Origin of the sequence: Sphingopyxis sp. BE259 (assembly GCF_031457495.1) — a bacterium.
In the GTDB taxonomy this organism is placed as follows: domain Bacteria; phylum Pseudomonadota; class Alphaproteobacteria; order Sphingomonadales; family Sphingomonadaceae; genus Sphingopyxis.
Map to the genome: position 1 here is coordinate 113,396 of NZ_JAVDWM010000001.1, position 221,796 is coordinate 335,191.

Here is a 221,796-nt window from a genome sequence, read left to right on the forward strand (position 1 = left end):
ATCTGTTGCACCATATCGGGGGTGATACCCTTCGCCATCAATTCCTTGACGCGGTCGAGATAGATGTCGTGCAGCGGTTCAAGGTCGGGCAGGCCGAACAGTTGCCGCGCCTCCTGGGGAGTGCAATCGATCTCGATATTGAACTTCATCGCCTGTCTCCGCCCCGAAATTCCGGTAAGCCGCTTGAGCCATGCCCGCAGCCCCGCTAGCTTTGCGCTTTCAGTGCCGTTTGGCAAGAGTCAGGAGCCCCGCATGTCCGCGACCAACACCACCATCCCCGCGCTCGACGGGACCAGCGCGATCCCCGCCTATGTCGCGCGTCCCGATGCCGATGGGTCGCGCGCGATTATCGTCATTCCCGAGATTTTCGGGGTGAATGCCGGAATCCGCGAAAAATGCGACGAGTGGGCGGCACAGGGCTATCTGGCGATTGCGCCCGACCTGTTCTGGCGCTTTGCCCCCGGGGTCGAGCTCGACCCCGATGTCGAGGCCGAGCTGCAGGAAGCCTTTGGCTATTTCGGCCAATATGACGCCGACGACGGGGTCAAGGACATCGAGGCCGCGATCCGCTGGCTTCATGCCCAGGGGGCGAGCAAGGTCGGCTGCGTCGGCTTTTGCCTGGGCGGCAGGCTGGCCTATATGGCGGCGGCGCGCACCGACGTGAACGCGTCGGTTGGCTATTATGGCGTGATGATCGATCAGATGCTGGGTGAAAGCCATGCCATCGCGCATCCCTTGATGCTGCATATCCCGACGATGGACCATCTCGTCAGTCCCGAGGCGCAGGCCAAGATGCACGAGGGGCTAGATTCGCATCCCAAGGTCACGCTCCACGATTATGACGGCCTCGACCACGGCTTTGCCGCGACCAGCGGCAATCGCCGCGATGCCGCGGGCGCCGAACTTGCCGATGGCCGCACCCAGGCCTTTTTCGCCGAGCATCTGGCATGAGCGCCGCCGCCGGCGTCGCCGCTTGGCATCATTATATGGCGGGCGGCGGTGACCCCCTGGCGCTGCGCGAGATGCTCGCCGAGGACGCGGTATTCCACTCCCCCGTCGTCCACACGCCGCAGGCCGGGCGCGACAAGGTCTTCGCTTATCTCCACGCCGCCAGCCATGTCTTGGGCGGCGACGATTTCCGCTACGAACGCGAGATTGTCGATGGCGACCAGGCAATGCTCGAATTTGCAACGACGCTTGACGACATCCATGTCAACGGGGTCGACATCATCCGCTGGAACGACGATGGACAAATCATCGATTTCAAGGTGATGGTGCGCCCGCTCAAGGCGATCAACAAAGTCTGGGAGAAGATGGGCGAGATGCTCGCCGCGCAAGGATAATGTTGGCGCCGCGCTAGATGAGCATCAGCGCCGCGAGCTCGCGATAGAGGTGCGGCGGCAGGTCAGCGACGCTGTCGTGGTCGGCCATGCCCTTGGGCGCGTCCTCATCGGCCAGATAGCGCCAACCCTGATGCGCGCGCTTCGACATTGGCGGCAGGATTTCCACTTCTTCCGAACAGACGATGTCGACCCGGCCATCCTTGCGATCGTCAAAGCGCAGGATCTGCTGCCGCGCAACGATGCGGTGCTTGATGATCCAGTGCAGATAACCGCCGACCAGCTCGTCCATCCGCTTCGGCCGCATCCGCGTCGGCACCCGCAATTCGCCATCACGAACGCGCGTCGCCACCCGGCGCGCGAACGTCTCGACATGCGCGCAGCCAACCGCGACCTTGGTGAGATGGAGTGGGGGCATAAAGCCTAAATGGGGCGGTGAAGCCGAAAACCAACCCGTCCCTAAAGGCGATACGATCGCACGACTAGCCTTGGCCAACCGCGCGATCGTGCACCCGGAATATTACCCCAGCAAGGTTCCCAGCCCGACCGACGGATCAACCCAGCCGTCGTAGATCATCTTGACCGCGACATAGACGATGACCGCGAGGCCGAAATAGGCGATCCAGCGGTAACGCTCGATGTATTTGGCGATGATGTTGGCGGCGACGCCCATCAGGATGACCGCGACAATCAGGCCAACGATCATGATCCCCGGATGATCACGCGCCGCGCCAGCGACTGCGAGGACGTTATCGAGGCTCATCGACACGTCGGCGATCGCAACCGCCCAGGCTGCCGCCGCAAAGCTCTTGGCGGGTTTCAGGCCCGAATGCTCATCACCAGTGACTTCAGGCGATCCAGCCGAATGGGCGCCGTCGCGCAGTTCGCGCCACATTTTCCAGGCGACCCAGGCCAGCAGCAAGCCGCCGACGAAGATCAGGCCGACGATTTGCAGCAACTGGGTGACGACCAGTGCAAAGGCGATCCGCAGCACCAGGGCGGCCAGCACCCCGATGATGATCACCTTGCGGCGCTGATCGGCAGGCAGGCCCGCGGCCAGCGCGCCGACGACGATCGCATTGTCGCCCGCGAGCACGAGATCGATCAGCAGCACCTGCAAAAATGCCGCCATCGCGGCGGGTTCGGTGATGTTCGAAAAATCATTGACGATATGGCCCCAGATTTCCGACGGGCCGCCCAGCCCCTGCGCGGCCGTGGTGGCGGCGGTCAACAACAGGTCAATCACACAAGCTCTCCGAAATATTGCACGACCGGCATCGGGTCATAAAAGGGGTGCAACAGTGCCCGCCATTCCGCATATCGTGCGGAGCGGCGGAAACCGTCGCGATGGTCTTCCATGCGGTGCCAATGCACGATCAGCAAGTAGGTTTCCACCGCTTCGCATCCGCGCCGCACTTCCATGCCCAAAAAACCGGGCCCAAAAATCCCGGCAGGCCGCGATCAGCGGGCGGGCGATGGCCAAGGCACGCTCAAAAGCCGCGCCGAACCTGCAACAAGGCCTGTTCGACGATCATCCCGCCCCAGCGCGACTATTGATTCATCGAATCGAAGAAATCCTCGTTGGTCTTCGAATCCTTGATCTTGTCGAGCAGGAACTCCATCGCGTCGATCGTGCCCATCTGCATGAGGATGCGGCGTAGCACCCACATTTTCGACAGCTTGTCCTTCTCGACGAGGAGCTCTTCCTTGCGGGTGCCCGACTTGCCGACGTCGAGCGAGGGGAAGATGCGCTTGTCGGCGACCTTGCGATCAAGGACGATTTCCGAGTTACCCGTGCCCTTGAATTCTTCGAAGATCACTTCGTCCATGCGGCTGCCGGTATCGATCAGCGCGGTGGCGATGATCGACAGCGAACCGCCCTCCTCGATGTTGCGCGCGGCGCCGAAGAAACGCTTCGGACGCTGGAGCGCATTGGCGTCGACACCGCCGGTCAGCACCTTGCCCGACGAGGGGACGACGGTGTTGTAGGCGCGGCCAAGGCGGGTGATCGAATCGAGCAGGATGACGACATCCTTCTTGTGCTCGACCAGGCGCTTCGCCTTTTCGATCACCATTTCGGCGACCTGGACGTGGCGCGTCGCGGGTTCGTCGAAGGTCGAGGAGACGACCTCGCCCTTCACGCTGCGCTGCATGTCGGTGACTTCCTCGGGGCGTTCGTCGACCAAGAGGACGATCAGATAGACCTCGGGATGATTGTCGGTGATCGCCTTGGCGATATTCTGCAGCAGCACGGTCTTACCGGTGCGCGGCGGCGCGACGATCAGCGCACGCTGGCCTTTGCCCTGCGGGCTGACGAGGTCGATGACGCGCGCCGACTTGTCCTTGACCGTCGGATCGACGGTGTCGAGCGACAGCTTCTGGTTCGGATAGAGCGGGGTGAGGTTATCGAAATTGACGCGGTGGCGGACAACATCGGGATCGTCGAAATTGACGCTGATCAGCTTGGTGAGCGCAAAATACCGCTCGCCGTCGCGCGGGGCGCGGATTTCACCTTCGACGGTGTCGCCGGTGCGCAGGCCATATTTGCGGACCTGGTTCGGCGAGACATAGATGTCGTCGGGGCCGGCGAGATAATTGGCCTCCGACGAACGCAGAAACCCGAACGAGTCGGGCAAAACCTCGATCGTCCCCGATCCGATGATTTCCTCGCCCTCTTCGGCGAGTTCTTTCAGGATCGAGAACATCAGATCCTGCTTGCGCAGCGTCGATGCGCCCTCGACCCCCAGTTCTTCAGCCATTTCGACAAGCTGGGCGGGGGCTTTGGTTTTGAGTTCTTTAAGATGCATGGATGGATTCCAGGATAAGATATAGGGAGAAAATACCGTCGGTTTTCAGTGCACCGCGAGGGTGCCTATCCGGCCGTGGGACGACCGTTTGCGATAGTTCCGGCGCTGGGGAAGCACCGCCCGGCTGGCGGGATTGCCATGGCCCCTATCCCTCGCCCGGTGCCAAGTCAATCAGGCTGGCCCGAACCGGGCAGGATCAGGGACGAACGACCGCGAGAATGACGATGAGCGCCGCAGCGACACCGGGGACTTCGTTGAGCAAGCGCAGCTGCTTTTCGGTGAGCGGCCGCAACCCCTGTTGGAGCTTTTTGAAGTAGCCGATCATCCAGCCGTGATAGCCCGACAGCGCCACCACCAGGACAAATTTGGCGATAAACCAGCTTTCACCCCAATAATTGCCGTTGAACGCGAGCAACAGCCCGAGCGCCCAGACGATGGTCAGCGAAGGATTCAGGATGATCCGGCGCAAGCGGTCTTCGCGCTCGATCCACTTCTTGTCCTCATCCGACCCGACGGCACATTGGTGATGATAGACAAAAAAGCGCGGCATCATGAACAGTCCCGCCATCAGGAAGATGACGAAGATAATATGCGCCGCTTTGACCCAAAGCATCGTCGCCCCCAAAAAACCTGCCCAGTCTGCCATATTCACCCGCCGCGAACCCGTCTGATCAGATGTTCGACATGGGCGATCGGCGTGTCGGGCACGATGCCATGGCCGAGGTTGAAGATATGGGGACGCGCCGGGAAGGCCGCAAGGATGCGGTCGATCGCAGCGTCCAGCGCCGCGCCGCCGGCGACGAGCGCGAGCGGATCGAGATTGCCCTGCACCGGCAAATGTTGCGGCAGGATACGGTCGGCCCAGTCCGGATCGACCGTCTCGTCGAGCCCGATCGCATCGACCCCGGTTTCATCGGCATAGGCGCGCAGCTTGCCGCCCGCGCCCTTGGGAAAGCCGATCACCGGGGTGTCGGGATGGATCGCCTTCAAACGGCGGACGATTTCGGCGTTTGGCACGATGACCCAGCGTTCGAATTGTGCGGGCGAAAGACTGCCCGCCCAACTGTCGAACAATTGCACCGCCTCGACGCCATGTTCGATCTGGCCCGCAAGGTACGTTACCGTGACATCGACGATCGCGTCGATGATCGCTTGGAACGCGGCTGGATCGCCAAACGCCATGCGGCGGGCCGCGGCCTGATCCTTCGACCCTTGGCCCGCGACCATATAGGTTGCGACAGTCCACGGACTGCCTGCAAAGCCCAGAAAGGTCGTATCGGCGGGCAACGAGGCCGCCACGCGCGCGACGGTAGCATAAATGGGGTCAAGCCGCTCAGGAACCGCTTCGAGCGCGCTGAGTGCGCTGTCGACCAGCGGCGGGGCCAGCCGCGGCCCCTCACCGGCCTCGAACCATAAATTCTGGCCCAGCGCGTGCGGCACGATCAATATGTCGGAAAACAGGATCGACCCGTCGAAACCGAAGCGCCGGATCGGCTGCAAGGTGACTTCTGCCGCGGCTTCAGGGTCATAGCAGAGCTCGAGGAAACCGCCCTTGGTTTCGCGCAAGGCCCGATACTCGGGAAGATAGCGTCCGGCCTGACGCATCAGCCACAAGGGCGGGCGCTCCTGCCGCGCTCCGCGCAGCACTGCCAGCAAACTCTTCGGTGACGCCTTCACGCGAACTCTCTTTCTCTTCAATATATAGATTAGATGAATTGTGGTGGTTTGTTGGTCGGCGGACAGCGCGGCTTTAGGCCGGGGCGTCGTTTTTGCCAACAGCTTGACTCTGGCAGCACCGTTCCCCGCCGCAGAGTCGGCGCCTGCTTTGCCCGCAATTCACAGCCTGTGGATAAATTCCGTCCCTTGTGGACAAGTGATGGAGCGGAATCGGCAGCGTCGGGGATGAAACTCCCGTCCCGATTCCGTCCCCGCGCTTGTCCAAATCTTATCCACAGGCCGCTTTTCCCGTTTATGGGCCGCATCCGGCATTGCCTTTTTCCGCTGCTTCCCGCCATGGTGCCGCGATGGGCCGGCTCCACCTTCATCTTATCTCTGACTCCACGGGCGAGACACTCGAAAATATCGCCAAGGCAGCGATCGCGCAGTTCGACGATGTCGAGGTGGTGCGTCATTTCTGGCCGATGGTACGATCGGAATCGCATCTCGACCGGATCATGGCCGAAGTGCAGGCCAGTCCGGGGATGATCCTGTTCACATTGGTCAATGGCGATCTGCGCGTCAGCCTCGAACGCCGCGCCGGGGCGCTCAACCTGCCACTCGTCCCCGCGCTCGATGCGGTGACCGATGCACTGTCACGAATGTTGGGCCAGGAGGCGAAGGCGCGGCCGGGGCGCCAGCATCAGCTCGATGCTGCCTATTTCGCCCGCGTCGAGGCGATCCAGTTCACCGTCGCGCATGATGACGGCATCGGCTGGGAAAATTGGGAACAGGCCGACATCGTGCTGGCCGGGGTGTCGCGCACCTCGAAGACTCCGACCAGCATCTACCTCGCCAACCGCGGCTTCAAGACCGCGAACATTCCGATCGTCCCTGAATCGCCGCCACCCGACGCCTTGTACCGGCTGAAACGGCCGATGGTTGTCGGGCTGACGACCGGGCTCGACCGGTTGGTCCAGGTGCGGCGCAACCGGCTGCTGTCGCTCAACCAGGCGCCCGAAACGAGCTACGTCGACGACGAGCGGGTCAAGGCCGAGCTGGCCTATGCGCGGCGCATGTTCGCCGACAATGGCTGGCCGGTGATCGACGTCACCCGGCGCTCGATCGAGGAAACCGCCGCGGCGGTGATCAAGCTGGTCGAGGATCGCGGCGCGGGCACCGGGGCATGACCCTCTTTCTCGCCTCGCAAAGCAGCGGCCGCGCCGCGATGCTCCGTGCCGCCGGGCTCGAGTTCGAAACGACTGCCGCGCATGTCGATGAAGAGGCGCTGACCGCGTCGCTGCTCGCCGCCGGCCAGACCCCGCGCAACATTGCCGACGCGCTCGCCGAGGCGAAGGCGATCAAAATCTCGTCGCGCTTGTCCGGGGTCACGGTGATCGGCGCCGACTCGACCCTCGCGCTCGACGATGGCACGATGCTCTCGAAGCCTGAGACGCCCGAAGAGGCGGCCGATCATTTGCGCCGCATGGCAGGCGCGCGCCACCGCTTGTTCAGCGCCGCAGTCGCCGCGCGCGATGGTGCGCCCGTGTGGCGCACCATCGGTGAGGCGAAGCTGTGGATGCGGCCCTTGTCCGATGGCTTTATCGCCGACTATGTCGCGCAACATTGGGACAGCATCCGCTGGACCGTCGGCTGTTATGAAATCGAGGGAGCGGGGGTGCAATTGTTCGAACGGGTCGAGGGCGATCCCTGGACGATCATCGGCATGCCGATGCTGCCCTTGCTGGCGTGGCTGCGGACCACCGGGTTGGCACCACAATGAGCGCGCAGCCCTATGCCGAAGTGATCGGCGATCCGATTTCGCACTCGAAATCGCCGTTGATTCACAAGTTCTGGCTCGACGCGCTGGGCATCGCGGGCGATTACCGCCGCGCGCATATTAAGCCCGACGCGCTGGCCGCCTATATCGAACAGCGCCGCTCCGATCCCGACTGGCGTGGCTGCAACGTCACCATTCCGCACAAGCTGGCGGTGATGGATCTGGTCGATGATCCGGGTGATATTCGCGGCACCATCGGCGCGATGAACACGATTATCCGCCAGAAAGATGGCGCGCTGATCGGAACCAACACCGATGCGGCGGGCTTCTACGCGCCGCTCGCCGAGCTCGTCCTCGACGGCGCCCCTGTCGCTGTCGTCGGCGCGGGCGGCGCGGCGCGGGCGGTGCTGTTCGCGCTGGCGCGCGCAAACGTCGGCCATGTGACGATCCTCAATCGCTCACCGCTGAAAGCCATGGGCCTGCTCGCGACCTTCGGCCTCAAGGGTGATGTCGTGGCGCTCGATGCCCAGCTTCCCCCGGCCGCGCTGCTCGTCAATTCAAGCAGTCTGGGGATGACCGGCCAGCCGCCGCTCGACCTCGACCTGTCGCCGCTGGCTGACGATGCGATCGTCTATGATCTCGTCTATGCGCCGCTCCGGACCGGCTTGCTCAAGGCCGCCGAGGCGCGCGGGCTCGACACCGTTGACGGGCTCGACATGCTGATCGGTCAGGCAGCGCTGGCGTTCGAGCTGTTCTTCGGCGCACCGCCCCCCGAGGGCCGCGACGACGAACTGCGCGCACTGCTTATGGCATGAAGCATCGCCCTTCCCTTGGCCGACGGCCGGGTTCGCGGCTGCGGCGGCCGTTCATCCTCGGCCTGACCGGCTCGATCGGCATGGGCAAATCGACTGCTGCGGCGATGTTCGAACGCGAAGGTGTGCCGGTGTTCGACGCCGACGCCGAAGTACATCGGTTGCAGGGGCCGGGCGGCGCGCTGGTCGCGGCGATCGAGGCGCGATTCCCTGGCACGACAGGACCGCGCGGCGTCGATCGGCAAAAGCTCGGCGCGCTGGTCCTCGGCAACCGCCACGAACTCGCGGCGCTGGAGGCAATCGTCCATCCAGCCGTGTTCCACGCGCAGAAGAAATTCCTCGCCCGGCACCGCGCCCGCGCTGTCGTCGTGCTCGACATCCCGCTGCTGTTCGAAAAGGGCGGCTGGCGCCGCGTCGGGGCGATTGCTGTCGTCTCGGCGCCGACATGGATGCAGACCAAGCGGGTGATGCGCCGCCCAGGGATGAGCTACGGTCGCCTGAAAGCCATCCGCCGCCTGCAAACGCCCGACCGCGTCAAACGGGCGCGCGCCGATTTCATTATCGAAACGGGCGGACCGAAAAGCGAGACGCATCGCCAGATTCGCGCCATCGCCTCTTGTTTCCGCGCCCGATAGGGTCCAGATTGATCGTTCAATGCGCGAGATAATCTTCGATACGGAAACCACGGGGTTCGACCCCAAGACCGGGGACAGGCTGGTCGAAATCGGGTGCATCGAACTGGTCGACCGGCGCGAAACCGGGGTCAACTTTCACGCCTATTTCAACCCCGAACGCGACATGCCCGCCGCTGCCGAAGCGGTGCACGGGCTGTCGATCCAGTTTCTGGCCGACAAGCCGCTGTTCGCGGCGCGCGTCGACGAGCTGCTGGAGTTTCTGGGCGATGCGCCGCTGGTCGCGCATAATGCCGCTTTCGACTTTGGTTTCGTCAATGCCGAGCTGGCGCGCGCCGGACGCCCGGCGCTCGACATGACGCGGATGTGCTGCACGGTGCAGATGGCGCGCAAGCTGCATCCCGGCGCCAAGCACAGCCTCGACGCGCTGTGTACCCGTTACGGCATCGACCGCAGCCACCGCGTCAAACACGGCGCGCTGCTCGACGCCGAACTGCTCGCGCATCTGTATATCGAAATGACTGGCGGGCGGCAGATCGGGCTGGGATTGGCCGCGTCTTCCCCCGACGGTTCGACTGCGGCGGCGGCGGCGCCTTCCCCGGCGCCTCTGCGTGGTGGCGACCGTTTGTTTCGTGAACCCAGACCCCATATGGCATCGGCCGCCGATCTGGCGCGCCATGCCGAATTTGTCGCAGGGCTGAACCAGCCGCTGTGGCTCGATACGGTGTGATGGCCTCTCCCTGACCATCGCACCGGCCATAAAGGAGAAGAAAAATGGAAATCCGCGTCTCTGGCCACCAGATCGAAACCGGCGAAGCGCTGCAGGCGCATGTGTCGGACCGGATGAACGCGATTGCCGACAAATATTTCTCCCGGGCGATCGGGGCGCACGCGACCTTCGGCAAAGGACCACATGACAGTTTCCAGTGCGACATCGTCGCGCATGTGATGCAAGGGCTGGTGCTCAAGGGGCATGGCCAGGCGCAGGACGCGCATGTTGCGTTCGAGGGCGCCGCCGAACGCATCGAAAAGCAGCTGCGGCGCTATATGCGGCGATTGAAGGATCACAATAATGGCGTAGCGCAGCCGTCGCCGACGGTTGACGAGATCGAGGACAATGCAGGCTATACCGTGTTCGACGCTGGCGACGACGAGGATGCCGGTGACGCGCCCGCGATCATCGCCGAAACGCGCGTCGATATCCCCAGCAGCAGCGTGTCCGATGCGGTGATGATGCTCGACCTGCGCAACACCAATGCGCTGTTGTTCGTCAACAGCAAGACCGGGGCGCACAATATGGTCTATCGCCGCGACGACGGGACGATCGGCTGGGTCGAACCACGATAGGACTGGATTTTCTTCGCCAACCGGCATAAGGGCCGCGCCCAACAACGTCCCATGCCGGTATGGCGGGGCGCCGGCATCACTGATCCGCGATTCATCGTTACGGAACAACCGGCCCCTCGCCCGTTGGCTACACAGATTTGACTAGACCCATGAACCTTTCCTCCCTTCTGTATCCGGCGACCGTGCGCGCGCATGTGCAGCTCGATTCGAAAAAGGCGCTTTTTCCCTTTGTCGGCGATCTCGCCAGCCGGTCGCTCGGCCTCGACGCGGGCGAAGTCAGCGAAGCGTTGCTCGAACGCGAACGGCTGGGGTCGACCGGGTTCGGGCGCGGGATCGCGCTGCCGCATGCCAAGATGGCCGACCTGACCGGCGTGCGCGGGCTGTTCCTGCAACTATCGCGGCCGATCGATTTCAACGCGGTTGATGGCTTGCCCGTCGATCTGCTGTTTGTCCTGTTGTCGCCGCTCGATGCCGGCGCCGACCATCTGAAGGCGCTCGCTGGCGTCTCGCGGATGCTGCGCAACGAGCCGATTGCCGAACGGCTGCGCGGGGCAAAGAGCGATGAAGCGCTGTACGCCCTGCTCGCCGACACCGAAACGCGTGACGCGGCGTAACGCCGCGGCGCGAGTTTTCCCATGACGCGGCTCGCCAGCCGCTTCCTCGTCGATCTGCTGCTGCGCCGGACTGAAGCGGCAGGCGGCTTTGCGACTGTGCTTGCCAAAGGCGATGAGCATTCGGGAATCATATTGGTCCAATGCACCGAACGCGGCGCATCTGGCCCGCTGCTCGAACGGCGTTTTTCGGCGAGCGGCCACTATATCTGGGAGGCCGTTGGCCCGGGCGACCCCAAAGATGGTGAATCGCGCGCCAACTACCAAGACCGGCGGCGCGCCGCCGATCCCGATTTGTGGATCGTTGAACTGGATATCGCAGATGCGCCACGACTCGTCGCGGAGTGGGCCGCGTTAACTTGACTCTGTTGCGGTGCACAATAAGTGGCGCCCATTCGATAACGCGTAGGTCGTTCCGTGGGTTGCATCGTCTGGACGATGCCCCGGCAAAACGGGTTGGACACGCAGTCGGACGATGACCGCAGGCGGCGATACTGGACGTTAGTCCCCCGCCTGTTTTGAGAGGTTCGGTTCATCGGCCGCACTTTTGACGGACATTATGAGTCGCATTTTGAATACAGCCAGCGTGGCTGCCGTCGGCATGACTGCCGCCACCATGCTGCTTTTGGCGGAACCTGGCTTTGCAAGCGATCTTGCCGCCGACGCCAATCTCCCCGCGCTGATCGCCCCCGCTGCTGATGCACCGGTCGTGGCAGACCAGGCGGATCTGTCGATCAAGGCCGATGTGCCGGACGATGACACCCCCAAAAATCTCGAAGAAGCACCCGCGCCGGACGCAAAGCCGACTCCGGTGACCGCCGAATCGCTTGCCGCGCTGGTGGCGGCCACGCCGCGGCCCGCCGATATGGATCCCGAACTGCGCTGCCTGGCTGGAACGGTTTATTTCGAATCGCGCGGCGAATCGCTTCCGGGCCAGCTCGCGGTCGCGCATGTCGTGATCAACCGCGCCCAATCGGGCCGTTTCCCCAAGAGCCTGTGCGGCGTCGTCCATCAGAAAAGCCAATTCAGCTTTGTGCGCGGCGGCAAGATGCCCGCGGTTCGCGAGGGCACCCAATGGGCCAATGCTATCGCAATCGCCCAGATCGCCCGCGACGGCAGCTGGAAGAATCACGCCCCGGGCGCGCTGTTCTTCCATGCCCGCTACGTCTCGCCGGGTTGGCGCAAGACGCGCATCGCCCAGATCGACAACCACATCTTCTATCGCTGAGTGGGTGGGCTGCTGCCACGGCGCTCCCTCCTCATTCGTCATCCCATTCATTGCCAAGCCATATTTGCTGGCGCATGATGGCTGGATGACGCGTCAACTTTCCGTCGCCCTGCTTTGTGCAGCGGCGCTTTCGTTCGGCGGCTGTGCCACCGCAGTGCCGCCGGTTGAAGTCACCCGTTTCCATAATGCCGTGCCCGGCTGGGCGCCGGGGACGCGCTATGCGATCGCGACCGCGCCGCTCGATGGCCCTGCGGTCGGTATGCCGTCGCTCGAATGGAACAGCTATCGCGCCGCGGTCGACCAGCAATTGCAGCGTCAGGGGCTCGTCGCGGCAGGCAGCAATGACCGCGCGCCGTTGCTGGTTCGCGTCGCGTTCGAACGCAGCGAACAGCCGAGCGCGGCGCGCCGGTCGCCGGTCTCGGTCGGGGTCGGCGGATCGACCGGCAGCTATGGGTCGGGCGTCGGGCTGGGTATCGGCCTCAATCTGGGCGGCGGGCCAAAGCGGATGGCCGATGTGCAGCTGTCGGTCCGTATTGACGATGCCGCCACCGGGCAGGCTTTGTGGGAAGGCCGCGCGCTCGCCGCCATCCCCGTGAAGGCGCCCGCGTCGCAGCCGTCGCTCGCCGCGGCAAAATTGGCTGAAGCCCTATTCAAGGACTTCCCCGGCGAATCGGGACGCACTATCAGCGTCCCATGACCATCACCATCAACGCCGCTTTCGACAGCGGCAATATCGTCGTGGATTCGATCGACGGCTCTGCGGCGCGTCTGTCGATCCGCAAGGATCGCGAATCCGATTTCTTTCAGTGGTTTCACTTTCGCGTGTCATGCGCGGTCGGCGATGCGCTGGAAATCGCGATCACCGGGCTTGATGCCTCGGCCTATCCCGATGGCTGGCCGGGCTATGCGGCGTGCGCCAGCTATGATCGCGACTACTGGTTCAGGGTCGATACCAGCTATGAAGCGGGCACGCTGACGGTCCAGCATACCGCCGAAAGCCCGATTCTCTATCTCGCCTATTTCGCACCCTTTTCGATGGAGCGGCACCATGATCTGGTCGCCAGCGTCGCCGAGTGCGAGGGCGTCACTTATCGCTGCCTCGGCACCAGCATTGAGGGCCAGCCGATCGACTGCCTCGAAATGGGGACCGGCGACACCCAGGTGTGGCTCTATGCGCGTCAGCATCCGGGTGAGAGCATGGCCGAATGGTGGGTCGAGGGCGCGCTGGAAAAGCTCACCGACCCCGCCGATCCGCACGCGCGATCGCTGCTGAAAAAATGCCGCTTTCACATCGTGCCGAACATGAATCCCGACGGGTCGCGCCGCGGCCATCTGCGGACCAACTATGCGGGCGTGAACCTCAACCGCGAATGGGACAACCCGACCGCCGAACGCAGCCCCGAAGTGCTGTGCGTGCGGAACGCGATGGACGAAAGCGGCGTCGACTGGGCGATGGACGTCCATGGCGACGAAGCGATTCCGGCGGTGTTTCTCGCAGGCTTCGAAGGCATCCCGTCGCTGAAGCCGGAACAGATGGACAAATATAAGGCGTTCCAGGCCGCGCTCGCGGCGAACACGCCCGATTTTCAGGTCGCCCTCGGCTATAGCGAATCGGCGCCGGGCAAGGCCAATCTGTCGATGTCGACGACCCAGCTCGCCGAACGCTTCGGCGCGGTGTCGATGACGATCGAGATGCCTTTCAAGGACAATGACGACCTGCCCGACCCGGTCGCCGGCTGGTCGCCCGAACGCTCGAAGCTGCTCGCCCATGCGTGCCTGGCGACGCTAGACCAGATGCTGTGAGCGCGGCGGCGGCTTGGCGGATCGTCGAAGATGATCTGTCGGGCGCCGCGATCCGCGCCCTGCTTCAACAGCATTTCGCGGGGATGCTCGCCAATTCACCCGCGGGTAGCTGTCACTTCCTCGACTTCGACGGGCTGAACGCCGCCGACGTGACCTTTTGGTCGATCCACGACGGCGATGCGCTGGCGGGGTGCGGGGCGCTTAAGATGCTCGACGCCGCGCATGGCGAGATCAAATCGATGCGCACCGCCGATGCCTTTCTGCGCCGCGGCGTTGCGGCGCGGATGCTCGACCATATCATCGCCGAGGCCAAGCGTCGCGGGCTGGCCCGACTGAGCCTCGAAACGGGTTCTGGCGCGGCGTTCGAAGCCGCGATTGCGCTCTATCATCGCTACGGGTTTGCCGATTGCGCCCCCTTTGCCGACTACCAGCCCGATCCGTTCAGCCGCTTCATGACGCGCGAAATCTAGAGCGGGATGACTTCAGTCGGGATCGTCATTGCGAGGAGCGAAGCGACGCGGCAATCCAGCGTGGCGGTAACCGCCGTGGATTGCTTCGCTCGCGCAACGCGCGAGTTTATCCTGAGCGACTGCAAGGCAGTCGAAGGGCTCGCAATGACGAGTGGAGTAACCTAAACTCATCAATCTCTAGACAAGAAAACGGGGTCCGGAAGGGACTCCGGACCCCGCTCATGATGCCCCGCGGGGCATGGCGTTACAGGCGCTTATGCCGCCTGCTTGTCCTCGACCAGCGTCGGGGTCGCATTGCCGCCGATCGCGATCTTGTGCGGCTTCATCGCCTCGGGCACTTCGCGCACCAGGTCGATGATCAGCAGCCCGTCGGCGAGGTCAGCCGCGCTCACCCGCACGAAATCGGCGAGCTGGAAGCGGCGCTCGAAGGCCCGGGTCGCGATGCCGCTATACAGCAACTGGCGGCCTTCGCCCTCGGCGGCGGGGGTCTTGCGGCCGCTGACGGTCAGCATATTCTGCTGCGCGACGATGTCGATTTCGTCGCTTTTGAACCCAGCCACCGCCACGGTGATGCGGAAATGGTCGTCGGCGATCTTTTCGATGTCGAACGGTGGATAATTTTCGGCGCCCGACCCGCTGGTTTCGAGGAAATCGAACAGCCGATCGAAACCGACGGTCGAACGGCGATAGGGGGTCCAGTCAAAACTGTTACGCATGGTCTTTCTTCCTTTTCCAAAAGCGAAGTCAGGGACCGCAGCAGCGCGCCGCGATCGCCACCCGGCCCCGTGTCGGCAGCCGGATGCTGCAAATCTGGTAAGCGTTGAAACCATTTCAAGAGGGGCGTTGGCCTTCGCCGAAAAGCCGCGCTATGGGGCAGCCGACCGCTTGCATCGAAGGACAGAAAAATGCCCCAGCTCATCCTCATCCGTCACGGCCAGTCGCAGTGGAATCTCGAAAACCGCTTCACCGGCTGGTGGGATGTCGATGTCACCGAAAAGGGCGTTGCCGAGGCGTGGGCGGCGGGCGAGTTGATGAAGGCCAAGGGGATCGCCCCCGATACCTGCTTCACCTCGGTTCAGTCGCGCGCGATCAAGACGCTTAACCTTGCGCTCGAAGCGATGGGGCGGCTGTGGTTACCAGTGACCAAGGACTGGCGGCTCAACGAGCGCCACTATGGCGGGCTCACCGGGCTCGACAAGGCCGAGACGGCGGCAAAGCATGGCGACGATCAGGTGAAAATCTGGCGCCGCAGCTTCGACATTCCGCCCCCGCCGCTCGACGCGGGATCGCCGTGGGATTTGGCCAGCGATCCGCGCTACGTCGGGATTGCGATCCCCTCCGCCGAAAGCCTGAAGGACACGATCGACCGCGTCCTGCCCTATTACGACAGCGCGATCGCGCCAGAGTTGGCGGCAGGCAAAACGGTGCTGATTTCGGCGCACGGCAACAGCCTGCGCGCGCTGGTCAAACATCTGTCGGGCATTTCGGACGCCGACATCACCAGCCTGGAAATCCCGACCGGCCAGCCGATCGTCTATGAGTTGAGCGACGATCTGACCGCGCGCGAACGCTATTATCTCAGCGAGCGGTAACGGATTTCGTCAGTACGAGGAGCCGAAGGCGACGCGGCAATCCAGAGTGCGCCTAAACCGCTCTGGATTGCTTCCCCCGGCTTTCCCGGGGTCGCAATGACGATGGCTCAGAGCGTTCCCGTCACGGTCAGCTGGACATATTGCCCGAACCCCCGCTGACGGCTTTCGCGGAATGCGACCGGCCCGTCGCGGCGATCGACGAACACGGTGCGGTCAAAGCCGTCGTTCATCCCCGCAAGATTGCGGTACGACAGCTTCACGGTAAAGCCCGCGACGTCCTTGTGCTCGACAAAGGCGGTGACGAACGCGCCATCGGTATATTCGCGCTCGATGGCGCCAAGCCGCAGATTGGGGCTATAGCGTTCGTCGAAATAGCCGCCGCCCCACGCCAGATTGCTGCCGGGGATATCGTGGCGGAGGCTCAGATCGACAACATACTCCTGCCCCGCGCTCTGGTCGCGCCAAGCTCCGGTGAGCGGGTCGCGCACCCGGTTGCGGCGCCAGGTGATGTCGCTGTTGATCCGCGCCCCCTTCCATCCCAGCCGGTCGAGCAGCAGGGTCGCTTTCGAGCTGATCCGATACAGATGCGCTGGCGGCAAGTTGCCGCGGCCTTCGGTCGTCGGTGACAGCGGCACCTGATCGACCAGATCTTGGGCATAGGCATAAGCGACGGCAATGGAGGCATTGCCCCATGCGCCCATGTCCTGAACCAATTCGAGTTCGGTGCGATTGAGCACCGGCGGGACGAGCAGCCCGTTGCCGCCATTACCCTGCCCGTTGGCGACATCGACCGAGCTTGCGAAATCGAAAAAGTCGAGTTGATCGACGCGGCGCTGGAGGAACCAGTTGACCGTCGTCTTGTCGCCGAGCTTCCACGCTAGCGCGATCTTGCCCTTGGGTCGGATGAAACGACGGGTCAGGCCGCCGGGGCCGGATGATGACAGTTCGCTATATTCGGCGCCAAGGTTGATCTGTGCGGTCAGGTTCGATGCCAGCGCGCGTCCCCAGGTCAGCGACGCCTCGCCGCGCTTTTCCTCGACCTTTGTTCGTTCGCCGCCGAAGACGACGGGCAGGAAGCTGCCGTCGGCCTGCAAGGTCGCGAATTCGGCGTCGACGTCGAGCGTGTTGTACGCCCCCTCCAGCGCGACCTGCCAGTCGGTGCCGCCGCCGGTGCGCCAGCTATATTCGCCGCGCAGGATCGATTCGCTCTCGTCGGCAGTCTGCCTGAACCGTTCACCCGTCCGCCCACCAGTGCCGCGATCGACGATAAAGCTGTCGGCGAAGGGGCTGTGCTCGAACCGGTAGAGGGTGATCAGCTTCAACCGCCCCTTGCCGAGCCCCAGCTCATAATCGCCGCCGATGTCGAAGTTGAACTCATCTTCCTTGAACTTGAACGTCTCGCGAACCGTGCCGTCCGCCGGCCGCTCCGACACGCTATCGACCCGTTCGTCGAGCCGTTGCAATTGCCCGCCAAGGTTCAGGTTCCACTTGTTGCCGTTTGCCGTCGTGCGCGCCAGCGCCGCCGAAAGCCGCGGCCGATCGCCATCATAGGCACCGAATTCGTCGCGCGTGAACAGCAGTACGCCGTTCGCGTCATACACTTGTTCAGGCCCCCAATGACCCTGACGGGTCGCCTCGTTCTTCAGGCTCAGGGTCAGAACGGAGCCGCCGATCTTGCCGGTCGTTGAAATCTCGCCGTTCAGCCAGTTGTTTTCCAGCCGCGGGCGCCATTCGGGCTGCCAACGGATCGTTGTTTTGAACCCGCTGCTCCCTGCGCCCGCGACGAGTACGACATTGGCGACCTGCCCGGTCAGGCCCGGGACATTCAGCCCGGCGCCGTCGACGATGTCGATATAGGCGACCTCCGCCGCGGTGATGCGCGCCAGCGCGGTGCGCGCATCGGTCGATTTGTTCGCGATGCGCTCGCCATTGATCAACACATTTTCGGTCGCTGCGCCCAGTCCGCGCTCGCCGCCATTGGTGCCGGTGACGATCAGGAAGCCGGGCACCTTTTCGACCATGTCGAGCGCGGTGCGCGGCGCGAAGCGCGTGAAGTCGGCGGGTGTATAGCGTTCAGCGCCATTCACCGGGACCGGGATCGCGGGCGGCGCGTCGCCCGTGGGCTCCTGCGCCGAAGCAGGCGCGACCGAAAGCAGCGCCGCAATGGCAAGCGATGACCCATGAAAAACGGCCGACATAATTCCCCCTCGCGGCCGCTATCGAAACAGATGGCCTCCCCAATCGCGAATAATTCGCAACAATTATATTGTCATATTATGTCTACCAACGGGCAGCATGCCTCGACGAGCGTCGGACAATTCTACCCATGGACAGCGTGCTTACCCCAGGCAACGCGGACGATCTGCGTCAATCGCGCAGGAGCTCGTTGATCCCGGTCTTGGCGCGCGTCTTTGCATCGACGCGCTTGACGATCACCGCGCAGTAGAGTGAGGGGCCGGGCGATCCGTCGGGCAGCGGCTTTCCGGGCAGCGCGCCGGGCACGACGACGGCATAGGGCGGGACTTCGCCGATGAAGACCTCGCCCGTCGCGCGATCGACGATCTTGGTCGAGGCGCCCAGATAGACCCCCATCGACAGCACCGCGCCTTCGCGCACGATCACGCCCTCGGCGACTTCGGCGCGGGCGCCGATAAAGGCGCCGTCCTCGATCACCACCGGGCCGGCCTGCAGCGGTTCGAGCACGCCGCCGATGCCGGCGCCGCCCGACAGATGGACGTTGGCGCCGATCTGGGCACAGCTGCCGACGGTGGCCCAGGCGTCGACCATCGATCCCTCACCGACATAGGCGCCGATGTTGACGAAGCTGGGCATCAGGACCGCGCCCTTGCTGATAAAGGCGCCGCGGCGGACGATCGATCCGGGGACGGCGCGGAAGCCTGCGTCACGAAAGCGGTTTTCGCCCCACCCGGTGAATTTCGACGGCACCTTGTCCCACCAGCGCGCGCCACCGGGCCCGCCCTCGATCAATTCCATGTCGTTGAGGCGGAACGACAGCAGCACCGCTTTTTTCAGCCACTGGTTGACTTGCCACGTCCCGTCCGCCTCGCGCTGTGCCACGCGCAGGCTGCCGTCATCAAGCCCGGCGAGTGCGGTTTCGACCGCATCGCGGACCGCGCCCGTCGTGGTCAGGCCCAGCGTGTCGCGATCTTCCCACGCGGCATCGATCGTCGTTTGCAGGTCGGTCGTCATGAAATCCTCCAGGGCGCAGCCCCCCCAAATTCTGGAAGCGTATCGAGCCAGTCGGCAAGGTCGGCGACGTGAAAATCGACCTGATCCGGCAGGTGGTCCCGATGGCCGCTTTCGCTGCCATTGTCCAGCCAGACAGTGGTCATCCCCAGCGCCTTGGCCGGGGTCAGGTTGCGCGCCATATCCTCGACGAACAGGCTGCGCGCCGGGTCGATATCCAGATGCGCCGTCATCATCGCATAGGCGGCCGGATCGGGCTTGGGCGTATAGGCGGTGGCGCGAATGTCGCAGATGCCGCCGAACAGATCGGCGATGCCGCGGGCGTCGAGCACCCGCGCGGCGTAATCGGCATCGGCATTGGTGAAGATCAGCCTGCGGCCGGGCAGGCGCTCTAGCCCCGCGCGCAGCCGCGCATCGGGCGTGATGCGGTCGAGCGCGATGTCATGGACATCGACCAAAAAGGTTTCGGGCTCGACGCCGTGGTGGCGCATCAGCCCGGCCATCGTCGTGCCATGATCGTGGAAATATTGCTTTTGCACCCGCCGCGCCTCGATCGCATCGCAAGCGAGCAGCCGCATGATGAACGCACCCATACGGTCGTCGATCAGGTCGAACAGCTTTGCCGATGGCGGATAAAGCGTATTGTCGAGATCAAAGATCCAGCAATCGATATGGTCGAGCGATATGGGCATGACGGTGCGGCGCATAGGCGCTGGGGGATACGGCGGCAAGCGCGCCGCTTTACCTTCCCGCAATGTCTTTGGCCCTACATCGGAAACTGCTAATCCGATCGGGATCCCGGCGCAGTTCGGGATGCCGACAAGAAGGGGACCCGCAATGGCCGACGCGACGCCACGCAGCTGCATCCGCCGGAAGATGGGGCGGCCGCTGCCCCTGTTGCTGAGCGTCGCCGCGCTGTCGCTTGCTGGTTGTGGCGGCGGCGGGGCGCGGCCTGCGCCGACCCCGGCGCCGCCGACGTCCCCCGCACCGACCCCGGTGCCAACACCGACGCCTGCTCCTACGCCGACGCCAACTCCGCCGCCGACAGGAAATTTCAATACGGCCGAAACGCGGCGATCGGACGGGGTCAATTTCCACGGCGCGATCACCGCCTATCAGGCCGGCGCGAGCGGGCAGGGGATTTTGGCGGGGGTCATCGACGATGGCATCGACGAAGACAGCCCCGAGTTCGCCGGACGCATTTCGTCCTTCTCCGCCGATCTGGCCGGATCGCGCGGTATCAACGGCGAGGGCAGCCACGGCACCAACGTCGCGCAGATTCTGCTCGGCGGCAAGAATGACGCGGGCACCTTCGGCATCGCGTTCAACGCCAATCTGCTGGTGCTGCGCGCCGACCGGCCGGGGAGCTGTGCGACCGAAGATCCGGCCAACGACGAAAGCGGCTGCCAATTCCCTGAAAGCGCGATCGCTGCCGGACTCGATCGCGCGATCAGCGCCGGGGCGCGGGTGGTCAACATCTCGCTGGGCGGCGACGATGCGCCGGGCGCGACGCTGCGCGGCGCGGTGCAGCGCGCCACCGCGGCCGGCATCATCGTCATCCTGTCGGCGGGGAACGAGGGCGATACCACCGCGAACGGCAATGACCCGAACAACCCCGGACTCTTTGCGCAGGGGATGCGCGACGCTGGCGGCGGGCTGGTCATCATCGTCGGGTCGGTCAACGAAAATGGCGTGAGTTCGGATTTCAGCAACCGTGCAGGGATCTATGCCGGATCCTATCTCGCGGCGCTCGGCGAAGATGTGTGCTGCACGTACAAGGACGGCGTGATCGAGACCGAGGGCAATTTCGTCTTTGTCATCAGCGGCACCAGCTTTTCGGCGCCGCAGGTCGCGGGCGCGGTGTCGTTGCTGGCGCAGGCTTTTCCGAACCTGTCGAGCCAGCAGATCGTTCAATTGCTCTATCAATCGGCGCGCGATGCCGGGGTGGCGGGCGACGACGCGGTGTACGGGCAGGGCGTGCTCGACATTGCGCGGGCGTTCCAGCCGATGGGGGCGACGACGCTCGCGGGGACCGCGACCGCGGTCAATCTGGGTAGCGCGCTGGGAATGCTCGGCGGGCCGATGGGCGATGCGGGGGCAGGACGTCCGGGATCGACCGTTGGGCTGGTCGCCGATGGTTTCGGCCGCGCCTTCAGCGTCGATTTCGGCCAGTCGCTGGCGCCGCGCCGCCCCGACTTCAAACTATCCGGCGCGCTCGGCGGGCTGATCCGTCAGCAAAGCGCCGCCAGCCAAGCGACCGCGCTGTCGCTCGTGACCGCGCCGCGAATGGGCGCGGGCGATGCGCTGGCCGGCCTGTCGTTCCATGATGCGCAAGCCGCGCGCACGCTTGCCGCGTCGGTGGTGACGCCGCTCGATGCGCGGACGCGGATCGGCTTTGCCGCCGGGCGCGGCACGTCGGGCCTGCTTGCGGGCGAGCGCGGCGAGAGCGGTCATGCGATGCTGATCGGCGATGGCGCGCATGCCGGGCTGGGGTTTGCCGTCAGCCCCGGTGTCGGATCGATGTTGCGCCATAATATACAATCTAATCAATATATTAGTATTTCTTTGGAAGATGGCTGGGTGTCGGGTTCGCGGTGGCAGGACGATCCGTTGCTGCGTTACCGCTCGGGCCGGGACAGCCGTTACCAGCGCGTCGGTGCCGCTTGGGACGGCCGCTTCGGTCCGGTGCGCGCGATGCTGGGGGGCGGCTGGCTGCGCGAATCGGACAGTCTGCTCGGCGCGCGGCTTGGCCCCGTGTTCGCGGCCGGGGGAGCGACGAGCCTGGTTGGCGACGCGAGCCTGGGACTCGATCTGGCGAACGGCTGGCGCTTGTCGGGCGCGTGGCGTCAGATGTGGACACGCCCCGATCGCGCCGGTCTGGTCGCAGGCGGCGCCTTGTGGTCGTCGGCTTTCTCGTTCGACGTCGCCAAGACGGGCTTGCTCGGCCCAGGCGACCGCGCCGCACTCCGCTTTGCCCAGCCGCTGCGCGTCGCACGCGGCGGCATCGACCTGCTGCTGCCCGTTGCGCATGATTATGCCAGCGGCCGCACCGATTTCGGCCGCCTCACCTATAATCTCGCGCCGACGGGACGCGAACTGGTGGTCGAGGCGAGCTATGCGCTGGCGCTGCTCGGCGGCGATCTGATCGCCAATACATGGTGGCGGCAGGATCCCGGCCATATCGCCGCGATGCCCGACGACAAGGGTGCGGCGCTGCGCTTTACGCTGGGCTTCTGATCGGCTTTAACGGCTCCCAACGTCAAATCAGGGGATGCCAGAATGAAACCGATCCATTGTCTTCCGCTTGTTCTGCTCAGCGCCGCGCTGGCCGCGCCGCTCGCGGCGCAGGCGCCCGCGCGCACCGTGATTCATGCCGGACAATTGCTCGCCGAACCGGGCAAGCCGGTGCGCGGCGCGTCAACGATCATCGTCGAGAACGGCCGGATCACCAGCGTCGCCGACGGCTACCAGCCCGCCGAACCAGGCGCGATATTGATCGATCTCAAGGACAAATATGTCCTGCCCGGGCTGATCGACAGCCACGTCCATCTGACCAGCGATGCGGGCGGCATCGCCGGCCAGCTCGAAGAAATCACCCTCAGCCCCGCGGCGCAGGCGTTCAATGCCGAGGTCAACGGGATGAAGACGCTGCGCGCCGGGTTCACCACGGTGCGCAACCTGGGCGATGGCGACGGTGCGACACTGGCGCTGCGTGATGCGATTGCCGCAGGCAAGGTGCAGGGACCGCGCATCGTCGATGCCGGGAACAGCATCTCGGGCAGCGCCGGGCATATGGATGGCTCGCTCGGTTACCGTGACGAACTCCGGCCCTTCTTCGCGGGCGCGGGCAACACCTGCAACGGCGCCGATGATTGCCGCCGCGCGGTGCGGTTGCAGGTCGGGCGCGGCGCCGACGTGATCAAATTCGCCTCGACCGGCGGGGTGAACAGCCGCATCGGCGCGGGGCTGGGCAAGCAGATGTTCGACGACGAGGCGCAGGCGATTGTCGAAACCGCACGGCTGTTCGGCAAGAAGGTCGCGGTCCATGCGCACGGCGCCGACGGCATCCGCCTCGCGCTGACCGCGGGCGCCGATTCGATCGAACATGGCACGATCCTCGACGACGCGACGATCAGCCAGTGGGCGAAATCGAAAACCTATTATGTCCCGACGCTGTCGACGGTGAACGGGTATAAGGAACGCATCGCCGCCAATGCCGCGGCTTATGAACCTGACGTGCTGGCCAAGATCAAGTGGCGCATCGAAATCACCGGCAAAAGCCTGGAGCAGCTCGTCCCGCGCGGGGTGAAAATCGCCTTCGGCACCGATGCCGGAGTATCAAAGCACGGCCGCAACGGCGACGAGTTCGAATTGATGGTCCAGCACGGCATGACCACGGTCGCGGCGCTGAAAGCGGCGACGGTGAACGCCGCCGATCTGCTCGGCCTGTCGAACGAGATCGGCAGCATCGCCGCCGGCAAGAGTGCCGACATCATCGCGGTCGCCAGCGATCCGATTGCCGATGTGCGGGTGCTGAAAAAGGTCGATTTCGTTATGGCGCGGGGCAAAGTGGTCGAGTGACTTCTCCGCTTCGCTCGCAATGACAAGGATTAGGTGAGGAGTGCCGCTTTAAGCTGCGACCACCGTTCCAGCTTTATTCCGTAACCGCTTGTATTCGCCGCGCTGCTCGACGGCAGGTCGATAACAGCGATGTCACCCAGCATCGGCAATTGCCGCCGCCCGATCGCCGCGGCCTTACCGCCGTTGAACGCGATCATCCGCAGATCGGGCAACGTCGCGATCAGCGCCGCCAGATCGTGCGGATCGGCTTCGCGGATGTCCGAATCGCTGCTGCTTCGCCGCTCGGCGGTGCGGATCACGTCCCACAGGCCGATCTTTGCGGCGCGCAGCGCGGCCAGCCGTGCGTCATAATCGCGCTCGGCGAGCGGTGCGCCGATGATCGCGCCGACCAACCGCCAGAACTGGTTCGTCGGATGCGCGTAATATTGCTGCTCGGCGAGTGAGCGCGCTCCTGGCAGGCTGCCGAGGATCAGCAGCCGGGTGTCCGAAGCGACATGGGGCGCAAAGCTGGCGTGGCGCACGACGGGCATCGCCAACCGATAGCCCGTCCCGCGCGGCGCAACAATCTTGCTCACCCCTTGACCCTTAAGGGAATCACCGCTAGGGGCCGCGTCGATCGAAAGTGGCGCTTAACCGCCGCATTCGGTTGCAACAGCGCTGAACATTGCTGGCGCGGATGGAGCCTCCGGACGATCAATTGCGATTGGCCGGGGTCTTTTGCTGTTACAAGGTTGCCCGTTTTTCGCGGTTTTCTGCGAAGTTTTGGGTCGATGCTTCGTCCACCGCGGTACAGTAACCGTTCGCTTTGATGGGCGGACATTTAAAGGTGAAGCATTCATGCCCACGATCAACCAGCTGGTCCGCAAGGGCCGGACTCCCCAGAAGGTGAAGTCCAAGGTCCCGGCGATGGACGCAAACCCGCAAAAGCGCGGCGTTTGCACTCGTGTCTATACGACGACCCCGAAAAAACCGAACTCGGCGCTCCGCAAGGTTGCAAAGGTCCGCCTGACCAACCAGCGCGAAGTCATCACCTACATCCCCGGCGAAGGCCACAACCTCCAGGAACACAGCGTTGTGCTGATCCGCGGCGGTCGTGTCCGCGATCTTCCCGGTGTGCGTTACCACGTCCTGCGCGGCGTGCTCGATACGCAGGGTGTGAAGGACCGCAAGCAGAGCCGTTCGAAATACGGTGCGAAGCGTCCGAAATAAGGACCGCTTTTTCGGCTATTTGATCATCCCGAGCTGCCCACGCGCCGGGATGCTGTTGTAAAAGGAATTACCCATGGCTCGTCGTCGTCGTCCTGAACGCCGCGAAATCCTGCCCGATCCCCGTTTCGGTGATACGGTGCTGTCGAAATTCATGAACAGCGTCATGCTGGACGGGAAAAAGTCGGTCGCCGAAAGCATCGTTTATGGTGCGCTCGAATCGGTCGAAGCCCGTGCCAAGAAGGAACCCATTGGCGTGTTCCACGAAGCACTGGCGAACATCCGCCCGAACATCGAAGTCCGCAGCCGCCGTGTCGGCGGTGCGACCTATCAGGTTCCGGTCGAAGTCCGTCCTGACCGCGCCCAGGCGCTGGCGATCCGCTGGCTGATCACCGCAGCGCGCAACCGCAGCGAAACCACGATGGCCGCGCGCCTGTCGGGCGAACTGCTCGACGCGTCGAACAACCGCGGGAATGCGGTCAAGAAGCGCGAAGACACGCACCGCATGGCGGAAGCGAACCGCGCGTTCAGCCACTACCGCTGGTAATTGCGCGGACGCCCCCGCTGTCGGCGGCCGGGCGTCTCGCAATCGTAACAATCGTTCCTATATCGGGGGAGGCTCCAAAGGCCTCCCCCCACATCCAAGGAAAAGACCATGGCACGCAGCCATCCGCTCGAAAATTATCGCAACTTTGGGATCATGGCGCACATCGACGCCGGCAAGACCACGACGACCGAGCGTATCCTTTACTACACCGGCAAGTCCTACAAGATCGGCGAAGTCCATGACGGCGCCGCGACCATGGACTGGATGGAGCAGGAGCAGGAACGCGGCATCACGATCACGTCGGCTGCCACCACTTGCTTGTGGAAAGCTGACGAAGGTCAAGGCCCCGAGCATCGGCTGAACATCATCGACACCCCCGGACACGTCGATTTCACCATCGAAGTCGAGCGCAGCTTGCGCGTTCTCGACGGCGCGATCACCGCGTTCGACGGCGTGGCCGGCGTCGAGCCGCAGTCGGAAACCGTGTGGCGCCAAGCGGACAAATACAAGGTTCCGCGCATGTGCTTCGTCAACAAGCTCGACCGCACCGGCGCCGATTTCTATTATTGCGTCCAGACGATCATCGATCGCCTCGGTGCGACGCCTGCCGTCCTGTATCTGCCGATCGGCGCAGAAGGTGACTTCAAAGGTCTCGTCGATCTGGTCAACGAGCGCGCGATCATCTGGAAGGACGAAAGCCTGGGCGCCGAATTCTTCTATGAAGACATCCCCGCCGACCTTGCCGACAAGGCCGCCGAATATCGCGAAAAGCTCGTCGAACTCGCCGTCGAACAGGACGACGATGCGATGGAAGCCTATCTCGAAGGCACCGTGCCCGACGTCGCCACGCTCAAGAAGCTGATCCGCAAGGGCACGCTGGCGCAGGCGTTCGTTCCGGTCCTCTGCGGTTCGGCGTTCAAGAACAAGGGTGTCCAGACGCTGCTCGACGCGGTCGTCGACTATCTGCCGAGCCCGCTCGACATTCCTGACGTTCAGGGTCTCAAGCTCGACGGTGCGACCCCTGATTCGCGTCCGGCTGCCGACGACGCGCCGCTGTCGCTGCTCGCTTTCAAGATCATGAACGATCCGTTCGTCGGCTCGCTCACCTTCGCCCGAATCTATTCGGGGACCCTGAACAAGGGCACGTACCTGAATTCGGTGAAGGACAAGAAGGAAAAGGTCGGCCGTATGCTGCTGATGCATGCGAACAGCCGCGAAGACATCGAAGAAGCCTATGCAGGCGACATCGTCGCGCTCGCCGGCCTGAAGGAAACCACCACCGGGGACACGCTCTGCGCCACCAGCGCGCCGATCATCCTCGAACGGATGGAATTCCCCGAGCCGGTCATCGAGCTGTCGGTGGAACCGAAAACCAAGGCCGACCAGGAACGGATGGGCATCGCGCTCAACCGTCTGGCTGCCGAGGACCCCTCGTTCCGCGTGTCGACCGATCATGAATCGGGCCAGACGATCATCAAGGGCATGGGCGAGCTTCACCTCGACATCCTCGTCGATCGCATGAAACGCGAATTCAAGGTCGAAGCGAACGTCGGCGCGCCGCAGGTGGCCTACCGCGAATCGCTCGCGAAGGCGGTTGACGTCGATTATACCCACAAGAAGCAGTCGGGCGGCTCGGGCCAGTTCGGCCGCGTCAAGGTGACGGTTGCTCCCGGCGAACGCGGCGCGGGCATCACCTTTCTCGACGAGATCAAGGGCGGCAATATTCCGCGCGAATATATCCCGTCGGTTGAAAAAGGCATGCGCGAGTCGGCCGAGAATGGCCACATGATCGGCTTCCCGATCATCGACTTCGAAATCAGGCTGACCGACGGCGCGTATCACGACGTCGACTCGTCGGCGCTGGCGTTCGAAATCGCAGGCCGTGCGGCGATGCGCGAGGTGGCGGCAAAGGCCGGCATCAAGTTGCTTGAGCCGGTGATGAAGGTCGAGGTTGTTACCCCTGAGGAATTCATGGGTGACGTGATCGGCGATCTCAACAGCCGTCGCGGGCAGATTCAGGGCACCGACAGCCGGGGTATTGCCCAGGTTGTCGAAGCGATTGTGCCGCTGGCGAACATGTTCGGCTATGTGAATCAGCTGCGCAGCTTCAGCCAGGGTCGCGCTAGCTACTCGATGCAATTCTCGCATTATGAAGAAGTGCCGACCAACGTCGCGGAAGAAGTGAAGGCCAAGATGGCCTGATGCTCTGGCCGTGCGGGGGTTGCCTCGCACGGCAAGACCCTCTAAGGGCGGCGCCTGATTCAGCAGGCCCGTCCGGACTGATCAAACGAAACACCTAAGAAGAAGGTTCTTAAATCATGGCCAAGGCTAAATTTGAGCGGACGAAGCCGCACTGCAACATCGGCACCATCGGTCACGTCGACCATGGCAAGACCTCGCTGACCGCAGCGATCACCAAGATCCTGGCAGAAAACGTCGCCGGCAACGCCGCCGTCGATTTCGCCAACATCGACAAGGCGCCCGAAGAGCGCGAGCGCGGCATCACCATTTCGACCGCCCACGTCGAATATGAAACCGACGGCCGCCACTATGCGCACGTCGATTGCCCGGGCCACGCCGACTATGTGAAGAACATGATCACCGGTGCTGCCCAAATGGACGGCGCGATCCTCGTCGTGTCGGCCGCTGACGGCCCGATGCCGCAGACCAAGGAGCACATCCTGCTCGCCAAGCAGGTCGGTGTGCCGACCATGGTCGTCTTCCTCAACAAGGTCGACCAGCTGGATGATCCTGAACTGCTCGAGCTCGTCGAGATGGAAATCCGCGAAGAACTTTCGAAGCGTGGCTTCGACGGCGACAATATTCCGATCATCCCGGGTTCGGCGCTTGCTGCGCTGGAAAGCCGTGACGACAACATCGGCAAGGACGCGATCCTCAAGCTGATGCAGGCCGTCGACGACTGGATTCCGCAGCCCGACCGTCCGCTCGACAAGCCCTTCCTGATGCCGATCGAAGACGTGTTCTCGATCTCGGGTCGCGGTACCGTTGTGACCGGCCGTATCGAAACGGGCGTCGTCAAGGTTGGTGAAGAAGTCGAAATCGTCGGCATCAAGGACACCAAAAAGACCGTCGTGACCGGCGTCGAAATGTTCCGCAAGCTGCTCGACCAAGGCCAGGCTGGCGATAACGTCGGTGCGCTGATCCGCGGCGTTGGCCGTGAAGAAGTCGAGCGTGGCCAGGTTCTCTGCAAGCCCGGCTCGATCAAGCCGCACACCGAGTTCACCTCGGAAGTCTATGTGCTGTCGAAGGATGAAGGCGGCCGTCACACGCCGTTCTTTGCCAACTATCGTCCGCAGTTCTACTTCCGCACCACGGACGTCACCGGCGAGGTCATCCTCCCCGAGGGCACCGAGATGGTCATGCCGGGCGACAACGTCCAGCTGGCGGTCAAGCTGATTGCTCCGATCGCCATGGACCAGGGTCTGCGCTTTGCAATCCGCGAAGGCGGTCGTACCGTCGGCGCAGGGGTTGTGGCGACGATCACAAAGTAATATAGGGCCGCAAGCCGCGCGATTCGGAACTGATTCGCGCGGCTTGTAGCTTAAAGATTTTTGATGGCCGATCCGGCTTCCCTATGGAAACCGGAGCAGGCCATTTCGGCTCTTTCGCATCGTCAGACGGGATTCGACTGGAACAGTCATGGAAACGCAGAATATTCGCATTCGCCTGAAGGCCTTTGATCACCGCGTGCTCGATCAGGCCACCACCGACATCGCCGACACGGCGCGTCGTACCGGAGCGCTTATTCGCGGCCCGATCCCGCTGCCGACGCGCATTGAAAAATTCACCGTGAACCGCGGCCCGCACATCGACAAAAAGTCGCGCGAGCAGTTCGAGGTTCGGACCCACAAGCGGTTGCTCGACATCGTGCAGCCGACCCCGCAGACCGTCGATGCGCTGATGAAGCTCGACTTGGCTGCGGGCGTGAACGTTGAGATCAAGCTGGCCTAAGTCAGCGCAGCCCCGGACTTGGTCCGGGGTCTCTATCGGCGGCTACTTCGGTGGCTGCATTGTCCGGAGCGATCCGGACCGACGATAGGGTGGATACCGCCGGTCGCTTTCTTCGGAAAGCATAAACGACCGGGCTGCGTCCCCCGTCTCGCCGCTCCTCCCTCGGGAAGGCGGCACCTCAGCCCGGACGGGGCGACCATCGAAATTCCGGGCTGGGAGGGTTCGCATCGGGTTTGCCTGATGCGGTCCCGCAAGCCGTGCGGAATGGTCCGCCCGGCCTCTGTTGAGGAGTATGATCATGCGGACTGGCGTGATCGCGAAGAAAATGGGGATGACCCGCCTGTTTCAGGACGACGGCCGCCACGTGCCCGTCACCGTCCTGAGCCTCGAAGGCTGTCAGGTTATCTCTGTGCGCGAACAAGAACGTGACGGCTATGTGGCCGTTCAACTCGGTGCCGGCTCGGCGAAGGCGAAGAATGTTGCGAAGCCGCAGCGTGGCGCTTTCGGCAAGGCCGAAGTCGAACCCAAGGCGAAGGTCGTCGAATTCCGCGTCGCTGACGACGCGACGCTCGACGTCGGCGCCGAACTGTCGGCCGACCACTTCGTCGCTGGCCAGATCGTCGATATCCAGGGCGTGACCCAGGGTAAGGGCTTTGCCGGTGCCATGAAGCGCTGGGGTTTCGGCGGTATGCGCGCCACCCACGGCGTGTCGATCAGCCACCGTGCCCATGGTTCGACGGGTAACCGCCAGGATCCGGGCCGCGTCTTCAAGAACAAGAAGATGGCCGGTCACATGGGCGCCCGCAACCGCACCCAGCAGAATCTCGAAATCGTCCGCACCGACGTCGAGCGCGGTCTTCTTTTCGTCAAGGGCTCGGTCCCTGGCTCGAAGGGCGGCTGGCTGATGGTCCGCGATGCCGTCAAGCTGCCGCGTCACCCCGAAGCCCCCTATCCGGCGGGCATCAAGAGCGCGGCGAACGCCAATCAAGAAGCCCCGGCTGATGCGCCTGTGGAAACCCCGGTCGAAGACACCGTGGTCGACACTGCCACCACCGACGGCGCACAGGAGTCCTGATCATGAAGGTCAAGGTTCACACCATTGACGGCAAGGCCGGCGCAGACATCGATCTGAACGACGATGTGTTCGGCGTCGATCCGCGCGCCGACATCCTCCACCGCGTTGTCAGCTGGCAGCTCGAAAAGCGCCGCGGCCCGGCGCGCGCCGCCCGCGAACGCAGCGATGTGTCGCGTACCGGCAAGAAATTCGGTCGTCAGAAGGGCGGCGGTACCGCCCGTCACGGCGATCGCGCAGCCCCGATCTTCATCGGCGGCGGCAAGGCGCACGGCCCCCGGGCTCGCACCTTCGGCCACTCGCTGAACAAGAAGATCCGCACCCTCGGTCTGAAAATGGCGCTCAGCGACAAGGCGAAGGGCGGCAAGATCCTCGTCCTCGACACGCTTGAGCTCAAGGATGCGAAGACCAAGGCGCTCGCCGGCCAGCTCGGCAAGCTCGAACTCGGCAATCGCGCACTCTTCATCGATGGCGATGCGGTGCACGAAAGTTTCGCCATGGCGTCGGCCAACCTGATCGGCATCAATTCGATGCCGGCGATGGGTGCCAACGTCTATGACATTTTGCGCGCCGATACGCTGGTCCTGACCCGCGCCGGCCTCGAAAAGCTGGAGGCACGCTTCAATGGCTAAGGCAAAAACGGTCGATGCACGTCATTATGACGTGATCCTGGCTCCAGTGATCACCGAAAAATCGACGATGCTCAGCGAAAATAACGCGGTGGTGTTCAAGGTAGCGAATGACGCAACCAAGCCCGCCATCAAGGCCGCCGTCGAGGCGCTGTTCGATGTCAAGGTGATCGGCGTCAACACGCTCATCACCAAGGGCAAGACCAAGCGCTGGAAGGGCAAGCCCTACACCCGCAGCGACGTGAAGAAGGCGATCGTTCGTCTGGCCGAAGGCCAGTCGATCGACGTCACCACCGGCGTCTGATTGTAGGAAGAGGCAAAGAAAATGGCACTTAAATCCTATAATCCGACCAGCCCCGCGCAGCGCGGCCTGATCCTCGTCGACAAATCGTCGCTGTGGAAGGGCAAGCCCGTCAAGGCGCTGACCGAAGGCAAGAACAAGACCGGTGGCCGCAACAACAAGGGTCATGTGACCTCGCGCGGTATCGCTGGCGGTCACAAGCAGCGCTATCGCATCGTCGATTTCAAGCGCCGTCTGTGGGACGTCGAAGGCACCGTCGAGCGGCTGGAATATGACCCCAACCGCACCGCGTTCATCGCCTTGGTCAATTATGGCAAGGATGACGCTGGCAAGGACCGCGTCGCCTACATCCTGGCGCCGCAGCGTCTGGCGGTTGGGGACAAGGTCATCGCGGCCAAAAAAACCGACGTGAAGCCGGGCAATGCGATGGAATTGTCGCAAATGCCGGTCGGCACGATCGTCCACAACATCGAGATGAAGCCGGGCAAGGGCGGCCAGATCGCCCGTTCGGCTGGCACCTATGCCCAGGTCGTCGGTCGTGACCGCGGTCTGGTGATCGTGCGTCTCGGTTCGGGCGAGCAGCGGTACATCCGCGGCGATTGCATGGGCACGGTGGGTGCGGTGTCGAACCCCGACAACCAGAACACCAACCTCGGCAAGGCCGGTCGCAGCCGCTGGCTCGGCAAGCGTCCGCTGACCCGCGGCGTAGCCAAGAACCCGGTCGATCACCCGCATGGCGGCGGTGAAGGCCGCACCTCGGGCGGCCGTCATCCGGTGACCCCGTGGGGCAAGCCGACCAAGGGTGCGCGTACGCGCCACAACAAATCGACCGACAAGATGATCATCCGGTCGCGTCACGCCAAGAAGAAGAGGTAAGCCATGGCTCGCTCGGTCTGGAAGGGTCCTTTCGTGGACCTCCATCTGCTCAAGAAAGCCGAAACGGCCCAGGACGGCGGCAGCAATGCCCCGATCAAGACCTGGTCGCGCCGGTCCACCATCCTGCCGCAGTTCGTGGGGCTGACCTTCAACGTCTACAACGGCCGCAAGTTCGTGCCGGTATCGGTGAACGAAGATATGGTCGGCATGAAGCTGGGTGAATTTGCGCCGACGCGCTTCTTCCCCGGTCACGCTGCCGACAAGAAGGGCAAACGCTAATGGGCAAGGAAAAGTCCCCCCGCCGCGTTGCGGATAACGAGGCGCTCTCGGTCGGCACGCAGATTCGCGGTTCGGCGCAGAAGCTCAACCTCGTCGCGGCGCTGATCCGCGGCCGCAAGGTCGAAGACGCGATGAACATCCTCACCTTCTCGAAGAAGGCGATGGCGGTTGACGTGCGCAAGGTTCTCGCCAGCGCCGTCGCCAACGCGGAAAACAACCACAACCTCGATGTTGATGCCCTGGTCATCCAGGAAGCCAGCGTCGGCAAGTCGATCTCGATGAAGCGTTGGCACGCACGTGGCCGCGGCAAGTCGACCCGGATCGTCAAGCCGTTCAGCCGCATCCGCATCGTTGTGCGCGAACAGGAAGAAGAGGCGTAAGATGGGCCAGAAGAGCAATCCGATCGGCCTGCGCCTGCAGGTCAACCGCACCTGGGACAGCCGCTGGTTCGCCGAAGGTCAGGACTATGGCCGCATGCTGGTCGAGGATCTGAAGATCCGCCAGTTTGTGTTCAAGACCCTGCCGCAGGCAGCGATCTCGAAGGTCGTGATCGAACGCCCGGCCAAGCTGTGCCGCGTGTCGATCTATGCCGCCCGTCCGGGCGTCATCATCGGCAAGAAGGGCGCGGACATCGAAAAGCTGCGCAAGAAGCTGGGTGAACTGACGAACAGCGACGTGTCGCTGAACATCGTCGAAATCCGCAAGCCCGAAGTCGACGCGAAGCTCGTCGGTCAGGGCATTGCCGACCAGCTCGAACGCCGCGTCGCGTTCCGCCGGGCCATGAAGCGCGCCGTCCAGTCGGCGATGCGTCTGGGCGCCGAAGGCATCCGCATCAACTGCGCCGGTCGTCTCGGCGGCGCGGAAATCGCTCGTACCGAATGGTATCGCGAGGGCCGGGTGCCGCTGCACACGCTGCGCGCCAATGTCGACTACGCCGAATCGACCGCGCACACCGCCTATGGCGTGTGCGGGATCAAGGTGTGGATCTTCAAGGGCGAGATTCTCGGCCACGATCCGATGGCGACCGACCGTCTGATGCTCGACGCACAGACGACCGGCGTCCGTCCGGCTCGTGAAGATCGCCGCTAAGGACAACTGACATGTTGCAACCGAAAAAAACCAAGTTCCGCAAGGCCTTCAAAGGCCGCATCCACGGCAATGCCAAGGGTGGGACCAGCCTGAACTTCGGCTCTTACGGGCTGAAGGCGATGGAACCCGAGCGGATTACCGCCCGCCAGATCGAAGCGGCTCGCCGCGCGATCAGCCGCGCGATCAAGCGTCAGGGCCGTTTGTGGATCCGCATCTTCCCCGACGTCCCCGTGTCGTCGAAGCCGGCCGAAGTGCGCATGGGCAAGGGCAAGGGTTCGCCGGAATTCTGGGCCGCGCGCGTCAAGCCGGGCCGCATCCTGTTTGAACTCGACGGCGTTCCCGGCCCCGTGGCCGCGCTGGCGTTCGAACGTGCGGCGATGAAGCTGCCGATCAAGACCAAGGTGATTGCCCGTCTCGGCGACACCACGCATCTGGAGGGTTAAGGGCCATGTCCAAGACCGAAGATTTCAAGGCCAAGACCGACGATCAGTTGTCGGAACAGCTTGGCGAACTGAAGCGCGAGGCGTTCAACCTCCGTTTCCAGGCGGCCACCGGCCAGCTTGAAAAAGCATCGCGTGTCAAGGAAGTCCGGCGTTCGATCGCCCGCATCAAGACGCAGCAGACCGAGCGTTCGCGCTCGGCCGCGAAGTAAGGAGACGATCGATGCCGAAGCGCATTCTGACCGGTACGGTGGTGTCCGACAAGGGCGACAAGACCGTTGTGGTGAAGGTCGAACGGAAGGTGAAGCACCCTCTGTACGGCAAGATCATCCGCCGTTCGAAAAAGTACCACGCCCACGATGAGGACAACGCCATCAAGGCTGGCGAAACCGTCCGCATCGAAGAAACGAAGCCGATTTCGAAGCTCAAGACGTGGAAGGTGCTCGACAAGGTCGACACCCACAGCAAGCCGGCAACGGCTGCTGCTCCCGCCGCGGCCGAAGGCTGACACCAGTTCACGGAACCGCCGGGGTTGCCCGGTAGGCCACAATAGAAGGAAATGCATCGATGATTCAGATGCAGTCACAATTGGAAGTCGCTGACAACAGCGGTGCCAAGCGCGTCCAGTGCATCAAGGTGCTGGGCGGGTCGAAGCGCCGCGTTGCAGGCGTCGGCGACGTCATCGTCGTGTCGATCAAGGAAGCTCAGCCGCGCGGCAAGGTGAAGAAGGGTGACGTGCATCGCGCCGTCATCGTCCGCACCCGCAAGGATGTGCGCCGCGCCGACGGTTCGGTGATCCGTTTCGACACCAATGCCGCCGTGCTCGTCAACAAGAACGAAGAGCCCATCGGTACCCGTATCTTTGGCCCGGTGGTCCGCGAACTGCGCGGCCGTGGCTATATGAAGATCATCAGCCTGGCACCGGAGGTTCTCTGACCATGGGTATGGCCAAGATCAAAAAGGGCGACACGGTTGTCATCCTGTCCGGCAAGGACAAGGGCAAGACCGGCGAAGTGACGCAGAGCCTGCCGAAAGACGGCAAGGTTGTGGTCGCGGGCGTCAACATCATCACGCGGCACCGCAAGCCGAACCAGACCAACCCGCAGGGCGGTCTGGAACGCAAGGAAGCTCCGCTGCACGCAAGCAAGGTCGCGATTGCCGACCCGAAGAGCGGCAAGCCGACGCGCGTGCGTTTCGAAACCAAGGACGGCAAGAAGGTGCGTGTCGCCGTGAAGTCCGGGGAGACCATCAGTGGCTGACAATTACACCCCGCGCATGCGCAAGCGCTACGACGATGTGATCGTCAAGGCGATGACCGAGAAATTCGGTTACAAGAACGCGATGGAAGTGCCGAAGATCGAAAAGATCACGCTCAACATGGGCGTCGGCGAAGCCACGCAGGACAAGAAGAAGGTCGAAAAGGCCGCCGAGGAAATGGAATTGATCGCCGGGCAAAAGCCTGTTGTGACCAAGGCCAAGAAGTCGATCGCCCAGTTCAAGCTGCGCGAAGGCATGCCGATCGGTTGCAAGGTGACGCTGCGCCGTGAACGGATGTACGAATTCCTCGACCGGCTGATCACCATTGCAATGCCGCGCATCCGCGATTTTCGCGGCGTGTCGGCGACCAGCTTCGATGGCCGCGGCAACTATGCCATGGGTCTGAAAGAGCAGATCATCTTCCCCGAGATCAATTATGACCGCATCGATCAGGTGCGCGGCATGGATGTGATCGTGACCACCACGGCGCGCACGGATGACGAAGCCCGCGAACTGCTCAAGCTGTTCGGCTTCCCCTTCCCGATCGCAGCCGAAGAAAAAGCGGCCGCCTGATCCTTTGGGATCAGAGTGGCTCTTTCAAGAAGGAAAGAGAACTTAAGTCATGGCGAAACTGAGTTCGACGAACAAAAATGAGCGTCGCAAGCAGCTGGTGAAGAAATATGCCGGCCGTTACGCGAAGCTGAAGGCGATTGCGGCGGACAAGTCCCTCGACGAAGGCGAGCGTCTGATCGCGCGCCTCAAGATGGCGGAAATCCCGCGCAATGGTAACCCGACCCGCATCCGTAACCGGTGCGAGATGACGGGGCGCCCGCGCGCTTATTATCGCAAATTCCGGCTGTGCCGTATTCAGCTCCGCGATCTGGCCAACAAGGGCCTGATCCCCGGTGTTGTTAAGTCGAGCTGGTAAGGGACTGACAAGATGGCAATGACCGATCCTTTGGGTGATATGCTCACCCGCATCCGCAACGGCCAGACGGCGAAGAAGGACAGCGTCCTGACGCCGGCCTCGACGCTGCGCGTCCGCGTTCTCGACGTGCTCCAGCGCGAAGGCTATATCCGCGGCTACAGCGAAGAAGCGCTGGGTGCCAAGGGCGAGCACAAGGGCATCCGCATCGAGCTGAAATATTTTGAAGGGCAGCCGGCGATCCGCCATGTGGCGCGCGTTTCGAAGCCGGGTCGCCGCATCTATTCGGGGTCGAAAGATCTGCCGATCGTGCGCAACGGCCTGGGCATCACCATCGTGTCGACCCCGCGCGGCGTCCTGTCGGATGCCGAAGCTCGCGAGCATAATGTCGGCGGCGAAGTGCTGGCGGAGGTGTTCTGATGTCACGCATTGGTAAAAAAGCAGTCCCGATCCCCAGCGGTGTTACCGCTGCGATCGATGGCGGCCAGCTGTCGGTCAAGGGTCCGAAGGGCACCCTGGCGATGCCGCTGTCCGACAACATCACCTATGAAGTCGGCGAAGGCAGCATTTCGGTGCAGCCGGCGAACGGCAGCCGCGAAGCTCGCGCCTTTTGGGGCATGCAGCGCACGCTGGTCCAGAACCTGATCACGGGTGTGACAGAAGGCTTCACCAAGGTGCTCGAAATCACCGGTGTCGGCTATCGCGCCAACTCGCAGGGCAAGAATCTGAAGCTGCAGCTTGGCTACAGCCATGATGTCGATTTCGCGGTTCCCGAAGGCATCGAGATCAAGACGCCGGACAACACGACGATCGAGATCAGCGGTATCGACAAGCAGCAGGTCGGCCAGGTCGCGGCGGAAATCCGTCGCTGGCGCAAGCCGGAGCCCTATAAGGGCAAGGGCATCAAATATCGCGGCGAGTATATCTTCCGCAAAGAAGGCAAGAAGAAGTAAGCCATGGCACATCTTACCCCTTTCCAAAAACGCCGTCAGCGCGTCCGTACCGCCCTCCGTCAGCGCGCCGGTGGCCGTGCGCGCCTGTCGGTGCACCGTTCGGGTCGGCATATTTATGCCCAGCTTATCGATGATGCCGCCGGCCAGACGCTGGCTGCGGCTTCGACGCTGGACAAGGATGTTCGCGGCAAGACCGGCGCGACCACTGCGGCGGCTGCCGACGTCGGCAAGCGCCTCGCCGCTGCCGCCAAAAAGGCGGGCGTGACGCAGGTCGTGTTCGACCGCGGCGGTTTCCTGTTCCACGGGCGCATCAAGGCGCTGGCCGACGCGGCTCGCGAAGGCGGATTGGAGTTCTAATCATGGCAGACGAAGTACAGAACGTCGAAGGCGCTCCCGAAGCAGCCCCCACCACCGACGGTCAGGCTCCGCGCCGCGGCCGTGGCGGCGGCGCTGGCGGTCGTGACGGTAACCGTGGCGGCCGTGATGGCGGTCGTGGTCGCCGCGACGATCGTCGCCCGCGCGACGAAGATGGCGGCGAAGAGCTGATCGAAAAGCTCGTGCACATCAACCGCGTGTCGAAAACCGTGAAGGGCGGCAAGCGCTTCGGTTTCGCAGCACTCGTCGTCGTCGGCGACGGCAAGGGTCGTGCGGGCTTCGGTCATGGCAAGGCACGCGAAGTGCCGGAAGCCATTTCGAAGGCGACCGCTGCTGCGAAAAAGTCGATGATCCGCGTGCCGCTGCGCGATGGCCGCACCCTGCACCATGATGGCCTCGGCCATTTCGGCGCCGGCCTGGTCACCGTTCGTTCGGCGCCTGCCGGGACCGGCATCATCGCCGGTGGCCCGATGCGCGCCGTGTTCGAATCGCTCGGCGTTGCCGATGTGGTGACCAAGTCGAACGGCACCTCGAACCCCTATAACATGATCCGCGCGACCTTTGAGGCGCTCGGCGAACAGACCAGCCCCAAGTCGGTCGCGCAGCGTCGCGGCAAGAAGGTGTCGGATCTGATCAAGCGCGGCGGTGCATCCGACCGGGCAGCCGAGGCCGAAGCGGCAGCGGTGACGGAGTAAGATCATGGCTGACAAGAAGATCAAAATTCGCCAGATCGGCTCGCCGATCCGTCGGCCCAGCAGCCAGCGCGCGATCCTGACCGGCCTCGGCCTGGGCAAGATGCACCGCGAAGTCGAGCTGGTCGACACCCCCGAAGTGCGCGGCATGATCCGCAAGCTGCCGCACATGGTGGAAGTCGTCGAGGGCTAATCCCCTTTATACGCCTCTCCCCTTGGGGGAGAGGCAGCGAGACTTGGCAGCTTGCTGCCTAGTCGCAGCGGAGAGGGCGGCGACATCAAAACCCTCACCAAGTCCGACTAGGTCTTTCAGACCAAGTCTCCCTATCCTCTCCCCCAAGGGGAGAGGAGCGCGACAAAAGCGAAAGCGAGTGCACAATGACCATCAAACTGAACGAACTTCGTGACAACAATGGCGCCCGCAAGGGCCGGATGCGCGTCGGACGCGGCATCGGCTCGGGCAAGGGCAAGACCGCCGGCCGCGGTCAGAAAGGCCAGAAGGCCCGCAGCGGCGTTGCGATCAACGGCTTCGAAGGCGGTCAGATGCCGCTTCACATGCGGATCCCGAAGCGCGGCTTCAACAACATCTTCGGCAAGGACTTCGCGATCGTCAATCTGGGCATGATCCAGAAGCTGGTCGACGCCAAGAAGCTCGATGCCAAGGCGGTGATCGATCATGCCGCGCTCAAGGCCGCTGGTGTGGCCCGCGGCGGCAAGGACGGCGTCCGTCTCCTCGCCAAGGGTGATTATAGCGCGAAGCTGAACTTTGCGGTGGCCGGTGCGTCGAAGGGCGCGATCGAAGCGGTCGAAAAGGCCGGCGGCAAGATCGAATTGCCTGAGGTCAAGGACGTGGCGCCCGACGGCAAAAAGGCCAAGCGCCGCGCCGCCGCAGCGGCCAAGCAGAACTGAAAGATTCGGGGGTGGACGACATTGGGTCGATCCGCCCCCGACGCATTTGAATCGGGCCTTTCCCCCTTGCGCTTCGTGACCTCCGAACGCACATAGGCGCCGGGTCGCGGGGGGCGCGGTCCGGAACCCGAGGAAAATTACCCATGGCCTCTCGCGCCGACCAGCTTGCTTCCAACCTGAACTTCTCGAAATTCGGCAAGGCGACCGAACTCAAGAACCGCATCTGGTTCACGATCGGCGCGCTGATCGTCTTTCGTTTCCTGTCGTTCGTGCCGCTGCCTGGGGTCGATCCCGTGGCGCTGTCGACGCTGTACAGCCAGGCTGCTTCGGGCGGCGTTCTCGACATTTTCAACACCTTCTCGGGCGGCAGCCTGGAGCGCATGAGCATCATCGCGCTCGGCGTCATGCCCTATATCACCGCCTCGATCGTCGTGCAGCTGGCCGCCGCCTTGTCGCCCAGCCTCGCCGCACTCAAGAAAGAGGGCGAAAGCGGGCGCAAGAAACTCAACCAATATACCCGCTATGGCACCGTGTTCCTGACCGCGATCCAGGGCTATTTCATCGCCGTCGGCCTTGAAACGCTCGGCGCCAGCCAGGGTATCGCCGCGGTCGTCGATCCGGGCATGATGTTCCGCATCGGCGCCGTCATCAGCATCGTCGGCGGCACCCTGTTCCTGATGTGGCTCGGCGAACAGATCACCGCGCGCGGGATCGGCAACGGCGTGTCGCTGATCATCATGGCGGGCATTCTGGCCCAGTTGCCGCGCAGCTTTGCCCAGATGTTCACCCAGGTCCGCGAAGGATCGATGGGCGGCGGCACCGTGATCGCGGTCTTCGCTGGCGCGATTTTGGTCATCGCCTTCATCGCCTTCATGGAACGCGCCCAGCGCCGCGTGCTTGTCCAGTATCCCAAGCGCGCGACCCAGCGCGGCGGGATGCAGGCCGACCGCAGCCATTTGCCGCTCAAGGTCAACACCGCGGGCGTGATCCCGCCGATCTTTGCCTCGTCGCTTTTGCTGATGCCGCTGACCATCACCCAGATGATGGGCAATAATGTTCAGGGCGACACTGCGACTGGCGATTTCCTGATCTCGCTCAACCAATATCTGGCGCATGGCCAGCCGCTGTACATGGCGCTTTATGCGTTCGGCATCATCTTCTTCTGCTTCTTCTACGTTGCTGTTGTCTTCAACCCCGAAGAAACCGCCGACAATCTGAAGCGCCAGAACGGGTTCATCCCCGGCATCCGCCCGGGCAAGAACACTGCCGCCTATCTCGACCATGTGCTGACGCGCATCACCGTCCTGGGCGCGGCCTATCTGGCGGCGATCTGTCTGATCCCCGAATATTTCATTGCCCAGTCGGGACTACCTTTTGCGCTCGGCGGCACCAGCCTGCTGATCATCGTCAACGTGACGATCGACACGATCAGCCAGATCCAGAGCCATATGCTCGCGCATCAATATGGCGACCTGATCAAAAAGGCGAAATTGAAGGGCGGCGTTGCGCGGCGCTAAACGCCAAGCTACGGCAACTGTCACAGGGCAGAGGCAACAGGGGCTTCCATGACGCTGAACATCATTTTGCTGGGTCCGCCGGGGGCGGGCAAGGGAACGCAGGCGGTGCGCCTGGAAGACGAGCATGGCATGGTCCAGCTGTCGACCGGCGACATGCTGCGCGCCGCGGTCAAGGCGGGCACCCCGATCGGGGTGCAGGCGAAAGCAGTGATGGACGCGGGCGAGCTGGTGTCGGACGACATCGTTTCGGGGCTGATCGGCGAACGGCTCGACCAGCTCGGCGCCGAGACATCGGTGATCTTCGACGGCTATCCGCGCACCGCGGCGCAGGCCGACGCGCTCGACACGATCCTCAGCGACCGCGGCCGCAAGCTCGACCATGTGATCGAACTGTTGGTCGAGGAAGACGCGTTGGTCGATCGGATTACCGGACGCTTTTCGTGCGGCAATTGCGGCGCGGGCTATCACGACCGTTACAAGCTGCCCAAGGTCGCAGACACTTGCGACCAGTGCGGCGGACATGAGTTCAAACGCCGTCCCGACGACAATGAGGAAACCGTGCGTACCCGCATGGCCGAATATCGCGCCAAGACCGCGCCGATCCTGCCGATCTATGACGCGCGCGGTATCGTGACGCGGGTGAATGGAATGGCGCCGATCGACGAAGTCAACGACGCGATCGAAACCGTCCTCGCGCCTGAGGGCTAGCGTCCGCACTTAATCGTCATTGCGAGGGGCGAAGCCCCGTGGCAATCCAGAGCGGTGCAAGGCCGCCCTGGATTGCTTCGCTTCGCTCGCAATGACGAAGCCGGGTTGCGGCGAGCGGGGGACAGGTCATGAATTTCAGCTCAATATTCGTGAGTGCAATTTCAGCCGTCGCAATGCTGGCCTTGGCGCCTGCGGCGACCGCCAAGGTCGTCGATCAGAGCGAGGCGGGCTTCACCGTCGCGCACACCGCGCAGGTCGCCGCGACCCCCGCCGATGTGTGGAAAATGCTCCGCATGCCGCAAAATTGGTGGTCGAAAGAGCATAGCTGGTCGGGCGACGGCGCGAACTTCTGGCTCGATTCGCAGGCTGGCGGCTGCTTTTGCGAGAAATTGCCCGACACCGGCGCCGGGGTGGGCAGCGTCCAGCATGCGCGGGTGCTGTTTTCGAAACCGGGGCAGATGCTGCGCCTGTCGGGGGCGTTCGGGCCGTTGCAGGGCGAAGCGCTGAACGGCACGCTGACGATCCAGATCAAGGAATCCCCGACCGGCAGCGCGCTGCGCTTTGACTATGTCGTCGGCGGCTATATGCGCTTCAAGGTCGCCGACATCGCGCCCGCAGTCGACAAGGTGATCGGCGAACAATTGCTCGGCCTCGCCAATGCGCTGGGCGGTGCTTTGCCGCCGTCGCGTGAAGAGAAGGCTGCAGCTGCGGCCGAAGCGGCTACCAAGCCCGCCACCGAAACCCCGCCTGCCGCGGATGAGCCGGGCCTCGACGCCGCGGTTGCCGACCTGGTTGAGGACACGCCGAAGGCTGAGCCCGAAGTGCGTTAAGGTCAGGCCGATTACAGCCAGATCGTCATCCCGGCGAAGGCAGGGATCCCGACCTCACGTCATTCAGCACCGGTGAGATTCCGGCCTACGCCGGGATGACCGAATAGGAAGGTCTAAGCGTCAGGCTTCCCGCGCAACTTCGCCAACGCCGCGAAAGGCCCGGCGGCTTCTTCGCTCAGCACGCCCTTTTCGGCCAGGACGCGGTCGGCGTCGGGATGGCGCGGAAAGGGGTCGAGCGCCAGCGACAGCGTCTGCACCGCTGCCTCGCCCAGATCGACGCGGTCGCCGTCGAGCGGCAGCAGGTCGCAATCCTCGCTGCTGATCTCGATCTCTTCGTCGGCATCGACCGGCGCGTCGATGTCGCGCAGAAAGCGGAGGTCGAACGGCTCGCTCAGCGTCGCCGGGACGGGCAGGCCGGTTGCGGCGCATGACTGGACCAGATCGGCCTGCACATCGCCCTTCGCCCCAATACCGCCCGCAACGGCGCGGACCTCGGCGGTCAAGGCAAAGCGATCGACGGCGATCAGGCCGAGCCGTCTGGCGATTCGCGCGCGCGCGTCAGCATCGGCCTCGACCGCAATGTCGCGGCCTTGCGCCGCATCCGACATGGTCAGGATCAGCGAAAATTCGGGTGCCGCGCTCAAACCGGCGCTCCGTCCAGCCGATCGGCGACGATCAGCGCGGCGACCGGTGTCGCCATCAGCGCCGCGCGCAGCTTGCCGACCTCGGCCATGACATGCGCCAGCCCGGCGGCGTCGGGCTGGTTGCCGCGCCACAGGTTGCGAACCAGCGCGGCGCGCAGGTCGTCCGATCCGTCGGCGGCGCGATAGACGCCAAGCCGCCCGCCGAGCGCCCCGACCATCCGTCCGATCTGTTTGCCGACCACCATGTCGCCAAAGCCGATCTGGCGCATCTGGCCGTCCATGTCGGTCACGAACAATTCGGTCAGCTCGACTCCGGCGCGGGCGTGTGCGGGGTCGTCGTCGATGCGGTGGAGGACGAGCGCGAGCACCAGACTGACCATATCAAAGCGGCCGTCGAGCGTGTCGGGGACGGTGCCCTGGGCATACCAGTGCGGCGCGCGCGCGGTCGCGATGACGGCGTTCCACAGCGGGCGGCGGGCTTCGCGCGGGTCGGGCTGCGAGCGGAAGAGGTTACGGAGCGAGAACATGCCCACCGCTTAGGCGCAATCGGCGCTGCGGAAAAGGGGGCGGTGGCGGCGGATGTTGGTCAGCTTCCAGCAAGGCTTGGCGCGCCACAAGCACCTTGTGCGCTGCGACCGCTTGCGGTTAAGAGGCGCCAGAGCCAGCGCCGCCCGCCGGAAGAAGCGGCGGACGGGCGCCATGGAGATTATTGATGCCGAATATCAACTTTTCGCTTCCTGCCCCGCGCGCGCGCCTGATTGCCCTCGGCTTGGTGGTCGCGGTGGCGACCAGCGGCTGCACGCAGCTTAAAGGTCGCCAAGGCTATGTCGTCGATCCGCTGCTGACCTCGGCGATTACGGCAGGCGTCGATAATCGCGAATCGGTAGAAAAGACGCTCGGCCGCCCGACCTTTGTCGGCCAGTTCAGCAACAATGAATATTATTATGTGTCGCGCGAAACGCGCCAGCTCGCCTTTGCCAAGCCGCGTCCGGTGGGGCAGCAAGTGCTGCGTGTCCGCTTCGATCCGGCGGGCAACGTCGTCGCGGTCGATCGCACCGGGCTGGAACTGGTGAGCAAGATCAGCCCCGAAGGCGACAAGACCCCGACGCTGGGCCGCGAGCGCAGCTTCTTTGAAGACATCTTCGGCAACATCGGCGCCGTTGGCGCCCCGGGCGCTGGTGCTCCCGCCGGACAGTAAGGCCATCCTCGCCCCCGCGAAGGGCGAGCGGAGTCACGCGCCTCCGCACGCGGCCGCTGGAAATGTTGCGCTACGCTGATAGCGGCCCCCGCCTTCGCGGGGGCGACGAGACCGCTACTGCGCGATTCCGCCCGCCGCCAGCACCGCCAGCGTCACCAGATCGGACGCCGGTGATGCCATCGTTGCGACCTGCACTGGGTGTTCCATGCCGACCAGCATCGGGCCGATAACGGCGCCGCCGCCCAGCTCGCGCATCAGCTTCGCCGACAGGTTCGCCGATTGCAGGCCGGGCATGACCAGCACATTCGCCGGCCCCGACAGGCGGCAGAACGGATATTTCGCCATCACCTTTTCGTTCAAGGCGACGTCGGGCGCCATTTCGCCTTCATATTCGAACGCCGGTTTGCGCTGATCCAGAATCGACACGGCATCGCGGATATTGTCGAGCCAGCTGCCCGGCGGATTGCCGAAAGTCGAATAGGACAGAAACGCGACGCGCGGCTCATGCCCCATCCGCCGCGCGACCTGCGCGGTGCGCTCGGCGATGTCCGCCAGCATTTCGGCGGTCGGGCGCTCGTTGACCGTCGTGTCGGACATGAAGATCGTCTGATGCTGGCCGACCAGAACATGGATGCCGAACGGCGTCTTGCCCTCGGCATGGTCGATCACCCGGCGCACTTCGCGCATCGTCTGCGAATAGGTGCGGGTGACCCCGGTGATCATCGCATCGCCGAGGCCCAGCTTGAGCATCAGCGAGCCGAAGATGTTACGGTCGCGGTTGACCATCCTTTCGACATCGCGGCGCAGATAGCCGCGGCGTTGCAGCCGTTCGTACAGGATTTCGACCATCTGCGGCACATGCGGCGAATTGACGCTGTTGTGGACCTCGTAATTCTCGGGGTCGGCGACCCCCATCTCCTTCAGCTTGTCGCGCAGCCCTTCGCGACCGACCAGCACCGGGGTGCCATAGCCGCCGTCGCGGAACTGGATCGCTGCGCGCAGCACCACCTCTTCCTCGCCCTCGGCAAATACGACCCGCTTGGGATTGGCGCGCGCCGCTTCATACGCCAGCGTCAGCACCGACGTCGTCGGGTTGAGCCGCGCGCGCAGGGACGTGCGATATTCGTTCAGATCGGCGATCGGCCGCTGCGCGACGCCGGTTTCCATCGCCGCCTTGGCCACCGCGGCGGGGACGATTTCCATCAGCCGCGGGTCGAAGGGCGAGGGGATGATATATTCGGGGCCAAAGCTCGACGCCCGTCCGCCATAGGCCGCGGCGACTTCCTCGGGCACCTGCTGGCGCGCCAGGTCGGCGATCGCATAAGCCGCCGCGATCTTCATTTCCTCGTTGATCGCGGTCGCGCGCACGTCGAGCGCGCCGCGGAAGATGAAGGGGAAGCACAGGACGTTGTTGACCTGGTTGGGATAGTCGGAGCGCCCCGTCGCAATGATCGCATCGGGCCGCGCGGCGCGCGCGTCGGGCGGCGAGATTTCGGGATCGGGGTTTGCCATCGCAAAGATGATCGGCGCCGGGGCCATGTCCTTGACCATCTCGGGCTTCAGTGCGCCCGCCGCCGACAGTCCCAGGAACACGTCGGCACCGACCAGCGCCTGCGTCAGGTCGCGCGCTTCGGTCGGCACCGCATGCGCCGACTTCCACTGGTCCATGCCCTCGGTGCGGCCTTGGTAGATGGTGCCCTTGCGGTCGCACATGATGACATTTTCGTGCCGCACCCCCATCGATTTGATCAGCGACGTGCAGGCGATCGCGGCGGCACCGGCGCCGTTGACGACAACCTTGACCGTCGCCAGATCGCGGCCGGTCAGGTAACAGGCGTTGATCAGGCCCGCGGCGGTGATGATCGCGGTGCCATGCTGGTCGTCATGGAACACCGGGATGTTCATCTTTTCCTTCAGCGCCGCTTCGATGATGAAGCAGTTGGGCGCCGCAATGTCTTCCAGGTTGATGCCGCCAAAGCTCGGTTCGAGCAGTTCGACCGCTTCGATGAAGCGCTGCGGGTCTTCGGTGGCGACCTCGAGGTCGATCGAATCGACGTCGGCAAAGCGCTTGAACAGCACCGCCTTGCCTTCCATCACCGGTTTCGAGGCCAGCGCGCCGAGGTTGCCGAGCCCCAGAATCGCGGTGCCGTTGGAGATGACGGCGACCAGATTGCCCTTGATCGTATAATCATAGGCTTTCGCCGGATCTTCGGCGATCGCCAGCACCGGGACGGCGACGCCCGGCGAATAGGCAAGGCTCAGGTCGCGCTGGGTTGCCATCGGCTTCGACGCGACAATCTCGATTTTGCCGGGCCGGCCATATTCGTGATAAAGCAGAGCCTCGCGGTCCGAAAACTGCACCTTGCTGCCGCTGTCCATCCTCTATCCCCTATCCAAACTCATCAGACGCGCGCCCGAACCCTTTCCCTAACGTCGCGGGCGGCGATTGTAACCCCGCCAATGTTGTGAAGCGGTGGTTCCAATGAGAAGGTCCCCGGCCACTAGTGGCACCGGAGGCAGTCGGGTTTCGAGCGATTGCGGACGTCAATAACTTCGTCATCCCCGCGAAAGCGGGGACCCAGAGCGTGCGGCGGCGGATCCCACCTTGGGTTCCCGCTTTCGCGGGAATGACGAAGAGGGCATAGAGCCGCTATCCACCCCCAAGCCGTCATCCGCCGCTCAAAAAAACGCTGTCCTACATTGTTCCGCTGTGCCAGCCTTCATCTCAGCTCTTTCAATTTACAGGCAAAAGCGGTCGCCGCCTGGATTGCGGATGCGGTCAAGAACCATCCGCTACCTGCCCGCCGAGCGCGACAAATGCGGCGCCGCACTGGGCTGAACTTTCCTGAACTTTGGCGTGATGGCCGGTCCATGCGCCGGCCCGATTGCGGCCCCGGCGCGGGACAACCGAAGACGGCATCCCCTCACGCGACCTTGCCATGCCGCCCCCAATCACTAAGCAGGGTCCGATGCCCGCCGCCGCCGCCAAACCCGCGAACAACAACAGTGCCGCCCCTGCCGCGACGCCGATGATGGCGCAATATTGGGCGCTGAAATCACAAGCGGGCGACTGCCTGCTGTTCTATCGGATGGGCGACTTCTTCGAGCTGTTCTTTGACGATGCCAAGGCCGCCGCGGCGACGCTCGACATCGCGCTGACGTCGCGCGGCGAACATGATGGACAACCGGTGGCGATGTGTGGGGTGCCCGTCCACGCCGCCGAATCCTATCTCGCGCGGCTGATCCGCGCCGGGCATCGTGTCGCGATCGCCGAACAGGTCGAAACCCCCGCCGAGGCCAAAGCGCGCGGCGGGTCAAAGGCGCTGGTGGCGCGTGCGATCGTCCGCTTCGTCACCGCCGGGACGCTGACCGAGGAAAGCCTGCTCGAAGGGCGCAGCGCCAACCGCCTCGCCGCGCTCGCCGAGGTCGGCAGTGATGGCGAGGTGGCCATCGCCGCCGCCGATATTTCGACCGGACGGTTCGAGGTGGTGGCGGTGCGCCGCGATCAGGTCGACGCCGAACTGGCGCGGCTTGCGCCGTCGGAGTTGCTGGTCAGCGAAGCGGCGAGGGATGCGCCCGCATGGACCGCGCGCCAGCTCGTGCGGCGTTCCGCGGGCGATTTTTCGAGCACGGCGGCGCAGAAACGTCTCGAAACTTTCTTCGGCGTCCAGACGCTCGACGGGTTCGGTGTCTTTTCGCGCGGCGAGATTGCGGCGATGGGTGCGCTCGTGGCGTATCTTGACCATGTCGGCACAGGGTCGGCGGTGTTCCTTCAGCCGCCTTTGCGCGTGTCGGCGGGAGATCGCATGTCGATCGACGCCGCGACGCGCGAAAGCCTCGAACTTGTCCGCACGATGACAGGGGCGCGCGACGGCAGCCTGCTCGGCACGATCGACCGCACCGTCACCGCAGCGGGAGCGCGGCTGCTCGCCGACGATCTCGCCAGTCCGCTGACCGACAAGGCGGCGATCCTCGACCGGCTCGACCTCGTCGACGGCTTGGCGCGCGATGCGCTGTGGCGCGGCGAGCTGCGCGCGGCGCTGCGCGCGCTGCCCGATGCCGGGCGCGCGATCGGGCGTCTCGTTGCCGGACGTGGCGGGCCGCGCGACCTCGCGCAGCTGCGCGACGCACTGGGCGGGGCGCGAGTGCTGCGCGAACATATCGGTCGCCGGCCCGATCTCCCGCCTTTGCTCGCGCGGCTGCTGCCCGCGCTTGACGGCCATGGCGCGCTGGTCGACGAACTCAGCCGCGCGTTGATCGACACGCCGCCCGTCGATGCGGCGCAAGGTGGCTATATCGCCGAGGGGTACGACCACGCGCTCGACGCCTTGCGCGAAACCGCGCGCGATGGGCGCAAGGCGATCGCGCTGCTCGAAGCGGGCTACCGCGACCGCACCGGTATCGCCTCGCTCAAGATCCGCCACAATGGCGTGCTCGGCTATCATGTCGAGGTGCCCGCGAAACACGCCGACGCGCTGATGCTCCCCGAATCGGGCTTTACCCACCGTCAGACTCTCGCTGGTGTGGTGCGCTTCAATTCGGCCGACCTGCACGAGGCGGCGAGCCGGGTGACGCAGGCGGGGGTCCACGCCGTTGCCGCCGAAGCGGCGCATCTTGAATCGCTCACCGAAGCGGCGACCGCGCGCCGGGAAGCCATCGCCGCGAGCTGCGATGTGCTGGCGCGGATCGACGTCGCCGCCGCGCTCGCCGACCATGCGATGAGCCATAACTGGTGCCGCCCCGACCTGGCCGATACGCCCTGCATCGACGTCGTCGGCGGGCGTCATCCGGTGGTCGAGGCGGCGCTGGCGAAGGCGGGCGAGCGGTTCGTCCCCAATGATCTGTCGCTGTCCGAAACCGACCGATTGTGGCTGGTCACGGGCCCGAACATGGGCGGCAAATCGACCTTTCTGCGTCAGAACGCGCTGATCGTCGTGCTCGCGCAGGCGGGGGGCTTTGTGCCCGCGGCTTCGGCACGGCTCGGCCTCGTCGACAAACTGTTCAGCCGGGTCGGTGCCAGCGACAATCTGGCGCGCGGACGCTCGACCTTCATGGTCGAAATGGTCGAGACCGCAGCGATCCTGGCGCAGGCAACCCCGCAAAGTTTCGTCATCCTCGACGAGGTTGGGCGCGGCACCTCGACCTACGACGGGCTGGCGCTCGCCTGGTCGGTGGTCGAGGCGGTGCACGAGGTCAACCGGTGCCGCTGCCTCTTCGCGACCCATTATCACGAGCTGACCCGCCTCGCCGAAACGCTCCATGCGCTGTCGCTCCACCACGTGCGCGCCCGCGAATGGCAGGGCGATCTGGTCCTGCTCCACGAACTCGCCAACGGGCCCGCCGACCGCAGCTATGGCCTAGCGGTCGCGCGGCTCGCCGGAGTTCCCGCGGGCGTCGTCAAGCGCGCCGAGGCGGTGCTGGCCAAGCTGGAAGCGGGGCGCGCGGCGACCGGCGGCCTCGCTGCGGGGCTCGACGACCTGCCGTTGTTTGCCGCGACCCTTGCCGCCGCGCCGGTCGCGATGACCGACGCGCTCCGCGAGGCACTGGGTCAGATCGACCCCGATGCCCTCGCCCCGCGCGAGGCGCTCGACGCGCTTTACGCACTGAAACGGCTACTGGCGGACGAAGCATGAGCGATCTGTTCGACAATCTCGACCAGCGCCGCGCGATCATCGATCGCCGCGCGCTGGCGGAGCGGCTCGACGAGATCGCGGCGGCTTGCCCCGATAGTGCCGCGTGCCGCCGTTCGATGGTCGCGCTGCTCAAGACTGCGCTCGACGAAGGGCGGGCCGAGATCGACCGCCGCCTATGTGCCCGCCCGTCGGCGGGGCGCGTTGCCGCGAACGCGACCGCGTTGCTCATCGACCAGATCATCCGGCTCAGCCATGATTTTACCGTCGATCATCTCTATCCTTCGGCGAACCGGTCGGCGGGCGAGCGGCTGACTCTGATCGCGGTCGGCGGCTATGGCCGCGGCGAAATGGCGCCGCACAGCGACATCGATATCGGTTTCCTCACCCCGTTCAAGCAGACGAGTTGGACCGAACAGGTGATCGAGGCGCAGCTTTACACGCTGTGGGATCTCGGGCTGAAAGTCGGCCATTCGTCGCGCTCGCTCGACGAGATGGTCCGCGCCGCGAAGGACGATCTGACGATCCGCACCGCCTTGCTCGAAGGCCGCTTCATCTGGGGCGACCGCGCGCTTTATGATCAGGCGTCGGCGCGGTTCGATGCCGAAGTGGTCGCGGGCAATGCGCGGGCGTTTGTCGCCGAAAAGCTCGCCGAGCGCGACGAGCGGCACAAGCGTATGGGCGATTCGCGCTATGTCGTCGAACCCAATGTGAAGGAAGGGAAGGGCGGGCTACGCGACCTCCACACCCTGTTCTGGATCGGCAAGTTCATTCACCGCGTCCGCACCGTTCCCGAGCTGGTCGACGCGGGCTTGTTGTCGGCCCGCGAGCTGCGCCAGTTCGAACGCGCCGAAAATTTCCTGCTCGCCGTGCGCTGCCACCTCCACACGCTGGCCGGGCGTGCCGAGGACCGACTGACGTTCGATTTCCAGCGCGAGATCGCGGCGCGGATGCAGTTCGCCGACCGGCCCGGAAAGAGTGCGGTCGAACGCTTCATGCAGCTCTATTTCCTCCACGCCAAAAGCGTCGGCGACGTCACCGGCACCTTCCTCGCGCATCTCGACGACCAGATGGCAGCGCGCGGGCGGCGGTTTTTGCCGACGATCCGGCGGCGCCCGGGCAAGCTCAATGGCTTCGTCCTCGATCGCGGCCGCCTCGCGCTGCCGTCGGACGATTTTTTCGCGGCCGATCCTGTGCGCCTGATTGAAATCTTTGCGCTCGCCGACAAGCACGGCCTCGAAATCCATCCGCAGGCGATGCGCCAGGCGCGCCACGAGGCGAAGCTGATCGAGACGCAGGGGGTGCGCCGCAATCCGCGCGCCAACGCGCTATTCCTCGACGTGCTGACCAGCCCGCGCGATCCCGAAACGGTGCTGCGCTGGATGAACGAGGCGGGGGTGTTCGGCCGCTTTGTGCCCGATTTCGGCCGCGTCGTCGCACAGATGCAGTTCGACATGTATCATCACTACACCGTCGATGAACATACGATCCGCGCCATCGGGCTGCTGGCCGACATCGAACAGAATCGGCTGGAGGGCGACCATCCGCTGTCGACGTCGATTATGGGCCAGATCCACTCGCGCCGCGTCATTTACTGCGCGGTGCTGCTCCACGACATCGCCAAGGGGCGCGGCGGCGACCATAGTGTGCTCGGCGCCGAACTGGCGCTGCGCGTCTGCCCGCGGCTGGGGCTGACCGCGGCAGAAACCGAGACGGTGTCGTGGCTGGTGCGCTATCATTTGCTGATGTCGGCGACGGCGTTCAAACGCGACCTTGCCGATTTCAAGACGATCCTCGATTTCGCCGGACAGGTGCAAAGCCCCGAGCGGCTGCGCCTGCTGCTCGTGCTGACAGTGGTCGACATCCGCGCCGTCGGGCCGGGGGTGTGGAACAGCTGGAAACGGCAATTGCTCACCGAACTCTACGACGCGGCGGAGGAAGTGCTGCGGCTCGGCCACAAACAGCGCGGCCGCGAACAGCGGATCGCAAGCAAGAAGGACGCGGTCGCGGCGCAATTCGGCTTCGACCGCAAGACGTTCGACAAGGTCGCGCGGCGCCTGCCCGAAAGCTACTGGATCGCCGAACCGGTCGAGGTGATCGCGGCGAACCTCGTCCATATCCGGCAAGCGGGCAGCGCACCGCTGCACATTGCCGCGGTCCCCGATGACGATCGCGGCGCGACCCTGGTGATGGTGCTCGCCGCCGACCATCCAGGGCTGTTCTACCGGATCGCTGGCGGCATCCACCTCGCTGGCGGCAACATCATCGACGCGCGCATCCACACCACCCGCGACGGGCTCGCGCTCGACAATTTCCTCGTCCAGGATCCGCTCGGCCGCCCGTTTGCGGAAGCGGGGCAGATCGGGCGGTTGACCCGAGCGATCGAGGACGCGCTCGCCAATCGCCACAAATTGCTCCCCAAACTCGAAGCGCGCGCGCTGCCGCGCACCCGCGCCGAAGCGTTCCGCATCGCCCCCAACGTCTTCGTCGACAACAAGGCCTCGAACCGCTTCACCGTGATCGAGGTCAACGCGCAGGACCGCCCGGCGCTGCTCAACCAGCTCGCCTATGCGCTCTTCCAGTCGAAGGTGACGGTGCACAGCGCGCACGTCGCAACCTATGGCGAACGCGCGGTCGATACCTTCTACGTCACCGACCTGATCGGCGACAAGATCGACAGCCCCGCGCGTGTGAAGTCGCTCGAGAAGCGCCTGCTAGAGGCGGCGACGAGCCAGAGCGAAGACGCGGTGGCGGCTTAGAAGTCGAAGCAGCTTTGAACGGGGGCGAGCGGCACGCCTTCGAGTTCAAGCATAAGCGCCTTCGACCGCGCCCCGCCCGGCGCGGAAAAGCCACCAATCCCGCCGCCCCCCGCCATGACGCGGTGGCAGGGGATGATCAGCGGGACGGGATTTGTCGCCATCGCCTGCCCGACCGCGCGCGTATGTTCGGGTCCCGCGTCGAGCGACCGCGCGACGGCGCCATAAGTGGTCGTTCCGCCCCAGCCGAGCTTGCGGACCTGCTCGTACACCCGGGCGAAGAAAGGCGACGGTTCACCCAGATCGATCTGCACCTTGAAAAAATCGACACGCTCACCGGCAAAATATCGAACAGCCGCATCGATAACCGCCGCTATCCCGGCTGCCGGTTCGGCGCGGATCGCACCGGGCAGATGCCGCAAAAAGGCGCGTTCCACGTCGATCGCAGACGGCGCGGGTAGACGCAGGCTCGCAACGCGGGCGCCTTTCCAGCCGATTGCGGCGACGCCGCTCGCGGTTTGGAAAAGCTGATAGTGACGATCTTCGGCCAAGCCCTATTCGTCGCGTTCGGCGGGAACACAGGACGGCTTTCGGCCGAAAATCTGGGTCACCCGCGCAACACCGCCCCCACTTTCGCCGCCGCCGTGACCACCTTGTCGGCGATCGCCTTCAGTTCGGAATCGGTGAAGCTCTTGTCCACCGGCTGCAATTCGACCTCGACCGCCAGGCTCACCTGTCCCTCGGGCACGCCTTGGCCGGTGAAGCGGTCGAACAGGCGGGCATCGACAATGCTCGCCTTGTCGGCGCCGCGGATCGCGCGGACCAGATCGGCGGCGGTCAGGGTAGTTGGGGCCAGGAACGCAAAGTCGCGGCGCACCGATTGCAGCGCGGGCGGGGTGAAGGCGGCGCGCGCCGGGCCGCTCGCGCGCTTGGCCGGGATCGCGTCGAGGAAGATCTGCACCGCCATCACCGGGCCGTCGACATCGAAATGGCGGGTCAGCAGCGGGTGGAGCGCGCCGAACTCGGCGAGCACCGCCTTGGGGCCGAGGCGTAGCGTCGCCGACTGGCCGGGGTGCCAGATGCTGCCTTCGCTGACGGCTTCCATCACCTGCAAGCGGTCAGCGGGGGCGCCCGCGGCGTCGAGCAACGCCAGCGCTGCGGCCTTGGCGTCAAACGCGTCGAACGGCGCGGCCTTGCCCGTCTGCCAGCCGCGCGCGCTTTTATCGCCCGCCATCAGCACCGCCAACGTCGGATGCTCGGCATCGGCCAGATAGCGGCGGCCGATTTCGAACAGGCGGATGCTGGCTGCGCCGCGGTTCTGGTTGCGTTGCGCCGCGGCGAGCAGGCCGGGGAGCAGCGAGGGGCGCATGACCTTCAGATCTTCGCTGATCGGATTGGCGAGCGACCAGTCACCGCCGCCGAACGGCGCGGCGTCGCGGTCGCTGATGAACGACCAGGTCACCGCCTCATGGAAACCCGCCGCCGCGGCAGCGCGGCGCACACGGCGTTCGAGCATCTGTTCGGCCGTCGCAGTTGGTTTGGCTACCCCATCCGTGCGCGGCAGCGCCACCGACGCGATCGCGTCGAAGCCGGTGATGCGCGTGACTTCCTCGACCAGATCGGGCGCGCCGTCGATGTCGCGGCGCCAGCTGGGTACCGCGACCTGCCAGCGCTCGCCCTGTTCGGTGACCGAAAAGCCCAGCGCGGTCAGGATGTCCTGCTGCCGGTCGGGCGCGATCGCGATGCCGCCGAGCGTTGCCGACAGCGCGGGGTCGTAATCGACCGTCTTCACCGCGGCGGGCGGCGCCCCGGCGCGGGTGACCGCCGAGGGGGTGCCGCCGCAGATCGCCAGCACATGCGCGGTGACGATCGCAGTCGCATCGTCGAGGAAAGCCGGATCAACCCCGCGCTCGAACCGGCTGCGCGCGTCGCTGGTCAGCGCCAGCGCCTGTCCGGTCAGCGCGATGCGCTCGGGGGTGAAATAGGCGATTTCGAGCAGCACGTCGGTCGTCGTCTCGCTGCACCCGCTATGCTCGCCGCCCATGATTCCCGCGATGTCGTGGACGCCGCTGTCGTCGGCGATCACTGTCATCGTGTCGGTGAGCGTGTAAACCTTGCCGTTGAGCGCGGTGACCGTCTCGCCCGCTTTGGCGCGGCGCGCGACGAGCGGCCCGGTCAGCTTGGCACGGTCATAGATATGGCTGGGGCGACCGAGGTCGAACATCACATAATTGCTGATGTCGACGAGCGCCGAGATCGACCGCTGCCCGACCGCGTCAAGGCGGCGGCGCATCCATTCGGGGGCGATGCCGTTGGTGACGCCCGCAATGGTGCGGCCATAAAAGGCGGGGCAGCCTTCGGGATCGTCGGTACGGATTTCGGTCGCAGGGGCGCCTTGCCCCTCGATCGTCGGGACAGCGAGCGGCTTCAGCGTGCCGAGCCCGGCAGCGGCGAGATCGCGCGCGATGCCGCGCACGCCCATGCAATCCTGGCGGTTCGGGGTGATCGAAATGTCGATCACCGGGTCGCCCGCGCCGCTGTAATCGGCAAAGGGGGTTCCGATCGGCGCGTCGGCGGGCAATTCGATGATGCCGTCATGGTCGTCGCCGAGTTCGAGCTCACGCGTCGAACACATCATGCCGTTCGATTCGACCCCGCGCACTGCGGCGACCTTCAGCTCCATGCCGTTCGCGGGCACGACGGCGCCGGGCAGCCCGAGAACGCCGACCAGTCCGGCGCGCGCGTTGGGGGCGCCGCACACCACGGTCAGCGGCGCGCTGCCGTCGCCGGCATCAACGGTCAGCACCTGCAACTTGTCGGCCTGCGGATGTTTCTCGGCGGTCAGCACCTTGGCGACGCGGAAACCGGCGAGCTTCTCGGCCGGATTCTCGACGCCTTCGACCTCGTGGCCGATGCGGTTCAGGGTGTCGACAACATCGGCGACCGCGAAGTCACCATTCAGATGCTCGCGGAGCCAGTCGAGGGTGATCTTCATGCCGAAATCCCCCCACTCAGCGTCGGGACGCTTAGCGCGCCGAACCCGTAATGCGCCAACCAGCGCAGGTCGCCGTCGAAGAAGGCGCGGAGGTCGTCCATGCCATATTTCAGCATCGCCAGCCGGTCGACCCCGACCCCGAAGGCAAAGCCCTGCCACTCGTCGGGATCGAGCCCGCAGTTCGCGATGACGCGGCGGTTGACCATGCCGCTGCCGAGCAGCTCCATCCAAGCATGGCCGTCGTCGTCGCCGTGACCGCCGACGATGCGGCGGCCTTTCTCTTGCTTATAGCCGACATCGACCTCGGCCGACGGTTCGGTGAAGGGGAAATAGCTCGGGCGCAGCCGCAGCACGATGTCGTTGCGCTCGAAATAGGCTTTGAGGAACGTCTCGAGCGTCCATTTCAGATGCCCCATATGGATGCCGCGGTCGATCACCAGCCCTTCGACCTGATGAAACATCGGCGTGTGCGTCGCGTCGCTGTCGCTGCGATAGACGCGCCCCGGCGCGATGATGCGGATCGGCGGCTCCTGCGACATCATCGTGCGGATCTGCACCGGCGAAGTGTGTGTGCGCAGCAGCATCGCGCGGCCCTCGGCATCCTTGTCGGGGAAATAGAAGGTGTCGTGCATCGCGCGCGCCGGATGCGTCTCCGGAATGTTGAGCGCGGTGAAATTGCGCCAGTCGTCCTCGATCTCAGGACCGGTGGCGACGGCAAAGCCCATATCGGCAAAGATTTCGGCGAGCTCGTCCATCACCTGGCTGACCGGATGCACGCTGCCGCGCGGGGCGGTGTCTGCAGGAAGCGACATATCGATCGCCTCGGCGGCGAGCTTGATATCGAGCGCCGCGGCGTCCAGCGCGGTCTTGCGGTCGGCCAGCGCCGCGGTGACGGTTTCGCGCAGCCCGTGGATCAACGGTCCCTGCGCCTGCCGTTCGTCAGGGGTCATACCGCCCAGCGATTTGAGCAGCGCGGTGATGCTGCCCGCCTTGCCCAGTGCGGCGACGCGCAGCGCCTCAAGCGCGTCGAGGTCGCCTGCTGCCGCTATGTCGTCCACCAACCGGGTCTGGGTGGCCTGAATATCGCTCATCGTCATTTATCCTGCAGCGGCCGCGCTTCGCCCGCGCCGCCGCTTGCACCGAACGCGATGGGCGGGTCAAGTGTTTGGGGTCGCGCCCATGGGCTCAACCGCCGGGCTTGTGCAGCCCTTGCACCGCGGCGCCCGCCGCGGCGGCGCGGGCTTTGGCGGCGGCGCCCAGGATCGGTTTGGGGCGCGCGGCATATTCGCGCGGGCTCATCCCCATGAATTTGGCAAAGTCGCGGGTGAATTGCGCCTGGTCGTAATAATGATGATCCATTGTATCGATCCACGCCATCGACGGGTCGAGCATGAAGCGCGCCAGCGAGCGCAGGAAACGCTGGCGGCGCAGGAGCAGCTTCGGCGAAAAGCCGAAGGCGCGGTGGCTCAGCCGTTCGACCGAGCGTTCGGACAATCCCAGCTTGGCCGAAAGGTCGGCGACGGTCGCCAGATCATCGTCCACCAGCGCGCGGTGCGCCGCCAGGATCGCGGGATCATCGGGCGGCGCGCGATCGAGCAGGGCACAGAAATGAGCGTCGATCATCGCCGCGGCGGCATCGACGTCATTGACGCCGCGCAAGGCCTGACCCAGCGGGGCGATCGCGGCAAAAGCGGGGTGCGCAGCGCCGTCGCAAAACCGGTCGGCCAGATCGTCGGCAGGCAGCGGGATGAACTTCGCCCAGCCCAGCGGCACGATTCCGATTCCCCAGACGCGCATCGTGCCAGCGGCGAAATAGGTGGCGGTGCTGGTCGGGCCGGTGGCGATAAAGCGCGGCGTGGCGATGACCGATCCGCCGCCCACGGACGTGAGCGGCACCTCGCCGTCGACAAAGCGCAGGTTCGCCCATTCGGGATGCAGATAGTCGTCGACCCGGGTGCCCACCGGCACCGACACTTCGGTCAGATAGATCGTGCTGACATAGGACCGCAGCGCCGATGACACCGCGAAAAAACGGGTAGCGATTCGGACGTCAGTTCTATCCGGCGCAGAAGCGGTGCTTTCTGGCATCGATTGCCTCCTTGCGGGCATTAACGACGAAAAACAATATTTTGACGCTGCTGCGTGTCGGGTTTTTACAATTTTCTGCGCGCCAACTTCGTCATAGTTGCGCCAAGCAAGTTTGGAATGACGTCCAACGTCCAGATATTGTGTGAGCTTCACCCGGCCGGCAGCTTTCTGCGACCCACGGCTTTTCGGAACGGGCGGGGGGGCGATGGTTTCCACTGGAACCATTGTCGAAGCGGCGCGGAGCGAAAGCTCCGCGCCGCTTCTTCGTTTCATGTCGGCGCGTTTCGGATCGTGTCCGCAAAACCGGTCAGGCGATGAGCTTTGCGCAGTCGATCATGCGATCGGTCATTTCTTCCGCGGTCGAGCTCGCTTCACCAGTCAGCCAGCTTCGCAGCATGGCGATCTGCGCCGCGGCAATCCCCGTCGCCCGGATCGACGAAGCCATGCCCGTGGGCGCCGCGCGCTCGACATGCGGCTGGATAATCTCGGCAAGACGGCGCTGGACAATCGGACCGGCTGACGAATTCAGGATCGTCCGCCCCAGCGATCGCCGCTCCCATAAATGGCCGATCATGCCGTGGACATAGGGCCGCGCCGCGCGGCCCGATGCCGCGGTGGCGAGCGCCAGCAGGATCGGCTCCATCGCAGCCAGCAGGATGTCGTCCTTGCTGCGGAAATGTTCGTAGAATGTCGCCCGCCCCACGCCCGCTGCTGCGACCAGATCGGCGATGAGAATCATATCGTATCGCCGGTCCATGACCAATCCGACAAAGGCTTCGAGAATGGCCTGTCGCGTCCGCACGGCGCGCTGATCGGTGGAGCGTGGCTGGCGCATCGGTTCGGTATAGGCGGCCAACAGCGATAGCGCGACACCGGGGTTACTGGCGGTCCCGGACATCTGGCGGCAAGAGTCCGGCATCGCGGCCAGAGGGGCGATTGGGACTCGTCAGTCAGCGGAAACTGCGCGAGATCGGCACGACGGAAAACAAATCGGAGTCCTCATGTCTGGAAATCATCATGCCGTTGCCATCATTCCCAGCAGCGACCTCGACGCGAGCGAGGCTTTTTACAAACGGCTCGGATTCGATGTCACAAGCGACTACGGCCATTATCGCATCCTGGCCGACGGCCGCGGTTGGCATTTGCATTTGACGCTGTCGCCCGGCTGGCCGAAGCGTATCGAGGACAATCCCTTCGGCTTGTACCTTTATGTCGATGATGTGGATGCTGTCGCCGCTAGAGTGCGCGAGCTGATCATCGAGACAGGCAGTCCGAACGCCAAGCCATGGGGCACCTATGAATTTGCGGTGAGCGATCCCAGCGGCCTGCTCGTGCGCGTCGGCCGTGCCATAATCTAGCCCAACGAAAAAGGGCGGCCCCATGGGGACCGCCCTTGTTTCTGGTCGCTCGGGCGAGAAGCGTCAGGCTGCCTTGGGCAGCGCCGCTTTTGCCTGGGCGATGATCGTTCCGAAGACATTGCCTTCGTTCATCGCGAGGTCGGCCATGATTTTCCGGTCGAGATCGATCCCGGCCAGCTTCACGCCGTGCATGAACTGCGAATAGGTCAGACCTTCGGCGCGAACCGCGGCGTTGATGCGCTGGATCCACAGGCCGCGGAAATTGCGCTTCTTAACCTTGCGGTCGCGATAGGCGTATTGGCCAGCCTTTTCGACCGCCTGCTTGGCGATGCGAATGGTGTTCTTGCGACGGCCATAATAGCCCTTCGCCTGTTCCAATACGCGTTTGTGCTTGGCGCGCGTGGTGACGCCGCGTTTGATGCGTGACATGCCTTAGCGCTCCTTACTTCAGGCCGTAGGGCGCCCAGAGGCGCACATGGGCCACATCCGAATCGCTCAGCACGCTGGTGCCGCGGTTGGTGCGGATATATTTTGCATTGTGGCTGATCAGGCGGTGACGCTTGCCGGCGACGCCGTGCTTCACCTTGCCCGAGGCGGTGAATTTGAAGCGTTTCTTCACACCGCTCTTGGTCTTCATTTTGGGCATTTTGGTCTCCTTTGGAAGTCCGTTTGCGTATCGACCTGGCAGCCCTTGTCGCCAGCCGACACAATCGGAAGCGGGGCGCTTAGGGGGATTCGCCCGGAAATGCAAGCGTTGCGGGGCGGCCAACGCATCTGGCCCATCGCCGCCGGATCAATGGTGGCAGGCGAGCCCTTCGATCACGTCTTCGAGCCGCGCCGGATCACCCAATGCGATGACATGACCCTGACTGTCGGCGTTGAGCGGATCGCCGTTCCAGTCGCACATCGTCCCGCCGGCGCCCTCGACAACCGGGACCAGCGCAGCAAAATCGTGGAGTTTCAGTCCCGCCTCGACCACCAGATCGACGTGCCCGCTCGCGAGCAGGCCGTAATTATAGCAGTCGCCGCCGAAAATCAGCCGTTTGTGCGCGGTCTGCGCTGCGAGCGCCATGAAATGCTCGGCATCATGGTCGGCGAAATATTGCGGGCCGGTGGTCGCCAGCGTCGCATCGGCCAGCGCGCGGCAAGGGCGAGTGCGCGCCGGTTGGCCGTTGAACAGGGTCGGCTGTCCCAGCGCGCCGACCCAGCGCTCGCCGCTGATCGGCTGGTCGATGATGCCCAGGATCGGCCATCCGTCCTGGAGCAGCGCGATCAGGGTACCGAAAATCGGCCGCCCGGCCATGAAGCTGACGGTGCCGTCGATCGGATCGAGCACCCATTGGCGCACCGCATCGGGGCGCTCCGCACCATATTCCTCGCCGATGATCCCGTCGCGCGGTGCTTCGGCATCCAGCAGACGGCGCATCGCGGCTTCGGCAGTGCGGTCGGCCTCGGTCACCGGCGAGGCATCGGCCTTGGCTTCATGGGCAAAGGCGGCGCGGAACAGCGGGCGGATGGCGGCGCCGGCGGCGTCGGCAAGGGCGTTGGCAAGCGCAAGGTCAGAGGTAATCGACACGCTTCAGGTCAATCGAAAAGCGACGACACGCTCGATTCGTCGGCGATGCGCTTGATCGCCTCGCCGAGCAGCGGCGCGACGGTCAGCGCGCGGACCTTGGCGCTGTCGTTGACCGCATCGGTCGGCTGGATCGAGTCGGTGATCACCAGCTCGGTCAGCTCGCTCGCCTCGACGCGCGCGACCGCGCCGCCCGACAGCACGCCATGGGTGCAATAAGCGACGACGCCCTCGGCGCCCGCGGCCTTCAGCGCCCCGGCGGCGTTGCACAGCGTGCCCGCCGAATCGACGATGTCGTCGATCAGGATGCAAAAGCGCCCCTTCACGTCGCCGATGATGTTCATCACTTCGGATTCGCCAGCGCGTTCACGGCGCTTGTCGACGATCGCCAGCGGCGCGTTGTCGAGCCGCTTGGCCAGTGCGCGGGCGCGCACCACACCGCCGACGTCGGGCGACACGACCATCAGATTCTTGCCCGCAAAGCGCGCCTGAATATCGGCGCTCATCACCGGCGCGGCATAGAGATTGTCGGTCGGGATGTCGAAAAAGCCCTGGATCTGTCCGGCGTGCAGATCGATCGCCAGCACGCGGTCGGCACCCGAGGTGGTGATCAGATTGGCGACCAGCTTGGCCGAGATCGGCGTGCGCGGGCCGGGTTTGCGGTCCTGGCGGGCATAGCCGAAATAGGGGACGACGGCGGTGATGCGTTTCGCCGACGCGCGGCGCAGCGCATCGGTGATGATCAGCAATTCCATCAGATTGTCGTTGGCGGGGAAGTTGGTCGGCTGGACGATGAAGACATCTTGGCCGCGGACATTTTCATGGATTTCGACGAACACTTCCTCGTCGGCAAAGCGGCGCACGCTGGTGTCGGTCAGCGGCAGTTCCAGATAGTCCGCGATCGCGCGGGCGAGGGGCAGGTTGCTGTTGCCGGAGATCAGTTTCATGGGGTGCGCGGCCCTTTCGCGGCGGAATAGGATTGCGCGCCCCTTAGCCAGCGGGGGGCGATAGGGGAAGAGGGCATCTTGCGTTGTCGCGCCGCGTGCGCGCCACGCTACAGCCATCCAGCCGCGCGCAGCACCGGCATCATGTCGCGCGCCACCGGCACCTCGTGCCCGCCGGTCAGCGTCAGGATGGCGGTGCGGCCGTCGCGGCGCACCGCCGCGATCGCCGAGCGCGTCACCCACCAGCTGCGATGCACGTGCAGACCATCGCTGTCGCCCAGCCGTTCGATCGCATCGCGCATCCGCATAAGCACCAACTCCTCGCGGCCGTCGCCGACGACGCGCACATAATGATCCTCGCCCTTGAGCGCGCGCACCGGGCCGAAACCGGGCGCGAGCGGCAAGGCCGGGTTCAGGGAGGCTGCGGTGCCGCCGTGGGTTGCTGCGGCAGCGGGTTCCGGCGTCGGGGGCGCTGCCGGGGACGCTTTCTGTTCGGGATCAGCGGCAGGGCGGAACAGCAGATACATCGCGCCGTAGATGATCACTCCGATCACCAGCACTTGCAGATAGAGCGGACCCAGCACGGGCGATTGCAGCGCCTGACCTATCGAAGCCCGTCGCCACAGCAGCATGACGAGCAAGGTCATCGGCAGCGCGCCGACGATCAGCCCCAGCGCAATGGTGACGGCATAGGGGATGCGCGCCGCCTCGGCGAGCCAGCGCGCGACGGCGCCGAGGCCGCCGAAGATCGGATAACCACACAGGATCATCAGCGGCCACAGGATCAATCGCTGGACCAGCGGCAGTTCATAACTGCCGAACGGGCCGATCAGCGCGAGGATGATCCCGGCAACAATCATCAGGAACGTTTCGATTATGATCCGCCTCGCCATAAAGCCGGTCTGACCGCCGGTTGGCGCTTCGTCAATTGGCAGAAGGGCCGGATTCGCGAAGATTTCGGCCGTCTCGGCGAAGTCCCGATTGCCCGTGAACGACCATCGGGCATCTGGGGTGCATCGACCAGCAAGGAAATGTCCGATGACCACCCACGCCGCCGCCTCGCCGATCCACCGTCACGCCTCCGTCTTGCGCGCGGTCGTCGCGACCGCCGCGGTCACCGCGGCAGTGCTGGCGCTCGGTTATCTGATGCGCGGGCAGGGCGAGTATCGCACCCCCGCCTGGGCGCTGTGGATCCATCTGGGCACGGTGATCCCCGCGGTGCCGCTGGGCGCCTTTGTGTTGTGGGCGCCCAAGGGCACCCGCGGGCACAAGGCGGCGGGGCGGGTGTGGGCGCTGCTGATGCTGGTGACTGCGATCGACAGCTTCTGGATCCGCGGGCTGACCGGGGGCATCGGGCCGATCCATATCTTTTCGGTGATCACCCTCTATTCGATTCCGATGGGCATCTGGCACATTCGCCGCGGCAATGTGGCCGCGCATCAGCGCGCCATGCGCGGCGTCTATATCGGACTGATCGTCGCGGGTGTCTTTGCGATGATGCCGGGCCGCTTCCTCGCCCACCTCGCCTTTGGCTGAGGTTTGCAATCGCGGCGACCGGGGGTAAGGCTCGGCGGCATGAACGACGCCGCTCCAACGCTCACCATCGTGCTGGCCCAGATGACGCAGGCGGTCGGCGATCTTGCCGCCAATGCCGACGCGATGCGCGCGGTGCGGGCGCGGCATAGGCAAGCCGACCTGATCCTCTATCCCGAATTGCAATTGATCGGTTATCCGCCAGAGGACCTGGTGTTGAAGCCCGCGCTTGCCGAGCGGGCCGCGGAACTGCTCGCCGAACTCGCCGCGGATACCGCCGACGGCGGTCCGGCGATGCTCGTCGGGTCGGTCGAGCGAGACGGCGATGCGCTCTATAATATCATTGCGTTGCTCGATGGCGGCCGGATCGTCGCGACGCGGCGCAAGCATGAATTGCCCAATTACGGCACTTTCGACGAAAAGCGCGTTTTCGCTCCCGGTCCGCTCCCCGACATCGTCGAATGGCGCGGGATCAAGCTGGGCCTGCCGATCTGCGAGGACGGCTGGTTGCCCAAAGTGTCGCGGCATCTGGCCAATCAAGGCGCAGAACTGCTGATCTCGGTCAACGGCAGTCCCTATGAGATCGACAAGGACGAACGGCGGTTGAGCCAGGTGTTTGCGGGCCGGGTTGCCGAAACCGGCCTGCCATTGATCTTTCTCAACCGCATCGGCGGGCAGGACGAACTGGTGTTCGACGGCTGTTCGTTCGTGCTCAATGCTGACGGTGCTACCGCGCACCGGCTGACCGATTGGGACGCCGAGGAGCGCGTCACGCGCTGGGCCAAGGAGTCCGACGGCTGGGTGTGCGAAGCGGGCGCGATCGCCGAATGGGAGGCGCACCCGGCCGACATCTATAGCGCGATGATCCTAAGCCTGCGCGACTATGTGACGCGCAACCGCTTTCCCGGCGTCGTGCTCGGGCTGTCGGGCGGGATCGATTCGGCGATCTGCGCCGCGATCGCCGCCGACGCGCTGGGCCCCGACCGGGTGTGGTGCGTGATGATGCCCAGCCGCTTCACCAGCCAGGCGAGTCTCGACGATGCCGCGGGCTGCGCCGCGATGATCGGGTGCCGGCTCGACACGATCCCGATCGTCCCCGCGGTCGAGGCGTTCGACACGATGCTGGCGGGCAGCTTTGCCGATGTCGAGGTCGACATCACCGAGGAAAATGTCCAGTCGCGCATCCGCGGCGTGACGCTGATGGCGCTATCGAACAAATTCGGGCCGATGTTGCTGACCACGGGTAACAAGAGCGAGATGAGCGTCGGTTATGCGACGATCTATGGTGACATGGCGGGCGGCTATAACCCGCTCAAGGACGCCTATAAGATGACGGTGTTCGCGGTCGCGAAATGGCGCAATGACAATGTGCCGCGGCTGTCGCTTAACCCGGTGGCCCCGGTGATGCCTGACAGCATCATCACCAAGCCGCCGAGCGCCGAACTGCGCCCCGACCAGAAGGACGAGGACAGTCTGCCGCCCTATGCCGATCTTGACCGCATGCTGCACATGCTGGTCGAGGAGGAAGCGAGCGTCGACGATGTCGTGGCGCGGCATGGTTTCGACCGCGATGCGGTGGCGCGGATCGAACGGCTACTGATGCTCGCCGAATATAAGCGGCGTCAGGCGCCCCCGGGGGTCAAGCTGTCGACGCGCAATTTCGGTCGCGACCGGCGCTATCCGATCACCCACGGCTTTCGAACGGCCTAGCGGGCACCGGTACGTCGGCGCGGCTTCGCCACCGCTTGGGGCGACGCTAGACCACCCTGATCGGGGGCTTGCCAAAAGGGAGCGGGAGATGGGGTTTCTGGGACAGTCGGCGTCGCCGCAGCGGGCCGAACGGGCGCTCGACGTGCTACGCGTTACCGTCGCGCTGCTGATTTTGATCCACGGGCTTTTTCGTCTCGTCGCCGGCGGTGTGGCACCGTTCGGCGTCTGGCTGGAAAGCCAGGGTTTTCCGATGGGTTTTGGCTGGGCGCTGGCGGTCACCTTGTTCGAACTGACCGGCCCGATCTTGATGCTGATCCGTCGCTGGACCAGCTTCGCCGCGCTGGGCCATGCCGCGATCCTGACGCTCGGTATGCTGCTGGTGCATCGGCCCTTCGGCTGGTTCGTGGTCGGGGCAGGGCGCAATGGAATGGAATATAGCGTGATTCTGATCGTGTCGTTGCTCAGCATAGCCTGGGCCTATTGGCCGCCGCGCGGCGCGGTGCCGAAGCAGGAGCGTTGAGGACTTGGCGAACTGGCTGACCGGAATTGGCTATGTGCTGTCGATCGTCAGCGTCGCGTTGCTGGCCTGGGTCGCCTGGCCCGCGCGCGATGAAGATCGCGCGCTGGCGGGGGCAGTGATCGCAGGCGCGGCGCTGTCGGTGGTTGGCATGGCGCTACGCTGGGCCGCCCACATCGCGATGAACCGCAAGATCGCCGAAGACGACTGACGGCGGCCGATTATGCGGTTATAGGCGCGGCGATGACTGTCGTGACCCGCTTCGCCCCTTCGCCGACCGGCACCCTGCATGTCGGCAATGTCCGCACCGCGCTCCATAATTTTCTGTGGGCGAAAAAGCATGGCGGGCGCTTCCTGCTGCGGATCGACGATACCGACCTGGAGCGGTCGAAAGAAGAGCATGTCGATGCGATCCGCGCCGACCTGGCGTGGCTGGGCTTCGACATCGATGGCGAGGAACGCCAGTCGGCGCGGTTCGCGCTGTACGAGGCTGAATTCGACAAGTTGAAGGCCGCGGGGCGGGCCTATGCCTGCTATGAAACCCCCGAAGAACTCGACATCCGGCGCAAGATTCTGCTCTCGCGCGGGTTGCCGCCGGTGTATGAGCGTAAAGCCGCCGACGCGCCGGTGCCGGAGGGCGTGGCGCCGCACTGGCGCTTCCGCCTCGACCATGATGCACCGATCGAATGGACCGATATGGTTCGTGGTGATCAGCATTTCGAACCGAAAACCATGTCGGATCCGGTGGTCCGCCGCGCCGACGGCAGCTGGCTCTATCTGCTGCCGAGCGTGATCGACGACATAGCGATGGGGATTACCCATGTCGTGCGCGGCGAGGATCATGTGTCGAATACCGCGGCGCAGATCCAGATGTTCGACGCGCTGGGCGCTGTGCCGCCGCGCTTCGCCCATGAGGCGTTGCTCGTTGGCACCGAGGGCAAATTGTCGAAACGGCTCGGTTCGCTCGGCATGGCCAGCCTGCGCGATGCCGGGATCGAGCCGATCGCGCTAGCGGCTTTGCTCGCGCGGCTGGGAACCAGCGATCCCGTCGAGCCGGTGACCAGCCTGGCGCCGCTGATCGAGCATATCGATTTTGCGCGCTTCGGCCGCGCCCCGGCGCGGTTCGACGAGGCCGAGCTGGCGTTGCTCAACCAGAAGATTTTGCATCATACCGACCATGATGCAGTCGCGGACCGCCTGCCCGCCGCGATCACCGCGGCGCGCTGGCATGCGATTCGCCCGAACCTGATGACGGTTGCGGAAGCCCTGGACTGGGTGCCGGTGTTCGAGGGACCGTTGCCGCCGCCGCCGGTCGAGGACGCCGACCGGCCGGTGCTCGCCGCCGCTGCCGCCGCGGCGCCCGCGATCGACTGGAACGCCGATCCTTGGCACGCGGTGACTGCCGCGGTGAAAGCGGCGACGGGGGCCAAGGGCCGGGCGTTGTTCCTGCCGCTTCGCCGCGCGCTGACGGGCCGCGACCATGGTCCCGACATGGCCGAATTGCTGCCGCTGATCGCCAAGGATCAGGCGGTCACGCGGCTGGCTGCCGCCTAACCGACCCACGAAAAAGCGTCGCTGTTCTTGCCTACCGGGCCACTTGACAAAAGTGGTGATGATATACTATCACTGAAGCCTGACTTGGCCGACAACGGTGGTCGAAACACGGCGGGGCCGGGTCTGACAGGCAAGGAGAGATGCCATGACCCTGATACCCCTGATTTCGACCATATTGACCGCCCCCGAGGCGACGACCGCCCCGGCGGGCGCGGCGATGGCGCTGCCCCGTAACAGCTATGGCAGCGATAACCGCCGCCACCCGGTCGCCGCGGTCCTGGCCGTCGGACTGCCCGCAGCGCTGGTCGTCGCGGTGGCGCTGTCGCCGATGGTCATGGTGACGCCGCCCAAGACCGAGCCGATGCAGGGCACGTTGATCGAACTGACGAAACCGCTCGATCCGCCGCCGCAGCCGACGGAGGAGGCGCAGCCGACCGAGAAATCCGCATCGGCGACAGACACGGTGAAATCGACCATCGACATCAACCCGACGACGGACAATCGCGTGGTGGAGGGGCCGATCATTGTCGATCTTCCTCCGCTCGATCCCGGCCCCGCGGCCCGCCCCGCCGATCCGCCGCCGCAGCCCAAACTGGTCTTCGCCGAACTCGACCCGCGTTACGCCGGGGCGTTCCAGCCCGATTATCCGGCGAGCGAGCAGCGGCGCGAGATTGAGGGCGTCGCCAAGGTGCGCGTGCTGATCGGCGCCGACGGGCGGGTAAAGGCGGTCGAGCTGGTCAGCACCGATAGCCCGGGCTTCTTCGCCGAAACCAAGCGCCGCGCGCTCGCCAAATGGCGCTTCACCCCCGCGACGCGCGGCGGGGTGGCCGAAGAAAGCTGGAAGACGATGACGGTGCGGTTCGAGATCAAGTCCGCTTAGGCGCCCCACGATACCCCTCGCTGGGCGGATGGCGGCGCGCCGTCCGCCCGCTCTTTTGCTTGACAGAAGCGCCGAATCCGGTCAGAGGCGCGCGGATATTGAGGGGCGGCGCGGCTTCGCGCGGCCCTCTCATGTTTTTCACACCAACGTCGGGGCCCTAGTCCCGCCGCATCCTTCGGACCTCCGGCGGATGTGCAGATATTTCGAGGAACAGGGCCATGGCCAAGCCGACGACCGTCAAGATCAAGCTGGTGAGCACCGCCGACACGGGCTTTTTCTATGTGACGAAAAAGAACCCGCGCACGATGACCGAAAAAATGTCGGTGCGCAAATATGACCCGCGCGTGCGCAAGCATGTCGAGTTCAAGGAATCGAAGATCAAGTGACGCATCGTACCGCGCGCTGAATGCGCGCGGTCGTGGATATGCGTTATCCCGGTGAAAGCCGGTGTCCAGAAGGGCGGCCGTTCGCGCCGCCCTTTTTTGCGTGCGGACCACAGCCGCTTTGGGGTGGCGAGCTGCCATTCCCCACCCTCGTCATTCCCGCTTTCGCGGGAATGACGAAGTAAAAAACGCGTGACGTCATTTACCGGTCGCTGGCCGACATCCACGCCGGGCCATCCGCTCCCGACCCTACCAATCGCGCAACGGCCGCCGCGCGACTTCATTCTCGACGATGTTGCGGATCGCGATCAGCGTCGTGAACGAGTGAACGCCCTTGTCTTCGCCCAGCGCACGGCGGGTGAAAGCGTCATATTCCTCCATCGTGCCGACCTGGACCTTGAGCAGGAAATCATCGACGCCGGTGACGTCCCATGCCGCGGTGATCTCGGGATGCTGGCCGATCGCGCGTGCAAAATTGTCCATCGTCTGCGGCCCCGCCTGCTGCATCTGGACCAGGACGTGCATGGTCAGCGCCGATCCGGTGAGCGCCGGATTGACCACCGCAATGTCGGCGACGATTATCTTTTCGTCGCGCAGCCGCCGCAGACGGCGCAGCACCGCCGACAGCGACAACCCGACCTTCTCTGCCAGCACGCGCGCGGGCTCCAGATTATTTTCGCGGACCAGCGCGAGCAGGCGGCGGTCGAAACCATCGAGGTCGATCATTTTTCGCATCATTGACTCAATAGCGCCAAAATTGCTCACTCGCACGGTCAATTTTAGCACCAATCGCCATTTCGGCGGCGTTAGAAAGGCGTCGTTCGGGCCGCCCTCTCCCTCCCTTTGCGGCGCCGGATGCAGGAGACAAATCATGACCCACACCACCGAATCGAACCGGCTCCATCGCTTGTGGACAGCGGTGATCGATGCTTCTGCTGCGATGGTAGCGATCCGCTATGCTGCGCCGTGGAGCGAGCCGGGCGCCTCGCGCGGCGCGGACGACAAATGGCGTTGGAATGGCTGAAGTCGCGCGCCGTCACCGCCAAGGCGTTCGGCGGCGCGCCATTTTCGACGAGGATCAAAGGGGCGGCCAGCTGGCTCGCCCTTTTTTGCGCGCGCGTGGCAGGTTGGCTCGGGGTGACTTCCAGATCGTCCTCTATTTCCGTTCGTGTCGAGCGAAGTCGAGACTCCCATCGGCAGCGCATGAGGTCGGGGTGTCCGAGCTTCGCTCTACATGACCGGGATTTAAGGCACCGCTCGTCCGCAATCGGGCGCCCGCCGCGGTTCGCGCCGCCTCAGCTCAGCAGTGGCTCAAGCGCGTCCCATTCGCGGTCGACCGCGCGGCGGCCGGCATCGATCGCGGCGCGGATTTTGGCGGGGTTGAATTCGAGCGTTTCGGCGACTTCTTCCTCGGGTTCGATGATGCGGATCGGGGCGAAGCGGTAGCGCGCGATCTGGACGTCGAGCGGGCGGAGGATGCGGGCGGCCTGCACCCCGCCGATGCCCTCGCTTTGCAGCGCGCGCAGCTGCGATTCGCGCGCCGCGATCAGGTCGTTGATCAGCGCCGCGCCCGCGAGATCATTGGCCGACACCTCCGATTGCAGGATATCGACCGCACGCAGCCCGATCTTGATGAGGTTGGGAAAGGTGCGCACCGGGCCGGGGCGCGGTGCGGGCGAGGCGCGGACCGCGATCACGCCGCGCGGGTTCATGCCGAGCGCCGCGCTGAGCGGGGTCACGTCGCGCACCCCGCCGTCGACCCATTGTTCCTCGGTCCCGTCGCTCGCGCGCGTCTTGAGCGGGTCGAAAAACAGCGGCATCGCGCAGCTGGCATAGACCCAATTGTGGATGCCGGGGACATTCTCGTCGATGCTGCGGTAGGTGCCGGTGCCGAGATTGACGACGCCGAGCAACAATTTGCGGCCGCTGGCGCGCAGTTTGGCGTCGTTGGCAAAGCCCTTGAGGAGGCTTTTGAGCGGCGCGGTGTCATAGATCGCATCCTCGCCAAGCAGTCCGCCGACGACGCCGAGCGGGCGCGATTTGTAGATCGAGCTGTTGCCGCGGATCGCTAGCCAGGCGTCGAGCAGGCCCGGAACATCGTCTTGCGCGACCCCCAGCGCCTGAATCGCGCCGGTCGAAACCCCGGCGACAATATCGAGGCGAACGCCGCGGCTCACGACGAGTTCGTGGACGACGCCGACCTGAAAGGCACCCTTGGCGCCGCCGCCGCTCAAGACAATTGCCAGACCACCCGCCATGTCGTGCGCCTCCTTTGGCCACGGAAAGTTTATCGCAATATGGGCGGCACGCCCAGCGGCGAAAGGCGGATATGCGGCGAATCGCGACCCCGAATTAACCGATCCTTAGCCATGTTTGGCCACTGCCGAACGCAGTCTTGGGCCGACGCCTGAGCGTCGGCCACCTTGGCGACTACGACAAACGGATGATACGGTAGATGCAGCGGACCGAAAAAAAGGGTGAACTTTTCAAGCCTATTGGGGTCAGCGGCCTGACGGTCATGTTGTGGCTAGGATTTGTGGCAGCCAGTATTGCGATCCATCACGACGCAATCGCCAGCCTCACTTTTTGGGATCCCGATAACGCGATGCGGCTGGCGCAGGTGCGCGATCTCGCTGCCGGACAAGGCTGGTTCGATACCGTGCAGTATCGCGCCAATCCGGCGGGCGGCGGCGGTCTGATGCACTGGTCGCGCTTTATCGACGTACAGATTGTCGGGCTCACGACGCTGTTGGGCGTGTTTTTTCCTGCCGAACTCGCGGAGCGGTTGGCGCTGGCACTTTATCCGCCGCTGCTTGTTTTGCCCCTGCTGCTGCTGCTCGGTCGGATTTTGGCCATGCTGGGCGATCGGCAAGTCGTCATTTGCGGGCTGATTATCGCGTCGACGACGATTACCTTTCTTCATCATTTCGCGCCGATGAATATCGACCACCACAATTGGCAAATCCTGCTGGCGCTGACCATGTTGTGGGCGACGTTCAACGAACCGTCGTTTTCGGCTGGAATGATCGCAGCCTTTGCCGGCACTCTTTATGTCGAAATTTCGATCGAGGGCTTACCGTTTCTCGCCCTGTTCGGGGGACTTTTCGTTCTCGACTGGTCGCGCGATCCAAGCAAGAAATCTCGTTTGGTGGGGTTTTCGGTCGGTTTGCTGATTGTACCGACGCTTTGGCTGCTTGCGTTTCGCGGGCCATCCTATCTGATCCGCAGCTATTGCGACAGCTTCTCGCTGCCTTACCTCATCCCGATCGCCATAACCGCGCTTTGCCTGTTGGCGATTCTGGCCAATGCCAGATTGTCATCCGCATCGCCTGCGTTGCGCCTATCGCTCGGTGCATTGGCGGGCGGTATCGGTGCGGCCGTGTTCGCGCTTTTCTATCCGGCATGTCTTGAAGGACCCTTTGGTGATCTAGAACCGCTCGTGCGGACTTATTGGTACGATCCGATCCAGGAGGGACGCCCAATCTGGCACCAGGATCTGAGCATGGCCGTGGTTTATGGCGCGCCGACGATCGTCGGGCTGATCGCGCTGGGGTTTTCGTTGTGGAAAAGTCGCGAATCCGATGCAGCCGACGATTGGGGGCGGTTGGCACTGATCGTGCTGGTCGCGACGGTCCTGGGAATGCTGGTCATGCGGATGACGGCCGTCGCGCACGCATTCATGGTCCCGGCCTTTCCGGTACTGGCCATGGGTTTGTGGCGGTGGAGCCGCGCCAGACTGTGGGCATGGCAGCGGATCGGTGGATCGCTCGCTTTTCTGCTCGCGGTTCCGATCGTCGATGTAGCATTGGCCCTTGTGGTGGCAGGTAACGACGCGGAATCGACGGCGCGTACCGACCAGTCACTTTGCAATTTGTCGGACATGAGCGTGGCGATGGCCAGAGAGCCGGCGACCCTGCTCTTCTCCTCAATTCAGATCACGCCAGCCCTGCTCGTGGGGACGCCGCACAGCGTTGTGACGACAGGTCACCATCGTAATCATGCGACAATGAACCGCGTCCTCACCGCTTTCCTCTCGCCGCCGCCGGTCGCCAGGCCGCTGGTCGTCGCAGACGGCGCCCAATATCTGGTTGTGTGCGATAAAGAGCTCGAGAAGCTGGCGAAAGCGCGTCCCGACGGCCTTGCGGCTTATCTTTTGCATAAAAAGCCGGTCGATTGGCTCGCGCCCGAAGCGCGCTTATCGACCGGCGGCTTTCGCGTCTATCGCATCGATCGGGCATCGAATGCCGTTCAATCGCCAAATCCGAAGGCTTCTTAACCGGTTGTTAGCCATATTTGCGGCACAGCATCGCTCAGACATTTAGCCTGTGTGGGGGAATATTCACGTGACCGACGCCCGAATTTCGAAAAGCCGTCCGACCAGTGCCGACGTGGCCATCATTGGCGCCGGACCGGCAGGGCTGACCGCCGCCTATCAGCTGACCCAACAGGGTTATAAGGTAACGGTGATCGAAAAAGACCCGGTCTACGTCGGGGGGATCAGCCGGACGGTCGAGCATGAAGGCTTTCGCTTTGACATCGGCGGCCACCGCTTCTTTTCCAAAAGCCAGGAAGTCGTCGATCTGTGGAACGAGATTCTGCCCGACGATTTTATCCAGCGGCCGCGGATGAGCCGCATCTATTACGAAGGCAAATTCTATTCCTATCCGCTGCGCGCGTTCGAGGCGCTGTGGAATCTGGGCATCGTGCGTTCGACTTTGTGCATGGTGAGCTATGCGCAGGCGAAGCTGCTGCCGAACAAGAATGTCCGCAGTTTCGAGGATTGGACGATCAACCAGTTCGGGCGGAAGCTCTATTCGATCTTTTTCAAAACCTATACCGAGAAGGTGTGGGGGATGCCGTGCGACGAAATGTCGGCCGACTGGGCGGCGCAGCGGATCAAGGGGCTGAGCCTGGGTGCCGCGGTGCTCGACGGGCTGAAGCGCAGCTTTGGGCTGAACAAGCGGCCAAATGACGGCATGGCGACCAAGACCCTGCTCGAAACCTTTCGCTATCCGCGGCTTGGCCCCGGCATGATGTGGGATGCGGCGCGCGACAAGGTGGTCGCGGGCGGCAACCATGTGCTGATGGCGCACAGCTTCAAACAGCTGACGCAGGATCAGGTGAGCGGCCGCTGGCGGCTGACTGCCAATGGCCCGAACGGCGATGTCGTGATCGATGCGGCGCATGTGATCAGCTCGGCGCCGATGCGCGAGTTGGCGGCGCGTATCCATCCGCTGCCCGCCTGCGCGCTGAATGCGGCGCCGAACCTGAAATATCGCGACTTTCTGACCGTCGCGCTGAAAATCCGGTCGGAGGATCTGTTCCCCGACAACTGGATCTATATCCACGACAGCAAGGTGCAGGTCGGCCGGGTGCAGAATTTCCGCAGCTGGTCCCCCGAAATGGTGCCTGACCCGGAACTGGCGTGCGTCGGCCTGGAATATTTCTGTTTCGAGGGCGACGGACTGTGGGCGTCGAGCGATGAGGATCTGGTTGCGCTGGCGACCCGCGAAATGGCGATCCTCGGCCTGTGCGATCCCAAGGATGTCGTCGGCGGCGCGGTTGTGCGGCAGGAAAAGGCCTATCCGGTCTACGACGATGATTATGCCACGCATGTCGAGACGATGCGCAGCGAGTTGGAAGCGCGCTATCCGACGCTGCACATGGTCGGTCGCAACGGCATGCACCGTTACAACAACCAGGATCATGCGATGATGACCGCGATGCTGACGGTGCGCAACATCGTTGCGGGTGAGCGCGTCTATGACATCTGGGGCGTCAACGAGGATGCCGAATATCACGAAAGCGGCACCGAGGGCGAGCAGGCGGCGCTGGCGTCGGTCCGCGACGTCCCGGCGCGCGTGACGAAGGCCGCCTGACGCCTTGGCCGGAGGGATACTTGCCTTGCAACCCGCGATAAACCTGATCGAATCGATCCGCCGCGGCGAGATCCGCTGGCTGAACTATCTGCTTGCCAGCGTGCTCGCGCTGGGCAGCGATGCCGGGCTGTTCCTGCTGCTGCTCGATTCGGGGCTGTCGCCAATGGCGGCATCGGCGGTTGGTTACTGCGCCGGGATCCTGGTCCACTGGCTGGTATCGAGCCGCCTCGTTTTTGCCGACGGCGCCGCGGCGCGCGGCACCGGTGAGCGGCATCGCCAGAAAATGCTGTTCGTCGGATCGGCGCTGATCGGTCTTGCCGTCACGACGGCGATCGTGGGCACAGGCAGCGCGCTCGGGCTCGACCCGCGGCTCGCCAAGCTGGCGGCGATCGTCGTCAGCTTCCAGACCACCTATTTGCTACGCCGCCATATCGTGTTCCGGGCCGCCGCGGCATGACGGGCGCGCCCGCGCTGTCTGTGGCCGACACCGCGCCTTCGGCCGGAATCAATCTCGGGCCGTGGTTCACGCCGTTGCGTATCGCGCTGTTGATCTGGGCGGCGATGAGCGTGATTGCGATCATGGCCAATTGGCCGGCGATCATTGCGCTGGATCTGGGCGACACCGACGACGCGATGCGTATGGCGCAGGTCCGCGACCTGCTCGCGGGGCAAAGCTGGTGGGATCTGGCGCAGTATCGCGTCAATCCGGCGGGCGGCGGGGTGCTGATGCACTGGTCGCGGATCGTCGATGCGCCGCTGGCCGCGGGCATCCTCATCTTGAAGCCGCTGTTCGGGCAGGCGATGGCCGAACGGATTGTGATGACGTTGTGGCCGCCGCTGCTCGGCGCCGTGCTGAGCGCCGCTTGCGTGCTCGGCTATCGCGGCCTGTCCGACCGGCGGATCGCCTATGTCGTGCCGTTGTTCCTGATCATGTCGGGGTTCATCGTGATGCAGTTCCGCCCGCTGCGGGTCGATCATCACGGCTGGCAGATCCTGTTTGCGATGCTGATCATGGCGCAGGCGCTGCGCCCCGCAACATGGCAGGCGGGGGCTTGGGGCGGGCTGTTTGCGGCGGCCTTGCTGGCGGTGTCGATCGAAGGATTGCCGATTGTCGCGCTGTTCGCCGCGCTGGCGGCCTTTCGCTGGGCGCTGCATAGCCGCGCCCCCGACCGCGATCGCTTGTGCGGCTATCTTGGGGCGCTGGCGGGCGGCGCCATCCTGGTTCAATTCGCGACGCGCGGTCCCCTCGGGCTGACCGGAACCTGGTGCGATTCGCTGTCGCTGCCTTATATGGCGGCATTTGTTGCGGCGGCGGCGGCGACCTTTGCCGTCGCGCGTGCCCAGCCAGGCAGCGTGTGGCTCCGCCTGGCGCTGCTCGGCGGCGCGGGTCTTGCGGCAGCGGGAGCACTGGTGTGGAGCGAGCCGCAGTGCGCGAACGGGCCGTTCGCGTCGCTCGACCCGATCGTTGTCGATTATTGGTACAAGAATATCCTCGAAGGCCAGCCGCTGTGGGCGTCGCGCGGTTATGACGCCATTTTTGTGCTGGTGCCATCGCTGGCCGGGCTGATCGGGTCGCTGCTCGCGTGGCGGGGCTGTTCCGATGGCGACGATCGCAAGGCGTGGACGACGATCATCGTGGCGCTAGTCGGGGCGACGGTGCTGTCGCTACTCGTGCTGCGCAGCGTTGCCACCGCCCATCTCTTCGCTTTGCCCGGCTGCGCTTGGCTGGGCTTGCGCGCCTGGGGCTGGGCGCGCAGGATCCCTGCGACGATTCCGCGCGTGCTGGCGTCGGCGATGGCGTCGCTGACCCTGCCGCTGCTCGGCAGCATCGCGGTCGCGGCGGTGCTCGGCTTGCTGTTTCCGGCCTTGCAGCCCGACGAAGCGGAAGCCGCTGCCAACCGGCCTTTTGCCCAAACCTGCCTAGACCCCGCGACGATCGCCGCGCTGAACCGGATGCCACCGACAACGATCATGACCCCGATCGACCTTGGCGCGCCGCTGATGTTCTGGACGCGCCATGGCCTGGTGGCGACGGGGCACCATCGCAACAGGCAGGCGATGGCCGACACGCTCCGCGCCTTCACCGGCGACCCCGCCAAAGCCGAGGCGCTGGTCCGCAAGAACGGCGCCCAGCTGGTGATGTTTTGCCGCTCCGCGAACGACCTTGTCCAATATCGCCGCGCCCGCAAGGATGCGCTCGCGGCGCAGCTCTACGCGGGCACGCCGCCCGCCTGGCTCGAACCCGTCGCCATCGGGAATCGCACAGGGCTATCGGTGTGGCGGGTGAAGGCCGCGGTGACGGCGCGCTGACGCCGCGGCGTCAGGCAGCGCGAAAGCTCATCGCCGCGCCATTCATGCAATAGCGTTTGCCGGTCGGTTTCGGGCCATCGTCAAACACATGGCCCAAATGTCCGCCGCAGCGTTTGCAATGCACTTCGGTGCGCGCATAGCCGAGGTCGTAATCGGTCGATGTTGCGATCCCGCCCTTCAGCGGTGCCCAGAAACTCGGCCAGCCGGTGCCGCTGTCATATTTGGTCTTGCTCGAATAGAGCGGCAGCGCACAGCCCGCGCAGGCAAAGGTGCCGGCACGCTTTTCCTTGTCGAGCGGGCTGGTGAATGGCCGTTCGGTCGCCGCTTCGCGCAGGACGCGATATTGCAGCGGCGACAGGCGCTTTTTCCATTCGGCGTCGCTCAGCCGCCAGCCGGGCGCAGCTTGCGGCCGCGCCGATTTGGCGAACAGCATCGGGGCGGCGATCACCCCGCCGCCAAGGGCGAGGCCAGCGAGCAGATAACGGCGATCAATCATGGCGGACTCCTGACCCGGTCGCCGGGCCTTCACGTCAGATACGTGGTTTTATCGCGCCAGGTTTCACTGCGCGTCAATATTTCTCCAGCTCGACCTGCATATGGCGATAGCCATGGACGAAGCTGGCGTGGACGCGTTCGGGCTCGGCAAGGACATTGACGCGCAGGCGGCGCTTCTGCATCTCCGAAATCAGCGTGGTCAGCTGCAATTCGGCAACGCGCGCGCCGACGCAGCGGTGGATGCCATAACCAAAGGCCAGATGGCGGCGCGCATTTTCGCGGTCGACGATGATCCGGTCACCGTCGGGAAAGACGCTCTCGTCGCGGTTCGCCGAGGCGTACCACAGGGCAATCTTGTCGCGTTTCTTGATTTGGTGGCCGAACAGCTCGGTATCTTCCATTGCGGTGCGCCGCATATGCGCCAGCGGGGTCTGCCAGCGGATGATTTCGTGCATCGCATTGACCGCGAGTTCGGGGTCGTGATTCGTCTCGAGCTTGGCGCGCTCGTCGGGGAAGCAGTGCAGGCCATAGGCATAGGCCGACATTGAATTGCGCGTCGTGTCGTTGCCGCCGACGATGAGCAGGATCAGATTGCCCATGAATTCATGCTCGCTCATATGCTTCATCGCGTCGGATTGCAGCATGATCGAGATCAGGTCGTGCGGGCCGGGGTTGAGCGCCTTGCGGTCCCACAATTCCTTGAACGCGGCGCCCATTTCAAACGCCTTGGCGGTGCGCGCCTGCCGCTGTTCGGTGGTATCGAACGATTCGATATCGCCCAGCGCGTCGGACCATGCGGTCAGCCGGTGGCGTTCCTCCCAAGGAAAATCGAACAGCAGCGCCAGCATGTCGGTGGTGAGTTCGATCGACAGTTTTTCGACCCAGTCGAACGGCTCGCCGATCGGCAGCGTGTCGATCAGGTCGCTGGTGCGCTGCTGCGTGTCGGCGCGCATCCGCTCAATTTCGGACGGGCCGAACGCCGGGGCGACGGTGCGTCGCTGGGCGGTGTGCTGCGGCGGGTCCATCGCGATGAACATCGGCAGCGGGATTTCGCCTTCTTTGAGATGTTCGACGCCGTCGCCCGCGACGGTGATCCCGCCATATTCCCAGGACGACGAGAAAATCTTGGGCAGCGCCTCGATATGCTGGATGGGTTTATAGGTGGTCACCGACCAATAGGGGCCGAATTTCGAATCCTCGCAATGATAGATCGGCGATTCGGCGCGCAGCTGGCGCATCGGTTCTTGCCAGCGGTCCTCGCTCCACAGCTCGGCGCGGCTGACGTCGAGCGGGTTGACGATTTCGGGAGCGGTGCGAACTTGGGTGGCCATGGCTATCCTCCGTCCAGCCGTCATCGCGCGGCCGATTCAGTTGCAGAATGCCACTATTTACAGCTTTGTCAATGAGGGTCGGTGGCCTGCGCCGTTGCAGCGGCGGCGGTCGCGGCGAGCGCCGCCGCCCGTCCGCGGCGCCGCCAGAATTTCCAGCCGCTGCCGCTGCTCAGCACCCCGGCGCGGAACAGGCGCACCGATATGAAGATGACGAGCGCCACCCAGATCGCCTGCCAGCCGAGCGCGAGCAGGTGCACCGACTTGCTGTCGTCGGTCGCGGCGCGCGCCGCCATCGCGAGCGGTGACGAGAAGGGAAAAATCTGCGCGATCGTTGACAGGCTGCTGCCCGGGGCGCTCGCTGCGGCGGTCGACAGGCTGAACATGCCGACCTGGAAAATCGTGATCGGCAGGCTGAGCATCTGGATTTCGCGCACCGTTGCCGCCTGCGCGCCGACGCCGAGGAACACCGCGCCGAGCAGCAGGAACGACAGGATGAAATAGACAAAGCCGATGCCGAGGAAGAAAGGCCAGCCGGTTGCAGGTGTCGCGCCAAGCGCCGCGGTCGCCTTGCTGGCGCTTTGCGCCGTCGCCAGCGCTGCGGGGTCGAGTTGCGTCGCCGCAATCAGCCCGCCGGCGAGCGCCATCGCCATCCAGAAGGCGATGAACAGCACCGCGACCCCCAGAAAACCGAGCAGCTTGCCCAGAAAGACGCTTTCCAGCGGCACCGCGGCGGCGAGAATCTCGATCACCTTGTTGCCCTTTTCTTCGGCCAGCGAACTCACCGTCTGGCCGGCGAGGAGCAAGGTCAGCAGGAAAATGATGAACACCGCGCCAAAGCCCAGCGACTGTTGCACCGCGATGCTGGTGCCGCCGCGCTGGATGCTTTCAAAGCGCGGGGTCACCGGCGCGATCTCGCCAGCGGCGCGGTCGCGCCGCACCTGATTGACCAGCAGAGTGAGATAGCGTCCCGAGCTGCCCTCGGCGTTGCGCTCGACGATGCGGGGGCTGCCGAGCGGCCCTGTCATCACCGCATAGGTGTCGGTGCCCTTTTCGCGCGTGATCGCCAGCGGATCGGGCGACCCTTGCCCGGCGATGCGATATTCGATGGGCGGCGGCGCATCGTCGCGCGTAAAGGCGTCGCGCAGGCGAGCGTCGGCGGCGCGCAGCGCCTCGACATCGGCGGCATCGACCACCGCAACGATGCGGCCGGTGCCGCGGGCGCTGTCCGCCAGCTGCGACGCGCCCATGCCGCCCGCCAGCCCCATGCCGACCATGAACAGCGGCGCGAGCAGGAACAACAGGAAGGTCGGAGTGGCGACGATCGCCAGAAAGTCACGCCGCGCGATGACCAGCATATTCTTGAGGAACGGGGTCATGCCAGTGCCTCCTCGACCGCGTCGGTTCGGGCGTCGGCAGCGAAACTCGCATCGACCTGGCGAACGATATGAACAAATGCGTCGTGGAGCGCGGGGCGGGTGATCGACAGCCCCGCAACGCCCAGGCCGCTGTTCGTTATCCGTACCAACAGCGGTTCGACGTCGGTGTCGCCGATCGGGAAATGCCAGCTGTCGCCGCGCATTTCGGCGCCCGCGGGGAGCAGCGCGGCGATCGATGCGGTGTCGGCGTCGGCGCGCGGGGTGTAGCGCACCTGCATCGGCAGCAGGCCGCGCGCGTCGTCGACGGTGCCCTCGAACCGGCGCTGCGACCGCGCGATGATCGCCAGCCTGTCGCACAGGCGCTCGGCATGGGCCATGACATGGGTCGAAAACAGGATCGTCGCCCCGCGGTCGCGTTCGCGGCGGACCAGCATCTCCAGCCGTTCCTGATTGACCGGGTCGAGACCCGAAAAAGGTTCATCCAGGACGATCAGGTCGGGGGCATGGACGATCGACCCAATCAGCTGGATCATCTGCGCCATGCCCTTCGACATCTTGCGGACCTTTTCGTCGATCACGCGTTCGAGCCCGAGTTCGGTCATGAAGGTTGCGGCGCGGCGGCGGCCTTCGCGCCAGTCGAGCCCGCGCAGCGCGCCCATGAACGCGATTGCTTCGCGCGCCTTCATGCCGGGATAGAGGCCGCGTTCTTCGGGCAGATAGCCGATGCGGTGGCGCACCGCTTGCGGGCGCTCGCCGAACACGCGGCTGCTGCCCTCGTCGGGGTCGATGATCCCCAATGTCATCCGCAGGCTGGTCGTCTTGCCCGCGCCATTGGGGCCGAGCACGCCATAGATGCTGCCCGTCGGCACCGCCAGGTTGACCTGGTCGACCGCTTTGAAATTACCGAAATATTTGGTGAGGCCAGTCGCCTCGACGCTGAAATTGGTCAAAATTGGATTCCGAAACAAATGCCGTTTGTCCTGAGGAGCGATTGAGCTTCGCGAAAGCGCGTCTCGAAGGATCAGGCGCTGGTGCTGATCCTTCGAGACGGGTCCCTTCGACTGCCTTGCAGGCGCTCAGGACAGGCTTCGACTTCGCTCAGCCCCTCCTCAGGATGAACGGAGGGGGTTATCATAGCCATATGGCACGACAGAGTTGTTGTCGTATAGGGCGCGAATGGTTGCGGAAGCCTTGCCCTCCTCCACAGACACGTTCGAACAGCGGCTCGAAGCGGTGGCGCGCGCCCAGGGTTTCGCGGCGTTCGGGATCGCCGACGCGGGCGCGGCGCCGCAAACCGCTGCACGCTTGACCCAGTGGCTGGCCGAGGGACGCCACGGCGACATGATCTGGATGGAAAGCCGTGCCGCACAGCGCGGTTCGCCCAAGGGGCTGTGGCCCGAGGTGCGATCGGTGATCGCGCTGGGGATGAGCTACGCCCCCGTGCACGATCCGCTGGCGCTCGCCGATCATCCGACACGCGGGCGGATCTCGGTCTATGCCCAAGGCGGCGACTATCATGACGTCGTCAAAAAGGCGCTGAAGGCGGTGGCGCGATGGCTGGTCGCCGAGGCGCCCGACGCCGAACTCAAAGTGTTCGTCGATACCGCCCCGGTGATGGAAAAGCCGCTCGCGGCGGCGGCCGGGCTGGGCTGGCAGGGCAAGCACAGCAATCTGGTCAGCCGCGATCATGGCAGCTGGCTGTTTTTGGGCGCGATCTACACGACGCTCAACCTGGTCACGAACCCGCCGGGGCGCGATAGCTGTGGCAGTTGTTCGGCGTGCCAGGACGCCTGCCCGACCCAGGCGTTTCCGGCGCCCTACCAGCTCGATGCGCGGCGCTGTATCTCGTATCTCACCATCGAACATGACGGGCCGATCCCGCTCGACCTGCGGCGCGGCATCGGCAATCGCGTTTATGGCTGCGACGATTGCCTGGCCGTGTGTCCGTGGAACAAGTTCGCCGACACCGCGCATACGCACCGCGCCTTTCTGTCGCGCGCCGAGCTGGTCGCGCCATCGCTCGCCGATCTGCTGGCGCTCGACGATGCCGGGTTCCGGCAGGTGTTTGCAGGCTCGCCGATCAAGCGCATCGGGCGCGGGCGGATGGTGCGGAACGCCGCGATTGCAGCGGGGAACAGCGGCGATGCCGGGTTTCGACCGGCGCTGGAGCAGCTGGCCGACGATGAAACGCCGATGGTGGCGGATGCGGCGCGCTGGGCGCTGGGTGAATTGACGTTATGACGTCATCGGAAATCCTCCCTGTCGCGCAGCGATGGGGAGGTGGCGGTCCGCAGGACTGACGGAGGGGCTTTGGCGCTGCCGTTGCGGCCCCGCCACCACCCGCTTCGTGAGCGGTCCCCTCCCCATGGCTTCGCTACAGGGGGATCAGATTACCGCCGCAGCGCCTCGATACAGCTGGGGACATTGGCATCGCGGCCGTCCGGGGTGCGCGCATCGACGTGGGTGGCGAGCGCGTCGGCGCCTTGCCGCGGCGCATAATAATAGATGTCGAGAATGCAGGCGGCGCCGCCGAACTGCAACTTGCGCCCCATCCCCTCGGCAACGTCGAGGCGCGGCTTGCCGAACAGGCTGAGCGCCGAATTGGCCGGGCGGCCGATCAGGCTGTTGTTCTGGGTCGGGCGCGGCGCGGTGATCGGACCCGCCGCCGTCGGCGCCTTGGGCGGGGTGGCGCGCGGAATCGCATTGCCAGCGCAGCCGCCGAGCAGCAGCGCCAGGCCGGTGAATATCGCCAAGCGGCTGTTGTTGATCATCTTTTCTGGTCCCCGCTCGCCAAATGGAGCATATGGACGGCCATAGCGGCGCCGACGATCGGCGCCAACAGATTGGCGATAGGCACCACGAAGGTTGCGGCGGACAGCAGACCAAGCGACCAGCGCGCAGAGCGATCCAGCCGCGGGCGTTCGGGGTGGCGCGCCAGCACCATCGCCTCTAGATCGCGGCCGAGCAGCAGGCCGTTGACGAACAAGGCAAAGATCGGGGTGCCGATGCCGGTGACCAGCAGGAGTATATAGACCGGCAGCGCGAGCAGGTTGCCGCCGATCAGCCGCACCAGCGATGCCAGCGCAAGGCGGATATTCTGCCGCCAGCCAACATCGACGGCGCCCGCTGCGGCGCCGGGATAGTGGCGCCCCTCGACATCGGCGACGATCGCGTCGGCGAACAGCCCGACGACGACGATCGCGACGGCGCGAAACAACAGCCAGCTACCCGCGACGATCGCCAGCACGACCAGGACCCCGGCCATGTCGCGTTCGGTCGCGCCCAGCCAACCCCAATGTTCGAGCGCCCAGCGCGCAGCGAAAAAGAGTGCGGCGCCCGCGACGATCAGCAGGAGCAGGGTCAGCGCCAGGCTTTGCAGCAGGATCCGCACGACGCGCGGGGTCGGCAGATCACGAAGTGCGAGCAGAAAGGCTTGAACAGCACGGGTCATCCGTCGGGGATGGTAGGCGCCGCCGCGCGCGTCAAGCGTCGCGCTTGCCTTGGTCCGCCCGCATCCCTAAAGCGCGGCAGCATTTTTCCAAACATCGCAGGATATTTTATGGCCTCCACCGCCCGCCTCGACGTTGTTGCCATCGGCAATGCGATCGTCGACGTCCTCGCTCGCGCCGACGACGCGCTGATCACCGCCGAAAATCTGGTCAAGGGATCGATGCGGCTGATCGACGCCGCCGAGGCCGAGCGGCTGTATGCAGCGATGGGTCCGGCGATCGAAATGTCGGGCGGCAGCGCGGCCAATACGCTGGCCGGCATGGCCGCGCTGGGACGCCGCTGCGGTTTCATCGGCCAGGTCGCCGATGACCAGCTGGGCCAGGTGTTCACCCACGATCTGACGTCGCTCGGCGTCGCGTTCGACACGCCGCCGCTCGCGGTTGGCGCCCCGACCGCGCGCTGCCTGATCCTGGTGACCCCCGACGGGCAGCGGACGATGAACACTTTCCTCGGCGCGTCGCAGAATCTGGGTCATGATTCGCTCGACGCGGCGCTGATCGCCGACGCCGACATTCTCTATCTGGAAGGCTATTTGTGGAACGCCGACGCCTCGCGCGCCGCGATGGCCGAGGCGATCGGGCTGGCCAAAGCGGCAGGCCGCCGCGTCGCCTTCACCTTGTCCGACACCTTTGTGGTCGCGGGGCATGGCGAGGATTTCCGCCGCATGATGGCGGCGCGCGAGATCGATATCCTGTTCGCCAACGAAGCCGAACTGCTCGAACTGGCGCAGGAAGGCGATTTCGAGGCGGCGCTGGCCAAGGTCGCCGCCGACGTGCCGTTGCTGGTCGCGACGCGCGGCGAACATGGCGCGGTTGCGGTGACGAACGGCGAACGCAGCGAAGTCGCCGCCGAACCGATCGACGATGTCGTCGACACGACGGGCGCCGGCGACCTGTTCGCCGCCGGTTTCCTGGCGGGTCTGGCCGAAGGACGCCCGATTACCGACTGCCTGACGATGGGCGCGGTGTGCGCGCGCGAAATCATTGCGCAGGTCGGCCCGCGGGCGCAGACCGATCTCAATGCCAAGGTTGCCGAACGACTGGGCTAGGAACTTTCGGCCACCCAACGCGTCCTATGCGCCAGATAAATGGCACAGGAGGATGACATGGCCGACGAGATTCACGAAACCCGCGCCCCCGACGGCACGACGCACACCACCACGATCATCGACCGCGAACCGCGGCGCGGCGGCGGATTGGGGATGGGCCTGATCCTGCTCGTCGTGCTGGCGGTGGCCGGATTTTTCGCGTTTCAGTTTCTGGGCAATGAAAAGGCCGAAACCGGCGCGATCACCGAAGCGGCGCAAAAGGTCGGCGATGCAGCGCAGGACGTTGGCGATGCGGCGCAGGAAGCGGTAAAGTAATCGAAATAACCGTGGTCCTGAGCCTGTCGAAGGCCGCCTGTCCGGATAAGCGTCCTTCGACAGGTTCAGGGCTACGGTCAATTGACTAACTCGACGCTTCCGCCGCTTCGGGATGTTTTTTGAACAGTGCCCGGTCGGCGGGGCCGAAGCCGCGGGTCCAGATCAACCACGAGTAAATCCCCAGGATCACCGGCACGCCGATCAGCAGTTCGGCCCATTCGGGCAGCTGGGTGGCGCCCCAGCCGAGGATGGCGGCGCCCGCGGTCGCCCAGACGAGCGCCCAGCGCAGGCTGTTGACCGGCGCCTTCAGCACATGCGCCAGCAGCCGCGCCTTGACCAGCGAGGCAAAGCCGAGCGCAAGCATCAACGCGAGCGCGACGGCGGCGGCGTAAGTGATCGGCGGCAGCCCCATCGATTTCGCGATCAGGATCAGCGCGACGCTGAGCACTGCCTGCAACGCGAGCGTCGCGATGCTGATCAACAAATTGCGGTGGCGCGCGACGTAAACCAGCGCCGCCTCGCTGACGACGGCAGTGGCGGCGACGACCTCGGCGGCGAGCAGGAAGGCGAGCGCCGCGGTGCCGCTGACGAATTCGGGGCCGACCAGGCCCATCACCGCCTCACCCGGGATGCCGAGCGCGAGCGCGACCCCCGCCTGCGCGGCGATGATCCAGAAGCCGACCTGACTCACTTGTGCCGCCACGGCGGCAAGCCGGTTTTCGGCGAGATTGCGAGTGATCACCGGCCCCAGAATCGGCTCGAAACTGGTTTTGAGCTTTTGCGGCAACGATGCAACTTGCTGCGCCATGTAATAAATGCCGTAGATGGTCGGCGAGGTGAACTGGCCCAGGATGAACAGGTCGAGACGGCGCGTCCCCCATTCGATCGCATCGGCGGCAGCAAGCGGCGCGTTGCGCCGCGCAACTGCGATCAGATGCGCCGGATGCGGCTGCCAGCCGCGCGGCCCGCCATAATGGCGCAGCATCGGGATCAGCGCGGTCAGAAAGGCGCCGACCATCGCCGCGGCATAGGACAGCATCAGCCCATCGCGCACCGACACGAACCAGAACCCCGCCGCCGCGGCGCTGATCACCCACGGTTCGACGATCGCCCGCGCGCGCACTGTCGCGCCGATGTCGAAGCGATAGGCGCAGGCCGCCAGCGCGATGTCGGTCCCGGCAATGGCAAAGACGAGCAGCGCCATCCAGCGGTCGGCGCCGCCGACATCGCCCGCCGGATACATCAGCTGCGGTAGCAGAAACAGCAGCGCCGATCCTGCTGCCGACGCCAGAAATGCGACGAACATGCCGTCCCACACGACGGTGCGGTGATCGGCGCCGGGAGCACTCAGCTGTTCGGCCAGCCCGCGTTTCAGCCCCAGCGTCGCGAGCTGCGCGACCAGTTCGATGACCAGCACCGCAAAAGCAAAGCGCCCGACCGCTTCGGGCCCGTACCAGCGCCCCGCGACATAGAGGAAGGGCAGGCGCGCGACCAGGCGCAGGAGGAAGCCGAAGAAGTTGGTGCGCCCGCCCTTGGCAAGCGCGGCGGTATCGGCATCGCCCGAGGGTGCGCCAGCAGGCGATGCGGGCGCGGCTGCGCTGTCCGTCTGGCTCAAGCCCGCCGCCCCTTCTGCTGGTCCCCGGACGCCACTCTAGCGTGGCGCGGGGGCGCAGGCAAATCTGTGCAATCGATCACCGACCCTCGGATCGCAGCGGGCGGCTGAGCAGGGCGTGAATGGCATCGACAACGCGCGTTTCCCCCGCGACCAGCTGTGCGACGGTGTCGCAGATCGGCATGTCAATGCCGTCGGCGCGCGCCGCGGCGGCGATCACCGGAGCGCTGAACGCTCCTTCGGCCACGGTGCGGCGATCGGCCATCAAAGATTCGGCATCGGCGCCACGCCCCAAGCCCTGACCGAGCGCAAAATTGCGCGAGTTCGATGAGGTGCAGGTCAGCACGAGGTCGCCAAGTCCGGCGAGCCCCGCCAGCGTTTCCGCCTGCGCCCCGCGGGATAGGCCAAAGCGCGTCATTTCGGCAAAACCGCGGCTGATCAGCGCCGCGCGCGCGTTGAGGCCGAGCCCGGCGCCATCGACGATGCCGCAGGCGATCGCGAGAATATTCTTGATCGCGCCGCCAATCTCGGCGCCGATGACGTCGGTCGAGACATAGGGGCGAAAATGCGGCCGTGCGATCGCGCCTGCAATGGCGGCGGCAAGGTCGAGATCGGCGGCGGCAAGGGTGATTGCGGTCGGCAAGCCCGCGGCGACCTCGTGCGCAAAGGTCGGGCCGGAGAGCACCGCGTGCGGCCGCTGCGGCGCCAGATCGTGCGCCATGTCAATCGGGAAAGCGAAGCTGCCCGCCTCCATACCCTTGCTGCAAAAGATCAAAGGTGCGTCGCCCCTGGGCAGATCGGCGAGCACGGCACGCAGGAACGGTACCGGCACGACGACCAGCAGCGCATCGCAAGCTGCCATGTCGGCTAGCGCGCCGGTTGCGGTGAGCGAAGCCGACAGCGCCGCGCCCGGCAGAAACGCGGGATTGCGATGTTCGGCGTTGATCGCGGCGACGACGTCGTCCTCGCGCGCCCACAGCCGGACAGGGGCGCCATCGGCGGCAAGCAGCTGCGCGAGCGCGGTCCCCCACGCCCCGCCGCCGATCACACCGAAATTCCGATATGACGTCATGCTTTCACTCCCGCACCGCGCACGGTTTCAGCGTCAGGATCGAGCGGCCAGCGCGGGCGCGCGGCGACTGACAGATCGTCGAATAGACCCACCGCGAAGCGCTCGGCCCCCGCCCAGGCGATCATCGCGCCATTGTCGGTGCACAGCCACAGGGGCGGCGCGACGAACGGGCGATCGAAGCGCGCGGCAAGATCGGTCAGCGCGGTGCGGATCGCGCCATTGGCGGCCACCCCGCCGGCGACAACGAACGCCGTCGCCTCGGGGCAGGCGGCAAGCGCGATGCGGCTGCGGTCGACCAGGCAATCGACGACCGCTTGCTGGAACGAGGCGGTGAGGTCAGGGACATTATGTGCACCGCTCGCCGCGGCGCGCGCGACGGCACTTTTCAGCCCGGCGAACGAGAAATGTGGTTCGGCGCTGCCGACCAGCGGGCGCGGGAGCGGCACCGCGTGCGGATTGCCGTCCCGTGCGACGCATTCGACCGCCGGACCGCCGGGAAAGCCCAGCCCGAGCAGCTTGGCGGTCTTGTCGAACGCCTCACCCGCCGCGTCGTCGATCGTGGTGGCGAGGCGGCGATAATCGCCGACGCCCCTGACCAGCAGCAACTGGCAATGGCCGCCCGAGACGAGCAGCAGCAGATAGGGAAATTTGAGGTCGGGCTCGACGAGCCGCGGCGACAGCGCATGGCCTTCGAGATGATTGACCGCGATCAGCGGCTTGTTCGCGGCGTGCGCCAGCGCCTTGCCGGTGACGAGCCCGACCATCACGCCGCCGATCAGGCCCGGACCGGCGGTTGCGGCGATCGCATCGACATCGGCGAGCGACACGCCGGCATCGGCGAGCACTCCGGCGACGATCGGTGCCAGCCGGTCGACATGCGCGCGCGCCGCTATCTCCGGAACGACGCCGCCGAACGGGCTATGCTCGGCCTCCTGCCCCGCGACGCGGTGCGCGAGGATGCGCCGATCGCTATCGACAAGCGCTGCTGCGGTTTCATCGCAGCTCGATTCGAGGCCAAGGATGAGAGTCATAATATTGCGCATCCCTTACCCGCCCCTTTATCGGCAGGGCAAGCCGCGGCAGAGCCTTTGAAAAGGCTCTTGATGATGTCTGGAGCATTTCCGGGCGAAAAACCGGTTCCCACTTTTTCTGGAAATGCTCTAGCAGCAACGCGATGAACGACCTTCCCACAATCGAAAATCCGCTGCGTATCGGCACGCGCGCGTCGCCGCTGGCGATGGCGCAGGCGCATATGACCGTGGCGGCGCTGATCGTGGCGCATGGCCTTGCGCCCGAGGCGCTTGAGATCGTGCCGATGACCGCGACCGGCGACCGCATTCAGGACCGCGCGCTCGCCGAGGTGGGCGGCAAGGAGCTGTGGACGCGCGAGCTTGACGCGGCGCTCGATGCCGGGGTGATCGATATTGCGGTCCATTCGCTGAAGGACGTCGAAACGCTGCGCGATGCCCGCTTTGCGCTGGGCGCGATGCTCGAACGTGCCGACCCGCGCGATCGTCTGGTGGTGCGCGAGGGGATGGAAGCGGCAACGATCGCGGCGCTGCCGCACGGCGCCCGGCTCGGAACCAGCAGCCCGCGCCGCGCGGCGCAGATTCAGCGGATTCGTGCAGACCTCCAGCCGGTGCTGCTGCGCGGCAACGTCGCGACGCGGCTGGCGAAGCTGGCAGCGGGCGAGGCCGATGCCACCTTGCTCGCGGCGGCGGGGCTCGACCGGCTGGGGATGCATGGGGTTGGAACGGCGCAGGATGCGGCGGCGCTGTTGCCCGCGGCCTCGCAAGGCGCGATCGGCATCGAGTGCCGCGCCGCCGATGGCGCCGCGCTCGCGCTGCTCCTTGCGATCGACCATGCGCCGACCCACCGCGCGGTGGCGGCGGAACGCGCCTTTTTGGCGGCGCTTGGGGGCGACTGCCGCTCGCCGGTCGCGGCGCATGCGCATTGGCGCGCTGACGGCATGCTCCAACTCGACGCGGAGATTTTCTCCGAAGATGGCGCCGAGCATGTGGTCGGTCATGCGTTGATCGACCACGACGATGCGGCCGCGGCGCTGGCACGGCGGTTGCTCGATGACGCTCCCGCGACGGTGCGGCGGCTGTTCGCACCATGAGCGGCGGCCTGCCGCTGCTCGTCACCCGCCCCGAACCGGGCAATAGCGCCACCATGGCGCGCGCGAACGCGCTGGGATTTGACGCCCATGCGATGCCGCTGTTTGCCGCGCGGGCGCTGCCGTGGACCGCGCCGCCGCCGACAGGTTACGACGCGCTGCTGCTCACCAGCGTGCAGGCTGTGCGGCTCGCCGGGCCGCAGCTCGGACGCCTTGCTATGCTGCCGGTTTATGCGGTGGGCGCAGCGACTGCCGATGCCGCGCAGGCGGCCGGATTGTCGGTTGCGCGAACCGGCGAGGCGAATGCCCAAAGCCTTCTTGATGCCATGACGTCGGAAAATATTGCCGGGATTTTATGGCTTTGCGGTCGCGATCGAACAGACTTCGACCCCCGCGGCGCGGCGTTGGAACCGCTGGCTTGCTATGCGGTCGATCCGGTTGCGCCGTCGCCGGATTGGCAGAAACTCATCGCCGGACCGGCGGTTCTACTCGCACATTCCGCGCGTGCCGCAGCGCGACTCGCCGAGCTCGTTGGTCCCGTGCGCGCGCATCTGACGCTGGTGGCGATCAGCCCCGCGGTTGCGGCGGCGGCGGGCGATGGTTGGGCCGATTTGGTCGCAAGTGAGCAGCCCACCGACGCGGCAATGTTGGCACTGGCCCATGCTTTGTGCCACAAGGGGCGAAAATAGGGTCGTTCGAAAGAGACATATGGCAATCGACAGCATCGACACCTCCTCGCCCGCCGACGAGGCGGTCCCGGCGAGGGGGCCATCGTTTCGGCTGCTCGCCATCGCGGCGCTGCTGCTGCTGCTGATCGGCATTGCCGGGGGCGGCTGGGCGGTGAATCGCTGGCTGACCGGCGATGGCACGGCACCGGCGGCGACCGTCATCGCTCCACCGGTTGTGCGCGACAAGGCCGATCCCATCCGGATTGCCGATGCGGCGCCAAAGGGGGCACCGCTGATCGTCGCGCCGGTCGATGGCGCCAATGCGCTGGCGGCGCGGGTCGCCGAACTCGAGCAACGACTGTCGCGGATCACCCTCGAAGCCGAATCGGCATCGGGCAATGCATCGCGGTCCGAAGGGTTGCTCGTCGCCTTTGCGGTTCGCCGCGCGCTCGATCGCGGGCTGTCATTGGGCTATCTCGACGCGCAGCTGCGCCTGCGCTTTGGCGACGATCAGCCGAATGCAGTGAAGACGATCATCGAAACCTCGCGCGAGCCGGTGACGCTCGAACAACTGCGCGCCGAACTCGATACGCTGGCGCCGCAGCTTGTCGGGCGCGGCGGCGATGGCAATGGCAGCCTGTGGACGGGGCTGCGCCGCGAACTCGGCGAATTGTTCGTCGTCCGCGCCGCAGGAACGCAGTCGCCGCGCGCCGCCGAGCGGCTCGACCGGGCGCGGCGCTATCTGGGTGCGGGGCAGGCCGACCTCGCGATCGCCGAGGTCGAGGCGATGCCCGGCGCCGCCACTGCCAACGACTGGCTGATCGACGCGCGGCGCTATCATGAGGCGCGGCGGGCGCTTGACCTGATCGAGACCGCGGCGATATTGGAGCCGCGCGACAGCCCCGCTGCCGCGATCGTCCGCAGCACCGCGGCCGCACCGACCCCCTAGCGCGCCTCCCGAAAGGGCGGCTCGCCTTACAGAGAAAGCCTTTTTCATGGCCCTCGCCGATCCGCAGCGCATCGAGGCGCTCGACCCGCTCGATCCCCTCCAGCTCGACGCCGAACTGAGCGAAGAGGAGCGGATGGTGCGCGATACGGCGCGCGCTTATGCAGAGGGCGAATTGCTGCCGCGCGTCACCTCGGCGTTTCTCGACGAGCGGTTCGACCGCGAGATCATGTCCGAAATGGGCGCGCTCGGCCTGCTCGGCGCGACGATCGACCCCGAATATGGCGGCGCCGGGCTGAGCTATGTCAGCTACGGCCTGATCGCGCGCGAGGTCGAGCGGATCGATTCAGGCTATCGCTCGGCCTGTTCGGTGCAGAGCAGCCTCGTGATCCACCCGATCAACGCCTATGGCAGCGAGGAGCAGAAGCGGAAATATCTGCCCGGACTGACTTCGGGCGAACTCGTCGGCTGTTTCGGCCTCACCGAGCCCGACGCGGGCAGCGACCCCGGCGGCATGCGCACCCGCGCCGAAAAGATCGCGGGCGGCTACCGCCTCAAGGGCGCCAAGATGTGGATCACCAATTCGCCGATCGCCGACGTGTTCGTCGTGTGGGCGAAGTCGGAGGCGCATGACGGCGCGATCCGTGGCTTTGTGCTCGAAAAGGGGATGAAAGGCCTGTCGGCGCCGAAGATCGAGGGCAAGGTCAGCCTGCGCGCGTCGGTAACCGGCGAGATCGTCATGGATTCGGTCGAGGTCGGCGAGGACGCACTGCTGCCGCATGTGTCGGGGCTGAAAGGCCCGTTCGGTTGCCTCAACCGCGCGCGCTACGGCATCGGCTGGGGCGCGATGGGCGCGGCGGAGTTCTGTTACGAAGCGGCGCGCAATTACACCGGCGAGCGCCAGCAGTTCGGGCGGCCGCTCGCCGCGAACCAGATCGTCCAGCTGAAGCTCGCCAACATGCTCACCGAAATCACGCTGGGGCTGCACGCGGCGCTGCGCGTCGGGCGGTTGATCGATGACGGTCGGCTGATTCCCGACGCGGTCAGCCTGCTCAAGCGCAACAATTGCGGCAAGGCGCTCGATATTGCCCGCGTTGCGCGCGACATGCACGGCGGCAACGGCATTTCAGCCGACTATCATGTGATCCGTCACGCGGTGAATTTGGAAACCGTGAACACCTATGAAGGCACCCATGACGTTCATGCGCTGATTCTGGGCCGCGCAATCACCGGTATTTCGGCCTTTGGCGGCTAGCGCGGCGAAGCCGCTGGCAGGGATCCGCGTTGTCGAACTGGCGCGGGTGCTGGCCGGGCCGTGGTGTGGGCAATTGCTCGCCGACCTAGGCGCCGAGGTGGTCAAGGTCGAACGGCCGGGTGTCGGCGACGATACGCGCGGCTGGGGGCCTCCCTTCGTCACTGGCGCCGATGGCGAAAATCTGGGCGCGGCCTATTATCACAGCACCAATCGCGGCAAGGCGGGGGTCGCGATCGATATTGCCACCAGCGAAGGGCAGGCGGCGGTTCGCGATCTGATCGCGGGCGCCGATGTGGTTATCGAAAATTACAAGGTCGGCGGGCTGACCAAATATGGCCTCGATCCCGCAACGCTGATCGCCGATTTCCCGCGGCTGATCGTTTGTTCGATCACCGGCTTCGGCCAGACCGGCCCTTATGCGCACCGCGCCGGCTATGATTTCATCATCCAGGCGATGGGCGGCGCGATGTCGCTGACCGGCGAGCCCGACGGCGCGCCGCAAAAGGCGGGGGTCGCCTATGCCGACATCTTTACGGGCATGTATTCGACCGTCGCAATTCTCGCGGCGTTGCGGCGGCGTGACGCCACGGATGTCGGCGCGCATATCGACATGGCGCTGCTCGATTGTCAGGTCGGAGTGCTCGCCAATCAGGCGGCCAATTATCTCGCGAGCGGCGCCTCGCCCCGCCGGATGGGCAATGGCCACGCCAATGTCGTCCCCTATCAGGCGTTTGCGACCGCCGACGGCCAGCTGGTGATCGCGGTGGGCAATGACGGGCAATTTCGTAAATTATGTATGATTTTGGGCGAGCCGGGCTGGGCCGACGATGTCTGCTTTGCGACCAACGCGGCGCGGCTGGCGAACCGGGCGGCGCTGATCCCGCTGCTGGCGGCAAAAATCGCAGGCTGGGACGCGCAGCCGCTGGCCTTGGCGCTGGAAGCCGAGGGTGTTCCCGCGGGGCCAATCAACGATGTGGCGGCGGTGTTCGCCGACCCGCAGGTGCAGGCGCGCGGGATGCGGTTTCGCCCCGAGGGCGCGTTCGTCGATGGGCTGGCAAGCCCGATCGTGATCGACGGCGAACGGATGGTCGCGGCGGGTGGAGCACCGGTGCTCGTGAAATGACAAAAAATCCGTTTGCATCGAGCGAAGTCGAGATGCCGTGAGGCCATTCACCCCGATGGGTGCCTCGACTTCGCTCGACACGAACGGAGAGAGGAAGGCGCAGCCTAGAACTTCACCGTGCCGGTCACGAAAATCTGGCGCGGGTTGCCGTAGAAGGCGGTCAGCGTGCCTTCGGTGCCCAATGCCGAGGTTGGCAGGCCGTTCGCGCCGAGGATCGGCGCGCCGGTCGTCGGGTTGACGTTGATGAAAGTATAGCCCGACGTCTTATATTCCTTGTCGGTCAGATTCTTGCCGAACAGGCCGATGCTCCAGCGATCGTCGGGCGCGGTGTAGACGATGCTGGCGTCGAGCATCGCAAAGCCCTTTTGATCGATGTAGGGATTCGGGATTTCGAACTGATAGGTCTTGCTGCGGTACGACAGCGTCGTGCCGAAGTTCAAATCGCCGTCGCCGATCGGGGTTGCGTATGCCAAGGTGCCGCTGGCGGTCCATTTGGGCGTATTCTGGACTTCGCGGAAATCGGACACGTCGGTCGGACGGCCGCCGATGTTCGACACATATTCCTTATAGTCGGCGTCGATATAGCCCAGCGCGGTCGACAGGGTCAGCCGGTCGCCTGCCGCGGCCAGATCCTCGCCCAGCCGCACGCGGCCTTCGAATTCGATGCCCTTGAAGGTCGCCTTGCCGGCGTTCGACACGATACCGCAAAAGCTGGGCAGGCCGCTGACGGTGCAGGCGACCGAGCCCGGAATCTGGACATCGGTGTAATCAGCGTAGAAGCCGGCGATCGCGACGTTGACTGCGCCGTCCATCAGGCTGCCCTTGTAGCCGACTTCATAGCTTTCGACCTGCTCGGGACGGAAGCTCAGGAAAGCGGCGATCTCGGCGTCGCTGCGGGTGCCGTTGCCGTCGGTGTCGGGCGCGTTGACGCCGACCCCGCGCGGATCGAAGCCGCCGCCCTTGAAGCCCTGCGAATAGCTGGCGTAAAGTGTGTGGTCGGGGGTCGGTTTGAACGACAGCGAGGCGCGCGGGGTGAATTTGTTGAAGCTGCGCTTGCCGTCGAAATCGGTGCCCGGGGCGCCGAACGCGACGCCGGCGCCACCAAACACGGGCGAGCCACCGCCGAGGTAGTTCTGGCGCAGGATCGACGCTTCGCGCTTGTCCCAAGTGTAACGGCCGCCGACCGACAGGCTGAGCTGCTCGGTGAAATCGAAGGTCGCGTCGCCGAACACCGCAAAGGTGGTGGTGTCGACATCGGCTTCGGTAAAGGCGGTCAACCCGGCGAGGGTGTTGAAGATGCGGACGTCGAACAGCGTGTCGGCGGTCGCATCGAGATAATAGAAGCCGAGCAGGCCTTTCAGGCGGTCGCCTTCATAGAGCAGCTGGAATTCCTGGCTGATCTGTTCGTTGAAATAGAATCCGGGGACATCGACATCGACCGCGGGCAGCGCGTCGAAATCGATCGGGGTCGCCGACGAGTCCTTGCGCCAGGCGCTGATCGACCGGAGGGTCAGTGTGTCGGTCAGCTCGGCGGTGACGTTCATCGCCAGACCATAGGATTCGATCTCTTGCTTGGGATCATTGAGGCCGCCGCGGCTGTCGAACACATTGCCCAGCACCGGCGCGTTGGTGCGCAGCGACGGGATCAGGCGGTGGCCGCCGCGCGGGGCGCTCTTGTCCTTGGTATAGTCGCCCGAAATGCGGATCAGCACCGGCTCGCCATAGCCGCCGAGTTCGACGGTGCCGCGGCCGGCCCAGACGTCCTTGTTGTAGTTTTCGAGGCCGGTGGTCAGATTGTCGCCAAACCCGCCGCGCGACAGCCGCGCGATCGAACCGCCGACGCGAACGATGTCGCCGATCGGCGCGCTGGCGGTGACGACGAGGTCGGCCTGGTCATAGGTGCCGAGCGTGCCCTTGATCTTGAGCGAAAATTCTTCGGGCAGCTGCTTGGTCACATATTTGACCGCGCCGCCGATGGTGTTGCGGCCATAGAGCGTGCCTTGCGGTCCGCGCAGGATTTCGATGCGTTCGACGTCATAGATGTCGAGCACCGCAGCCTGCGGACGGTTGAGATAGACGTCGTCGAGATAAAGGCCGACCCCTTGTTCGAATCCCGACACCGGATCCTGCTGGCCGACGCCGCGGATGAAGGCGCTGAGCGTCGAATTGGTGCCGCGCGATACTTCGAGCGTGGTGTTCGGGGTGGTCTGGCCGACGTCGGTGATGTCGATCGCGCCGGCCTTGGCGAGCGCTTCGCCCGAGTAAGCGGTGATCGCGACGGGGACGTCGATCAGGCGTTCGTCGCGGCGGCGGGCGGTGACGATGATTTCGTCGTCGGAGGTCGCGGTTGCTTCGGGAGCATTGGCTTCTTGCGCGAAGGCGGCGGGGGCAAAGGCGAGCATGGACAGCGCGCTCGAAGCGAGGATGGCGCGGCGCAGCGGACGAGCGAATGGACGCATGAAGGACTCTCCCAGGTAAGGGGCGGCCCGGGGCCACCCTTTTCGTTTTTCTTGGGCTCGGTGCTTGCCAAGCCGCGACGCACCCAATAATGAAACATGAACCAAGTTTCAACTTGGAATATGACTTCGTCGTTTTTTGCTTGCTAGTGGTGCGAAAAAGCCACGATGCAGCGAGAGCGGGTGGAGGGGAGACGGAAAACAGCCATGGACGAGCCGCACGACGCAGCAACCGACAACGCGGGCGAAGCGCGCGACAAGACACCGCGCACCGATCGCGGACGCCGCACGCTGCGCAAATTGCTCGACGCGGCGGCGATCGAATTTGGCGAGCGCGGCTTTCACGAGGCGTCGATCAGCGGCATCACCCGCCGCGCGGGGACCGCGCTCGGCAGCTTTTATACTTATTTCGATTCGAAGGACGAGATCTTCCAGGCGCTGGTCCGCTACATGAGCGAACAATTGCGCGACCATGTCACCCCGCTCGTCCAGGCCGCGCCCGACGAAATCAGTGCCGAACGGATCGGGCTCGAATCCTTTCTCGGCTTTGTGCGCGAGCATAAGGAAATCTATCGGATCATCGATGAGGCCGAGTTTGTCGACTACGCCAGCTATCGCCGCCATTATGAAACCACGGTCGCGCGCGTGCAGCAGCGGCTGGAGGCGGGCGCGTCGCGCGGCGAGATTCGCGCCGATGTCGGTGAGATTCACGCCTGGGCGATTGGCGGGATGAACGTGTTTCTGGGGATGCGCTACGGCTTGTGGGACGAGGATGCCGATATTTCGGAGATCGCGCGGATCGCGAATGATTTTGTCGCCAACGGGTTGATGAAGCGCGATTGAATCGTCGTCCCTGCCTGCGCGGGGCCGACGGACTATCGCGAAATCAGAAAAATCGCATGTTCGGCGCGCCATGTCGCCGCGGCGGCGCTCGTCGGCTTGTCGCCCGACAGATACCAGGCCGCATCGACCCCGATCCCCTTGGAGCGCAGCAGGTCGCGAAAATCGGCGACGGTAACATGATGGATATTGGGAGTTTCGTACCAAGCCACCGGCAGCAGGCGGGTCACCGGCATCCGCCCGCCCCAGAGCAGGTCAAGCCGGACGCGCCAATGCGCGAAATTGGGAAAACTGACAAACGCGCGCGGCGCAATGCGGAGCAGCTGGTCGATGATGCGGTCGGGCCGGTGCGAGGTTTGCAGCGTCTGCGACAAGATGGCAATGTCGAAGCTGTCGTCGGGATAATCGGCAAGGTCGCGATCGGCGTCGCCCTGCACCACCGCGAGGCCTAATTCCATCGCCGCCGCGACATTGGCGGGGTCGATCTCCAACCCGCGAACATCCGTTGCCTTGGTGTCGCGCAGCGCCGCCATCAGCGTGCCGTCGCCGCAGCCGACATCGAGCACGCGCGCGCCGGTCGGCACCTGCGCCGCAATCAGGGCGAGGTCGGGACGCAGGATCGGCGCGCTCATAGCCCGGCCTCGATAAAGCCCGCCATCAACCGCCACATCTCGGGCGAATCGAGCAGGAACGCGTCGTGGCCGAACGGGCTCGACAGCTCGACAAAGCTCGCCTGCGCCCCGGCGCCGTGCAGCGCCTGCACGATGCGCCGCGATTCGGCGGTCGGATAGAGCCAGTCCGAATCGAAACTGACGAGGCCGAAGCGCACCGGCGAATGGCGGAAAGCGTCGGCAAGGCGGCCGCCATGCGGATCGGCAAGGTCGAAATAGTCCATCGCGCGGGTGATATAGAGATAGGAATTGGCGTCGAAGCGATCGACGAAACTGATCCCCTGATGGCGCAAATAGGATTCGATCTGGAAATCGGCGTCGAAACCAAAGGTCTTGGCCTCACGGTCCTGAAGCTGGCGGCCGAACTTCTCGGTCAGTCCGGCTTCGGACAAATAGGTGATATGTGCCGCCATGCGGGCGACCGACAGCCCTTTCACCGGCAACCGTCCGCTCGCATAATAATCGCCGCCCTGCCAGTCGGGGTCGGCCATGATCGCCTGCCGCCCGACTTCGTGGAACGCGATATTCTGCGCTGAATGGCGCGCCGCCGAGGCGATGATGAGGGCGCGTTCGACGCGGCTGGGATAATGGGCGGCCCAGGCGAGTGCCTGCATCCCGCCCATCGATCCGCCGATGACGGCATGAAGTCGCTCGATACCGAGCTGGTCGAGCAGCATCGCCTGTGCGCGCACCATGTCGCCGATCGTCACCACCGGGAACGCCATGGCAAAGGGCTTGCCGGTGGCGGGATCGATGCTGGCGGGGCCGCTCGACCCCAGACAGCTGCCGATCACATTGACGCAGATGACGTGATAGCGATCGGTGTCGATCACCCCGCCGGGCCGCACGACCTGACTCCACCAGCCAGGCTTGCCGGTGACCGGATGGGTCGAGGCGACATATTGGTCCATTGTCAGCGCGTGACAGATCAGGATGACATTGCTGCGCGCCGCGTTGAGCGGACCATAGGCTTCGAACGCGATCGTTGGCCGCGCCAGCACGGCGCCGCTGTCGAGCGCCAGCGGCCGGGTCAGTTCGATCTGGTTGTGTTGGACGGGTTGCAAGCGGGTTGCCATGATGCGGCGGGGCTAAGCGGGTGCGCGAAGCCTGTCAACGTGCTGGACTCGGGCTATCGAAGCGTTAAACGCCGCGGCATGACCGATACGACGCAAACGCTCAGCCCGAAGCCGTGGATCAGCGGCATCGCCCCCTATGTCCCCGGCAAGTCGGCGGGTGCCGACGGCCGCCCGCTGATCAAGCTGAGCGCCAATGAAAACCCGCTCGGCACGGGGGAAAAGGCGCGCGTGGCGTTCGCGGCGGTGCAGGCGGCGCCCGATGCGCTGTCGCGCTATCCCGATCCGGGTTCGGCCGAGTTGCGCGCAGCGATCGCGGCGAAGTTCGGGCTCGATCCGGCGCGGATCATCTGCGGCAACGGGTCGGACGAGCTGCTGCATTTGGCGGCGGGCACCTATGCCGGGGTCGGCGACGAGATCTTGTACGTGCGTTATGGCTTTGCGGTGTACGAGATCGCGGCGCGGCGTGTCGGCGCGGTGCCGGTCGAGGCCGATGACCGGGACTATGCCACCGACGTTGACGCGTTGCTCGCCGCGGTGACCGAAAAGACGCGCGTCGTCTATCTGGCCAATCCGAACAATCCGACCGGGACACTGGCGTCGAAGGACGAAGTTGCGCGGCTCTATGCGGGGCTGCCCAAGGATGTGCTGTTCGTGATCGATCAGGCCTATTCCGAATATCTGTCCGATGCCGAGGATGATGGCGGGCTCGATCTGGCGAAGACGCAGCCGAATGTGTTCATCACCCGCACCTTTTCGAAGATTCACGGGCTCGCCGCCGAACGGATCGGCTGGGGCTATGCCTGTGCCGAGGTGATTTCGGCGCTGCACCGCATCCGCCTGCCGTTCAACGTCACCCGCGCGGGGCAGGCGGCAGCGATCGCGGCGATCGGCGATGAAGCGTTCATCACCGCCAGCCGCGAGCATAATGCCAAGTGGCGCGCCTGGCTGGCGCAGGAGATCGAAGGCCTGGGCAATCACGGGCTGCGCATCGTGCCGTCGGCGTGCAATTTCCTGCTCGTGTTGTTCGAGGGCGATGTGAGCGCCGAGACGGTGTACAATCGGCTGATGGAGGCAGGCTATATCGTGCGCTGGCTGCCGGGGCAGGGCTTGCCCGGTGCGCTGCGGATGACGATCGGTACCGAGGCCGAGACGCGCGGGCTGGCGGCGGCGATCCGCGCGGCACTGAACGGCTGATCGTGTCGCGGCGCGTCGAACGGCTGGCGATCATTGGCCTTGGCCTGATCGGATCGTCGATTGCGCGCGCGGTCAAGGACAAGCTGCCCGATGTGATGGTCACCGGCCATGACGCCAGCGCCGACGTGCGCGACGTCGCCCGGACACTGAGGTTGTGCGACGCAGTCGCTGATCGCGCTGATGCCGCGGTGGCCGATGCCGATCTGGTCATTTTGGCGGTGCCGGTCGGCGGCATGGCCGCTGCGGCGTCGGCGATGGCGCCGGGCCTCGCGCTGGAAACGATCATCTCCGACGTCGGGTCGTCAAAGGCGAGCGTCGCCGAGGCACTGGCGCAGGTGCTGCCCGGCCATATCGTCATCCCCGCGCACCCGGTGGCGGGGACCGAGAACAGCGGGCCGCAAGCCGGCTTTGCCAGCCTTTTCGACGGGCGCTGGTGCATCGTTACCCCCGATGCCGCCGCGCCCGCAGACGCGGTCGCCGCACTTACCGACTTCTGGGAAGCGCTGGGCGCCAAGGTCGACGTCATGGACGCCGCGCATCACGATATGGTGCTGGCGGTAACCAGCCATCTTCCGCACCTGATCGCCTACACCATCGTCGGCACCGCGAGCGAGCTGGAAGAGGTCACCGAGAGCGAGGTGATCAAATATTCGGCGGGCGGTTTTCGCGATTTCACCCGCATCGCCGCGAGCGACCCGGTGATGTGGCGCGACGTGTTCCTGGCCAACAAGGATGCGGTGCTCGCGACCTTGCAACGGTTCAACGAGGATCTGACCGTGCTTCAGCAGGCAATCCGCCGCGGCGATGCCGACAAGCTGGAGGACTGGTTCACGCGGACGCGGGCGATCCGCCGGTCGATCATCGCCGAAGGACAGGATGATGCGGCGCCCGATTTCGGGCGGAAACATTAGGAACATTCGTGGCCCCCGCCTTCTCGGGGGCGACGATCAACCTTCCAACAACGCCTCAGGCGGGTTCAGCGCATTGATCGCCACCCGCACCCGTTCCTCGGCCTCTTCGCGCGGCAGGCCCGCGGGGATCGTCTCGCCGATCTTGTAAGTGATCGTGCCCGGCCATTTGACCCAGCGGCGCGGGGGAAACGCCAGACCGCTGTTCACCGCGACCGGGATCACCGGCACCCCGAGCAGGCGGTACATGCCCGCGAAACCCGGGCGCAATCCAGGCGCCTGCCCGTGCGGCACCCGCGTCCCCTCGGCAAACAGCACCAAGGGACGTCCAGCCGCCAGTGCCGCCTTCGCTGCGCTGAGCATCGCCCGCATCGCCTTGCCGCCGCCGTCACGGTCAACGGGGATCAGGCCATAGAAACGCGCCGCCTGGCCCCAGACTGGGATCGAGAATAGTTCTTCTTTGGCGAACACCGCAGGATGCTTGAACAGCCCAGGCTGTTCAATCGTCTCGAACGCCGATTCATGCTTGAACACATACAGCACCGGAATATCGGGCATCTCGCCGTCGATGATGATCGTCTGGCCCAGCAGGAAACGGCAGAACAGCCGATGCGCCTGTGCCCAGATGCGGACGAAAAAGATCGTGCCGCGATGCGAGATCGGCAGCGCGAGCACCCCGCCGATCGACGAAATGCTGCTCATCACGAAAAAGGCGATCCAGAACAGGATCGAACGGAACAGGGCGATGCTGTATCTCACAGGCCGAGCAGCCCGCCCGCCAATCCGGCCAGATATTTGTGATATTCGCGAAACAGGGTCGCGAAATTGGGCTCGCTGCGAACAGCGTCAGGCAAGATCGTCACCTTGTCGCCGACGGCGCGGCCGATTTCATATTCGGCGCGCCGCATATGCCAGTCGGTGGTGACCAGCCGCACCGTCTTATACTTGCGCCGCGCAACCCAGGTCGCAACCTCGGTTGCGTTCGAGCGCGTATCCTCGGCCTCGAACCCCAGCGCGATGCAGCAATCGAACAGCGCCGTCGGTCGTTTATATTCGGCGGCGAGCTCGCGCGGTTTGACCTCGCGCGCGACGCCGCTGATCAACAGCCGCTCGGCGTCGCCCGCCTCAAGCCGTTCGAGCGCGCGGTCGATGCGTCCCGGCCCGCCGGTCAGCACGACAATGGCATCGGTTTTTTGTGCTGCGGCAGGCAGCGGCGGCAACAGCGCAAACCACGCAAAACCGAGCACCCAGGCCAGGAAAAAAAGGGACATCAGGCGCTTGATCATAATATCTTCTTGAGCGCGGCGAGCAACGTCTGGCGCGCCGTCAGGGCTGCGAGCGCGATAGCCAATAGCGGCAGCGCCAGCAAGAGCGCCCAGCCGGTCGGTCCCAGCGACGCGGTCGCGGCGAGCCCCGAGGTGACCCCCGACCATTGCCAGCCGATCAGCAGCAGCAGCGCTGCGGCGACCGCGGTACCAAGCGCAATGCCATAGGCGGTGTCGATCGCGATACGGCGCTGGAACAGCCGGGTGATCTGGCGGTCGGTCGCGCCGATCAGGTGGAGCATCTCGATCGTCGCAAAATGGGTGCCGAGCGCGGCGCGGGCGGTCATGATCACCACCGCCGCGCTGGCGAGCGTCATCAACAGAACCAGCCCGCCGGCGATCCACGCCAGCGACCCGATCAGCCGTGCGACCGGCCCCAGCCATTCGGCGTGCGGGATGATCCGCGCTCCGGGGGCTTCGGCGGCAACCAAGGCACGCAGTTGCTGCATCTGGCGGCTGCGGTTGTCGCCGACGAAATCGATGTCGACCAGCGCGGGCAGGGGCAACGCGTTCAGCACCGGATCGCCTTCATCGGCGCTGCCGAACCACTGGCCCAGCGTCGCCTGCAATTCTTCACGGTCAACCGCGCGCGCCGACAGGACAAAGGGCTGCGCGGCGGCGGCGCGGCGCAGCGCCGCGGCCTGCTGGGCGCGCGTTACCGGGTTGGCGGTGACGATCTGCACCGTCACGCGCCCGGCAATCGCGCTGCCGATCGCGTTTGCCGATCGTGCCAGTCCGACCCCGGCGGCGGCGGCCAGCAGGGTCAGCATCATCAATATCGCGATGACCCACGGCGTCGGCCCCGACAAGCGGCGGTCGGGCAGCAGGCGGCGATGCTGGACGGGGACGCGCGGGATGATCATGCGAGGTTCTGACCCTGGGTCATGTCCGGTTGGCCGGGGGATAGCGCAGCGCGCCGGTCGGATCGGACAGGCGGCCCCTTTCCAGCCGCATCATCTGGGCATTCTCGATCCGGCTGATCAGGTGAATATCGTGGGTCGCGACGACGACGGTGGTGCCCAGGCGATTCAAGGCCTCGAACAATCCGAGCAGGCGCATCGCCATTTCCGGATCGACGTTGCCGGTCGGTTCGTCGGCGACCAGCAGTTGCGGCCGGGCGATCACCGCGCGGGCGATCGCGACGCGTTGCTGCTCGCCGCCCGACAGCGTTGCCGGATGCGCGTCGGCGCGCTCGCCCAGCCCGATCCAGCTCAGCATTTCGCCGACCGGACCCGACAGATCCTCTTCGCTGACTCCGGCGATCCGCAGCGGCAGCGCTATATTGTCGCGCGCCGACAGATGCGGGATCAGGCGGAAATCCTGAAAGACCACGCCGATGCGGCGACGAAAGCCGGGCAGGCGCTGGCGCGGCATATTGACCAGATCTTCGCCGAACAGGCGGACGATGCCGCGGCTTGGTCGCTGCGCCAGATACAGCATCTTGAGCAGCGACGTCTTGCCCGCGCCCGACGCGCCGGTGAGGAAATAGAAACTGCCCGGCTGCAGGTTAAAACTGACGTCGCTCAGCACCTCGGCATCGGGGCCATAGCGCAGGCCCACTCCGTCAAATTCGACCATCGCGCCGCCGGGACGCGGGCTCAGCGCGTCCGTCATGGCGTCACCCGCCCCCGAATTTGCGCGGGCGAGAGGGCGTGCAACAGGGGCGCGGCGGCGCTCATGCCCCGCCTGTTACACGGCTGCCTGGTCAGGTAAAGCGGGGAGTGGACCGCCCCTGACGACGCGGCACTTGCAACACTGCGAATCAGCGTGTTTAGAGGGGGACCATGATCCTCGCCTGCCCGTCCTGCCATACCCGTTATGTCGTACCCGATAGCGCCATCGGGCCGACTGGGCGCACCGTGCGCTGCGCCAATTGTCGCCACAGCTGGTTCCAGGAACCGGCGACGCGCGATCTGGCGGCGGCCGGCGACCCCTTGGTCACCGCCGAACCGCCGCCGCCGCCGCCCGAAGCCTTTGCCGCCGACCCGGCGCCGCGCCCGGCACCAGCCGCGGCAGAGGCACCGCTGCCGTTCCGGCGCCCGCGCCGCAATCCGGCGAAACGCTGGACGCTGATCGCCGCGAGCGCTGCGGTGCTGATGGTCGCGGCGACCGCTGGCCTTGCCACTTTCGGTCTGCCCAACTGGGCACAGGGGCTCGGGCTGCCGGGCATGGTTGCCGAACCTGACCTGGTGATCGAACTGCCGCCCAACCAGGATCACCGCGAGCTGGCCGACGGCACGATCTATTTCGCTGCGTCGGGGGTGATCATCAACCCGACCGACCGCGAACAGCGGGTGCCGCCGATCCTCGCCGAACTGCGCGATGCACAGGGGACGATTGTCTATAGCTGGACGATCAAGCCGCCGGTGCGGATGCTGCCGCCGAACGAAAAGGTCAATTTCAGCGAAGCCAAGCTCGACATCCCGCGCCGCGCGACCCAGCTGACGGTCAGCTGGGCGCTTCCAAAAAGCTAAATCTCACAAGGGTATGGCGTGACGCCGCGGCGTCACAGGCTCAACGCAGCGGCCAAAGACAGCGCAAAGCTGGTCAGGGTCGCGATGATGATCGGCGCAAAGCTGCGCCATCCCTGATCGAGCAGCAGATGCAGCCGCGCCTTCATCGCGGTGGCCACGATCGCGAGCAGCAAGAGAGCCTGGGCTGCCGTCGCGGCGCCGTCCTGAACCGGTCGGGGGATGGCAATCAGCGAATTGGCCGCGGCAACGCCCAAAAAGCCCAGAATGAACCACGGCAGGCGCAGCGGGATCTTGCGCGTGCCATCGCTTTCTCCGCTGCGACCCAACCACAGCGCCACCAGCATCAGCATCGGCGCGAGCAGCGCGACGCGGGTCAGCTTGACGATCGTCGCGACCTCGCCTGCTTGCGGAGAGAAGGAAAAGCCGCCGCCGATCGCTTGCGCGACGTCATGGATCGATGCGCCGATCAGGAACCCCGCCTGCGCGTCGGTCAGCCGCAATTCGGATGCCAGCACGGGATAAAGCGTCATGGCAAAGGCGCTCGCGACGGTGATTCCGACCAGCGTCAGTGTGAAGCGCGCCTGATCGACGCGCTTGTCGCCGATCAGCGAATAGAGCGCGAGCGCTGCCGACGCGCCGCAGATCGCGGTGGCGCCGCCCGCAAGCAGCGCCGCGTGGCGATCCTGCATGAACCATCGCGCGGTCGCGACGGTCACGACGATCACCGCGAGCATGATCAGCACCAGCAGCGCGAACGGCAGCGGCCCCAGCTCGGCCAGTTGATCGGCGGTGATGCGCGCCCCGACCAGCACGATCCCGATCCGCAGCGCGGTCTGCGACATCAGGTCGAGCCCCGCGTGGGTGCGCCGGTCCTGCGACAGGAAACTCATCGCCAGCCCGATCAGCAGCCCCATCAAGACCAGCGGCGCGGCATAATGGTCGGCGAGCCACGCAGCGGCGAGCGCAGCGATTCCGGTAACCAGCACCCCGGGGATATAGTCGCGCCAACGCCGCTTGGCGGGCGGATGCGCCTCCAGCTGCATTTCGCCATACAGGTCGGCCGCCATCGGCCAGTCGTAATCCGACGCCTTCACGCTGGCTCCCCCGTGCCCATCTCGGCTCGCTTCGCACATCCGCGGGGCAGCGTCGATAGGCCATTGCTGCGGCGCCACGCTCTTGCTAGAGGCCGCGCTCTATTGGCACCCGTAGCTCAGCTGGATAGAGCGCTGCCCTCCGAAGGCAGAGGCCAGGGGTTCGAATCCCTTCGGGTGCGCCATTCCTTCATTTTGCGCGCCCTGTGCGCCGATAGCGTCTCTCGCCTTCGCTCGACGCGCGCGGCTCACATTTTTGCTGATGTCTCGCCGTCCGCGTTGCCGCTACGCTCTTCCTTAAAATTACCAAAGGAGGATGCGATGGACCTGGGTCTGAAGGGCAAAAAAGTCATCATGAATGGCGGCGCGCACGGTCTGGGGCTCGCGTCGCTCAAGATTTTTGCCGCCGAGGGCGCCGATGTCGCCTTTTTCTCGCGCGACGCCGACAAGGTGAAGGCAGCGGTCGCGGCGATCGATGCGGCGGGGCCGGGCAAGGTCCATGGCGAACAGTTTGATATGACCGATAACCCCGATGGCTATCGCGAATGGCTGGGCCAGGCGCGCGATGCGCTCGGCGGCTGCGACATCTTCATCCATACCGCGAGCTCATCGGGGCAGGGCGCGACCGGCGACTGGCAGCGCGGACTCGACATGGACGTCATGGGCGCGGTCCACGGCGTCGAGACGCTGACCGAGGCGCTCGCGGCGTCGGGATCCGGGTCGATCATCTTCATGTCGTCGACCGCGGCGGTCGAGACCTTCATCGTGCCACAGGCGTTCAACGCGCTGAAAGCGGCGCTGATCACCTACGGCTCGCAATTGAGCCAGGCGCTCGCGGCGCAGAATATCCGCGTCAACATCGTCTCGCCCGGCGCAATCTATTATCCCGGCGGCAATTGGGAGGTCATCAAGTCAGCGGTGCCCGCGCTCTATGATGCGACCTTGGCACAAATGCCGCTGGGCCGTTTTGGCGAGGCCGAGGAAGTCGCGAAGGGCATCGTGTTCATGGCCTCGCCCGCCTGCCCCTATATGACCGGCGCGCATCTGGTGATCGACGGCGGCTTTACCAAGCGCGTCCAGTTCTGATCGGGGCGGCGCGATGAAACTCTATCAATCGATCGGCCCCAACCCGCGTGTGGTGCTGATGTATCTGGCCGAGACCGGAATCGAGGTCGACCGCCAGTTCGTCGACATCATGGCGGCCGAGAACCGGCGGCCCGATTTCTGCGCAAAGAGCCCGCTTGGACACACCCCGTTGCTCGAACTCCACGACGGCGGCTGTATCGCCGAGAGCGTCGCAATCTGCGAATATCTGGGCGAGGCGCTTGGCGGTGATGCCTTGATCGGCGCGACCGCCGAGCAGCGCGCGCAGACGCGGATGCTGGTGCGGATCTTGGATCAGATCGTCGTCGTTCCAATGACCGCAGGCTTTCGCGGGGCCGAAGGATTGCCGATGTTCCAGAGCCGGATGCTCTGTCTGCCCGATGCTGCCGCCGATCTCAAACGGCTCGCCGCCGATGGCTTGGCGAAAGTCGATGGGATCATCGGCGCGGGGCCTTGGCTCGCTGGCGACCGCTTCAGCCTCGCTGACGTGCTACTCTACAGCTTCGTCGAGTTTGGCGCGATGGTCGGGCAGCCGCTCGATCCTGCGCTGACCAACCTTGTCGCCTGGCGTGACCGCGTTGCCGCCCGCCCCAGCGCCGCCGCCAGCGCCAACCCCAAACTGGGCATCGGAGAGCCTGCATGACCGATAAGACCATCGATCGCGAGAAGCTGCGCGACATCTACACCCGCACGATGCGGGTTGCGCGCGCCGACGAGAAATTCCGCTCGCTGCTGATGACCGGCAAGCTAGCGGTCATCTATTACACCGTGCGCGGGCAGGAACTGGTGTCGGCGGCGGCAATGACGGCGCTTGAACAGGATGATTATCTTGTCACCACCTATCGCGGCCAGCATGACCAGATTGCCAAGGGCGTGCCGCTGGGTCCGCTGTTTGCGGAGATTGCGGGCAAGGTCGGCGGCACCTGCCGCGGCAAGGGCGGGTCGATGCATATCACCCATCCCGAAACCGGGGTGATGGTCACCACCGGCGTCGTCGGATCGGGGCTGCCGATCGCCAACGGGCTGGCACTTGCGTCGCAAAATCGCGGCGACGGCAAGGTGACGATGGTGTGTTTCGGCGACGGCGCAACCAATATCGGCGCCTTTCACGAAGCCATGAACATGGCGCAGCTGTGGAAGCTGCCGGTGATCTTCCTGTGCCAGAACAACCGCTATGGCGAGCACACCGCCTTTGCCGACCACACCAAGGTCGACTCGATCGTCACCCGCGCCAAGGCCTATGGGATGGACGGCGTGAAGGTCGACGGCAACGACGCGATTGCGATGTACACCACCACCAAGGCCGCGGTCGATCGCGCCCGCGCGGGCGAGGGGCCGACGCTGATCGAGGCGATGTGCTATCGGATGATGGGCCATTTCTTCGGCGCCGACTTTTCCTACATGCCGCCCGAGCATCTCGCCGAGATGGCGTCGGAGGATCCCTTGCCGCGGCTGCGCCAGCTGATGCTCGACCATCAGTTTACCGAGGCTGAGCTCGACGCGATCGTCGCCGATCTCGATGCACAGATGGACGCGGCCGCCGAATTCGCCGCGAACAGCCCGCTGCCGGGACCAGAGGAAATCCGCAAGGATGTCTTCGAAGAGGAGATTGCGGCATGAGCGGCCAGATCACGATGACGCAGGCGATCAATCGCGCGATCGACGAGGCGATGGCCGAGGATGACGGAGTGATCCTGCTCGGCGAGGATGTCGCCGCGAAGCAGGGCGGCGGGGTGTTCAAGATTTCGGCGGGGCTGACCGAGAAATATGGCGAGCACCGCGTCCGCGCGACGCCTATTTCGGAACAGGCGATCGTCGGCGCGTGCGTCGGCGCCGCGCTCGCGGGTTTCCGCCCGATCGCCGAGATCATGCTGATGAACTTTGTGACGGTTGCGATGGACCAGATCGTCAACCATGCCGCCAAGCTGCGCTTCATGTCGGGCGGGCAGACCAACGTCCCGCTGGTGATCCGCACCACGACCGGCGTTGGGGTCGGCTTCGGCGGGCAGCATAGCGATATGCTCGAGGCCTGGTTCGCGCATGTCGCGGGGCTGAAGGTCGTGACGCCATCGAACGCCGCCGATGCCCAGGGGCTGATGCGCGCCGCGATCGCGTGCAACGACCCGGTGATCTTTATCGAGAATATCCTGTGTTACGGGCTGAAATCCGACGATCCGGGGCCGGGGCATATCGTCCCGCTCGGCAAGGCGGCGGTGGCGCGCGAGGGCAGTGACTGTTCGATCATCACCTATGGCCGCACCGTGCTCGACGCGCTCGAAGTCGCGGGCAAGCTCGCCGATGAGAGGATTTCGGTCGAGGTCATCGATCTCAGAACCATCGCGCCCTATGACGAGGCGACGGTAACGGCGTCGGTCGAAAAGACCGGCCGCGCGATCGTCCTGCACGAGGCGGTGAAGCAGTACGGCACCGGCGCCGAAATCGCCTCGCGCCTCAACGAAAAACTGTTCGGCAAGCTCAAGGCGCCGGTCACGCGCATCGGCGGCGCCTTTTCGGCGGTGCCGATGGCGAATGCGCTCGAACAGGCGTGGATCCCGAACAAGGATGCGATCGCCGATGCGGTGCGCGCCGCGATGAACTGGAAGGGCTGAGGCGATGGCGGAGGAACTGCGCATCCCGAAGATCGGCATGTCGGCGACCGAAATGACGCTGAACGAATGGATGTTCGGCGACGGCGAACGCGTCGAGGTCGGCGATATTCTCTATACCGTCGAAACCGACAAGACGACGGTCGAGGTCGAGGCGCAGGTCGCGGGAATCATCCGCCCGATCGGGGTCGAGGGCGAAGTCTATCCGGTCGGCGCGCTCGTCGGCACGATCGAATGACGCCGCTCGAAGCGAGCAAGGCGATGTACGCCGCCGTCGCGCGAGGCGAGTGGGATGCGGTCGCGGACTTCATGGCCGACGATCTGGTCATCTACGAGCCGGCCTCGCTCCCTTATGGCGGCGAATGGCGCGGACGCGATGCGCTGCAGCGGCTTTACGCGCATGTGATGACCTTCTGGGAAAATCCCGTCGTGCAATGGCAGGAACTGGTCGGCGGCGAAAAACATGCCGTCGCGCTGCTCCACTTCACCGTCACCGCGAAATCCTCCGGCAAACGGTTCGAAACCCATATCGCCGAGGTCACCCAATTCGACGGCGCCGGCAAGATGGCGTCGATGCGCATCCATTATTTCGACACGGCCCATATGGTCGAGCAGTTGAAGGCCTGACATGCGGGTGCTCGTCCTCGGCGCATCGGCCGATCAGGGGGTGCCGCTGGTGCGCGCGCTGCTCGCGGCGGGGCATCAGGTCACCGCAGGCGCGCGGCGCGCCGACGCGATGGCGGCGACGCCTTTTCCCGATCTGCCGACCGTTCACGCCGACATCGGCGACAGCGCGTCGCTGACGGCCGCTTTTGCCGGACAGGATGCGCTGGCTTTTCACCTGCCGTTCGAATTCGACCGCGCCCGCGCCGCCGCTTATGGAGAAGCGATCGGGGCGGCGGCAAAAACGACCGGAATCCGCGACATCGTCTTCAACACCGCTTGTTTCGTCGCCGACCATGATCTGGACCTGTCCGCCCACGACGGGCGGCGCGACATCGAAGCTGCCTTGCAGGCGAGCGGTGCGCGTTGCTGTTTTGTCGAGCCCGTGGTGTTCATGGACAATATGATCCGGGTGTGGAGCAAGCCGTCGATCGCGCAGCGCGGCATCTTCGCCTATCCCGCGGCGTCGACGCTGAAGATCGACTGGGTGTGCCTGGGCGATGTTGCCGCGGCGATGGTCGCGGCGCTGGAGCAGCCGGATGCGCCGCTCCACCTGCCGCTCGGCGGACCCGAAACATTGATCGGCGATGAGGTCGCCGAACGTCTGTCGGAGGCGCTCGGCCGTCCGGTCCGCTTCCTCAGCCTCGCGCCCGACGAATTCGCGGCGGGGATGAGCGAGCTCGTCACCGGATCACGCGAAATTCAGCCGCACAGCATCTATGACGGGATGGCGAAATTCTATCGCTGGTATAACGACCAGCCGGTATCGCCGCTGATCGTCGACCCGGCGCCCGCGGCGCGGCTCGGACTGACGCCGACGCCCCTGGTCGAATGGGCGCGGCTGCAGGATTGGGGTTAAATTTCCTTCGTCATTGCGAGCAAAGCGAAGCAATCCAGGGCGGGTTGCGCTACTCTGGATTGCTTCGCTTCGCTCGCAATGACGAGCTTCGGTTGAAGCGGTCGCGTGCTATCGGTCGGTTTCCTTGCTCAACCAACCTTGCGTCGCGGCCAGCAATGTCCGTGCACGCTCAGTCGGATCTGGATAACCGTCGCGCAGCGCCGCGCAGCGCAGTTCGATACTCAGCGGGACATCGCGCGGCAACACCGCGAGCAACTCGCGCAGCGGCAGCGCGCCGTCGCCCGGCATCAGCCGCAGGTCGAGCGCCTCGCGGATGATTGCCGGAACGTCGCTCGGCGGCGGACCGCTGGCGGGCGCGTCGCAGAATTGCGCGTAGGGAAAGCGGTGCGGCTTTATCGCGGCGAGATCGGCGGGGGCGCCGCCGGTGCGGGCCAAGTGCAGCGGATCGATCAGCAGGCCGACATCCTCGCACCCCGCCGTGTCGAGGATCTCCAGCGCCGCATGGACGTCGCCGACGGTCGTGAAAGCGGCAAATTCCAGGCAGACGCGCATTCCCGACGCCGCGGCATGACGGCTTAGCCGCGCTAGCTTTTCGGCGGTGCGTGCGGGGTCGGCCTCCGAGCTGACCGCCAGCACATGGCGCGCGCCAATCTCGGCGCCTGCATCGATCGCGGCAAAATGCGCTGGATCGTCGGGGCCGGGTTTCAGCCAGATGACCTCGATGTCGAGCGCCACCAGCCCGGCATCGGCGACTCGGTCACGGATTTCGATCGTCGTCGCCGGGGTCCAGCTTTCGGGATCGTACCAGATGCCGACCGCGGACCAGCCGCCGGCCGCGGCCGCCGCCACCGTCTGCTGCGGCGAAAATTCGGGCATGACGCCCGCCGCGAGCGAAAGCAGGGGGCCGATTGTCGCCATCAGCCGGGCAGTGTTTCGTCCATGAATTTTTCGAGGGTGCGGTGGAAGTGCCGGATCCGGCTTTCCTGATAGTGACCGAGTTCAAGCACCCCGTTCGGCGACGATTTCATCCCCTGTTGCACATAGGGCAGGTTTTCCATGTCCTGATCGAACACGCCCGCCAGCGCGGCGCCGATCAGATGGCTGGCGTTGGCGAACGGCTGGTCGTCGGGGATCAGATACATCGGTGCTGCTTTCGGCGGCTTCTCTCCCTTCGGCGTCCGCATCAAGATGCGGACCTCCATCAGGCAATGGTCGGCGTCGCCCCACGGCCGCCAGCGATAGACAATGTTGGGCACCAACCCGCCCCACGGCGACCAGTTGGGAAAGACATTATAGGTAAAATTGTCGAGCATCTCGCTGTCGGTGGCGTCCGAGTAGTCATGGCCGTTCATCGCCGCAAAGGCGTCGCGGTTGGCCTGCGCCAGCACCTTGCGCGCCAGCATCGGGTCGTCGGCAGCAAAGCCCTTCAGATCGGCGGGATCGCCGGTCGCCCGCCGCGCCCGGCTGTCGCCAGCGCCGATGAAATCCTCGAGCGATTTCAGGACGTAAAACTGGTCCTTGCCCTTGATATGCGGTGACATCGCCCCCGCCGGGGTGATCGCGCGGTTGAGGAAATCGCCGTAGAGGTCGTAGCGGGTGTTGGCGTCGGCGGTGAAGCCGAGGATCTGTGGGTGGGTAACGATGCTGTGCCACGCCTCCATGAACGCTTCGGAGACCGCCTTCCAATTGGCGGGAATGACGCGGCCGACCCAGGCGCCGGTGTAACATTCATCGAGCCGCCAATTATCATAATGCTCGACGCCGGGACCGACCCAGTCGCGGAACGACGGCAGGTCGTGATTTTCGGTGACCAGGATGAACCCCTGCCAGCGTTCGACGCGCAGTTCGGGCAGGCTCATGTCCTTGGCTTCGAGATGCTTGAAATCCCACGCGCAGGGGGCTTCCTTGAACTTGCCGTCGTGATGCCAGGAAAAGCCGTGGAAGGGGCAGCGCAGATGCACCGCCGGGCCGCTTTCGGTGCGCAGCTTGCGGCCGCGGTGCAGGCAGACATTGTAGAAGGCCTTGACCGAATGATCCTTCTGCCGGACCAGCAGGATACTCTTTTCGTTGATGTCATAGACGACGGTGTCGCCGGGTTCTGGCATATCCTCTTCGCGCGCGGCATATTGCCAGATGTTCGGCCACATCTTCTCGCGCTCAAGCCGCGCCCAATCCTCGCTGACGTACCGTTCGATCGGGATCGGCGCGTCGCCCATGTCCTGGTTGGATTCGGCGAACAGATAATCGGGTACGCGCCGCGTGTCGGCCTTCAGCATGTCGGTATAGCTGGTCCCGGGGCAGCGATCGTCGCGATTCTGGTCCTGGGGCGGCGAGAGATCGTTCATCGAAAACTCCGATTGGTCAGGCAAGCTGGTCGAGCGGCATACCGCAGGCGGCGGCGATCGCGCGGTGGACGCCGTGCAGCGCCGGCTCGTTGGCGCCCAGCACGACGCGGAAATTGTCAGGGGCTGTCAGCAGATTGGCGTAGCCGCTGCTTGCCACGCGATAATCCTCGGTCTGGACGACAGTGGCAGTCGCATCATAGGCCATTTCGCACATCGCGCGATGCTCGTCGCTCTCGACGCCAAAGGGCGCATAGACCGCGAACTGGCAGAACATCTTGCCCGGCCCGTCGGGAAAGAGCCGGAAAACCTGGGTGAAATACACCCCGGGGGTGACGGCGCCGAAAAAGATCACCGTGTTGGGGAACAGGAAATGCACCCCGCCATATTCGGTGTCGGGCCACGCGCTCTCGTCCTGGCCGACCAGATTGCCGATCGACAGGTCGGGAAAGCTGACCCGGTGGTGGCGCCCGATCGGTTCATAGACATTACGGTCGCTGTAATGCGTCTGCCCGATCGTCGTGTTGTGCAGCATCTTGAAATGATAGCCCTCGCCATAGGTGTCGAGGGCAAACTTCCAGTTCGAATCGGCGGTGAGAATACCTTTTTTCACCGGCTCGGCGCGATGCAGTTCGAGCTGCGCCAGCACCGGCCCGAAATCGCCCAGATGCGCCGCGGCATCGATCGGCGCGCCATCGGGATCGGCGCGGACAAAGATCAGGCCAAGATGTTCGGCGCACGGCAGCGCGATCAGGTTCCGGGCGCCGATGTCGCAATTGGCAAAACCGTCTTTGCCCGGCTGGCCGACAAGCTCGCCTGCCGGGTCGAAGGTCCAGGCGTGAAAGGGGCAGACAAGCCGCGGTCGCGGCCCCTGCCAGGGTTCCTTTTCCTCGACCAGCTTCGCGCCGCGATGGGTGCACATGTTGTGGAAGGCGCGCGCGATGCCGTCCTTGCCGCGCGTCACCAATATCGACGGCCCGACCGCATCGAATACCAACGTGTCGCCGGGCTTGGGAATGTCACCGCTCAGCCCGGCGACGATTGGTTCACCCCGGAAAATATGCGCCATCTCGGCCGCGTTGCGCGCTTCACCAGTGTAGACGGATTTGTGCAGCGGCAGCGGCGCTTCGGCCATGTCGGTGCGATTTTCGGCAATGATCGCCACCAGCTTGCGCAATCCGGAGCGCGCATTGCGCTTGCGGATGGCGGGCCAATCCTTGTGGGCGATCTGCGGATCGGACTCAGCCATGGCTCTCCTCACATTTTGCCCAGTATGCGTCCGGGTCTCGCTTATCTTATCGCACAAAGTCCGGCGCTTGTGCGCTATCGCTTTTGAGGGGGAGAGATCGATGGTGACAACCGGAGCGCTCGCATCGCTGGGCGATGTCATGCAGCTGGCCTTTGTGCCGGCGGATTTCGACGCGGCGGTGAAGCATTGGACCGAAGTGATCGGGGCGGGCCCGTTTTTCCTGCTGCCGAATATGTCGCTCCCCGGCGGACGCTATCGCGGCGCGGCCAGCGATCCCATATTCACCATGGCGCTGGGCTATTGGGGCGACATGCAGATCGAGCTGATTCGGCCCGAGAATGATGCGGCGTCGATCTATCGCGGCGAGTATGCGGTCGGCGAAGGGCTGCATCACGTCTGCATCTTGGTCGATTCGATTGCCGAAGCGCGGGCGCGTTGCGAAGCGGTCGGGGCGGAGATTATTTTCGAGGCGCCGGTGGGAGATACAGGGGGCGTGATTTACGCCGATCCAGGGACGGGGCCGGGAAATCTGATCGAGCTGCTGGAACCGCAGCCGGGGACACGCGAGCTGTTCGCGATGATGCGCGATGCGTCCAGGCGCTGGGACGGGAGCGAGCCGTTGAGATCGCTGGGGTGATTCTCCCCTCCCGCAAGCGGGAGGGGAGAATTTCAGCTATTCGCCCCCAGATACCCCAATTGCCCGGCCTTGAAGATTGTCTGCGCGCGGTTGACCGAGTTCAGCTTTTCGCCCGCGCGGTGGACATGATAGCGCACCGTCGCGTGGCTGAGCGAGATGATCATGCCGATCTCGCGGTCGGTCTTGCCGATCGCCGCCCAGCGCAGACATTCGACCTCGCGTTTCGACAGTTCGCAGTCCGAGGGGATGCGGCGCTTGGTCCGCATCGCCGACGCATAGCCGGCGATGAAGCGGCGGGTGGCCAGCCCCAGCGTGTCGCCGATTTCGGCGAACAGATCGGTCAGATCGACGACGTCGGGATCATTCGGATGAAAACTATTGGCGGAAATCTGTCCGAAAGGCAGGTGGACCGGCACCACGATAGCTGCCTGATAGCGTTGATTGGCGGCGAAATATCGTGCCGGGTCGATGTCGTCGAGATAGGGGTTGGGCTGCGCGGTGCGGAATCCTTCGCTGTTGCACCAAAAGGGTTCGCCTTCGTAGCGGCACGACCGGGGCAGCGGCGAATGGAGCGCCAGCCTATGGTCCTCCCACCAGCGTTCGCCATCTCCGAGCCAGCCGAACAGATCGGCGGCGAGGACGGCGCCGTCGGCATCAACCATCGTTTCCTTTGACGCGATGTCGTCGCACAGCGCGGCGCGCAGATCAAAAGCCGCGGCGTAGTCGCGCAGCACGACGGCGGCATCGTGGATATCCTCCACATTGCGAACCGTAACCGCATCGACAAGCGTCCTGGCATCCATTGGGGGTGCGAACCCGTCGATCGGCAGTTTTTCTGCCTGTTCTCCCATGGCGGGTACTATCTCATACGGGCCGGCAAGTCGCAATGCATGTGTCATAAGCGGAGCACCGTCTTGGCTATGATGTTTTTCTGGACTTCGCTCGACCCGCCGAACACGGTCCAGGCGCGGCTGTTGAGGAAGCGGGCGGCGGCAATCTGGGCATCGGGGTCGCCGATCGGCGGCGGCGCCGCGTTGCCGTAAAGCGGCCGGACGGTCGGTAGTTGCAGCCCGTCATAGCCGTGAAGGTCCATCGCGATGCGATCGATCCGCTGGTGCAATTCGGACGCGATCAGCTTGACCAGCGAGGTTTGCGGACCGGCAGGGCGGCCTTTGGCAATGTCGGCGAGAATGCGCAGTTCGGTCGTCTCGAGCGCCTCCGCTTCGAGCTGCAGCCGGGCGATTTCGGTCGCCACGCGGACATCGGCACCCAGCGGGCCGTTGTGACCGCTGGGTGCAATGCCGGCCGCCGCGGTGAGTTCGTCGATGGCGCGGATCAGCCGCGGCGCGTGAAACGATCCACCGCGCTCGTTTTCCAGCAGGAATTTGGCGATGGTCCAGCCTTGGCCTTCGTCGCCGATGCGGTTGTCGACAGCGGTGCGGGCGCCGTCGAGGAACACCTGATTGACCTCATGGTCGCCTGCCATGGTGATGATCGGGGTGACGGTGACGCCGGGCTGATCCATGGGCAAGAGCAGGAAGCTGATTCCCGCCTGTTTACGGACCTCGCCATCGGTGCGGACGAGGCAGAAAATCCAGTTGGCGTGGTGGGCGTGGGTGGTCCAGATTTTCGACCCGTCGACGATATACTCATCGCCGTCGCGTCGCGCCCGGGTGCGGAGCGAGGCAAGGTCGGAGCCGCTTTGCGGTTCGCTATAGCCCTGGCACCAATAATCGGTCCCGGCACGGATCGCGGGGAGAAAACGGTCCTTTTGGTCCTGTGTCCCAAAGGCGCAGATGACCGGGCCAACAAGCCGCAGCCCGAGCACCGACAGAGCCGGGGCGCCGGCGATCGCGCATTCCTTTTCAAAGATATAGCGCTGCATCGGCGACCAGTCGGTGCCGCCGCAATCCTCGGGCCAGTGATAGGCGACCCAGCCCTTGTCATTAAGGATACGGTGCCAGACGAGACCGATGTCGGGTTCGACGAACACCCCGGGGGTGCGCCGGGCGCCGTCGCGCACATAATCGGGGAGCGACGTGCGAAGGAAGTCGCGCACCTCCTCGCGAAATGCCAGTTCGTCGGTGGTGAGGTCGAGATCCATAATTGCCCTAGCGTTCGAGGATCGCCACCGCCGACAGGCCGGGCGCGCCATAGACATGAGAATAGCCCACCTTGGGGCCGTCCGGTACCTGCCGTTCGCCGCCGCGACCACGCAGTTGCACCGTGTTTTCGTAAACCTGCCGCAGGCCGGAGGCGCCGATCGGCTCGCCGCAGGCGAGGCAGCCGCCGTCGGTGTTGATCGGCAATTTGCCGCCGATCTCGCTCCAGCCCTCGGCCAGCCATTTTTCCTGCTCGCCGTCGGCGCAAAAGCCGTTTTCGGCCATATGCATGATTTCGGCGCCCGATTCGGTGTCCTGCAACTGCGCGACCGATACGTCCTCGGGGCCGATACCCGCCATTTCAAAGGCGGCCTTGCTCGCGATCTCGGTCGGCTTGCCGCCGCCATGGACGCTGATCGATGGCGCGAAGACCTCGAACGACCCCTCGGGCCGGGTGCGGAAGGCGACGCTGGCGATGCGCACCGCATCGGCGCCGAGTTCGCGCACCTTCTTGGCCGATGCCAGCACCAGCGCCACCGCACCCTCGGCGGGCGAGCAGAACATATATTTGGTCAGCGGATCATTGACCATCGGCGCGTTCAGGATCGTGTCGAGATCGACCGGCGAGCGCCGCCACGCATGATCGCACAGGGTGCCGTTGCGAAACGCCTTTTCGGCAACGAGCCCCAGCGTCCGGCGGCTGATCCCGTGGAGCGCCATATAACGCTGGATCTTGAGCGCGAAAAATTGTGTCGTCAGCATCATGCCGGTTTCGCCATACCACTCAGGCAAACCATAGTCCGAGGGTTTGGCGTTGAACGCGCCGCGCGGATGCTTGTCGAAGCCGACTGCGAGCGCGATGTCGCAGGCCCCCGCCGCGATCGCATTTTGCGCCGCGGTCAGCGCGCTGCCCCCGGTCGCGCAGCCGTTGGCGACGTTGATGAAGGGCACGCTGGTCAGTCCAAGTTCGTTGACCATGATGTCGGCCGATCCCGCCGCCGCCGACCCGCCATAGGCGAATTCGACGTCGCTCCACGCGATCCCGGCGTCGCCCAGCGCCTCGCGCACCGCGAACACGCCCTGGTCGCGCCCCGAGCGGCCATCGGTGCGGCCAAAGGGGTGAATGCCCGCGCCGATGATATAAACGTCGTCACTCACGGCTTGGGCTCCGGGCGAAAGGCATAGGTCGATCGCGCGTCGTCGAAGGGGACAACCGCGAACGCCATCGGCATCCCGATGACGAGATCGCTCGGCGCGGCATCGACGATCCGCGTTTCGACGATCACCTCGCCAGGCAGTTCGACATAGCCGATCAGGAACGGCTGGAAGGGTTGCGGGCCGCTATAGGGCTCCTTGGGTTCGAAGCCCTGCGTCGTCCACGACCAGAGCGTGCCCCGACGCGACAGCGCGACGGGTTCGACCAGCGCCGCGGCATCGCCATCGGGAACCGGAAAGACGATCTCGCCATCGGCGCGGCGGCCGCCGATCAGCCGCGGTTCGGCCTCGTCGGTCCACAGGCCGGGGGCGATGGGCGCGAGCGCGCTCATGCCGCCCTCGCAAAGCTGCGCAGGCAATGATCCTGATCGCCGAAATATTTGTCGAGCAGCATCACGCGTTTCAGCGCGTGGCCAATCGCCAGCTCGTCGGTCTGTCCCATGCCGCCATGCATCTGCACCGCTTCCAGCCCGATCCGCGTCGCGGCTTCGCCGACAAAGGCCTTGGCGCCTGCGGCGATCCGCGGCCAATTGGCATCGTCGGTGGTCGGATCCTGCATCGCGGTGCGCAGCACCATCGAGCGCGCGAGTTCGAGCGCGGCGTAGCATTCGACGAGGCGGTGCTGCAGCGCCTGAAAACTGCCGATCGCGGCGCCGAATTGCTGGCGCTCGCCGACATAGGCGAGGGTGTCGTCGAACATGGTCTGTGCGAGGCCGAGCATTTCGGCCGCCGCGAGCAAGCGAACGTCGCCGATCACGCGCTGGAATTTCATGTCGGGCAGGTCGAAAATTTCGGCGGGCGCGCGGTGCAGGTCGAGCGTCGCGGCGCTCGATCCATCGACGATCGGATAATCCTGCCGCACGACACCGGCGGCATCATGCGCGACCTTGGCGAGTTTGTCGCCGGCGGCGGTGACCAGCAGCGTGTCGGCAAGTGGTGCGCCGAGGACAAGGGTCTTGGTGCCGCCGACATGGCCGCCGTCGACCTTGGTGGCGATGGACCGGGTTTCATAGCGGCGGGCCGGTTCGGCAAAGGCAACCGCGGCGAGCCGCGTGCCGCCGACGAGATCGCCGACCAGTGCGGCGTCGCCCGCCGCCGCTGCCAGCCGGATCGGCAGCACGCCATTTTCCAGCCAGGGGTCGATCGCCAGCCCTTTGCCGAGCGCCTCGGCCACGAGCGCGAGATCGACGATCGTCCCGCCCATGCCGCCCATCGCCTCAGGCGCCGCGAGCGCCAGCAGGCCAAGGTCGGCGACCTCCTGCCAGCGCGTGCGCGCGTAGCCGCCCGCGCCCGCCCGCATCGCATGACGCGCCGATATGTCGACCGGCCCGAGAAAGCGGGCGATCGTGTCGCGCGTCAGCAGCTGGTCTTCGTCGAGATCGAAATTCATGCGCGCCGCCGGTAGGTGATCGGCAGGGTGGTCAGCCCGCGCAGCAGCATGTTCGGCGGCCAGCTCGGCGCATGGCCGTCGGCGACCGCGAAATCGGTGAGCCGGGTCAGCAATTCGGTGTAGGCGACCGCCATTTCCTTGCGGCTCAACATATTGCCGACGCACATATGGATGCCCTTGCCAAAGGCCAGGTGGCTGCGCGCGTTGGCGCGTTCGATGTCGAAACGGTCGGGGTCGGGATATTTGGCCGGATCGCGGTTTGCCGCGGCGTAGCGCAGCTGGACCATCGCGCCGTGGGGAATTTTGACCCCGCCCAGCTCGGCATCCCTCAGCACCATGCGCCACATGCCCGCGGTCGGGCTTTCGGTCCGCAGCACTTCTTCGACCAGGTTGATGATCGCGCGGTCGTTGCCCGCGTCGGCGGCGGCGACCGCCTTGGCCATCTGGTCGGGATTGTCGATCAGCTGGAGCAGGCCACCCGCGAGTGCCGACGTCGTCGTCTCGTTCCCCGCGACCATCAGCTGCTGCATGATCGACAGGATTTCGGCGTCCTCCAGCGGCCGCTCGCCATCGGCCGCAGCATGGACCAGGTCGGAGAGCAGGTCGTCGGTCGGGTTGGCGCGGCGCTCGTCGATCTTCGCTTTGACGAAATGCTGGAATTCGACGACCTCGCGCGCGCATTCCAGTTCGCGCTCCTTGGGGATCATCCGGCCAAGGCGATCGACGAAGGCGTCGGACCAGCGTTTCACCTTGGCGAGATCGTCGCCGGTCATGCCGATCTGGCTGGCGATCATCGCGACGGGCAACGGAATGGCGAAATCGGTGACGAAATCGCAGCTCTGTTTCGCGGCCATCCTTTCCACCAGATCGATGACGACGCCGCGCATATCCTCCTCGATCGCGGCGACGCGCTTCATCGAAAAGGCGAGATTGACGAGCTTGCGAAAGCGGGTGTGGGTCGGCGGGTCGGCGGTGAGCAGCGTATCGACCTGCGGCCAGCCCTCGGCGAGAATTGCCGCGACATCGCCATCTTCGGCCATCGCGCCCGACAAGGTGCCCTGAAAATTGTTGGAAAAGGTTTCGACGTCGCCGGTCGCCTGCGCGCAATGTTCGTAGGACAGGACGAGGAACATGCCGTCCGACAGCTGGACCACCGGGCTTTTGGGCAGCCAGGTGCGATAATAGTCGAACGGGTCCGCGATCACCTGCGGTTCGAAAAAACTGCTTGCTGCGATGTCGTTCACGCGGCGCCTCTTCCCTTGGCCTTATCTTTATGTCCCTGACTATATGCGCGCCGTTCCGGCAGGCGATGCACAATTTCGTTAGGCGACGGCGATCGCGGAAACATGGTCGAGCGCGTTGCGGAGCAGGCGGCGAAGGTGCGGGTTGGCGTAGGCGGCGGGGCCGTCGCCGGGCTGGAGATAGACGAGCCGACCCGCGCCAACGGGCTTTTCCCATGCGATCAGGTCGCTGCCGGGCGGATGCGGCCAGCCGTCATTGCTGAACATCCGTCCCGCGACCGCCTGCGCCGCCGAATAGAAATTCTCGCGCAAAAAGGCGTGATCGGCGCGCAGCAGTGGGGTGACGGCGCCCCATATCGGCGCCAGATAGAGCTCGTCGCACAGCGAAAAGCGCGGCGGCAGGCCCGCCGTCACCGGGTGGCCGGGGTCGAGGACAATGGCGTCGTAAGTGACATCGTGGCGATAGCCCGAGTCGAGATGGGCCGCGCCGTTTGCGGTGCCGGGCTGGTAGAGAAAACGCCCGCCGAGCATGTCGGCCCATTCGGGCCATTCGGCCCAGCCCGCGATCGCATGGTGCATCGCGACCGCGCCGCCGCCACGCGCGAAATGGTCGGTGATGGCGCGGCGATAGGCCGGGGACGGCGGGCACGATATCATCGCGCCACCACCGAACGCATAGCCCGGCATGTCGTAAAAGAGGATCGCATCGCTGTTCTGCGCCGCGCCCGCCGCCACCGCAGCCTCGGCCTCGGGGTGGATCAGATGGGTGACCGCCCAACCGTCGAAGCTCGCCAGTAGCTCGGCGAAAGGCCCGGCTTCATAGGGATGGCCACCCGACAGGACGAGCAGGCGGCGCGTCGCCGTCATGCGATCTTCAGGATCATCTTGCCCTGATTGCTCCCGGCAAACAGCCGCATGAAGGCGTCGAAGCTGTTTTCGATCCCCTCGTCGATATGTTCGTCGGCGATCAGCTTGCCCGCTTGCAGCCACGCCGCCATTTCCGCGCCGCCCTCGGCAAACCGCGGAATATAATCCGCAACGAGTAGCCCGCGAATCGAGGCGCGGTGGACGATCAGTTGCCAGATGTTGCGGGCGCCGATTTTTTCTACGCTGTTATACTCGCTGATGAGGCCGCAGAGGCCGATCCGCGCACCGTGGCGCAAATTGTTGAGCCCCGCGTCGAGAATGTCGCCGCCGACATTTTCAAAGATGATGTCGACGCCGTCGGGCGCTTCGGCGTGGATCGCATCGGTCAGCGCCTGCCCATCCTTGCCGCGATAGTCGATCGCCGCATCGAAGCCGTAACGGCCCGTCAGTCGCGCGCATTTCTCTGCGCCGCCCGCGATCCCGATGACCTTGCTGGCGCCCTTGATCTTCGCGATCTGGCCGACGAGCGAGCCGACGGCCCCCGCCGCGCCGGTGACCAGCACGACGTCGCCCGGATTCGGCTCGCACACGTCGATATAACCGAAATAGGCGGTCATCCCGACCGCGCCGAGCACCGACAGATAATTGGTGACCGACGGCACCAGCCCGGCATCGATCGGCTGGGTAAAGCCGCCGATAGCGCCGACCGAATAATCCTCGATGCCGTTCAGGCCCATCACCCATTGGCCGGGCGCAAAACCCTCGGCCTTGCTCGTCTCGACAATCCCGATCGTCGAGGCGCGCACCGGTGTGCCGAGCGGGATCGGCGGCATATAGCTCGGCGCATCGTCCATCCAGCCGCGGATCGCGGGGTCGAGCGAGGCAAAATGGTTGCGGATCAGGAATTGCCCGTTGGCCAACTCAGGCGTCGGTTCGGTGACCAGCGAGAAATCCTCCGGCACCGGTTCGCCATGGGGACGGCGAGTGAGCAGGAAGCGGCGATTGTCGGGCATGGAAACTCCTCAGGCGGGAACAATGGAAACCGGGATCGCGCTTTGCAGCGACTGGCCGGTGATCGGGTCGTAGTGGGCGGTCTCGCTGACCAGCCGGTTGGTGGAATTGCCGCGTTCGCGCACCTGATCGGGGCCGACCTCGGGACCGCCAAAGGCATGGGCCATCGATACGACGCCGGGGCGCATTCCCGCCGCCGCCCGCGCTTCGGCCACTACTTCGCCGACCGCCGAACGGATGCGGACGATGTCGCCCTCGCGGCACGGGATGCGCGCCATGTCGTCGGGGTGCAGGAAGGCGGGATTGGTGGTGCGCTTGGCGGTCAGGGCGGTGAGGTTCTGGCCGGTCGAATTGAAGCGGTGACGGCTGCGCCGCGACACCATGCGATACGGAAAATCGGGAGTCGGCTGGTCGGCGGACGCATAAGCGATCAGTTGATCGGGCATCGCCCCGGCGGTGAGGTCGAAGCGGCCGGGGGCATCGGGGTCGCCGGGCTCGACGATCGGGTGGAGATCGGGATAGATCACTGCCTGACCATCGACGGTGTCGGCGCGGACCCGGCTCGGCGCGACGACGCAGCCCGCGCTCATCAGGTCGAGGAAGGTCTGCTTGCTCGGTTTGGTATCCATGGGGCAAGGGCCGCCCGCGAGCGGGATCGGGGTGCCGATGCGGTGCGCCAGACCCCACAGCATTTCCCATTCCTCGATCAGGTCGCCGGGCGCGGCGATCATCGCCTCGGTATAGCGGGCGTAGGGGATTTCGTACCACCATTCGGACAGGTTGCTGATGTCCTCGCGTTCAAGGCACATGGTCGGGGCGAGAATATAGTCCGATCGTTTGGCGGTCGCCGACGCGGCGTTGACATCGACGCTGACCAGCAGTTCCAGGCCGCTCAGCGCGCGGGTCATCTTGTCCTGATCGGGAAAGGCGACCACCGGATTGCCGCCGATCGAGATCAGTGCGCGGATCTGGCCCTCACCCGGCGTCAGGATTTCGTCGGCCAGCACGTTGCACGGCATTTCCATGCCGAGATGGGTCAGGCCGCGGATGCGCGAGGCCGGGAAGCCTTCGCCATAGAGCGCCATCGGCGGCGCAACCTGGGCGCGGCGCGGCGTCGCGGCGGTAAAGACGCGCGGGATCGAGCTTTTCTCCCCCTCGCGGCAAAAGCGCCCGCAGATGATGTTGAGTGACGACACGAGATATTGGGTCAGCGTCCCCTGACCCGCCATTTCGGGGCCGGTGCCGGTCGACACGACGCCTTTGCTGCCGGTGGCGAACATCCGCGCCGCGGCGACGAGCTGAGCTTCGTCGACTCCGGCGCGCGCGGCGGCGACGGCGGGGGTGAAAGCGGCGACGGCGCGGGTGAGGTCGTCGATGCCATCGACATATTGCTGGACGAAACCCTTGTCGTAGAGGTCTTCGGACAGGATGACATGGATGATCCCCGCAAGCATCGCGGGGTCTTCGCCGGGGCGCACCGGCAGGTGGATGTGCGCGAGCGCCGCGACATCGCTCTCGCGCGGATCGGCGACGATCAGCTTGAGCCCCTTGTCCAGCGCATCGCGCAAGCGGCGCGAGGGCGAGAAGGGCGGCAGGCCGCCCGGCGGACCATAATGCGAGACGATCGGGTTGTTGCCGATGAAAAAGGCGACGTCGGCCTCGGCGAATGTATGCATCCCGCCCATCCAGCTGCCGTAGCGCATCGTCGTATAGACTTTGGCGGGCTGGTCGAGGGTGACCGAGGTATAGATGTTGCGCGTACCCAAACCCTGCGCAAAGGCCATCGCGCTGCCCACCCCAGCACTGTTCTGAAACGCATAGGTGCCGCCATAGACGGCGACCGCGTGCGGGCCATGCTCGGCGATGATCGCCGCCAGCTTGGCGCCGATCTCGTCGAGCGCGGTCTCCATCGCGATATCCTGAAACGCGCCATCGACGCGCTTTTGCGACACCATCAGCCGCTGCGGCCCGTGATGCGCTTCGGGCAATTGGCGGCCCTTGATACAGGTGTAGCCGCCGAACACCGGGTCGTCTGGGTCGCCCTGCACCTTGGTCACGCGGCCTTCGTCGATCGTGACCAGCATCGCGCAATTGGCGTGGCAGAAGCGGCAGAAACTGCGGCGCACCTCGGGCATCGTCTCTCTCCTTGATCGCACCCTACGCCTGCGTGTCTCCCGCGCGACTGGCACTTTTGGCGGTGGCTGCGCGGGCTGCGTCGGCGCAATTTCGGCGCAAAGAACAGGGAGAGGATCGATGCCGACATCGCGCCAATGGCTGCTGAACGGACATCCCCGCGGGCGCGGGATCGAGGACGGCGATTTTCGGCTGGTCGAAACCCGGATTGCCGCGCCGGGCGATGGCGATCTGCTGCTCAAGACGCTCTATCTTGGGTTCGATCCGGCGCAAAAGGGCTGGATGGAGAATATCGCCGACTATGTCGCGCCGATGGCCATCGGCGACGTGATGCGCGGCAGCGGGATCAGCGAAGTGGCGGAAAGCAACCATCCCGGCTTTGCAGTCGGCGACCTGGTCATGGGCTCGACCGGCTGGACCGAGTGGCATGTGTCGAACGGCGCGGGGCTGGTGAAGATCGACACGGCGCTGCCGCCCACCGCGATGCTGTCGGTGCTCGGAACCACCGGGGTGACGGCATATTGCGGGCTGTTCAAGGTTGGCAGGCCGGTCGCGGGCGATACGGTGCTGGTGTCGGGCGCGGCGGGGGCGACCGGGTCGATCGTCGGCCAGCTTGCGAAAATCGCGGGGTGCCGCGTCGTCGGGATCGCGGGGGGCGAGGATAAATGCCGCTGGCTGGTCGAAGAGGCGGGCTATGACGCCGCGATCGATTACAAGGCGGGCAATGTCCGGGCTCAGATCAAGGATCAATGCCCGCGCGGGGTCGATGTCATTTTCGACAATGTCGGCGGCGCGATCCTCAACGACATGCTCGGCGAGATTGCAACCGGGGCGCGGATCGCAATCTGCGGCGGGATCAGCCGCTACGAGACGGGATCGCTGCCCGCCGGGCCGCAGAATTATTTCAACCTGGTGTTCCGACGCGGCACGATGGCGGGGTTTATCGTGCTCGATTGGGCGGCCGAATTCCCCGCCATCCGCAAACGGCTGGAGGGTTTCGTGCAGGACGGACGGCTGACCTATCGCGAGGATGTGCAGGTAGGTTTCGAGAACGCGCCTGCGACCCTCAAGCGGCTGTTCAGCGGCCAGAACCGCGGCAAGCAATTGCTGAAGTTGTAAGGAGATCGACATGGGCAGGCTGGCAGGCAAGCGCGCCGTCATCATCGGCGCGGCATCGGCGGGCAATATGGCGCAGGTGACCGCGCGGCGGTTCGTGCGCGAGGGGGCGACGGTGCTGGTCGCGGGGCGCAAAGCCGAACCGCTCGACACACTCGCGGCCGAAATTGGCGGTCATGCCGCGCTCTGCGACATCACCGACAAGGCATCGGTGTTTGCGCTTGCCGAGGCGGCAAAAGCGAAAATGGGCGGGGTCGACATTGCGATGAACGCGAGCGGGTGGGGGCTGCTCAAGCCGTTGCTCGACGTGACCGAAGAGGAGCTCGCGGGCATCGTCGCCTTGCAGTTCACCGGGGTGCATCATTTCCTGCAAGCGTTCGTCGGTGCGATGCTGACGAATGATCCGACCGGCGGGTCGATCATCCAGATTTCGTCGGCGACGACGCGATCGCCGATCGGCAACCATGCCGCCTATATCGGTACCAAGGCGGGGTCGGAGGCGTTGATCCGCTGCGTCGCCAATGATTTTGGTGCGGCGGGCATCCGTGCGAATATCGTCTCGCCGGCGTTCACCGCGTCGCCGATGACCGAGGGGGCGTTTGCGACGCCGGGGTTGGTCGATGCCTTCCTGCCGCGCTATCCGCTCGGACGGCTGAATACGTCCGAAGATGTCGCGAATGCGTGCCTGTGGCTGGCGAGCGACGAAGCGTTTGTCACAGGCGAGAATTTGCAGCCGAACGGTGGGTTGGCGCTGCGGGGCAATCCGCAGGAGGGCGATATTGCCGCTGCGGTCGGGGCGGCAATGGCGAAATTGCAGAGCAACGCTTGAATATCAAACCCCGTTTGCCCTGAGCTTGTCGAAAGGCCGTTCTTTCTTTCTCCGCTGAAAGAGAAGAACGGTGCTTCGACAAGCTCAGCACGAACGGAATAAAGGGTGGCGCGTTAGCCAATCTGCCGCTCGCGGCCTTCCCAATAGGGTGCGCGGAGTTCGCGGCGCAGAATCTTGCCCGACGGATTGCGCGGCAAGGCCGGGATGAAGTCAACCGACTTGGGACATTTATACCCTGCAATGCGCTCGCGCGCCCAGCCGATGATCGCAGCCGCGTCGGCGCTTTCACCGGGTTTCAGCACGACGCAGGCCTTCACCGCCTCGCCCCATTTCTCGTCGGGCACCCCGACCACGGCGACATCGGCGACCGCGGGGTGGCCATAGATCGCATTCTCGACCTCGGCCGGATAGACATTCTCGCCGCCCGAGATGATCATGTCCTTGACCCGGTCGTGGAGGTAGAAATAGCCGTCCTCGTCGGTGTAGCCCGCGTCGCCGGTGCGCAGCCAGCCATTGCCGTCGATCGTCTCTGCCGTCGCGTCGGGCCGCCCCCAATATTCGCGCATATTCGCCTGGGTGCGGATCGCGATCTCGCCGATTTCGCGCGGCGGCAGCGGATTGCCGCCCGCGTCGATCACTTGCATCTCGACCCCGCGCAGCGGCTTGCCGACCGATCGCATCCGTTCGTTGCCCGCCGGGTCGTGATCCTCGGGCGGCAGCGCCGCGATCGTGCCCGACGTCTCGGTCATCCCGTACATCTGGACGAACCCGCACTGAAAGACGTCGATGCACTGGCGCAAGAGGTCGAGCGGGATCGGCGAGGCGCCGTAAGCGATATGGCGCAGACGTGAGAAATCGACATCGCGCGCCCGCGGCTGATTGACGATGATCTGCATCGCCGCGGGAACCATGAAGATTTTCGAGATGCCATGGACCTCGATCAGGTCGAGCACCCCGCCGGGGTCGAACTCGCGGGTGATCACCCCGGTCGCTCCATTGGTCATCACGGTGATCCCGTAACCGGTGCCGCCGATGTGGAAACAGGGCATCGCGACCAGGCCGACATCATTTTCGTCCCAACGCTCCCAGTCCGCCTGTAGCGCGGGGTCGCGGTCGAGCTGCGAACGCAGCACCGATCCATTGGTCAGCACCGCGCCCTTGGGCTTGCCGGTGGTGCCCGACGTGTACATCTGGATCACCGCGTCGCTCTCGCTGCGCGCGACGGCGGGATCGGTATCGGCAAAGGTGTCGCGCCAGCTGCGATAATCGGGAAAGCCGCTCGCCGTGCCCTCGACCCCGACGATCTGCTCGACGCCGGGAAAGGCGTCGCGGTTTGCGGCGACCAGATCGACGAACTCGGGGCCGACGCACAGGATGCGCGCACCGCAATTGTCGATGATCCACGCGATCTCCGGCACCGCAAGTCGCCAGTTGACCGGCGTCATCACGCCGCCCGCCTTGGCGACCGCGACCAGCAGTTCGAAATAGAGATCGCTGTTCTTGCCGAGATAGGCGACGCGGTCGTCGGGTTTCAATCCCAACGCGATCAGGCCATTCGCGGCGCGGCTGCTGTTCGTATCGAAATCGGCGTAGCGCGTCGCGCGGCCTTCGAAATGGAACAGGATCTTGTCGGGCCGCTCGCGCCCGTTCTGCCGCGCGACATCGGCGACGCGTTCAAATGCTGCGACCTTCACCCGCCTCTCCCCTATGCTGTGCCGAGCGCCTGCCGGTAGAGCATGGAGTCCGCCGCGTAGAAATTGCAATGGAAACCCGACGGCACGCGGAACGGCACATGCACCGTCGCAATCGGTCCTGCCGCGATGTCGAGCGCGGCAAAGATCGCCAATTCGCTCGTCGCGGCGCCCGCGCGGTGGACCAGCGTCATCGCATAACCGTCGGCTTCGCCCCCCGCCCCAATTCTGGGTGCGAAAATCAGCTCGCCGCACGATGTGCCGTTGCCGAAATGATAATAGTCTTCCTGGCCGCTCATCGTGTCGAAGCGCAGCACCGCGTCCATCCCCTCGGCGCGGCCGTCGCGGCTGTTCAGGTTGATGTTGGCAAAGCTGTGGCGCGAGGCGCGGGTAATGAAACGGTCGTCGGGGCGCGGAAACTGAATGTCGCGGTCGTTGAGCGTTTCTTCCTTGAGCCACGTGCCTGCGCCCGACGGATCGATCGTCCAGCGGCGCAGGCTCTGCTGGGTGTCGCCGTGGGTCTGGCGGGCGCCCGTTTCGTCGGGGAACAGCGCGGTGCCGTTGGCGGCGGCGACGTCGGCGATGATCTTGCCGTCCTGCTCCCACACATTGAGTTCGTGGAACATATGCCGCGGTTCATAGTCGAACCAGCGGACGTCGCTGGCCGACCCGTTACGCGGCATGACCGCGAATTTGGTCGGGCGGCCGTTGACCCAAGCGGTCATTGGTCCGCCCTTCATGAAACGGCCAAGGTCGGCGTCGATCGGGATGACCGGGAACACGACCCAATTTTCGGTCAGGAAAAACGTGTGCATCAGCGCATTGTGCGGCATGTCGATCAGATCGGCCTTGGTCACCCGGCCGCTGGCGTCGATCACATCGTAGCGGATCTGCGGCGCCCCCATCGGGCCATTGATCATCGCGCCCAGATTGATCAGCTCGCCCGTCGCATGGTCGATCTTGGGATGCGCCGAAAAGGTCGTGGTGATCGTCCCGCCATAATGTTCCTCGCCCAGCGTTGCGAGGGTGTGCGGGTCGAGTGCGACCGCGGGTGCGCCCTCCATCAACGCGAGCAACTTGCCGCCATGCACGATGATATTGGTGTTGGCGGTGTTGTAGCGTTTGTTCTGGACCGACGGGTCGGCGGTCATCGGGTTGCCGAACATCCCGAACAGGCGCCGGCCCGCCGCTTTTTCCAGCTCGAACTTTTCGGTGCGGACCCAGCGGTTGAGCATCGCGGCGCGGCCATTGGCGATGTGAAAGGCATAAACCATGCCGTCGCCGTCGAACCAGTGATAGTCGCCCTCGCGCGTCGGATAGAGCGGCTCGGGGCCGTTGCGATAAAAGACGCCGACCAGATCGTCCGGAATCTCGCCCTCGACGATCAGGTCAGGGGCGGTCGCCTCGAACCGCACCGGTTGATGATGACCCGACAGATAGGGGTGATCGAAAAATGCTTGAGCCATAGGTCGATCACCCCTTGGATGGTCAGAATTTGAAGCCGAGTTCGACCCCGTAGGTGCGCGGTTCGAGCGCGCCCGAAAAGGTGAAGAGGCCCGCCACCGGCAGGGTGCTGCCAAGGTCGCGGACGTTGGTCAAATTGCGCCCAAACACCGCGACGCTGACTTCGCCGCTGCCGGTGAGGAAGGTGTAGGATATTTGCCCCGACAGATTTTCGCGGTCCTTGGTGAAGCAGCGCACATCATTGGTCACTGCACCGAAAACGATCGGGCGGTTGGCGGCGATGCAGGTCGCCGTCTTGCTCTGGAAGCGCAGCAGCAGATTGGCATCGAACCGTCCCGATCCGACCTCTTTCGAATAATTGGCCCCGGCCGAAATCTGGTATTTCGGGGCGCGGCGCAAGGTCAGCGTCGACACATCGTCGCCGACATTGTCACCGTTCAGATCCTTGAGGAACGTGCCATATTCGGCATCCAGATAGCTGGCCGATGCGGTGAAGTTCAATTCATCCGACGGCTGGATGATCAGTTCCAGTTCGGCGCCGGTGATCGTCGCCGAGGCGGCGTTGCCGACCACCGTTTCCTGCGGCTGAGCCGATCCCGGCGGCGACGGCTGGACGACCTCTTCCTGCTTGTTGTCATATTTGGTGTGGAACAGGGCGATGTTGGTGCGCAAGGTGCGGCCCAGCCAGTCGGCCTTCAACCCGACCTCAAACGCGTCGACGGTTTCCGGAAAATAGGGGCCGAGCGACGTCGGCGACGCCGCGCGTCCGTTGAAGCCGCCCGACCGGAAACCGGTCGAATAGGAGCCGTAGACAATCTTGTTGTCGCCGATTTCATAGGTTGCGTTGGCACGCCAGGTGAATTTTCCGAACGACTTCTCGCCCGAACAATTGTTCGCCGCGCCAAACACCGGCAGACCGGCGAGCGGCCCCGGCCCGAACACGCCGGTGGCGCCGACACACGACTTGCCGTCGAAGGTCGGCAGGCTCAGTTCGACGAGTCCGACGACCTGGCCATAATTGTTGAAGGTCTCTTTTTTGTCGCGGGTGTAACGGCCGCCGACCGACAGTTTGAAACGGTCACTCAGCGTGAATTGCGCGTCGGCAAAACCGGCATAGGATGTCGATTTGTTGTCGGTATAGGCACGCAGCGTCGCCCCTGCTGCACTTTGCGACGGCACCGGGCCCAGCCGGGTATATTGGTCGAGCTGGTAATTGCTGGTGTAATAATAGCCGCCGACCAGCAGGTTTACCGCGTCGCTGATTTCGGCGAGGACGCGCAGTTCCTGGCTGAATTGTTCGAATTGCTGGATGCGCCGGGTGGCAAAGAAGTCGGCCGAACTGCCGTCGAAATCCTGCGCCACATTCTCGTCGTTGGTACGATAGCCGGTGACCGAATAAAGGGTCAGATTGTCGCCCAGTGACCAGGTGATATTGCCGGTCAGCGCGTCGGTGTCGTTGGTGACATCGTGCGGCGCCAGTTGATAGGTTGCGTTCATGCCGCGATCGGGCAGCGCGAAGCGGTTGCACTCGGCGACCGGCGAAAAGCCGGGGACGCCCGCGGCCAGGCAGATCAGGTCGAGGCTGGACGAGGTCGGGATCGACACCGTCTCGCCGCGCTCGCGCGTGTGCTCATAGGTGATCTCGGCCGAAAAGGCGTCGCTGGGTTCGATCAGCGCGGTCACCCCGCCGGTCAGCGTTTCATATTTGCCGTCGCGGCCGCCGGTGCTGATATTGCGGATGAAGCCGTCGGTCTTGTCGTAATAGCCGAACGCCTTGAGCGCGATGAAATCGCCCAGCTTGCCGCTGTTCACCACCAGGCGCGCGCTCTTGGTGTCAAACCGGGCATAGGAAAAGCGGCCCTTGGCGCTGAACTCGTCGGTCGGGGTGCTGCGCTTGACCTCGATCACGCCGCCGATCGTGTTGCGGCCGAACAGCGTCCCTTGCGGACCGCGCAGCACTTGCAGGCTTTCCAGATCGAAGCTGTCGAGCAACTGGCCGGTGTTGGTGCCGATGAACACGCCATCGACGACGACGCCGACAGTCGGGTCGAAACTTTTCTCGATGTCCTCGAAAGAGATGCCGCGGATCGAAATCGCGGCGGCGCTGGGGCCGGCCGAAACGCTGTCGATGACGAGGCTGGGCACCCGGCCTGCGACATCGCGAATATCCTGAACCATGCCGGTATCCAGTGCCTCGGCATCCAGCGCAGTGATCGCGACCGGCACCGACTGCGCGCTTTCCTCGCGCTTTTGGGCGGTGACGACGATTTCGCGGATGCCGCCCTCTTCGGCGGCGGGCGCGTCCTGCGCGGCGGCGGGGCTGGCGATCGCCAGCCCCGCGAGCGACACGGTGGCCAGGACGGCGGGCAGCATTCGGGCATGCGTGGACATCGGATTTCCTCCCTCTCGCGCCGGCGCATAGGCTCGCCGGTCACGCTAGAGGGCAAGGTCCGCTTTATGCCCCGAATGAACAATCATCAAAAATATCAGGCAGGCCGTAACCGCAGTTATCGCCTTGAATTCACTGGCGTTGAGTCGCGCCGCCATCGACGAACAGCCCGTGTCCCGACATGAATCGCGCATCATCGGATGCCAGAAAGGCCGCGACGTCGGCGATGTCTTCGGGCTGGCCAAGCCGCCCGAGCGCCGCCTTTTCCACCCAATGTTGTTTGAACGCGGGCATGGCGGTGAAGGCCGGGGCGGTCATCGGGGTCTCGATCGCGCCAGGCTGGATACAGTTGGCGGTGATCCCGAAGGCGCCGACTTCGGCGGCGACCGATTTGGTCATCCCCAGGACGGCATGTTTCGACGCGCTGTACGCGGTCATTCCCGCTTCGCCAAAGCTCGACATTACCGATCCGATCAGGATGATCCGGCCGTGCGGCGATCGTTTGAGCAGCGGCAGCGCGTCGCGCATCAGGCGGAACACCGCGGTGACGTTCACCGCCATAATCGTATCGAAAAATTCGTCGCTATGCCCGTCGAGCGGTTGCAGTCCGGTGATCCCTGCACAGGCGACGATGATGTCGAGGCCGCCAAAGCGCGCCTCGGCCTCGGCCACCAGCCGGGCGTTGATCCCCGGCTCGGTGACATCGGCAGGAATATCGACCTCGCCTGCGCGGTCGACGGTCAGCACCCGCGCGCCGTCGGCGGCCAGCCGCTGTGCCGTCGCGCGGCCGATCCCCGACCCGGCGCCGGTGACCAGCGCGACGCGGCCGTCGAGGCGTCCCGCCATCAGAGCGAACTGCCGCCGTCGATGCGGAATTCGGCGCCGGTCGCAAAAGCCGATTCGTCGGAGGCGAGATAGAGGACGATCGCCGAAATCTCTTCGGGTTTGCCCAGCCGCCCCACTGGATGGGTGGCGACCCAGCTGTCGTACAGTGCCTGGCCATCGGCGACCTGCGCCATCACCTTGTCGAGGATCGGGGTATGGATCGCGCCCGGATGCACCGAATTGCAGCGGATGCCATAGCCTTTGCGGGCATAATGCAGCGCGACCGATTTGGTGAGGTGGGTGACCGCGGCCTTGGCGGCGTTGTAGGCGGCAAGGTCACCCTGCGCGCGCACCCCGCACATCGACGACATATTGATCACCGACCCGCCATGCTTGCGCATTTTCGGGATGATGTGCTTGCAGCCCAAGAACACGCCGTCGACATCGACCGAAAATTCGTGGCGAAAGGCTTCGAGGGTCAGATCCTCGATCGAGCCATGGGTGGTGATCCCGGCATTGTTGACCAGGATGTCGATGCGATCGCAGGTATCGAGCGCGACAAGCCACTCGGCTTCCTGTGACACGTCGAGTTTGACGAAACGCTGACCAAGCTCGGCGGCGAGCGCCTCGCCGGCGGCCACGTCGATGTCGGCGATCACGACACTCGCGCCTTCGGCCACGAAGCGGCGGACTATGTCGAGCCCCAGCCCCGACGCGCCGCCGGTAACAAAGGCTGTCTTCCCCGCGATCCGCCCGCTTGCTTGTGCCATCGCATCCTCCCTGTTTTGTGGCCGCACTATCATGCCGCCCGGCCATGGAGGGGACTATTTATTGCGCTAGGTGCGCCGCCTGCGCCGACGGTTCCAAGGTCAGGTCGGGACAGGAGAGGCCGCATGACGACGGACTGGGACTATATCATCATCGGCGCCGGGTCGGCGGGATGCGTGGTCGCCGAACAATTGAGCGCCGACCCGCAGGTGCGGGTGCTGCTGCTGGAAGCGGGCGGCCGCAACGACAGCCGCTGGGTCGCGATTCCCAAAGGCGTCGCCAAGCTGGTCACCAACCCCGACCATATCTGGGCCTATGGCGTATCGCAGCCGCGCGGCGACGGCGGCGCGCCCGGCGAGGTGTGGATCCGCGGCAAGGGACTGGGCGGATCGTCGGCGGTCAACGGCATGATCTGGAGCCGCGGCGAACCCGCCGACTATGACGAATGGGAAAAATTGGGCTGCACCGGCTGGAACGGCGAAGCGATGACCGAGGCGTTCCGCAAGCTGGAGGATCATGGGCTTGGCGCGAGCGCAATGCGCGGCGCGGGCGGGCCGGTGGGCGTAGCGCCGAAAATCCACAGCTATCCGCTGGCCGAGACGATGGTGCAGGCGGGGATCGAGATGGGGCTGCGGCCGGTCGATGACCTCAACGCCGCTACCTCGGACCGCGTCGGTTTCTATGCGCATAATGTCCGCCGCGGACGACGCGAAAGCGCGGCGACGACCTTTCTGGCGCGGGCGAAGCAACGGCCCAATCTGCATATCGTCACCCACGCGATGGCCGAACGGTTGATTGTCGATGGCGGGCGGGTGATCGGGATCGAGGCCAAGGTCGCGGGCCAGCCGCAGCGGTTCGATTGCGCCGGCGAGGTGATCGTATCGGGCGGAACCTTAGAGAGTCCGCTGCTGCTCCAGCGGTCGGGCATCGGCCCCGCCGACGTGCTGCGTGCCGCCGGGGTCGACCCGCTGATCGATGCGCCCGACGTCGGCGGGCGGCTGCGCGAGCATCTGGGATTCTCGATGCCGCACCGCCTGTCGCGCAACGTCGGCAGCAACCGCAGCTTTTACGGGCTCGGGCTGGCGCGCGCGATGGCGCAATATGTGCTGACCCGCGGCGGGATCATGGCGACAGGACCGTTTGAGGTTGGCGCGTTTCTGAACCTGACCAGCCGCGATGCGCGCCCCGATCTGCAGCTTTATCTGGGCGGCTATACCTTTGCGCTGGGCGACGACAAGCATCCGGTGCCGCTGAGCACCATCGACCGCAAGCCGGGGATGACGATCTATGGTCAACTCCTCCGCCTGACGAGCGAAGGCAGCATCCTGATAGCCGGGCCAGGCAGCGATGCGCCGCCCGCTATCACGCCCAACTGGCTGTCGACCCGCGACGACGAGCGCGCCGCGATCGCTGCGGTTCATGCGATGCGCCGCTATATGGCGCAACCGGCGCTGGTCGGGCTGGTCGAGCGCGAGTTGCTGCCGGGCGCGGCGGTGCAGAGCGACGCCGAAATCCTCGCCGCCTTTCGCCGTCTCGCCACCTGCGGGCTGCACGGCGTCGGCACCTGCCGGATGGGCAGCGACAATCGCGCCGTCACCGACGCGCGGCTGCGGGTCAAGGGCGTCGATGGCCTGCGCATCGTCGATTGTTCGGTGATGCCGTCGCCCGTGACCGGCAACACCAACGCCCCCGCGATGGCGCTGGCGCTGCGCGCCGCGGGTTTGATCCGCGAGGATCGGCGGACGCTACGCGCGGTGGCCTAGACGCTTTCGCGATCCTTCAGCCAGCCGATCCCGCGGCGCAGCAGGTCGTAAAACACCGGCAGATCCCAAGCGCAGCGATCGACCGTCGGCCACCAATCCATCATCGGTTGCAGATCATAATGGCCGCGGCAATGGCCGAGCGTCAGGTAAAGCACCGCGCCCGCGCCATGCTGTTTGATGTAGAAGACCGGATAGGTGCCGGGTGCGTCGTCAGCCTCGACAAAGCCCGTTCCCGGCCCGGTGCATTCGGTGTCGAGCAGCACGTGCAGGTCGCCATGCGTTTCGAGGTGATAGAGTTCGTCGGTGGTCTCGAACGGGTCAATGCCGCGGGTCAGCGGGTGATCGGGATCAGCGACGCGCACTGTATAGGGCTCGATCGCCGGATGGCTGATGAATTGCGACCCCAGCAGGTCCATCATCAACGGCGCCCAGCGCGGCGCATCCCACGCGCCGCTATCGAGCAGACGCAGGATTGAATTGGTGCCGTGCAGCGCATACCAGCGCCCGCCCTTCGTCAGCCAGCGTTTCAGCGCTTCCTGCGCGGGGAGCGACGGGGTGACGTCGCAGGTGTAAGTGATCAGGATGTCGGCCGCCTCTATCGCCGCGATATTGTCGTAATCCTCGAACACCCGGGTCCGCACACGCGGATCGTCGGCGAGCAGTTTGAGCAGTTCGAGCCGCGCAAAGTCCATATCGTGCCACACGCCGCCGCAAATCAGCACGCAATCGATCCGGGGTGGATGCTCGCTCTCGCTCATCGCCGGTCCTCTCCTTTTGATATGGCGCCATGATGCGCGGCAGCGTCACCGGCGTCACCTTGCTGTATTGATAGGTTCCCCATCCCTGCGAAACTGGCAAGAGGGTAGACGAGAGGAGAGGCGCGATGCAGCAAAGGCTGAGCGGCAAGGTCGCTTTGGTCACCGGCGGGACCAGCGGGATCGGTGCGGCGACGGCCGGCCGGTTGACCCGCGAGGGCGCCAAAGTAGTCTTTACCGGCTCCAACGGCGAAGCTGCGGCCGCGGTCGAACGCGAGACGGGTGCGATCTTTCGCGCCCACCGCGTCGAGGATGCGGCGGCATGGGACGCGCTGATGGCCGAGATCGAGGCCGAATTCGGCCGCCTCGACATCGCCTTTGCCAATGCCGGGACAGAGGCGGGCGATGCGAGCGTCGAGGACATCGATATCGATGCGTGGAACCATATCGTCGGCGTGAATCAGACCGGGGTGATGCTGACCGTCCAGCACGCGATCCGCGCCATGGCCAAGAATCCGCAGGGGCCGACCGGCTCGATCATCGTCAATTCGTCGATGAACGCGCACCGCGCGATGGGCAATTATGCCGCCTATTCGGTCACCAAGGCGGCGGTCGTCGCCTTGGTCAAATCGGCGGCAATCCATTGCGCGGGCAAGGGGTATCGGGTCCGCGTCAATGCGATCCTGCCCGGGGTGGTCGAAACCGACATGATCCGCGGCGTCATCGATCGTTCGCCCGATCCGGCAGCGGCGCGCGCGGCGTTCGAGGGGATGGCGCCGATGAAACGCATGGCGCAGCTGGACGAGGTGGCGGCGCTGGTCGCCTTTCTGGCCAGCGACGAGGCGGGGTTCATTTCGGGCGCCGATTACGTCATCGATGGCGCGACAACCGCCGGAATGATGGGCGTCTAGCCCTGCTTGATCCGGTAAAGCCCGCGATGCTCGCGGGGTTCGCTGCGCTCATACTGCGGTGGAACAGCGATTTGCGCGCCCAGCGCCGCGGCGGCATGCCAGGGCCAGCGCGGATCATAAAGTGCGGCGCGGGCAATCGCGATCGCATCGGCGTCGCCATTGGCCAGGATCGCGTCGGCCGCCAGCGGGTCGGTGATCAAGCCGACGGCAATGACCGGCATGGCGACGGCATCCTTGACCCGGCGCGCCAGCGGCACCTGATAACCGGGCGCCAGCGCGATCTGCTGCGCCGGATGCAGCCCGCCGCTCGACACATTGATCGCGGCGCAGCCACGTGCTTCGAGCGCTTGGGCGAAAATGACGGTGTCGTCGATCGACCAGCCGCCGGGGGTCCAGTCGGTGCCCGATACGCGCACCGTCACCGGGCCTTGGCTGCCGAACGCATCGCGCACCGCGTCAAAGACTTCGAGGGGAAAGCGCATACGGTTTTCCAGGCCGCCGCCATAGTGGTCGTCGCGCCGGTTCGACAGCGGCGAGAGAAATTGATGGAGCAGATAACCATGCGCGGCATGCAGCTGGATTGCGTCAATTCCCAGCCGCGCGGCGCGCGCCGCCGCATCGGCGAAGGCGGCGCAGATTTGCTCCAGCCCGCTGGCGTCGAGCGCGACGGGCGCGGTGTCGGTGTCCAGAAAGGGAAGCGCCGACGGCGCAACCGTCTGCCACCCGCCTTTCGCACCGGGCGCTATCTGCGCGCCGCCCTGCCACGGTTTGGCGGTGCTCGCCTTGCGCCCGGCATGCGCAAGCTGGATCGCGACCGGAATGTCCGACCATTGCCGGATCGCGGCCACGACCCGCGCGATCGCAGCTTCGCTCGCATCATCATAAAGGCCGACGTCGGCATCGGTGATCCGCCCTTCGGGCAGGACCGCTGCCGCCTCGATCGTCAGCGCGCCGGCACCCGAAATCGCGAGCTGGCCCAGATGCATCATATGCCAGTCGGTCATCTGGCCGTCGGTGGCCGAATATTGGCACATCGGCGCGATGATGATGCGGTTGGGCAACGTCAATCCGCCGATCGCGATCGGTTCGAACAATTTTGCCACTATCGTCTCCTGCCAGGTATCGGTTGACCCTAGCCCGGTTGTCGCGGCGAAAGTATTCGCAAATGTGACAAACGACCCGGCGCTTTCCCGCGACGCCCCCCCCCGGTTCAGCTTGCCAGGCGGACCGTCCGCAATGCACCTGCGGACGCGGGATCGTCGACCGGGTCGCAGCTGACCTCCGCCACCAATACCGTCTCGCAAAGTTTACCGGCGATGATGCTGGCCATCGTGGGGTCCAGATCGTCGAAATCCGCCGCGATGTGCAGCACGTCGCCCTGCCGCCGCGCCGACAACATGGCCGGAATCAGTGATCGCTGCGCAAACACGCCGATGATGCGCGGCAGCGCCTGGGGGTCCGGCGTCGCGATGATCCGGAACCGCCGCCTCATGCCGCTATTCGGCCCGCAGAGGCGATGAGGCGTTCGGCGGTTTCGTCGGCGACCTGTGCCGGGGACAAGCCGCGGCGCGATGCTTCCGCCAGAATGGCGGCGACGCGCGGGCCGATCTGGGCAACCCGGCGTGCGACGCTGGCGGCGCTTTCGCCCAGATATTCGGCTGAGACGCTGATGATCCCGCCGGCGTTGGCGACATAATCGGGGACATAGGTGATGCCGCGGTCTCGCAGCATGTTCGCGATTGCAGGGGTCGCGAGCTGGTTGTTGGCGCCGCCGCACACCAGCTTCGCCTTCATCGCCGCGACAGCCGGTTCGTCGAGGACGCCGCCGAGCGCACAGGGGACGAAGATGTCAGCGTCGATCGATGCGATGGCATCGGCGCCGACGACGCGAGCGCCGAGAATCGTGGCCAGCCGGTCGCGCCGCCCCGGCGCGACGTCGGCGATGATCAACCGCGTCCCGGCATCGGCAAGGCGGCGGCACAGTTCGGCGCCGACATTGCCGGTGCCCTGCACCGCGACGGTAAGGCCTTTCAGATCCGATCCCAGCGCGAAGGCGGCGCCCGCTTCGATCGCGCCGAAGACACCTTGCGCGGTCCACGGCGAAGGATCACCCCCCGCCGCGGCGCCGACCGCAGCGAGTCCGGCGACATGGCGGGTCTGGCTGGCGACTTCGTGCATGTCGGCGACGCTGGTCCCGACATCTTCGGCGGTGACATAGCGGCCATCGAGCGCTGCGACCGCGCGGCCAAAGGCGTGAAACAGTGCGGCGCGGTCGAACGGCCCGTCGGGACAGCGCAGCACCGCCTTGGCGCCGCCGAACGGCAGACCGGCCATCGCATTTTTGTAACTCATGCCTTCGGCGAGGCGGAAGGCGTCAGTGAATGCCTGGTCGAGGTCGCGATAGTGCCACAGGCGGCAACCCCCGGCGCCCGGCCCCAAGGTCGTCGAATGGACAATGATGATGCCGTCGAGCCCGACGCTTTTGTCTTCCAGACGGACGGTTTCGACGGCGGGCAAACGGCCCGAAGATTGCACAACCATGACGGCCTCCTGTTCTGCGCCGGTTATCGCAGAGGAACCGCGGTCAATCTTGCTCGATTTTTCGACCGTTAGCCGGTATGCTGGTCAATATTTTGCGATCATGATAAAATTGGGGTTGAAATGACCGATCTGGACCCGTTCGAGAAGAATATCATCCGCGAGCTGCAACGCGATGCCAGCCTGACCACCGCCGAGCTAGCCGAGCGAGTCGGGCTGTCGCCGTCGCCATGCTGGCGCCGCATCGACCGGCTCGAACGCGACGGCTATATCAGGGGCCGGGTGGCGGTGGTCGACCGGCGCAAGGTCGGGCTGCACGCGCATATCTTTGCGCAAGTCAAACTCAATGCCCACGGCCGCGCCAACCTCGACGAATTCAGCAACGCAATCGCGGCGTTTCCCGAGGTGCTTGGCGCCTATGTCCTGATGGGCAACATGGATTTCATGCTGCGCATCGTCGCGCGCGACATCGATGCCTATGAGGCATTTTTCTTTGACAAGCTGAGCAAGCTGCCGGGGGTGCAGGAAATCAACTCGACGGTGGCGCTGTCCGAAATCAAATCGACCAACGAACTGCCGATTATCTAGGGCTTGATAGACGGCACCGGCGCGGCGATCGGTTTGACTCGTGCCGCCGGGTGCGCCAGATGGCCCGGCGTGGCAGTTTTGACCATGGCAGAGAGGGGAGCAGCGCCGAATGTACGACCTGCTGACCGGCCTGTCGGTGATCGAAGCGTCGTCCTTCGTCGCCTCGCCGACCGCCGGGCTCTATTGCGCGCAAATGGGGGCGGAGGTGATCCGTGTCGACCAGATCGGCGGCGGCCCCGATTTTCATCGCTGGCCGGTGACCGATGGCAATGACTCGCTTTACTGGGAAAATCTCAACCGCGCCAAAAAGTCGGTCGCGCTCGACTTGGGGCGACCTGAGGGGCGCGAGCTGTTGCAGGCACTGGTGCGTGCGACGGGCCAGTTCATCACCAATTTCCCGGTCGGCGGCTTCTTGTCGCATGAGACGCTCGCGGTGGGGCGGCCCGAGCTGATCACCGTCCGCATCATGGGCTGGGCCGACGGTTCGCCCGCGCTCGACTACACCGTCAACAACAGCGTCGGTTATCCGATGCTCACCGGCTCCGGGTCTGATCCCGTGAACCATGTGCTGCCCGCATGGGATTTGCTCAGCGGTGCCTATGCCGCCTTTGCCTTGCTCGCCGCGATCCAGCGGCGCGGTGCGACGGGCGCCGGCGGCGAGGTGCGGATCCCGCTGTCGGATGTCGCAATCGGCACGGTTGCCAACCTCGGCGGGGTCGCCGAGGTGCTGTATTCGGGCTCCAATCGCCCGCGCCTTGGCAACGCAGTCTATGGCCTGTTTGGGCGCGATTTTGTCACCGCCGATGGCCAGCGGACGATGATCGTCGTGGTGACGCCGCGGCAATGGGTCAATCTGGTCGCGGCACTTAGTCTGGGCGATGCGATCGCCGCGGTCGAGGCGGCGCGCGGCGTGTCCTTTGCGACCGATGACGGCCTGCGCTTCACCCATCGCGACGCGCTCTATCCCTTGTTCGAGGGCGCGATCGCGAGCCGCAACCACGCAGACCTTGCCGCCGCGTTCGACGCGGGGGGGATCGTCCATTCGCCCTATCGCACGATGCTGGACGCGGTGCAGGATGCGGCGCTGGTTGCCGATAATCCGATTTTCGGGGCTGCGGACAACCCCAGCGGTTTTGCCTATCCCGCCGCGGGCGCTTTTGCGACCCTGCCGCAGGACGCGCGCCAGCCACCGCTCCCCGCGCCGCGCAATGGTGAGCATAGCGAAGAAATCCTGAGTAGCCGCCTGTCGCTGTCGTCGGGCGAGATTGCCCGGCTGATCGATGCCGGTATCGTCGGCATAACCTGAAAAACTGGAGACCCCCTGACATGACCCTGCGCCGCGCCGCCATCGTTGCCCCGATCCGCACCGCCGTCGGCAAATTCGGCGGCGCCCTCGCCAGCCTTGATGCGGGACAGCTGGGTGCGGTGGTGTTGAAGGCGCTGATCGAGCGCACCGCGATCGATCCGGCGCGCGTCGACGATGTCGTGTTTTCGCAAGGCTATGGCAATGGCGAGGCGCCGAGCATCGGTCATTGGTCTTGGCTGGCCGCGGGATTGCCGCTCGAAGTGCCGGGCTATCAGCTCGACCGCCGCTGCGGATCGGGGCTGCAGGCGATCGCCAACGCCGCGATGATGGTGCAGACCGGGATGTCCGATGTCGTCGTCGCGGGCGGGGTCGAATCGATGTCGAACGTCGAACATTACAGCATCGATGTCCGCAAGGGCGTGCGCGCCGGCAATCTGACCCTGCACGACCGGCTGACCCGCGGGCGGTTGATGTCGCAGCCGATCGAGCGTTTCGGGGTGATCAGCGGAATGATCGAGACCGCCGAAAATCTGGCGAAGGATTATGGCATCACGCGCGAGGCCGCCGACGCTTATGCCGCGGGCAGCCATCAGCGCGCCGCGGCGGCGTGGGCCAGGGGGCTGTTCGACGACGAACTGGTCCCGGTCGCGGTGCCGCAGCGCAAGGGCGACCCGGTGATCTTTGCCCATGATGAGGGGTATCGCGCTGATGCGACGGTGGAATCGCTCGGCGCGCTGCGCGCGATCGAGGCGAAGACGATCCCCGGCGCGGTGGTGACCGCGGGCAATGCCAGTCAGCAGAATGATGCGGCGGCGGCGTGTCTGGTCGTCGCCGAGGACAAGCTCGATGAACTCGGACTCGAACCGATTGCCTGGTTTCACAGTTGGGCGGCGGCGGGCTGCGACCCCAGCCGGATGGGCATCGGCCCGGTTCCGGCGGTCGAGCGGCTGTTCGCGCGTACCGGGCTGAGCTGGGGCGACATCGATCTGGTCGAATTGAACGAAGCGTTCGCGCCGCAGGTGCTCGCGTGCCTGAAGGGCTGGGGCTGGGCCGAGGACGACAGCCGTCTGGATATGCTGAACGTCAACGGATCGGGCATTTCGCTCGGCCACCCGATCGGTGCGACCGGCGGGCGCATCCTGGCGAATCTGACGCGCGAAATGGTGCGCCGCGACGGGCGTTACGGGCTCGAGACGATGTGTATCGGCGGCGGGCAAGGAATCGCTGCGATTTTCGAGCGCGCCGCCTGATGGATTTGCGACGCGCGCTGCAAGCGGCCGATGTCTATCGCGCCGCCGCGGCGGATGCGCTGACCGAACGGCTGGCGCAGCGCCCGATCGACCGCGAACAGCGCGCGGCGCACGGCTTTGCCTGGGTGGCGACGACGGTGGCGGCGCTGGGCGCGGTGCTGGATTGGTGCGAGGCCGGGGCGGGATCAAGCCCGCTCGATGGCAAGATCGCGCACCTCGCGTTTGTCGAGGGGATCGGTCAGCTCGTCGGCGGGTTGGCGATGGGGCAGAACGAGATATTTCGGCCCGCCGACCTGGGGGTTGGCGCGGCGGCGCGGGCGCTCGCAGATGCATGCAGCGACCTGCTCGATGCCGATCACGCCGCGGTGCGGGCCGAGATCGCGGCGGCGCTCACCGACGGTGACTGGCCTAGCGAGACGCTGCACGATGCCGACCTCGATGCGATCCGCGACCAGTTTCGCCGCTTCACCGATGCCGAGATATTGCCGCACGCGCACGGCTGGCATCTGGCCAACGTCCTGATCCCTGACGCCACGGTGCGGGCGATGGCCGATCTGGGTACCTTTGGCGTCTGTATTCCCGAAGAATATGGCGGGCTGGGCCTGTCGAAACTGGTGATGTGTATCGTCACCGAGGAATTGTCGCGCGGCTGGATCGGCGCGGGATCGCTCGGTACGCGGTCGGAGATTGCGGGCGAGCTGATCGCGACGGGCGGGACGCCCGAACAGAAGGCCGCGTGGCTGCCCCGGATCGCCAGCGGCGACGTGCTGCCGACCGCCGTGTTCACCGAGCCCGATGTCGGATCCGACCTTGGTTCGCTGCAGACGCGGGCGCGGCGTGATGATGACGGGTGGCTCATCGACGGCGCGAAGACGTGGATCACCCACGCCGCGCGGTCGGACCTGATGACCTTGCTCGCGCGTACCTTGCCCGACGCGAAAGGCTATGCGGGCCTCTCCATGCTGCTCGTGCCCAAGCCGCGCGGGACAGAGACCGATCCGTTCCCGGCCATCGGGATGACCGGCAGCGAGATCGAGGTGCTCGGCTATCGGGGGATGCGCGAATATACACTGCAGTTCGACGCTATGCGCGCGCCGACGGGCGCGCTGCTTGGCGGCGAACAAGGACAGGGGTTCAAACAGCTGATGCGGACGTTCGAGGGTGCGCGCATCCAGACCGCGGCGCGCGCGGTCGGGGTGGCGCGGCGCGCGCTTGAATTGGGCCGCGATTATGCCTTGAACCGCAAGCAGTTCGGGCGGGCGATCGTCCACTTCCCACGGGTTGCCGACAAGTTGGCGATGAGCCTGGCCGATTTCGTCACCGCGCGCGAACTGAGCTATGCGGCGGCGCGCGCCAAGGACAGCGGCAAGCGCTGCGACATCGAGGCCGGGATGGCGAAACTGCTCGCCGCGCGCGCCGCGTGGTCGAACGCTGACGCCAGTCTGCAAATCCACGGCGGCAACGGCTATGCGCTGGAATATGAGATCAGTCGCGTGCTGTGCGATGCGCGCATCCTCAACATCTTTGAAGGCGCGGCGGAAATCCAGGCGCAGGTTATCGCGCGCGGGCTGGTCGAGCGGCGCAATTAGGATCTTAGCAAGCACGGGCTGCCCGAGAGTCGCGGCGCTGCGTCAGCCCGCCGGGGTCCACTTCGAGCCGATTGCCGCGCGCCATCGTGCGCCAAAAAAAATTTGCCATGCAACAAGGTTAATGCGAAGGGCGCCAATCGCCGCGAAGCGAGCATTTGGGGGGTATTCCGTTCCGGCCACGCCATGCGCGGCGGGGTGTAACCGCTACCATAACTTGATTTCGACTCGTGATGCTCTATTCCAATTCCGTGCAAGGCGACCCCGACAATTACATCAGCCTGCTGTCGGCCGCGCAGATTGAAACGTTGCGACACGTTTATGAGCACAAAAATTCCAAACAAATTGCCCGGCTCATGCATGTTTCACCGCATACGGTGGACGAACGGGTACGGCGCGTCTTAAAAAAACTAAATGTTTCCAATAGAATAGAAGCGGCTCGCATCTTGGCGGTTAACGGTGTCTTCGATCATGTTACCCCTTATCAGCCTTTGACATATCAATTGATCGACCTAGGCGACTCTCCCCCGCCGGTTGATGCCGAACCGGGGCGCAGTTCGTTTCGGCGACTTTTCGACATCGGTTCGCCATTTCCTACCGCGTCCCAGCCGGCCAACCGGCATGGGTTGATGGAAAGGATTATCTGGCCAATCTTGATTGCGTTCGCGACCATTTTGGCTTTCTCCGCTCTCTATTCGATCCTTGTCGGGCTTGGTCGGGTGATGATCTGATAGTTCGAGCCGAATGCTACGGGGGGGATACCGGTGGCATTCTTTTTCAAGGAAAAAGAACATGCTGAATGAACGCGTTTCTGCGGCGAAAAAAATCGCTTCCGACCTCCACCAGGCCGAAGACGCCATCGACGAAGCGATGATCCGCATTGCACAGCTCGCAGCCACATTGCCCACGGCCCGGCGCGAGACCAACATGTCGGCGATCGTCGGCCAGGCCGCGATGTCCAAAGTGGCCCACGCGCTGGCCGCCGCCGGCGAAGTGCGCCAGTTGCTGACCGACGCGCATCTCGCGCTGACGGTGACGCAAAAGGAAGTTGGCCTGGGGACCCGCATGTTCGGCGCCGGGGTCAAGCCCGCCAGCGCCAAGCTGGTCGACGAAGGCAGCAACGACCAGGCGGCCGCGGAAGTTGCTGCGTTGCCGCTGGCGCAGGCCGTTTGATCATCAGGAAGGGTTAGCAGCCACAATGTGGTCCGTGGCGATTTACTATTTGGTGCTGCTCACAACGGTGGCCGTCGCGATCAAGCGCGGCGGACCGTTTGAGCGGTGGGCGGCCTATACCGCCCTGATCGCCTCGGTTCTCACCAGTGCTCTGACGCCGTTTCCAACCTGGACCGATATTGAACTGAATATCTTCGTCATAGATGTGCTGGTTCTGCTCAGCTTCTGGTTTATCGCCATGCGGACGCAGAGTTTCAGGCCATACTGGATCACCGGCTGGCAATTGATTGCCATTTTCGGCCACATCCAGAAATTCATGTTCTCGGAGATATTGGCGCGACCCTATTCGCTCCTGTCAGTTTATATATCCTATCCGATCCTGTTGCTGATCATCTATGCAGCGGGATCGTCCAGCCGGACGCGTGACGTTACAGCCTGATGTGCGTTGCCCCCTAGGGGGACGTCCTCTCATGCAGCAATTTTCGAACCAGGAAGTGGCCGAGCTGAAGTCGCGGATCGACGAGATTCACGAACTGCTGGCAGGCCGCGGTGGAGAATTGCCGGCGCCGCGGTCGCAACCGGCGCTGCTCAACCAGCTGTCGTTCAGCATCCAGATCCGCCGCATCCGTCGCAGCCATTTCGGCAGCAGCGAACTCGCGGGTCCGATCTGGGACATGATGCTCGACCTGATGTTGGCCGAAAGTCAGGGCCGTGCGCTCAGCGCCAGCGATCTGGCGACCGGGGCGGGCGTGCCGCTGTCATCGGGGCTGCGCATGATCAGCGCGCTCGAACGGCTCGGACTTGCGACACGCTCGACCGACGAGCGCGATCGCCGCCGCACGATCGTGGCGCTGACCGTCAGCGGCACCGACCGCATGGCAAGCTATTTCGAAAAAATTGGCGTCGCCTGGCAGGATAACCAGGCACTGGCCGCCTAGGGCGGACCCCAGCTCCCCCCGACCGGGTGCGATGCCGAACGGGTCGCACGCCGCACCCGGTCACCCTGTCTATCTGACCTCAGTCGGTCATCTGGCGCATCATGCGATCGACCTTGGCCATCGCCTCGCGCTTGATCTGGCAAATCCGGGCCGCGCTGACGTCAAGGGTCAAGCCGATCTCGTGCAGATTGAGTTCTTCAAAGAAATAAAGCTGCAAGACCATCTGCTCGCGATCCGACAGGCAGGCGATGCACTGGCGCAGCGCGCCCATCAGATTGTCCTGTTCGCATTGATCGTCGGCGCCGACGCGATCGTCGGGCAGCAGGAAGGCGCCAATGTCGGTCAATTCGTCGAGCGACGTCGAGCGGCCGTGGGTCGCATTGCGTTCGAGCGCGAAATAATCTTCGGCCGACAAGTCGAGCGCCGCCGCCATTTCGGTGGCGGCGGGGGCGCGCCGCAATTGCTGTTCCAATGCTGCGCGCGTCGCCTGGATGCGTTTGGCGGCGACCATCGCCGACCGGCCGACGTCGGCCTCGCGGCGCAGCTGGTCGATCATCGCGCCGCGGATACGGGTCGTCGCATAGGTAGCAAAGGCGAAGCCACGCTCCTCGTAATTCTGGCTCGCCTCGATCAGCGCGATCAGCCCGGTCTGGATCAGGTCGTCGAGTTCGCTCGTTCGCGACACCCGCGAAAAGACCTGCCAGGCGATCTTGCGGACCAGCGGCGCATATTCCTCGACCAGCGCCTCGACGCTTTCGCCATAGCCGCGCGCGCGCGGGACGCGGCCCGTCGGCGCCGCGAATTGCTCGGCGAGCTCAATTCTCATGCACTTGGTCCTCCATATGGGCGTCCGGCCCGGTCGCGAGACGCGGCACTTCGGCGCCGATCGTCGCGACGATTTCGGTCTGTTTGCTGGCCGGGATTTCGAGGTAGGAAATCACGGCGACGTCGGGGAAGGTGGCGCGGATCAGCCGCGACAGCGCCGACCGGCAGATCGGCGAGGCCACCAGCGCGAAACTGCGGGTTTGGAGCAGCAGCGGTTCGACCGCCTGCCCGACCTGTTCGATGATCTTCATCGCCATGCCATGTTCGAACGGCCATTCGGCGCCAGGATTGGCGCGCACCGCCTGATTGAGCAGGATTTCGACATCGGGGCTGAAGGTGACGACGGGCAGCGGCATACGGCTCGGCACGATGGTCTGGACGATCAGCGCCCCGATGCGCTGGCGCACCGCTTCGACCAGATCGGCCTCGCCCAGCTGCTGCGCCGCGGTCGCGACCATCGCTTCGGCAATTTTGCGGAAATCGCGCAGCGGCACCCGTTCGATGAGCAAGGATTTGCACAGGCTGGCGACGCGCGGCAGCGCATAGCCCTGCGGGCTGAGGTTCTGCGCCAACTGCGGATAATGGATCTTCAGATTGTCGATCAGCGCCTGTGCGTCGTCGATGCCGAACAGGTCGGCGGCCGCGCCGACGATGCTGTTGTTGAGGTGGGTGGCGACGACGGTGGCGGGATCGACGACGGTATAGCCCGCCGCGATCGCGTCATTTTGCGTCGCCTTGGGAATCCACAATGCGTCGAGGCCGAAGGTCGGATCCTTGCACGGCCGTCCCGCGACTTTGGTGATCAGATCGCCCGAATCGAGCGCCAGCATCTCGTGCGGGAACACCTCATCCTCGCCGACGATCACCCCGGCGACCGAGATGCGATAGACGTTGCCGGGCAGCGACAGATCGTCGCTGACCTTTACCGGCGGGACGACAAAGCCGAGTTCCTTGGACAATTGGCGGCGAATGCCGGTGATCCGCGTCATCAGCGGCGCGCCCTTGCGCTCGTCGACCAGGCTGACCAGCGCATAGCCGATTTCGAGCTGGCACGCGCTGGCGTCGCTGACATCGGCCCATTCGATCAGCGACGGATCGGGGGCGATGGCGACCGGCGGCGGCGCTTCGGCAATGGCGACCGCGCTGCGGCGCAATTGCCAGCCGACCGCGAACGAAAGGGCGGCGGCGGGGAGGATGAGCAGCTGCGGCATCGCGGGGACAAGGCCGAGGATGAACAGGATCGCGCCAACCGCCAGCCACACCGACGGGGCGGCGAACTGGCTGCCGATCTGACCGTTCAGATCGAGCGGCGAGGCGACGCGGGTGACGATGGCGGCGGCGGCGATCGACAGCAGCAGCGCCGGGATCTGCGCGACCAGCGCATCACCGATCGCCAGCGTGACATAGTTGCTGCCGGCTTCGGAAAAGCTGAGGCCATGGCTGAAGATGCCGAGGATCAGGCCGCCGACGATGTTGACGAACAGGATCAGCAGCCCGGCGATCGCATCGCCCTTCACGAATTTCGAGGCACCATCCATCGAACCGTAGAAATCGGCCTCGGTCGCGACTTCGACGCGGCGCGCCTTGGCTTCCTCGGGGCTGAGCAGTCCGGCGTTGAGATCGGCGTCGATCGCCATCTGCTTGCCCGGCAAAGCATCGAGGGTGAAGCGCGCCGACACTTCGGACACGCGCCCGGCGCCCTTGGTGATGACGACCATGTTGATGATCATCAGGACGAAAAAGACGAACAGCCCGACGACATAATCGCCCCCGATCAGCACCTGGCCAAAGGCTTCGATGACATGCCCCGCCGCCGCGGTGCCCTCGTGGCCATGGACCAGCACGACGCGGGTCGAGGCGACATTGAGCGCCAGCCGGAACAAGGTCGCGAGCAACAGGACGGTCGGAAAGGACGAAAAGTCGAGCGGCTTGGCGGCCGACAAGGCGACCATCAGGATCGCGAGGCTGATCATGATATTGGCGACGAAGCTGATGTCGAGGATCAGCGGCGTCACCGGAATCACCATCAACCCGACCAGGATGAGCATTCCGACGGGCAGCGCCGAGGCGCCGGCAATGCGGCCTATATTGCCCAGGTTGAAGCCGGCGGTCATGCCGCGCCGCCCGACAGCGAAGCGAGCCGCCGATAGGCATCGGCGGCAAAACCCATCGACAATTTGCGGGGCATCGGCTGGATTTCCATCATCTGCAGCGGCGGACGTCCGCCGCCGCTCGCCAGGCCGCTCGAACTGCTCGCCGAAGCGTGCCAGCCAGCGGGGGCGAAGGGTTTCATATTTTCGGTCTTGCCGCCGTTTTCGAGCTTGATGCGAAAGCGGTCGCGAATCTCGGCCAAGCTGCGCATGCTGCCGTCGGGGGCGTAAAACACCGACCGGTTGGCGGCGGCGGCCTCGGGCATCATCGGCGCGCCGGGCTGGTCGGGATTGGTGTCGAGCGCGGTCAGAAATTTGGCGGCGCCGCCGCTGCCAAGAAAATGCGCGAGATACAGATCGACGGGTTCGGCGCTGCGGCCGATCCGGCTTTCCAGATAGTCGCGATTGTCGCCGGTCAGCGCCGCGGCCATCGTCGATGCCGCGGCGGGATCGTCGCGCAGGTCGAAAATCTGCTGGCGCAGCGTCGGATCGGTAACCGTCAGTCGCCCTGCTGCATCGCGGCCGATCGCATCGGCGGCCCACGCCATGCCGTGATTGGCGCCGTGGCGGTCGAGCGTCGCGAGCCAGGTCTGTTTGGTGAACTGATACAGCCCGCGCGCCGACGAGGTCGCTGCTTTCGCAGTGGGGTTATAGCCGCTTTCGACCCGCGCAACGTCGACCAGATAGTCGAAATCGACGCCGGTGCGCGCCGACGCCATTTGCACCGCGTCGATGACGGGGGCGGCGATACGGCGACCGGCCTGGGGATTGTTGATTGCGTTCATACATCGGGTTCCGCTGGTTCAGCAGGGCTATCTCAGCAATCCCGACGCAATCATCGTGCCATTTACGGTTAACGGCAGAAACCCGTTTGATAATCAGTAGCTTAAAGCGGCTCCGCGCGGATGGGTGCCGCGGATGTCATGGTTTCTGTCAATCCGCTGACGCGTCCAATCCTTGAGCACGTTGACGCGGATCGCCGCGGCTTCGAGCTGGCGCAGCGTCTTGCCGATCAGCAATTGGGCGCGTTGTTCGCTGCCGCGCGGGATGCCCGCACCGCGAAACAGGATCACCGCGGTCGCCAGTTCCTCGGTGGCGGCGATGATCGCGCCTGCGTCGTGGCCGTCGAGCGCATCGACCAGCGTGTCGAGCCGCGATTGCACATCGTCGAGCATCATTCGCCCCCGCCGGTGTGGAAATCGATCATTGCGCTGGCGATGATGGCGGGGTGGACGCCGTAATTGCCGTGGGCGATGGCGTTGCGCAGCGACGCGACGCGCGCCACATCGACCGGCGGCGCCTGATCGGCAAGGCCGCTGGCCAGCCGGATCAGCCGCGCGGCTGGCAGGCTGTCGACCACCGCAGCAGGCCGCGCCACGGCGGTCCGCGCCAGGGCAGGCGTATCGCTGGTGGCGCTGCGCAGCGGAGCCGTGCGGGCGATGCCGCCGACGGGTCCGATCTTGCTGCTGTCACCCGACATAATTGCCTCCATCCGATGCCGTCAGAAAAGTGACGGCGCGGTTCACAAGGGCTTTAACGGATGCCGGTTCGACCGATTAAGGCGGTTCACCGCAAAAAATCAAAAGAAAGGCCCGGTGGCGTCGGAATGCCGACAGCCACCGGGCCAAAGGGCAGGGTAAGGGGTGGGGATCAGTCGTCGAGTCGGGCGCGGCCCGGCCCGATGACCGTGGCGCTCAGCGACGATTTGGCGTCGTTGCCGCGCAGCGCGATCGTCTCGCCGACGCGGCCGTCTTCGGCGGCGACTGCGGCATAGCTGATCGAAAAACTCTCGGTATCGATCGTCACCCGGACATTGTCGCCGCGGCGGATGACGGGGGCGCTGGCGACGGGGCGGCTATAGCTGGCTGCCATCGGGACGGCGCCCGCCGGAGCGGTCATCGGCACCCGTAGCCGCCAGCCGAGCGACGCGCAGCGAACTGCCAGCGCGTTGGCATCGATTGCGGTCACCGACGCCTGTTCGGGACAACGCGCCAGCTTGATGCGGCGGTCGACCGGGGTCGCGGTGCGGCCCATCGCCTTGGCGACCATGTCGGTCAGCACGTCGATGGTCTGCCAGTCCTCGCTCGCCTGCTGGGCGTTAGCGGGAAGGGCGGCGGCGCACGCGAGCAGGCCGATGGCCAGGCGCTGGGTGATAATATGGGACACGATCCATCTCCTTCGGTCCAAAATGGTCACCCGCCATTTTGCAGGAAGCGTGCCAGTCGCGGTTTGCCGCGCGATTGGCGGCGATCGCCGCCGCCGCCGTCGGTTTTTTGACGAGGGCGCCAAGCCACCATTTGGCAAATCCATTAAGCATATGAAAATGATAGATAAAATCATTTTGGCACGGCGGTTGCATCGTTCTTTGTGTTTTCCGCGCGTCCGGGTCGCAATCCGGCCTGGGCCCCGGTGAAGGGAATTTGATGATGGCATCCGAGAAACTCTTTGGCCTGCACGCGACGGCGCTTCAGCTGCGCAGCCAGCGCATGATGATGCTCGCGTCGAACATCGCCAATGCCGCGACCCCGGGATACAAGGCCCGCGATCTCGATTTTTCGAAAGCGCTTGATCTGGCGCAGCAGGGCGGTTCGACCGCCGATGCGATGGCGGGCGCCACTGCTTACCGTGTCCCGGTGCAGGCGTCGCTCGACGGCAACACCGTCGAAATGGCGACCGAGCAGACGGCGTTCGCCGAAAACGCGCTCGCTTATCGCTCCAGCCTTTCGTTCCTCAGCGGCCGCGTCAACACGCTGACCCGCGCGCTCAAGGGCGAATGACGATGACCAGCAATTTCTCGGTCTTTGACATCAGCGGGCGCGCGATGTCGGCGCAGCTCGTCCGGCTCAACACCACCGCATCGAACCTGGCGAACGCCGGAACGATCGCGGGCAGCGAAGCCGAGGCCTTTCGATCGCTGAAACCGGTATTTCGCACCGTGATGGACGGCCAGGGCCGCGCGACGGTCCAGGTTGATCAGGTGACGACGTCGAAAATGGCGCCGTCGAAGCGCCACGATCCGGCGAACCCGCTCGCCGACAAGGACGGCAACGTCTGGGAAGCCGCGGTCGATAGCGCCGCCGAGCTGGTCGAGATGGTCGAAACCGCGCGCCAGTATCAGAACAATGTCCAGGTCCTGGAAACCGCCAAGGGCCTGATCAACGAAACTCTCAGGATGGGACAATAAGATGGCCGTCAACAGCGTTACCAATGCCAACAACGTCGTGCTCCAGCCGAAGGGCGCCGGGCAGCAGATGGGGCAGAGCGATTTCCTGCGCCTGATGACCGCGCAGCTGTCGCAGCAGGATCCGTTCAACCCGGTCGATAACCAGCAGATGGTTGCCCAGATGGCGCAATTTTCCAGCCTGGCCGGGATCAGCGAAACCAACACGACGCTGCAACAGATTTCCGAGCAGCTCGCGGCGCAGACCCAGCTGCTCAAAGACATCAAGGCTGCCACCCCGGCGCCGACTACCCCCGCCATTTAAAAATCCACCATCCAAGGAAGGATAAGTCATGTCATTCTATACCTCGCTTTCGGGCCTCAAGGGCGCCCAGACCGACATGTCGGTCATCTCGAACAACATCGCCAACGCGGGATCGATCGGCTTCAAGCGCAGCAAGGCGCAGTTCGGCGACATTTTTGCTTCGTCGCCGACCCAGTCGACCAAGATGATCGCGGGTCAGGGCCAGCGGCTGAACGGCATCACCCAGCAGTTCACGCAGGGCTCGTATGAATCGAGCGAAAAGACGCTCGACATGGCGATCGTCGGCGAGGGCATGTTCGTGGTGAAGGGCGATCCGCCGCGCGAACAGGTCACCTACACCCGCAACGGCGCGTTCACCGCGACCCCCGACCGCAATGTGATCGATTCGACGGGCCAGAAGCTGCAATTGCTGCCGGTCGATGCCAATGGCAACGTCACCAACAACACGCTGGCCGGGGCGTTTGATTTTGTCCTGCCGCCGGGCGCGCCGAGCGATCCGACGGCACAGCTGGTCAATGTGTCGATCGGCCTCGACGGGCTGGTCACCGCGACCTTTGCCAATGGCGAAGCCCAGACGCTTGGCAAGGTGGCGATGGCGACCTTCCCCGCGATGGAGGGGCTGCGCCCCGTCGGCGACGCGCATTGGCAGTCGTCGGGCGAAAGCGGCGCACCGACGATCGACGCCGCAACCAACGGCCCGATGGGGGCGATCCGGTCGGGCGCGCTCGAACGATCGAACGTCGATATTACCGAAGAACTGGTGATGCTGATCGGCGCCCAACGCAATTTCCAGGCGAATGCCAAGGCGATCGAGGGCGCGTCGCAGCTGTCGCAAACCATCATCAACATGCGCTGATCACCCGCGATTAGCCGCCTGCCGGGAACCGTCAGATGGACAAGCTCATCTATACCAGCCTCACCGCGATGCGGGGCAGTCAGGCCCGGCAGACGGCGGTCGCCAACAATCTGGCGAATGCCCAGACGCCGGGATTTCGCGCCGACATGGCCGAGGCGCAGGCGCTGTGGCTGAACGGCAGCGGCACGGGCGCGCGCGCCATGGCGTCGGAAGAAGTGATCGGCGCCGACATGCGCGCCGGCACCGTCACCGCGACCGGGCGCGACCTCGACATCGCGGTGCAGGGCGATGCCCTGCTCGTGGTGCAGGCGAAGGACGGCACCGAGGCCTATACGCGGCGCGGCGACCTGCAGGTATCGCCGAGCGGACTGCTGACCACCGGCGACGGCCATCCGGTTCAGGGCACGCAGGGTCCGGTGACCTTGCCCCCCGCCGACGCGGTCTCGATCGATGTCGAGGGCCGGGTGTGGATCGTTCCCGCGGGCGGCGACGCCGAAAATCCGCAAGAGGTCGACCGGCTGCGGCTGGCGACCCCGACCGGGTCGGACATCGCCAAAGGGCTGGACGGACTGTTCCGCGTCAAGGGCGATGGCATTTTGCCCGACGATCCGGAGGCGCGGCTGATCACCCGGTCGATCGAAGGATCGAACGTCGCCGCGACCACCGCACTGGTCGAAATGATCGAAGCGAGCCGCAGCTGGGACAACCAGCTCAAGCTGGTCAGCGATGCCCGCGACATGGACAGCGCCACCGCCAATCTGATGCAGCTCCCCCGTTAAGGAGATTATGAAATGAGTTTCGGTGCCTTGCACGTCGCACGAACCGGTCTGGATGCCCAGGGCTTCCGGATGCAGGTGATCGCCAACAACCTGGCCAACGTGAACACCACGGGCTTCAAGCGCGACCGCGCCAGCTTTGAAACGTTGAGCTATCAGATGATGACAGCGCCGGGTGCGCCGTCGTCGGCCGAAAACCGTTATGCGACCGGGCTCAATCTCGGCACCGGCGTGTCGCTGGGCGGCACGTCGCGGATCGATACGCAGGGCACGTTTGCCACCACCGGCAACGCCCTCGACATGGCGATCGACGGCGCTGGCTATTTCCAGGTCGAAATGCCCGACGGGCGCACCGGCTATACCCGCGCCGGCAATTTCGGCCGCTCGCCCGACGGCACGATCGTGACCTCCGACGGCAAGCCGCTGACCCCGGCGATCCAGATTCCCGAGGACAGCACCAATGTGTCGATCGGCGCCGACGGCACTGTGTCGGCGACCGGCGCCGACGGGACGCTGACCGAACTCGGCCGGATCGAACTCGCGCGCTTTGCCAATCCGGCGGGCCTCCAGGCGATCGGCGACAATATGCTCGTCGAAACCGCCGCCTCGGGCGCGCCGCAGGTCGGCGCCGCCGGGCAGGAAGGCCGCGGCAGTTTGCGCGGCGGGATGCTCGAGGGATCGAACGTCAACGTCGTCGAGGAACTCGTCGACATGATCGAGACGCAGCGCGCCTATGAGGTCAATTCGAAGATGATTCAGGCCACCGACGAGATGATGAAAAATGCCGCGCAGACGCTCTAAGCTGTCGGTTGGCGCGGCGTTGGTCCTCGCTTTCGTGCCAATTGGCGCGGCGGCGAAGGACAAATTGCCGCCCGATGCCTTTGCGGCTGCGACGCCGGTTCCCCCGGCACCGCTGCCCGGCAATGGCTCGATCTTTCAGGGCAGCTATGTGCCACTGACGTCGGGCGGTCGCGCCGGGCAGGTCGGCGACATTCTGACCATCCAGCTCGTCGAGCGCACCGCCGCGACCAAAAGCAACGCCGCGGGAACGCAGCGCGACGGCAACATTGGCCTGACACCCCCGGCGACCGGGCCGCTGTCGCTGTTCAACCCCAGCGATATTGCAATGGGCGGCGGCCAGGCGTTCAAGGGCAAGGGCGACGCGTCGCAATCGAACGCGCTGTCGGGCGAGGTCAGCGTGACCATCGCCGCGGTCTATCCCAACGGCACGATGCTGGTGCGCGGCGAAAAGCTGCTGACGCTCAACCGCGGCGACGAACGCGTCCAGATCTCGGGCATCGTCCGCGCGATGGATATCAGCCCCGACAACCGCATCCTGTCGACCCGCGTCGCCGACGCCAATATCCGTTACGTCGGCAAGGGCGAGATTGCCCGCGCCAGCCAGCAAGGCTGGCTCCAGCGTTTCTTCTCGATCATCAGCCCGTTCTGAAAAGGATCATAAAGTGTTCCAGCGCCCCACCCTGTTCGCCCTGATCGCGCTCCTGTTCGCCAGCCTTGCCTTTGCGGCGCCGGCGCAGGCGCAGCGCATCAAGGACATGGGCCAGTTTCAGGGGCTGCGCGCCAACCAGCTCACCGGTTACGGCATTGTTGTCGGGCTGGCGGGGACCGGTGACGACAGCCTCGACTATTCGACGCTGGGGATGAAGGGCGCGATCTCGCGCTTTGGCCTGACCTTGCCGCCGGGGGTCAACCCGGCGCTGAAGAATGCCGCGGCGGTGATGATCACCGCCGAACTGCCGCCCTTTGCCAAGCCGGGTCAGCGCCTTGATGTGACCGTCTCGGCGATCGGCAAGGCGAAAAGCCTGCGCGGCGGCACGCTTGTGCTCGCGCCGCTCTACGGCGCCGACGGCCAGATTTACGCGATGGTGCAAGGCAACCTCGTCATTGGCGGGCTTGGCGTCGATGCCGCCGACGGATCGAAGGTGACGGTCAACGTCCCGTCGAGCGGCCGCATTGCGGGCGGCGCAACGGTCGAACGCGCCGTCGATACCGGCTTTGCGTCCAGCGACTGGCTGACCTTCAATCTTCACCAGTTTGACGCGACCAATGCCAAGCGCGTCGCCGACGCTATCAACGCCGCCATCCCGGGTAGCGCATCGATGATCGACGGCGCCAGCATCGCGATCCGCGCCGCGGGCAATGGCGATGACCGTATGCGATTGATGTCACAGATCGAAAATCTGGGCGTCCAGCGCTCCGAACCCTCGGCGAAAGTCATCGTCAACGCGCGCACCGGCACGGTGGTAATCAACGGCGCGGTGCGCGTCGGCACCGCCGCGGTCAGCCACGGAAAGCTCACCGTTTCGATCAAGGAATCGCCGACCGTCGTTCAGCCCGCGCCGTTCAGTCGCGGCGAAACCGCGATCGAACCGTCGAGCGAGATCGAGGTCGCCGAGGATGTGCGCCCCGCCTTTTTGATGAAACCCAATGCCTCGCTGTCGGAACTCGTCGACTCGATCAACCGCCTGGGCGTGTCGCCCGGCGACCTGGTCGCGATCCTCGAGGCACTCAGCCAGGCCGGTGCCCTTACAGCAGAATTGGTGATCATATGACGACGCCTGTTTCTTCCGCACCTGCGGCGCGGTCGTTCGTTCCCGCTTCGGCGACCCCCACACTCGCGGGCGGCGGCGGCGATGGCGGCCTGCGCAAGGCGGCCGAGCAGTTCGAGGCGGTGATCCTGCGCCAGCTGCTGGCGTCGATGCGCCAGGCGAAGCTGGGCGACGACATGCTGGGGTCCAGCGCCACTGACAATTTCCGCGAAATGGCCGACGCGCGCACCGCCGATTCGATCGCTGCGATGCGCCAGTTCGGCATCGCCGACATGGTCGAGCGTCAGTTCCGCGGTCGCCTTGGCAGCGCAGGAGGCGTCCAGTGAGCGATCTTCTTGGCATCGGGTATAGCGGGCTGAAGGCCTATTCGCGGGCGCTATCGACAATCGGCGACAATATCGCCAACGCCCAGACCCCTGGCTATGCGCGGCGGCGGCTCGACATGATGGAGCCGGTCAGCGGCAGCGATTCGGTGTTCTATCGCGGCAATATCAACCCCAGCGGGGTCGAGATTCGCGGCGTCAGCCGGTCGGTCGATGCCTGGCTGATCGAGGATTCGCGCATCTCTGGCGGCGAGTCCGAACGGTCGGCGACCAAGCTCGGCTGGCTGGACAAGGTCGAAGGCGCACTGAGCGATGAGACCAACGGCATCAAGACCGGCCTGACCAAGTTGTTCACCACCGCCGACCAATTGACCGCCGATCCGGCGAACAAGACGTTGCGCAGCCAGTTCCTGCAAGCGGTCGATGATGTCGCATCGGGCTTTCGCACCGCAGCGGGCCAGCTCGACAAGATGGCGGACGGGATCGAGGGCGCGGCGACCGCGACGGTCCAGGATTTCAACACCAATCTGAATGCGCTCGAACAGATCAACATCGGCCTGCGCAAAGCGCGGCCGGGATCGACCAACGAGGCGAGCCTGCTCGACGAGCGCGACCGGTTGCTCGACAAATTGTCGTCGCAGGCGGGCGTTAGCGCGACCTTTGAAAACAATGGATCGGTCACGTTGCGCGCTGCCGGGTCGGGCGATCTGCTCGTCGGCGGCGGCGTGGTCAATCCGATCGCGGTGACCGCGGCCGCCGATGGACGTCTGTCCTATAGTGTCGGCGGGTCGCCGCTGGCGATCGCAACCGGTTCGCTTGCCGGACAGGCCGAGGCCGCCAACCATGTCGCCGACCAACGCGCCAGCCTGGACACGATGGCGACCGGCTTTGCGGCGCAGCTCAATGCCGCGCATCAGGCGGGCAGCGATGCCAATGGCAATCCAGGGTCGCCGCTGTTCACCGGGACCAGTGCGGCGACGCTGGCTGCCGCGGCGCTGACCCCCGAACAGGTCGCCGCCGCCAACGCATCCGGCGGCAATGGCAATATGCTGGCGCTTGGCGCGCTGCGCGGCGCCAATGATCCCGAATCGCGCTGGTCGGGTCATCTGGCGACCCAGGCACAGACGACCGCCGCGGCGCGGGCGCAGGATGCCGCCGCGATGACCCGCGCCGATGCGTCGGCAGCGGCGCGCGACGGGGTGAGCGAGGTCGATCTCGACAAGGAGGCGGCCGAACTGCTGCGCTTCCAGCAAGCCTATCAGGCCGCGGCCCGGACGATCCAGGTCGCGCGCGAAACCATGCAGACGCTGCTGAGCTCGATCTAGGGGAGAGCGGACAATGATTAACGCCGTAGGCAATCGCATGACGCGCGAAATCGCGCGCCAGCAGAAGCTCGCCGATCAGATCGAGCGGACGCAGATCCAGATTTCGAGCGGCAAGCGGCTGCAACGCATGTCCGACGACCCGGTGTCGGCGCGGCGGGTCGAAACGATCGGCACCACCCAGGCCAGCATGACCGCGTGGAACGCCAACATCAATTCGGCGTCGGCGCTGGTGGCGCAGGCCGATGGCGTGATGAAATCGGTGAGCAATCTGATGACTCGGGCGCGCGAGCTGACCCTCGCCGCGGCAAATGATTCGGCAAACCCTGCCGATCGCGCGGCGATCGCCGCCGAACTGGGGACGATCGCCGACGAAATCGACAGTCTGGCCGCGACCCGCGATTCAAACAGCGAACCGTTGTTCGCCATCGGCACCGCGCGCGTCATGCGGTTCGATGCGGACATCAGCTTTGCGCCCGTGCCGGCTGCCGCCGATGTGTTTGTCATCGCAGGCAACAGCCTGTCGACCGGGATCCGCGATGCGGCGACGGCGGTCGCGGCGGGTAACAAGCCGGCGATTGGCACCGCGCTGACCGCGCTCGAGACGGCGATCGGCCATGTCGCCGACCGCCACGCCACGCTCGGCCTGTCGGGCGGGCGGCTCGACCGCATCGGCGACGGGCTGGCGGCGCGCGGGATCACGCTGAAAGACGAACGCTCGTCGGTCGAGGATACCGACCTGTCGGTCGCGATCGCCGAACTCAATGCGCAGGATCTGACACTGGGCGCCGCGCAGGCAGCCTTTGCCAAGATCAACCGCCAGACCTTGTTCGATATTTTGAGCTGAGCGCGCTCAATGTCGCGGCGCCGCTGCCGTTAAGCATAAAGACGTCTTGTGAATTTGGGGCCGCTGGCCCGAATGGAGTTGACCCCGCATGTTTCCCGTAATCGGCATCGTCGTCTTGATCCTGCTGGTGTTCGGGGGCTTCGCGCTGACCGGCGGCAATCTCGGCCCCGTCATGCACGCGCTGCCGCACGAAATGCTGATCATCGGCGGCGCCGCCATCGGGTCGCTGATCATCGGCAATTCGGGCGCCGACCTGAAGGCGCTGGGCGGCGGGCTCGCGAAGGTGTTCAAGGGGCCGCAATACAAGAAACAGGATTATCTCGACTGCATACTGCTCGTCTCGACCTTGATGAAGATGATGCGGACCGAGGGCCCGGTGGCAGTCGAACCGCATATCGAGGATCCGAAAAACTCGGCGCTGTTCCAGCAATATCCAAAACTGCTGAAGGACGACACGCTGATCCACCTGATCTGCGACACGCTGCGTCTGGTCGTGGTGTCGTCGGGAACGCTCGATCCGCACGCGGTCGAGGATGTCATGGACGCGGCGCTGAAGAACCATCACCACCACGCGATCAAGCCCGCCGACGGCTTGCAGAATCTGGCCGACGCGCTGCCCGCGCTCGGCATCGTCGCCGCGGTGCTGGGCGTCGTGAAGACGATGGGATCGATCGACAAGCCGCCTGAGGTATTGGGCGGGATGATCGGGTCGGCGCTCGTCGGCACCTTCCTCGGCGTGTTGCTCGCTTATGGCCTTGTCGGTCCGTTCGCGACGCGCGCGCGCACGGTGATCGAGGGCGATGGGGCGATGTATCATACGGTCAAGCAATTGATCGTGGCATCGCTGCACGGCCACCCGCAGCCGTTGGTAATCGAGGCCGCACGCTCAGGGGTCGAACATGCCAACCAGCCGAGCTTTGCCGAAGTGTTTGACGGAATGCGCGGCCGCTGATGGCAGCGCGCCCGAACACCCCGCCGCGGCCGATCATCGTCAAGAAGATCATCGAGGCACCGCACGCCGGCCACCATGGCGGGGCGTGGAAGGTTGCCTATGCCGATTTCGTGACCGCGATGATGGCGTTCTTTCTGCTGATGTGGCTGCTTGGCGCGACGACCGAAAAGCAGCGCAAGGCGCTCGCCGACTATTTCGCGCCGACGATCGTCGAGACGAAGCAGGGCAGCGCGGGGTCGAACGGGCTGTTCGGCGGCGATTCGATCGTATCGGCCGATGACTATCCGCACGCCGCGGGCCAGACCGGGACGCGTTCGATCACCATCCCCAAGGATGCCGTAGGCGGCCCCAAGGAAGCATCGGGGCGCGAGAGCGAAAAGATGAAGTTCCAGCAAGTCGCCAAGTCGCTCATGGAACGGGTGCAGAAACAGGGCGACCTAAAACGCCTGGCGCGCAACCTGCGCTTCACCGAAACCGTCGAGGGCATGCGGATCGACGTCATCGACGACGCCGATTTCTCGATGTTCGCCAGCGGCACCAGCCAGCTGACCCCCGAAGGCGCCCGGCTGTTCAGTGAAATCGCCAAGCCGGTCGCCGAGGTGACCAACCAGGTGATGGTCCGCGGCCACACCGACGCGGCCCCTTGGTCGGCCAAATCGGGCACCAACAATTGGCGCCTGTCGGTCGACCGCGCCGAGATCGTGCGACACTATCTGGAGTTCCGCGGCGTCACCGCAAACCGCTTTTCGCGCATCGAAGGCGTCGCCGATCGCGAGCCCTATATCCCCTCCGACCGATTCGATCCGCGCAACCGCCGCATCTCGATCACGCTGGGCTGGCGAACCGCCGCCGACAATTAGTGCCAATCTGGCAGCATATCGGATCGTTAACGACGCGAAAGCGCCATCAATACATCCAATCTGGCAATAACCCTTTGTTTTGAATGGGTTATGATCGAGTGGATAATCTTTTGTTTACCACTTTCGTCAATCTGTGGGTCCATCGAAAAGGCGCCGAATTGGGGGGCGCGGTGGAGACCGAAATGACCGTGGGGCAGAACAACAGTGCAGCGCTCGAGGCGCTGATCATCGGCAGCAGCGCGGCCGCCGCGCAGCTGCGCGACATGATCCGCCGCGTGGCGCGGTCGAATGCTTCGGTCATGCTCTGCGGCCCGTCGGGTTCGGGTAAGGAACTGGTGGCCCGGGCGATCCACGACGAAGGCGTCCGGTCGGGCAAGGCTTTCTCGGCGATCAACTGCGGCGCCATCCCCGGCGACCTGATCGAATCCGAATTGTTCGGGCATGAAAAGGGCAGCTTCACCGGCGCCCACGCCCGCCGCATCGGCCATTTCGAAGCGAGCGAAGGCGGCACGCTGTTCCTCGACGAAATCGGCGACATGCGTTTCGACATGCAGGTCAAACTGCTCCGCGTGCTGGAGGAACGGACGATCGTCCGCGTCGGCAGCAGCGATGTAAAGGCCGTCGACGTTCGCGTCATTTCGGCCACCCACCAGGATCTCGGCGCCGCGATCGCCGATGGCAAATTCCGCGAAGACCTGTTCTTCCGGCTCGGCGTGGTTGTGTTGCAGGTCCCCAGCCTCGCCAGCCGCGTCGAGGATATTCCCGCCCTCATCCGCCATTTCCAGCGCAAGATGCCGGGCGAGGCCAAGTGCCGCTTTGACGCCGATGCGATGGTCCTGCTGATGCAGCACCGCTGGCCGGGCAACGTCCGCGAACTGAGAAATTTTGTCGAACGCGCCAGTGTCCTGCACGGCGGCGAGACGCTGGGTGCCGACGACGTCGCCATCCTTTTGAACCCCACCGCAGCGCTTGCGCCGCGGCAAACTGTCCCCAGCAGTTTCGCCGCGGTGCAAGCCAGTGCGGACGATCATGGCCATGCGGTGCCGCACAGCAAGGCACCCGCACCGGGGCGCCCGATCGACCTCAAGCGCGAGATCGAGACGATCGAGCTCGAACAGATCCACGTCGCGCTCGACCTGGCCGACGGCATCATTTCCGAAGCCGCGCGCCTGTTGACGCTGAAGCGCACGACGCTGATCGAAAAGATGCGCAAATATGGGGTTCAGCAGCAGGCGGCCTGACCGGCGCCCGCGACACGAGTTTCAGCACCCGCTGAAAAAAGGGGGCTCTGGTCCGCCCCTAATCACCCGGCCGCCCGTCCCCACCCTGGGCGGCCGGGTACCCAGCGGGATCTTTTGAAACGGCATCGGCCCGCTTCCCCATTTTCGGGAAGCGGGCCGATCCTGTTTTCAGTCGCGTGGGATTGCGGTCAGCGCAATTGACGCCACGCCGCGCTGACCGTCAGCACGCCGTCGAGCAGGTCGGACAGGGCTTCGCCATCATTCTGCGCGACGGCATCGTCGAGCTTGCGGCGCATGCTGCGATAGACCCGCGACAAGGCGGCGGCGACGTCGCCGCCGGCGTCGCGGTCGAGCCCCGCGTCGAGCCCGATCAGGATCGCGCGGGCGCGGTGGGCGGGTTCGGTAGCCGAAATGCGCTGACCTTGCCGGACCATCGACGCCAGCACGCCGATCGCGGTTTCCAGCTCGTCATAGAGCATGGTCACCAGCTCGATCGGGTCGGCGGCGGCGGCGCGGCTTTCATGCTGCAAGCGGCGATAGAGCCCGGTCGCCCGGACGGTCGAGGCGGTAGCTGTCACGATCGATGTCCCTAATCGTTACCCTGGTTGGTCCAGAGTTTGATCTGTTGTTCCAGATAGGTTTGCGTGGCCTTGAATGCCGCGAGCCGCGCGTCGAGCGAGCCATATTGCTTCTCCAGCCGGGCCCGATAGGCGTCCTCGCGCGTCTCGATCGTCTCGAGCTGATCGGCCAATGTTTCCTTGCGGGTGTCGAGCGACTTGCTGACCCGGCCGATCACCCCGTCGGTCGCCACCGCCTTGTCGCGGATCGCATCGAGGACAAAAGCGATGCCGGGGTCGCTGGCCTCGGTCCGGCCGCCGTCGCGGCGCGGGTTGAACAGCGCCTCGACCGCCCCGGCGTCGCTGGCGAGCACCTGCGCGAGCTTGACCTCATCGACCATCAGCAGACCCTCCTTGGTCGTCGAAACGCCGATGTCGGTCAGTTTGTTGATGCTGCCATGGCTTGAAATGACCTTGCCGACCAGTCCCGACAGTTCGCGCTCGAGTTCGCGCAGCGCCGTCGTCGATCCCGACAGGCCGGCGGCCGACGACAGGCTTTTCTTCAGCTGGTTATAGACCGAGACGAAATCGCCGACGGTCTGTTTGATGATGTCGAGCGGGCGGCTGGCGCCGATATCGACCGGCTGGCCGGGCGCGGCCTTTTTCAGGGTCAGCGACATGCCCGGCACCACATCGTCGATGATGTTGGTGCCGCGGCTGAACGCGACGCCGTCGAGGGTGAATTCGGCGTTGGCGGCGCTCTGGCCCAGCGTCATCCCGCCGCCCGCGCCATAGGCAAAGGCGGAGAGGCCGGGATCGGCGCCGGCGTCGGCAGCCAGGGTAAAGGCGTTGGCGGCCCCCGACGGACCCTTCAGGATCAGGCGATGGCCGCCCTCGTCGGCGATGATCGATGCGGTAATGCCGCCGCCGCTAGTGTTAATCGCGCTGGCCAGCCCGTCGAGACTGTTGTTGGTGCCATCGATGGTGATCGTCTTGGCGACGCCGCCGACGGTGAGCGTCATCGTGCCGGTGCCGATCGCCGCGGTGCGGTCGGCGACGACCCCCGAATAGCTGCTCTGCGCGCGCGCGAGCTGGGTGACGACGATGGTTGCAGCGAAGCTGTCGGCGTGGAGCCCGGCGCGCGCGGTGGCGCTCAGCACGCTGTCGTCGGACACCGTCGGGGTGCTGCGCAGCGTGCCGTCGCTGACCATCTGGCCCAACGAATCGGCAAAGCCGTCGAGGTCGGATCGCGCCTGCGCCAGGGCGCTGATCCGCGTCTGATTCTGCTGGGTCAGCGTCGTGATCCGCGCGACCTTTGGCTCGCGCGACGCGGCGGACAGGTCGGTGACCAGCTGTTTGATGTCGATGCCCGATCCGGCGCCCAGGCTGTTGGCAATTGAACTGACCATGACGAAAAATCCTTCGCACCCCTTAACGGCGGCGCGGCGGCTATTTTAAGCCTGACGGCGACCTTCGGGATCGAAATGATGCGATGCGGGAACATCGACGACGGGCGGCGCCGCGCCTTCAGCAACCATGCGCTCGAGTTGAAAGACGAACGCCAGCACGGTGGCGACCGCGACGAACAATTCGTCGGGGATCACGCGCCCGGCGCGCGCGGTGAAATAGATGGCGCGGGTCAGCTGCGGATATTCGAGCAAAGGAACATTGGCGCCGCGCGCCAGCTCGCGGATCGCCAGCGCGACATCGCCGCGCCCGCGCGCGACGACGACCGGGGCGGCATCGACCCCGGGGCGATAGCGCAGCGCGATCGAAAAATGGGTCGGATTGGTCAGCACGACGGTCGCGTCGGACACCGCCTTGCGCGCCGAACCGCTCAGCATTTCATGCGCCCGCTGACGCTGCGCCTGTTTGAGTTCGGGGGCACCGTCGGACTGGCGCATCTCCTCTTTCACCTCCTGCTTGCTCATCATTAGCCGCCGGTTACGCTGGAACCATTGCACTGGGACGTCGATCAGCGCGATGACAACCAGCCCGCCGGCGAGCACCAGCATGGCATGGCCGATCGCCTGTCCGGCCAGCCCGATCGCCCCGATCAGGTCGGCGCGCGCCATCGTCATGATTGCAGGCAAACTGCCGTCGACGAGCCAGTAACCGATGGTGCCGAGCAGCAGCACCTTGGCCAATGCCTTGCCCAGTTCGGCGGCGCCCTGTGTCCCGAACATGCGTTTCAGCCCGGTCATCGGGTTCATCCGGTTGCCCTTGAACGCCAGCGCCTTGCCGCGCCAGCCGAACGAGCCGAGCAGCGCCGGCCCCGCCACCGCGGCGCCCAACGCGAGCGCGAACAGGCTGGCCAGCGGCAGCAGGATGTCGATGCCGTTGCGCATCAGCGCCTCGGCCGGCGCAAAATCGGCGACGTCGGCGGCGCTGAGGGTCAGCCCGCGGCGCAGCAGGTCGCTCGCCGATTGGACGAACCAGCCGCCCGCGGCGATGATCCAGCCCGCCGCAGCGAGCATCATCAATGCCGTCGCCAACTCGCGCGACATCAGTACATCCCCTTCGCGCGCCGAGTCGGCCAGCTTCTTCGGGGTCGGCTGTTCGGTTTTCTGGTCCTTGTCGGGTTTGCTCGCCATGGCTTCAGAGCCCCGCGAACATCCGCGCCCCGTCGAGCGCGTCGGACAATATGCGGACGATCGCCTCGGCCATCGCCGGGGTGGCGACGCCGAGGAGGACGATCCCGGCGAGCAGGGTCGCGGGAATCCCGACAGCGAACAGGTTGAGCGCCGGGGCCGAGCGCCCGATGACGCCCATGATCATCTGGACCAGGATCAGGACAAAACCGACCGGCATCGCGATCGTCAATCCCGCGGCGAACATCAGGCTGCCAAAACGCAGCAGCCCGCCGATCGCGTCGAATGAGGGAAAGGCATTGCCGGGCGGCAGCGCCGAATAGCTGTCGACGATGATGTCGATCAGCACCAGATGGCCATCGGCGGCGAGGAACAGCGCGGTCGCCAGCATCGAGAGAAACTGGCCGATCGCCGAACTCGACGCGCCGCTCAAGGGGTCGACCATCGATGCAAAGCCAAGGCCCATCGCGTTGCTGATCGCTTCGCCCGCGAGCAGCGCCGCGGCGAGTCCCATTTGCAGGATGAACCCGATGCCGAGCCCGATCACCACCTCGCCGATCACCAGCAGCAGGCCGGGGACCGACACGATGCCCTCGGGCGGCAATGTCATGCCCGATGCCGCGACCGCCGGGACGCCGACCGCCAGCGCGATGACCAGCCGCAGCTGGATCGGCACGCTGGTTGCCCCGAACACCGGCGCGGCGATGAACGCGGCGCCGGGGCGGATCATCGCCAGCATCCACAGCTGAAGCATCGCCTCGATATTCGGGATGTCGGCGGGGTCCACGGCCGGTTTAGCGGACGACGTTGGGGATCTGCGCGAAAATGTCGCGGGTGAAATCGGTGAGCAGCACCAGGATGCTGCCGCCAAAGATCGCGAGGCAGATCGCCGCGACGATCAACTTGGGGACAAAGGTCAGCGTCTGTTCGTTGATCGACGTCGCCGCCTGCACCATGCCGAGCAGCACCCCGATGACGAGCACGGGCAGCAGCAGCGGCGCCGAGGCGAGCGCGAGGATCCACAAGGATTGTTGCGCCATGCCGATGAAATAGTCGGTTTCCACGCTGCTAAGTCCCGAACGAGGCGGCGAGCGAGCCCATCGTCAGCGCCCAGCCGTCGACGAGCACGAACAGCAGCAGCTTGAACGGCATCGAGATGATCGTCGGTGAGAGCATCATCATGCCGAGCGACATCAAGGCCGAGGCGACGATCAGGTCGATGACCAGAAAGGGCAGGAAGATCAGAAAGCCGATCTGGAATGCGGTTTTAAGCTCGCTGGTGACGAAGGCCGGCAGCAGGATCGAAAACGGCACGTCCTTGGGGCTGGCATAGGCCGGCGCCTTGGCGATCTTGGCAAACATCATCAGGTCGGTCTTGCGCGTCTGCGTCATCATGAAGCCGTGCAGCGCGGTGCCCGAACGCGACACCGCTTCGCCGATGTCGATCTGTTCCTGGCCATAGGGTTCGATCGCGACGCGGTTTACCTCGCTGATCACCGGCTGCATCACGAACAGCGACAGGAACAGGCTCAATCCGACCAGCACCTGGTTCGGCGGCGTCTGTTGCAGCCCAAGCGCGTGGCGCAGGATCGACAACACGATGATGATGCGGGTGAAGCTGGTCATCATCAGCAGCAGTGACGGCAGCACCGTCAGCAGGCTCATCAGGACCAGGATTTGCAGCGACAGGCTGAGCGGACGACCGTCGCCGCCGATGTCGTTCACCGCGCGGCTCAGGCCATCGGCGGTCTGCGCATAAGCGGCGGGCGCGGCGCACAACAGCGCGGCGCCCCCGGCAAGCGCGGCGGCACGGAGCAGCCAGCGGCGATCAATCGACATGGAAATCCCCCTGGGTGTCGTCGGCAATCCGGGTGATACCGTTGCGCGACACCGCGACCAGGATCCGCTGCCCGGCAAATTCGACCACCGCCAGCTTCGATCCGGGGCCGAGCGGCAGCACATCGACCATTTCGACGGCGCGCGTCTTCGTCCCGCCGCCGACCAGCGGCACGCCCATCTGGACGCGCTTCCACAGCCACAGGCTGCCCCACGCCATCCCGCCGACCAGCGGCAGCAGAATGAGCAGGCGGAGGATATATTCGAACATCAGCCTCTCCGCTCGAAGCCTTCGAGGCCGCGCGCCGGGGCGACGACTTCGGCGACCTGGATGCCATAGCGGCCATCGACGCTGACGATCTCGCCCTTCGCGATCAATGTGCCGTTGGCATAGATGTCGAGCAGGTCGGTTGCGGCGCGGTCGAGTTCGATCACGCTGCCCTCGTCGATCGCGAGCAGTTCGGCGAGCGTCATCGAGGTCGATCCGACCTCAACCGACACGCGCAGCGAGACGCCGGCAAGCAGGTCGAAATTGGGCGCCGCGGCGATATTCCGGTTGTCGCGGCGGTCGGCGCGGGGCGCGGTTGGCGCGTCGCTGAGGTCAGTCATGGTTCGGTCCTTTTTCGATATGTTCGATCATGATGGCGGCGTTGCCATTGGCCTCGCCGATGCTGCCGACGGCAAAGCTGCGGCCCGCGACGGTGACCGGCACATGGCGCGGCATACCGAGCGGAATGATGTCGCCGACCTCCAGCGCGAGCAGTTTGACGAGGCTGATTTCGGGGCGGGCCAGCACCGATCGGACGGGCAGCCGTACGTCGCGCAGCGCCTTGTTCAGCGCGCCCGCCCACACCGGGTTGGCGGCGCCGGGCATTTCGGGGGCGGGTTCGGCGCCCGCGATGCCGCGCAGCGCGGCAAGGGGATAGGCGCAGGCGATCGTGCGGCCCTCGAACGGCGCGCCGCGCAGGACGAAACGCTGGACGACCAGTTCGTCATCGGCGCGAACCGCGGCGAGCTTGGCGGGATCGCCGGTAACGCAGTCGAGCTCGGGCTCGATGGCCAGCTTGTCGCCCCAGGCGGCGGCGAGTTGCAGCCCCATGTCGCGGCCGAGTCGCGCCGCGAAGCGGTCCTCGGCATCGGTCAGCTCTTCGCGTTCGGCGGCGAGGCCGCCCTTGCCGCCATAAAAGATGTCGACGAGCTGGAGCAGCAACGGGCGGGGCGCGGTGAGCAACACCGGGCCTTTCAGCGGCGGCGCATGGTAACGCCAGAAAATCGCCGGGGCGATCGAGGCCGTCCAGTCGGCGAAGCCGATCGTTTCGCTGCCGGCCCGCTCGACCTGAATTGCCGGTACGCCGAGCGCGCGGATCAGGTCGCGCAAGCTGCGCGCAAACTGGACCGCGACGCTGTCGAGCGCCGGAAAGGCATAGCTGCCCTCGGCCTTGCGGAGCAGCAACGACGCCTTGGCGTCCGCCGCCTCGGTGGTCGGGGCGGCGGGCGGCTTCACGGCTTTGACGGATTTTTCGCGAACGGTCACTGGATCACCAGGCTCGTGAAATAGACATTGTCGATACCACCAAAACCTTCTTTCTCGCGCAGCACATCGTTGATCGCAGCGGTCAATTGCCGCTGCAGTCGCTGTTTCCCCTGCGATGTCGAGAGCAGCGCCGGATCCTGTTCGGCCAGCACCATAAGCACGACCGAGCGGATCGGCACTGCCTGGCGTTTGATATTATTGATAACCTTGCCGTCATAGAAGGTCGAAAGGCTGATACCCGCCTGCAAAAACCCCGATCCGTCGGCCAGGTTCGTCGTGAACGCGTCGGTGATCGGGTAATAGGTGACCTCATATTTGCGCGGGTCGACCTTGAACTTGTCGTTGGGCACCGACACGGTCCCGACCTTGTGCGCGGCTTCCTTGTCCTCGCCTTCGGCGGCGGGGGCTTCCTCGCCGTCGCTGCGCTCGACCAGTTTGGGATAATGATCTTCGGGCTTGACCTCGTGCGCCGACAATGCGCCGAAATAGATGCCCGCCCCCGCACCCGCACCGATCAGTGCGAGTGCGCCGACGCCGATGAACAGCAGTTTCTTGAACTTGCCCTTTTTCTTGGGCGCGGCGTCGTCTTTTTCCTTGCTCATGATTCTACCCTTTGTGGTCAGGCGAAGCGGCCGCGGCGGTCGGCGGCTTCTTCTGGATCGCGCGCCTTGACGCGCTCGGCAACGGTTTCGATCAAATGGCTGACGTCCTGCGCGGCGGCACGGCCCTGACCCTGCGACTGGCCCTGCATCTGGCGTCCGGTATCGTTCGGCGTGCAGGTCACTTCGCTGCCGGTGACGCGGACGCCTTGTTGGCGCAGGTCTTCGACCAGGCGGCCCTGCGCGGCGGTGACGATCGTCGCCGCGGCTTCGTGCTGGGTGTCGAGTTTCAGCGACACGCCATCTTCGCGCATCAGCATCGCGACGTCGAGGCGGCCGAGGTGGCGCGGCATCAAACGAAAGCTGATATCGCCGCTGTCCGATTGGGTCGCGGCGATGTCGTGCGCGAGCTGGTCGATCCAGGCGCCGTCGCTGGTAAGGTCGAGCATCTGTTCGGCGACCGTGACCGGTTGCGCCATATTGGCCGTCATGGCGATGCCCGGCGCAATTGGCTGAGCGAACTGGATCGTCATCGACGGTGCCGCGTCGGCAATTTTGACGGGCGGAGCTTCGCTGGCTGCGGCGGTCATCGGCCGGGTCGGCGGCGCGGCGGCGGACTTGCCGACGACTGGCGCGGCGTCGCTGGGCGCGACATCGGGCGTGGCGTCGGCAACATGTGCCTTGCCGGGCACCGGTGCGGCGGTCGGCAGATCGGCCGCCGGAGCCGCCGCGTCCGTTGGGATCGCCGCCGTCTCGGCAGGCTTGGCAGGTTTGCCGACGACCGGCGCGATGATCGTTGCGACTACCGGAATTGCGACAACAGCCGCAGTCGCCGGTGCCGCCGGGTCGGCGACCGTTGCGATCACCGGCGCGGCGGTTTCGGCCGCCTGTGTAACGGGCGCGCGGGCGGTCGTGTCGGGCACGCCGTCGGTGGCGGCATCGGCGTCCGCTTTGGTTTCGCCGGGCTTGGTGATTTTCGGCTGCGGGGCGGGGGCTTGGCCGTTGACCGCGATCAACAGCTGGGCCGCCGTCGCGGCGGCAGCATCGGGGTCGGCGAGGACGACGGGCGTATCGGATTCGACCGCCTTGGCGGTGACGACCGGTGCAGTGGTCGTCGCGGCCGGCTTCGGCGTCGCCGTTGCCGAGATTGCGCCGATCGCTGCGGCCACCCGCGCGCCAACCGGCGTTGGCACGGCCACCGGCACCGGCACCGGCGGAGCGGCGGTGCTGTTCCCAGCCACCGGGATCGTTGCAGCTTTCACCGGCGCGGCCGCGGGCACCGGCATGGCGGCGAGCAGCTGATCAAAGCCGCCGCTTTCGCCGCCGCCGGTTGGCGTCTGACCGATCGTGCTGAGGCAAGCAGCAAAGCCTGCGGGGGCCGCTGCTTGCGAATTGGGCAGGGATGCGGCGCCCATCATGCCGCGCCGCCTTCGATCAGGCGCAGGCGCATTCCGCCGCGCGTACGGTGCGGGCGGTTGGCGTCGCTCCGGCGCTCGGCTTCGGCTTCGGCCGATTTGCGGCTGCGCTCGTACAGGCGAATGGCCGATTCTTCCTTGACCATGGCGCTTTGCGCCAGCGCCCCGGCCCGGTCGCGGCGCGCGCTGGCATTGCTCAGCGGCGCGGTCAGATTTTCCTGGGCGATGTCGAGCCGCATCGACAGCTCGCCGATCGTGTTGAGCGCGCGGCCGGCAACCGCACCCTTGGCCATCGCCAGATCGACGCGCAGCGTTTCGAGGCGCTTGGCGAGTTCGACCAGGCTGGCGAGCTCGCCATTGGCGCGCGCCAGATTGGCTTCGGCCATCTGATGTTCGACGGTGCGCACGCGGATGATACGTTTGCGGCGTGCGGTGCGGGCGGTCATGCGGAATATCCTTCAATCAGGGTTTGGCGGGAAATGTCGAAATCGACCTGCGCCTTGGCGGGCTGGGTCACGAATGCGAGCTGATCGGCGTGGCGGGCGATGGCTTCGTCGAGCACCGGATCGCCGCCGGCGACGTAAGCGCCCATCAGCATCAGGTCGCGATTCTCTTCATAGGCCGACCACAGTTGGCGAAAGCGCGCGGCGGCGGCGGCATGTTCGGGATCGACCGAATCGACCATCGTGCGCGACAGCGACCGGGCGACGTCGATTGCCGGATAAACGCCCTGTTCGGCCAGCGTGCGCGACAGGATGATATGGCCGTCAACGATAGCGCGGGCGCTGTCGACGACGGGGTCATCGATGTCGCCGCCATCGGCCAGCACCGTATAGAGCGCGGTGATCGAGCCCCCTGTTTCGCGATCGATTCCTGCGCGTTCGCAGAGCGAGGGGATCAGCGCGAACACCGACGGCGGATAGCCCTTCATCGTCGGCGGTTCGCCCAGCGTCAGCCCGATCTCGCGCTGCGCATGCGCGACGCGGGTCAGGCTGTCGATCAGTAGCAGCACCTTCTTGCCGTCGGCGCGAAAGGCCTCGGCAATCGCGGTGGCGCGCATCGCGGCGCGCAGGCGCAGCAGCGGCGGGTGATCGGCGGGGACCGCGACGACGACCGCTTTCTTGCGGACTTCGGGGGGCAATTTGGTTTCGACGAAATCGCTGACTTCGCGGCTGCGTTCGCCGATCAGTCCGACGACGATGACGTCGCATTCGGTCCCGGCGATCATCTGACCCATCAGCACGGATTTGCCGACCCCCGAACCCGCGATGATCGCGACGCGCTGACCCTCGCCGACGGTGAGCAGGCCGTTGATCGCGCGCACCCCCATGTTGAGCGGGCGGGTGACGCGGCCGCGGCGCAGCGGATTGACCTTTCGTCCGGCGAGCGGCCACTGGAATTGCGACTTGATCGCAGGGCGCCCGTCGAGCGGATTGCCCTGGGCGTCCATGATGCGGCCGAGCAGGGTCTTGCCGACGGCGACCATGCTGCTGGCGCCATGCGGTTCGACCGGGGCGCCGGTGACCAGCGGCATGTTGGTGTCGAACGGCAGGACCAGGCTGCTCTGGCCGCGAAAGCCGACGACCTCGCCGTAAACATAGTCGTTGTTCGCCGACTTGATGCGGACGTTGCTGCCCAGCGGCTGCGGGAAACCCGATACCTCCAGCATGATGCCCTCGTGCGACACGAGCGTACCAATGCGGCGCGGACTGGCGTTCGTCAGGTCGATCGGGTCGAGCAATTGCTGAGCCGACAGGGCCAGGCGGCGGGTCATGCGGGCGATCCTTCGCCCAGCGCGGCGTGGAGTTCGTCGAGATAGACCGCGCGGCCATGTTCGATCCAGCCGGTCGAGGTTTCGATGCGGACGGTGCCGCGCATCATCGCGGCGTCGCTTTCGAGCGCCAGCGGCAGCGGGCAATCGGCGAGCAGCGCGGCGTCGTCGGGATGGACCCACAGGGTGCGCGCCTTGTCGGCGTCGGCGACCAGCGCCGCGGCGGTTTCGGCCTGCGCTTGCAGCCAGGCGGCGTCGATCGGCGCGTCGGCGACGATCTGGCGGACCAGCCGTTCGACGGTGCGGGCGATCAGCTGTGCCAGTTCTTCGCTCGGCTCGTCCTGCAGCGCCTCGGCGCCCGCGAGCAGCGCGAGCAACTGGTGGCGCTCGGCGACATAGGCGGCTTCGGCGACGCGTTGTCCTTCGGCAAGGCCGCGGGCAAAGGGATCGTCGAGGTCGAGGTCGGCGGCGCTGCCGTCGGTGGTCTGCGGCGCGCGCGGGTTGGCGGCAAAGGACAGCGGCCGAAAGCTGCTGCTGCGCGCCATCGCGGCGGCCAGGGCGACCGGGGCAAAGCCGGTTTCGGTGGTGCGATCAGACATAATCGTCGCCGCCCCCCGCGATCATGATTTCGCCCGACGCGGTCATCTGGCGCACGATCACCATCACGCTCTTTTGCGCATCGTCGACATCGGCGCGTTTGACCATCGTCATTTCGGCCATTTCGTCGCGGATCGTTTCCGACGCGCGCTGCGACATAGTGGAAAGGCACAGATCGACCATCTCTTCGTCGGCGCCCTTGAGCGCGATCGCCAGCTGCGCCGCATCGACCGAGCGCAGCACCGTGCTGAGGCTTTTCTTGTCGAGGTCGCGCAGGTTTTCGAAGATGAACATTTCTTCCTCGATCGCCTGGGCGAGCAGCTTGTCGGTCTTTTTGAGCGCGCGGATCGTGCGCTCGCTCAAGGACTTCGGCATTTTCTTCATGATCTTGGCGACGTCGCTGGGACCGCCGATCGTCTGTTTGGCGACCCGCTGGCCATCGACATTGGCGCTGGCGAGCACCGATTCGAGATCCTCGATCGCCGCCGCGGGGACCGCGGTCAGCTGCGCCGCGCGCAGCACCAGATCGGCCTGCAGGATTTCGTCGAGTGTTTCGATCGCACGTGCGGCGACATCGGGGACCAGCACCGACAGGATCAGGGCGCCGACCTGCGGATGTTCGGCCGCGAGCAGCCCGCTGATCGCCTCGACGTCCATCCAGCGGAGCATTTCGAGCGAGGCGGCGCTGCGCTGCGGCGCGACCGCCGCCAGGATATTGTCGGCGCGGACGTTGCCGACCGCCTGATTGATCACAGTGCGGATGCGGACGTCGGCGCCGATCGCCAGCGCGCTGACGTCGCGGCTGCGCACGACGAAACGGTCGAGCGCCTGGCCGATCTGCTGTTCGCTGGCGTTGGCGGTGTCGAACATCGATTTGGCGAGCTGGCGCACTTCGTCGGGATCGAGATGCTTCAGGATCGTCGCGGCTTCATTTTCGTCGAGCAGCATCAGCAGGATCGCGGCCGCCGACGATCCTTCGATCGCGGTCTTGACCGGCGGCGCCATCGTTTCGGCGGCGTCAGGCACGGGCGCCCTCCTGCATCAGCTGGCGGACGACAAGCGCGGCGCGCGCCGAATCCTGGCGGACAAAGGCGCGGACCAGATTGGCACGCGTTTCATAGCTTGGCGCCTGTTCGATCATTTCGAGGGTGATCTCGCGGCCCGCGGCGGGGCTGGCGAGCGCCGGACGTCCATCGGTGGCGGCGAGCAGGGTTTCCTCCAGCGCGGCATTGCGTTCGGCGCGTTCGGCGGCGCGCGCCTTGGCGGCGCGGATCAGCGGGCGGCCGATGAACAGAAAGGCGAGCAGCGCCGCGAGGATCGCGCCAACCTGTTTGACCAGCGGCAGGAACCACCCCTGATCGTAAAAAGCGGGTTCCTCGGCTTCGACCTGAACGAAGGGGCGCTGGCTGATCGCGACCTGATCGCCGCGCGTCGCGTCGAACCCGATGGCGCCTTTGACCAGGCTGTCGATCTTGGTCATGTCGGCTTGGGTCAGCGCCTTCTTGCCCTGGTTGAGCGCGACGGCGACCGACACGCGGCGCAGCTTGCCCTGCGGCGAGTGGGTCACCGAAATTTCGCGCCCGACTTCAAAAGCGCGCGCGGCATTTTCATTGCTGGCGGTTTCGGGGGCGGCGGCCGGTGCCGGGGTCGCGGTGGGGGCGTTGGCGGTGACGGTGGTCGCCTGCGGCGGCTGGTTCGACAGCGCGCCGGGGATGCCGACCGCGGCGGGCGGGGCGCCCGCGCCGCTGACCGTGCGGGTGATCTGTTCGCTGGTCATCGCGCGGTCGTCCTTGGGAAAGCTCTCGCGCGTCGCCTGGCTTTCGGACATATCGACATCGGCGTGGACCTCGACGCTATAATTGCCGGCGCCGAGCATCGGGCCGAGCAGCGTGTCGAGCGCGCGGCGGAAGCGGTCTTCGACCTGCACCTGCAACTGGAACGCCTTCATGTCGCCGCCCGACGCGGTGTCGGACAATAGCGCGCCGCGCTGGTCGATCACCGATACCTGATCGGCGTTCATTCCGGGCACCGACGAGGCGACGAGGAAACGGATCGCCTGCACCTGACCATCGCTCAGCGAGCGGCCATTCTGCAGGGTCAGCATGACCGAGGCGGTGGAGGGCTTGTCATCGCGGACGAACAGGCTGGGTTCGGCGGCGGCGACGTGGACGCGGGCGCTTTTGACCGCGTCGATCGTCTCGATGGTGCGCGCCAGATCGGCTTCGCGCGCCGACCGCAGGGCTTCGCCCTCGATCGCGCGGCTCGACCCCATCGGCAGCGCGGCAATCAGGCTGTCGCCGCTCGGCGCCGCCTTGGGCAGGCCTTGTCCAGCCAGCGCGATGCGCGCCTGATGCAATTTGTCGGCGTCGACGGTCAGCGCCCCGGTTGTGGCGTCGATGCTGTGCGCGATGCCCTGCGTTTGCAGCGCGTCGGCGACTGCCGCCTTGTCGGTGTCGTCGAGACCGGAAAACAGCTGCGCCTGCGGCGCCGACTGCATGGTGAAATAGGCGAGCGCAGCGATGCCGACCGCGGCGGTCATGGCGATCGCAGGCAAGGCGCGCTGTACGGCGGGCTGGCGGACGAAGCCGGTCAGCGGGGCGAGGCGGTTGCCGAACGCCGGGGCGGGCAGGCGGTTCGCATGGCCGTCGTCAACGGGGGTGAGGATCTGGGTATCGGCCATGGATTACACCGGCATGTTCATGATGTCGCGATACGCGGACAGCAGCTTGTTGCGGACCTGCAACGTCGTTTCGAACCCTAGCGAGGCCTTCTGGCGCTCGATCATCACGCTGACGATGTCGTGGGTGTCGCCGCGTTCGTAGGATTCGGTGAGCGCACTTGCCTTGCTCTGCTGGGCGTTGACCTGTTGCAGCGCATTGCTGATCGCGGCGCCGAAATCGGGGGCGCCGCCTGGACCTTGAACGATATTTTCCAGGCCGCCATCGGGCGCGCCGACGCCGCCACGACCGGCGGCGCGTTGCAGCGCCTGGTTCTGATTGAGGATCGAACTGCGCATCTGCAGCAGCCGGCTCGGGTCAATCGTGCTCATTGCTTTTCATCCGTCCTGTGCGCAGCGGTGCGCCGCACGCAAAGAACAATGCAAAGGCCATGCCAAAAGAATTAATAACGGTATTTCAGTGGATTATATGCTCATAGTCCCAGGGCGTGGGCCGCTTCGGCATTTTTTTGACGGACCGGGCTTAAGCGCCGCGGCCGCCGACCGTTACTGCTTTTCGTGACCGCTCCTCGAGCCTTCACATCACGGGAATGGCCATCGAGGCCGGAAAGGAACAACAATGACTGTCATCAACACCAATGTGAGCGCGCTTCGCGCCCAGAACAACTCGCGGGTTGCGGGTCGCATGCAGTCGCAGGCGATGGAACGCCTGTCGAGCGGCAAGCGCATCAACAGCGCGAAAGACGATGCTGCGGGTCTCGCCATCGCCACGCGTATGGACGCCAAAGTTCGCGGCCTGAACCAGGCCGTGCGCAACGCCAACGACGGCATCTCGCTGGCGCAGACCGCCGAAGGCGCGATGTCGGGCATTTCGAACATCCTGGTTCGGATGCGCGAACTGGCTGTCCAGTCGGCCAACGGCACCAACGGCACGACCGATCGCGCCGCGATGCAGACCGAAGTCACCGCGCTGATTTCGCAAATCGGCGACATTGCAACGCGCACCGACTTCAACGGCAACCAGCTGCTCAACGGCAGCGCCGCAACCGGCTTTGACATTCAGACCGGCACCGCGACGGGCCAGACGGTCAACATCACGATCGCCGATCTTCAGGCGACCGCGCTGGGCGTCGCCACCCTCGACATCTCGACCGCCGCCGGCGCTTCGGGTGCCCTGGCCACGCTCGACACCGGGATTCAGACGGTCGCTACCCAGCGCGCCAACCTGGGTGCGCAGCAGAACCGCCTTGAAGCGGCTGTCGACAATTTGACATCGACCGTCACGAATCTGGCAGATGCCAAATCGCGCATCGAAGACACCGACTTTTCGTCGGAATCGACGAAGCTGGCGGCGGCCCAGATCCTGTCGCAGGCCTCGACGGCGATGCTCGCGCAGGCGAACCAGAGCTCGCAGGGCGTGATGAACCTGCTCCGCGGCTAATCTCCGCGAACGATTTTCAGGCTATATTCGGTTGGTCCCTTAGATAGCCTGATCCGATGCCCCGGCCCCCACAGCCGGGGCATCAACTTTTTGTCTGTTCGGCATAGCCGAACAGGGACGGCACCAGCCCGCTCCCCCTCCCGGCCTCCCTAGGTTACTATCGTTGGGGAGGCCGGGAGGGGGAGCGGGCTGGTGCCGTTGCCGACGTCAGTCGGCCTCAACTAATGAAAATCCCGCGACTTGGGCAGGATGCGGACATCGCGCGGGTGGCCATGCTTCGCCGCATAGCCGCGCGGCTGCTGCGGATGCGCGACCTCGTCGGCGCGGCACAGCTCGGGACGTATTTCGCGCCCGTCGCCCAGCGTGTCGAGCATCGCGGTGCGGTCGATGATCCGCGTCGCCATCAGGTGGATGACGCCCTCCTTGCTCCGCTGCACCTCGCCCTCGGCCAGCATCAGCCGCGACGCCATGACGGCGCGGCGATAGCGTTCGAAATGCCGCGCCCACAGCAGGATGTTGACGACCCCGCCCTCGTCCTCGAGCGTGATGAAGATCGCATTGCCCTTGCCCGGGCGCTGGCGGATCAGCACGACGCCCGCGGTGCGGACAATCGACCCGTTCTTTGCCGCCATCACCTGCGCCGCGCTCAGCACGCCTTCGCGTTCGAAATCGCGGCGCAGAAACGCCATCGGATGACCTTTCAGCGATAGCCGCGTCGTCTGATAATCGGTCAGCACCTGTTCGACGAGCGGGGTAGGCGGCAGCTGCGCGTCGGCTTCGCCGCCCAGTTCGTCGGCTTCGGCGGCGCCGAACAGCGGCAGCACCCCCTGGCGGACGCGGCGGGCGTCCCACAATGCCGGGCGCCGATCGAGCCCCATCGACCGACACGCATCGGCCTCGGCGAGCAGACGCAGCGCGCGCGAAGGCAGATTGGCGCGGCGGGCGAGTTCTTCGATGGTGGCGAAAGGCGATGTCCGCGCGTCGGCGATCTGCTCTGCCCAAGCCTCGCGAAACCCATCGACCTGTCGAAAGCCGAGCCGCAGCGCGAGGCTGCCATCATCCCGGCGCTCAAGGCTGTTGTCCCAATCGCTGGCATTCACATCGACCGCACGAACCTCGACCCCATGCTCCTGCACATCGCGGACGAGCTGGGCGGGGGCATAAAAGCCCATCGGCTGCGAATTGAGCAGCCCGCAGGTGAAGATGGCGGGGTGATAATGTTTGATCCATGACGACACATAGACGAGCCGCGCAAAGGATTGGGCATGGCTTTCGGGAAAGCCGTAGCTGCCGAACCCTTCGATCTGTTTGAAACAACGTTCGGCGAAGGCTGGCTCATAGCCACGCGCGACCATGCCGCCGACCATCTTTTCCCGGAAATCGTCGATCGTTCCGACATTGCGAAAGGTCGCCATCGCGCGGCGCAGGCCATTGGCTTCTTCAGGGGTGAAACCTGCCGCCGTGATCGCCAGGTTCATTGCCTGTTCCTGAAAGAGCGGCACGCCATAAGTGTGGCCCAACACGTCACGAAGTTCATTGGGATTATGGGGCGGGGCGGGCGAGGGATAGTCCACCTCTTCCTCTCCGTTTCGCCGCCTTAGATAGGGATGGACCATATCGCCCTCGATCGGCCCGGGGCGTACGATCGCGACCTGCACGACCAGATCGTAAAATTTGCGAGGGCGTAGCCGCGGCAACATGTTGATCTGCGCCCGGCTTTCGACCTGGAAGACGCCGATACTGTCGCCCTTGCACAGCATGTCATAGACGGCGAGGTCGCTTGAATCGATATCAAGTTCGAGACTGTGGTCGCCCAGCTGATGACTGCGCATCAGGTCGTAACATTTGCGGATGCAGGTCAGCATGCCGAGCGCAAGGATATCGACCTTCATCAGGCCCAGCGCGTCGATATCGTCCTTGTCCCATTCGATGAAAGTGCGATCCTCCATCGCGGCATTGTGGATCGGCACCAGCTCGTCGAGGCGCCCTTGGGTCAGCACAAAACCGCCAACATGCTGCGACAGGTGGCGCGGCGCTTTCAGCAGCTCGCCGACAAAACGGTGCAGCCGTTCGATCTCGCCATTATGCGGATTGAGACCAGCCTCGACCAGCCGTTCGACCGGCACATCGTCGCCCCAGCTGCCCCAGCTGGTATCGGCGAGGCGTGCGGTGACGTCCTCGCTGAAACCGAGCGCCTTGCCCACTTCGCGGATCGTGCTGCGCGGACGGTAGTGGATGACGGTCGCGGCAATCGCCGCGCGATCGCGCGTGTAGCGATCATAGATATGCTGGATGACTTCCTCACGCCGTTCATGTTCAAAATCGACGTCAATATCGGGAGGCTCGTCGCGCTCGGCCGACATGAAACGGGAGAAAAGAAGCGTATTCTTCACCGGATCAACCGACGTCACGCCGAGCAGAAAACAGGTGATTGAATTCGCCGCCGAGCCGCGTCCCTGACAGAGGATTGGTGGCGTTTGCGAACGCGCGAACCGTACGAGGTCGTAGACGGTCAGGAAATAATAGACGTAATTTCGTTTTCGGATGAGGCGCAGTTCATTGCCGATCAGTTTGCGAATCTTTGGCGTGAGCGGTGTGCCATATCGCTTCTCCGCCGCGTTTTTCACCAGATGGTGGAGATAGTTGAACGGCTTCCAGCCGGATGGCACCGGCTCGTGCGGATATTCGTAGCGCAGCGTCCCAAGATCGAAATCTATGCGACCGAGGAGTTTGGCGCTTTGTTCGATCGCCTTTGGGTAGGCACCGAAAAGCCGGCTCATTGCGGCGGGGGATTTCAAATGACGTTCGCCATTGGCGCGGAGCAGTTTTCCCGCCTTTCGGACCGTTGTGCCTTCGCGGATACAGGTGATGATATCGTGCAACGGGCGCTGCGCCGCCGCCGCGTAAAGCGCGTCATTGGTGGCAAGTAGCGGGACGTTGGTCGCCATCGACAATCGCTGCAGTTTGGCCAGTCGGCGCGCATCGACGCCCGATTGCGGCATCGTTGCCGCCAGCCACACCGACTTTCGCCGCGCTTTCTTCAGAGTTCGCAGCAGCGCTTCGTCGCCTTCCATCGCGATCAGCAACAGGTCGTCGCAATGGTCCAGCAGGTCTTCAAGCTGGAGGATGCAATCCCCCTTATGCGCGCGCAAATTGCCTACCGACAGCAGGCGGGTCAGGCGGCCCCAGCCATGGCGACTGACTGGATAGGCAACGATGTCAGGCGTGCCGTCAGCAAAGACGAGCCTGGCGCCGACGACCAGTCGAAAATGTGCAACACTGGCAGGATTCTTGACCTGTAGCTCTTTCAAAAAGGCCCATGCCCGCACCACCCCCGCCACGCTGTTGCGGTCGGCGATGCCGATGCCTGTCATACCGAGCGCGATGGCTTGCGCGACCATCTCGGCAGGGTGCGAGGCGCCGCGCAGGAAACTGTAGTTGGTCGCGGCGACCAGTTCGGCAAAACCGGGTTCAGGCTGCGCGCTCATGCGAACAGGCCGTGGATAAACCAGCGTGGATCGGGCTTTTCGTCGTAGAGCCCATGGCGGAACAGCCAATACCGCCGCCCGCGGTCGTCCTCGACGCGGTAATAATCGCGGGTCAGCCCGGCATTGTCGCGGCGGCGCCACCATTCGCTCGCGATCCGTTCCGGCCCTTCGTAGCGGCGGATCGCGTGGGTGGCGCGGCGCCAGCGGAAGCGGTGCGGCGGGCCGTCGGGAACCTCGGCGATCACCTCGATCACTTGCGGCGGATCAAAGAGATAGAAGGGGCGCAGCGGTGGCTCGCCGGGGTCGGGGGCGGGCCAGCGGGTGGGCGGCGCGGCGTCGATCGCGGGCAGGGCGAGCTGTGCCTGTTCAGGGATATGGGTATCGACGGCGGCAAATTTGCGGACCTGCCCGCGGCCCAGCCGGGTCGCCAGCCGATCGACCAGCTCGGCCATCGCGGCGGTCTGGCTTGCCGCACGTACAGCGCCGCCCTCCAGCTTCAGCTGGGTCGCGGCAAGGGCTTCGAGCCGCGGCACCGCCAGCCGCATCATGTCGAACCCGAACCCCGGGTCGAGCGGATCGCGCAACGCGTCCATCCGCTCGGCGAACAGGCGCATGACGAGGCCCGCGTCGCGCGTGGGATGGCCGGTCTCGACCGCGATGCTGCGCGCCAGGCCGTCGCTGCGAAAAAAGGTGGCGCGGAAATGGCGCCCGCCCTTGCCGCGCTCGGTCAGCTCGACGATCGTCTCACTGACCAGTTCGTTTAGAATCTGCGTCGCATGAGGCATGCTGGCGACGGGTTCGGCAAAGCGGCGTTCGGTGACGATCGGCGGATGGATCATGCGCGGGGCGAGCGGGCTGGGCGCATCGCCGAGCAGGCGGCGCAGCGCGGTTGCAGCGTCGGCGCCAAAGCGCGCGGCGATATTCGCCATCGGCCGCGCCGCCAGATCGCCGATCGTCTTGAGTCCGGCGCGGACGAGCGCGGTCGCCGCCTCGGCTTCGAGTTCGAGCGCGGCGACGGGCAGGCGGCGGATCGCGCTGGCCTCGTCGGGGGCGGGCCGCGTCTGATAGCGCGCGAGCGCCCGCGCGGCATCGGCGGTGGGGCCAAGCGCAGGACGCATCGTCATGCCGAGCCGGGTCAGCCGCCGGTCGACGTCCTCGATCAGCGCCGCCTCGCCGCCCAGCAAATGGGTGCAGCCGGTGATGTCGAGGATCAGTCCGTCGGGCGGATCGAGCGCGACGAGCGGGGTGTAGCGCGCGCAGCCCTGCGCCAGCCGGTCGAGCCAATGCAGGTCGAGGACGGGATCGTGCGGCACGATAGCGAGGTCGGGCACCTGCGCCCGCGCGTCGGCGAGCGGCATGCCGACGCGCAGCCCAAGCGCCTGCGCGCGCGGATCGATGCTGGCGAGGCGCAGCGCGCCGCGCTGTTTCTCGGCAAAAACGAGCGGGAGATCAGGCGGCTTTGGCGCCGTGCGGGTGAACCGCTCGGCGGGGAGCCAGGGGAAGAACAGCGCCAGATAGCGCCGCTTCACCGAAGCATTTTTCGTCATGGTTCCAGTCCAGTCGCCAGTGCGCGCCAGCAGGGCCGCCGCGCCAGCGCAGCAGTTCGAGGTCGAAAGCGGGGGCGCCGGGGGCATCGGCTTCGAGTTCGCGCGACGGCGCGGCGACGATGCTCCAGCGCGTTTCGGCGACGCTGGGTGTCGGCGCGGCATTCAGGCGGAGCATCAGCAGCGTCGTCCCGGCATCGCGGGCGCCCAGCGTCAGGCGGCGCCCGGCGGTCAGGTCGAGCAGGGGGAATTTGCCCCAGCTTTCGACGATCACCGCCGCCGACCCCGCGCAGCGGATCGCGTCGTTCGCGCAGGCGAGCAACATCTTGGGGTCGGCGGTCTCGACCAGCAGCAGCCGGTCGGGGTCGCCGCCCAGTTCGGCGATGCCGGGGGCATAGATATGGCCGGTCCGGCGTCCGGCATCGACGGTGCGGAGCCACAACAGCGGTGCTTCGCCCGGTGTTCGCAGCGCCAGCAGCGCCGCAAAGGCTGCGGCGCTGGCGCCGTCGAGCGCATCGGCGGCGAAAAATTCATGGGTGCGTCCGACCGCCAGCCCGCCGCCGATCGCGGCGTCGAACGCGCCATGCCCGGTTGCCAGCCAGCCCTTGGCCGGGCGGCTGGAGGGGCCACCACTGGCGGCCAGCCGGGCGATGCGTTGGCGCAGCCCGGCGAGAGGTTGAGACGACTCGCGCATATATGTTCCTGATTTGTTCTATTAGCGCGCGAGCAAGGGGGGATGTCAAGAAAGAGTCGGAAAACATAACCGCGTCATTCCCGCGAAAGCGGGAACCCAAGGCGGGATCAGCCGACGCACGCCCTGGGTTCCCGCTTTCGCGGGAATGACGAAAGCAGGGTTAAGGCGTTGTGACCCCAGCCCCGCTATCCCCGCCCAGCGCGCGGAACAGCGCGATGCGGGTCTGGACCAGCAGCAGCTGGGTCGCGATTTCACTGCGCCGTGCCGCATACAGGCTGCGCTGCGCGTCGAGGCTGGTGAGGAAGCTGTCGATCCCGCCTTTGTACCGCGCGTCAGTGAGCGTCGCAGTGTCGGCGGCGGCGGCGGTGTTCGCCGCGGCGGCGCGCACCCGTTCGGCGATCGTGCCCTGTACCGCGAGCGCGTCGGCGACCTCGCGAAACGCGGTCTGGATCGCGCCCTCATAGCCCGCGAGCGCCGCATCGCGCTGTGCTTCGCTGACCGCGACCCCGGCGCGGCGGCCCCCGGCGTCAAAGATCGGCGCGGTGACGTCGCCGCCCGCCGACCAGCTGAACGATCCGCTGTCGAACAGGCTGGACAGCGCGTTGCTGGCAAAGCCGAGCAAGCCGGTCAGCGAGATCGACGGGAACAGCTGCGCGCGCGCGACGCCGATGTCGGCGTTGGCGGCGCGCAGGCCATATTCGGCTTCGATCACATCGGGACGACGGAGCAGGATTTCGGAGCTGATCCCGGCCGGCAAGGCGGCGATCGCTGGCGTTACTTCGGTGAGACCCGCGGGCAGCAACGCGCGGTCGACATCGCCGCCGACGAGCAGGCGGATCAGGTTTTCGTCCTGTGCCAGCGCGGTCCGTTGCTGCGCGATCGCATCCTCGGCGGTCGCCAATATCTGTTCGGCCTGGCGCAGGTCGGTGCGCGGCGCGACGCCGCCGTCGAGCCGCGCCTTCGTCAGCCGCACACTCTCACGCGCATTGGCGGCGGTGTCCTCGGCGATCTTGAGCAGGTCGCGGTCGGCGCCATAGGTCGCCCACGCTTCGGCGAGATTGGCGATCAGCGCGAGCCGCACGGTGCGTGACGCGGCCTCGGTCGCCAACGCGCGATTGCGGTCGGCTTCGGTCGCATTGGCGAGCTTGCCGAACAGGTCGAGCTCGAACGCAGTGACCCCGCCGCGCAGCGAGAAGTCGCCGCTGCCGCTCGCGCCATTGCTGTCCGAATAGCCCGCGCCGCCGCTGATCCCGAGTTCGGGAAATTGCCCGGCGCGGGTGACGCGCGCCTGCGCCCGCGCCGCAGCGACATTGGCGTAAGCGACGCGCAGGTCGCGGTTGTTGGTCAGCGCCTGCTCGGCCAGCGCCTGAAGGCGCGGGTCGGTGAATACGCTCTGATACGACAGGATCGGCAGCGCCGCCTCGCTCTGCAACAGATAGGCGTCGCCGACCGGCCAGCTCTGCGGCACCGGCGGCGTCGGCAGCACCGTTTTCGGCGCCAGCGAGCAGCCCGTGAGTGCAAGCGTACTCGCGAGCAAAAGGACGCGGATGCCGATCATGCTGACACCTCGGCCGGGCCTTCACCCTTGCCGCCATCCTTGCTTTTGCCGAAACGCGCGCGCAGCGCGGTCACGCCATCGCGCACCCCGCGGCGGACCAGGACAAAGAACAGCGGGATAAAAAAGATCGCGAGGAAGGCGGCGGTCAGCATGCCGCCGATCACCGATGTGCCGATCGCGACGCGGCTGTTGGCGCCCGCACCCGTGGCGATCGCCAGCGGCAGCACGCCAAAGATGAAGGCAAAGCTGGTCATCAGGATCGGGCGCAGGCGGATGCGCGCTGCGGCGATCGCCGCCTCGATCACGCGCTTGCCCTTGCGTTCTTCCTGTTCGGCAAATTCGATCATAAGGATCGCGTTCTTCGCCGCGAGCCCCATCGTCGTGAGCAGGCCGATCTGGAGATAGACGTCGTTTTCCAGCCCGCGCAGCGACACCGCGACCACTGCGCCGATCAGCCCGAGCGGAATGATCAGGATGACCGCGAGCGGGATCGTCCAGCTTTCGTAAAGCGCCGCGAGGCACAGAAAGACGACGAGCAGCGAGATGCCATAGAGCAAGGGCGCCTGTCCCGACGACAGCCGTTCCTGAAACGACGACCCCGACCAGGCGACGCTGGTCCCGGGGATTTGCCCCGCCATCGCCTCCATTTCGTCCATCGCCTCGCCCGAGCTGGTGCCGGGGGCGGGCTGGCCCGAAATTTCGAACGCCGCGACTCCCTGAAAGCGCGAAGTGCTGCTGGGCGTCGTGGCCCAGCCGGTACGGGCAAAGGCGGAGAAAGGCGACATCTCGCCATCGCCCGAGCGCACATACCATTGGCCAAGGTCTTCGGGCTTGGCGCGATAGGGGGCGTCACCCTGGACGTAGACGCGCTTGACGCGCCCCTCGTCGATGAAATCATTGACGTAACGGCCGCCCCACGCGGTTGCCAGGGTCGCGTTGACGTCGCTGTTGTCGATGCCATAGGCGGTGAGTCGCTGGGTATCGACGTCGATCTTGAGCGTCGCGACGTCGGGCAAGTCGCTGAGGCGCACCGCGGTCAGCTTGGGATTGGCATTGGCCATCGCGAGCAGCCGGTCGCGCGCCGCAACAAAATCCTCGCGGCTCATCCCGCCGCGGTTCTGCAACTGCATGGTGAAACCCGAACTGTCGCCGAGGCCGCGGACCGCGCCGGGAACCAGTGCGAACACCTGGGCATCGCGCAGCCCGCCGAGCGCCTTGCGCGCGCGTTCGGCGATCGCGTCGGCGGTGTTCTCGTCGCCCTCGCGGTCATCCCAATGGGTCAGGTTGACGAAGCCCTGGCCGGTGTTCTGGCCCACCGCGCCGCCGCCGCCGCCGCCCGCAACCAGGAACAGCGTCTGCGTGTTCGCCTTTTCCTGGGTCAGCATATATTTTTCGACCGCGTCGCGCACTTCCAGCGTTCGCGCCTGCGTCGCGCCGGCGGGCAGGCGGAACTGGACCTGGACGCGCCCCTGATCCTCGCCGGGCAGAAAGCCGCCGGGCAGACGCAGGAACAGCACGACGAGCAGGGCGAGAACGATCGCATAGATGCCAAGGAACAGCCATTTGCGATCGACGACCGCCGTGACGCTGCCGACGTAGCGTTCGACAATGCGGTCGAAACGGGTGTTGAAACCGTTTTTGGCGCGCTCCATCGCGGCGCGAGCGCGCGGAAAGCGGCCGCCGCTCGCCGCCTCGCCATGCGATTTTTGCTTGAGCAGCGTCGATGTCAACGCCGGGCTGAGGATCAGTGCGACCAGCACCGACAGCATCATCGCCGAAATGATCGTCACCGAAAACTGGCGATAGATGACGCCGGTCGAACCGCCGAAGAACGCCATCGGCAGGAACACCGCCGACAGCACGAGCGCGATCGCGATCAGCGCGACCTGCAATTCCTTCATCGACTGGATCGTCGCCTCGCGCGCCGACATCTCGGGATTTTCTTCCATCAATCGCTCGACATTTTCGACGACGACGATCGCATCATCGACGAGCAGGCCGATCGCCAGCGTCAGTCCGAACAAGGTCAGCGTGTTGATGCTGAATCCCGCGATGTAGAAAATGGCAAAGGTGCCGAGCAGGACAACCGGCACTGCGATCGCTGGAATCAGGACGGCGCGCCAGCTTTGCAGGAACACGAACATGACGATGACGACCAGGATGATCGCCTCGATCAGCGATTTCTGGACCTCGCTGACTGACAATTTGATGAAGGCGGTCGAATCATTGGCATAGCTGTAGGCAAGGCCGTCGGGGAAATCGGCGGCCAGTTCCTCCATCCGCGCCTTGACGCGGTCGGCGGTTTCCAGCGCGTCGGACCCCGGTGACAGCGAAATCGACATGCCGGCGCCGGGATGGCCGTTGATGCGGCTGACGACGCTGTAATTTTCGGCGCCGATCTCGACCCGCGCGATGTCCTTGATCCGCACACTTGACCCGTCGGGCTGGGTCTTGAGGACGATGTTTTCAAACTGTTCGACGGTTTGCAGTCGCGACTGGGCGGTGACCGTGGCGTTGAGCATCTGGCCTTGCGGCGACGGCAGGCCGCCGACCTCGCCCGCGGCGACCTCGCTGTTTTGCGCGGTGATCGCGGCGATCACATCGCTCGGCATCAGCGCCACTGCGGCAAGCCGCTGCGGATTGAGCCAGATCCGCATCGCGTGCGGAGCGCCAAAGATGTTAACGTCGCCGACCCCCTCGACCCGCGACAGCGGATCCTGGATATTCGACGTCATATAGTCGGACACGTCGGCATTGGCGCGCGTGTCGGTCTCGTCATAGACGCCGACAAGCAGCAGCGTATCCGAATTGGACTTGGTGACGCGCACGCCCTGCTGCTGCACCTGCGCCGGCAGGCGCGAGATCGCCGACTGGATCTTGTTCTGGACCTGGACCTGCGCGATGTCGGGATCGGTGCCCTTGGCAAAGATCGCGGTGATGCTCGCCTGTCCGCGCGAGCTCGATTGCGAGCTGAAATAGAGCAGCCCGTCGATCCCGGTCAGCTGTTGTTCGAGCACCTGGGTGACGCTGTTCTCGATCGCCTCGGCCGATGCGCCGGGATAGCTGGCGCGGATATTGACCTGCGCCGGGGCGATGTCGGGATATTGTTCGATCGGCAGCGCGAACAGCGCGCCGACCCCGCCCAGCATGACGATGATCGCCAGCACCCAGGCAAAGATGGGACGGTTGATGAACAGACGGGACATGGGGGGTTATGGACTCTTTTCTGCTGTCTTGGCCGCGGGCGCCCCCACCCGTTGCGCACTGCTCGCCGGAACCGCGGTGATCGGCGCCCCCTGTTTCAGATTGCCGACCCCCTGCGTAATCACGCGCTCACCAGCCTTCAGACCGTCGGTGACGACCCAATTCGCGCCGATGGTGCGATCGGCGGTGACTTTGCGGCGGATCGCCTTGTTGTCGGCCCCGGCGAGATAGACGAAGGCCGACCCGTCGAAGTCGCGCTGGACCGCCGCTTGCGGGACCAGGATCGCGCGCGGGTTGATCGCCTGATCGAACAGTGCGGTCACGAACATGCCGGGCAGCAGCACCCCTTTGGGATTGGGAAAGCGCGCGCGCAATGTGACGGTGCCGGTCGCTTCGCTGACCGTGATGTCGGAAAACTGGACCGTACCGGCAAAGCCATAAGCACTGCCGTCCTCGAGCCGCAGCCGCACCGACGTGCTGCCCGCGGCGACGCCGCCGCTGGCGAGCGCTGCACGCAAGGTGGTGAGCTCAGCGCTCGATTGCTGCATATCGACATAGATCGGGTCGGTTTGCTGGATCACCGCGAGCGGCGTCGCCTGGCTGGCGCTGACCAGCGCGCCGGGGGTGGCGAGGCTGCGGCCGATTCGGCCGCTGATCGGCGCGGTGATCGTGGCATAACGCAGCGAGATTCGCGCGGTTTCCAGCGCGGCACTGTTTTGAGCAACAGCGGCGCGCGCGACGCGCGCCTCGGCCAGCGCGTCGGTGTAGTCCTGCTCGGCGATCGCCTGCATCTTGGCCAACGGGGCAAAACGGCGGACGCGCTCGTCGGCCGCCTGGGCGCTGGCGCGGGCACTGGCGAGATTGGCCGCCGCTTGATCAACTGCGGCTTGATACAGGCTGGCGTCGATCTGATAGAGCGGCTGCCCGGCGCGCACGAAGCCGCCCTCGGTAAACAGGCGGCGGCGGATCAGGCCATTGACCTGCGGCCGCACTTCGCTGGTCTCGAACGCGACGGTGCGCCCGCCGAGTGAGGTGGTGACCGGCACCGGTTCGACCTTGACGACGACAAAGCCGACCTGCGGAGCGCCGCGGCCACCTTTGCTCGTGTCATCCTGGCCCGAACAGGCGCCAAGCGACAGGGTCGCGGCGCACCATAATCCGGCCAGCAACAGCGACCTTTTCTCCAGCATAAAGTTGTTCTCGTATCGGCGCGCCGATCAGGCGGGGGAGGAATCGCGCCTATTCAACCGATTGGATTGGTCCATGCAAGCGCAATGCGGGATTTGCGACAAATTACGACAATTTTGTGCCGCTGCGCCGGCATCGATTCCGTCAGCGTCGGGGCGGCGCGACCGACTGGCGCGGGATGAAGGTGGAATTGAGCACCCCGCTATCGCTCTCATCGATCTTTGTGGCGAGCGGCAGAAAGTCGGGGACGAGCGTCTTGGCGGCGCGCACCCCCATTTCGCGGATCGGCCAGCGCACCGTGCTGAGCGCGGGCCAGATATGCGTCGCGGTCGGGCTGTCGTCGAACCCGATGATCGACAGCGCGCCGGGAACATCGATGCGCTTGGCGTGCGCCACGCTCATCACCCCCGCGGCCATCTCGTCGTTCGAACAGAAGATTGCGGTCGGCGGTTCGGCCAGCGTCAGCAACGCTTCGCCCGCCTCGACACCGGCGGCGTAGCGATAATTGCCCGGCGCGTTGAAGGGGGCGGGCAGGTCGAGTCGGGCTTCGGCCAGCGCCTCCATGAACCCCTTTTCGCGCTCGGCGGCGGAGCGAAAACCGACCGGCCCGCGGACAAAGCCGATGCGGCGATGGCCGAGCGCGATCAACCCGCGTACCGCTTCGGCGACGACTTCGCGGTCGTTCGACGACACGCAATGCTTGGCATCGTCGAGCGGCGCCGAACCGATGCGGACATAGCGCACCCCCAGATCTTCGCAGAGCGCGGCGAGATCGTCATTCTCCGAGATCGGTGGCAACAACAGCGCGCCGATCGGGCGCTGCTTTTCCAGGAAGGTGCGGACATCGCCGAGCATGCCGTCCGATCCGCGATCGACGGGGCGGACGAGCAACGCCAGATCGCTGTCCTTGATCGCGTCGAGCACACCCTGCTGAAAATTCAGCACCGTCTGGGCATTGGGATTGTCGTGGAGCAGCGCGATCAGGAAATTGCGCCGGAACGCCAGCGCCCGCGCCTGCGGATTGGGGACAAAGCCCAAAGTCTCGATCGCCTGCTCGACCGCCTTGCGCGTCTTTTCGGTGAGGAATTCGGAGCGGTTGATGACGCGACTGACGGTTTTTTTCGACACCCCGGCGAGTGCGGCGACGTCGTTGATCGTCGGTTGCTTGCCGCCCGCCCCCTTTTTTTGTGCCGCCATATGCGTTCAATCCTTTGCGGGTTCGGGCTGTTCCTCCCTCCGTTCGCCCTTTTGATGGGCGTGCGGCACCCCGAAATCAACCGCAACAATCGCCATCTGGCCGAAATGGATACCGGTGTCCAGATCGCTTGCCGCGATCGGCCGGCGTTGATATTGACACCGGTTACCAAAATGTCTAGCTTGCAGGAAATCCAGCAAAGGAACCGCATCATGAAGATCGCGCTGATCACCGAAAACAGCCAGGCCGCCAAAAATGCCATCATCCACGACGCGCTGACAACGGTTGCCGAACCGCTGGGCCATCAGGTGTTCAATTACGGCATGTATTCGGCGGACGACAAAGCGTCGCTGACCTATGTGATGAACGGGCTGCTGGCCGGCATCCTGCTCAATTCGAAGGCTGCCGATTTTGTGGTCACCGGGTGCGGCACGGGCATGGGATCGATGCTCGCCTGTAACGCGATGCCAGGGGTGTTCTGCGGGCTGGTGATTGATCCGACCGATGCATTTCTGTTCGGCCAGATCAACGATGGCAACGCGATTTCCATGCCGTATGCGAAGGGCTTCGGCTGGGCAGCCGAGCTCAATCTGCAGGATGTCTATCGTAAGCTATTCGACGGCGAACGCGGTCTCGGCTATCCGAAGGAGCGCGCCGAAATCATGCGGACCAACCGCGGCATCCTGAAGGATCTGAAAGCCGCGTCGTGCAATGATATGCTGACGGTGCTCAAGACCGTCGATCAGGATCTGCTGCGCGCCGCGATCGCGGGTGAGAAATTCGCCGAATATTTCTACGCCAATTCGCAGGACGACGCGATCAGCGCCTATCTGAAGACTGTGTCGGCGGAGCGGGCACTCGCCTGATATGACCGGATTATTCGATCTTTCGGGCCGGGTCGCGCTGGTCACCGGCGCCAATACCGGCATCGGGCAGGGCATCGCGGTCGCGCTTGCCGAGGCGGGGGCGGATATTGCTGCGGCTGGTCGGTCGGCGGCGGACGAGACGGTCGGCAAGGTGCGCGGGCTCGGCCGGAAGGGCGAAAATTTCGCCGCCGACCTGTCGAGCGTCGGCGCGGTGCAGCCGCTGGTCGATGCAGTGCTCGCCGAGTTTGGGCGCATCGACATCCTCGTCAACAATGCCGGGATCATCCGCCGCGCCGACGCGGTCGATTTTACCGAAGGGGATTGGGATGCGGTGATGGACACCAATCTCAAGACGCTCTTTTTTCTGTGTCAGAGCGTCGGCCGCCACATGATCGCGCGCGGCAGCGGCAAAATCATCAACATCGCCTCGATGCTGACCTTTCAGGGCGGCATCCGCGTGCCGAGCTATACTGCGTCGAAATCGGGGGTTGGCGGGCTGACCAAGCTGCTCGCCAACGAATGGGCGGCAAAGGGCGTCCAGGTCAACGCGATCGCGCCGGGCTATATCGCGACGAACAACACCGCCGCCCTGCAAGGCGACGAGGTGCGCAATCGCCAGATCATGGAACGGATTCCGGCGGGTCGTTGGGGCGATCCCCGTGACATCGGCGGGGCGGCTGTGTTTCTGGCGTCGCGCGCTTCGGACTATGTGCAGGGGCATATCCTGGCCGTCGACGGCGGCTGGCTCGCGAGATAAACACTTCTTGGCGCTGAATGAAAAGAACAGCCCTTCGACAAGCTCAGGGTAAACGGAGTTGGGATGGCGCAAGGCAGACTGGTCTTTTTCGGCGAACTGCTGATCCGTTTCACCGCACCCGGTAACGAATTGCTGATGCAGTCGCCGTCGCTGGCGCTGCACGTCGGCGGCGCGGAGGCGAATGTCGCGATCGGCCTCGCCTATATGGGCCATGACTGCGCGATGGTCAGCAAAATAGCGGACAATGCACTGGGTCGCGGCGCCGTGGCGGCGGTGCGCGGCGCGGGCGTTGATTGTACCGCCGTCACCCCTCATCCTGGCCGCATGGGGCTCTATTTCCTCAGCGTCGGGGCCGGGCTGCGCGCGTCGGAGATCGTCTATGACCGCGCCGGGTCGAGTTTCGCCGCAACCGGCGCGGAGGATTATGACTGGGACGCGCTGCTTGGCGGTGCGCGCCTGCTCCATCTGTCGGGCATCACCCCCGCGCTCGGGCCACGCTCGGCCGAAGCGGCGCTGGCTGCGGCGCGCGCCGCGAAGCGACTTGGCGTGCCGGTCAGCTTTGACGGCAATTACCGCGCGATGCTGTGGGAGGCATGGGACAGCGATCCGCGCGCGATCCTCGCGGAACTTATCGACCTGACCGACATCCTGTTCGGCAATCACCGCGACCTGTCGCTGGTGCTGGGGCGGGAGTTCAGCGGTGCGGGCGAAGACCGGCGGCGCGAAGCCGCCGAAGCGGGCTTCGCCGCTTTCCCCGATCTCAAACTGATCGCCTCGACGGCGCGCCATACGGTCACGGCCGACCATCATCGCATCGCGGCGCGCGTCGATCTGCGCGGCGACGGCCATCAGACCGACGAGATCGACGTCACTGGCATCGTCGACCGCATCGGCGCGGGCGACGCCTTTGCCGCCGGGGTGCTCCACGCGCATCGGGCGGGCGGCGATGCGAAAGCGATGGCCGAATCGGGGCTGGCGCTGACCGCGCTCAAGCATTCGCTGCCCGGCGATGCCAGCCGGTTCGGGCAGGCCGACATCGACGCCTTTCACGGCGGCGGGCTCGATGTCCGCCGATAGGCTGACGCGCCGCGGTGTGCTGGCCGCAGGTGCGGCGTCGCTGATCCTGCCGGTGATCGCCAAGGCGGACAGTTTCACGCCAATCGATTATGTCGGCGCCGTGAAGGCTCGCGATGGCTCCTATGTATCGGTGCAACGGCGAAGCATCGGCGACGCGGTGACCTGGGCCTTCACCGGCGTCCGCTATGCCCGCGCGAAGCGCTTTTCGGCGCCGGTTGCGGTGACCAAAGCCGAGCAGCTGAAGGGCGACAGCTTCGGTCCCGCCTGTCTGCAGGTGGGCGACCGCTACCAGCCGCAATCCGAAGATTGTCTTTTCCTCAACGTCTGGGCCCCCGACATCGACGCAAAGCGCCAGCGACCGGTGATGGTCTATTTCCACGGCGGCGCCTATTCGACCGGCAGTGTCACCGATCCGGTCAACGATGGCGCGGCGCTGGCGGCGCGCGGCGATGTCGTGGTGGTGACGGTCAACCACCGGCTCAACGCGCTCGGCTATCTCTATCTCGCGCGGCTCGATCCGCGCTTTCCCGACAGCGGCAACGCGGGCCAACTCGACCTGATCGCGGCCCTGCAATGGGTCCAGCGCAATATCGCGGCGTTCGGCGGCGATCCCGCCAATATCACCGTGTTCGGCCAGTCGGGCGGCGGCGCCAAGATCGCCACCTTGATGGCGATGCCTGCCGCCAAAAGCCTGTTCCACAAGGCGATCACAATGAGCGGGCAGCAGGTGACCGCCTCGGGACCGCTGAATGCGACGAAGCGCGCGGAGGCATTTATCGCGAAGCTGGGAGCGGGCGTTGACCCCGCAACCGCGCCGGTCGAGCAACTCGTTGCGGCGTTGGCGGCGATCGATCCAGTGCTCGGCGGCGGGGTCTATATGGGGCCGGTGCTCGACATGCAGCACCTCACGCGCCACCCCTTCTGGCCCGATGCCGCGCCGCAGTCGCTCGGCATCCCGATGCTGATCGGCAACACGGTGCTCGAAACGCGCGCCTTCTACGCATCCGATGGCAAGCAACTGGCGGGGCTGAGCTTCGACAATCTGGCGGCGCGGATCGCGCCCGAAATGCGGATCGATGCGCATCCCGAATGGGTCGTGGGCCAATTCCGCGCTCGTTATCCCAAGGCTGCACCGCTCGATTTGTTCCACCGCATCATTACTGCGGCGCGCAGCTGGCGCGGGCAGGTCGAAGAGGCCGAGGCGCGGGCGCGAGCAGGTGCGCCCGCTTTCGTCTACCAGCTCGATTTCGAGGATGCCAAACACACCGACGACATCGGGCTCGGCTTTGGCACGATCCCCGACCCGACCTCCGCGCAGCAGGCGATGAGCGATCGAATGATGGACGCGTTCGTCCGTTTCGCGCGCACCGGCAATCCGGGCTGGGCGGCGTATGATCTGACGCGGCGACAAACGATGATTTTCGATACGACAAGTCGAGTCGAGAACGATCCGCGGCGGTGGGAGCGCGAGCTGTTCGCGCGGGTGCCGTATATTCAGCCGGGTTCCTAACTCGTCATTGCGAGCGAAGCGAAGCAATCCAGAGTAGCGTAAACCGCTCTGGATTGCTTCGCTGCGCTCGCAATGACGATGATCTAAATGATCTTGTGCGACCTCAGCCAGTTCCACAGCAGTTCGGGCCAGATCGCTATCGGCAACCCAGCGGTCTTCATCAGCCCAAAACCATGCTCGCCGCGCTCGAAGAAATGCGCCTCGCACGCCGCCCCGACGCCGCGGATCGCCTCACGCAGGCGCACGCTGTTTTCGATCTTCACCACGCTGTCGTCCTCGGCGTGGAGCAGCCACAGCGGCGGCTGATCGGCGCGGACATTGCGTTCGGGCGAGTAGAGTTTTTCGCGCGCGGCATCGGGATTGGGGCCGATCAGTTTTTCGCGGCTGACCGCGTGCGCGATCGCCGGGTCCATCGACACGACGGGATAGATGGCGGCGAGCGCGTCGGGGCGCGCCGATAAAGCATCAGCGGCGTCGAGTGGCGCATAAACCTCGGCATCGAAGCGCGTCAGCAGGCTCGTCGCAACCTGCCCGCCGGCCGAAAAGCCGCCGAAGGCGACGCGCGCCGGATTGATGCCGTCGATTTTGGCGCGGCTGCGCACGATCCGCACCGCGCGCTGCGCATCGGCGAGCGGGACGTCGGACCCGTTGGCCCAGCCGTCGCCGGGCAGGCGGTAGAAGAGGACATAGACAGTGACGCCGCGATCCTGCAGCCAGCGCGCGAGTTCATAGCCCTCCTTGTCGATCACGACATAACGATAGCCGCCGCCTGGCGCGAGGATGACCGCCGCGCCATTGGGTTTTGCCGGACGGAAAATGTCGAGACGCGGGCGCGTGATGCCTTGCAGCATCCGGTCGCTGGCGTTCGGATCGTCGCTGCGCTGGACGACCTGTTCGACCAGACCCGCGGGCGGCCGGAGGTGACCGCCTGGCCAGAGCGGAACGCTGGCGTCGGGGGTAACGCCCGCGGGCCGGGTCCAGGCGGCCTGCGCCGCCGCGGTGGCGAAGGGCGCGGCGAGTCCCGCCGCCAGCAGCGCGCGGCGGCCCATCGTCATGGCGCGGCTTGCTTGTTCGGGTAAGCGATGATCAGCACCAGCGGTTCAGTGCCGGTCTGGCGGATGCCGACCTTCGCGCCCTTATACAGCCACGCGGCCATGCCTGCCTTCAGTTCGCGTTCCTCGCCATCCGAATGGACGACGCCCGCCCCCGACAGGACATAATAGATTTCGTCATGGTCGATCGGGTGGATACCGATCGCGGCGCCGACGTTCAGCGCGCGTTTGCGGAATTCGAAACTGCGCGGCGCGGGAATGGCATCGCTGATCCGGTACGCCGTCGACAGCCCGATCGCGCCGTGCGGGGGCGGTTCCTCGCGGACCGTGGCGGCTTCGTCGATCACGATCATCGCGGGTGCGTCACCCCCGGCGAGCAGCAGTGCGGCGAGCCACATGGTCATTGCCCGCTCCGCGAGGCGCGGTCGCGCGGCGACAATATTTCCTGCGGCATCGGCGCGGTCTGCCCGGGGTAGAGCCCCGATCGCGGCTCCATCGTCGTCAGATCCCAGACGGCGTCGATGAAAGGCGCGCGCACCTCCTTGACCGTGGGATAGCCGCTGACTTCCTTTTCGTCGTCGATCACGTCGCCGCGCCCTTCGGCGACGAAGAACAGCACCCTGATTTCCTCGGTATCGCGCGCCCACGGCCGTGCGCCCGCGCTCGCCAGCACCGATGTTTCGACGTCGCGCACCGGCAGGATCCTGTAACCGTCCAGCGGCGCCAGCGGCGCCTTGGCGCGGATAAGCTGTGCGCGGGTTTCGCCGTAGCGACCAAATTCGGGGAGCGGTGCGCCGTGGCGATCGACGAGCAGATTGTCCTTGCCATAATAAGCGAGATCGCCGTCGCCGCCGAGCATCAGAAAGGGCAGGCCGGGGTCGGTATCATTGCCGCCGCGCATCACATTGCCCACCGCGGTAATCTCGCCGGTCGCATAGGGCTGGCCGACCCATTCGAGGTTCATCAGGTTGTAATGCACTGCGCGGTGCTGCGGGTTATAGATCAGGTTGTTGACCATCAGCGCCTGCGCCCCGCCCTTGATCAGCGGGTTGCGCTCGACATTATGCGCCCAGACGTTGCGGTAAAAGACGATGCCGGTCGCATTGTCGTGGATCAGCGATCCCTTGCTATGCTCGCCCTTGGGATGGCTTGCATCGGCGAGACCCTCAGCGGCGAGATTGTTGGAAAAGGTGATGTTGCGGCTCGTCCCGGCGCGCCATTCGGCCACCGTCTTGCCGGTGAAGCGCGGGCCGGACGCCGACATATTCTCGTCGATCCCCCACATCAACGTGCAATGATCGACGATGACGTTATGCGCCGCGACGGTCGAAAAGGTGTCGGCTTCCCAACCGCTGCGTTTCGGCTGGCCATCGACCCCGGTGTAGATGCGCAGATGACGGATCACGACGTCGTGCGTCTTTACGTCGATGCCGGTGCGGATCAGCGTGATGCCGGGGCCGGGCGCGGTTTGCCCGGCGATGGTCAGGAACGGGTGCGTGACGCTGATCGTCGTGCGCCCCATGTCGATGACGCCGCCGACCTCGAACACGATAATGCGCGGTCCCGGCGTCTCGATCGCCGCCTTCAGTGATCCGGGGCCATCGGGCGCCAGCGTCGTGACGCGCAGGATCCGGCCGCCGCGTCCGCCGACGGTGTGGGCGGCGGGTCCGACCGCGCCGGGGAACGCCAGCGGTGCCGTCTCGGCGGCCAGTACCGGACTTGTCGGCAGCGCAAGCGCCAGAAAAAGCGCGGCCAGCCAAGGTTTTTTGGGCATCGGTCTCTCCATTTCATTGGGGTATTGACACGGCTCTTCCAATCCCTCTATCTTCCTGACACCGGTTACCCCAATCGGTCAACGAGAAAATAGTCCAAGGGAGAGGGTTATTGCCGGGCCAGTCGCAACGGACGACGGCCCCATCATCACTCTCGAAAATTTCTGGCCAGGCGATCGCGCCGATTTGTCTGGTCTCGTAAAGTAACCGGTGTCATTTCTTGCCAAAGCAGGAAGGGCCGCCGATCAAGGGAGGATGATAATGGCTATTCATGCAACGCGGGGCCTTCGCGCTTTGACCCAATTGGCGTGCGGCGCTTCGCTTGCCGCGCTGGCGGTGTCGCCGGCTTATGCGCAGGACGCGGTGCCCGCCGCTGAGGAAGCGGTCGCGGCCGAAGACGAGATCGTCGTCACCGGCTTCCGCGCCTCGCTCGACAAGGCGCTCGACGTCAAGCGCGAGTCGGTTGCGGCCGTTGACGCGATCGTTGCCGAAGACATCGCCAAATTCCCCGACCAAAACCTCGCCGAATCGCTCCAGCGTATTCCGGGCATCACCATCCAGCGCGACGGCGGCGAAGGGCGCGGCATCACGGTGCGCGGGCTGGGTTCGCAATTCACCCGCGTCCGCGTCAATGGGCTTGAAACCGTCGCGACCTCGACCGACGGCGCGTCGGCGAACCGCGACCGTGCATTCGATTTCAACGTCTTTGCGTCGGAGCTGTTCAGCTCGATCGTCGTTCACAAGACCGCATCGGCCGAGCTTGACGAAGGCTCGCTCGGCGCCGTCGTCGACCTCAACACCGGCAACCCGCTGGCGGGCAAGAGCGGCTTCACCGCGGCGCTGTCGGCGCAGGCGAGCTATAACGACCTGTCCGAAAAGGCTGGGCCGCGCGTTGCCGGGCTGCTCAGCTGGGTCAACGACGCCGGGACCCTCGGCTTTGCGGTATCGGCGGCCTATTCGGATCAGAAGACACTCGAACTCGGCAATAACACGGTGCGCTGGGCGCAGGCGCGCTTCGATTCGGTCAACGGTGCCCCGTGCTTTACGACCACCGCGACGAGCGGCATCGGCGTCGCCAATTCGGGCGGTGTATACACCAACGGCCGTTCCGCCGCTTGCGACTCGGTCGCGCTCGCCTTTCACCCGCGCATTCCGCGTTACGGTGAAATCGCGCACGACAAGAAGCGGCTGGGGATCACCGGGTCAATCCAGTTCGCGCCGACCGATGCGACCAAGATTTCACTCGACGGCCTGTTCTCGAGTTTCAAGCACCAGCGCCGCGAGCGTTGGGGCGAGGTGCTGCTGCGCAGCAACGAACGCTCGATCAACGTCCGCGATTATGTGATCGACGGCGACAACAATATGATCTCGGCGACGCTCGATGACGCGTGGGTCCGCACCGAACATTATCTGCGTCAGGCAAAGACCGAATTCTACCAGTTCGGCGGCAGCTGGGATCAGGATGTCAGCGACAATTTCCGCTTCACCTTGCTGGGCGGCCTGTCGAAATCAACCGCGTCGATCCCGCTCGAAACCACGCTCGTCTTCGACGATCGCGACGCGCAGAATTACCGCTACGATTACACCGACATGGCGAACCCGGTGCTGACCTTTGGCACCAGCGTCACCAACCCGGCGAATTTCCAGCTCGCCGAAATCCGCGACCGTCCGTCGGAGGTCGAGAACAAGTTCCGCACCGCGCAGCTGCGCACCGAATGGGACGTCACCGACGGCTTCACGGTCAAGGCGGGCGCGGTCTATCGCCGCTTCGATTTCACCAGCATCGCCTTCACGCGCGACACCGTGGTGTGCGGCAACGGCGGGGTCGATCGCGTCCTCGGTACGCTCACCTGTTCGCCGTCGTCGGCGTTTGGCCCGACCGCAATTTACGGCTTCCCGGTGACCTCGTCGCTCGCCGAACTGTTCACGCTGGGCAAAGCGGGGCAGCCCGCGGGAACGACCACCGAATGGCTCGTCCCGAATCTGGAAGCGGGAACCGCATTCACCGGCCTGTACAATCGCACCCCGGCGCTCGACGCGGGTAACAACCGCGCAGTCCGCGAAGAGGTGACCGGCGGTTATCTGCAATTCGATGCCAAGGGCGAACTCGGCGGTTTGCGCTACGCGCTCAACGCCGGGGTCCGCTATGTCCACACCGATCAGACGTCGAGCGGGCTGAACAGCGGCGCAGCAGTGACCGTCGAGCGCAGCTATGAAGACTGGCTGCCGTCGATGAACCTGGCGCTGTTCCCGCACGACGACATCATCATCCGCGCCGCGGTCGCCGATGTGATGACGCGCCCGACGCTGGGCAATCTGACCCCCGGCGGGTCGGTCGACGGCTTCAACTACCGGATCAACTACGGCAACCCGTTCCTCGATCCGTTCCGCGCGACCTCCTATGACCTGGCGTTCGAATGGTATTTCGCGCCGCAGGCGATCTTCTCGGTCGCGCTGTTCAAAAAGGATATCGCGAGCTTCCCGGTCGCGACGACGAGTAGCGGGACCTTTGCCTCAACCGGCCTGCCGCTGTCGGTGATCCCGCCGAGCAGCCCGGGCGCGATCAATCCCGAAGGCCAGCTGTGGACGATCACCTCGATCGGCAATGGCGAAGGCGCAAAGCTGAAGGGGGTCGAATTTTCGTTGCAGGCGCCGTTCACCTTCCTGCCCGGCTTCCTGTCGAACTTCGGCGGCATCGCCAATGCGACCTTCGTCGACTCCGACGCCGATTATACCGTGGCGGGTCCGTCGGTGGTCCCGGGCGGCGCCAACGTCTCGGCGGTCCGCAACGGGACGCTCTTCAACCTGTCGAAGCGCGCCTACAACGGCACGCTCTATTATGACGATGGTAAGTTCAGCGCGCGCGCCTCGATCAGCTATCGCAGCCGCTATGCCGACGCCAACAGTGGCACCGGCAATGTGTTCGAAGGCTATGGTTCGACGATCAACGTCGATGCGTCGATGCGCTATGCGATCACCGACAATATCGAATTGTCGGTCGAGGGCATCAACCTGACCGACGAATATCGCTATCGCTTCACCGATATCGATGCTGACCGCAATTACGAGAATAATCATTTCGGCCGCACCTTCCTGTTCGGTGCGCGCGTCAAGATTTGATCGACCATAGTTAGTCCCGGTGAGGCCCGGTCTTCGCTTGCGGGGGCCGGGCCTTTCTTTTGCAAGGAATATGAAATGACCGATCGCCGCGACATGCTCAAACTGGTCGGGACGGGGCTGGCCGGTGCGATGATTGGCGGCCTGGGGCTGCCCGGCGCAGCGGTCGCAATACCCAAGTCGAAGGACGCACCGCCGCCGCCCTGGGCCAAGGGTTTCGACGGGCAGCGCAAGGCCGATCTGGGCGACGGGCGTTTTCTCAACCCGATCATGGCGGGCGATCATCCCGACCCTTCGATCCTGAAGGACGGCGCCGATTATTACATGACCTTTTCGACTTTTGACTCCTATCCGGGGCTGGTCATCTGGCATTCGCGCGATCTGGTGAACTGGCGGCCGATCGGCCCCGCGCTGCACAGGAATATCGGATCGGTGTGGGCGCCCGAACTGTGCAAGCATGGCGGGCGCTATTATCTCTACATTCCGACCAAAGGCCCCAACACGAGCTGGGTGATCTGGGCCGACAAGATCGAGGGTCCATGGAGTGATCCGGTTGACCTGAACCTGCCGGGCCATATCGATCCCGGTCATGCGGTCGGTGAGGACGGGTCGCGCTGGCTGTTCCTGTCAGGCGGCGACCGCGTGCGCCTGTCCGACGACGGGCTCAGCCGCATCGGCGAACCCGAGCATGTTTATGACCCGTGGCGCTATCCGTCCCACTGGGTGGTCGAGGGCTTCGCCCCCGAAGGCCCGAAGATCACCCGCCACGGCGGCTATTATTACATGATCACCGCGGTCGGCGGCACCGCGGGACCGCCAACCGGCCATATGGTGATCGCGGCGCGGTCGAAATCGATCCATGGCCCGTGGGAGAATTGCCCCGCCAACCCACTCGTCCGTACCACATCGGCGGCGGAAAAATGGTGGTCGCGTGGCCATGCGACATTGGTCGAGGGGCCGGCGGGCGACTGGTGGAGCGTCTATCACGGCTTTGAAAACGGCTATTGGACCCTCGGCCGTCAGGCGCTGCTCGATCCGATCGAATGGACCGATGACGGCTGGTTCCGGATGACCGGCGGCGACCTGTCCCAGCCGATCGCCAAGCCCCGGGGCGGCACGATCACAGGTCCGCACGGCATGGCGTTGTCGGACGATTTCAGTACGCTGGCGCTCGGCGCGAAATGGAATTTCTTCAAACCCGCAGCTGATGAACGCAGCCGCGCGCGGGTCGAAAAAGGATCATTGTTCCTGCGGGCGCGCGGCAAGGCGCCGGTCGATTCATCGCCCTTCCTGCTGATCGCGGGCGATCAGGCGTATCGTTTCGAATGCGATATCGAGATCGCGCCCGGCGGCACCGCGGGGCTGATCCTGTTTTACGACGAGCGGCTCTATTGCGGGCTCGGCTTTGACGGCGAGCGCTTTGTCACTCACCAATATGGCATCGAACGCGCGCGGCCGACCAATCCGCACGGAACCCGGATGCGGATGCGCGTCACCAACGACCGCCATATCGTCACCTATGACACCAGCGGCGACGGCGGAAAGACCTGGACCCGGTTCGATCGCGGCATGGAGGTGTCGGGATATCACCACAATGTCCGCGGCGGCTTTCTGATGCTGCGCCCTGGGCTTTATTCGGCAGGGGCGGGCGAGGCGCGGTTCCGCAACTTCACCTTCCGCGCGCTCGATTAGAGCGTCACGCCCGATTTCCAGATCGCGATATCGCGTTCCTCGTTTGCCTCGGCCTTCGTCGCCGCGCCCGATGCGGTGGCGATGATTAAGTCAAGGAGCGCGTCCGATGCCGCGGCGAAACCTTCGCCGATCACTTGGCCTGCGTCGAAGTCGATCCATCCCGCCTTGCGTGCAGCAAGGTCGCTATTCGAGGCGATCTTCAGCGTCGGGGCCGGAAAGCCCAAAGGCGTGCCGCGCCCGGTGGTGAACAGGATGACCGTCGCGCCCGCTGCGGTGAGAGCGGTCGATGAGACCGCGTCGTTGCCCGGCGCCTCGAGCAGCGTCAGCCCGGGCAGCGCCGCCTCGCCGCCATAGGGCTGGACATCGACCAGCGGCACCTGCCCGCCCTTTTGCACCGCGCCGAGCGACTTTTCCTCCAGCGTCGTGATGCCGCCCGCGATATTGCCGGGCGAGGGATTCTCGCTCACCGGCTCGCCATGGCGGGTGAAATAGGCTTTGAAATCCTGCACCAGCCGCGCGGTCCGGTCGAAGACGTCATGCGACACCGCGCGGTCCATCAGCAATTGTTCGGCGCCGAAGATTTCGGGGATTTCGGTCAGGATTACCTTGCCATTTGCCGCGGCGACCGCATTGGCCATTCGCCCGACCAGCGGGTTGGCGGTGAGCCCCGACAGCCCGTCCGACCCGCCGCATTTGACTCCCAGAGTCAGCGCCGATAGCGGCGCGGCGCTGCGCGGGACGTCGGCGCAGGCCTCGACCAGTTCGTCCACCAGCGTCAGGCACGCCGCCTCGTCATCCTCGACCGCCTGCGCCGACAGGGTGCGGATATGACCGCGCCGACCCTCGGGGATAGTGTCAAGCAACGCGGTCAACTGGTTGCTTTCGCAGCCCAGCCCGACGACCAGCACCCCGCCCGCGTTGGGATGCTGCGCCAGCGCCGCGAGCAATCCGCGCGTATGGCTCAGATCGTCGCCGAGCTGCGAACAGCCGAAAGGATGCTTGAACGCGTGGGCGCCATCGACGCGCCCGGCATGGCGCGCGCCCGCGATCCGCGCGACGCGCGCCGCCAGATTGCCGACACAGCCGACCGTCGGCAGGATCCATATCTCGTTGCGCGTGCCGACGCGCCCGTCGGCGCGGACATAGCCCATGAAGTGGCGCACGGGTGGTGTGGGTGGCGATGGCGGCGGGGGCGCCGTGTAGGCATAAGCGTCGTTTCCCCACAGCGCAGTCGCCAGATTGTGGCTATGCACATGCGCGCCCACCGCAATATCGGCGGTCGCGATGCCGATCGGAAAACCATATTTGATCACGCGCGCGCCGCGCGCGATCGGCGCCAATGCCAGCTTGTGGCCGCGCACAATCGCTTCGGCGACGATCACGCGCTGTGCGCCGACGGCGACCGCGCTGCCCGCCGACAGGTCGGCGAGGGCGGTCGCGACATTGTCGCCTGCGTGGATTCGGATCGCGTCGGTCATCTGCCCATTTCCACCATCGTTGGTGACGTCATCGTCGCTGCACCCATCGCGCCGCCGTCGGCGATGGGCCGGCGGCGCGCCTGCTGCCAAAAAGCCACCGAACGATGATCATCATCCGCTATTCACTTGCTTTTGACACCGGTGTCTCATAGACGGTTTGGCGGAAGAGGGAAATCACAAAGATGCCGGTAACCCCTGAACAGGAAAATATCGCCCGCGCCTTTTTGGCCGCTCGCGCCGAAAAGACACCGCTTACCTTGTATCCGGGCGTGATGCCGCAGACGATGGCGGATGCCTATGCGATCCAGAGCGCGGCGATTGACTTCGACGGTCGGCGGATTGGCGGATGGAAAGTCGGGCGGATCGCCCCGGACCTCGTCGCACGCTATGGCGGCGATCGTATCGCTGGACCCATTTTTGCCGACGAGATCGCTGCCGACGGCGCGGCGATGCCGGTCTATGCCGGCGGCTTCGCCGCGGCCGAGGCTGAAGTGCTGCTGTGCCTCGGCGAGGTCGGAGAGCGCGAATATGACATCGAATCGGTCCGCGGTTGCATTACCGAGGTTCGCACCGGGATCGAGATCGCCAGTTCGCCCTTTCCCGACATCAACCGCCACGGCCCCGCGGTCACCGCGTCGGACTATGGCAACAACAAGGGGCTGGTGCTCGGACCACCGATTACCGACTGGCGCGACCGCGACCTGATCACCATGCCGGTCGAAATGACGATCGACGGGGTTTCGGTGGGGCAGGCGACGATGGAGCCGATGCTCGACGGGCCGTTCGGATCGGTGCTGTTCCTGATTCGCACCCTGCGCGCGCGCGGTATGGCCATCACCTCCGGCACATGGGTGTCGGCGGGGGCGATCACCGGGGTGCATGAAATTGCGGCCGGCCAGCGCGCCGAAGCGCTGTTCGACGGAAAAATCCGCGTCGGCTGCTCGATTACCGGCTACTAAAACCATAACGGGAGAGAATGATGGCACAGGCAAGCGCGAACGGAGGTGCGGCGTTGCCGGTGCCGCGGGCGGGTCGTTATCGCTGGCTGATCATCGCGCTGCTCTTTGCCGCGACGACGGTCAATTATATCGACCGCACGATGCTCGGCCTGCTCGCGCCCGTGCTCGGCGACGAGCTCGGCTGGAGCGAGAATGATTATGGCAACATCGTCACCGCGTTTCAGGCCGCCTATGCGATGGGCTTTTTGCTCATGGGCTGGCTGATCGACCGCTTCGGTCCCAAGATCGGCTACAGCATCGCGATCACCATCTGGACGATCGGCCATGTCGCGCACGGCTTTGCCGGGTCGGTCGCATCGTTCATGGCGGCGCGCGTGATCCTGGGGGTCGGTGAAGCGGGGCATTTCCCGTCGGTCGTCCGCGCCAGCAGCGAGTGGTTTCCCCAAAAGGAACGCTCCTACGCGATCGGCTGGGTCAACAGCGCGACGACAATCGGCGTCATCCTGACCGCGCCGACGATCTGGCTGTTCATGGTCTGGATGGGATTCGACTGGCGCCAGACCTTTATCTACAGCGGCGCCTTTGGCGTCGTGCTGCTCCTCCTGTGGCTGTGGCTCTACAGCAACCCGCGTGAGAGCGGGAAGGTCAGCGAGGCCGAACTCGCCTGGATCGAGCATGATCCGCCCGAACAGGTCGAGCGGCTCGGCTGGTCAAAAATCGTCACCAAGCGCGAGGCCTGGGCCTTTGCCATCGCCAAATTCCTGACTGACCCGGTGTGGTTCCTGATGCTGTTCTGGCTGCCCAAATATTTCAGCACCACTTACGACGTCGATCTGAAGGTCGTGCTGCTGCCGATGATCATCATGTATCTGCTTTCGGACGTCGGCAGCATCGTCGGCGGATGGACGTCGTCGAAACTGATCCAGAACGGCCACAGCGTCAATTTTGCGCGCAAGGTGACGATGATCGGCGCAGGCCTATGCGTATTGCCGCTGCTGTTCGTGACCGGGCTCGACAATATGTGGCTCGCGGTGGTGCTGATCGGCATTGCGCTCGCCGGGCATCAGGCCTTTTCGTCGACGATCCTGTCGATCCCGCCCGACATGTTCCCCAAACGCGCCGTCGGATCGGTGATCGGGCTGGGCGGCTTCATGGGCGGCGTCGGCGGCATGATCATGGCGAAATCGACCGGGCTGGTGCTCGACGCCACCGGCGGCAATTACACGCTGATCTTTGCCGCGTGCACGACGGTCTATTTTCTCGCGGTGCTTGCCGTGCACCTCCTCAGCCCGAAGCTGGCGCCGGTGCGCGTCGAAAGTGCGACGACGGCCGCATGACCCGTCCGCTGATCCTGCATCCCGACCGTCTGTTTCCGTCCGATGCAGGGCAGCGCGATATTGCGCGGCGCCTCTACGCTGCGGTGGCGGACCTGCCGATCATAAGCCCGCACGGGCATACCGACCCCAGCTGGTTCGCGGGCAATGCCTCCTTCGGCAACGCCGCCGAACTGCTGCTCCACCCCGACCATTATGTGTTCCGGATGCTTTATTCGCAGGGCATTTCTCTCGATGCGCTGGGCATCCGCAACCCTGATGCCGACCCGCGCGAATGCTGGCGGATCTTCGCGCAAAATTACCACCTGTTCCGGGGCACCCCGTCGCGGATGTGGATGGACTGGGTGTTCGCCGCAGCGTTCGGGATCGAGGTGCAATTCGAGGCGGCGACGTCGGACCTTTACTACGACCGGATTACCGAGGCGCTGGCGACCGACGCGTTCCGCCCGCGTGCGCTGTTCGACCGCTTCGGGATCGAAGTTATCGCGACGACCGAAAGCCCGCTCGACACGCTGGACCATCACGCGGTCATCCGTGCTGCCAATCAAAACGGCGAATGGGGCGGCCGCGTCATCACCGCCTATCGTCCCGACCCGGTCGTCGATCCCGAATTCGAAGGATTCCGCGATAATCTGGCGCGCTTCTCGGACCTGTCGGGCGAGGACGCGTATAGCTACGCCGGTTATCTCGCCGCGCACCGGGACCGCCGCGCCTTCTTCGCCAGCATGGGCGCCACCTCGACCGATCATGGCCACCCGACCGCGGCGACCGCCGACCTCTCGAAGACTGAGGCCGAGGCGTTGTTCGCCCGCGTCATGCGCGGCGACGTGAGCGCCGCCGATGCCGAGCTGTTCCGCGCCCATATGCTGACGGTGATGGCGGGGATGAGCCTCGACGACGGCTTGGTGATGCAGATCCATCCCGGCGCCCTTCGCAACCACAACCCGTGGCTGTTCGACCATTATGGCCGCGACAAGGGCGCCGATATTCCGACGGCGACCGACTATGTTCACGCACTGCGCCCGCTGCTCGGCAAATATGGCAATGAGGCCGGGCTGACGATCATCCTCTTCACGCTCGACGAGACCAGCTATGCGCGCGAACTCGCGCCGCTGGCGGGGCATTATCCGGCGCTGAAGCTCGGCCCCGCCTGGTGGTTCCACGACAGCCCTGAGGGGATGCGGCGTTTTCGCGGCCAGACCACGGAGACCGCGGGCTTCTATAATACCGTCGGCTTCAACGACGACACGCGCGCCTTCCTGTCGATCCCGGCGCGGCACGATGTGGCGCGGCGGATCGACTGCGGTTTCTTGGCCCAGCTCGTCGCCGAACATCGCATGGAGGAATGGGAAGCCGCTGAACTGGCGACCGACCTCAGCTATAATCTCGCCAAGGCGGCCTACCGGCTGTGAAGCTAAACCCCGATACGCCGCTTCCCGCATCGATCCAGATACCGGCTTACAACCGCGCCGCTCAAACCGCGGGCATCGTCCATATCGGCATCGGCGCGTTCCACCGCGCGCATCAGGCGGTTTACACCGACGACGCGATGAACGCGGGCGACCGCGGCTGGGGCATCATCGGCGTGTCGCTGCGTTCGGGCGATGTCGCGGCGCAGCTCAATCCGCAGGACGGGCTTTATACGGTCAGCACCCGCAGCGCGGCGGGCAGCAAATTGCGGCTGGTCGGAGCGGTGCAGCGGGTGCTGGTCGCGCCCGAAGACCCGCAGGCGGTGATCGCTGCCATCGCGGCGCCGACAACGCATATCGTCAGCTTTACGGTGACCGAGAAAGGCTATTTGCGTCGGCCCGACGGGTCGCTGAACCTTGCTGCCGCCAGTGGCGGGACCAGCCTGTACCGCTTCGTCGCGGCGGGACTTGCGGCGCGCCAGGCGGCGGGCCTGCCTGGCCTCACCCTGCTCAGCTGCGACAATCTGGCGAACAATGGCGCGGTGCTGCGCGGCCTGATGCGCGAATATCTCGCCGCCGCGCACCCCGACCTGACAGACTGGTTCGACCGTGAATGTCGGTTTCCGGCGACGATGATCGATCGCATCGTTCCGGCGACGACCGATGTCGACCGTGCGGCGGTGTCAGATTTGCTCGGAGCGCGCGATGATGGCGCGGTGGTCACCGAAGACTTCAGCCAATGGGTGATCGAGGATGATTTCGCCGGCCCGCGCCCGCGCTGGGAAACGGTGGGGGGCGAACTGGTCGCCGACGTCGCGCCTTACGAAACGGCGAAGCTGCGGATGCTCAACGGCGCCCATTCGGCGCTCGCCTATATCGGCCTGGGGCGCGGGCATGAGTTCGTTCATCAGGCGATTGCCGATCCCGCGATCCGCCCGGTGATCGAGCGGTTGATGCGCGATGAAGCCGCGCCGACGATCGCTGCGGCGCCGGGGCAGGATTTGGCCGCCTATGCGGGCGCGCTCCTCGCGCGCTTCGGCAATCCGGCGCTCCACCACCGGCTCCTCCAGATCGCGATGGACGGCAGCCAGAAGATTCCGCAGCGCTGGCTCGAAACGCTGGCCTGGCATCAGGCGCGCGGTCAGCGCTGCGCTTCGCTCGAAATGGCAGTGGCGGCGTGGGTCGCCTTCCTGCGCAGCGATCACCCGATCGACGACCCGATCGCGGACCAGTTGCGCGACGCTGCGGCGGGTGCCGACGCGCTGGATCGGTTGTTCGGACCGCGGGGGCTGCTGCCGTCCGACTGGACGCCTTTAGGACGGCAACAATAACCCCCGGCTCTCGCGCACCTCGGTGTCGAGCCAGTCGATGAACGCGCGGATGCGCGGTTGGGGCGCGACGTCGCGGTGGAGCGCGAGCCAGAAGCTGCGGGCGATGACCTGTTCGGGCCGCACCCGCACCAGCGCCGGATCGCCCGCCGCCAGGAAACAGGGGAGGATGCCGACGCCCGCGCCGCCGGCGATCATCCGCCGCTGCGCCAGGATCGACGATGACCGAACGCCTGCGCGCAGGCCGGGTTCGATCTCGCCCAGATAATCGAGTTCGGGGGCGTAGAGGATGTCGGGCACATATCCGATCACCGGAATGCCTGCGCGCGACAGCGGCATGGCGGTGGCGGCGGCCTGCCAGTCGGGGCGGTCGGCGGGGGCGTAGAGGCCGAGGCTATAGTCCGACAGCTTGCGGGTGATCAGCGGCCCTTTGCGGGGCCGCGCCAGCAAAACTGCCATATCGGCCTCGCGCCGCGAGGGGTTGAGGAACCCCGATGAGGCGACGAGGTCGATCTCGAGCTGGGGATGGGCAGCGGTGAAGGCCGCAAGCCGCGGCGCGATGAAACTGTTGCCGAACCCTTCGGACACGCTGATCCGCAATTGCCCCGACAGCGCCGATCCGCCGCTTTCGGCGGCATGGATGCGCGCCGCCGCCGTCGCCATCGCCTCGGCATGCGGGACCAGCGCGCGGCCCGCCGCGGTCAGCACGAACCCGCCGGGTGCGCGTTCGAACAGGGTCTGCTGCAAGGCGCTTTCCAGATTGCCGATCCGCCGACTGACTGTCGTGGCGTCGACTTTCAACACCCGCGCGGCGCGGGCAAGCGTACCCTGACGTGCGACGATAAGGAAGATTTGCAGGTTATCCCAGTCCATGACCTGCAAATATGCAGTTATAGACTGCATGTCCATTGGTTGCGCGCTGGGCCTTCGAGAGACTATGCTGCGCCCAGCGCACCCTCGATACTTGACGCTGTCGAGTCTCGATGACGAAGTGCGCGCGGTTTTTGGAGTGGATCATATGGCTCAGGCAAACACCCTCGAACGTCCGCAGGACGACAGCGTCGCCGCAAGCGAAGCCGCCGAAGTCGCGGCGCTGGTCGCCCGCTCGCGCGCGGCACAGGCGCAGATCGAAAACTACAGCCAGGAACAGGTCGATGCGCTGATCCGTGCGATGGTGTGGGCGGTGGCCAAGCCGGGGGTTGCCGAAATGATCGCGCAGCACACCGTCGATGAAACCCAGCTGGGCAATTACGACGGCAAATATCTCAAGATTTTCCGCAAGACGCGCGCCACCCTGATGGACATTATCGACGACAAGTCGGTCGGAATCATCGAGGAAGATGCCGCGCGCAATATCGTCAAGATCGCCAAGCCGGTCGGCGTCATCGGCGCGCTGTCGCCATCGACCAATCCCGAGGCGACCCCAGTGATCAAGGCGATTTCGGCGGTCAAGGGCCGAAATTCGATCATCGTTGCGCCGCACCCGCGCGCCAAGCTGACCAACAAGCTGATCTGCGACCTGATGCGCGAGGCGATCGTCAAGATGGGTGCGCCCGCCGATCTGGTGCTCAGCATCGACACGCCGTCGGTCAACAAGACCAACGAACTGATGATCCAGTGCGACCGCGTCCTTGCTACCGGCGGCGGCGCGATGGTCACCGCCGCTTATTCCAGCGGCACCCCGGCGCTCGGTGTCGGCGTCGGCAATGCGGTGATCACCGTCGACGAAACCGCCGACCTGGACGATGCGGCCGAAAAAATCCGGATGTCGAAGACGCTCGACCTCGCCGCGTCCTGCTCGTCGGACAACAGCGTGATCCTGGTCGATGCGATTTACGACGACATGCTTGCCAAGCTCGAAGCAAAGGGCGGTTTCGTCCTCGACGCGGAGGCGGCCGCCAAGTTTCAGAAAGTGCTGTGGACCGACGGCCATATCAACGCCAAGGTCGTGGCCCAGCCGCCGCAGTTCATCGCCGATTTCGCGGGCTTCGACATCCCCGAAGGCACACAATTTTTCATTATTCCCGAAACCGGCCACGGTCCCGACCATCCGTTTTCGGGCGAGAAGATGACCGTCGCGATGGCGCTCTATCGCGCCCGTGACATCGATCATGCGATCGAGCTGACCAACGATATCCAGTCCTATCAGGGACAGGGCCACAGCTGCGGCATCTATTCGCAGTCGGACGCCAATATCATGAAGCTGGCCAATGCGACGCGGACGAGCCGCGTGATGGTCAACCAGCCGCAATCGGCGTCGAACAGCGGCAATTTGTGGAACGGCATGCGCCAGACCTTTTCCCTGGGCTGCGGCAGCTGGGGCGGCAACGGCACCAACAACAACATCACCTGGCGCGATCTGATCAACGAAACCTGGGTGTCGAAACCGCTGGCGACGCCGAAGGTGCTGCCGAGCGACGAGGTGCTGTTCGGCGACGTCATTGCAAAGCTGGGCGCCTGACTCTGGGCTGGGACGGGCGGCGCCGGCGGCGGTCCGATGAAACCGGCGGTGCACCGCGCGCATTTCCCTTGGTAAGGCGCGGCACCGGGCCGCGTCGCCCAGGGAGAGGTATGATGACGCGATGGCTTTTGCTGCCCGGCCTGCTGATGCTGGCCGCGTGTAGCGGCGGCGAAGATAAGGCGGCGCCCGCGCCGCAGGACGACGCCGCGCCCGCTGCGACCGCCGCCGCGGACGATCCAAAAGGCCAAAGCGATCCCGACGCGCTGGCGCGCTGGGAGGAGGGTCGCGGCTATGAACCGGATCCGTCCGAATCGCCGCTGACGGGCACCGAACCCGGTATCGGGACCGGCGACAAGGCGATCCCCGCGGCGATTCGCGGTCGCTGGGCGCTCGACGCCAGCGATTGCGCCAAGCGTCCGGGGACCGACCTGACCGCGCTGGTGATCGACGCGGCAAACCTGCGCTTTCACGAATCGCACGGCGAACTGGCGCGGGTGCGCGAACGCGACGCCAGCCGCATCGTTGCCGATTACAAATTCAGCGGCGAAGGCATTGAGTGGGATCGGCTGATGGTGCTCGACGCGCAGAATGATGGCAAGACCCTGATCCGCCGCGACCATGGCGAGGGTGCCGCCGCCACTCCGATGCGCTATACCCGCTGCGCCTGATGGTTTTGAAAGGGAGACTCACATTGGACGTTCGCATCTTGGCGCTTGTCGCCGCCCTGCCACTCGCGGCGTGCGCCGCCAGCGAGGCTCCCGCCGAAACCGCGTCGCCGCCGCCCGCCGAAGCGGTATGCAGCGCCGATGCCGTGCAATCGCTGGTCGGCCAGACCGCGACCGCCGATGTCGGCGCCCAGCTCATCAAGGGCAGCGGCGCCCGCACCCTGCGCTGGGTGCCGCCGCGCACCGCGGTGACGATGGATTTCCGTCCCGACCGGCTGACCGTGTCCTATGACGACGCGCTCAAGATCGAGCGGATCAGCTGTGGCTGACGCGGGCATCGGCGGGGCCAGCCGCCGCAAGCACAGCTCGGCATCACCGTTCGAGGCGATCTACGGCTACAGCCGCGCGGTTCGCGTTGGCGACCGCATTGACGTCGCGGGCTGTGCGCCGATCGAACCCGACGGATCATCGACCCCCGGCGACGCGGGTGCGCAGGCCGCGCGCTGCATCGCGATCATCGGCGAGGCGCTGACCGCGCTCGGTGGCAGCTTTGCCGACGTCGTGCGTACACGCATGTACATCACCGACGCCGCCGACGCCGACCTGGTCGGGCGTGCGCATGGCGCAGTGTTCGGGGACATTCGTCCGGCCTCGACGATGCTCGTCATCCCGGCGCTGATCCGTCCCGAATGGAAAGTCGAAATCGAAGCCGAAGCCATTATCGAGAAATGACCATGACCGACCAGTTCCAGCTTACCGAAGACCAACTCGCGATCCAGGATATGGCGCGCAAATTCACCGCCGATCGCATCACGCCGTTCGCTGCGGAATGGGACGAGAAACATCATTATCCCGTCGAGGTGTGGAAGGCAGCGGGCGAACTCGGCTTTGGCGCGATTTACGTCGCCGAGGGATCGGGCGGCATCGGGCTGGGCCGACTGGAAGCCGCGCTGATCATGGAGGCGATGGCCTATGGTTGTCCCGCGACCAGCGCCTATATCTCGATCCACAATATGGCGACCTGGATGATCGACCGCTTCGGCGGCGCCGAGGTGAAGGCGCGCTTCCTGCCCGAACTCGTCAGCATGGAAAAGATCGCGAGCTATTGCCTGACCGAACCCGGTTCGGGGTCCGACGCCGCCGCGCTCAAGGCGACGGCCAAAAAGGACGGCGACCATTATGTGCTGAACGGCACCAAGCAGTTCATCTCCGGCGCGGGCGTCAACGACATCTATGTCTGCATGGTTCGCACCAGCGAAGAAAAGTCCAAAGGCATCAGCTGCCTCGTCATCGAAAAAGGCACGCCGGGCCTGAGTTTTGGCGCGCCCGAGAAGAAACTCGGCTGGAACGCCTCGCCGACCGCACAAGTGATCTTCGAGGATTGCCGCGTCCCGGTCGAAAATCTGGTCGGTGCCGAGGGCGACGGTTTCCGCTTTGCGATGGCGGGGCTCGACGGCGGGCGGCTGAACATCGGCGCCTGTTCGCTCGGCGGGGCGCAGCGCTGCCTCGACGAAGCGATCGCCTACACCAAGGACCGCCAGCAGTTCGGGCAGCCGATCGCCGATTTCCAGAACACCCAGTTCATGCTCGCCGACATGGCGACCGACCTCGAGGCGTCGCGCGCGCTGCTTTACATGGCGGCGGCCAAGGTCACCGCGAACGCCCCCGACAAGTCGCGCTTCTCGGCGATGGCAAAGCGGCTGGCGACCGACAATGGCAGCAAGATCGTCAACGACGCGCTGCAATTGTTCGGCGGTTACGGCTATTTGCAGGATTATCCGATCGAGCGTTTCTGGCGCGACCTGCGCGTCCATTCGATCCTTGAGGGCACCAATCAGGTGATGCGGATGATCGTTGGAAGGGATTTGTTGAGGCAATGACGATGACGATGCTTCGAGATGCCGCTTCGACAAGCTCAGTGGCTCCTCAGCACAAACGGGTTTCTTGTTCCGCCGTTCGTCCTGAGGAGGGGCTGAGCCTGGCGAAGACTCGTCTCGAAGGACCTGCCATATGACCGAAGACATCCTCATCTCGACCGACGGCCGCACCGGCCGCCTGTCGCTGAACCGTCCCAAGGCGATCCACGCGCTAAACCTTGCGATGTGCGAAGCGATGATCGATGCGCTGCTCAAATGGCGCGATGACGACGCGGTCGAGGCGGTGATCATCGACCATAGCGAGGGCCGCGGCTTCTGCGCTGGCGGCGACATTCGCATGCTGGCGGAAAGCGGCGCCAAGGACGCGGTCGCGGCGCGGGCGTTTTTCCACACCGAATATCGCCTCAACCACCTGCTCTTCACCTATCCCAAGCCGGTCACCGCCTTCATGGACGGGATCACGATGGGCGGCGGGGTCGGTATTTCGCAGCCGGCGAAATATCGCGTCGCGACCGAGCATACGCGCTTTGCGATGCCTGAAACGGGGATCGGCCTGTTCCCCGATGTCGGCGGCGGCTGGTATCTGCCGCGGCTCGAAGGCCGCGTCGGGGTGTTTCTCGCGCTGACCGGCGCGCGGCTCGACGGAGCCGAATGTTTGGCGCTCGGCCTCGCGACGCATTATCTGCCGCCCGAAAAGCTCGACGAGGCGAAGGCGCGCATCGCCGCGCATCCCGACCGCATCGGCGGCATCCTGGGCGATCTGGCGGTCACCGCACCACCGGCCGACATCACCCAGCATATCGACAAGATCAACCGGCTGTTCGCCAGCGACACCTATGAAGACATCCTCGCCGCGCTCGAAGCCGACGGCGGCGACTGGGCGGAAAAGGAACTCGCGGCGCTGCACAGCAAATCGCCGCAGACGTGCAAGGTCGCGCTGCGCCAGTTGAAGGAAGGCGGCGAGATGCACGACTTTGCGGCGCAGATGACGCAGGAACATGCGATCGGCAGCCGCGTCGTCGCGATGCATGATTTCCTGGAGGGCGTTCGCGCGCTGATCGTCGACAAGGACAATAGTCCGCAATGGAATCCCGCGACCCCGGAGGCGGTCACCGACGACTGGATCGACGCGATTTTCGCGCCTTTGCCTGAAGCTGAGAAATGGACGCCGCTGCCTTAATCGTCGCCCCCGCGAAGGGCGTCCAGAGGCACGTGACTCTGGACGCGGCCGCCCGACTTTAACGCCAACGGCCCCCGCCTTTGCGGGGGCGACGGAGAACAGTATGACCTACGAAACCCTCCTCGTCGAACAGCGCGGCGCCGTCACCCTGGTGACGCTCAACCGCCCGCAGGCGCTCAATGCGCTGAACAGCCAAGTGCTCGACGACCTGATCGCCGCCTTCGCCGCATTCGAAGCCGACCCCGGCCAACGCTGCGCGGTGCTGACCGGATCGGGCGACAAGGCCTTCGCCGCGGGTGCCGACATCAAGGAAATGGCGGACAAGCCCGCCGCCGATTTCTACCTCGAAGATTTCTTCTCGAAATGGACGAGCGATTTCGTCAAAAAGATCCGTAAGCCGTGGATCGCCGCGGTGAACGGCTTTTCGCTCGGCGGCGGCTGCGAACTGGCAATGATGGCCGACTTCATCATCGCGTCGGAGAAAGCGAAATTCGGCCAGCCCGAAATCAAGCTCGGCGTAGCGCCGGGCATGGGCGGGTCGCAGCGGCTGACCCGCGCGGTCGGCAAGGCCAAGGCGATGGAAATGTGCCTGACCGGCCGGATGATGGACGCCGCCGAAGCCGAGCGATCGGGCATGGTCGCGCGCGTCGTGCCGCATGAGGCGCTCGTTGATGAAGCGGTGAAGACCGCGACCGTGATCGCGGCGATGCCGCCAATGGCCGCGATGATCAACAAGGACATGGTCAACGCCGCGTTCGAAACCACCCTTGATCAGGGGCTGATCTACGAACGCCGCCTGTTCCAGATCCTCGCGGCGACCGAGGACAAAGCCGAAGGCATGGCCGCCTTCATCGAGAAGCGCGAAGGCGTGTGGAAGGGGCGATGATTGTCGGGATCGGCTATCTGGCGATGGGCTTGCTGCTCGTCTGGGTTGGATGGAATCACTGGCGATACCGGCAAGAAGAGACGATCAGCATTCTCGAGGCGGCCATCGTCAAAGCAACTGGCGAGGAACCGCTGCCCACGACAAGGCTCGATTGGTTCCTAAAATATCTTCAGGCGATTCTCGGTTTCATACTTGGCCCCGTCTTTGCCTTTCTCGGCATCATTGTCATTCTCGGTGAATTGGAAATGTTATGAAAATAGCCTTTATCGGACTCGGCAATATGGGCGGCGGTATGGCCGCGAACCTGGCGAAGGCAGGGCATGAGGTGCGCGCTTTCGACCTCAGTGACGAGGCGCTCGCGCGCGCCGTCGAGGCGGGCTGCACCCGTGCCGCGTCGGCGGCCGAAGCCGTGACTGGCGCCGAAGCCATCGTCACCATGCTCCCCGCGGGCAAGCATGTCGCGGGCGTTTACGAAGCCGATGTCTTCCCGAACGCCGCACCGGGAACGCTGCTGCTCGATTGCTCGACGATCGACGTTGCGACGGCGCGCTCGAACATCGCGGCCGCGACCGCCAACGGCCTCGTTGCGGTCGATGCCCCGGTGTCGGGCGGCATCGCGGCGGCCAATGCCGGGACGCTGACCTTCATGGTCGGCGGCACCGACGACGGCTTTGCGCGCGCCGAGCCGATCCTCGCCCTGATGGGCAAGGCGGTGATCCACGCGGGTGATGCCGGCGCGGGCCAGGGGGCAAAAATCTGCAACAACATGCTGCTCGGCGCCTCGATGGTCGCGACGTGCGAAACGCTGGCGCTGGCGCTCAAGCTCGGGCTCGACCCGCAAAAATTCTTTGACATCGCCAGCGTGTCGTCGGGGCAGAACTGGTCGCTGACCAGCTACGCGCCGCTGCCGGGCGTCGGGCCGACGACGCCTGCGGACAACGACTACAAGGGCGGGTTTGCCGCGGCGCTGATGCTCAAGGATCTCCGCCTCGCGATGGAAGCGGCGGCGAGCGTCGATGCCGACGTTCCGATGGGGGCAAAGGCGCGCGAATTATACGAGGCGTTTGTTGCCGCCGATCAGGATGGCCGCGACTTTTCGGCGATTATCCAGACGTTGCAGAAATAACCGTCGCCCCCGCGAAGGCGGGGGCCGCAGTCGGCTTGTTACGACGGCGCAGCAATACGCCTCCAGCGGCCTCCGCCTCCGCGCGGGCGACGTTGGTCAATAAAAATCCGCCGTCTCGCCGCCATCCTTACGCTCGCCCCGATGCACCTGCGTCGATGCGCGGCGATCGCCGGTGCGGACCTCGATCCGCCCGTCGATACGCCGTACTTCGGCAGGCGCCAATATCCGCGCCCGGGCGACGGCAACCGCGCTCGTCGTCGGCGGAGCTGACGGAGCGGCAACCGGAACGCTGCCGGTGAGCAGCAACAGGGCGAGAAAAGACATGGCGATCATGCTCTGCCGTAACGGCAGGTGTGACCAGCGCTTTAACCCTGAATCGCAACTATTTGTGTCTACCCGCGGCGGCGGCAGGCGAAAGCAAAGGCCGCCTGCCCCGCGGTGGGACAGACGGCCTGCGGATTATAATCGAATGCGGGATCAGAAGCCGCTTTTCGCCTCGGCCTTTTCCTTGAGCAGCGGCGCAATCTCGAACCCGTGCTTTTCCAGCGCGGCGACAATCTTGTCGGTGCCTTCGAGGCCCGCCCAGAACATCGGGCCGCCGCGATAGACCGGCCAGCCATAGCCATAGATCCACACGACATCGATGTCGCTCGCACGCTGCGCCTTGCCTTCGGACAGGATCAGTGCGCCTTCGTTGACCATCGGATAGAGGGTGCGTTCGATGATCTCCTGATCGGTGATCTCGCGCTTTGTCGTCCCGGTCTTGCCGCGAAACTCCTCGATCAACTCGGCGACGCGGGCGCTTTCCGACGGTTGGCGCTTTTCGTCATAATCGTAAAAGCCCGCCTGCTTCTTCTGCCCCCAGCGGCCTTCGGCGCACAGCGCGTCGCGGATGCTTTCGATGCGGTTGGGATCGCGGTGCCAGCCGATATCGACACCGGCGAGGTCGCTCATCTGGAACGGGCCCATCGGCATGCCGAACTCGACATGGACCTTGTCGACCTGCGCCGGGGTGGCGCCTTCCATCAACAGGTTCATCGCCTCGATCTGGCGCGGTTTCAGCATACGGTTGCCGATAAAGCCGTCGCACACGCCCGCAACCACCGCGACCTTGCCGATCTTCTTGCCGATCGCCATCGCTGTCGCCAGCGCGTCGGGCGCGGTCTTTTCGCCGCGCACGACCTCAAGCAGTTTCATGACGTTGGCGGGCGAGAAGAAATGCATGCCGAGCACGTCGCCGGGGCGGCTTGTCGCGGTCGCGATTTCGTCGACATCGAGGTAGCTGGTGTTCGACGCCAGGATCGCTCCGGGCTTGGCGATCTTGTCGAGCTTGCCGAATATGTCCTTTTTGACGTCCATATTCTCATAAACGGCTTCGATGATGAGGTCGCAGTCGGCCAGATCGTCGAGGCTGAGGGTCGGGGTCAGGATGCCCATCATCTGATCGACCTGTTCGGGCTTGAAGCGGCCCTTGGCCGCCGACGCGTCATAATTCTTGCGAATGACGCCAACGCCGCGATCGAGCGCGTCCTGCTGCATCTCGACGATCGTGACGGGGATGCCTTTCTGCAGGAAGTTCATCGAAATCCCGCCGCCCATCGTGCCGGCGCCGATGACACCGACCTTCTTGATGTCGCGCAGCTGGGTGTCCTTGGGCAGGCCGTCGATCTTCGCGGCCTGACGCTCGGCGAAGAAGATATGGCGCTGCGCCGCCGATTGGCTGCCGAACATCAGCTTCATGAACTGTTCGCGCTCGAAAGCCAGGCCCTCTTCGAACGGCAGCCGCGTCGCGGCTTCGACGCAGGCGAGATTGGCGTAAGGCGCCTCGAACCCGCGCCAGCGCTTGGCATTCGCGGCCTTCAGCTGTTCGATCACCGCGACGTCGCCGAACACCGGGCGCTCGCGCGTCGGGCGCGGGCCGTCGGCGATCTTGGCACGGGCAAAGGCGATCGCATCGGCGGCCAAGCTGTCTTCGCCCGCCAGTTCATCGACCAGTCCAAGCTCCTTGGCTTTCGCGGCGGGCAGCGGATCGCCGGTCGAGGTCATCGTCGCCGCGGCTTCGACGCCGACGACGCGCGGCAGGCGCTGGGTGCCGCCGGCGCCCGGGAGCAGGCCGAGCTTCACTTCGGGCACGCCCAGCTTCGCCGAGGGGACGGCGATGCGATAATGGCAGACGAGCGCAGTTTCCAGACCGCCGCCGAGCGCGGTGCCGTGGATCGCCGCGACGACGGGCTTCGATGCCGCTTCGATGCTGTTCAGCACCGCATTGAAATCGGGGCCGCGCGGCGGCTTGCCGAATTCGCTGATATCGGCGCCCGCGATAAAGGTCGCCCCGGCGCAGCGCAGCACGATCGCCTTGACGCTGTCGTCGGACAGCGCGGCGGCGAAATGATCTTCGAGCCCCTGACGGACGTGCCAGCTGAGGGCGTTGACGGGCGGATTGTTGACGATGATGACGGCGACGTCGCCATCCTTTTCCATCGTGACGGAAACGGGGGTGTCTTCGGACATTTCAGGCTCCTTCAATCCCAAACCCGTTCGTGTCGAGCGAAGTCGAGACACCGTGAAGGCATACGCCAACGATGGGCATCTCGACTTCGCTCGATGCGAACGGAAATATGGGTTTCATTTCAAACAAGGGGTTTTCAAATCAGTCATCAATCGCGGCGTGGACAAGCGTCTTGACCTCGCGCCGCACGGGGTAGGTGGAGGAGGGCATGAGCTGGGTCATGAACACCATGCAGATCTGCTCGACCGGATCGACAAAGAAGCCGGTCGAAAACATGCCGCCCCAATAATAATCGCCGACCGACCCGGGGGTCATCGTCTGCGCCGGGCTTTCGTTCACCGCAAAGCCCAGGCCAAAGCCGACCCCGGCATTTTCGGCCTCGGAAAAGATGCCAACGCTGTGCTGAACCAGGTCGCCGCCGCCGACCAGGTGGTTCGCAGTCATCAGCGCCAGCGTCTTGCGGCTGATAATGCGGACGCCATCGATCTGGCCGCCGCCGAGCAGCATCAGGCAGAAGCGGTGATAGTCGGCGAGCGTCGATACCAGCCCGCCGCCGCCCGAGTGAAAGCTGCGGTCCTTGGCCCAGCGGCTCTTGTCGCCGCTGTCGAACGGCTTCATTTTCGCCTGCGGGTCGAACATATAGCAGTCGGTCAGGCGGTGCTGCTGGTCGGCAGGCACCTTGAACCCGGTATCAACCATGCCCAGCGGGCCAAAAATGCGCTCCTGCAAAACCTGCGCAAAGGGCTTGCCCTCGATCCGCTCGATCACCGCGCCGAGCACGTCGGTCGCCATCGAATAATTCCAGTGCGCGCCGGGGTCGAACTGCAGCGGGATCTTGGCCAGCCCTTCGATGAAGCTGTCCATCGTGTAATCGGCGTCGAAATCGTCGATCCGCGCTTTGCGATACGCGGCGTCGACCGGGGTGCGCTCCTGAAACCCGTAGGTCAGCCCCGCGGTATGGCGCAGCAGGTCGACCATGCGGATCGGCTGCGTCGGCGGGCGGGTCAGGAACGGCACATTGCCGCCGCCCGCGACGAACACCCCGGTGTCCCCGAACTCGGGGCAGAATTTGACCAGCGGATCGGACAGCGCGACCTTGCCTTCCTCGACCAGCATCATGAACGCGACGCTGGTGATCGGCTTGGTCATACTGGCGATGCGAAAGATCGCATCGTCCTTCAGCGGCGCGCCCGGCCGCGCCTCGCCGATGCACGAGCGATGCGCAATCTCGCCGCGCCGCGACACTAACGTCGCGGCGTGCGGCAGGCGGCCGGGGCCGACATATTTCGCCTCGAGAAAGGCGGGAATGCGGTCCAGCCGCGCCGTGTCGAAACCGTGAGTCATGGCATCCCTTTTGACTGTGAGGGCTTCGCGCCTTCCTCTCGTTCCCGTTCGTGTCGAGCGAAGTCGAGACACCCCGAAGGCGCGCACGACCGATGGGCATCTCGACTTCGCTCGATGCGAACGGAAGAAGGGAGGCAGATCAAAACCATTGTCTCAATGCGAAGTCTGGCCAAGCAGCTGGCGCGTCACCGGATGCGAACTGGTGAGCCCGCCGTCAACCGCGATCGCCTGTCCGTTGACATAGCTCGCCTGATCGCTGGCCAGGAACAGCGCGACATTGGCGAGCTCTTCGGGCTGCGCGGCGCGCTTCAATGGGTTGAGCTGCCCCAGCTTGTGCGTGACCTCCTTGGCCTTGGCGTAGTCAAAGGTCGGCTTGGTCATGCCGGTTTCGGTGAGGCCGGGACAGATTGCGTTGACGCGCACACCGCTGGTGGTCAGCTGCTGCGCCGCGGTTTTGGCGAGGTTGATGACCCCCGCCTTCGACGCCGAATAGGCGCCCGGACCCGCGCCCGAATTCAATCCCGCGACGCTCGCGGTCAGCACGATCGCGCCGCCGCGGCCCTGATCGACCATCGCTTTCCCGGCATGTTTCACCATCAGCGCCGGGCCGATCAGGTTGACGCGCAGCGTCTCGGCCCAGGCGGCGGGATCGAAATCGAAAATGCCGCCCATGTCGCCGATAATCCCGGCGT

General features: G+C 65.1%; 232 protein-coding genes and 1 tRNA gene (2 of these 233 only partly in view). 128 read left to right on the forward strand and 105 right to left on the reverse strand.

Annotated elements, in window-relative coordinates:
* Positions 1–149, reverse strand: the 5' portion of a protein-coding gene (locus tag J2X44_RS00535; RefSeq protein WP_310087320.1) for a DUF6489 family protein. The gene continues 148 nt to the left of window position 1, outside the view; only the first 149 of its 297 coding nucleotides appear in the window; the start codon lies at positions 147–149; its stop codon lies beyond the left edge, outside the window.
* Between the two features lie 103 nt (positions 150–252).
* On the opposite strand from J2X44_RS00535, the gene J2X44_RS00540 reads away from it, so the two are divergent.
* Positions 253–951 (forward strand): dienelactone hydrolase family protein, encoded by a 699-nt coding sequence (locus tag J2X44_RS00540; protein WP_310087322.1) that lies wholly within the window; start codon positions 253–255, stop codon positions 949–951.
* A complete protein-coding gene (locus J2X44_RS00545; protein WP_310087324.1) occupies positions 948–1,343 on the forward strand; it encodes a nuclear transport factor 2 family protein in 396 nt (131 codons plus the stop codon). Before J2X44_RS00540 ends, J2X44_RS00545 begins: the two co-directional genes overlap by 4 nt.
* 13 nt (positions 1,344–1,356) lie before the next feature.
* Here the strand turns inward: J2X44_RS00545 and J2X44_RS00550 are convergent, their stop codons facing one another.
* From J2X44_RS00550 to hemE, 6 genes are all read right to left on the reverse strand, one after another.
* Entirely contained in the window at positions 1,357–1,758 is a 402-nt protein-coding gene (locus tag J2X44_RS00550; protein ID WP_310087326.1) for a DUF1489 family protein, read from the reverse strand.
* A 102-nt stretch (positions 1,759–1,860) separates the two neighbouring features.
* Positions 1,861–2,586 (reverse strand): TerC family protein, encoded by a 726-nt coding sequence (locus J2X44_RS00555; RefSeq protein WP_310087328.1) that lies wholly within the window; start codon positions 2,584–2,586, stop codon positions 1,861–1,863.
* Positions 2,583–2,762 (reverse strand): hypothetical protein, encoded by a 180-nt coding sequence (locus J2X44_RS00560; protein WP_310087330.1) that lies wholly within the window; start codon positions 2,760–2,762, stop codon positions 2,583–2,585. Before J2X44_RS00560 ends, J2X44_RS00555 begins: the two co-directional genes overlap by 4 nt.
* 128 nt (positions 2,763–2,890) lie before the next feature.
* Positions 2,891–4,147 (reverse strand): transcription termination factor Rho, encoded by a 1,257-nt coding sequence (gene rho, locus J2X44_RS00565; protein ID WP_058539276.1) that lies wholly within the window; start codon positions 4,145–4,147, stop codon positions 2,891–2,893.
* Positions 4,148–4,343: 196 nt separating this feature from the next.
* Positions 4,344–4,793, reverse strand: coding sequence for a CopD family protein (locus J2X44_RS00570; protein ID WP_310087336.1), 450 nt, complete (start codon positions 4,791–4,793; stop codon positions 4,344–4,346).
* 2 nt (positions 4,794–4,795) lie between these two features.
* Entirely contained in the window at positions 4,796–5,824 is a 1,029-nt protein-coding gene (gene hemE / locus J2X44_RS00575; protein ID WP_310087338.1) for a uroporphyrinogen decarboxylase, read from the reverse strand.
* Positions 5,825–6,171: 347 nt separating this feature from the next.
* On the opposite strand from hemE, the gene J2X44_RS00580 reads away from it, so the two are divergent.
* From J2X44_RS00580 to J2X44_RS00635, 12 genes are all read left to right on the forward strand, one after another.
* Positions 6,172–6,993 carry a pyruvate, water dikinase regulatory protein gene (locus J2X44_RS00580; protein WP_310087340.1) on the forward strand — a complete coding sequence of 274 codons (822 nt, stop codon included), beginning with the start codon at positions 6,172–6,174 and terminating at the stop codon, positions 6,991–6,993.
* Positions 6,990–7,586 carry a Maf family protein gene (locus J2X44_RS00585; protein ID WP_310087341.1) on the forward strand — a complete coding sequence of 199 codons (597 nt, stop codon included), beginning with the start codon at positions 6,990–6,992 and terminating at the stop codon, positions 7,584–7,586. The genes J2X44_RS00580 and J2X44_RS00585 overlap by 4 nt, the downstream gene beginning before the upstream one ends.
* Entirely contained in the window at positions 7,583–8,398 is an 816-nt protein-coding gene (aroE, locus tag J2X44_RS00590; protein WP_310087342.1) for a shikimate dehydrogenase, read from the forward strand. Before J2X44_RS00585 ends, aroE begins: the two co-directional genes overlap by 4 nt.
* Complete coding sequence (gene coaE, locus J2X44_RS00595; protein WP_310087343.1) at positions 8,395–9,030, forward strand: dephospho-CoA kinase; 636 nt, start codon at positions 8,395–8,397, stop codon at positions 9,028–9,030. The genes aroE and coaE overlap by 4 nt, the downstream gene beginning before the upstream one ends.
* Positions 9,031–9,049: 19 nt before the next feature.
* Positions 9,050–9,757 carry a DNA polymerase III subunit epsilon gene (gene dnaQ / locus J2X44_RS00600; RefSeq protein ID WP_310087344.1) on the forward strand — a complete coding sequence of 236 codons (708 nt, stop codon included), beginning with the start codon at positions 9,050–9,052 and terminating at the stop codon, positions 9,755–9,757.
* Between the two features lie 44 nt (positions 9,758–9,801).
* Positions 9,802–10,374 carry a ribosome hibernation-promoting factor, HPF/YfiA family gene (hpf, locus tag J2X44_RS00605; RefSeq protein WP_137751495.1) on the forward strand — a complete coding sequence of 191 codons (573 nt, stop codon included), beginning with the start codon at positions 9,802–9,804 and terminating at the stop codon, positions 10,372–10,374.
* A 149-nt stretch (positions 10,375–10,523) separates the two neighbouring features.
* A complete protein-coding gene (locus tag J2X44_RS00610) occupies positions 10,524–10,988 on the forward strand; it encodes a PTS sugar transporter subunit IIA (protein ID WP_137751496.1) in 465 nt (154 codons plus the stop codon).
* 21 nt (positions 10,989–11,009) lie between these two features.
* Positions 11,010–11,348 (forward strand): DUF1491 family protein, encoded by a 339-nt coding sequence (locus tag J2X44_RS00615; protein ID WP_310087345.1) that lies wholly within the window; start codon positions 11,010–11,012, stop codon positions 11,346–11,348.
* A gap of 196 nt (positions 11,349–11,544) precedes the next feature.
* Positions 11,545–12,213, forward strand: coding sequence for a cell wall hydrolase (locus J2X44_RS00620; RefSeq protein WP_405053330.1), 669 nt, complete (start codon positions 11,545–11,547; stop codon positions 12,211–12,213).
* 85 nt (positions 12,214–12,298) lie between these two features.
* Positions 12,299–12,910 (forward strand): DUF4136 domain-containing protein, encoded by a 612-nt coding sequence (locus J2X44_RS00625; RefSeq protein ID WP_310087347.1) that lies wholly within the window; start codon positions 12,299–12,301, stop codon positions 12,908–12,910.
* Entirely contained in the window at positions 12,907–14,016 is a 1,110-nt protein-coding gene (locus J2X44_RS00630) for a M14-type cytosolic carboxypeptidase (RefSeq protein WP_310087348.1), read from the forward strand. Before J2X44_RS00625 ends, J2X44_RS00630 begins: the two co-directional genes overlap by 4 nt.
* Positions 14,013–14,486, forward strand: a complete 474-nt coding sequence (locus tag J2X44_RS00635) for a GNAT family N-acetyltransferase (RefSeq protein ID WP_310087349.1) — start codon at positions 14,013–14,015, stop codon at positions 14,484–14,486. Before J2X44_RS00630 ends, J2X44_RS00635 begins: the two co-directional genes overlap by 4 nt.
* A gap of 254 nt (positions 14,487–14,740) precedes the next feature.
* On the opposite strand, the gene J2X44_RS00640 is transcribed toward J2X44_RS00635, so the two are convergent.
* Positions 14,741–15,202 (reverse strand): Hsp20 family protein, encoded by a 462-nt coding sequence (locus J2X44_RS00640; protein WP_310087350.1) that lies wholly within the window; start codon positions 15,200–15,202, stop codon positions 14,741–14,743.
* A 189-nt stretch (positions 15,203–15,391) separates the two neighbouring features.
* Between J2X44_RS00640 and gpmA the strand changes: the two genes are divergently transcribed.
* Positions 15,392–16,078 carry a 2,3-diphosphoglycerate-dependent phosphoglycerate mutase gene (gene gpmA, locus J2X44_RS00645; RefSeq protein WP_310087351.1) on the forward strand — a complete coding sequence of 229 codons (687 nt, stop codon included), beginning with the start codon at positions 15,392–15,394 and terminating at the stop codon, positions 16,076–16,078.
* 107 nt (positions 16,079–16,185) lie between these two features.
* Here gpmA and J2X44_RS00650 read toward each other — a convergent pair whose 3' ends face one another.
* From J2X44_RS00650 to J2X44_RS00660, 3 genes are all read right to left on the reverse strand, one after another.
* Positions 16,186–18,276 (reverse strand): TonB-dependent receptor, encoded by a 2,091-nt coding sequence (locus J2X44_RS00650; protein ID WP_310087352.1) that lies wholly within the window; start codon positions 18,274–18,276, stop codon positions 16,186–16,188.
* A 169-nt stretch (positions 18,277–18,445) separates the two neighbouring features.
* Positions 18,446–19,288 (reverse strand): 2,3,4,5-tetrahydropyridine-2,6-dicarboxylate N-succinyltransferase, encoded by an 843-nt coding sequence (dapD, locus tag J2X44_RS00655; RefSeq protein WP_310087353.1) that lies wholly within the window; start codon positions 19,286–19,288, stop codon positions 18,446–18,448.
* A complete protein-coding gene (locus J2X44_RS00660; protein ID WP_405053331.1) occupies positions 19,285–19,992 on the reverse strand; it encodes a pyrimidine 5'-nucleotidase in 708 nt (235 codons plus the stop codon). The genes dapD and J2X44_RS00660 overlap by 4 nt, the downstream gene beginning before the upstream one ends.
* Before the next feature lie 130 nt (positions 19,993–20,122).
* On the opposite strand from J2X44_RS00660, the gene J2X44_RS00665 reads away from it, so the two are divergent.
* Entirely contained in the window at positions 20,123–22,522 is a 2,400-nt protein-coding gene (locus J2X44_RS00665) for a S8 family peptidase (protein WP_310087354.1), read from the forward strand.
* A gap of 42 nt (positions 22,523–22,564) precedes the next feature.
* Complete coding sequence (locus J2X44_RS00670) at positions 22,565–23,866, forward strand: amidohydrolase family protein (protein ID WP_310087355.1); 1,302 nt, start codon at positions 22,565–22,567, stop codon at positions 23,864–23,866.
* A 29-nt stretch (positions 23,867–23,895) separates the two neighbouring features.
* On the opposite strand, the gene J2X44_RS00675 is transcribed toward J2X44_RS00670, so the two are convergent.
* Positions 23,896–24,441, reverse strand: coding sequence for a DNA-deoxyinosine glycosylase (locus tag J2X44_RS00675; RefSeq protein ID WP_310087356.1), 546 nt, complete (start codon positions 24,439–24,441; stop codon positions 23,896–23,898).
* A gap of 262 nt (positions 24,442–24,703) precedes the next feature.
* Here J2X44_RS00675 and rpsL point away from each other — a divergent pair, with 262 nt between their 5' ends.
* The 28 genes from rpsL (at position 24,704) to J2X44_RS00815 (ending at position 42,443) form a co-directional block, all read left to right on the forward strand.
* Positions 24,704–25,075 (forward strand): 30S ribosomal protein S12, encoded by a 372-nt coding sequence (gene rpsL, locus J2X44_RS00680; RefSeq protein WP_037515637.1) that lies wholly within the window; start codon positions 24,704–24,706, stop codon positions 25,073–25,075.
* 73 nt (positions 25,076–25,148) lie between these two features.
* A complete protein-coding gene (gene rpsG / locus J2X44_RS00685; RefSeq protein ID WP_310087357.1) occupies positions 25,149–25,619 on the forward strand; it encodes a 30S ribosomal protein S7 in 471 nt (156 codons plus the stop codon).
* 108 nt (positions 25,620–25,727) lie between these two features.
* Complete coding sequence (gene fusA, locus J2X44_RS00690; protein WP_310087358.1) at positions 25,728–27,821, forward strand: elongation factor G; 2,094 nt, start codon at positions 25,728–25,730, stop codon at positions 27,819–27,821.
* Between the two features lie 116 nt (positions 27,822–27,937).
* Complete coding sequence (gene tuf / locus J2X44_RS00695; RefSeq protein WP_310087359.1) at positions 27,938–29,131, forward strand: elongation factor Tu; 1,194 nt, start codon at positions 27,938–27,940, stop codon at positions 29,129–29,131.
* 148 nt (positions 29,132–29,279) lie between these two features.
* The gene (gene rpsJ, locus J2X44_RS00700; RefSeq protein WP_011543089.1) at positions 29,280–29,591 is read left to right on the forward strand and encodes a 30S ribosomal protein S10; all 312 of its coding nucleotides are present in this window, start codon (positions 29,280–29,282) and stop codon (positions 29,589–29,591) included.
* 298 nt (positions 29,592–29,889) lie between these two features.
* Positions 29,890–30,666 carry a 50S ribosomal protein L3 gene (gene rplC, locus J2X44_RS00705; RefSeq protein WP_293701246.1) on the forward strand — a complete coding sequence of 259 codons (777 nt, stop codon included), beginning with the start codon at positions 29,890–29,892 and terminating at the stop codon, positions 30,664–30,666.
* Positions 30,667–30,668: 2 nt separating this feature from the next.
* Positions 30,669–31,295: a 50S ribosomal protein L4 gene (rplD, locus tag J2X44_RS00710; RefSeq protein WP_310087361.1), complete on the forward strand. Its 627-nt coding sequence runs from the start codon at positions 30,669–30,671 to the stop codon at positions 31,293–31,295.
* Positions 31,288–31,596, forward strand: a complete 309-nt coding sequence (locus tag J2X44_RS00715; RefSeq protein WP_310087362.1) for a 50S ribosomal protein L23 — start codon at positions 31,288–31,290, stop codon at positions 31,594–31,596. The genes rplD and J2X44_RS00715 overlap by 8 nt, the downstream gene beginning before the upstream one ends.
* Positions 31,597–31,617: 21 nt before the next feature.
* On the forward strand, positions 31,618–32,469 hold the full coding sequence (gene rplB, locus J2X44_RS00720) for a 50S ribosomal protein L2 (protein WP_310087363.1): 852 nt from the start codon (positions 31,618–31,620) through the stop codon (positions 32,467–32,469).
* Positions 32,470–32,472: 3 nt separating this feature from the next.
* Positions 32,473–32,748, forward strand: coding sequence for a 30S ribosomal protein S19 (gene rpsS / locus J2X44_RS00725; RefSeq protein ID WP_037515648.1), 276 nt, complete (start codon positions 32,473–32,475; stop codon positions 32,746–32,748).
* Positions 32,748–33,128 carry a 50S ribosomal protein L22 gene (rplV, locus tag J2X44_RS00730; protein ID WP_088439838.1) on the forward strand — a complete coding sequence of 127 codons (381 nt, stop codon included), beginning with the start codon at positions 32,748–32,750 and terminating at the stop codon, positions 33,126–33,128. The genes rpsS and rplV overlap by 1 nt, the downstream gene beginning before the upstream one ends.
* Before the next feature lies 1 nt (position 33,129).
* Positions 33,130–33,837 (forward strand): 30S ribosomal protein S3, encoded by a 708-nt coding sequence (rpsC, locus tag J2X44_RS00735; RefSeq protein WP_310087364.1) that lies wholly within the window; start codon positions 33,130–33,132, stop codon positions 33,835–33,837.
* Positions 33,838–33,848: 11 nt separating this feature from the next.
* On the forward strand, positions 33,849–34,280 hold the full coding sequence (gene rplP, locus J2X44_RS00740) for a 50S ribosomal protein L16 (protein WP_310087365.1): 432 nt from the start codon (positions 33,849–33,851) through the stop codon (positions 34,278–34,280).
* A gap of 5 nt (positions 34,281–34,285) precedes the next feature.
* The gene (rpmC, locus tag J2X44_RS00745) at positions 34,286–34,489 is read left to right on the forward strand and encodes a 50S ribosomal protein L29 (RefSeq protein WP_310087366.1); all 204 of its coding nucleotides are present in this window, start codon (positions 34,286–34,288) and stop codon (positions 34,487–34,489) included.
* An 11-nt stretch (positions 34,490–34,500) separates the two neighbouring features.
* Positions 34,501–34,785 (forward strand): 30S ribosomal protein S17, encoded by a 285-nt coding sequence (gene rpsQ, locus J2X44_RS00750; protein ID WP_310087367.1) that lies wholly within the window; start codon positions 34,501–34,503, stop codon positions 34,783–34,785.
* Between the two features lie 59 nt (positions 34,786–34,844).
* A complete protein-coding gene (gene rplN, locus J2X44_RS00755) occupies positions 34,845–35,213 on the forward strand; it encodes a 50S ribosomal protein L14 (protein ID WP_088439828.1) in 369 nt (122 codons plus the stop codon).
* Between the two features lie 2 nt (positions 35,214–35,215).
* A complete protein-coding gene (gene rplX / locus J2X44_RS00760) occupies positions 35,216–35,536 on the forward strand; it encodes a 50S ribosomal protein L24 (protein ID WP_310087368.1) in 321 nt (106 codons plus the stop codon).
* Complete coding sequence (gene rplE / locus J2X44_RS00765; RefSeq protein WP_310087369.1) at positions 35,529–36,107, forward strand: 50S ribosomal protein L5; 579 nt, start codon at positions 35,529–35,531, stop codon at positions 36,105–36,107. The genes rplX and rplE overlap by 8 nt, the downstream gene beginning before the upstream one ends.
* Positions 36,108–36,156: 49 nt before the next feature.
* Positions 36,157–36,462 carry a 30S ribosomal protein S14 gene (gene rpsN / locus J2X44_RS00770; protein ID WP_310087370.1) on the forward strand — a complete coding sequence of 102 codons (306 nt, stop codon included), beginning with the start codon at positions 36,157–36,159 and terminating at the stop codon, positions 36,460–36,462.
* 12 nt (positions 36,463–36,474) lie between these two features.
* Complete coding sequence (gene rpsH / locus J2X44_RS00775; RefSeq protein ID WP_137751521.1) at positions 36,475–36,879, forward strand: 30S ribosomal protein S8; 405 nt, start codon at positions 36,475–36,477, stop codon at positions 36,877–36,879.
* Entirely contained in the window at positions 36,879–37,412 is a 534-nt protein-coding gene (rplF, locus tag J2X44_RS00780) for a 50S ribosomal protein L6 (RefSeq protein WP_310087371.1), read from the forward strand. Before rpsH ends, rplF begins: the two co-directional genes overlap by 1 nt.
* Before the next feature lie 3 nt (positions 37,413–37,415).
* Positions 37,416–37,769 (forward strand): 50S ribosomal protein L18, encoded by a 354-nt coding sequence (gene rplR, locus J2X44_RS00785; RefSeq protein WP_058539577.1) that lies wholly within the window; start codon positions 37,416–37,418, stop codon positions 37,767–37,769.
* 2 nt (positions 37,770–37,771) lie between these two features.
* Complete coding sequence (gene rpsE / locus J2X44_RS00790; protein WP_310087372.1) at positions 37,772–38,482, forward strand: 30S ribosomal protein S5; 711 nt, start codon at positions 37,772–37,774, stop codon at positions 38,480–38,482.
* Positions 38,483–38,486: 4 nt separating this feature from the next.
* Positions 38,487–38,672: a 50S ribosomal protein L30 gene (gene rpmD / locus J2X44_RS00795; RefSeq protein ID WP_088439816.1), complete on the forward strand. Its 186-nt coding sequence runs from the start codon at positions 38,487–38,489 to the stop codon at positions 38,670–38,672.
* A 185-nt stretch (positions 38,673–38,857) separates the two neighbouring features.
* Positions 38,858–39,388 carry a 50S ribosomal protein L15 gene (gene rplO / locus J2X44_RS00800; RefSeq protein WP_310087373.1) on the forward strand — a complete coding sequence of 177 codons (531 nt, stop codon included), beginning with the start codon at positions 38,858–38,860 and terminating at the stop codon, positions 39,386–39,388.
* Positions 39,389–39,531: 143 nt separating this feature from the next.
* A complete protein-coding gene (gene secY / locus J2X44_RS00805) occupies positions 39,532–40,905 on the forward strand; it encodes a preprotein translocase subunit SecY (RefSeq protein WP_310087374.1) in 1,374 nt (457 codons plus the stop codon).
* A gap of 48 nt (positions 40,906–40,953) precedes the next feature.
* Positions 40,954–41,613: an adenylate kinase gene (locus J2X44_RS00810; RefSeq protein ID WP_310087375.1), complete on the forward strand. Its 660-nt coding sequence runs from the start codon at positions 40,954–40,956 to the stop codon at positions 41,611–41,613.
* A gap of 149 nt (positions 41,614–41,762) precedes the next feature.
* A complete protein-coding gene (locus J2X44_RS00815) occupies positions 41,763–42,443 on the forward strand; it encodes a hypothetical protein (protein WP_310087376.1) in 681 nt (226 codons plus the stop codon).
* Between the two features lie 113 nt (positions 42,444–42,556).
* On the opposite strand, the gene J2X44_RS00820 is transcribed toward J2X44_RS00815, so the two are convergent.
* Together J2X44_RS00820 and J2X44_RS00825 are read right to left on the reverse strand one after the other, a co-directional pair.
* On the reverse strand, positions 42,557–43,087 hold the full coding sequence (locus J2X44_RS00820; protein WP_310087377.1) for a DUF177 domain-containing protein: 531 nt from the start codon (positions 43,085–43,087) through the stop codon (positions 42,557–42,559).
* Complete coding sequence (locus tag J2X44_RS00825) at positions 43,084–43,614, reverse strand: ubiquinol-cytochrome C chaperone family protein (protein ID WP_310087378.1); 531 nt, start codon at positions 43,612–43,614, stop codon at positions 43,084–43,086. Before J2X44_RS00825 ends, J2X44_RS00820 begins: the two co-directional genes overlap by 4 nt.
* 185 nt (positions 43,615–43,799) lie before the next feature.
* On the opposite strand from J2X44_RS00825, the gene J2X44_RS00830 reads away from it, so the two are divergent.
* The gene (locus J2X44_RS00830) at positions 43,800–44,285 is read left to right on the forward strand and encodes an outer membrane protein assembly factor BamE (protein ID WP_310087379.1); all 486 of its coding nucleotides are present in this window, start codon (positions 43,800–43,802) and stop codon (positions 44,283–44,285) included.
* A 114-nt stretch (positions 44,286–44,399) separates the two neighbouring features.
* Here the strand turns inward: J2X44_RS00830 and J2X44_RS00835 are convergent, their stop codons facing one another.
* Positions 44,400–46,664, reverse strand: coding sequence for an NADP-dependent malic enzyme (locus tag J2X44_RS00835; RefSeq protein WP_310087380.1), 2,265 nt, complete (start codon positions 46,662–46,664; stop codon positions 44,400–44,402).
* Positions 46,665–47,254: 590 nt separating this feature from the next.
* Here J2X44_RS00835 and mutS point away from each other — a divergent pair.
* Positions 47,255–49,918 carry a DNA mismatch repair protein MutS gene (gene mutS, locus J2X44_RS00840; protein WP_310087381.1) on the forward strand — a complete coding sequence of 888 codons (2,664 nt, stop codon included), beginning with the start codon at positions 47,255–47,257 and terminating at the stop codon, positions 49,916–49,918.
* Positions 49,915–52,674 carry a [protein-PII] uridylyltransferase gene (locus J2X44_RS00845; protein WP_310087382.1) on the forward strand — a complete coding sequence of 920 codons (2,760 nt, stop codon included), beginning with the start codon at positions 49,915–49,917 and terminating at the stop codon, positions 52,672–52,674. Before mutS ends, J2X44_RS00845 begins: the two co-directional genes overlap by 4 nt.
* Here the strand turns inward: J2X44_RS00845 and J2X44_RS00850 are convergent.
* The 5 genes from J2X44_RS00850 to J2X44_RS00870 all read right to left on the reverse strand — a co-directional run bounded on the left by J2X44_RS00850 (position 52,671) and on the right by J2X44_RS00870 (position 58,652).
* The gene (locus J2X44_RS00850; protein WP_310087384.1) at positions 52,671–53,222 is read right to left on the reverse strand and encodes a methylated-DNA--[protein]-cysteine S-methyltransferase; all 552 of its coding nucleotides are present in this window, start codon (positions 53,220–53,222) and stop codon (positions 52,671–52,673) included. The two genes, J2X44_RS00845 and J2X44_RS00850, sit on opposite strands and share 4 nt — an antisense overlap.
* A gap of 56 nt (positions 53,223–53,278) precedes the next feature.
* On the reverse strand, positions 53,279–55,666 hold the full coding sequence (gene pheT / locus J2X44_RS00855) for a phenylalanine--tRNA ligase subunit beta (RefSeq protein ID WP_310087385.1): 2,388 nt from the start codon (positions 55,664–55,666) through the stop codon (positions 53,279–53,281).
* Complete coding sequence (pheS, locus tag J2X44_RS00860) at positions 55,663–56,757, reverse strand: phenylalanine--tRNA ligase subunit alpha (protein WP_310087386.1); 1,095 nt, start codon at positions 56,755–56,757, stop codon at positions 55,663–55,665. Before pheS ends, pheT begins: the two co-directional genes overlap by 4 nt.
* A gap of 94 nt (positions 56,758–56,851) precedes the next feature.
* On the reverse strand, positions 56,852–57,754 hold the full coding sequence (locus tag J2X44_RS00865; protein WP_310087387.1) for an AraC family transcriptional regulator: 903 nt from the start codon (positions 57,752–57,754) through the stop codon (positions 56,852–56,854).
* A 307-nt stretch (positions 57,755–58,061) separates the two neighbouring features.
* Positions 58,062–58,652 carry a helix-turn-helix domain-containing protein gene (locus J2X44_RS00870; protein ID WP_310087388.1) on the reverse strand — a complete coding sequence of 197 codons (591 nt, stop codon included), beginning with the start codon at positions 58,650–58,652 and terminating at the stop codon, positions 58,062–58,064.
* Between the two features lie 103 nt (positions 58,653–58,755).
* On the opposite strand from J2X44_RS00870, the gene J2X44_RS00875 reads away from it, so the two are divergent.
* Positions 58,756–59,112, forward strand: a complete 357-nt coding sequence (locus J2X44_RS00875; RefSeq protein WP_310087389.1) for a VOC family protein — start codon at positions 58,756–58,758, stop codon at positions 59,110–59,112.
* 63 nt (positions 59,113–59,175) lie between these two features.
* Here the strand turns inward: J2X44_RS00875 and rplT are convergent, their stop codons facing one another.
* The 5 genes from rplT to J2X44_RS00900 all read right to left on the reverse strand — a co-directional run bounded on the left by rplT (position 59,176) and on the right by J2X44_RS00900 (position 62,522).
* Positions 59,176–59,541: a 50S ribosomal protein L20 gene (gene rplT, locus J2X44_RS00880; protein ID WP_310087390.1), complete on the reverse strand. Its 366-nt coding sequence runs from the start codon at positions 59,539–59,541 to the stop codon at positions 59,176–59,178.
* Positions 59,542–59,554: 13 nt separating this feature from the next.
* Positions 59,555–59,758: a 50S ribosomal protein L35 gene (gene rpmI, locus J2X44_RS00885; RefSeq protein WP_310087391.1), complete on the reverse strand. Its 204-nt coding sequence runs from the start codon at positions 59,756–59,758 to the stop codon at positions 59,555–59,557.
* Positions 59,759–59,905: 147 nt separating this feature from the next.
* Positions 59,906–60,688: a histidinol-phosphatase gene (gene hisN, locus J2X44_RS00890; protein ID WP_310087392.1), complete on the reverse strand. Its 783-nt coding sequence runs from the start codon at positions 60,686–60,688 to the stop codon at positions 59,906–59,908.
* Positions 60,689–60,696: 8 nt separating this feature from the next.
* Positions 60,697–61,632 carry a ribose-phosphate pyrophosphokinase gene (locus tag J2X44_RS00895; RefSeq protein WP_310087393.1) on the reverse strand — a complete coding sequence of 312 codons (936 nt, stop codon included), beginning with the start codon at positions 61,630–61,632 and terminating at the stop codon, positions 60,697–60,699.
* Positions 61,633–61,739: 107 nt separating this feature from the next.
* The gene (locus J2X44_RS00900; RefSeq protein ID WP_310087394.1) at positions 61,740–62,522 is read right to left on the reverse strand and encodes a LytTR family DNA-binding domain-containing protein; all 783 of its coding nucleotides are present in this window, start codon (positions 62,520–62,522) and stop codon (positions 61,740–61,742) included.
* A gap of 145 nt (positions 62,523–62,667) precedes the next feature.
* On the opposite strand from J2X44_RS00900, the gene J2X44_RS00905 reads away from it, so the two are divergent.
* From J2X44_RS00905 to rpmG, 7 genes are all read left to right on the forward strand, one after another.
* On the forward strand, positions 62,668–63,165 hold the full coding sequence (locus J2X44_RS00905; protein WP_310087396.1) for a DUF2306 domain-containing protein: 498 nt from the start codon (positions 62,668–62,670) through the stop codon (positions 63,163–63,165).
* Between the two features lie 39 nt (positions 63,166–63,204).
* A complete protein-coding gene (locus tag J2X44_RS00910) occupies positions 63,205–64,872 on the forward strand; it encodes an NAD+ synthase (RefSeq protein WP_310087397.1) in 1,668 nt (555 codons plus the stop codon).
* An 88-nt stretch (positions 64,873–64,960) separates the two neighbouring features.
* Positions 64,961–65,392 (forward strand): DoxX family protein, encoded by a 432-nt coding sequence (locus tag J2X44_RS00915; protein ID WP_310087399.1) that lies wholly within the window; start codon positions 64,961–64,963, stop codon positions 65,390–65,392.
* A gap of 4 nt (positions 65,393–65,396) precedes the next feature.
* Positions 65,397–65,600, forward strand: a complete 204-nt coding sequence (locus J2X44_RS00920) for a hypothetical protein (RefSeq protein ID WP_310087400.1) — start codon at positions 65,397–65,399, stop codon at positions 65,598–65,600.
* A 32-nt stretch (positions 65,601–65,632) separates the two neighbouring features.
* Positions 65,633–66,943 (forward strand): glutamate--tRNA ligase, encoded by a 1,311-nt coding sequence (gene gltX, locus J2X44_RS00925; protein WP_310087402.1) that lies wholly within the window; start codon positions 65,633–65,635, stop codon positions 66,941–66,943.
* 145 nt (positions 66,944–67,088) lie between these two features.
* Complete coding sequence (locus J2X44_RS00930) at positions 67,089–67,823, forward strand: TonB family protein (protein WP_310087403.1); 735 nt, start codon at positions 67,089–67,091, stop codon at positions 67,821–67,823.
* 218 nt (positions 67,824–68,041) lie between these two features.
* Positions 68,042–68,209 (forward strand): 50S ribosomal protein L33, encoded by a 168-nt coding sequence (rpmG, locus tag J2X44_RS00935; protein WP_058818055.1) that lies wholly within the window; start codon positions 68,042–68,044, stop codon positions 68,207–68,209.
* Between the two features lie 246 nt (positions 68,210–68,455).
* On the opposite strand, the gene J2X44_RS00940 is transcribed toward rpmG, so the two are convergent.
* Positions 68,456–68,932, reverse strand: coding sequence for an Lrp/AsnC family transcriptional regulator (locus tag J2X44_RS00940; protein WP_310087404.1), 477 nt, complete (start codon positions 68,930–68,932; stop codon positions 68,456–68,458).
* Positions 68,933–69,077: 145 nt separating this feature from the next.
* On the opposite strand from J2X44_RS00940, the gene J2X44_RS00945 reads away from it, so the two are divergent.
* Positions 69,078–69,230, forward strand: coding sequence for a hypothetical protein (locus J2X44_RS00945; RefSeq protein ID WP_310087405.1), 153 nt, complete (start codon positions 69,078–69,080; stop codon positions 69,228–69,230).
* Between the two features lie 271 nt (positions 69,231–69,501).
* Here J2X44_RS00945 and J2X44_RS00950 read toward each other — a convergent pair whose 3' ends face one another.
* Entirely contained in the window at positions 69,502–70,464 is a 963-nt protein-coding gene (locus tag J2X44_RS00950; protein WP_310087406.1) for a patatin-like phospholipase family protein, read from the reverse strand.
* A gap of 197 nt (positions 70,465–70,661) precedes the next feature.
* Here J2X44_RS00950 and J2X44_RS00955 point away from each other — a divergent pair, with 197 nt between their 5' ends.
* The 4 genes from J2X44_RS00955 to J2X44_RS00970 all read left to right on the forward strand — a co-directional run bounded on the left by J2X44_RS00955 (position 70,662) and on the right by J2X44_RS00970 (position 76,395).
* On the forward strand, positions 70,662–72,482 hold the full coding sequence (locus J2X44_RS00955; protein WP_310087407.1) for a hypothetical protein: 1,821 nt from the start codon (positions 70,662–70,664) through the stop codon (positions 72,480–72,482).
* Between the two features lie 67 nt (positions 72,483–72,549).
* The gene (locus J2X44_RS00960; protein WP_310087408.1) at positions 72,550–74,085 is read left to right on the forward strand and encodes an NAD(P)/FAD-dependent oxidoreductase; all 1,536 of its coding nucleotides are present in this window, start codon (positions 72,550–72,552) and stop codon (positions 74,083–74,085) included.
* Between the two features lie 25 nt (positions 74,086–74,110).
* On the forward strand, positions 74,111–74,542 hold the full coding sequence (locus J2X44_RS00965; RefSeq protein ID WP_310087409.1) for a GtrA family protein: 432 nt from the start codon (positions 74,111–74,113) through the stop codon (positions 74,540–74,542).
* Positions 74,539–76,395 carry a hypothetical protein gene (locus tag J2X44_RS00970; protein WP_310087410.1) on the forward strand — a complete coding sequence of 619 codons (1,857 nt, stop codon included), beginning with the start codon at positions 74,539–74,541 and terminating at the stop codon, positions 76,393–76,395. The genes J2X44_RS00965 and J2X44_RS00970 overlap by 4 nt, the downstream gene beginning before the upstream one ends.
* A gap of 10 nt (positions 76,396–76,405) precedes the next feature.
* Here the strand turns inward: J2X44_RS00970 and msrB are convergent, their stop codons facing one another.
* From msrB to J2X44_RS00990, 4 genes are all read right to left on the reverse strand, one after another.
* Complete coding sequence (gene msrB / locus J2X44_RS00975; protein ID WP_310087412.1) at positions 76,406–76,891, reverse strand: peptide-methionine (R)-S-oxide reductase MsrB; 486 nt, start codon at positions 76,889–76,891, stop codon at positions 76,406–76,408.
* A gap of 73 nt (positions 76,892–76,964) precedes the next feature.
* Positions 76,965–78,221 (reverse strand): cytochrome P450, encoded by a 1,257-nt coding sequence (locus J2X44_RS00980; RefSeq protein WP_310087413.1) that lies wholly within the window; start codon positions 78,219–78,221, stop codon positions 76,965–76,967.
* A 68-nt stretch (positions 78,222–78,289) separates the two neighbouring features.
* Positions 78,290–79,597 carry an ABC transporter permease gene (locus J2X44_RS00985; protein WP_310087415.1) on the reverse strand — a complete coding sequence of 436 codons (1,308 nt, stop codon included), beginning with the start codon at positions 79,595–79,597 and terminating at the stop codon, positions 78,290–78,292.
* Positions 79,594–80,547 carry an ATP-binding cassette domain-containing protein gene (locus J2X44_RS00990; protein ID WP_310087416.1) on the reverse strand — a complete coding sequence of 318 codons (954 nt, stop codon included), beginning with the start codon at positions 80,545–80,547 and terminating at the stop codon, positions 79,594–79,596. The genes J2X44_RS00985 and J2X44_RS00990 overlap by 4 nt, the downstream gene beginning before the upstream one ends.
* A gap of 226 nt (positions 80,548–80,773) precedes the next feature.
* On the opposite strand from J2X44_RS00990, the gene queG reads away from it, so the two are divergent.
* Positions 80,774–81,838: a tRNA epoxyqueuosine(34) reductase QueG gene (gene queG / locus J2X44_RS00995; RefSeq protein WP_310087417.1), complete on the forward strand. Its 1,065-nt coding sequence runs from the start codon at positions 80,774–80,776 to the stop codon at positions 81,836–81,838.
* A 149-nt stretch (positions 81,839–81,987) separates the two neighbouring features.
* Here the strand turns inward: queG and J2X44_RS01000 are convergent, their stop codons facing one another.
* Both J2X44_RS01000 and J2X44_RS01005 read right to left on the reverse strand, forming a co-directional pair.
* Positions 81,988–82,368 (reverse strand): hypothetical protein, encoded by a 381-nt coding sequence (locus J2X44_RS01000; RefSeq protein WP_310087418.1) that lies wholly within the window; start codon positions 82,366–82,368, stop codon positions 81,988–81,990.
* Complete coding sequence (locus J2X44_RS01005; RefSeq protein WP_310087420.1) at positions 82,365–83,048, reverse strand: EI24 domain-containing protein; 684 nt, start codon at positions 83,046–83,048, stop codon at positions 82,365–82,367. The genes J2X44_RS01000 and J2X44_RS01005 overlap by 4 nt, the downstream gene beginning before the upstream one ends.
* Before the next feature lie 108 nt (positions 83,049–83,156).
* Between J2X44_RS01005 and J2X44_RS01010 the strand changes: the two genes are divergently transcribed.
* Complete coding sequence (locus tag J2X44_RS01010; protein WP_310087421.1) at positions 83,157–84,155, forward strand: adenosine kinase; 999 nt, start codon at positions 83,157–83,159, stop codon at positions 84,153–84,155.
* Between the two features lie 39 nt (positions 84,156–84,194).
* Entirely contained in the window at positions 84,195–84,470 is a 276-nt protein-coding gene (locus J2X44_RS01015; RefSeq protein ID WP_310087422.1) for a hypothetical protein, read from the forward strand.
* Positions 84,471–84,555: 85 nt separating this feature from the next.
* Here J2X44_RS01015 and J2X44_RS01020 read toward each other — a convergent pair whose 3' ends face one another.
* From J2X44_RS01020 to tsaD, 3 genes are all read right to left on the reverse strand, one after another.
* Positions 84,556–86,085 (reverse strand): lipopolysaccharide biosynthesis protein, encoded by a 1,530-nt coding sequence (locus tag J2X44_RS01020; protein WP_310087423.1) that lies wholly within the window; start codon positions 86,083–86,085, stop codon positions 84,556–84,558.
* Between the two features lie 76 nt (positions 86,086–86,161).
* Entirely contained in the window at positions 86,162–87,154 is a 993-nt protein-coding gene (locus J2X44_RS01025) for an NAD(P)H-dependent glycerol-3-phosphate dehydrogenase (protein ID WP_310087424.1), read from the reverse strand.
* The gene (gene tsaD, locus J2X44_RS01030; RefSeq protein ID WP_310087425.1) at positions 87,151–88,185 is read right to left on the reverse strand and encodes a tRNA (adenosine(37)-N6)-threonylcarbamoyltransferase complex transferase subunit TsaD; all 1,035 of its coding nucleotides are present in this window, start codon (positions 88,183–88,185) and stop codon (positions 87,151–87,153) included. Before tsaD ends, J2X44_RS01025 begins: the two co-directional genes overlap by 4 nt.
* Positions 88,186–88,328: 143 nt before the next feature.
* Here tsaD and hemC point away from each other — a divergent pair, with 143 nt between their 5' ends.
* From hemC to J2X44_RS01055, 5 genes are read left to right on the forward strand one after another with little or no spacing between them, the layout of a single operon-like run.
* Positions 88,329–89,276, forward strand: a complete 948-nt coding sequence (gene hemC / locus J2X44_RS01035; protein WP_310087427.1) for a hydroxymethylbilane synthase — start codon at positions 88,329–88,331, stop codon at positions 89,274–89,276.
* Positions 89,273–89,962 carry a uroporphyrinogen-III synthase gene (locus J2X44_RS01040; RefSeq protein WP_310087428.1) on the forward strand — a complete coding sequence of 230 codons (690 nt, stop codon included), beginning with the start codon at positions 89,273–89,275 and terminating at the stop codon, positions 89,960–89,962. The genes hemC and J2X44_RS01040 overlap by 4 nt, the downstream gene beginning before the upstream one ends.
* A 19-nt stretch (positions 89,963–89,981) precedes the next feature.
* On the forward strand, positions 89,982–90,890 hold the full coding sequence (locus J2X44_RS01045; protein ID WP_310087429.1) for a mitofilin family membrane protein: 909 nt from the start codon (positions 89,982–89,984) through the stop codon (positions 90,888–90,890).
* Positions 90,891–90,936: 46 nt separating this feature from the next.
* Positions 90,937–92,142 (forward strand): acyl-CoA dehydrogenase, encoded by a 1,206-nt coding sequence (locus J2X44_RS01050; RefSeq protein ID WP_310087430.1) that lies wholly within the window; start codon positions 90,937–90,939, stop codon positions 92,140–92,142.
* Positions 92,132–93,265: a CaiB/BaiF CoA-transferase family protein gene (locus tag J2X44_RS01055; protein WP_310087431.1), complete on the forward strand. Its 1,134-nt coding sequence runs from the start codon at positions 92,132–92,134 to the stop codon at positions 93,263–93,265. Before J2X44_RS01050 ends, J2X44_RS01055 begins: the two co-directional genes overlap by 11 nt.
* Before the next feature lie 104 nt (positions 93,266–93,369).
* Here the strand turns inward: J2X44_RS01055 and J2X44_RS01060 are convergent, their stop codons facing one another.
* On the reverse strand, positions 93,370–95,667 hold the full coding sequence (locus tag J2X44_RS01060) for a TonB-dependent receptor (protein ID WP_310088302.1): 2,298 nt from the start codon (positions 95,665–95,667) through the stop codon (positions 93,370–93,372).
* A gap of 261 nt (positions 95,668–95,928) precedes the next feature.
* Here J2X44_RS01060 and J2X44_RS01065 point away from each other — a divergent pair, with 261 nt between their 5' ends.
* Positions 95,929–96,564 (forward strand): TetR/AcrR family transcriptional regulator, encoded by a 636-nt coding sequence (locus tag J2X44_RS01065; RefSeq protein WP_310087432.1) that lies wholly within the window; start codon positions 95,929–95,931, stop codon positions 96,562–96,564.
* A gap of 32 nt (positions 96,565–96,596) precedes the next feature.
* Here the strand turns inward: J2X44_RS01065 and metW are convergent, their stop codons facing one another.
* Together metW and J2X44_RS01075 are read right to left on the reverse strand one after the other, a co-directional pair.
* Positions 96,597–97,193, reverse strand: a complete 597-nt coding sequence (metW, locus tag J2X44_RS01070) for a methionine biosynthesis protein MetW (RefSeq protein ID WP_310087433.1) — start codon at positions 97,191–97,193, stop codon at positions 96,597–96,599.
* Positions 97,190–98,308, reverse strand: coding sequence for a homoserine O-acetyltransferase (locus J2X44_RS01075; RefSeq protein ID WP_310087434.1), 1,119 nt, complete (start codon positions 98,306–98,308; stop codon positions 97,190–97,192). The genes metW and J2X44_RS01075 overlap by 4 nt, the downstream gene beginning before the upstream one ends.
* A gap of 78 nt (positions 98,309–98,386) precedes the next feature.
* Between J2X44_RS01075 and hisC the strand changes: the two genes are divergently transcribed.
* Positions 98,387–99,502: a histidinol-phosphate transaminase gene (hisC, locus tag J2X44_RS01080; RefSeq protein WP_310087435.1), complete on the forward strand. Its 1,116-nt coding sequence runs from the start codon at positions 98,387–98,389 to the stop codon at positions 99,500–99,502.
* Positions 99,503–99,504: 2 nt separating this feature from the next.
* Positions 99,505–100,413: a prephenate/arogenate dehydrogenase family protein gene (locus tag J2X44_RS01085; protein WP_310087436.1), complete on the forward strand. Its 909-nt coding sequence runs from the start codon at positions 99,505–99,507 to the stop codon at positions 100,411–100,413.
* Between the two features lie 36 nt (positions 100,414–100,449).
* On the opposite strand, the gene J2X44_RS01090 is transcribed toward J2X44_RS01085, so the two are convergent.
* From J2X44_RS01090 to ftsE, 4 genes are read right to left on the reverse strand one after another with little or no spacing between them, the layout of a single operon-like run.
* Positions 100,450–101,169 (reverse strand): lysophospholipid acyltransferase family protein, encoded by a 720-nt coding sequence (locus tag J2X44_RS01090; RefSeq protein ID WP_310087437.1) that lies wholly within the window; start codon positions 101,167–101,169, stop codon positions 100,450–100,452.
* Positions 101,166–101,696, reverse strand: coding sequence for a YdcF family protein (locus J2X44_RS01095; protein ID WP_310087438.1), 531 nt, complete (start codon positions 101,694–101,696; stop codon positions 101,166–101,168). The genes J2X44_RS01090 and J2X44_RS01095 overlap by 4 nt, the downstream gene beginning before the upstream one ends.
* Positions 101,693–102,598 (reverse strand): cell division protein, encoded by a 906-nt coding sequence (locus tag J2X44_RS01100; RefSeq protein ID WP_310087439.1) that lies wholly within the window; start codon positions 102,596–102,598, stop codon positions 101,693–101,695. The genes J2X44_RS01095 and J2X44_RS01100 overlap by 4 nt, the downstream gene beginning before the upstream one ends.
* 19 nt (positions 102,599–102,617) lie before the next feature.
* Complete coding sequence (gene ftsE / locus J2X44_RS01105) at positions 102,618–103,349, reverse strand: cell division ATP-binding protein FtsE (RefSeq protein ID WP_310087440.1); 732 nt, start codon at positions 103,347–103,349, stop codon at positions 102,618–102,620.
* Between the two features lie 170 nt (positions 103,350–103,519).
* Here ftsE and J2X44_RS01110 point away from each other — a divergent pair, with 170 nt between their 5' ends.
* The gene (locus J2X44_RS01110; protein ID WP_310087441.1) at positions 103,520–104,209 is read left to right on the forward strand and encodes a zinc-ribbon domain-containing protein; all 690 of its coding nucleotides are present in this window, start codon (positions 103,520–103,522) and stop codon (positions 104,207–104,209) included.
* Positions 104,210–104,241: 32 nt separating this feature from the next.
* On the opposite strand, the gene J2X44_RS01115 is transcribed toward J2X44_RS01110, so the two are convergent.
* Positions 104,242–105,276: a YeiH family protein gene (locus J2X44_RS01115; RefSeq protein ID WP_405053384.1), complete on the reverse strand. Its 1,035-nt coding sequence runs from the start codon at positions 105,274–105,276 to the stop codon at positions 104,242–104,244.
* Positions 105,277–105,408: 132 nt separating this feature from the next.
* Here J2X44_RS01115 and J2X44_RS01120 point away from each other — a divergent pair.
* The 8 genes from J2X44_RS01120 to J2X44_RS01155 all read left to right on the forward strand — a co-directional run bounded on the left by J2X44_RS01120 (position 105,409) and on the right by J2X44_RS01155 (position 110,532).
* Positions 105,409–105,485, forward strand: a tRNA-Arg gene (locus J2X44_RS01120).
* Between the two features lie 136 nt (positions 105,486–105,621).
* Positions 105,622–106,386, forward strand: a complete 765-nt coding sequence (locus tag J2X44_RS01125) for an SDR family oxidoreductase (protein ID WP_310087443.1) — start codon at positions 105,622–105,624, stop codon at positions 106,384–106,386.
* 13 nt (positions 106,387–106,399) lie between these two features.
* Positions 106,400–107,047, forward strand: a complete 648-nt coding sequence (locus J2X44_RS01130; protein WP_310087444.1) for a glutathione S-transferase family protein — start codon at positions 106,400–106,402, stop codon at positions 107,045–107,047.
* Positions 107,044–108,024: a thiamine pyrophosphate-dependent dehydrogenase E1 component subunit alpha gene (locus J2X44_RS01135; RefSeq protein ID WP_310087445.1), complete on the forward strand. Its 981-nt coding sequence runs from the start codon at positions 107,044–107,046 to the stop codon at positions 108,022–108,024. The genes J2X44_RS01130 and J2X44_RS01135 overlap by 4 nt, the downstream gene beginning before the upstream one ends.
* Positions 108,021–109,013, forward strand: a complete 993-nt coding sequence (locus tag J2X44_RS01140) for an alpha-ketoacid dehydrogenase subunit beta (RefSeq protein WP_310087447.1) — start codon at positions 108,021–108,023, stop codon at positions 109,011–109,013. The genes J2X44_RS01135 and J2X44_RS01140 overlap by 4 nt, the downstream gene beginning before the upstream one ends.
* Positions 109,014–109,017: 4 nt before the next feature.
* The gene (locus tag J2X44_RS01145; protein ID WP_187140379.1) at positions 109,018–109,248 is read left to right on the forward strand and encodes a biotin/lipoyl-containing protein; all 231 of its coding nucleotides are present in this window, start codon (positions 109,018–109,020) and stop codon (positions 109,246–109,248) included.
* Entirely contained in the window at positions 109,245–109,637 is a 393-nt protein-coding gene (locus tag J2X44_RS01150; RefSeq protein WP_310087448.1) for a nuclear transport factor 2 family protein, read from the forward strand. Before J2X44_RS01145 ends, J2X44_RS01150 begins: the two co-directional genes overlap by 4 nt.
* A gap of 1 nt (position 109,638) precedes the next feature.
* Positions 109,639–110,532 carry an NmrA family NAD(P)-binding protein gene (locus tag J2X44_RS01155; protein WP_310087449.1) on the forward strand — a complete coding sequence of 298 codons (894 nt, stop codon included), beginning with the start codon at positions 109,639–109,641 and terminating at the stop codon, positions 110,530–110,532.
* 108 nt (positions 110,533–110,640) lie between these two features.
* Here J2X44_RS01155 and J2X44_RS01160 read toward each other — a convergent pair whose 3' ends face one another.
* From J2X44_RS01160 to J2X44_RS01170, 3 genes are read right to left on the reverse strand one after another with little or no spacing between them, the layout of a single operon-like run.
* Positions 110,641–111,450, reverse strand: a complete 810-nt coding sequence (locus J2X44_RS01160) for a sugar phosphate isomerase/epimerase (protein ID WP_310087450.1) — start codon at positions 111,448–111,450, stop codon at positions 110,641–110,643.
* Positions 111,450–112,877 carry an aromatic ring-hydroxylating dioxygenase subunit alpha gene (locus J2X44_RS01165; RefSeq protein WP_310087451.1) on the reverse strand — a complete coding sequence of 476 codons (1,428 nt, stop codon included), beginning with the start codon at positions 112,875–112,877 and terminating at the stop codon, positions 111,450–111,452. The genes J2X44_RS01160 and J2X44_RS01165 overlap by 1 nt, the downstream gene beginning before the upstream one ends.
* Positions 112,878–112,893: 16 nt before the next feature.
* The gene (locus J2X44_RS01170) at positions 112,894–114,123 is read right to left on the reverse strand and encodes an aromatic ring-hydroxylating dioxygenase subunit alpha (protein WP_310087453.1); all 1,230 of its coding nucleotides are present in this window, start codon (positions 114,121–114,123) and stop codon (positions 112,894–112,896) included.
* Between the two features lie 100 nt (positions 114,124–114,223).
* On the opposite strand from J2X44_RS01170, the gene J2X44_RS01175 reads away from it, so the two are divergent.
* Entirely contained in the window at positions 114,224–114,760 is a 537-nt protein-coding gene (locus J2X44_RS01175) for a VOC family protein (RefSeq protein WP_310087454.1), read from the forward strand.
* 32 nt (positions 114,761–114,792) lie between these two features.
* Here J2X44_RS01175 and J2X44_RS01180 read toward each other — a convergent pair whose 3' ends face one another.
* The 9 genes from J2X44_RS01180 to J2X44_RS01220 all read right to left on the reverse strand — a co-directional run bounded on the left by J2X44_RS01180 (position 114,793) and on the right by J2X44_RS01220 (position 124,721).
* Positions 114,793–115,611 carry a helix-turn-helix transcriptional regulator gene (locus J2X44_RS01180; protein WP_310087455.1) on the reverse strand — a complete coding sequence of 273 codons (819 nt, stop codon included), beginning with the start codon at positions 115,609–115,611 and terminating at the stop codon, positions 114,793–114,795.
* 44 nt (positions 115,612–115,655) lie between these two features.
* Entirely contained in the window at positions 115,656–116,864 is a 1,209-nt protein-coding gene (locus tag J2X44_RS01185; RefSeq protein ID WP_310087456.1) for an acyl-CoA dehydrogenase family protein, read from the reverse strand.
* A gap of 7 nt (positions 116,865–116,871) precedes the next feature.
* A complete protein-coding gene (locus J2X44_RS01190; protein ID WP_310087457.1) occupies positions 116,872–118,020 on the reverse strand; it encodes a thiolase family protein in 1,149 nt (382 codons plus the stop codon).
* Positions 118,017–118,409 (reverse strand): OB-fold domain-containing protein, encoded by a 393-nt coding sequence (locus J2X44_RS01195; RefSeq protein ID WP_310087458.1) that lies wholly within the window; start codon positions 118,407–118,409, stop codon positions 118,017–118,019. The genes J2X44_RS01190 and J2X44_RS01195 overlap by 4 nt, the downstream gene beginning before the upstream one ends.
* On the reverse strand, positions 118,406–119,467 hold the full coding sequence (locus J2X44_RS01200; RefSeq protein ID WP_310087459.1) for an acyl-CoA dehydrogenase family protein: 1,062 nt from the start codon (positions 119,465–119,467) through the stop codon (positions 118,406–118,408). Before J2X44_RS01200 ends, J2X44_RS01195 begins: the two co-directional genes overlap by 4 nt.
* A complete protein-coding gene (locus J2X44_RS01205) occupies positions 119,464–120,711 on the reverse strand; it encodes a cytochrome P450 (RefSeq protein ID WP_310087460.1) in 1,248 nt (415 codons plus the stop codon). Before J2X44_RS01205 ends, J2X44_RS01200 begins: the two co-directional genes overlap by 4 nt.
* Before the next feature lie 78 nt (positions 120,712–120,789).
* The gene (locus tag J2X44_RS01210) at positions 120,790–121,575 is read right to left on the reverse strand and encodes a ThuA domain-containing protein (protein ID WP_310087461.1); all 786 of its coding nucleotides are present in this window, start codon (positions 121,573–121,575) and stop codon (positions 120,790–120,792) included.
* A complete protein-coding gene (locus J2X44_RS01215; protein ID WP_310087462.1) occupies positions 121,572–122,588 on the reverse strand; it encodes an NADP-dependent oxidoreductase in 1,017 nt (338 codons plus the stop codon). Before J2X44_RS01215 ends, J2X44_RS01210 begins: the two co-directional genes overlap by 4 nt.
* Positions 122,589–122,597: 9 nt before the next feature.
* Positions 122,598–124,721, reverse strand: coding sequence for a molybdopterin-dependent oxidoreductase (locus tag J2X44_RS01220; protein WP_310087463.1), 2,124 nt, complete (start codon positions 124,719–124,721; stop codon positions 122,598–122,600).
* Positions 124,722–124,839: 118 nt separating this feature from the next.
* Here J2X44_RS01220 and J2X44_RS01225 point away from each other — a divergent pair, with 118 nt between their 5' ends.
* On the forward strand, positions 124,840–125,838 hold the full coding sequence (locus J2X44_RS01225; RefSeq protein WP_310087464.1) for an NADP-dependent oxidoreductase: 999 nt from the start codon (positions 124,840–124,842) through the stop codon (positions 125,836–125,838).
* Between the two features lie 10 nt (positions 125,839–125,848).
* Positions 125,849–126,664 carry an SDR family oxidoreductase gene (locus J2X44_RS01230; protein ID WP_310087465.1) on the forward strand — a complete coding sequence of 272 codons (816 nt, stop codon included), beginning with the start codon at positions 125,849–125,851 and terminating at the stop codon, positions 126,662–126,664.
* 113 nt (positions 126,665–126,777) lie between these two features.
* Here J2X44_RS01230 and J2X44_RS01235 read toward each other — a convergent pair whose 3' ends face one another.
* The 5 genes from J2X44_RS01235 to J2X44_RS01255 all read right to left on the reverse strand — a co-directional run bounded on the left by J2X44_RS01235 (position 126,778) and on the right by J2X44_RS01255 (position 133,803).
* Positions 126,778–128,358, reverse strand: coding sequence for a fatty acid--CoA ligase (locus tag J2X44_RS01235; protein ID WP_310087466.1), 1,581 nt, complete (start codon positions 128,356–128,358; stop codon positions 126,778–126,780).
* 11 nt (positions 128,359–128,369) lie between these two features.
* Positions 128,370–129,821, reverse strand: coding sequence for a carotenoid oxygenase family protein (locus tag J2X44_RS01240; RefSeq protein WP_310087467.1), 1,452 nt, complete (start codon positions 129,819–129,821; stop codon positions 128,370–128,372).
* Between the two features lie 22 nt (positions 129,822–129,843).
* The gene (locus J2X44_RS01245) at positions 129,844–132,210 is read right to left on the reverse strand and encodes a TonB-dependent receptor domain-containing protein (RefSeq protein WP_310087468.1); all 2,367 of its coding nucleotides are present in this window, start codon (positions 132,208–132,210) and stop codon (positions 129,844–129,846) included.
* A gap of 130 nt (positions 132,211–132,340) precedes the next feature.
* The gene (locus tag J2X44_RS01250; protein WP_310087469.1) at positions 132,341–133,054 is read right to left on the reverse strand and encodes an SDR family NAD(P)-dependent oxidoreductase; all 714 of its coding nucleotides are present in this window, start codon (positions 133,052–133,054) and stop codon (positions 132,341–132,343) included.
* Positions 133,054–133,803 (reverse strand): glucose 1-dehydrogenase, encoded by a 750-nt coding sequence (locus tag J2X44_RS01255; RefSeq protein ID WP_310087470.1) that lies wholly within the window; start codon positions 133,801–133,803, stop codon positions 133,054–133,056. The genes J2X44_RS01250 and J2X44_RS01255 overlap by 1 nt, the downstream gene beginning before the upstream one ends.
* A gap of 123 nt (positions 133,804–133,926) precedes the next feature.
* Here J2X44_RS01255 and J2X44_RS01260 point away from each other — a divergent pair, with 123 nt between their 5' ends.
* Entirely contained in the window at positions 133,927–135,564 is a 1,638-nt protein-coding gene (locus J2X44_RS01260; RefSeq protein ID WP_310087471.1) for a GMC family oxidoreductase N-terminal domain-containing protein, read from the forward strand.
* Here the strand turns inward: J2X44_RS01260 and J2X44_RS01265 are convergent.
* Positions 135,561–136,322, reverse strand: a complete 762-nt coding sequence (locus J2X44_RS01265) for a ThuA domain-containing protein (protein WP_310087472.1) — start codon at positions 136,320–136,322, stop codon at positions 135,561–135,563. The two genes, J2X44_RS01260 and J2X44_RS01265, sit on opposite strands and share 4 nt — an antisense overlap.
* A 125-nt stretch (positions 136,323–136,447) precedes the next feature.
* Between J2X44_RS01265 and J2X44_RS01270 the strand changes: the two genes are divergently transcribed.
* Positions 136,448–137,230, forward strand: a complete 783-nt coding sequence (locus tag J2X44_RS01270; RefSeq protein ID WP_310087473.1) for an SDR family oxidoreductase — start codon at positions 136,448–136,450, stop codon at positions 137,228–137,230.
* Here J2X44_RS01270 and J2X44_RS01275 read toward each other — a convergent pair.
* The 3 genes from J2X44_RS01275 to J2X44_RS01285 all read right to left on the reverse strand — a co-directional run bounded on the left by J2X44_RS01275 (position 137,227) and on the right by J2X44_RS01285 (position 139,771).
* On the reverse strand, positions 137,227–138,333 hold the full coding sequence (locus tag J2X44_RS01275) for an NADH:flavin oxidoreductase/NADH oxidase (RefSeq protein ID WP_310087474.1): 1,107 nt from the start codon (positions 138,331–138,333) through the stop codon (positions 137,227–137,229). The genes J2X44_RS01270 and J2X44_RS01275 overlap by 4 nt on opposite strands.
* A gap of 107 nt (positions 138,334–138,440) precedes the next feature.
* Entirely contained in the window at positions 138,441–138,722 is a 282-nt protein-coding gene (locus J2X44_RS01280) for a hypothetical protein (RefSeq protein ID WP_310087475.1), read from the reverse strand.
* Positions 138,719–139,771, reverse strand: a complete 1,053-nt coding sequence (locus tag J2X44_RS01285; protein ID WP_310087476.1) for a Glu/Leu/Phe/Val dehydrogenase dimerization domain-containing protein — start codon at positions 139,769–139,771, stop codon at positions 138,719–138,721. The genes J2X44_RS01280 and J2X44_RS01285 overlap by 4 nt, the downstream gene beginning before the upstream one ends.
* Positions 139,772–139,891: 120 nt before the next feature.
* Here J2X44_RS01285 and J2X44_RS01290 point away from each other — a divergent pair, with 120 nt between their 5' ends.
* The 8 genes from J2X44_RS01290 (at position 139,892) to J2X44_RS01325 (ending at position 146,609) form a co-directional block, all read left to right on the forward strand.
* On the forward strand, positions 139,892–140,356 hold the full coding sequence (locus J2X44_RS01290) for an Lrp/AsnC family transcriptional regulator (protein ID WP_310087477.1): 465 nt from the start codon (positions 139,892–139,894) through the stop codon (positions 140,354–140,356).
* Positions 140,357–140,465: 109 nt separating this feature from the next.
* Entirely contained in the window at positions 140,466–141,662 is a 1,197-nt protein-coding gene (locus J2X44_RS01295; RefSeq protein ID WP_310087478.1) for a CoA transferase, read from the forward strand.
* A gap of 20 nt (positions 141,663–141,682) precedes the next feature.
* Positions 141,683–142,912 carry an acetyl-CoA C-acetyltransferase gene (locus J2X44_RS01300; protein WP_310087479.1) on the forward strand — a complete coding sequence of 410 codons (1,230 nt, stop codon included), beginning with the start codon at positions 141,683–141,685 and terminating at the stop codon, positions 142,910–142,912.
* Positions 142,912–144,501 carry an acyl-CoA dehydrogenase family protein gene (locus tag J2X44_RS01305; RefSeq protein WP_310087480.1) on the forward strand — a complete coding sequence of 530 codons (1,590 nt, stop codon included), beginning with the start codon at positions 142,912–142,914 and terminating at the stop codon, positions 144,499–144,501. The genes J2X44_RS01300 and J2X44_RS01305 overlap by 1 nt, the downstream gene beginning before the upstream one ends.
* Before the next feature lie 230 nt (positions 144,502–144,731).
* Positions 144,732–145,229 carry a helix-turn-helix transcriptional regulator gene (locus tag J2X44_RS01310; RefSeq protein ID WP_310087481.1) on the forward strand — a complete coding sequence of 166 codons (498 nt, stop codon included), beginning with the start codon at positions 144,732–144,734 and terminating at the stop codon, positions 145,227–145,229.
* Between the two features lie 61 nt (positions 145,230–145,290).
* Positions 145,291–145,671: a hypothetical protein gene (locus J2X44_RS01315; RefSeq protein WP_310087482.1), complete on the forward strand. Its 381-nt coding sequence runs from the start codon at positions 145,291–145,293 to the stop codon at positions 145,669–145,671.
* A 25-nt stretch (positions 145,672–145,696) separates the two neighbouring features.
* Entirely contained in the window at positions 145,697–146,110 is a 414-nt protein-coding gene (locus tag J2X44_RS01320; RefSeq protein WP_310249174.1) for a hypothetical protein, read from the forward strand.
* A 31-nt stretch (positions 146,111–146,141) separates the two neighbouring features.
* Positions 146,142–146,609: a winged helix DNA-binding protein gene (locus tag J2X44_RS01325; protein ID WP_310087484.1), complete on the forward strand. Its 468-nt coding sequence runs from the start codon at positions 146,142–146,144 to the stop codon at positions 146,607–146,609.
* 79 nt (positions 146,610–146,688) lie between these two features.
* Here J2X44_RS01325 and J2X44_RS01330 read toward each other — a convergent pair whose 3' ends face one another.
* The 6 genes from J2X44_RS01330 to J2X44_RS01355 form a co-directional block, all read right to left on the reverse strand.
* The gene (locus J2X44_RS01330) at positions 146,689–147,435 is read right to left on the reverse strand and encodes a FliA/WhiG family RNA polymerase sigma factor (RefSeq protein ID WP_310087485.1); all 747 of its coding nucleotides are present in this window, start codon (positions 147,433–147,435) and stop codon (positions 146,689–146,691) included.
* Positions 147,425–149,548, reverse strand: a complete 2,124-nt coding sequence (gene flhA, locus J2X44_RS01335) for a flagellar biosynthesis protein FlhA (RefSeq protein ID WP_310087486.1) — start codon at positions 149,546–149,548, stop codon at positions 147,425–147,427. Before flhA ends, J2X44_RS01330 begins: the two co-directional genes overlap by 11 nt.
* A complete protein-coding gene (locus J2X44_RS01340; RefSeq protein WP_310087487.1) occupies positions 149,545–150,369 on the reverse strand; it encodes a transglycosylase SLT domain-containing protein in 825 nt (274 codons plus the stop codon). The genes flhA and J2X44_RS01340 overlap by 4 nt, the downstream gene beginning before the upstream one ends.
* A gap of 93 nt (positions 150,370–150,462) precedes the next feature.
* Complete coding sequence (locus J2X44_RS01345; protein ID WP_310087488.1) at positions 150,463–150,762, reverse strand: hypothetical protein; 300 nt, start codon at positions 150,760–150,762, stop codon at positions 150,463–150,465.
* Positions 150,759–151,064: a flagellar biosynthesis anti-sigma factor FlgM gene (gene flgM, locus J2X44_RS01350; protein ID WP_310087489.1), complete on the reverse strand. Its 306-nt coding sequence runs from the start codon at positions 151,062–151,064 to the stop codon at positions 150,759–150,761. The genes J2X44_RS01345 and flgM overlap by 4 nt, the downstream gene beginning before the upstream one ends.
* Positions 151,065–151,234: 170 nt before the next feature.
* Positions 151,235–151,750: a flagella basal body P-ring formation protein FlgA gene (locus J2X44_RS01355; protein ID WP_310087490.1), complete on the reverse strand. Its 516-nt coding sequence runs from the start codon at positions 151,748–151,750 to the stop codon at positions 151,235–151,237.
* Between the two features lie 260 nt (positions 151,751–152,010).
* Here J2X44_RS01355 and flgB point away from each other — a divergent pair, with 260 nt between their 5' ends.
* The 14 genes from flgB to J2X44_RS01425 all read left to right on the forward strand — a co-directional run bounded on the left by flgB (position 152,011) and on the right by J2X44_RS01425 (position 162,816).
* Positions 152,011–152,361, forward strand: coding sequence for a flagellar basal body rod protein FlgB (flgB, locus tag J2X44_RS01360; protein ID WP_405053332.1), 351 nt, complete (start codon positions 152,011–152,013; stop codon positions 152,359–152,361).
* A complete protein-coding gene (gene flgC, locus J2X44_RS01365) occupies positions 152,358–152,768 on the forward strand; it encodes a flagellar basal body rod protein FlgC (protein ID WP_310087493.1) in 411 nt (136 codons plus the stop codon). Before flgB ends, flgC begins: the two co-directional genes overlap by 4 nt.
* Position 152,769: 1 nt before the next feature.
* The gene (locus J2X44_RS01370) at positions 152,770–153,069 is read left to right on the forward strand and encodes a flagellar hook capping FlgD N-terminal domain-containing protein (RefSeq protein WP_310087494.1); all 300 of its coding nucleotides are present in this window, start codon (positions 152,770–152,772) and stop codon (positions 153,067–153,069) included.
* Positions 153,070–153,097: 28 nt separating this feature from the next.
* Positions 153,098–153,925: a flagellar hook-basal body complex protein gene (locus tag J2X44_RS01375; RefSeq protein ID WP_310087495.1), complete on the forward strand. Its 828-nt coding sequence runs from the start codon at positions 153,098–153,100 to the stop codon at positions 153,923–153,925.
* Positions 153,926–153,960: 35 nt separating this feature from the next.
* The gene (locus tag J2X44_RS01380) at positions 153,961–154,704 is read left to right on the forward strand and encodes a flagellar basal body rod protein FlgF (RefSeq protein ID WP_310087496.1); all 744 of its coding nucleotides are present in this window, start codon (positions 153,961–153,963) and stop codon (positions 154,702–154,704) included.
* A gap of 12 nt (positions 154,705–154,716) precedes the next feature.
* Positions 154,717–155,502 (forward strand): flagellar basal-body rod protein FlgG, encoded by a 786-nt coding sequence (gene flgG, locus J2X44_RS01385; protein WP_137751391.1) that lies wholly within the window; start codon positions 154,717–154,719, stop codon positions 155,500–155,502.
* Complete coding sequence (locus J2X44_RS01390; RefSeq protein ID WP_310087497.1) at positions 155,483–156,151, forward strand: flagellar basal body L-ring protein FlgH; 669 nt, start codon at positions 155,483–155,485, stop codon at positions 156,149–156,151. Before flgG ends, J2X44_RS01390 begins: the two co-directional genes overlap by 20 nt.
* A 13-nt stretch (positions 156,152–156,164) precedes the next feature.
* Entirely contained in the window at positions 156,165–157,274 is a 1,110-nt protein-coding gene (locus tag J2X44_RS01395; RefSeq protein WP_405053333.1) for a flagellar basal body P-ring protein FlgI, read from the forward strand.
* Entirely contained in the window at positions 157,271–157,597 is a 327-nt protein-coding gene (locus J2X44_RS01400; protein WP_310087498.1) for a rod-binding protein, read from the forward strand. The genes J2X44_RS01395 and J2X44_RS01400 overlap by 4 nt, the downstream gene beginning before the upstream one ends.
* Positions 157,594–158,919: a flagellar hook-associated protein FlgK gene (flgK, locus tag J2X44_RS01405; RefSeq protein WP_310087499.1), complete on the forward strand. Its 1,326-nt coding sequence runs from the start codon at positions 157,594–157,596 to the stop codon at positions 158,917–158,919. Before J2X44_RS01400 ends, flgK begins: the two co-directional genes overlap by 4 nt.
* A gap of 13 nt (positions 158,920–158,932) precedes the next feature.
* Complete coding sequence (locus J2X44_RS01410) at positions 158,933–159,763, forward strand: flagellin (RefSeq protein WP_310087500.1); 831 nt, start codon at positions 158,933–158,935, stop codon at positions 159,761–159,763.
* Positions 159,764–159,851: 88 nt separating this feature from the next.
* Positions 159,852–160,715, forward strand: a complete 864-nt coding sequence (motA, locus tag J2X44_RS01415) for a flagellar motor stator protein MotA (RefSeq protein ID WP_310087501.1) — start codon at positions 159,852–159,854, stop codon at positions 160,713–160,715.
* Entirely contained in the window at positions 160,715–161,575 is an 861-nt protein-coding gene (locus tag J2X44_RS01420) for a flagellar motor protein MotB (RefSeq protein WP_310087502.1), read from the forward strand. The genes motA and J2X44_RS01420 overlap by 1 nt, the downstream gene beginning before the upstream one ends.
* Before the next feature lie 98 nt (positions 161,576–161,673).
* The gene (locus J2X44_RS01425; protein WP_310087503.1) at positions 161,674–162,816 is read left to right on the forward strand and encodes a sigma-54 dependent transcriptional regulator; all 1,143 of its coding nucleotides are present in this window, start codon (positions 161,674–161,676) and stop codon (positions 162,814–162,816) included.
* Positions 162,817–163,004: 188 nt separating this feature from the next.
* Here the strand turns inward: J2X44_RS01425 and fliS are convergent, their stop codons facing one another.
* From fliS to fliE, 17 genes are read right to left on the reverse strand one after another with little or no spacing between them, the layout of a single operon-like run.
* A complete protein-coding gene (gene fliS, locus J2X44_RS01430) occupies positions 163,005–163,394 on the reverse strand; it encodes a flagellar protein FliS (RefSeq protein WP_310087504.1) in 390 nt (129 codons plus the stop codon).
* Between the two features lie 11 nt (positions 163,395–163,405).
* On the reverse strand, positions 163,406–164,782 hold the full coding sequence (gene fliD / locus J2X44_RS01435) for a flagellar filament capping protein FliD (RefSeq protein WP_310087505.1): 1,377 nt from the start codon (positions 164,780–164,782) through the stop codon (positions 163,406–163,408).
* Between the two features lie 45 nt (positions 164,783–164,827).
* Positions 164,828–165,967, reverse strand: coding sequence for a flagellar type III secretion system protein FlhB (locus tag J2X44_RS01440; RefSeq protein WP_310087506.1), 1,140 nt, complete (start codon positions 165,965–165,967; stop codon positions 164,828–164,830).
* Positions 165,968–165,971: 4 nt separating this feature from the next.
* Positions 165,972–166,751, reverse strand: a complete 780-nt coding sequence (gene fliR, locus J2X44_RS01445) for a flagellar biosynthetic protein FliR (RefSeq protein ID WP_310087507.1) — start codon at positions 166,749–166,751, stop codon at positions 165,972–165,974.
* 7 nt (positions 166,752–166,758) lie between these two features.
* A complete protein-coding gene (locus J2X44_RS01450; RefSeq protein WP_088440544.1) occupies positions 166,759–167,004 on the reverse strand; it encodes a flagellar biosynthetic protein FliQ in 246 nt (81 codons plus the stop codon).
* 28 nt (positions 167,005–167,032) lie between these two features.
* On the reverse strand, positions 167,033–167,803 hold the full coding sequence (gene fliP / locus J2X44_RS01455) for a flagellar type III secretion system pore protein FliP (protein ID WP_310087508.1): 771 nt from the start codon (positions 167,801–167,803) through the stop codon (positions 167,033–167,035).
* A complete protein-coding gene (locus J2X44_RS01460; RefSeq protein ID WP_310087509.1) occupies positions 167,793–168,071 on the reverse strand; it encodes a flagellar biosynthetic protein FliO in 279 nt (92 codons plus the stop codon). Before J2X44_RS01460 ends, fliP begins: the two co-directional genes overlap by 11 nt.
* Positions 168,071–168,409, reverse strand: a complete 339-nt coding sequence (gene fliN, locus J2X44_RS01465) for a flagellar motor switch protein FliN (protein ID WP_310087510.1) — start codon at positions 168,407–168,409, stop codon at positions 168,071–168,073. The genes J2X44_RS01460 and fliN overlap by 1 nt, the downstream gene beginning before the upstream one ends.
* Complete coding sequence (locus tag J2X44_RS01470) at positions 168,402–169,334, reverse strand: FliM/FliN family flagellar motor switch protein (RefSeq protein WP_310087511.1); 933 nt, start codon at positions 169,332–169,334, stop codon at positions 168,402–168,404. Before J2X44_RS01470 ends, fliN begins: the two co-directional genes overlap by 8 nt.
* Positions 169,331–169,936, reverse strand: a complete 606-nt coding sequence (gene fliL, locus J2X44_RS01475; protein WP_310087512.1) for a flagellar basal body-associated FliL family protein — start codon at positions 169,934–169,936, stop codon at positions 169,331–169,333. Before fliL ends, J2X44_RS01470 begins: the two co-directional genes overlap by 4 nt.
* Before the next feature lie 17 nt (positions 169,937–169,953).
* On the reverse strand, positions 169,954–171,351 hold the full coding sequence (locus J2X44_RS01480; protein WP_310087513.1) for a flagellar hook-length control protein FliK: 1,398 nt from the start codon (positions 171,349–171,351) through the stop codon (positions 169,954–169,956).
* A complete protein-coding gene (locus J2X44_RS01485; RefSeq protein ID WP_310087514.1) occupies positions 171,348–171,794 on the reverse strand; it encodes a hypothetical protein in 447 nt (148 codons plus the stop codon). Before J2X44_RS01485 ends, J2X44_RS01480 begins: the two co-directional genes overlap by 4 nt.
* Positions 171,791–173,122: a FliI/YscN family ATPase gene (locus J2X44_RS01490; RefSeq protein WP_310087515.1), complete on the reverse strand. Its 1,332-nt coding sequence runs from the start codon at positions 173,120–173,122 to the stop codon at positions 171,791–171,793. The genes J2X44_RS01485 and J2X44_RS01490 overlap by 4 nt, the downstream gene beginning before the upstream one ends.
* Positions 173,119–173,718, reverse strand: coding sequence for a FliH/SctL family protein (locus J2X44_RS01495; protein ID WP_310087516.1), 600 nt, complete (start codon positions 173,716–173,718; stop codon positions 173,119–173,121). Before J2X44_RS01495 ends, J2X44_RS01490 begins: the two co-directional genes overlap by 4 nt.
* Positions 173,711–174,742 (reverse strand): flagellar motor switch protein FliG, encoded by a 1,032-nt coding sequence (gene fliG / locus J2X44_RS01500; protein WP_310087517.1) that lies wholly within the window; start codon positions 174,740–174,742, stop codon positions 173,711–173,713. Before fliG ends, J2X44_RS01495 begins: the two co-directional genes overlap by 8 nt.
* Positions 174,735–176,396 carry a flagellar basal-body MS-ring/collar protein FliF gene (gene fliF / locus J2X44_RS01505; RefSeq protein WP_310087518.1) on the reverse strand — a complete coding sequence of 554 codons (1,662 nt, stop codon included), beginning with the start codon at positions 176,394–176,396 and terminating at the stop codon, positions 174,735–174,737. The genes fliG and fliF overlap by 8 nt, the downstream gene beginning before the upstream one ends.
* A gap of 3 nt (positions 176,397–176,399) precedes the next feature.
* Positions 176,400–176,765, reverse strand: coding sequence for a flagellar hook-basal body complex protein FliE (gene fliE / locus J2X44_RS01510; RefSeq protein WP_310087519.1), 366 nt, complete (start codon positions 176,763–176,765; stop codon positions 176,400–176,402).
* A gap of 247 nt (positions 176,766–177,012) precedes the next feature.
* Here fliE and J2X44_RS01515 point away from each other — a divergent pair, with 247 nt between their 5' ends.
* Positions 177,013–177,834, forward strand: coding sequence for a flagellin (locus J2X44_RS01515; RefSeq protein ID WP_310087520.1), 822 nt, complete (start codon positions 177,013–177,015; stop codon positions 177,832–177,834).
* Between the two features lie 221 nt (positions 177,835–178,055).
* Here the strand turns inward: J2X44_RS01515 and J2X44_RS01520 are convergent, their stop codons facing one another.
* The 8 genes from J2X44_RS01520 to J2X44_RS01555 all read right to left on the reverse strand — a co-directional run bounded on the left by J2X44_RS01520 (position 178,056) and on the right by J2X44_RS01555 (position 190,905).
* Positions 178,056–181,322, reverse strand: coding sequence for an error-prone DNA polymerase (locus J2X44_RS01520; RefSeq protein ID WP_310087521.1), 3,267 nt, complete (start codon positions 181,320–181,322; stop codon positions 178,056–178,058).
* Complete coding sequence (locus tag J2X44_RS01525; protein ID WP_310087522.1) at positions 181,319–182,869, reverse strand: DNA polymerase Y family protein; 1,551 nt, start codon at positions 182,867–182,869, stop codon at positions 181,319–181,321. Before J2X44_RS01525 ends, J2X44_RS01520 begins: the two co-directional genes overlap by 4 nt.
* Positions 182,772–183,560 (reverse strand): hypothetical protein, encoded by a 789-nt coding sequence (locus J2X44_RS01530; RefSeq protein WP_310087523.1) that lies wholly within the window; start codon positions 183,558–183,560, stop codon positions 182,772–182,774. The genes J2X44_RS01525 and J2X44_RS01530 overlap by 98 nt, the downstream gene beginning before the upstream one ends.
* A gap of 160 nt (positions 183,561–183,720) precedes the next feature.
* Positions 183,721–185,118 carry an efflux transporter outer membrane subunit gene (locus tag J2X44_RS01535; RefSeq protein ID WP_310087524.1) on the reverse strand — a complete coding sequence of 466 codons (1,398 nt, stop codon included), beginning with the start codon at positions 185,116–185,118 and terminating at the stop codon, positions 183,721–183,723.
* Positions 185,115–188,324 carry an efflux RND transporter permease subunit gene (locus tag J2X44_RS01540; RefSeq protein ID WP_310087525.1) on the reverse strand — a complete coding sequence of 1,070 codons (3,210 nt, stop codon included), beginning with the start codon at positions 188,322–188,324 and terminating at the stop codon, positions 185,115–185,117. Before J2X44_RS01540 ends, J2X44_RS01535 begins: the two co-directional genes overlap by 4 nt.
* Before the next feature lie 6 nt (positions 188,325–188,330).
* Positions 188,331–189,512, reverse strand: a complete 1,182-nt coding sequence (locus J2X44_RS01545) for an efflux RND transporter periplasmic adaptor subunit (protein WP_310087526.1) — start codon at positions 189,510–189,512, stop codon at positions 188,331–188,333.
* Positions 189,513–189,654: 142 nt separating this feature from the next.
* Positions 189,655–190,707 carry a LacI family DNA-binding transcriptional regulator gene (locus J2X44_RS01550; protein ID WP_310087527.1) on the reverse strand — a complete coding sequence of 351 codons (1,053 nt, stop codon included), beginning with the start codon at positions 190,705–190,707 and terminating at the stop codon, positions 189,655–189,657.
* A 6-nt stretch (positions 190,708–190,713) separates the two neighbouring features.
* Positions 190,714–190,905 carry a hypothetical protein gene (locus J2X44_RS01555; RefSeq protein WP_310087528.1) on the reverse strand — a complete coding sequence of 64 codons (192 nt, stop codon included), beginning with the start codon at positions 190,903–190,905 and terminating at the stop codon, positions 190,714–190,716.
* Positions 190,906–190,917: 12 nt separating this feature from the next.
* Here J2X44_RS01555 and J2X44_RS01560 point away from each other — a divergent pair, with 12 nt between their 5' ends.
* From J2X44_RS01560 to J2X44_RS01575, 4 genes are all read left to right on the forward strand, one after another.
* On the forward strand, positions 190,918–191,571 hold the full coding sequence (locus J2X44_RS01560) for an RpiB/LacA/LacB family sugar-phosphate isomerase (protein ID WP_310087529.1): 654 nt from the start codon (positions 190,918–190,920) through the stop codon (positions 191,569–191,571).
* A gap of 1 nt (position 191,572) precedes the next feature.
* Positions 191,573–192,328 (forward strand): 2-dehydro-3-deoxy-D-gluconate 5-dehydrogenase KduD, encoded by a 756-nt coding sequence (kduD, locus tag J2X44_RS01565; RefSeq protein ID WP_310087530.1) that lies wholly within the window; start codon positions 191,573–191,575, stop codon positions 192,326–192,328.
* Between the two features lie 63 nt (positions 192,329–192,391).
* Positions 192,392–193,405 carry a sugar kinase gene (locus tag J2X44_RS01570; protein WP_310087531.1) on the forward strand — a complete coding sequence of 338 codons (1,014 nt, stop codon included), beginning with the start codon at positions 192,392–192,394 and terminating at the stop codon, positions 193,403–193,405.
* Entirely contained in the window at positions 193,392–194,915 is a 1,524-nt protein-coding gene (locus tag J2X44_RS01575) for a carboxylesterase family protein (protein ID WP_310087532.1), read from the forward strand. Before J2X44_RS01570 ends, J2X44_RS01575 begins: the two co-directional genes overlap by 14 nt.
* Before the next feature lie 83 nt (positions 194,916–194,998).
* Here J2X44_RS01575 and J2X44_RS01580 read toward each other — a convergent pair whose 3' ends face one another.
* From J2X44_RS01580 to J2X44_RS01590, 3 genes are read right to left on the reverse strand one after another with little or no spacing between them, the layout of a single operon-like run.
* Positions 194,999–195,970 (reverse strand): alpha/beta hydrolase, encoded by a 972-nt coding sequence (locus tag J2X44_RS01580; RefSeq protein WP_310087533.1) that lies wholly within the window; start codon positions 195,968–195,970, stop codon positions 194,999–195,001.
* A complete protein-coding gene (locus J2X44_RS01585) occupies positions 195,967–196,371 on the reverse strand; it encodes a cupin domain-containing protein (RefSeq protein ID WP_310087534.1) in 405 nt (134 codons plus the stop codon). The genes J2X44_RS01580 and J2X44_RS01585 overlap by 4 nt, the downstream gene beginning before the upstream one ends.
* Entirely contained in the window at positions 196,368–197,741 is a 1,374-nt protein-coding gene (locus J2X44_RS01590) for a pectate lyase (RefSeq protein ID WP_310087535.1), read from the reverse strand. Before J2X44_RS01590 ends, J2X44_RS01585 begins: the two co-directional genes overlap by 4 nt.
* A gap of 259 nt (positions 197,742–198,000) precedes the next feature.
* Between J2X44_RS01590 and J2X44_RS01595 the strand changes: the two genes are divergently transcribed.
* On the forward strand, positions 198,001–200,859 hold the full coding sequence (locus tag J2X44_RS01595) for a TonB-dependent receptor (protein ID WP_310087536.1): 2,859 nt from the start codon (positions 198,001–198,003) through the stop codon (positions 200,857–200,859).
* A 75-nt stretch (positions 200,860–200,934) separates the two neighbouring features.
* Complete coding sequence (locus J2X44_RS01600) at positions 200,935–202,548, forward strand: family 43 glycosylhydrolase (RefSeq protein ID WP_310087537.1); 1,614 nt, start codon at positions 200,935–200,937, stop codon at positions 202,546–202,548.
* Here J2X44_RS01600 and J2X44_RS01605 read toward each other — a convergent pair.
* A complete protein-coding gene (locus J2X44_RS01605) occupies positions 202,545–204,026 on the reverse strand; it encodes an altronate dehydratase family protein (RefSeq protein WP_310087538.1) in 1,482 nt (493 codons plus the stop codon). The two genes, J2X44_RS01600 and J2X44_RS01605, sit on opposite strands and share 4 nt — an antisense overlap.
* A 182-nt stretch (positions 204,027–204,208) precedes the next feature.
* Between J2X44_RS01605 and J2X44_RS01610 the strand changes: the two genes are divergently transcribed.
* The 4 genes from J2X44_RS01610 to J2X44_RS01625 are packed head-to-tail and all read left to right on the forward strand — an operon-like array spanning position 204,209 to position 209,059.
* On the forward strand, positions 204,209–204,985 hold the full coding sequence (locus tag J2X44_RS01610; protein ID WP_310087539.1) for a 2-keto-4-pentenoate hydratase: 777 nt from the start codon (positions 204,209–204,211) through the stop codon (positions 204,983–204,985).
* A gap of 20 nt (positions 204,986–205,005) precedes the next feature.
* On the forward strand, positions 205,006–206,322 hold the full coding sequence (locus J2X44_RS01615; RefSeq protein ID WP_310087540.1) for an MFS transporter: 1,317 nt from the start codon (positions 205,006–205,008) through the stop codon (positions 206,320–206,322).
* The gene (uxaC, locus tag J2X44_RS01620; protein ID WP_310087541.1) at positions 206,319–207,731 is read left to right on the forward strand and encodes a glucuronate isomerase; all 1,413 of its coding nucleotides are present in this window, start codon (positions 206,319–206,321) and stop codon (positions 207,729–207,731) included. Before J2X44_RS01615 ends, uxaC begins: the two co-directional genes overlap by 4 nt.
* Entirely contained in the window at positions 207,728–209,059 is a 1,332-nt protein-coding gene (locus tag J2X44_RS01625; protein WP_310087542.1) for a mannitol dehydrogenase family protein, read from the forward strand. The genes uxaC and J2X44_RS01625 overlap by 4 nt, the downstream gene beginning before the upstream one ends.
* Here the strand turns inward: J2X44_RS01625 and J2X44_RS01630 are convergent.
* Positions 209,042–209,929, reverse strand: coding sequence for a LysR family transcriptional regulator (locus J2X44_RS01630; protein WP_310087543.1), 888 nt, complete (start codon positions 209,927–209,929; stop codon positions 209,042–209,044). The genes J2X44_RS01625 and J2X44_RS01630 overlap by 18 nt on opposite strands.
* A 145-nt stretch (positions 209,930–210,074) precedes the next feature.
* Between J2X44_RS01630 and J2X44_RS01635 the strand changes: the two genes are divergently transcribed.
* The 9 genes from J2X44_RS01635 to mmsB all read left to right on the forward strand — a co-directional run bounded on the left by J2X44_RS01635 (position 210,075) and on the right by mmsB (position 217,251).
* On the forward strand, positions 210,075–211,517 hold the full coding sequence (locus J2X44_RS01635; protein ID WP_310087544.1) for an aldehyde dehydrogenase family protein: 1,443 nt from the start codon (positions 210,075–210,077) through the stop codon (positions 211,515–211,517).
* Positions 211,518–211,630: 113 nt separating this feature from the next.
* Complete coding sequence (locus J2X44_RS01640) at positions 211,631–212,185, forward strand: hypothetical protein (RefSeq protein ID WP_310087545.1); 555 nt, start codon at positions 211,631–211,633, stop codon at positions 212,183–212,185.
* A 23-nt stretch (positions 212,186–212,208) separates the two neighbouring features.
* On the forward strand, positions 212,209–212,511 hold the full coding sequence (locus J2X44_RS01645; RefSeq protein ID WP_310087546.1) for an I78 family peptidase inhibitor: 303 nt from the start codon (positions 212,209–212,211) through the stop codon (positions 212,509–212,511).
* Positions 212,504–212,914: a RidA family protein gene (locus tag J2X44_RS01650; RefSeq protein WP_310087547.1), complete on the forward strand. Its 411-nt coding sequence runs from the start codon at positions 212,504–212,506 to the stop codon at positions 212,912–212,914. Before J2X44_RS01645 ends, J2X44_RS01650 begins: the two co-directional genes overlap by 8 nt.
* Positions 212,915–212,916: 2 nt before the next feature.
* Positions 212,917–214,062 (forward strand): acyl-CoA dehydrogenase family protein, encoded by a 1,146-nt coding sequence (locus tag J2X44_RS01655; protein ID WP_310088304.1) that lies wholly within the window; start codon positions 212,917–212,919, stop codon positions 214,060–214,062.
* Positions 214,063–214,192: 130 nt separating this feature from the next.
* Positions 214,193–215,239 carry an enoyl-CoA hydratase/isomerase family protein gene (locus tag J2X44_RS01660; RefSeq protein WP_310087548.1) on the forward strand — a complete coding sequence of 349 codons (1,047 nt, stop codon included), beginning with the start codon at positions 214,193–214,195 and terminating at the stop codon, positions 215,237–215,239.
* A 103-nt stretch (positions 215,240–215,342) separates the two neighbouring features.
* A complete protein-coding gene (locus tag J2X44_RS01665; RefSeq protein ID WP_310087549.1) occupies positions 215,343–216,125 on the forward strand; it encodes an enoyl-CoA hydratase-related protein in 783 nt (260 codons plus the stop codon).
* A complete protein-coding gene (locus J2X44_RS01670) occupies positions 216,122–216,379 on the forward strand; it encodes a hypothetical protein (protein WP_310087550.1) in 258 nt (85 codons plus the stop codon). The genes J2X44_RS01665 and J2X44_RS01670 overlap by 4 nt, the downstream gene beginning before the upstream one ends.
* Complete coding sequence (gene mmsB, locus J2X44_RS01675; RefSeq protein ID WP_310087551.1) at positions 216,376–217,251, forward strand: 3-hydroxyisobutyrate dehydrogenase; 876 nt, start codon at positions 216,376–216,378, stop codon at positions 217,249–217,251. The genes J2X44_RS01670 and mmsB overlap by 4 nt, the downstream gene beginning before the upstream one ends.
* A gap of 96 nt (positions 217,252–217,347) precedes the next feature.
* Here mmsB and J2X44_RS01680 read toward each other — a convergent pair whose 3' ends face one another.
* The 4 genes from J2X44_RS01680 to J2X44_RS01695 all read right to left on the reverse strand — a co-directional run.
* A complete protein-coding gene (locus tag J2X44_RS01680) occupies positions 217,348–217,575 on the reverse strand; it encodes a hypothetical protein (protein WP_310087552.1) in 228 nt (75 codons plus the stop codon).
* Between the two features lie 153 nt (positions 217,576–217,728).
* Entirely contained in the window at positions 217,729–219,762 is a 2,034-nt protein-coding gene (locus tag J2X44_RS01685; RefSeq protein ID WP_310087553.1) for a 3-hydroxyacyl-CoA dehydrogenase NAD-binding domain-containing protein, read from the reverse strand.
* A gap of 139 nt (positions 219,763–219,901) precedes the next feature.
* Positions 219,902–221,104, reverse strand: coding sequence for a serine hydrolase domain-containing protein (locus tag J2X44_RS01690; protein ID WP_310087554.1), 1,203 nt, complete (start codon positions 221,102–221,104; stop codon positions 219,902–219,904).
* Positions 221,105–221,257: 153 nt separating this feature from the next.
* A protein-coding gene (locus tag J2X44_RS01695; protein WP_310088305.1) for an SDR family NAD(P)-dependent oxidoreductase crosses the window boundary here: on the reverse strand, positions 221,258–221,796 show its 3' portion. 265 nt of this gene lie beyond the right edge of the window; 539 of the gene's 804 nt are visible here — the last part of the coding sequence; its start codon lies beyond the right edge, outside the window; its stop codon occupies positions 221,258–221,260.

What these genes read in the sequence shown, in the direction of transcription:
- J2X44_RS00540 (WP_310087322.1), top strand. Translation starts at nt 253, where the DNA reads ATGTCCGCGACCAACACCACCATCCCCGCGCTCGACGGGACCAGCGCG.
- J2X44_RS00545 (WP_310087324.1), top strand. Translation starts at nt 948, where the DNA reads ATGAGCGCCGCCGCCGGCGTCGCCGCTTGGCATCATTATATGGCGGGC.
- J2X44_RS00550 (WP_310087326.1), bottom strand. Translation starts at nt 1,758, where the DNA reads ATGCCCCCACTCCATCTCACCAAGGTCGCGGTTGGCTGCGCGCATGTC.
- J2X44_RS00560 (WP_310087330.1), bottom strand. Translation starts at nt 2,762, where the DNA reads ATGGAAGTGCGGCGCGGATGCGAAGCGGTGGAAACCTACTTGCTGATC.
- rho (WP_058539276.1), bottom strand. Translation starts at nt 4,147, where the DNA reads ATGCATCTTAAAGAACTCAAAACCAAAGCCCCCGCCCAGCTTGTCGAA.
- J2X44_RS00570 (WP_310087336.1), bottom strand. Translation starts at nt 4,793, where the DNA reads ATGGCAGACTGGGCAGGTTTTTTGGGGGCGACGATGCTTTGGGTCAAA.
- J2X44_RS00580 (WP_310087340.1), top strand. Translation starts at nt 6,172, where the DNA reads ATGGGCCGGCTCCACCTTCATCTTATCTCTGACTCCACGGGCGAGACA.
- J2X44_RS00585 (WP_310087341.1), top strand. Translation starts at nt 6,990, where the DNA reads ATGACCCTCTTTCTCGCCTCGCAAAGCAGCGGCCGCGCCGCGATGCTC.
- aroE (WP_310087342.1), top strand. Translation starts at nt 7,583, where the DNA reads ATGAGCGCGCAGCCCTATGCCGAAGTGATCGGCGATCCGATTTCGCAC.
- coaE (WP_310087343.1), top strand. Translation starts at nt 8,395, where the DNA reads ATGAAGCATCGCCCTTCCCTTGGCCGACGGCCGGGTTCGCGGCTGCGG.
- dnaQ (WP_310087344.1), top strand. Translation starts at nt 9,050, where the DNA reads ATGCGCGAGATAATCTTCGATACGGAAACCACGGGGTTCGACCCCAAG.
- hpf (WP_137751495.1), top strand. Translation starts at nt 9,802, where the DNA reads ATGGAAATCCGCGTCTCTGGCCACCAGATCGAAACCGGCGAAGCGCTG.
- J2X44_RS00610 (WP_137751496.1), top strand. Translation starts at nt 10,524, where the DNA reads ATGAACCTTTCCTCCCTTCTGTATCCGGCGACCGTGCGCGCGCATGTG.
- J2X44_RS00615 (WP_310087345.1), top strand. Translation starts at nt 11,010, where the DNA reads ATGACGCGGCTCGCCAGCCGCTTCCTCGTCGATCTGCTGCTGCGCCGG.
- J2X44_RS00620 (WP_405053330.1), top strand. Translation starts at nt 11,545, where the DNA reads ATGAGTCGCATTTTGAATACAGCCAGCGTGGCTGCCGTCGGCATGACT.
- J2X44_RS00625 (WP_310087347.1), top strand. Translation starts at nt 12,299, where the DNA reads ATGACGCGTCAACTTTCCGTCGCCCTGCTTTGTGCAGCGGCGCTTTCG.
- J2X44_RS00630 (WP_310087348.1), top strand. Translation starts at nt 12,907, where the DNA reads ATGACCATCACCATCAACGCCGCTTTCGACAGCGGCAATATCGTCGTG.
- J2X44_RS00640 (WP_310087350.1), bottom strand. Translation starts at nt 15,202, where the DNA reads ATGCGTAACAGTTTTGACTGGACCCCCTATCGCCGTTCGACCGTCGGT.
- gpmA (WP_310087351.1), top strand. Translation starts at nt 15,392, where the DNA reads ATGCCCCAGCTCATCCTCATCCGTCACGGCCAGTCGCAGTGGAATCTC.
- J2X44_RS00650 (WP_310087352.1), bottom strand. Translation starts at nt 18,276, where the DNA reads ATGTCGGCCGTTTTTCATGGGTCATCGCTTGCCATTGCGGCGCTGCTT.
- dapD (WP_310087353.1), bottom strand. Translation starts at nt 19,288, where the DNA reads ATGACGACCGACCTGCAAACGACGATCGATGCCGCGTGGGAAGATCGC.
- J2X44_RS00660 (WP_405053331.1), bottom strand. Translation starts at nt 19,992, where the DNA reads ATGCGCCGCACCGTCATGCCCATATCGCTCGACCATATCGATTGCTGG.
- J2X44_RS00665 (WP_310087354.1), top strand. Translation starts at nt 20,123, where the DNA reads ATGGCCGACGCGACGCCACGCAGCTGCATCCGCCGGAAGATGGGGCGG.
- J2X44_RS00670 (WP_310087355.1), top strand. Translation starts at nt 22,565, where the DNA reads ATGAAACCGATCCATTGTCTTCCGCTTGTTCTGCTCAGCGCCGCGCTG.
- rpsL (WP_037515637.1), top strand. Translation starts at nt 24,704, where the DNA reads ATGCCCACGATCAACCAGCTGGTCCGCAAGGGCCGGACTCCCCAGAAG.
- rpsG (WP_310087357.1), top strand. Translation starts at nt 25,149, where the DNA reads ATGGCTCGTCGTCGTCGTCCTGAACGCCGCGAAATCCTGCCCGATCCC.
- fusA (WP_310087358.1), top strand. Translation starts at nt 25,728, where the DNA reads ATGGCACGCAGCCATCCGCTCGAAAATTATCGCAACTTTGGGATCATG.
- tuf (WP_310087359.1), top strand. Translation starts at nt 27,938, where the DNA reads ATGGCCAAGGCTAAATTTGAGCGGACGAAGCCGCACTGCAACATCGGC.
- rpsJ (WP_011543089.1), top strand. Translation starts at nt 29,280, where the DNA reads ATGGAAACGCAGAATATTCGCATTCGCCTGAAGGCCTTTGATCACCGC.
- rplC (WP_293701246.1), top strand. Translation starts at nt 29,890, where the DNA reads ATGCGGACTGGCGTGATCGCGAAGAAAATGGGGATGACCCGCCTGTTT.
- rplD (WP_310087361.1), top strand. Translation starts at nt 30,669, where the DNA reads ATGAAGGTCAAGGTTCACACCATTGACGGCAAGGCCGGCGCAGACATC.
- J2X44_RS00715 (WP_310087362.1), top strand. Translation starts at nt 31,288, where the DNA reads ATGGCTAAGGCAAAAACGGTCGATGCACGTCATTATGACGTGATCCTG.
- rplB (WP_310087363.1), top strand. Translation starts at nt 31,618, where the DNA reads ATGGCACTTAAATCCTATAATCCGACCAGCCCCGCGCAGCGCGGCCTG.
- rpsS (WP_037515648.1), top strand. Translation starts at nt 32,473, where the DNA reads ATGGCTCGCTCGGTCTGGAAGGGTCCTTTCGTGGACCTCCATCTGCTC.
- rplV (WP_088439838.1), top strand. Translation starts at nt 32,748, where the DNA reads ATGGGCAAGGAAAAGTCCCCCCGCCGCGTTGCGGATAACGAGGCGCTC.
- rpsC (WP_310087364.1), top strand. Translation starts at nt 33,130, where the DNA reads ATGGGCCAGAAGAGCAATCCGATCGGCCTGCGCCTGCAGGTCAACCGC.
- rplP (WP_310087365.1), top strand. Translation starts at nt 33,849, where the DNA reads ATGTTGCAACCGAAAAAAACCAAGTTCCGCAAGGCCTTCAAAGGCCGC.
- rpmC (WP_310087366.1), top strand. Translation starts at nt 34,286, where the DNA reads ATGTCCAAGACCGAAGATTTCAAGGCCAAGACCGACGATCAGTTGTCG.
- rpsQ (WP_310087367.1), top strand. Translation starts at nt 34,501, where the DNA reads ATGCCGAAGCGCATTCTGACCGGTACGGTGGTGTCCGACAAGGGCGAC.
- rplN (WP_088439828.1), top strand. Translation starts at nt 34,845, where the DNA reads ATGATTCAGATGCAGTCACAATTGGAAGTCGCTGACAACAGCGGTGCC.
- rplX (WP_310087368.1), top strand. Translation starts at nt 35,216, where the DNA reads ATGGGTATGGCCAAGATCAAAAAGGGCGACACGGTTGTCATCCTGTCC.
- rpsN (WP_310087370.1), top strand. Translation starts at nt 36,157, where the DNA reads ATGGCGAAACTGAGTTCGACGAACAAAAATGAGCGTCGCAAGCAGCTG.
- rpsH (WP_137751521.1), top strand. Translation starts at nt 36,475, where the DNA reads ATGGCAATGACCGATCCTTTGGGTGATATGCTCACCCGCATCCGCAAC.
- rplF (WP_310087371.1), top strand. Translation starts at nt 36,879, where the DNA reads ATGTCACGCATTGGTAAAAAAGCAGTCCCGATCCCCAGCGGTGTTACC.
- rplR (WP_058539577.1), top strand. Translation starts at nt 37,416, where the DNA reads ATGGCACATCTTACCCCTTTCCAAAAACGCCGTCAGCGCGTCCGTACC.
- rpsE (WP_310087372.1), top strand. Translation starts at nt 37,772, where the DNA reads ATGGCAGACGAAGTACAGAACGTCGAAGGCGCTCCCGAAGCAGCCCCC.
- rpmD (WP_088439816.1), top strand. Translation starts at nt 38,487, where the DNA reads ATGGCTGACAAGAAGATCAAAATTCGCCAGATCGGCTCGCCGATCCGT.
- rplO (WP_310087373.1), top strand. Translation starts at nt 38,858, where the DNA reads ATGACCATCAAACTGAACGAACTTCGTGACAACAATGGCGCCCGCAAG.
- secY (WP_310087374.1), top strand. Translation starts at nt 39,532, where the DNA reads ATGGCCTCTCGCGCCGACCAGCTTGCTTCCAACCTGAACTTCTCGAAA.
- J2X44_RS00810 (WP_310087375.1), top strand. Translation starts at nt 40,954, where the DNA reads ATGACGCTGAACATCATTTTGCTGGGTCCGCCGGGGGCGGGCAAGGGA.
- J2X44_RS00825 (WP_310087378.1), bottom strand. Translation starts at nt 43,614, where the DNA reads ATGTTCTCGCTCCGTAACCTCTTCCGCTCGCAGCCCGACCCGCGCGAA.
- J2X44_RS00830 (WP_310087379.1), top strand. Translation starts at nt 43,800, where the DNA reads ATGCCGAATATCAACTTTTCGCTTCCTGCCCCGCGCGCGCGCCTGATT.
- J2X44_RS00835 (WP_310087380.1), bottom strand. Translation starts at nt 46,664, where the DNA reads ATGGACAGCGGCAGCAAGGTGCAGTTTTCGGACCGCGAGGCTCTGCTT.
- mutS (WP_310087381.1), top strand. Translation starts at nt 47,255, where the DNA reads ATGCCCGCCGCCGCCGCCAAACCCGCGAACAACAACAGTGCCGCCCCT.
- J2X44_RS00845 (WP_310087382.1), top strand. Translation starts at nt 49,915, where the DNA reads ATGAGCGATCTGTTCGACAATCTCGACCAGCGCCGCGCGATCATCGAT.
- pheT (WP_310087385.1), bottom strand. Translation starts at nt 55,666, where the DNA reads ATGAAGATCACCCTCGACTGGCTCCGCGAGCATCTGAATGGTGACTTC.
- pheS (WP_310087386.1), bottom strand. Translation starts at nt 56,757, where the DNA reads ATGAGCGATATTCAGGCCACCCAGACCCGGTTGGTGGACGACATAGCG.
- J2X44_RS00865 (WP_310087387.1), bottom strand. Translation starts at nt 57,754, where the DNA reads ATGCCAGAAAGCACCGCTTCTGCGCCGGATAGAACTGACGTCCGAATC.
- J2X44_RS00870 (WP_310087388.1), bottom strand. Translation starts at nt 58,652, where the DNA reads ATGTCCGGGACCGCCAGTAACCCCGGTGTCGCGCTATCGCTGTTGGCC.
- J2X44_RS00875 (WP_310087389.1), top strand. Translation starts at nt 58,756, where the DNA reads ATGTCTGGAAATCATCATGCCGTTGCCATCATTCCCAGCAGCGACCTC.
- rplT (WP_310087390.1), bottom strand. Translation starts at nt 59,541, where the DNA reads ATGTCACGCATCAAACGCGGCGTCACCACGCGCGCCAAGCACAAACGC.
- rpmI (WP_310087391.1), bottom strand. Translation starts at nt 59,758, where the DNA reads ATGCCCAAAATGAAGACCAAGAGCGGTGTGAAGAAACGCTTCAAATTC.
- J2X44_RS00895 (WP_310087393.1), bottom strand. Translation starts at nt 61,632, where the DNA reads ATGAAACTGATCTCCGGCAACAGCAACCTGCCCCTCGCCCGCGCGATC.
- J2X44_RS00900 (WP_310087394.1), bottom strand. Translation starts at nt 62,522, where the DNA reads ATGGCGAGGCGGATCATAATCGAAACGTTCCTGATGATTGTTGCCGGG.
- J2X44_RS00905 (WP_310087396.1), top strand. Translation starts at nt 62,668, where the DNA reads ATGACCACCCACGCCGCCGCCTCGCCGATCCACCGTCACGCCTCCGTC.
- J2X44_RS00910 (WP_310087397.1), top strand. Translation starts at nt 63,205, where the DNA reads ATGAACGACGCCGCTCCAACGCTCACCATCGTGCTGGCCCAGATGACG.
- J2X44_RS00915 (WP_310087399.1), top strand. Translation starts at nt 64,961, where the DNA reads ATGGGGTTTCTGGGACAGTCGGCGTCGCCGCAGCGGGCCGAACGGGCG.
- gltX (WP_310087402.1), top strand. Translation starts at nt 65,633, where the DNA reads ATGACTGTCGTGACCCGCTTCGCCCCTTCGCCGACCGGCACCCTGCAT.
- J2X44_RS00930 (WP_310087403.1), top strand. Translation starts at nt 67,089, where the DNA reads ATGACCCTGATACCCCTGATTTCGACCATATTGACCGCCCCCGAGGCG.
- rpmG (WP_058818055.1), top strand. Translation starts at nt 68,042, where the DNA reads ATGGCCAAGCCGACGACCGTCAAGATCAAGCTGGTGAGCACCGCCGAC.
- J2X44_RS00940 (WP_310087404.1), bottom strand. Translation starts at nt 68,932, where the DNA reads ATGATCGACCTCGATGGTTTCGACCGCCGCCTGCTCGCGCTGGTCCGC.
- J2X44_RS00945 (WP_310087405.1), top strand. Translation starts at nt 69,078, where the DNA reads ATGACCCACACCACCGAATCGAACCGGCTCCATCGCTTGTGGACAGCG.
- J2X44_RS00950 (WP_310087406.1), bottom strand. Translation starts at nt 70,464, where the DNA reads ATGGCGGGTGGTCTGGCAATTGTCTTGAGCGGCGGCGGCGCCAAGGGT.
- J2X44_RS00955 (WP_310087407.1), top strand. Translation starts at nt 70,662, where the DNA reads ATGCAGCGGACCGAAAAAAAGGGTGAACTTTTCAAGCCTATTGGGGTC.
- J2X44_RS00970 (WP_310087410.1), top strand. Translation starts at nt 74,539, where the DNA reads ATGACGGGCGCGCCCGCGCTGTCTGTGGCCGACACCGCGCCTTCGGCC.
- msrB (WP_310087412.1), bottom strand. Translation starts at nt 76,891, where the DNA reads ATGATTGATCGCCGTTATCTGCTCGCTGGCCTCGCCCTTGGCGGCGGG.
- J2X44_RS00980 (WP_310087413.1), bottom strand. Translation starts at nt 78,221, where the DNA reads ATGGCCACCCAAGTTCGCACCGCTCCCGAAATCGTCAACCCGCTCGAC.
- J2X44_RS00985 (WP_310087415.1), bottom strand. Translation starts at nt 79,597, where the DNA reads ATGACCCCGTTCCTCAAGAATATGCTGGTCATCGCGCGGCGTGACTTT.
- queG (WP_310087417.1), top strand. Translation starts at nt 80,774, where the DNA reads ATGGTTGCGGAAGCCTTGCCCTCCTCCACAGACACGTTCGAACAGCGG.
- J2X44_RS01000 (WP_310087418.1), bottom strand. Translation starts at nt 82,368, where the DNA reads ATGATCAACAACAGCCGCTTGGCGATATTCACCGGCCTGGCGCTGCTG.
- J2X44_RS01005 (WP_310087420.1), bottom strand. Translation starts at nt 83,048, where the DNA reads ATGACCCGTGCTGTTCAAGCCTTTCTGCTCGCACTTCGTGATCTGCCG.
- J2X44_RS01010 (WP_310087421.1), top strand. Translation starts at nt 83,157, where the DNA reads ATGGCCTCCACCGCCCGCCTCGACGTTGTTGCCATCGGCAATGCGATC.
- J2X44_RS01015 (WP_310087422.1), top strand. Translation starts at nt 84,195, where the DNA reads ATGGCACAGGAGGATGACATGGCCGACGAGATTCACGAAACCCGCGCC.
- J2X44_RS01025 (WP_310087424.1), bottom strand. Translation starts at nt 87,154, where the DNA reads ATGACGTCATATCGGAATTTCGGTGTGATCGGCGGCGGGGCGTGGGGG.
- tsaD (WP_310087425.1), bottom strand. Translation starts at nt 88,185, where the DNA reads ATGACTCTCATCCTTGGCCTCGAATCGAGCTGCGATGAAACCGCAGCA.
- hemC (WP_310087427.1), top strand. Translation starts at nt 88,329, where the DNA reads ATGAACGACCTTCCCACAATCGAAAATCCGCTGCGTATCGGCACGCGC.
- J2X44_RS01040 (WP_310087428.1), top strand. Translation starts at nt 89,273, where the DNA reads ATGAGCGGCGGCCTGCCGCTGCTCGTCACCCGCCCCGAACCGGGCAAT.
- J2X44_RS01045 (WP_310087429.1), top strand. Translation starts at nt 89,982, where the DNA reads ATGGCAATCGACAGCATCGACACCTCCTCGCCCGCCGACGAGGCGGTC.
- J2X44_RS01050 (WP_310087430.1), top strand. Translation starts at nt 90,937, where the DNA reads ATGGCCCTCGCCGATCCGCAGCGCATCGAGGCGCTCGACCCGCTCGAT.
- J2X44_RS01060 (WP_310088302.1), bottom strand. Translation starts at nt 95,667, where the DNA reads ATGCTCGCCTTTGCCCCCGCCGCCTTCGCGCAAGAAGCCAATGCTCCC.
- J2X44_RS01065 (WP_310087432.1), top strand. Translation starts at nt 95,929, where the DNA reads ATGGACGAGCCGCACGACGCAGCAACCGACAACGCGGGCGAAGCGCGC.
- metW (WP_310087433.1), bottom strand. Translation starts at nt 97,193, where the DNA reads ATGAGCGCGCCGATCCTGCGTCCCGACCTCGCCCTGATTGCGGCGCAG.
- J2X44_RS01075 (WP_310087434.1), bottom strand. Translation starts at nt 98,308, where the DNA reads ATGGCAACCCGCTTGCAACCCGTCCAACACAACCAGATCGAACTGACC.
- hisC (WP_310087435.1), top strand. Translation starts at nt 98,387, where the DNA reads ATGACCGATACGACGCAAACGCTCAGCCCGAAGCCGTGGATCAGCGGC.
- J2X44_RS01095 (WP_310087438.1), bottom strand. Translation starts at nt 101,696, where the DNA reads ATGATCAAGCGCCTGATGTCCCTTTTTTTCCTGGCCTGGGTGCTCGGT.
- J2X44_RS01100 (WP_310087439.1), bottom strand. Translation starts at nt 102,598, where the DNA reads ATGATCATCCCGCGCGTCCCCGTCCAGCATCGCCGCCTGCTGCCCGAC.
- ftsE (WP_310087440.1), bottom strand. Translation starts at nt 103,349, where the DNA reads ATGACGGACGCGCTGAGCCCGCGTCCCGGCGGCGCGATGGTCGAATTT.
- J2X44_RS01110 (WP_310087441.1), top strand. Translation starts at nt 103,520, where the DNA reads ATGATCCTCGCCTGCCCGTCCTGCCATACCCGTTATGTCGTACCCGAT.
- J2X44_RS01115 (WP_405053384.1), bottom strand. Translation starts at nt 105,276, where the DNA reads ATGGCGGCCGACCTGTATGGCGAAATGCAGCTGGAGGCGCATCCGCCC.
- J2X44_RS01125 (WP_310087443.1), top strand. Translation starts at nt 105,622, where the DNA reads ATGGACCTGGGTCTGAAGGGCAAAAAAGTCATCATGAATGGCGGCGCG.
- J2X44_RS01130 (WP_310087444.1), top strand. Translation starts at nt 106,400, where the DNA reads ATGAAACTCTATCAATCGATCGGCCCCAACCCGCGTGTGGTGCTGATG.
- J2X44_RS01135 (WP_310087445.1), top strand. Translation starts at nt 107,044, where the DNA reads ATGACCGATAAGACCATCGATCGCGAGAAGCTGCGCGACATCTACACC.
- J2X44_RS01140 (WP_310087447.1), top strand. Translation starts at nt 108,021, where the DNA reads ATGAGCGGCCAGATCACGATGACGCAGGCGATCAATCGCGCGATCGAC.
- J2X44_RS01145 (WP_187140379.1), top strand. Translation starts at nt 109,018, where the DNA reads ATGGCGGAGGAACTGCGCATCCCGAAGATCGGCATGTCGGCGACCGAA.
- J2X44_RS01150 (WP_310087448.1), top strand. Translation starts at nt 109,245, where the DNA reads ATGACGCCGCTCGAAGCGAGCAAGGCGATGTACGCCGCCGTCGCGCGA.
- J2X44_RS01155 (WP_310087449.1), top strand. Translation starts at nt 109,639, where the DNA reads ATGCGGGTGCTCGTCCTCGGCGCATCGGCCGATCAGGGGGTGCCGCTG.
- J2X44_RS01160 (WP_310087450.1), bottom strand. Translation starts at nt 111,450, where the DNA reads ATGGCGACAATCGGCCCCCTGCTTTCGCTCGCGGCGGGCGTCATGCCC.
- J2X44_RS01165 (WP_310087451.1), bottom strand. Translation starts at nt 112,877, where the DNA reads ATGAACGATCTCTCGCCGCCCCAGGACCAGAATCGCGACGATCGCTGC.
- J2X44_RS01170 (WP_310087453.1), bottom strand. Translation starts at nt 114,123, where the DNA reads ATGGCTGAGTCCGATCCGCAGATCGCCCACAAGGATTGGCCCGCCATC.
- J2X44_RS01175 (WP_310087454.1), top strand. Translation starts at nt 114,224, where the DNA reads ATGGTGACAACCGGAGCGCTCGCATCGCTGGGCGATGTCATGCAGCTG.
- J2X44_RS01180 (WP_310087455.1), bottom strand. Translation starts at nt 115,611, where the DNA reads ATGGGAGAACAGGCAGAAAAACTGCCGATCGACGGGTTCGCACCCCCA.
- J2X44_RS01185 (WP_310087456.1), bottom strand. Translation starts at nt 116,864, where the DNA reads ATGGATCTCGACCTCACCACCGACGAACTGGCATTTCGCGAGGAGGTG.
- J2X44_RS01195 (WP_310087458.1), bottom strand. Translation starts at nt 118,409, where the DNA reads ATGAGCGCGCTCGCGCCCATCGCCCCCGGCCTGTGGACCGACGAGGCC.
- J2X44_RS01200 (WP_310087459.1), bottom strand. Translation starts at nt 119,467, where the DNA reads ATGAATTTCGATCTCGACGAAGACCAGCTGCTGACGCGCGACACGATC.
- J2X44_RS01210 (WP_310087461.1), bottom strand. Translation starts at nt 121,575, where the DNA reads ATGACGGCGACGCGCCGCCTGCTCGTCCTGTCGGGTGGCCATCCCTAT.
- J2X44_RS01215 (WP_310087462.1), bottom strand. Translation starts at nt 122,588, where the DNA reads ATGCCCGACAATCGCCGCTTCCTGCTCACTCGCCGTCCCCATGGCGAA.
- J2X44_RS01220 (WP_310087463.1), bottom strand. Translation starts at nt 124,721, where the DNA reads ATGCCCGAGGTGCGCCGCAGTTTCTGCCGCTTCTGCCACGCCAATTGC.
- J2X44_RS01225 (WP_310087464.1), top strand. Translation starts at nt 124,840, where the DNA reads ATGCCGACATCGCGCCAATGGCTGCTGAACGGACATCCCCGCGGGCGC.
- J2X44_RS01230 (WP_310087465.1), top strand. Translation starts at nt 125,849, where the DNA reads ATGGGCAGGCTGGCAGGCAAGCGCGCCGTCATCATCGGCGCGGCATCG.
- J2X44_RS01240 (WP_310087467.1), bottom strand. Translation starts at nt 129,821, where the DNA reads ATGGCTCAAGCATTTTTCGATCACCCCTATCTGTCGGGTCATCATCAA.
- J2X44_RS01245 (WP_310087468.1), bottom strand. Translation starts at nt 132,210, where the DNA reads ATGTCCACGCATGCCCGAATGCTGCCCGCCGTCCTGGCCACCGTGTCG.
- J2X44_RS01250 (WP_310087469.1), bottom strand. Translation starts at nt 133,054, where the DNA reads ATGGCGGGACGCCTCGACGGCCGCGTCGCGCTGGTCACCGGCGCCGGG.
- J2X44_RS01255 (WP_310087470.1), bottom strand. Translation starts at nt 133,803, where the DNA reads ATGGCACAAGCAAGCGGGCGGATCGCGGGGAAGACAGCCTTTGTTACC.
- J2X44_RS01260 (WP_310087471.1), top strand. Translation starts at nt 133,927, where the DNA reads ATGACGACGGACTGGGACTATATCATCATCGGCGCCGGGTCGGCGGGA.
- J2X44_RS01265 (WP_310087472.1), bottom strand. Translation starts at nt 136,322, where the DNA reads ATGAGCGAGAGCGAGCATCCACCCCGGATCGATTGCGTGCTGATTTGC.
- J2X44_RS01270 (WP_310087473.1), top strand. Translation starts at nt 136,448, where the DNA reads ATGCAGCAAAGGCTGAGCGGCAAGGTCGCTTTGGTCACCGGCGGGACC.
- J2X44_RS01280 (WP_310087475.1), bottom strand. Translation starts at nt 138,722, where the DNA reads ATGAGGCGGCGGTTCCGGATCATCGCGACGCCGGACCCCCAGGCGCTG.
- J2X44_RS01285 (WP_310087476.1), bottom strand. Translation starts at nt 139,771, where the DNA reads ATGGTTGTGCAATCTTCGGGCCGTTTGCCCGCCGTCGAAACCGTCCGT.
- J2X44_RS01290 (WP_310087477.1), top strand. Translation starts at nt 139,892, where the DNA reads ATGACCGATCTGGACCCGTTCGAGAAGAATATCATCCGCGAGCTGCAA.
- J2X44_RS01295 (WP_310087478.1), top strand. Translation starts at nt 140,466, where the DNA reads ATGTACGACCTGCTGACCGGCCTGTCGGTGATCGAAGCGTCGTCCTTC.
- J2X44_RS01300 (WP_310087479.1), top strand. Translation starts at nt 141,683, where the DNA reads ATGACCCTGCGCCGCGCCGCCATCGTTGCCCCGATCCGCACCGCCGTC.
- J2X44_RS01305 (WP_310087480.1), top strand. Translation starts at nt 142,912, where the DNA reads ATGGATTTGCGACGCGCGCTGCAAGCGGCCGATGTCTATCGCGCCGCC.
- J2X44_RS01310 (WP_310087481.1), top strand. Translation starts at nt 144,732, where the DNA reads ATGCTCTATTCCAATTCCGTGCAAGGCGACCCCGACAATTACATCAGC.
- J2X44_RS01315 (WP_310087482.1), top strand. Translation starts at nt 145,291, where the DNA reads ATGCTGAATGAACGCGTTTCTGCGGCGAAAAAAATCGCTTCCGACCTC.
- J2X44_RS01320 (WP_310249174.1), top strand. Translation starts at nt 145,697, where the DNA reads ATGTGGTCCGTGGCGATTTACTATTTGGTGCTGCTCACAACGGTGGCC.
- J2X44_RS01325 (WP_310087484.1), top strand. Translation starts at nt 146,142, where the DNA reads ATGCAGCAATTTTCGAACCAGGAAGTGGCCGAGCTGAAGTCGCGGATC.
- J2X44_RS01330 (WP_310087485.1), bottom strand. Translation starts at nt 147,435, where the DNA reads ATGAGAATTGAGCTCGCCGAGCAATTCGCGGCGCCGACGGGCCGCGTC.
- flhA (WP_310087486.1), bottom strand. Translation starts at nt 149,548, where the DNA reads ATGACCGCCGGCTTCAACCTGGGCAATATAGGCCGCATTGCCGGCGCC.
- J2X44_RS01340 (WP_310087487.1), bottom strand. Translation starts at nt 150,369, where the DNA reads ATGAACGCAATCAACAATCCCCAGGCCGGTCGCCGTATCGCCGCCCCC.
- J2X44_RS01345 (WP_310087488.1), bottom strand. Translation starts at nt 150,762, where the DNA reads ATGATGCTCGACGATGTGCAATCGCGGCTCGACACGCTGGTCGATGCG.
- flgM (WP_310087489.1), bottom strand. Translation starts at nt 151,064, where the DNA reads ATGTCGGGTGACAGCAGCAAGATCGGACCCGTCGGCGGCATCGCCCGC.
- flgB (WP_405053332.1), top strand. Translation starts at nt 152,011, where the DNA reads ATGGCATCCGAGAAACTCTTTGGCCTGCACGCGACGGCGCTTCAGCTG.
- flgC (WP_310087493.1), top strand. Translation starts at nt 152,358, where the DNA reads ATGACGATGACCAGCAATTTCTCGGTCTTTGACATCAGCGGGCGCGCG.
- J2X44_RS01370 (WP_310087494.1), top strand. Translation starts at nt 152,770, where the DNA reads ATGGCCGTCAACAGCGTTACCAATGCCAACAACGTCGTGCTCCAGCCG.
- J2X44_RS01375 (WP_310087495.1), top strand. Translation starts at nt 153,098, where the DNA reads ATGTCATTCTATACCTCGCTTTCGGGCCTCAAGGGCGCCCAGACCGAC.
- J2X44_RS01380 (WP_310087496.1), top strand. Translation starts at nt 153,961, where the DNA reads ATGGACAAGCTCATCTATACCAGCCTCACCGCGATGCGGGGCAGTCAG.
- flgG (WP_137751391.1), top strand. Translation starts at nt 154,717, where the DNA reads ATGAGTTTCGGTGCCTTGCACGTCGCACGAACCGGTCTGGATGCCCAG.
- J2X44_RS01390 (WP_310087497.1), top strand. Translation starts at nt 155,483, where the DNA reads ATGCCGCGCAGACGCTCTAAGCTGTCGGTTGGCGCGGCGTTGGTCCTC.
- J2X44_RS01400 (WP_310087498.1), top strand. Translation starts at nt 157,271, where the DNA reads ATGACGACGCCTGTTTCTTCCGCACCTGCGGCGCGGTCGTTCGTTCCC.
- J2X44_RS01410 (WP_310087500.1), top strand. Translation starts at nt 158,933, where the DNA reads ATGATTAACGCCGTAGGCAATCGCATGACGCGCGAAATCGCGCGCCAG.
- motA (WP_310087501.1), top strand. Translation starts at nt 159,852, where the DNA reads ATGTTTCCCGTAATCGGCATCGTCGTCTTGATCCTGCTGGTGTTCGGG.
- J2X44_RS01420 (WP_310087502.1), top strand. Translation starts at nt 160,715, where the DNA reads ATGGCAGCGCGCCCGAACACCCCGCCGCGGCCGATCATCGTCAAGAAG.
- fliD (WP_310087505.1), bottom strand. Translation starts at nt 164,782, where the DNA reads ATGGTCAGTTCAATTGCCAACAGCCTGGGCGCCGGATCGGGCATCGAC.
- J2X44_RS01440 (WP_310087506.1), bottom strand. Translation starts at nt 165,967, where the DNA reads ATGGCGAGCAAACCCGACAAGGACCAGAAAACCGAACAGCCGACCCCG.
- J2X44_RS01450 (WP_088440544.1), bottom strand. Translation starts at nt 167,004, where the DNA reads ATGGCGCAACAATCCTTGTGGATCCTCGCGCTCGCCTCGGCGCCGCTG.
- fliP (WP_310087508.1), bottom strand. Translation starts at nt 167,803, where the DNA reads ATGTCGATTGATCGCCGCTGGCTGCTCCGTGCCGCCGCGCTTGCCGGG.
- J2X44_RS01460 (WP_310087509.1), bottom strand. Translation starts at nt 168,071, where the DNA reads ATGTTCGAATATATCCTCCGCCTGCTCATTCTGCTGCCGCTGGTCGGC.
- fliN (WP_310087510.1), bottom strand. Translation starts at nt 168,409, where the DNA reads ATGACTGACCTCAGCGACGCGCCAACCGCGCCCCGCGCCGACCGCCGC.
- fliL (WP_310087512.1), bottom strand. Translation starts at nt 169,936, where the DNA reads ATGAGCAAGGAAAAAGACGACGCCGCGCCCAAGAAAAAGGGCAAGTTC.
- J2X44_RS01480 (WP_310087513.1), bottom strand. Translation starts at nt 171,351, where the DNA reads ATGATGGGCGCCGCATCCCTGCCCAATTCGCAAGCAGCGGCCCCCGCA.
- J2X44_RS01485 (WP_310087514.1), bottom strand. Translation starts at nt 171,794, where the DNA reads ATGACCGCCCGCACCGCACGCCGCAAACGTATCATCCGCGTGCGCACC.
- J2X44_RS01490 (WP_310087515.1), bottom strand. Translation starts at nt 173,122, where the DNA reads ATGACCCGCCGCCTGGCCCTGTCGGCTCAGCAATTGCTCGACCCGATC.
- J2X44_RS01495 (WP_310087516.1), bottom strand. Translation starts at nt 173,718, where the DNA reads ATGTCTGATCGCACCACCGAAACCGGCTTTGCCCCGGTCGCCCTGGCC.
- fliF (WP_310087518.1), bottom strand. Translation starts at nt 176,396, where the DNA reads ATGGCCGATACCCAGATCCTCACCCCCGTTGACGACGGCCATGCGAAC.
- fliE (WP_310087519.1), bottom strand. Translation starts at nt 176,765, where the DNA reads ATGAGCACGATTGACCCGAGCCGGCTGCTGCAGATGCGCAGTTCGATC.
- J2X44_RS01515 (WP_310087520.1), top strand. Translation starts at nt 177,013, where the DNA reads ATGACTGTCATCAACACCAATGTGAGCGCGCTTCGCGCCCAGAACAAC.
- J2X44_RS01520 (WP_310087521.1), bottom strand. Translation starts at nt 181,322, where the DNA reads ATGAGCGCGCAGCCTGAACCCGGTTTTGCCGAACTGGTCGCCGCGACC.
- J2X44_RS01525 (WP_310087522.1), bottom strand. Translation starts at nt 182,869, where the DNA reads ATGACGAAAAATGCTTCGGTGAAGCGGCGCTATCTGGCGCTGTTCTTC.
- J2X44_RS01530 (WP_310087523.1), bottom strand. Translation starts at nt 183,560, where the DNA reads ATGCGCGAGTCGTCTCAACCTCTCGCCGGGCTGCGCCAACGCATCGCC.
- J2X44_RS01535 (WP_310087524.1), bottom strand. Translation starts at nt 185,118, where the DNA reads ATGATCGGCATCCGCGTCCTTTTGCTCGCGAGTACGCTTGCACTCACG.
- J2X44_RS01540 (WP_310087525.1), bottom strand. Translation starts at nt 188,324, where the DNA reads ATGTCCCGTCTGTTCATCAACCGTCCCATCTTTGCCTGGGTGCTGGCG.
- J2X44_RS01545 (WP_310087526.1), bottom strand. Translation starts at nt 189,512, where the DNA reads ATGCTGGAGAAAAGGTCGCTGTTGCTGGCCGGATTATGGTGCGCCGCG.
- J2X44_RS01550 (WP_310087527.1), bottom strand. Translation starts at nt 190,707, where the DNA reads ATGGCGGCACAAAAAAAGGGGGCGGGCGGCAAGCAACCGACGATCAAC.
- J2X44_RS01560 (WP_310087529.1), top strand. Translation starts at nt 190,918, where the DNA reads ATGAAGATCGCGCTGATCACCGAAAACAGCCAGGCCGCCAAAAATGCC.
- kduD (WP_310087530.1), top strand. Translation starts at nt 191,573, where the DNA reads ATGACCGGATTATTCGATCTTTCGGGCCGGGTCGCGCTGGTCACCGGC.
- J2X44_RS01570 (WP_310087531.1), top strand. Translation starts at nt 192,392, where the DNA reads ATGGCGCAAGGCAGACTGGTCTTTTTCGGCGAACTGCTGATCCGTTTC.
- J2X44_RS01575 (WP_310087532.1), top strand. Translation starts at nt 193,392, where the DNA reads ATGTCCGCCGATAGGCTGACGCGCCGCGGTGTGCTGGCCGCAGGTGCG.
- J2X44_RS01580 (WP_310087533.1), bottom strand. Translation starts at nt 195,970, where the DNA reads ATGACGATGGGCCGCCGCGCGCTGCTGGCGGCGGGACTCGCCGCGCCC.
- J2X44_RS01585 (WP_310087534.1), bottom strand. Translation starts at nt 196,371, where the DNA reads ATGACCATGTGGCTCGCCGCACTGCTGCTCGCCGGGGGTGACGCACCC.
- J2X44_RS01590 (WP_310087535.1), bottom strand. Translation starts at nt 197,741, where the DNA reads ATGCCCAAAAAACCTTGGCTGGCCGCGCTTTTTCTGGCGCTTGCGCTG.
- J2X44_RS01595 (WP_310087536.1), top strand. Translation starts at nt 198,001, where the DNA reads ATGGCTATTCATGCAACGCGGGGCCTTCGCGCTTTGACCCAATTGGCG.
- J2X44_RS01600 (WP_310087537.1), top strand. Translation starts at nt 200,935, where the DNA reads ATGACCGATCGCCGCGACATGCTCAAACTGGTCGGGACGGGGCTGGCC.
- J2X44_RS01605 (WP_310087538.1), bottom strand. Translation starts at nt 204,026, where the DNA reads ATGACCGACGCGATCCGAATCCACGCAGGCGACAATGTCGCGACCGCC.
- J2X44_RS01610 (WP_310087539.1), top strand. Translation starts at nt 204,209, where the DNA reads ATGCCGGTAACCCCTGAACAGGAAAATATCGCCCGCGCCTTTTTGGCC.
- J2X44_RS01615 (WP_310087540.1), top strand. Translation starts at nt 205,006, where the DNA reads ATGGCACAGGCAAGCGCGAACGGAGGTGCGGCGTTGCCGGTGCCGCGG.
- uxaC (WP_310087541.1), top strand. Translation starts at nt 206,319, where the DNA reads ATGACCCGTCCGCTGATCCTGCATCCCGACCGTCTGTTTCCGTCCGAT.
- J2X44_RS01630 (WP_310087543.1), bottom strand. Translation starts at nt 209,929, where the DNA reads ATGGACTGGGATAACCTGCAAATCTTCCTTATCGTCGCACGTCAGGGT.
- J2X44_RS01635 (WP_310087544.1), top strand. Translation starts at nt 210,075, where the DNA reads ATGGCTCAGGCAAACACCCTCGAACGTCCGCAGGACGACAGCGTCGCC.
- J2X44_RS01640 (WP_310087545.1), top strand. Translation starts at nt 211,631, where the DNA reads ATGACGCGATGGCTTTTGCTGCCCGGCCTGCTGATGCTGGCCGCGTGT.
- J2X44_RS01655 (WP_310088304.1), top strand. Translation starts at nt 212,917, where the DNA reads ATGACCGACCAGTTCCAGCTTACCGAAGACCAACTCGCGATCCAGGAT.
- J2X44_RS01660 (WP_310087548.1), top strand. Translation starts at nt 214,193, where the DNA reads ATGACCGAAGACATCCTCATCTCGACCGACGGCCGCACCGGCCGCCTG.
- J2X44_RS01665 (WP_310087549.1), top strand. Translation starts at nt 215,343, where the DNA reads ATGACCTACGAAACCCTCCTCGTCGAACAGCGCGGCGCCGTCACCCTG.
- J2X44_RS01670 (WP_310087550.1), top strand. Translation starts at nt 216,122, where the DNA reads ATGATTGTCGGGATCGGCTATCTGGCGATGGGCTTGCTGCTCGTCTGG.
- mmsB (WP_310087551.1), top strand. Translation starts at nt 216,376, where the DNA reads ATGAAAATAGCCTTTATCGGACTCGGCAATATGGGCGGCGGTATGGCC.
- J2X44_RS01680 (WP_310087552.1), bottom strand. Translation starts at nt 217,575, where the DNA reads ATGTCTTTTCTCGCCCTGTTGCTGCTCACCGGCAGCGTTCCGGTTGCC.
- J2X44_RS01685 (WP_310087553.1), bottom strand. Translation starts at nt 219,762, where the DNA reads ATGTCCGAAGACACCCCCGTTTCCGTCACGATGGAAAAGGATGGCGAC.
- J2X44_RS01690 (WP_310087554.1), bottom strand. Translation starts at nt 221,104, where the DNA reads ATGACTCACGGTTTCGACACGGCGCGGCTGGACCGCATTCCCGCCTTT.